The following is a 230,686-nucleotide window of genomic DNA, read 5'->3' on the forward strand; positions in this document are numbered from 1 at the left end:
ATGTTCGGCAAATTCCGGCGCATCTTGTTCAGCTAAATACGTCATGATGTCATTTAAAGACACTATGCTGATAACAGGCATACCGAAGTCACGCTCGACTTCTTGAATGGCAGACAATTCGCCTTGGCCTCGTTCTTGACGATCTAAGGCAATAAGAACACCAGCAGGAGTGGCACTGGCTTCTTGAATAATAGCCATCACTTCTCGGATAGCGGTTCCAGCAGTAATAACATCATCGATAATCATGATGTTACCTTCTAATGGAGCCCCAACAAGAGAGCCACCTTCGCCGTGAGCCTTTGCTTCTTTGCGGTTGAATACGTATGGTGTATCTACGTCATGGTGATCATAAAGCGCAACAGCGGTTGTTGTTGCCAATGGAATGCCTTTGTAGGCAGGGCCAAATAAAACATCAAATGGAACATTTGCTTCCATTAGTGAGGCAGCGTAAAAGCGACCTAACTTTGCCAATGCTTGGCCAGAGCTAAATAAGCCAGCATTAAAAAAGTAAGGGCTTACGCGGCCTGATTTGAGAGTAAATTCGCCAAAGCGCAAAACGTTTTGTTCAATAGCGAATTCGATAAAGTCTCTTTGGTAAGGTTTCATGCCAACTCCAGAAAGATAAATAATACACAACACAGCGTCGCCAAGATCGAGCGAAGCCATGCCAACTTTGGATAGACGCTAATATAACACACGGCTAGGAATTGTAGGGACCAGAAATGAAGGTCATCAGCCTTAATGTAAACGGTATAAGACAAGCAGCCGATCGCGGCTTTTTTGAATGGATGGTTCGTCAGAACCCAGATGTTGTATGTCTACAGGATATACAGACAGATGAACGCAGTTTAAATGACAGTGTTTTCTTTCCACCAGAGTTCAATACTTACTTTTTTGACTCAATGGAAAACCCAGATCAGGCAGGTGTTGCGATTTATTGCAAAACCATGCCTAAAGCCATTATGACCGGCATGGGTTTTACCGAATGTGATTTCGAAGGTCGTTTTATTCAAGCGGATTTCGATAAAGTAAGTATCGGTACTTTTTTAACGCCTCATGGCTCAAATCATGAAGAAGCGTTACAAGAGCACAAATACCGCTTTATGGAAGGCTTCAAAAACCATTTAATAAAAACACGCCGTAAGCGTCGTGAATTTATTTTCTGTGGTACCGCCAATGTGGCGCGCTCGCCAATTGATGTAAGCAGCTGGTTCGTTAATCAACGCAACTCTGGTTTCTTGCCAGAAGAACGTAAATGGATAAACGAGATCTTCAATGAAATGGAATACATTGATGCGTTTCGCCAAGTAAACAAACAGGACAAACAGTACACTTGGTGGCCGGACTACGAACGCGCTTGGAAATTAGATGAAGGTGGTCGTTTAGATTATCAAATCACCACTCCTGGCATCAAAAACCTGATTCAAGGCGGTAGTATTTACAAAGGTCAACGTTTCTCTGATCATGCTCCATTGATCATGGAATACAATATCGATTAGTCACTTACAGGTTCAGCTTTATCTGAACCTGTAAGTGAGACAAAAAGAAACCCCACTCGGCATATGCCCAGTGGGGTTTCTTGTTTATACGATGTTTTTACTCTTCATCGGCCAAAGGTTTGAGTTTCACCTTTAACTTAAGCTGATGTATGCTGCCCGGCGCAATTTCATAGCCGTCTGTCAGAACATTCGCAGCTTCGACACAGACAAAACGACGATATTCTTCGTCTTCCATATCTGTTCGTTTTTTAGCAAGCTCAGCACCAGGGTTCCATAAAACCGTGCTTTGACTTCCTTCCGTCTGAATAACAATCTTACGATTGAAGATAGGGTCTTGAATCTCACATTCATCTGGCGCGGATAAATACACTCGATCCATGCAATCACATGGTGTCACTATGCCTTCTTGCAGCTTCTTCTCGCTATTGTCAAACTTATCAACATAAGTGATCTGATCTAAACCATGCACCTCTGCTGCTTTGTTATCAGCCACATTGAAATACGTATGTAAGGCTTCGCTGATTGGCATAGGTTTATCAGATAAGTTAGCTGCAGAAAAATTGATTCTGAAGCCTTTATTGGAGAATCGAAATACTTGTCTTAATTCAAAGGCATGTGGCCACATTTCTTCGATTAAAGGATGATCCTCGGAAGCAAGACGAATCACGATTTTCACATCGCCATTTTTGAAATGACCCGCTTCAATGAGCTCCCAACGGAAATATCGAGCCAAACCATGGGCTGGGTAGTCATCATGCTCTTCATTCGCCCCAAACCAAGGCCAACATACTGGAACACCAAAATGACGACGTTCAAAACGCCCTTTTCCACCTAGGTTCTCAGATTGAAATAAAAGGTCCTCTTGACCAGTAGGAATAAAGCTCTCTAAATGCCCTCCCCATAACGCAATCGCTGCGCTAAAGCCGGGTTGATCAATGATGATCTCATCGCACTTTTTCAAGCTTGCTGGGCGAATCTCACCACCTAGCTCTTCCAACTCTTTTATCAGTCGGCCATTCATTAACAACTCCGTTAAATGTTTATTGTGAACACATATTAACTTCAGATGATACGATTACAATAGTTTGTAGTGATACTGACAATTCAACAAAGCAGATAAGCCTATTTTTGGTGAAATAAAACTTAACCTCATACTGCTTTTACGCTATAAAACATGGCTATCAACAGATGAACTTACTATTGCTAATATTTTCAAAGGTGTCTTCAAATCTATGGATCAGTTAAGCGAATCCAAAATGATCATTGGTAGCGACGAGTGGTGTGCATTCCCCTCTCTTAACATACCAGCCATCAAAGCTAGAGTAGATTCTGGCGCAAAAACATCCTCATTGCACGCCATCAATATTCAGCGCTTTATGAAAGATGAAGAGCATTGGGTTCGATTTGACGTTCATCCATTAAAGGGCAACCGAAAAACAACCGTTCATTGTGAAGCGCCATTAATCGACCAAAGAGTGATTAAAAGCTCCAGCGGCGACAAAGAAAAACGCCCTGTGATTAGCACGTCTCTGTCTCTTGGCGAAAAAACATGGAACGTCGAAGTGACACTAACAAACCGAGACAGCATGGGATACAGAATGCTTCTCGGCCGAGAAGCAATGAATGGGCACGTACTCATCGACCCTCAAGGTGAATGCCTGCTTGGCAACCACCTTTCTAACGAGCTAGCCGACCTTTATAAAGCTCATAAAGCCTAATGCATGAACTGGCCTTATCTTATTTCGATAAGGCCTTAGTCAATCTCTGTAATCTTGCATTCGCAGTCGATAAAGCTGTTTTATTGACCGCAATATCCGTGACATCATAAACCACTAAACAAAGATGCTTGATCGAGCCATCTGGCTCAGAGATCGGCCTAATTGCCACATTCTGGTACATCTTATCCGAAACACCTGTGATGGGTCGGTAGCTTTTAAAAGGGAATAAATTCGGCCTTTGCTCCCAAGAGATAAATATAGGCGTTTTCAAGCCAAACACATTATCGAGCTTCTGACGTAACCAACTCGTATCTAAATCTGGAAAAAGCGTTAATAGTGACTGCTGCTTCGCAATAGAAGAGCTCACACCACTGTGGTTTTCCATAAAGCTATTCCAAAGCTGTATCTCATACTTTATATTCAATACGACAAGCCCCACATCAATATGATGGAGCATATCAAACATCCAATGAAAATCAGCTAACCCTTCTGACTCTTTCATTATTCATCCTCAGCCAAAAACGATAACAGGTTCTCAAGCGTTGCTACTGAATCTTCGGTGAACAACAGCATTAAGTCGCAATTTATTTGATAGTTTTCTACTTCATAGACGATCTCAACAGCCAAAGTACGCTTCCAAGTCGTTTTCTTAGCATTAATAATGTCTTTTATTTTAACGTGCTGCCCCAGTAGAACTGGGTGACTGTGGCTGAAATCAATGTTCAACTGCTTGCCAATGGCTTGCATAAAAGGACCAACAAGAACGGAAGAAACATCCATCAAAAGCTCGGTTTCTAACTCTCTTGTAATTTCCTCCGTTACACCCAGCAATTCCGCCATATCAGGAAAGCTCGAATCACTAAAAATAAGCAATGCTTCAAACGCAATACCAGAACCAACAAAACCTTGAGATACCGCAGAACAACTGTCCTCTTTAACACTGTAATCCAGCGCCATTTGAAGCTCACCCACTTCAAGGATATTTACTTTAGGAACAGGTAATTTGATAAAAACATTCAGCATATTCGCCAGAACACTGGCCGCACGCCCCATGGCGATGTTCGAGATTTCTTGCAAACACTCATTAAGCGAAAACTGCTCTGCCGCCGTAACGACATTGGTATTCGTTTGGCTCTCGTTTTGACTTGAAGAAAAGAGCCCTAAAGAAATAAGTAAGGCGCGAAGTTCGTCCGCCTCGGCAGGTTTTTTATGGAATGCCACCGCACCCATGTTTTTCACTCGCTCGATCGCTTTTGGCTGAACATCACCGGAGACCACAATAACGGCAGGAGATTGAGCAAAAGACTGAAGCGCTTCGAGCGTTTCATAGCCGTCTTTTACTGGCATATTCAAATCTAAAAATAAAATATCAAATACAGAAGACGATAAAATGTCTAAGGCTTCTTGGCCATGTTCTGCATACTCAACTTCGACATCCCAATCCGTTGGTAAAATTCTAGTTAGCTGTTTTCTCGCGATTTTTGAGTCATCGCATATCAGCACTCGTGTACTCATTACTGCCTCTTAATATTAGAGTGTTTCTAACGTGTACTATGACATCCTACATGGCTTCACTAAAATGACAAAAGTGTTACTTAGCGTAAAGTTTCATTACTTTAGCATAGTATAGACTTCTATTTTTACCTCACACCACAGAGTCAAACGCAAGACAGTAACGCGACAGACACAAGCCTTTCATCGTATTTATTGGGTTTCGTACTAATAAGAGAGGTTTTTATGACACTAATACCAAGTCGATCCAACCCCCAATATCGACAAAACCGTAATCATAAGCATCATCTAAAAGAAGATAATCCAATGCCGAAAAACTTGGTTTTTCTTCACCTAAATCCGCTAATACAGTGCCGACCAGACGCTTTACCCTTTCCATTAGTGACAAACCTTGCTGTTCTGGATCGACGCCTAAATTAGGCAAATATACTTTAGGATTCGGGTTCTGGCAGATAGCACGACCCACGCCTTCCGATAACAAGTTCGCCAAAAGACTACTGTAATAACTACCAGGGGGATAACAAATCAAATCCGCACTTTCTATGGCGTCTTTACGGTCATCTGCTATGAGTTGATTAATGGGAGAAACCGCTCGTAATCCGCGATTTAGCCACATTTTTTTGATTGGGCTGGATAATGCTTCTGTTTCTTTCCCTGTAATATTGTGCTGACCTAAAACAACTTGCCCATTTTCCAACTCTACACCCAGATGGAAACTGGCATCCACAGTGGTTTTTACATCGCCCAATGTTTTCACCAAACGAGAAAACAGGAACACGATAGGATCAAGTTGCTGAAAGTTATTTAAGTAGCCACCAGCAATAATCAGATTACCAATGCTTGCGCCTCTCAAATCGAAACTTTCATTAATTCGAGCCTGAGTCACCGCCAACTGCGCCTGAATAAGCGCTTTCATGGGATTAGGAATACTCTCAATTAAAGGATGCTGCCCAGAAACAAGTTGCTGCAATTGTATTTTGAGCGCTTCAGGAGAGTCATTTTGACTTAATCTGTGTGTAAACAAAGCATACACTTCTGGCTGCCCCATGACAGTTTCATCCGCCAACGCCATTAATCGACTGCGTAAATCGCCTACCGCAGGGATATCAAACTCAGCTCGCAAACGCGCAGAGCTGCCACCAGAATCAAACGGTGTAACAAGATGAATAGAGTGATGCGTGTACTCTTTAAACACTCGGCTGATCTTATTCAACGCCGAGCCGCCACTGAAGAAAAGCACTTTCGGCCCTTGCTCTGGCAAGGTTTGATAACGATGGACACGAATAAGATCAGGCATTGTCATTCGACGAAAAATGCGCAAAGAGTCCACCATAAAAAAGCCTCATAATTAAAACAATAAACTGGAGATAAAAGCTAAGTATCGACTATTAATAGACAATACATGGTGCACAATATCAGATTGAAATACTAAGTAAACCTAAGCGATATAACCTCTCTATTCCTGCTATAAGAATCGACCTACTTTGCAATAGATATAGAATAAATAAGCCCAACTTAGCGAATACTAGAAGAAAGTTCAGTATCCGTTAGGTTGGGCTTAAAGTATTACAACTTAATGAAATCGTTAGATTTTATCTACTCAATTAAAACGCGTAGTTTAGCCCCGCATACACCAATCTTCCTTTGATATCATTTGGCTCGCCATCAAGGTCTACATTAGTAAGGTTATCAACACCTACACGCGCCGTAATTTGATTTGCAAACTCTTTGGAGAATTGAGTGCTGTAGACCGTGTAACTATCGTAATAATCACTGCCATCATATTGCTCTCCGGTATAATTCGCCGCAAATGTGGCCTGAATACCAAGAGGAAGGCTTGATACTAGCCTAGCTGTTAATGTGTGATCTGGTCTGTAAGATAGTTCATCACCATTATCATCTTCTGTTTGGAGGTAATGGTAAGCCAAATTAAGTTTATTGCTTTTATTGATTTCCTGGCTTACTTCAAGCTCAAAACCTTTGATGGTTGCAGAGTCCACATTGGTATATTGGTATACAGAAGTAGATATACTTTCGTATGTGATGAGATTATCCACGTCTGTTTGGAAAATAGCCGCTTTAAATTTGGTTAGGTCAGAATTATATTCGTAACCGATTTCAAAACTCTGGGATGTTTCTGCTTCAAGATCATCATTACCTTGAAAAGATGTAGAGCCATGGCTTGCCACGTAACTAGAAGAGTTTTCAGTTAAGGTTGGTGCTAGGAAGCCTTCCCCATAGCCAGCTCTTATACCGTGACGCTCACTGATTTTATATAGCAGATTCACTTTCGGAGATAACTCTGCTCCAAACTTCTCATTATAATCAAAGCGTGACCCGTAAGTTAAAATTAGGTCATCATTTAGCTCATATTCATCTTGGAAAAATAAAGATGCATTATATCTATCTGCACTAAAATCGCTAGAAGAGCTAGTGTCGTATTCTTTGCTATACTCTTCAAGATTGTACTCTGCACCTGCTACCAAGTAATGCTTATCAAATGAATTAAAATCTAGTTCACTTCGTATTACAGAGTTTGTGAGATTATGTGTGTATGAATATGCACTACCATACGAGCTATTATAATGTGTATCAGAGTCAGTCACATAACCATCAACAGATAATTTGTTTTTCCCAAAATCTTTATTATAACCGAGTGAGTAGTTGAGGCGCTCTATGTCATAATACAATTCATCATCGACTTGATAACGATCCTCAGCACCAGAAAGGATAGAGCCTTCAAAAGATTGTGTGTCGTCTAAATCATATTTAAAGCGCACCATTCCATTAACCAGTTCTTTGCCTTCAATCTTTGTCGTTGTAGAACTGTCTTCATCTCTTACCGCATCCAAATCTGACTTCTCAGCACTCACAGAGATCGAAAGCTTATCCGTTACTTTGGCGCCGCCATTAAAGGTTGTAGTGAACAAATCACCACCATCATCTGCACTATTACCATATTTGACGCCAATGTTGCCGTTAAACTTCTCCACATTCTTTTTGGTGATTATATTAATAACACCACCAATAGCTTGCGAACCATACAAAGCACTGCTTGAGCCCTTAATGATTTCAATACGTTCAATTGCATTCATCGGAACCCAATTATACTGAAAGTCAGAGTGACCAATTTGTGCATCCGTACCAGAAACAACATTACCATCAACAAGAATCAAGACATGACTGGAGTCTGAACCGCGAATACTAATGTTTTGGCGGCCTGAAATAGAGCTTGAATTACTTGTCAGATTAATACCAGCGACTTCGACTAGAACATCTTTGATAGACTGCGCATTCGATTGGCTAATCTCTTCTGCTGTAATGACGTTTACAGATGCCCCTTGATTTTCAAGGTCTTGCATAGATTTAGCGGTAATGACAACCGTATCAATTTCTTGATCCGTAGCTTCTGCAGCCTGTAAATGGGTTGCCGCCACACTTGCTGAAAAGAGCAGTACGCTTGTTGCTATGTGATTTTTTACAAACATCCAATTTTTCCTCATTCATACTTTTCATATATGAAGTCATTAAAAACAAAAATTAATTTGATATGGGCTTATTTGATTATACATTTGTAATAATAATCATTATCATTATCAAGATCGTTTCCGATATTATTTTTTATATTTTATAATGTCAAGATAGTTTGTTAAGACATTTCTAATATCAATCTTTGAACAAAATGGAGAGGTGTATGCCTTTAGAGAATAGGTTTAGTCGTCCAGCCTTGAAAACTCAGCTTAATCAACAATATGATCAGCACATGACAGAAAACCCAAAAATGCGACGACGTGATATTGCCGGCGCACTAGGCGTTAGCGAAGCCCAGTTAATTGATGCTCAAATTGGTTTACAAAGCATTCGTTTAAACAGTTCTTTCAAAGACATTATTAAAGCCCTACCAACTTTAGGCTATGTAATGATCCTGTTGAGAAACGACTATGCAGTTCATGAGCGAAAAGGTATTTACAGTAATGTAAAAGTCGGCGGCCCTATGGGAATGGGACTAATTATCTCCGACGATAGGCGCATTGATTTACGATTATTTCTAAAACGATGGAAGCACGGCTTTGCAGTGAAAGAAACATTAGAGAAAGGTGATCGTTATAGCTTGCAATTCTTTGATGAAGCTGGCTCAGCCATTCAAAAGTTATATTTACAACCAGAGAGTGATTTTCAAGCTTTCGATGATTTAATAAAAGATCATGCTAATGAGGATCAAGAAACACCAATCGCACTTTCTGATATCCCTACAACAGAAAACTTCGCAGAAGACAGTAAAGTTAATAAAGAAAAGCTGATTACCGATTGGTCGAACATGACGGACGTACACCAATTTATGGGGTTACTCAAAGAACACAATGTGTCCCGTGAGCAAGCTTTCAACTTGGTTGGAAAAAGTTTGCTGAACGCTTTGAACCAGCTAAGCTCGAAGAAACATTGACCAAACTAGCTGAAGAACAAATCCCCATCATGTGTTTTGTTGGGAACCATGGCGGCATTCAAATTCACTCAGGTGAAATAAATCGCGTGGTTAAAATGGGAGACTGGCTAAATATTCTTGACCCTGAATTTAACCTTCACTTACTAACATCAGGAATTGCCAGTGCCTGGGTCGTTCGCAAGCCAAGTGATAGCGGCATAATCACATCGTTAGAATTATACGATGCAGAAAGCAGGCAAATTGCACAATTTTTCGGACAACGAACAGAAAGAAAACCAGAGAATCCAAAATGGAAAGCTTTAATCGAAGCAACACTCTAAAATTCAATTATTAATAAAACAAAAGAAGCTCTAGAATCTAGAAAAAACCTTAGAGCTTCTTCCTCTCAATTCTACTCACTTCTTATTGCTTCCTATCCATTAACACGGAAGGCTTTGCCGTAACTGAGTGATGATAATATTCTGCTTTGATGCCATAAACATCCGCAAGATGCGATCTTTGTAAAACACTTTCTGGCTTCCCTTTCGTCACAATTTCCCCATGATTTATTAAGACTAATTGATCTGCAAAACTTGCTGCCAATGACAAATCATGAACAACAGCAAGCACACCAATATTGCGTTTTGTTAGCTCTTTCGCAAGAGATAACACATGATATTGATGAAACACATCAAGACTGGATGTTGGCTCATCAAGGAACAGATACCGTGGTTCTTCTTGTTCATATGGAAGCCATAATTGGGCAAGCACTCTAGCAAGCTGTGTACGCTGTTGCTCACCACCAGACAGCGTCATAAAGTTACGCTCAGCAAGATGTGCTATCTCCATGAAATTCATTACATCTCTTATAATCTCTCGTTTTTGTTGCTGAGATATTTTGTTTTCGTAAGAGAAGCACCCCATAGAAACGATTTCAACTGCGGTAAAACCAAAACCCATCTCATAGGACTGAGTCATCACCGCTCGTGTTTTCGCAAGTTTAGCCGAACTGAAAGAACCAATAGACTCTTGATTAATACATATATCACCACTTGTAGGGGGCATATCTCCCGAACAAGCTTTTAATAAGGTTGATTTACCCGCGCCATTAGGCCCAATAATGACCGTCAATTCATTTGGTTCAATGACTAAATCAATCGTATTTAGCAGTCTTTTTTTATCGATAGAAATAGATAAAGATTCAATGTTGATACACATAATAAGCCCCTATGAACCTTAAATATTAATATCGGCTTGTTTGCTTGTACAAAACGAACAAAAAGAAAGGCCCACCAAGAGCACTGGTAACAAGCCCAATAGGTAATTCAGCAGGGATTATCATTATCCGTGCGATCACATCTGTTATCGTTAGAAAGCAGGCACCAAGCAACATACTGGCAGGGAATAAAAAACGATGGTCTGGCCCTATAAGAATCCGAACTAAATGAGGAACGACAAAGCCTACAAAACCTATCATTCCACTAATGGATACGGCAGCCCCAACAGCCATAGCAGTATAAAGAAAAACTTGCTTCTTAAGCTGTGACACCTCAATACCAAGATGTTGAGCCTGCCTTTCACCAAGCAGATATAAATTAAGCTGTTTCGCCAGTCGACTAAGGCCAATCACACTAATAGATATCAATATCACCACAGGCAATATCAACGACCAACTATTGCCCCCCAAATTCCCCATGGTCCAAAAAGTAAGTTCCCTTAATTCGCTATCACTACTTACTAACGTCAAAATACCAATTAAAGAACCCACTATTGCGTTTACCGCAATACCAGCAAGTAACAAGGTAATAATGGTGAATTGCCCCTGTCTATTACTTAACTTATATATAATCGCGCAAACACCTAAACAACCAATCATCGCCCCTATCGGCAACGCATAAAGACCGACAATTTCCATTACTTCAGGGAACATTGAGTTGCCAAGCACAATAACAGTAACAGCACCTAATGCGCCGCCCCCTGCAACGCCAATTAGACCTGGATCAGCAAGTGGATTCCTGAAAAGGGCTTGCATTGCCGCACCACATATACCGAGCGCAGCACCAACAGCCATAGAAAGTATGGTTCGAGGTAATCTTATTTCAAATAAGACATTTACACTTAGAGTACTATGAGAAGCCGCAAAGCCATGGCTGATATAATCAAAAATATCATGTATAGACAAAGAAACAGCGCCAACAGCCATAGACAAAAAAGCTGCAAAAAACAGCAAAACCAAAGTAAATGGCACTGCCATACATTGGCGTTTACTGCGCTGAGCATTGGAAAGAGACAAGGTTTCTAACATTATTTAATGCCCAGTTGTCGATGCAACGCCATGCTCATAGCGAAATTCATAACCTTTTGGCAAAGGAAACTCTTTATGAATCATAGTACCTAATTCAACTATCGCCTGAGGTGTACGAGGACCAAAGCCAAGTAAATAACTGCCGTCAATGGTATAAACAGCCTTATTCTTCACTGCTTCTGTGTATTTGAAATGAGGTAAGGCACTTACTTGTTCAAAGACATCCTGACCGCGATTCATAACAACAATGACATCTGGATTGATCTCCAATACCGACTCTGGCGAAAGTTTTGTCCAGCCTTTGTATTGCGCTAGTGCATTTGCCCCACCCGCTTCTTCAATCACAGTATTGGCAGAAGTAGTGTTACCTGCTGCGATAGGCGTACCATTACCAATAGTCAGCAGAAATAATACGCTAGGAGGATTCGTTTTCGACGAGGCAGATAAATGCTGCTTCGCATAAGTGAGTGCATCAATGTCTATTTGTATATCATCTAGAAGGTTCTGCCCTTCACTCTCGACCCCTAGTAATTTAGCGACTTGAGTAATTTTTTCTTGCAGGGCTGGAATACTGTTGTCTTTTTCTATGATGACCGTTTTAACTCCTACCGCCGAAATTTGCTCAAGCGCTTTAGTCGGACCAGTATCATCTTCACCAAGCAACAAATCAGGATTAAGAGACAAGACACCTTCAACAGAAACATTACGAACGTAACCGAGTAAAGGGAATTTTTTAGCCTCTTCCGGATACTGGCTAGTTGAGTCAACACCAACAATACGATCTTGCTCGCCAAGACGATAAATGATTTCGGTAATAGAACCACCAGCAACAGCAATTCTTTCTGCTGGTGCCGCAAAAGCAGTAGAGTGGGCAAGAAGAGCAATACAGGTTAAAAAGAACAGTCTATACATGATCATACGGAATCCAGAGACATTAAAAAAACAAATAGATGATAATGATTGTTATTTATATGTCAACGAATTGATAGTTATTCTCATTTATATAGAGCAAACAACCTAAAAAGAAGTGAATATTTATATAAGCTTATTTTCTGTGTTTAGCATCTCGACTCGACAATACTATTTTCGCAAGCTCTGCAAAGCCCAACCCACCGGGTTGAGTCGTTTTATAGCGTGGAATATATTTCATTGATGAGAGGTGCTGCGCGATATTCGCTACACCAACACTGAGCGGAAACCGCGCGAACATGCTTTCATCGTTTGGCGCGTCACCAACATACAAAACTTGCGCCTGCTGTTCCTGCTTGTTTAAACCATACACTTGGCTTAATACACGTTGCGCCATGGAAAATTTATCGTAACCTTTAGAGCACACATTGATGTGAATTGAGCTGGCTTTTGCATTCAAACCAAGAGCAATTAATTCTGCGAGGAAAGCGTCTTTTTCTGTCACTGCTGGAGGAGTCACATCTTGGGCGTAATCAATAGCCACATCCGTTAATCGATAGGATTGATCTCTTGCCAAACGCAATCTCGGATACTTAACCAGTAACAAATTTACTTGTTCGAGCAAGCGAGCTTGTTCGTCGCGCATAACAGACTCTTCACGCCAGAACGCATAAGAAAGGTGCTTCTGCTCCGTTTTCCCGATAAAGCAGGCTCCGCCTTCCGTTATAACCCCCTCAACTGGCAATGCGCGAGCTATCATGTCCGACCAACCTGCGCAGCCGCCTGTCACAGGGATAACCTTAATGCCATTTGCTTCTAATGCTGTCAAAGCCTGTAGTGTTTCAACGGGTAGCATTCCTTCCCATGTAAGCGTGTCATCAAAGTCCGTAAGAATAAAACGCAGTCCGTGACAATCGTTCGTTGTAAGATCTGACAAAGCTGAAATAGGCATTAACCACCTTATGAGCAAAGTTGAATTTGAACACCTTGAGTGGTGAGTAAATGGATTTGAGCTTCTGTAAGCGAATCCGTAAAGAGGTAATCAATTTTGGAGAATGTGTGAACTCTTGCCATCGCTTTTCGCCCCCATTTATGCTGATCTGCCACCAATAAACTATGACGGCTTTGCTCAACTAAAACACGGCTAACCGCCGCTTCTTCGGGATCAAAATCCAATATGCCCTGCTCTTCATCCATTCCGCCACAACCCAATACGCCGTAATCAAAATAATATTGTTTTAAACCAAATAAAGTCTCTTCGCCGACTAAGTCATGATGACGATGGCGCAATTTACCGGCCAAAACACGTACGCGTATTTCTGGATAATGACCAAAAATTCCTGCGACGGTGAGGTTATTGGTGAATACCTGTAAATTTTTATGAGACACCAATGCTTTGGCCACGTATTCGACCGTGGTGCCTATACCTAAAAATACAGACGCGCCATCAGGAATCATCTCTGCAACCTGACTGGCGATCAAAGACTTGGCGTCACTGTTCAAGAACTGTCGGTGATCAAAAGGAAGGTTTTCTGTACTCGATACAGGCGCAATACCACCATGTGTTCGACGCACTAAATGACGCTCTGCTAACTGATTAATATCCTTACGGATAGTTTGGGAGGACACATTGAAACGCGCCACCATTTCTTCCACTAACAGAGCATCTTCTTGTTGTACCCAGTTGAGTATCTGGTTCTGTCGCTCGTTTAAGCTCACACAAAGACCTTATTTATTCAGATAAAAATGCAAACTTACTTGGGTCATCTGTAATAACCGCATCCATTCCCCACGCCCAATGGGATTCTACAGCTTGAGGGTCATTCGCTGTATAACAAAGTAACTTGTAGCCTGCCGCTTTCACTGCTTTAGCTTGCGTTTCAGTTAATCTGGAGTAATCACAATTCAAACTGTAGGCTTGAATGCTCTCCAGTTCTTCCTGCCAATTATCTGGAATGTCTTCATACAACTGGGCTAAATGTCGGTCACTATTAATGCCATAACTCATCTGCAACGCTGCATGATTAAAGCTAGAAATCATCAACTTATTATTATCGGCCCAATGCGTTTTCAAGATTTCCATCACCGCAGGAACGATAGTCTCGACATCTGCACCATCGTGTTTGATCTCAAGATTTAAGCCCAATCCTAAAGACTGGATACACTCTAATGCTTCCAACAGTGTGGGGACTTTTTCACCCGCAAACTCGGCTGAGAACTTCGCGCCGGCATCTAAGCCAATCACATAATTCAGCTGTGCGTCACGGGTGACGCCTTCGCCATTTGTACAACGCTCTAGCGTGTCATCATGGAAAATAACAAGGCCACCTTCGGCAATCAAATACACATCAATCTCAACCCAAGTAGCGCCTGCAGCGGCGGCCGCGCGAATCGAAGACAAGGTGTTTTCAGGCGCAAGTAATGCAGCACCTCGATGCCCCATGACTTTTGTGTTCAATATGTCAGTGTTTGAGCTTTTGTCTTTTTGCATCTAAATTTCACAGCCTCTGTTGGTTTACTGCATCAAATAAGTGCCAATGTTTAACGGGAGCTTTTAACCACATAAGGCTATTTATCTCAGGCAAATGAGGCCCAGATAACCGAACGACAAAAGCTTCTCCCTTTTCTGAGCCGTCATCCAATATGCCATGAATTAACGTCTCCGCACCAAGGGATTCTACCGCTTGAACACGCAAAGCGAAATCAGCATTTTGCTCATCTGTCATTTCCAAATGCTCAGGACGAATTCCCCATATCACACTACCGCGATAATCATGAGAAAGTGTCAGAGTGAGAGACTCGGATAGTTTCACGCCTTGCTCAACCAAATTAGCAGGAATAAGGTTCATCGAAGGCGAACCAATAAAAGACGCAACAAAAGGTGTGGCAGGCTTGTTATACAAATCCATTGGCGTACCAATTTGCTCTGCTTTGCCTTTGTTCAAGACAACTAAGCGATCTGCCAAGGTCATGGCTTCAACTTGATCGTGAGTCACATACAAGGTCGTCGTGCCTAATTTTCGCTGCAACTGGCGTATTTCCACGCGCATTTGCACTCGTAACTTGGCATCAAGGTTTGATAAAGGCTCATCAAATAAGAAGACCTTTGGATCACGCACCATGGCACGGCCCATCGCCACACGCTGTCGCTGACCACCAGATAATTGGCCAGGTTTACGCTGTAGCAAATCCGTTAGACCCAACATTTCTGCCACGTCTGTGACTTTCTGCTCAATAAGCTCTTTCGCCACTTTACGGTTCTTTAAGCCGTACGCCATGTTGTTGTAAACCGTCATGTGCGGATACAAGGCGTAATTCTGAAACACCATGGCAATGTCTCGCTCTGCTGGCTCTTTTTCATTCATGCGTTCGCCACGAATGCGTAATTCACCGTCAGAAATACTTTCTAATCCTGCCACCATACGCAACAAGGTTGATTTACCGCAGCCAGATGGGCCAACCAGAACAATAAACTCACCTTCTTCAATAGAGAGATCCACACTTGGGATTGCGTGATAACCATTGGGGTATGTTTTGCCTATTTTTTCTAAAATAACATCCGTCATCACTACTTCTCCGAATCCACTAAACCTTTAACAAATAACTTCTGCATACCGATAACAACGGCCACAGGCGGCAACATGGCAAGTAACGTTGTTGCCATAATTTGGTTCCACGCAATATCGCCATCCGTAACAGACAGCATGCGTTTAATACTCATCACCAAGGTGTAATAAGCGTCATCTGTGGTGATCAACAAAGGCCACAAATATTGATTCCAACCATAGATAAACAAGATCACAAACAAGGCCGCGATATTCGTGCGCGATAACGGCAACAAAATATCAAAGAAAAAACGAAACGGTCCTGCGCCATCAATACGCGCGGCTTCCACTAATTCACCAGGAATACTTAGGAAACACTGACGAAACAAAAAAGTCGCCGTCGCACTGGCAATCAAAGGCAGCGTCAAACCTGTGTAGCTGTTCAATAATCCAAGATTCGCCACCACTTCATAAGTCGGCACGATGCGCACTTCAACTGGTAACATCAAAGTCATGAAGATGATCCAGAAACAAAAGTTACGAAAAGGAAAGCGAAAGAAAACAATGGCATAGGCAGAAATTAAAGAAATAGCGATTTTCCCGAACGTAATACCCAACGCCATAATCAAAGAGTTCAACATCATGAAAAACACTGGCGTATCAATGCCGTTTCCGGCTTTCTCAAGCAAGACGGTTTTCCAAGTATCGACGCCAGCATCACCGAACCACAAAGGAATGTGTCCGACACCAAAAGCGGACGCAGGGTGCGTTGACGCCACTAACGCAACCCAAACAGGCAAAGCCACCAAAGCAATGCCAGCCAATAAAGTGGCGTGACTAATAAAAGTTAACCAAGGGCGATTTTCTATCATGAGTACTGCACCTTGCGTTCAATGAAACGAAATTGAATAACCGTCATAAGACCAACAATGCCCATCAAAACGACAGATTGAGCCGCGGATCCACCTAGATCAAGACCAACAAAACCGTCTTCAAATACCTTATAAACCAAAGTGTTCGTGCTTTGCCCTGGGCCACCTTTTGTCGTTGCATCAATAACGCCAAAGGTTTCAAAAAAGGCATAAACCAGATTCACCACGAGCAAAAAGAAAGTCGTCGGTGATAAAAGCGGGAAAACAATCGTCCAGAAACGTTTGAATGGACTGGCGCCATCAATTGAAGCAGCTTCAATCAATGAGCGAGGCACAGCTTGTAAGCCAGCCAAGAAGAATAAAAAGTTATAGCTTATTTGCTTCCAAGTAGAAGCGATCACCACCAGCACCATAGCTTGATTGCCATTTAAGTAATGGTTCCAATCTACCCCTGCTGATTTCAGCCAAAGGGCAATCGGCCCCATGCTAGGGTCAAATAAAATCCACCAAAGCACGCCCGCTAATGCAGGCGCAACCGCATAAGGCCAGATCAATAAGGTTTGATAAGCCAATTTACCGCGAATAACACGATCCGCCATAACGGCTAAAAATAACGCCACAGACATACCCAAAATGGCAACAGAGAAGCTAAACACCAAGGTCGTTAGCATGGATTGGTAATAAAGAGGGTCTGTAAATAAATCCAGAAAATTGTCTAAACCAACAAATTCTCGGCTCAAGCCAAAAGCATCTTCTTGATAAAAAGCTTGCTCTAATGCTTGCTCCGCAGGCCAAAGAAAAAAGATTGCCGTGATCAATAATTGTGGCAAGAGCAACAACCAAGGCAGGCCTTTTTGAGGGAAGGTAACCGTCATAGAAGTATCCAAAAAAAGAAAACGAAAAACGCTTAAAGAAATCGCCCTTATGTCACAACATAAGGGCGATTATTGTATTTAGTCGTTTGCGTTTTCAAACTTACGAAGAAGTGCATTACCACGTTTAACCGCAGTGTTTAGAGCTGTTTGAGCGTCAACATCACCACTCCATACAGACTCCAGCGCTTCATCAATCACACCGCGAATCTGAACAAAGTTACCTAAACGTAACCCTTTGGTGTTCGCCGTCGGTGTGCCTGTTGTCATTTGAGTAACGGCAGTTTCTGTACCAAGGTTCGCATCATAGAAGCCCTGACCTTTGGTCAAGCTGTACGCCGCTTTGGTAATTGGTAAGTAACCTGAGAATTGGTGCCAATCCGCTTGAACAGAAGCTCGAGATAAGTAGCTTAGGAAAGAAGCCACACCTTTGTACTCTTCTTTTGAGTGACCTTGAAGAACCCACAAAGACGCGCCACCGATAATAGTGTTAGAAGGCTGTTTAACTTTACCTTCCCAATAAGGAAGTTCTGTCACACCAAAATCAAATTTAGCGTTACGTTTAATGCCCGCATAACCAGCTGAAGATTCCGTGAACATTGCACACTCTTCACTGTAGAATTTCGCTGCGCCGTCGTTTGTACGACCAGAGTAGCTGAATATGCCATTTTTCTGCCATTCACCCATTTTCTCAACATGAGCAACTTGCAAAGGACCGTTGAACGTTAACTCTGTTTTTAAACCGCCAAAACCATTATCTAAAGAAGCAAATGGTACATTGTGACGAGCACTCAAGTTCTCTAGATGAACCCAAGACTGCCAAGCTGTTGTGAAGCCACAAGATACGCCAGACTGCTGTAATTTTTTCGCTGTCGTCTCAACTTCTTGCCAAGTTTTAGGCGCTTGAGTAATACCAGCTTTTTTGAATAGATCTTTGTTGTAGTAGAGAACAGGTGTTGAACTGTTGAATGGCATAGAAAGCATTTTGCCTTCACTGCTTGTGTAATAACCAGTAACAGCGCTCAAATAAGCGCTTTCATCGAAAGACTGACCCGCTTCACGCATTAATTCATTTACTGGGTAAATCGCGCCTTTCGCCGCCATCATACTTGCTGTACCAACTTCGAATACTTGTACGATTGCAGGTTGTTGTTTAGCTCGAAATGCCGCAATTGCCGATGTCATTGTTTCAGTGTAGCTGCCTTTATAAACAGGCTTTACGACATAAGCGTCTTGGGAATCGTTAAAACCTTGAGCAATTTCATTTACTTTTTCACCATTTGCGCCACCCATTGCATGCCACCACTCGACTTCTGTCGCAGCAAACCCTGAACCCGCAATTGACATACCTATAACAGCTGACGCTAATTTCAAATTATGCATTTCTGTGTTCCTCGCAATGAGTGCTTATTAGAAAAAACACACTATATCGAGGATATATTTCACTTTAATGATAAATTGGTTTCATTTGAAATACACAAACAAGCTAAATGAAACCAAGAAATGAAAAATACTGAAAGGAAGCAAAAGAAAGAAAAATAAAAGAAGCTCGATAGCTTACGGGGAAAGTGAAAACTCTTGTTGCAAAGCCGATATCAGATTATCAAACTCGTTCTTCAAGTCATCGTTCACTTCTGAAGAAATACTACGCCCTTCTTCGAACGAGATCTCAATCTCTCTAATAAGTAGGCAAAACCTGTGGCCAGAGACTTCTAAACCTGCACCTCTTAACCTATGCGCCAAATCATCAAGGCTTTTCCAATCTTGAGACACAAACGCTTCTTGAAAGCGTTCAAATAATGACGTTGCTTCCAAAATAAATTCATTGGCAACCAGCGCCATCAGCTCACGATTGGAGGCTAGCCTGTTTTTGTAGTCTTCATAATCGAACACTTTAGTTTCAAGCATATTAAGGCAACCACTTATTTAAAATGGCGAGCAGCTTATCCTGAGAAACTGGCTTGGCCACATGATCATTCATACCAGCAGCAAAACAATCACTTTCATCTTCTTTCATTGCATTGGCACTAAGCGCAACAATCGCAACGTCCGCAGGCGTTTTACTGCCCGTCAGCTGACGAATTTGCCTCGTCGCTTCATAGCCGTCCATAACAGGCATTTGGCAATCCATAAAGATCATATCGAAAGACGTAGACTGGGCAAGCTCAACCGCTTTCTGACCATTTTCAGCAATAACAACTTCCACTCCGTATAGTTTTAATAAACCGCGCGCGACTATTTGGTTGGTTAAATTATCTTCCGCAAGCAAAACCGTCGCGTTAAACACAGGGTTAGCATCTGCTTTTTCTTCCGTTTCCTGTGCTTTGCTTTCCGCATCGACAGAGAATGCATTTAAGCTCTCTAATACATTTCGTAGCGGCTTATCAAAGACAGGTTTAATAATCGAACCATCGTAGTCATTCGAGTCAAAGTGTGTCTCTGAGCGTCCATGTAACAGAACTTGTTGTAATGAGTTTTCATGAGCAGCTGCTTTCAATGCTTCTACGTCGGAGGAAGAGGCATGATTAAGCGCATCACTATCCAATAAAATATGACCAACCCACTCATTACTAGCAAGTGCTTGAGCAAGACTATCGTAAGCACGATAACCGACACCTAGAGTGCCCAACAGCTTTTCAACGTATTCTCGGCCAACCTGGTTTTCATAAATTAAAGTCACATCTGAGTCATAATTAACCGGCTCTTCCAAAACTTCTGTTGTATCTAAATCGAGTGGTACGCTAACCCAGAATGTCGAGCCTTTTCCTTCTTCAGAAATGAGGCCAATCTTGCCGCCCATGGCGCCAGCTATTTCTTTACTGATCGCCAAACCTAAGCCAGTACCGCCATATTTTCTTGTCGTCGAACCGTCAGCTTGTTTGAAACGGCGGAAAAGGTGTTTTTGGTTTGTCTCTGAAATGCCCACTCCTGTATCAACAATGGAGAATTTCAATGCCACTTTATTATTTCCAAGGTCTTCTATATCAAGATACAGAGCCACACCACCTTCTTGCGTGAACTTGATTGCATTACCTAATAGATTCACCAAAATTTGTTTCAAACGCAGGCGATCACCTTGCAAACCAAGATGTTGAATAGGTACGGCAGGAACATTTAAAACAATGCCTTTTTCTTCCGCTTTAAGAATAAAAATATTCGCTGTTTCTTCTATTAACTCTCGCAATTCAAAAGGTTCCTTCTCTAATATGAGATTCCCCATTTCGATTTTAGACAAGTCCAAAATGTCATTAATAATGTCTAGCAAAGACTCGGCGCTTTGCTGGGACAATTTTGCCAAGTGAGCCTGATCCGCTTCTAACTTGGTGTTCATTAACAAAGAAAGGCACCCGATTACCCCATTAAGCGGCGTTCGAATCTCATGGCTCATATTCGCCAAAAACTCACTTTTTGCTCTATTTGCCTCTTCGGCTTCTTCCTTAGCTTTACTCTGCTCAAGCTCGGATTCTTTTAAATACTCATTTGCTAATCGTAAGTCTTTTGTTCTCATACGAACTTTGTTCTCTACTTCGGCCGCATGCCCACTCACGATCAATAGAAACCAACCAAACAGACCTGAAATTAAGAAGCCACAAGCCAAGATAAAATGCAGTATCCAAGGTTGCTTAAAGAAATAACTGTTGCTGATTTGAAACAACTTCCAAGACTTAGCGCCGACATCAATATCGAAGCTCACTGCATGACTAAAATCACCGTATTGATAGTGGCTTAGTAACTCATCCACAGACAAATCCGCTGAATCACTTTTGGTCACCATAACCGGCTGTTTACCTGCTTCATTCATATCAACCAAATACAGCTCGGTATTTGGAAGAAGCCCTTGCTGAACAATTAAATCGGTCAGTCCAGCCAATTCAATTACCGCCGTTGCAACCCCTAAGAACTCATTGGTCTCTTGGTCAAAGAAAGGCAAAAAAAGCAAAATACCGTCTTTTCTCTGAATAAGCTTGATGGGGGTAGTTGGGTACACTTCCTTCAATAGAACCGCTTGATCTAGAGCAAACTGTCTATCCTCTTGAGAATAGATATCGTAGCCAATTGCGGCTTTGTTCACTTCTACGGGGGAGACAAAAGTCACAACAATATGCTTATCTCTTGGTTTTACTGGAATAAAACTGCCATCTTCACTTTTCTCTTTCACCATAAAGTCAAAATCTGGATAGTTGCTTTGAATCCTCTCCTCAAACTCAGCAATATCACTGCCTAGGACTTTAAAGTTTAATGAAACCCCAAGAATAGAGAGATCTCGCTGAGCAACACTGCTCGCAAACAGATCGAACTCCTGAGCTTCCAAACGCTCGCTGCCTCTCAACAGGCCAACAAAGCTATACAAAATATCTACCGTGCTCTTTATACGATTATTGAGCAAGACACCCAACAACTCTGCATTAGATCGAAACTCTTTAGACTGTTTATTCCACTCAGAATAACTTGCTCCAAGAGACAAAACCAAAGTCAGTACCAATACAAATAAAAAGCCTCCCAATAATCGGAAAGGATGTTCAAAATGATTACCAAAATGACGGGGGAAACAAATAGCCAAAAGGGGAACCATAACTAAAACGCCAATCATGTCTCCGCCCCACCAAATCAACCAATTAGCTAAGAAACCAGATTGATCAAGCAAGCCAACATAAAGCAAAGAAACAGAACCAACCGTGGCGCCAATTGTGGTCGATAGCACAGCGACCAGAAGCACAAACCGAGACACCAAACGTATATTATGAAAACGGAAAGAAGTACCAATAAAACGATGAACTAAATATGCGCCAATACAAGATTGTAAAGTGGAACCTATGGCAATAAGAGAAGGAAGAAGCACCGCAAAGCTAGCATGATTAACCCAAGTTGCTCCCATATTGACGAGAAAAGAACCTAGAAAAACACCGAATGGAGCGAACCTTGGGAAGAATATAACGGCCGTCACCGCCAAACCAGACGCAGGCCAAATAATCGTTGAGTAACCTGGCGAAGTCGCAACAGCAAGCCCTGCAACGCCTAAAAGAAAATATCCTAGCGCTGTTATTCCAATAACGGTAAAAGCTTTTATCATGCAGATTCATTCCTTGTGTAATCAGATACTTGATTTGAATATGGCACATCAAAATAATGATGGGGAAGCACTAAAATAGGCGTTAATTGAATAATATTATATGAAAACAAAAGAACCACCCTGTGGATTTTCATATAAACACAACAAACCAACACAAAAGTACAAAATAGTAACAATTAGATTATAATTTCGGTTTATACATATAAATTGCAAAAAACTATCTAAACATGAATTAGATAACGAAATACTAAGGATAAAGTACATGAAACTGTCAAAGCAGTTAGCAATTCTGGTCGCATTAGCCGCTATTGGTTTAATCGTATTAAGCTTAATATCATTAAACATTATCAAATCTAACCTTGTTGATTCCCGTAAGCATGAAATCATCAGTATTTTAAGCTTAGCCAAAGAGCAAATTAACCATTATGTAGATTTAGAAAAACAAGGCGTTTTATCTCAGCAAGAGGCTAAAAACAAAGCCATAGTAGTTTTATCTACTATGCGTTCAGGTGATTCTTATATCTGGGTAAATGGCAGTGATGCAAAATCAAAGGTTCACCCTAATCCAGATCAATTAGGAAAAGTTCAAGAGAGCTACCAACCTTCCCTAAGAGCACTCGCCAATACAGATTTTGTTTTCAGTGAAGGGGACTTTCCTAAAGCGGGCTCCACAGGACTTTATCCCAAGCTAAATGGCATGACCAAAATACCGGAATGGCAATGGGTATTTGGCTACGGTATCTACATGGATGACTTAAATGAAGACTACCAAAACACAGCCTTTTATTTCCTCATGGCTGGACTTGCCATAATCACAGTTATCATCCTTGCTGCAATTGTTTTGGCTAGAATCATTCTGCAAAATATTTTAAGAAATATTGGTGGCGAACCAAAGTACGTCAATTTAGTTACTAGTCGAATTGCTGATGGTCATTTGAGTGAACCGATAGAAGGTAAGTTCGAAGAAGACAGCCTCTTAGGTTATGTGGCAAAAATGCAGCAATCTTTAAAAGGCATGGTAAGAAATATCCAGCAAAGCTCTGAGCTATTAAACAGCTCATCGAAATCACTTAATGAACAGATGCAAAGCATCTTCACTGCATCGCAAAAATCCTCTGAAGCATCGCACTCTACCGCTGCCGCAATTCAAGAGTTATCAGCAAGTATTGAAGATATTGCTACAAGCGCGAAAGAGACAGAAAAGAACTCCGAAAGCTCGTTTGAAATGTCTTCCCGTGGTGAAGGCCTTGTGAAAAACTCTGCCCACAGCATCAATGAAATTTCAGCTCAAATCACACGCTCCACCGAAGAAATTAGCAGTTTACAAAAACGATCTTTGGAAATCGGCAGCATAGTGAATGTGATTAGCGATATTGCAGAACAAACCAATTTACTCGCATTGAATGCCGCTATTGAGGCGGCTCGTGCTGGCGAGCAAGGTCGAGGGTTTGCCGTTGTTGCTGATGAGGTCCGTACGCTTGCGTCTCGTACAGCCAAAGCGACAGCTGAGATCACAGAGACAATTAATCTAGTCCAAAATGACACAGAAAATGTCGCACAAACAATGAAGTCTGTTTTGCCTAAGGTAGAAGAAAGTGTCGATGCTTCAAACCTAGTGACAGACATGCTCACAAAAATAAGCTCTGAATCAAGTGAAAACTTGAATCGCATTCGTGAAATGTCTAACTCTTCAATAGAGCAAAACAAAGCGACGCAAAACCTTGCAGTGCATGCTGAAGAAATATCCAACATCATGCAGGAAACAGCAGAAGCGATCTCGAATTCCAAGAAAAACACTGACGATTTGAACAAACTCGCAATGGAATTACACAAGAGCGTGAGCTACTTCAAACTATAGAATAAACAACGAAGAAAACAATGAAGCGCTCGGTGGCACATAGCATCGGGCGTTTTTTATATGGGGAATTAAGGCGATGACAAATTTCAGGCGAAAAAAACCTGCTATAAAAGCAGGTTTCTTTAATATGGTGCCCAGAGACGGAATCGAACCGCCGACACGAGGATTTTCAATCCTCTGCTCTACCGACTGAGCTATCTGGGCAAGTGGGGCGTATTATAGAGAAACCTTTTTACGGGTCAACAGTTTTTTGAAAAAAATTAAAAACTTAGTTTCTTCTGCGCCTCTGGTATTATCTCTCTAATATCAAGGAGATAAAACTTATGCTTCATATCGTACTTTACCAACCAGAAATTCCACCTAATACAGGCAATGTCATCCGCCTGTGCGCTAACACAGGTTACCACTTACACTTGATCGAACCTTTTGGTTTTGATCTCGATGATAAGAAGTTACGCCGAGCAGGGTTGGATTATCACGAGTTTACTAATTTAAAACGCTATCCAGACTTCCGGTCCTTTGTTGATCAAAATGACATCGGCACTATTTATGCCCTGACCACAAAAGGCAGCAGAACGCATAGTGAAGCGAACTTTGTAGAAAACGATGTCTTGGTTTTCGGGCCAGAAACTCGTGGCTTGCCTGCTGAATTCATCGAAGCGCTACCACTTCCTCAAAGACTACGTTTGCCAATGCAAGCGAACTCTCGCAGTTTGAACTTATCCAATACAGTTGCCGTCATGGTTTATGAGTCTTGGAGACAGCTTGGCTACGCCATGCCAGCAGAATAATACACTGAGGTAAAATGAACGCTCTTTCACTGCTTTTAAAACGAAAAAACAGTCGTCGGAAATTTCGCGATAAAGTGCACTTGCATGAATCTACCGATTTAAAAAAGCGCTTCCTGCTTTTAATCGGCGTCATCGCTTTGCACAGCTTAGCCATGGTGTTTTTTGAAGACTTAGATTGGTGGCAAGCTTTTTGGCTAACCATGACCTCTGCAAGCACCACAGGTTACGGGGATATTTCCGCCGCAACTTTTTGGGGGCAATTCTCAACCATCTTATTAATTTATGGCATGGGAATAACCTTACTTGCACAAATTGCCAGTGATTATGTGGAACTCAGACTGACAAAAAAAGAAATGCGCGTGAAAGGCGTTATAAGGTGGAATGAAATGCAAAACCATATATTGATTATCAATACTCCGAAATATGACTCTGAGCGCTATCTAGGGCTTTTGGTGAGCCAAATCACACAAACGCCTGAACTTGCCGATACTCCTATTCAGATCCTTACCACAGCCTTTCCTGAGGGTTTACCGTTAGAGTTGAGATCTCAAGGTGTGGTTCATCACACTGGAGATGCGTTAAGTGATGGTATGCTTTTAGCCGCTGGAGCCGATAAAGCCAAGTACATCATTGTTTTATCGCCAGATGCTCAAGACAGCCTGAGCGACAGCTTAACCTTTGATATTTTGCATCGTATTCAAGCTCTACAGCCTTCGGCTTTTATTATGGCGGAAGCCATTAATGACTCGAATCGACCTCGCTTTAAAAGCGCAGGGGCAAATGCCGTTATTCGTCCGGTAAGAGCTTACCCTGAAATGCTAGTGCGCTCTTTAATGGCGCCTGGTACAGAGCAAGTGCTAGAAGATTTGTTCCGCCACCAAGGAGACCATACCATTCGCTTAAACATTCAGCTTGCGAATGTTACTTGGGCGAAAGTCGTGACAACCTTGATCCAAAAAGACATTGGGACTGCGTTAGGCTACATACAAGAAGACGGTGACGTTGTGACGCACCCTCAGACTCATGCTGTCATCAATGCAACAGGATTAATCGTGCTAATAAATGACGATCAAGTCATTCCATCGCTGGATGAAATAGGAAGGTTATTCTAAGATGAGCATTAAGCTCAGAGCATAACGATGGGCTTGAGATTACTTATTTTGTAACTTAAGCCCTATCACTTCTATTTGATTGCCTTTCATTTCACGAATCGTCAGGCGCAGGTTACCAAACCTTGCTCTATCACCTACCACAAGGGATTTACCAAGTTGCTGTTTTACCAACTCAGCGGCAGTATCGCTTTCACTGATACCTTCCAATGAAACGCCATACACCTTGGCGAGATCCAATAACGACGCATCGCCACGAATGGCAAATTCGCCAAAAAAGTTCTGCAACAGGAATGATCCTGAGGATTGTTGTGAGAATATTTGCGCCACATCGTTCACATCTTCTGGATGTAAAAGCATCCAGATTCTGTCCCCTGACTTAAGCGCTGTTTCAGTGTTCACGACAATCGGTTTCTGGTCTCGAACCAAAGCCACTAGCTGAGGCGTAGAAACCGTCTCACTAGGAACGTTTTGAACGATGGCCGCAGGAATACGAACCGATTCTGCTTGCACCAAAAACTCGTAGAGTTCTAATGTGTGGTGAGAATTTACGTCATCGATCAAAGAGAAACGTGTTGTCGGTGCAGGCGCCGGAGGAACAACCACTTTTAGCCAACGAGCCATCCAAGGCACAGTAGAACCCTGCAGCAACAAAGAAATCAGCACAACAGTAAAAGTAATTTCAAACAAGAGTTCTGCATTGGTGAGACCTGCGATGACAGGATAAAGTGCCAATACAATCGGAACCGCGCCGCGTAACCCAACCCAACTAATATAAAGACGCTCAGGCCAACGGAAATCAAACGGCAGCAAACAAATCATCACAGCAACAGGGCGAGCGATAAAAATAAGAAAAGCAGCAATCGCAACGGCTTCAAAGCCATGCGTCAGCAAGCTCGACGGTGTGACCAAAAGCCCTAATAACAAGAACATACCTGCCTGAGCCAACCAAGCCAAACCATCCATCACTTGAGATATAGCCTCAAGCTGCTTGATACGGCCATTGCCCACAGTTAATCCAACAAGATAAACAGCAAGGAAACCACTACCACCTGCAATGTTAACGCCGGAAAAAACAGCAAGCCCAAAGGAGATAATCAGTAGCGCGTACAAGCCTTCTACTAAAGGTACTTTGCGCAGCACAAGCAATAATAGCTTTCCACCCAACAAGCCAACGATGCCACCGATCGCGAACTGTTGAAGCATTTGACCTAAAAACGCCAAAACACTTAAATGATCCGTGCTTTGTAGCAAGCCTGTTAGCATAACCACCAACAAAATCGCCATTGGATCATTGGCGCCAGATTCGATTTCTAGCGTTCCACCAACACGCTCATTAAGACTCACGCCACTGTTACGCAGTAAATTGAATACTGCTGCCGCGTCAGTCGAGCCAACAATGGCACCGAGTAATAAGCCGTAGATAAGTTTGACGTCAAGCAACCAAGCAGCAAAGGAGCCGACTGCTGCTGTGGTGAATACAACACCTAATGTGGCAAGGGAAAAAGAGGGCCACAAGGCCACCCGAAAGGTACTGGTTTTGGTACGCATACCACCATCAAGCAAGATGATAGCAAGAGCAAGGTTACCAACAAAAAAGGCTAGATTTGGGTTGTCAAAAGCCAGTCGGCCAATACCCTCTTCGCCTGCTAACATCCCCATTCCGAGGAAAACAAGTAACAAGGGCAGACCAACACGAACCGTTAAGGAGCTGGCTAAGATGCTAACCAGTAGCAATATGCCAGCTAAAAAGATAAATCCATTTGTGTCGATAGTAGCAATAACCTCTGACTAAAGTTGTCCGGTAAGTGTTAAGTACTTTTCCATCAGTTGCTCTTCACTTTCTTTGTAGTTTGGATCCAAAGGAATGCAATCTACTGGGCAAACCTGCTGACATTGAGGCTCATCAAAATGCCCCACGCATTCAGTACACTTTGCCGGTTCAATCACATAGATTTCTTCACCTTGAGAAATCGCCTCATTTGGGCACTCAGGCTCACAAACATCACAGTTTATGCATTCATCTGTAATAATAAGAGACATTTTTCTCTCCTAACAAAAACACTATGTAGTAGAACCAAGAAAGTTAAATTGTTTGAAAGTGCTCTTGCAGAACACGCTTAACTTCTGGATTTACAAATTGACCAAAGTCACCATTTAAAGACGCAATTTCTCTTACCAATGTTGATGATATGTAAGAGTGCTTCTCTGATGGCGTCAGGAAAATACTTTCCACATCTGGCGCAATCGCTCTGTTCATATTCGCCAGCTGGAACTCATATTCAAAGTCAGAAACCGCACGCAAGCCTCGAATGACCACTTTGGCATTCACAGAGCGCGTAAACTCGGTTAATAAGTTATCAAAGCCCATTACTTGTACATTCGGCAAATGCCCTAATACATGCTTCGCTAATGATATACGCATTTCATGTGATAATGCTGGGCGCTTTTTCGGGCTAGCGGCAACCGCTACGATAACTTGATCGAAAAGCTTTGATGCTCGTTCAACCAAATCCGTATGGCCATTTGTAATCGGGTCAAATGTCCCCGGATAAACCGCAATCGTACTCATGGCTTTCATCCAAAATTAGTAAGGGATAATGAGACAGAGCGACCAAAATCGTCATAGTGATCCACTCTCGTTCTCGTTTTAGGGGTCGCATCATATAGGAATACGCCCTTATTCTCAATTCGCCAAACAATATCGATTGTCTAACTTCTATTCAAGATTATAGGGCGCTCTTTTTATAAGCTGTAAGGCCCTAGTATTTGCTTAAGGAAAGAAATCGCCAAAAATATAAAGATAGGCGATAAATCCAAACCACCCAAGGTAGGAATTACTCGCTGGCACGCTCGATATAAAGGTGCCGTAATCTGTCCAACCAACATAGCACCAGGATGACTTGCACCAGGAGCAACCCAGCTCAAGATCACAGAAATCAACATGGCCCAGAAATACAGATCCAACAAATGATAAAAAGTCCCCGCGATGGTGTAAATTGCATAACCTGCTGGAGGCAGTGAAACGCCTTTAATAAGCACAACCAAGGCCACTGTTAGAAGTTGCACCGCGAACGCTAACACAAGAGAAGCGGTATCCAAGCGACCAATAGCAGGTATGACTTTACGCAATGGCAATATCAGCGGGCTCGTTGCTCTAACCACACCTTGGCTAATAGGGTTATAAAAATCTGCTCGCGTCAGTTGGAGCACTAAACGCAGTAAAACAATAAACAAGTAAAGGTTACATATCACCTTCACCAACATAGTAAATGGATCTGAATACATTCTATTTATTCCTCATTATTATTCTGAACAGAAAAGTCTCTCGACATTTCTTTTGATCTATTCGCGCAAGCTGTCATGGCATCAGCCACTATTTTATCTATATTCGATGCCTCAAAAGACAGCAAAGCTTGTTCTGTTGTGCCATTTGGCGACGTAATGTTTTTACGCAATTCCGCGATCGGTTCCGGCAATTCCACCACCATACGCGCCGCACCTAGCATGGCGTGGCTCGCCAATTCGCGGCTGACATCTTCATCCATGCCTTGTTTTTTTGCCTCTTTGATCATGGCCTCAAGGAATAAAAAGAAATACGCCGGCGCACTGCCCGATAGGCTTGTGACTGTGTGCATGTGTTCTTCTTGTTCAACCCAAACAGAATTACCAACGCTTGAGAACAATTCAGTTACCCAATGCTTTTGTTCATCCGTAATGTGCTCATTGGCAATCAGACCTGTCATACCCGCACCTAACTGCGAAGGCGTGTTTGGCATACTACGAACAACAGCAACAGGCTTACCAAGCCAGTGTGACAAAGCATTCAGCTCTATCCCCGCCGCAACCGACACAAACAACTGATCACTGCGAACGTATGGCGAAAACTCCTCAACGACCGCTTTCATTTGCGCAGGTTTAACACACAACACAACGACATCAGCGCCATTCACAGCAGAATCATTATCAGCCAACATGGTGATGCCATATTGTTCATGATAATAATCTCTTTTTTCTGGCGTTCTTGATGTTCCTATAATTTTGTCAGCAGGGTAACCACTCGCAAGCATGCCACTAAAAATTGCTCTTGCCATGTTTCCCACGCCGATGAAGGCAATGCTAGGTGTCATGTGTCATCCTATTATTAATCTGAGCTCGTACGCCCGTTAAAGGTCAATATTATACGTTGTCATTGCGCTACTTGGTTGAGTAATCTCGCTCACCAAAGATCGCTGTTCCCACTCGAACCATAGTGCTTCCCGATTCAATCGCAGCGGCTAAGTCACCAGACATCCCAATAGATAGAGTGTCTATCATGCTATCTTCTTTGGATAATTCAAGGAATGCATGAGATAAGGGAGCATAAACAGCACACTGAGCTTGATGATTTTCTTGCGGTGCGGGAATGGCCATCAAACCTCTAAGGCGTAAATTTGGCAATTCCTTAACTAACGCAACCATATCATCTAATTGCTCTAAAAGAATTCCAGACTTACTTTCTTCGCCGCTTATATTCACTTGAATACACACATTAAGCGGCGGCAAGTTTTCTGGTCTTTGTTCATTTAAACGCAGTGCAATCTTTTCACGATCAATTGAATGAACCCAATCCATTGTTTCTGCGATTTGGCGGGATTTATTAGATTGAATTGGGCCAATGAAATGCCATTCAATATCGGAGAGATGTGAAAGCGCATGGAATTTATCAACCGCTTCCTGCACATAGTTTTCACCAAAAGCTCGTTGACCAGCAGCATAAGCCGCCTCTAAAGATGAAACAGGCTTGGTTTTGCTCACTGCCAACAAACGCACACTGCCTTGCAGGCGATTTGTTTGCTTCTCTGCTTGCTGAATTTGTTGCAAAACTACAGCAAGATTTTTTTAATGCTTTCCGCGTCACTGTTCGTCACTTCAACCACCATTGCACCTCAATCTTATTTTTAGTGGGTTTATTTAATTTTAAATAAACCCACTAAAATGCATATGTTGCGCATCATAGCACTATTTTAAATGACAGAAAAAACACCTACAGTGAGTAGCACTCTGAACTGGAGCTGTAGAAAGCATCATGGAATTCCAAGCGATAGCCGGAAGCATTTCCAAGGGAGTAGGCAGCTGAAGAAGCCGCTTTATGAAGAGATTCTAAAGATGAGTGTTCAGGATAAAAAGCAATACCGATGGCTAAGCCAGCTCGCATAAGTCTGTTATTGGAGTATTCCGCTTTTTTCATGGAATCCAATACTTTTTGAGCCACTACTTCAGCGTCTTCTAAATGCTGAATACGGATTCCCATAACAAACTCACGCTCATCATAATGTGCAATAAGGTCGTTATCTCGCACGGCATCTGACATCACATCAGCCAGCTCTTTCAGTTCACTCGCATCGATTTTTATATCTTGAAGTAAGTAGAGAGACAACAAAGCCGCACGCTGAAAATGACGACGAGAATCTTTTAAAACCATACCAAAACTGTCATCAAAGCTATAACGTCTTAATAAACCAGTATTAGGATCTCTATGGTTGTTTTCCAATAATGAGAAATCTGCTTTTTCACGCTCAAAAGCAGCATTCACCCAAGAGGCATAAGAATCTAACGCCAATTCCATTAAATTATTGGCAACCGATGTATTGTCTTCCTGAAAAGCCAACATGAAATAAATGGAACCTTGTCCATCTGAAATACTGACCATAGAAACACTTGTGAAAGCATGCTTGCTTAGAAAAGGTTGCCATTTTTTCCAACCCGATGCTTGTTGGATATTCACATCGTGTTGCTTTGGTCGTGAGGAAGTTGCCGCAAAAGACAGTAGATCTTGAGGAATAACCGATAGCAAGCCATTACTTGATGGCAAATCGGCATTAATCGAATCGGTAAATTGCAAACGCCACTGTAAACAGTCTTTATCGGAGACTAGAAACAAGCAATAAGCGTTAGATAACTGCGCCTGCAATTTACTTTTGAAACGGTTTAAAAGCGCATTTAAAGGTGCGCCTTTCGATATGACCTCAAGTATTTTAGGTACGTCGTCGTATAACTTTTTTATAAAGTCCCTTTCTTTTTCTACATTCGCCAATCGAGATTGCAATATTTGCTGCTCTTTTAACGATGAGCCTGAGATGTCCGTAGCCATAAAATATTAAAACCATACCATTCACAATTTAAGTTAGATTAACGCGCTAACATAAAAAGTAAAGGACTAGTAAAACCAAACGATAAAAAACCTTACTTTGCCCGAAAAAAGAACGCTACACAGCCTGATAAACCTGTTGCCCAGAGATATAAGTGCTCATCACACGACCTATAAACTCTTCACCAAAGTAAGGAGAATTATGGCCTTTTGTCTTGCGGCCTTCATAACTCCAAGACCAACGAGCCGTGCTATCGAACAAGACAAAATCAGCAAAGCTTCCTACCGCAAGCGAACCCGCTTCCAAACCGAAACAGGCTGCTGGACCAGAGGTCAAACAACTCAACAGTGTAGAGAAATCAAAATCGCCTTCATCCATAAGCTGCATTGCTAATGGCAATAAAATTTCGACGTTCGCCATGCCCGGCTCTGTCGCCGCAAAAGGTGCAATTTTCGCCATTTTTTCATGGGGCTGATGATCAGAACAAATCGCAGTAATCACACCCTGTTTAATGCCTTCGATCAATGTCAGGCGATCGTTCTCTGAACGCAGTGGTGGCAAAACATGATATCGACCATCAAACTGATTCAGCACATTATCGCTCAGCAATAAATTATGTACCGCTACATCTGCTGTTACATCCAATCCTGCCGCTTTCGCATCTGCGATCATTTCCACTGATTTAGCACAAGATAGGCGTGCAAAGTGCGCGCGCACTCCAGTCTTCTCAACCAATAATAGATCACGCATCAAAGCTACGGTTTCAGCCGTGTCAGGAATACCACTTAAACCATGCATGGTAGACATCAAACCTTCATGGGCACAGCCGCCTTCAGACAAGCTTTTCTCATCAGGATGAAACACCACTAACAAATCGTGAGTCGCAGCGTACTCTAACGCTCGAGACAACACCTTGGTATTTGCCATGCCGTTGCGACCGTTAGACAACGCGATACAGCCAGCATCCGTTAATGCCACCATATTACTTAACTGAACGCCTTCTAAACCTTGAGTCAAAGCCCCAAGCGGGAAAACATTCGCCATGCCGGCTTCATCCGCTTTATCTTGAATCAAAGCCGCCACTGCTGGCGTATCTACGATAGGACGAGTATCAGGAGGCGAAATCAGTGTCGTAATACCACCAGACACAGCAGCGCGTCCTTCGGTAGCAATGCTGCCTTTTTGCGTAAAGCCTGGTTCACGTAATGACACAGCAAGATCCACCAAACCTGGCAATACCCACTGCCCTGATGCATCAACAACTTGAGCGTCATCAAAACCCTCAGGCGCTTCACCAATGGCAACAATTTTATGATTCTCAACAAACAAGTCGGTGACTTTATCTAAACCTTGGCTTGGGTCGATCAAACGACCATTTTGAATACGTAATTTCATACTATTTTTCATCCTTCACAGCTGGCGCTTCATCACTTTGCAACTGACCGCTCATCGCCATCGACATCACCGCCATACGCACTGCAATACCATTAGTAACCTGATTCAAAATCACCGAATGGTCACCATCCGCCACTTCAGAAGAAATCTCAACACCTCGGTTAATCGGCCCAGGGTGCATAACAATCGCATCTGGCTTCGCCCATGCTAGAGATTCTTCAGTCAAACCATACAGACGATAAAACTCACTCTCGCTTGGCAAAAGAGCGCCTTTCATGCGTTCTTTCTGTAGACGCAACATCACAACGACGTCTACATCTTTCAAGCCAGCTTCTAAGTCATAACAAATGGTTGCGCCCATCTCTTCGAAAAAGCTTGGGACCAAGGTCTTAGGGCCAACCAAACGAACATCACTAACACCCAAAGTTGTGAGCGCTTGTAATTGAGAACGGGCAACTCGTGAATGCAGAATGTCGCCAACGATAGCGACTTTTAAACCGTCAAAGCTGCCTTTGTGGCGGCGAATCGTCAGCATATCTAACATAGCTTGAGTTGGGTGAGCGTGACGACCGTCCCCTGCGTTAATAATCGCTACATTTGGCGTACAGTGTTCGGCAATAAAATGAGGCGCGCCGCTGTCAGAGTGACGAACAACAAACATGTCACTTTGCATCGCTTCAAGGTTTTTCAGTGTGTCTAATAAAGACTCCCCCTTAGACGTTGCCGAGGTTTCGATATTCAAATTGATAACGTCAGCGGAAAGTCGTTTAGCCGCTAGTTCAAAAGTAGTACGAGTTCGGGTGGAGTTTTCAAAGAAGAGGTTAACAACGGTTTTACCGCGTAAAAGTGGCACTTTCTTAACGGACTGCTCGCCCATTGAAAGGAAAGATTCCGCTCTGTCTAGAATCTCAGTCAGAATGGTTTTATCAAGCCCATCTAATGTCAGAAAATGCTTTAACTGACCGTGTTCGTTTAACTGTAATGCCCGAGGGTCGGATCGCATCATGGTTTGCTTTCCTCAAACTGTAAAGACGGAATCGTCTTTCTCTATTTAAAATGGTCTTCTAATATTCAGCCGTATTTAAAAATTCAAAATACGCAAAAATTTATTCTGTAAGTGTAGATAGAAAAATGCCCGGTTAGTAAAACTAAAACCGGGCATTAACAATGCGAAAGACTAAAACAAACAATGAATCCACCAGCATAGCGGGTGAAATAAGGTGCTTTTTAACTATTCGATCGTTTCTTTTATCCATACTCTAATTGTCGTATTTGTTTGATAAAAAATAAAGCTCTTAACTAATATTATTGCGCATCTACTAAGGAAACGCTCATCGGCTGAGGCCCAGTTAACTTAACCCTTTGATCAGGATTAAGTATTAGGTGCTCACCGACAATATCGGCAGCAATTGGCAGTTCATGCTGGCCAAGATCATAAAGAATCGCCAAGGTAATGCTGGCAGGGCGACCAAAGTCAAAAATCTCGTTCATCGCCGCACGAATGGTTCGGCCAGACATCAAAACATCATCCACCAAAATAACATGGCGATCTTCAATCGCAGGCAATAAGGTTTGATTTACCTTCGGGTTTAAGCCTGCTTTGGTAAAATCATCTCGATAAAAAGTAATGTCTAATGTGGCTAATGGCTCATTGGTCGGCACTGACGACATCAGTTGCTCAGCAACCCAAACACCGCCCGTATGAATTCCAACGACAATCGCATCTTCAATGTTCTTCTTTGCGCAATAGTCAGCTAATTGCGTCTTCATGGATGCCAGAGAAAGCTCTAAATCTAACTTCATTATTGCCCATACCTTACTGATAAAATCACTGTTTCTATGCTGAACAGTCTGTTAATAGATGACTTAAAGAGATTCTGCAAACCAGGTTTCTAGAATCATTTGAGCGGCCAAACCATCGACTGAGTTGTCTTTAAAGTTACGGTTTCCGCCTCGTGCGATCACTTGGCCTTTTGCTTCATAGGATGATAATCGCTCGTCCATCATATGGTAAGGAAGATTAAAACGTCCATGCAACCGTTTGGCAAATTTACGTGCTCTTTGACACATCTCATTTTCATCGCCATCCATATCTAATGGCAATCCTACAACGAAGGCGTCCGGTTTCCATTCTTCAACGATTTTCGCAATGTCATCCCAGTTTGGAATACCATCTTTTGCTTTAATCGGGTCAAGTGGCTGAGCGGTGCCGGTAACGCTCTGACCAATAGCCACTCCCATTCGAGTCGTGCCAAAATCAAAACCCAATACTGAGCGAACAGTATTGGGCTTCTGCTGATTACTTAAAGGCGCTTCTGTCGAGCCTGACGCTGTCATTAACCATGTCCTATATCCGGTGAAAGTCTTGTCATATCAATTCCCAACACTTGAGTCGCTGCGGTAAATTGCATATCACTTGGTGTATGGAATAATACGTCTAAATCCGCTTCACATACCAGCCAATCATTGTTGGCAATTTCAGATTCTAATTGCCCTGCATCCCAGCCCGCACAACCTAATGTGATTCGAAACGCATTAGGCCCGTTGTTTTGAGCAATGTCTTCCAACGCCTCAAGAGAAGCGGATAACGACACTTCGTCTGTCACTTGTAGTGTATTGCTCCATTGTTTATCCGCAGTATGCAAGATGAAACCTTTCTCTGCTTCTACTGGGCCGCCGTGATAAATGGGTTCAGCAGCAAGCAAAGGATTGCTAATTTTCATTTCGAGATGATCAGCTAATTCTGTGAAATCGACTTTTGATGGGCGGTTGATCACAATCCCCATCGCGCCTGCCTCTGTATGCTGACAAAGATAAATAACAGTATGTTCAAAATGTGGGTCGTCTAGGTGTGGCATTGAAATGAGAAAGTAATTTTTAAAAGATTCGAAAGGTACATTCATAGTCATTAACCCTCTTAAATTAGATGAAAACACAAAAAACGTGCTAATTGCCTAAACTTAAAAAGAACTGAGATCTGAACAATTACCGAAGCTTAAGAAGCTTCCTTAACGCAGTGGAACTGATAATGAAGAAGTGTAAAAAAGCCAATCTGAAAAACGATTTGACCAAAACAGTATAGACCAAACTAACGGTAAACCATTCCAAAATATACATTTTTTTACTGACTGGCTTCAAAAAACACACATCAGGCAGTAAACTACCCATACAAACTCAAAATGATGTATTGTTTCTAAAACTTCTATTTTCATGCTTAGGAAACCCAAAATGTCCCTAATTTCATTACAAAGCGCACAAGGAGACTCGATGTTAATCGGGCCACTTGCTCGTCTTAAAATGATGATGTGGGCACAGCATTACCAAGCTGAAACAGTTGATTTACGCTATTTTTTCCACAGCGGCTGGTCTTCTTAACCTCCTTATTTATTGTCTAAAAAAACTCTCTCTGCCTCTTTCATTAGAAGAAGAGGTTTTGCTTTTTAAAAAACAATACTGTCGGCCAAATGGCGACAAAGGAAATGATCATGCAACTACAAGCAATCGACTACACAAGCGCAACTGCTCAAGAAGACTTCGTAAAATCACTTCACGATACTGGCTTTGGCGTTTTAAAAAATCATCCAATCCAAAAAGCCTTAGTCAGTGCGATTTACGCGGAATGGCAAACCTTTTTCGATGACGAATCAAAATACGATTACCGTTATAACGTTGGCACACAAGATGGCTTCTTCCCGCCAGATGTGTCTGAAACAGCCAAAGGCCACACGAAAAAAGACATCAAAGAGTATTTTCACTATTACCCTTGGGGACAATGCCCAGACGCTCAAAAAGCCTTGTTGTCTCAATATTATGCAGAAGCCAATACACTAGCGGCTGAGCTATTAGCTTGGGTGGAAAAACACACGCCAGCCGACATTGCTAAAAACTACACGCAATCTTTATCCAGCATGGTAGATGGCAGCGATCAAACTCTCTTACGAGTGTTACATTACCCACCACTAAAAGGTGATGAAGAGTTAGGTGCAATTCGAGCAGGTGCTCATGAAGACATTAATCTGTTGACCATTTTGCCTTCCGCCAATGAACCGGGCTTACAAGTAAAAGCCAAAGATGGCACTTGGATGGATGTACCATGCGACTTCGGCACCTTGATCGTTAACATCGGTGACATGTTGCAAGAAGCGTCAGCGGGCTACTTTCCTTCTACTTCTCACCGAGTTATCAACCCTGACGGCGCAGACAAGACCAAATCCCGCATTTCTTTGCCGTTGTTTCTGCACCCGAAACCAGAAGTTGTGTTGTCTGACCGCTACACAGCGAAAAGCTATCTGCATGAGCGTTTAGTAGAGCTTGGGGTTATCTAAGACTTAAAACGTCACAACAAAAACGGCTCTTAGTTCATATGTACAAGAACTAAGAGCCGTTTTTTTATTGACCGTTAAAACCGAACCGAAATGTTATTTAGAGGGCAAAGCCTCACTCACAATGCTCTTTGCTAATAAGTCTGATGCGTCGTAAGTCGGTAGCTCTGTGCGTAATTGATCCCCTACTACCGACAATTCAGTACAAGCAATAATAAGACCTTCAGCACCTTGAGCCGCTAAATCTTCAGCTGCTCGATGATAATCAACAAGTTGTTCTGCTGTCTGTTTATTGGCTTTGACCGAGCGAATAAACGCCATCACTTTTTCTTGATGCTCTGGCGCTGGGTACATTACTTCAACATTATGCTTGGCAAACCAAGGCTCGTATAAATAAATAATTTGAAGCGCTGAAGAAGCCAAGAGTCCAATCTTCTTAATATTTGGCTGAGCACTTTTCACATGATCTGCCGTCAATTCAACCATATTCATAAAAGGCACATTCACCGCTTCCGCAATACGCGAATAATAATGATGTGCGGTATTGCATGGCATGGCTAAAAAATCAGCCCCTTGCTCCTCCAAACCTTGCGCCATTTTAATCATGCAAGGTGCTGGATCTTCCCCGTTCCCTTCGATCAAAGCTTTAATACGAGAAGGAATCTTAGGATTGTTATCCACCAATACATGAATATGATCAATATCATCCGTCACAGGTGTCAGGTGAATAATACGGTGCATCAAATCAACGGTCGCCTCAGGTCCCATACCACCGATGATACCAACCACTTTTTCTTTGTTCTTGACCTCATTGGTCATAACCGATTCTCCTTTTATCCTAACGGCGCATATAACCTTGCTGCTTAAAAAGTTACCCAAGAATATCTCTTACTAAATCACAATATAACCATCATCAAAGCAAAGCTTTTACTGACAAACTCACACCCGATAAGAGCAGCAACACAAGAGCAACTTGCTTTATCACCTGAGGCGATATATTCGGCGGATAACGCTTCGCTAATATCGACGTGATAAGAACACAGGGCAACCCTAATACACTTACCCACATCATTGAGGCAGTAATTTGTTCACCCACACCCATAATGGCAATTCGCATTAAAGATGTGATGAAGAACACGCTTAACAAGGTAGCGCGTATAACATTTAGCGCAATTGGCTGACGGTACATTAAATAAGAAATCGGCGGACCAGATGTGGCAAACAAGCCACCAAATATTCCAGAAATACCACCAAACACAAAGTACACCCAAGGACGAGATGCTTCGGCGTCTTTTTTGGGTTTCATTAAGCTCATCAAACAAGCTAAAACAATGCTGATTCCAAGCAAGAGCTGCAACCAATGCAAAGCGTTACTTCCCAAGAAGTTTAACAAGTAAACGCCCGCAGCAATCATGGGCGTCGCCGCTGCAAAATACGCCAGCAGATTTTTCACATTAACCAGTTTCCATACACCGCCATACAAACCAGTGGCCGCGTTTACCATACTTAACACGCTCACAGAAAAAGCAGCAACCTCTAGCGACACCAGAGAAAATAGCCCAGCGACACTCATCACAACCAAACCAAAAGCGAACCCCGTTAGGCTCTGGACATAGCTTCCAACCACAAACGAGAAAAGCAGCCATATAGAAATATCATGCATAGAAAACTCTATTAGAAACAATATGAATGGAATAATTTACGGCACATTAAATCACAAACACCCGAACTAAAGCTCACATAAGTCTTAAGACAAAACTCTTAAAAGAAACATTGCACAGAGTATGCAAATTTCATCCAATCAAAGTGTTAACTTCTCAGCACCCTTTTATTCCCAATCTTTACCCACACTAATATGAATAAATACATTAGACGCCAAGGTCATTGATCATGAAAAACTCATTAGATATACAATTCGTATCCGACATTATGTGCCCTTGGTGCGTGGTTGGACTCGGTAACCTCAACAAAGCCATCGCCGAATTGGAAGACAAAGTAGATGTAAATATCACCTTCCAACCATTCGAGCTGAATCCAACCATGCCAGCAGAAGGCCAAGGTTTCCAAGAACACATCATTGAGAAGTACGGCATTACCAAAGAGCAATCAGACCAAAACCGATCGGCTATCCAAGAACGAGGCAAAGAACTCGACTTTGATTTCAATTTCAATGACGAAAGCCGCATGCGTAACTCTTTCGACGCTCACCGTTTATTGCATTGGGCTAATTTAGAAGGCAAGCAAGCTGAACTAAAAGCCGCTTTATTCAAAGCTCACTTTACTCATAACCAAGACGTTAGTGATTACGCAGTTTTATCTAAAATTGCGGCCAGCGTTGACCTAGACCCAAGCGCGGCAAAAGGCGTATTGGAAAGCGGTCAATACAAGGAAGAAGTAAAAAAACTTGAGCAATTTTGGCAGCAAAACGGCATTAACTCAGTGCCAACCGTTGTGGTGAATAATAAATACGCCATTACTGGCGGCCAACCCGCTGAAAGCTTCAAACAAGCTCTTGAAGAAATCATGGCAAGCGAGTCTAGTTCAGAAGAATAAGCTTGAATTGCTAGCATCGATCAACACAGCTTTAGCTTCTGTCGAATACGGCTTAACGCCACAGGTGTAATGCCAATGTAAGAAGCTATTTGCTGCTGTTGAATGGTGTCTTTTAGCTCTGGGAAGGCAACGCAAAAGTCCAGATATCGACGCTCAGCAGAGTGTTTCATGAACGCACTTTCTCGCTCTTCTTTGCTGATAAAAATCCTTTCTAATAATTTGACGTAAAACTCCAGAAAGTTTTTATCCTCTCGCATTTGCTCATAAAACGCGGCCCAAGGGTAAGACAAAACAATGCTCTCTTCTAACGCTTGAATCCCAAATGATGCCTTTGATTTTGTTACCATAGATTTGGTGGAACCAATAACACTCGAGCCTTTGACAAAGCTTTGGGTAAACTCTTTCCCTTCATCAGACACACTGACATAACGAACCAACCCAGTAGATAAAAAGTAGAAATTGCTCGCAACATCGCCTTGCTGAAAAAGGTAATCCCCTTTAGATACAGCGTGAACCTCTACGGGCAGAGTAAGAATCGATAAATCAATGTCATGCCCTAATCGATTAAAATAGGTCTGCAAACTATTTGTTAATTGGGCTTGCTCCATAAAGTCACTTCACTCTGATTGTTTTCTATCAATTAAAAACAAGGCCACGCCCAAACACAACAACCCAGCAAGAAAGCCCCAATTAAACAAACTGAATACACGAGCATTAGCGACAGAAACAAAAAGCGCCACCCAAACCGGTATTGTATAAGAAAAAGCCAATAATCGACTTGCGCCTACCGCAACCACCAAACGCTGTTGTAGCACGAAGGTAAATAACGTCGTAAATACTGTTAAATATAATCCGTAATACCAAAAGCCACTTGTTTGCCATTGCACCTGCTCTAAGTCTCCCCAGAATAAAGCAATCGGCAACAACCAAATACAGCCAAAAAACATCATCATAAAAGCGCCTGACAAAGCCTCTAGAGATCGCCCCCATTTCTGTACAGACACAACATGCAAGGCCAACAGTACACAAGCACCAATAAAAATAAGGTCGCCTGAATGCCAAGCAAAATCACCAACGGCTTGTGTCGAAAACAACACCAAGATGGCACCACAGGAACCTATGACAAATCCCAAAATACGTAACCACGGCGAGATTTCATGTAACCATACTCTGGCGATAAAAACGCCGATCAAAGGCACCAAAGTATAAAGTACAGACGTATTCAGTGGTGTAGTCGATTGCAATGCGGCAAATAGCCCGATAAAAAAACCAACCAAAGCGCCACTGATAATCACATAATGAAAAACTCGGCGGCGACAAACAAACAGCGCCTTAAACTGATCGCTAACCTTAAGCCCTTTCTTACGCCACCTTACAACAAGAACGCAAAACATAATCAGGCACGCCAAAAAGAAGCGAAACGTCGATGTGGCAATTGGACTCGCGTAACCCACAATAAGACCAGACACAATAAAGGAGGAAGCCATCAACCAAGCCCAAGCCAACAAGGTGATAGTGTGGTTCATAACACGGCCTCAGACTGATCTTCCTTGCTTAATAGCGCCAAGTTATTCGCCAAAAAGCGATCAAACAAATGCTCGGCAATCACCCATTCAATATCCAACCCAAATGTGTTGGTTAATACTTGGTATAAATCGTTAGGCGAAGATAAGACCTGCTTTTTCAGGTTTCCTTGCTGCCTTTCCATTAATTCATGGTTTATCAAAAAGATCGTACGCGACGCGTCTTTTAAGCCAACCATTAAGTTATTCACAAAACCAGCCATTGGATATCGGTGAGAATAGAAGTTACCCGCTAAACAATCTGCATCGGTATAAACCGCCAAGTCAAAACGATACATAGTGTAATAATCGCCTTGCTTCAAAACCTGTAAGTCGTACTCTCCCTCCGGCTTAGCCACAATGCGGTACACATCATTGCCTGACTTTTGCAGTACATCTGGTTGCAGCAGCAAAAGCGTAATCGGACAATCGCCACCAAACCCTGTATCCACCAAATACTGGCGACCTTCATGATTCAATAAAGTGAAGCGATGTGTTCTAGGAACCTCTTGCTCTTGGTTTTTAAGCACACGAGCCATCACCAATTTAACGTCATATCCCAAGGCTTTTAGAAGCTCAAAGGTGAGCTTATTATGTTCAAAGCAATAACCGCCCAAACCACGTTTCACGATTTTCTGGCTAATGTCTTCTAGGTTCAAAGAGATATCTTCTCCCATCACAACAGCCAGACTGTTGAAGCTGTATCGGGCAATATGTGTCGCTTGCAGTGACTCAACAAAACTCATATCTAATGGTGCAGGAATGGCCAAGCCGAGATCTGAAATATAGCTTTGTAAACTTAATGGTAATGACATGCTTTACTCCTTTGATATAACCAATAGGAGCAAAGAATATAGAGGTAAAGGAAGAAAGGAATTAACCTAGGTTAAGCGATATCAATTTACTGCACTTTAAGTGTATTAGACTCATACCACTTATTCAGTGAGATACGAATCTGCTAAATTACCCAATGGCTTTTTCAAGCATTTCAACATCCCAGTATTGATCGAATTTACGGCCTACTTCACGAAACACACCAACAGATTCAAAACCGAACTTCTTATGAATAATAAGCGATGCCTCATTTGGCAAAGTGATTCCAGCATAGGCACGGTGCACATCTTCCGCTTCCAGCCGTTTAAACAATTCTGTGTATAACGCCTTCCCCAACCCTCTGCCTTGTGTGTTTGGCTTTAAGTAAATACTTACTTCGACCGAAGTTTCATAGGCTTGCTTAACTTTATATTGGGCACTGCAAGCATAACCAAGGACTTCTCCCGCTTCTTCTACAACCAACAGTTGATGCCTACCAGTCGGGGCAAATTGTGAAAACCAGGCACTTCGGCTTTCTACTGTATAAGGCTTGATATCAAATGTTGTTGCCGTATTTGCGATGTAATAATTATAGAGATCAGTTAAAGCGGTTAAATCGTCAATAACCCCTGTACGAATTTGAAATCTGTTCATTGAGTTTCTTCTCTTTTATCTGACTACATTTGCCACTCTAGTGTTTGAGAGGGTTGTTCGCCAAAAAGCTGTTTATAGTCTTTTGAAAATTGGCTTAAATGCCAAAACCCCCATTGCGAAGCAATGCTGCTCACGGTTTCTGAATCTTGAGCGCTTTTGTTTACTTGTATCAAGGCTCGCCTAACACCGTTTAATCGGCTCATTCTCAAGTATTGAATCGGGCTGATGCCTAGAATACTTTCAAAGCTATATTGCAAGGTTCGGCGGCTCACATTGGTAATCTCGCACAGTTGCGTCACAGTCACAGGCTCGTCCAAATGGGAATCCAAAAACTGCCGGACACAATCCACTACTTTTTTACGATGATGATAACTTTGTGTTTTTGCAGGCTGCGGGGTTTCTACTTTCAGGATCTCTAACAACGCCATCATGACAATATCGTGCTGTAGTCTTGGCGGTGTCGCTTGATATTGAACAGAAGCTGAACCCTCTGATACATCATGACCCGACAACAAACGCGCCAGTAAAAAACGAACATCGGCCAAGGTCTTATCTGGCACACCAAGCCGACCATGCTCAATAAATTCACGCCAGTTTAGATCCACACCATGAACATCCGCCATTTTCATTAAGGTAAATTTATCCACCACCAAACCATACAAATCGTAATCTTGGGGTGTCGATAACTGAAAATCACAGCCACCAGGACGACACATGATGGTGTCAGGCCGAATACTCAAACCATTAATTCGGCTTTCCTCTTGGTTTGCCTGAGGAATACCTAACCAGACAGAATCCGGCCAGACAACGCACTTTTGCTGCAAAGCCTGACTTGTGTGTTCACAAAAGACCTGTAAATCCTCAAAAGGCAGCTCAACAATACGACCATAAAAGCTGCCGCAGCTGGTTTGATCGTATTCCTGCTGCCAATTAGTTAAATTCCCTGCATGTAGGTCTGCATCATGTGCTTCCGAGACTCGTGAAAAAAAGCCCTCTTTTTGTGCATCATTTGCCATATCCAACATAACAATACCTATTTCTGTACTCTGCCTTCGAAAATCATCAAGCGTTTAACTCTAACTTATTGATATTTATAAAATAGTAATTTTGCCAATATTCGATAACCGCTTTGCATGATTTTCCGTAAAGTGAATAAGAAGCAAGTCCTATGCCTTTACGAACAATGGCAATTTAACAACGACAAACACATTGGTACGAGAAACATTATGAGCAATCCACATTCTACTTTTCAATTTCGTCACATTGTGGGAGAGCGCACTTTTGGATTTGTCGATCTAGCCGAGTTAATGGCCAAAGCCACACCAGCTCGTTCGGGAGATCGTTTGGCCGGAGTCGCGGCGCAAAGTGCCGAAGAACGAGCCATCGCACAAATCACACTGGCCGACGTACCTCTAAAGCTTTTCCTTGAGCAAACGCTCATACCTTACGAAAAAGACGAAATCACTCGCCTCATCATAGACGAGCATGACAAACAGGCTTTCGCGCCTATCTCTCATTTAACGGTTGGCGGTTTTCGTGACTGGCTGTTAAGTGATTTGGCAACACCAGAAGTTTTGAGCAGTGTTCGCCAAGGCATCACACCAGAAATGGCCGCTGCGGTGAGTAAAATCATGCGCAATCAAGACCTCATTTTGATCGCGAAGAAATGCCATGTGAAAACAGCTTTCCGCAATACCATTGGTTTGCCGGGGCATTTATCCACACGCTTACAACCTAATCACCCAACGGACGATTTAACCGGCATCGCCGCCAGTATGTTAGACGGTTTACTGTACGCCAATGGCGATGCGGTAATTGGCATCAACCCAGCCACAGACAACGTACAGCAAGCCACTCGACTGATCAAAATGATGGACGAAGTCATCCAGCATTATGAAATTCCGACGCAATCTTGTGTACTGACTCACGTTACCAACACCATTGAATGCATTGACCAAGGCGCGCCAGTGGACTTGGTGTTTCAATCCATCGGCGGTACTCAAGCCACTAACGACAGCTTTGGTTTCAACCTTGCGAATCTCGCCGAAGCCCAAGACGCAGCTTTATCTCTAAATAGAGGCACGGTCGGCAATAACGTCATGTACTTTGAAACTGGCCAAGGCAGTGCTCTCTCAGCCAATGCGCACCACGGTTTAGACCAACAAACCTGTGAAACTCGCGCTTATGCGGTTGCTCGGAAATTCAATCCACTCTTAGTAAATACGGTTGTCGGCTTTATCGGCCCAGAATATTTGTACGACGGCAAAGAAATCACACGAGCGGGTTTAGAAGACCACTTCTGTGGAAAATTACTTGGTTTACCAATGGGTTGTGACGTGTGTTACACCAATCACGCAGAAGCCGACCAAAACGATATGGACAACTTATTGACGCTGCTAGGCGTGGCTGGTTGCACCTTTATTATGGGCATTCCTGGCTCCGACGACATTATGTTGAATTATCAAACCACTTCCTTTCACGATGCCTTGTACGCTCGTCGCGCTTTAGGGCTGAAACCTGCGCCAGAATTCGACGCTTGGCTCGCGAAAATGGAAATCTTCAAAAATAACGAGCAATTCACTCTAAACCACCAATTACCTGATGCTTTCCATCAATCACTTAATCGCATCATTGGAGGCCGCTCATGAGCAAAATCACAGAAACACACGAAGAAGCGGTCACTGAAAACCCGTGGCGCAAGCTAAACGCCTTTACTGATGCTCGTGTAGGCTTAGGCCGATCTGGCGTGAGTGTGCCAACATCGCATTTATTGGCATTTCAACTAGCGCACGCTCAAGCCATTGACGCGGTGCATACGCAACTCGACGTAACTCAATTATCCAAGAGCATTATGGAGCAGGATTGGGCTCCTGACTGCGCTCCCCTAGAACTGCACAGTCGCGCGACGGATCGCGCAACCTATTTACAGCGCCCAGATTATGGTCGCCTTCTTGATGAAGCTTCTGCCAACAAGCTCGAAAAATACAAAGCACCATCGTCCGATGCTTATGATCTTGCGATTGTCGTGGTTGATGGATTGTCCTCTCTGGCGATTGAACAAAACACCTTACCTTTCTTAAAAGAACTTTTTCACCAACTGGACAAAACAAGCTCCCCAAATTGGAACATCGCCCCAATTTGTATCACTCAACAAGGGCGAGTTGCCATTGGCGACGACATTTGCGAGCGCTTAAACGCCAACTGTGTGCTTGTATTGATCGGTGAGCGTCCTGGTTTGAGTTCACCAGACAGTTTGGGCTTATACCTCACTTGGCAAGGCAAAGTTGGACTAACGGACGCGTTTCGAAACTGCATATCCAATGTTCGACCAGCAGGCTTAAATTATCCCGAAGCCGCCCACAAAGCCCATTATTTACTGACAGAAGCGCGAAATCTCAAGTTATCTGGCGTCAAATTAAAAGACAGATCAGATAACAACATCATCGATCATGACAACGAAGAATCGTCGCTATTCTTAACGCCATAGCATTCTTCACAAGTGAAAATTGGTTTCGCTGGCAAATTTTATGAAAGAAATGTCAGCGTAAGACAAAAAATGGGTATAGATATTGCCCCTTACAAAATAATGACACTTCATCAGCCTACAAAAATAGGCTGGTTGTAAGTGACATAAAGAGCATGGAAAGGTGAAAACATAAACAGCACGAAGAGGCTGTATTTAAGGGAAAAAACTACTTAACGTAGTCACTATATAAAAAACTTAAATTATTTTATTTCACAATAAGGAACATAATCATGGCGACAGAAACTCCGACGCTAGAATCCCTCCAAGCGACGCTCGATGCGCAGCAGGCGGTATTCAGCATGCATCAAGCGATGAACGTAGAAGTCTTTTATTGGTGGTGTACAGCCATCATGGTGATGATTCACGCAGGCTTCTTGGCTTATGAAATGGGCGCTTCTCGTAGTAAAAACGCATTGGCCGCAGGTGTTAAGAACATTCTCGCACTCGCTGTCATCATTCCAACTTTCTACCTATTTGGCTGGTGGATTTATAACGCATTCCCTGGTGGCTTCATCCCTGCAGATGCCTCTTACGCTCTTCCATGGTCACAAAGCATGGGACCAGACGTACAAGACATGGGGTCTGGTATCTTCTGGGCGGCCTTCGCATTATTTGGTGCGACAACAGGTTCCATTCTTTCCGGTGCCGTTATCGAACGTATCCGAGTTAGTGCTTTCTTAATCCTTGCTATCCTACTTGGTAGCGTTGTTTGGATTCTAGCTGGCGCTTGGGGCTGGCACCCAGGCGGTTGGATGCTGACTAAGTTTGGTTACCATGATGTTGGTGCTTCTGGTGTCGTTCACGCTATCGCTGGTTTCTTCACATTAGGTGTTCTAATTAACTTAGGGCCTCGTGTTGGTAAATTTGTCAAAGGTGTTCCTCAGCAAATCAAAGCGCATAACCTACCAATGACGCTAATTGGTTTGATGATGATCATCTTCGGTTTCTTCGGCTTCCTAGGCGGCTGTATCATCTTTAACGGTGGTGAAACTGGATGGACAACTATCTACGGCACTCCAACTAACTTATCTGCTTTCGCCTTCAACACGCTAATGGGCTTCGCTGGTGGTGTTATTGGTTGTTACATCGCAACTCGCGACCCTTTCTGGACTATGTCTGGTGGCCTTGTCGGTATCATTTCCGTTGCAGCTGGTTTGGATTTATACGATCCAGGTTTGGCTTTCATCATCGCAATCTGTGTTAGCTTCATTGCTGTTGCAGCTGCGAAGAAATTGGAAAAAATGGGCATCGATGATGCTGTTGGCGCGGTTGGTGTACACGGTGTAACTGGTTTCGTTGCTGTTATTCTTGTTGGTGTATTCGCTGGCGGAACACCAAACGTAGATGGCAACCCAGCAATCAGCCTATACGGTCAAACTATCTGTGCAATCGCTATTGCGGTTCTAGGTTTTGTACCTGGTTATGTCGTGTCTTTGATCTTGAAAAAATGCAACGTACTACGCGTTCCAACAAATGTTGAAGACCTTGGTCTTGATGAAGTTGAAATTCTGGCTCACCCTTACCCAGAAACTGTTCCATCAAGCAAAAACACAACTACTGACGACTTAGCGACTACAGGAGCTTAATTATGGGTACTTCTATTACTACTTGGGAAAATGTATCTGCATACTTTACCTTTGCTGATAGCCCTATGATGTTAGGACTGTTTAGCGCAGGTGTTGCAGTGATCCTTATCGCTTTAATTCGCTTCATCATGAAACACGAAAAAGAAGCGTTTGAAAGCCACGAATAAGTAAATTCAGCGTTTAAAAAGCCCCGCATTTTTATCGTAAAAATGCGGGGCTTTTTTGCTCTCAACAATCAGAAAAATCCCTTATCGAAATCGGCTTAGCCTTATAGCTATATGGTAAGCTATCTCTCATTATTCCATGGCTATATCAAGAGTTGAGATTATGACTATGAAACATTATTTAGAACGAGATTACGCAGGCTACGGCCGCCAACAACCTCACGCAAATTGGCCAAACAACGCCAAAATCGCAGTGCAGTTTGTTTTAAACTTTGAAGAAGGTGGTGAAAATTGCGTTCTTCATGGTGACGAACATTCAGAAACCTTTTTGTCCGAAATCTTTGGCGCGCAGCCTTATAAAGACCGCCACATGAGTATGGAATCTTTATACGAATATGGTTCCCGCTCTGGCGTGTGGCGTATTCTCAACGAGTTTGAACGCCGCGATTTGCCTCTGACCATATTTGCCGTATCCACCGCTTTGCAACGTAATCCAGAGGTTGCAAAAGCCATTGTCGACGCCAATCATGAAATCGTTTGCCACGGTTTAAAATGGATTCATTACCAAGACATGAGCATCGAGCAAGAGCGCGAACACATGCAGCAGGCGCTCGACATGATAGAGCAAGTGACGGGCGTGAAACCAAGCGGTTGGTACACAGGACGCGACTCCCCAAACACCCGCGCGTTGGTCGCAGAGCAACCTCAGCTAAAATACGACTCCGATAACTATGGCGACGACTTGCCTTACTGGGTTGAAGTACCACATCATGAAGACGCAACGAAAACGAAACCGCACCTGATTGTGCCTTACACGCTCGACTGCAACGACATGAAATTTTCTTCACCTTACGGTTTCAGTCATGGCGACGAGTTCTTCCAGTATTTAAAAGACAACTTTGATTGTTTATATGAGGAAGGCGCAACCGCACCGAAAATGATGTCCATCGGCATGCACTGTCGAACATTGGGTAAACCTAGCCGCTTCATGGCGCTAAAGCGTTTCCTAGATTACATACAATCTCATGACGATGTGTGGATTACACGACGTGGCGACATTGCAGATCATTGGATAGAAAATCATCCGCCACAAAGTTAAGTCATAAAAAAAACAGACGTGTTGGGCACTGATCTAGTGCAAACGAGGAGATGATTGAGCTTTTTTAGCTCACAGATATTGTATTCGTTTCAAATAGGTTTCGTGCTTAACACGGTTTAAATAATCCAATGGCGTCGCATTAACCAGCTTTTTAAATTCTCGCTGGAAATGTGCTTGGTCGCTAAACCCGAGATCACACGCCAAGTCTGAAAACGTCACACCATCGCCGTGGTTAATGTCATAAACCGCCGATTGGCAGCGAATAATACGACTAAACGCCTTAGGTGACATGCCCATATCCGCACGAAACTGACGCTGCAATGTTCTCGATGTGTAGCCAGTTAATTCTTCCAATTCATTAACGCGAATTGTGCCATGACTTTCACAAATACTGCGTAACGCCTGCGAGGTTAAATCGGAAGGTTGTCGAATGTCTTCGGCTTCAAAGAACGAGCCAAACAATTCAGTCTGTTCCGTGAAACTGGAACTGCTGATGACCTCTTCAAACATTTGATTTGCTTGAGGAACAAGGTCTAGCAAGCGGTAATGGTGATCAATTAAATCCCCTGCAGAAACGCGTAAAAAATCTGGCATGGCACCAGAGACAAAGCGCACACCAAAATAACGATTTCCTTTATTCAGCTCCACATTCACCGCCGCCGTTGGCGTGCCAAACACTTCTGCACTAGGACGACTTTCATCGCAATCAAAGAGGATATCAATACAGCCATCTGGGATGACAAAGGTCTGCTCTTCTGAGGATTTTGATTCAAAGCTATAAAAGTGAGAAATGGCAGGATGATCCGATCCTGAAAGCGAAAATTTCTCTGCCGCACTCAACACCAACCAAGGCTGTTTCGAGCGAATACCCGCCAAATAACTGATCAAAGGTGAATGTGACATTAAGCTAACCTGCCTTAAAAAAGATCGAATATCTCCGATCTTCTGCAAACAGAGTGCCAAATAAACCAATCCACCATTTGTAAACAAATTGTTATGTCATGTCGCAAAAGTTCAATACGGATGTTTTTTGAGTGTCTAGGATCGAAATCATCCGCTATGGACTCGAACGGCATTTGTCAGAATTTTCTTTGTTTTCAAACCGTTTCGATTCGTAGCTTGATCAAAAAACGCTACTCAATTCTTAAGGAGATGTTATGTCAGAAAGTACTAAGATCGATTTTATCTACCTATCAGAACCCGACATGATCAAAGCGGGTGTGACCAACATGCCCGGCTGTGTCGACACAATGGAAGAAATGTTCGTTTTATTGCACAAAGGCGACTACCGCATGGCTGGCCCGAACAGTGATTCTCACGGCGCCATGGTGACCTTCCCAGACGAATCGCCTTTTCCAACCATGCCAAAGCCAACCGCTGATCGCCGTTTGATGGCGATGCCTGCGTACCTTGGCGGTGATTTTCAAACCTGTGGCGTGAAATGGTATGGTTCTAACATCGCGAACCGCGAAAAAGGCTTACCGCGTTCCATTTTGATGTTCATCTTAAACGACATCGATACGGGCGCACCTCTGGCGTACATGTCTGCAAACTTATTATCTGCTTACCGCACTGGCGCTATTCCTGGTGTGGGCGCACGACATTTGGCACGAAAAAGACTCTAAAGTCATTGGCTTGCTTGGGCCGGGCGTGATGGGCAAAACCTCAGTGGCTGCGTTTATGGCCGCTTGCCCAGAAATCGACACACTCAAAATCAAAGGGCGCGGACAAAAAAGCCTTGATGACTTCGTCAGTTGGACAAAGAACACCTTCCCAGAAATCACCAATATTCAAGTGGTCGACTCAATCGAAGCCGTCGTTCGGGATTCAGACATCGTCACTTACTGTAATTCAGGTGAAGTGGGCGATCCTTCCACTTATCCAATCGTAAAACGTGAATGGGTAAAAGCCGGCACTTTCTTGGCGATGCCAGCAAGTTGCAGCTTGGACGATGGCATGAGTGGCGACGACGTTCGTAAAGTGCTCGACAGCAGAGGATTGTACGAAGCCTGGTACGAAGAAGTACCTAAACCCGCACACAATGTTATCCCTCTTGTTGGTATGCGTTTCATGGACATGATCGAAGAAGGCGCCATGACCAAAGAGCAACTTGAAGACCTTACAGACATTGTGGCAGGTGCCGCGCCAGCTCGCCAAAACGACGACGAAATCATCATTCTATCGGTCGGCGGCATGCCAGTAGAAGACGTGGCTTGGGCCACCAAGATCTACCGTAATGCATTAGAAAAAGGCATTGGCGTGACTCTAAACCTATGGGAAACCCCAGAACTTAAATAAACATCAAACCTATTCACACTCTTTATTGACTAAGAACTGGAAAAAACATGACGACCATTACCAAAGTAAAAACAGGCTCAAAATTCGAAGAGATTGGCAGCTATTCACGCCTTGTTGCCGTCGATAACTGGATCTTTGTTTCCAATACCGCAGGTCGTAATCCTGACACCAAGGAAATCCCAACGGATGTCATTGAGCAAACGGAGCAAGTATTTAGAAACATCGAATCCGCTCTTCAAGCAGTAGACGCTTCATTGGAAGATGTGGTGATGTCGCGAGTTTTCATTCAAGACCCTGCAGACACGCACACAGTAATGGAATACATAGGTTCAAAATTCCACGGCATTGACCCAGCAACAACCGTGACATGCCCGCCTCTTGGTTCCAACACCTACAAGGTGGAACTGGAAGTAACGGCTTACAAAGGCGCTTCTTCCGCGAACGTGCAGAAAATCAACCTCGCTTAATACCGCCTTTAGCTTAGGAGTTCACCTGATGACCAAGACGCTTGAGAAAGTACACACCACTGACCAACTGCCTGAATCCACCACTGTTGTCATTATCGGCGGCGGCATTGTTGGCGTTACCGCCGCTCTGACACTAGCAGAACGCAACATTCCGGTTGTGCTAATTGAGAAGGGCCATATTGCAGGTGAACAGTCTTCCCGAAATTTGGGTTGGATTCGTAAAACCAGCCGACACGCTGACGATGTGCCTCTTGCCTTAGCGGCAGACAAGCTTTGGGCGGAGATGCCAGAACGCATCGGTAAAGACGTTGGCTACAAGCAAGCTGGCATTATGTTCTTAGCCAAAACAGAAGAACAAATGGCCATGCATGAAGCTTGGATCAAGTCTGTTGAGTCACTTTCTTTGGACTCAAAGATGCTGAGCAAACAAGAGATTGATGAGTCCGTTCCCGGCGGTAAAGGCGATTGGGCTGGCGGGATTTATACGCCTTCTGACGGCCGTGCTGAACCTTCCATTGCCGCCAGCGCCATTGCCCAAGCGGCGATCAACAAAGGCGCCATCATCATTCAACATTGCGCAGTGCGAACCTTATCGACAACCGGAGGCAAGGTCAGTGGTGTGGTCACTGAGAAAGGCGAGATTCGCTGTGAGCAAGTTCTGCTTGCAGGCGGTGCTTGGTCACGACGCTTCTTAGGCAACCTTGGTGTTTCCTTACCGACCTTGCCTTTAGTGTGCTCTGTGATGAGAACCAAGCCAATGGAAGGCCCAACCGACATCGCCGTTGGCGGGCCAGATTTTTCGTTTCGTAAACACCAAGACGGTGGCTTCATTGTGACGCAACGGGGCGCTTTGGATGCGCCCCTGACATTGGATCATTTATTAATTGGCTGGCGTTATTTGAGTCAATTACGAGCGCAGTACAGCTTTTTAAGGCCTTCTCTAGGCAAAGCGTTTGTCAAAGATCTTGGTGTCGCAAGACGCTGGAAAGCCAATGAGGTTTCGCCATTTGAAAAGATTCGCGTGAATGATCCAGCTGTGAACCCAAGCCTCAACCAAGAAGCCTTCACCAACCTTTGTAACGCTTGGCCTGTTTTTAATAACGCAGAAATAGACGAAGAATGGGCTGGCATCATTGATGTCACTCCAGACTCCAATCCTGTTATAGACAAAATAAAAGCGATTCCAGGCCTCACGGTCGCAACAGGATTCTCAGGACATGGATTTGGCACAGGACCCGCCGCTGGGCAATTGGCCGCAGACCTTGTGTCTGGCGATGAGCCCATTATCGACCCAAGCCCTTATCGGTTTGATCGACTCTAAAATCATAAAAAAGCTATAAGAACCATAAAAACCACTCTCATAAGAGGAACAAATACATGAGCGATATTCAGAATTCAGCGTCTTCGGCTGCGAATAAAAAGATAGGTTTTGTGACCATGATGGCCATTTGTGTGGGGTTAGTTATCGCACAAGGCGTGATGATTTCAGCCCTGCAAGGCATTGGTATTGGCGGCATGACGTTTATCTTCGCCATGATCATCGCACTGATTCTGGCGCAATTTAATGCCATGAGCTTTGCGGAACTGTCATTGATGTTTCCACAAGAAGGCACATTGGCTACTTACACACAAAAGGCCATTGGTCATTTTCCTGCCATTGTCTCTGTGTTTGCAGGCTATGTTGTTGTCGCGCTTTTAGCGATACCTGTAGAGATGTTCTTAGTTGATGCCATTCTAGGTGAACTCTTCCCTGGGTTACTGCCTGAAAAAGTCGCACCGCTATTAATCTTGGGCCTTTTCACTATTACGAACTTGATCGGCACGGATGTCTTTGCCAAGGTGCAAAATCTATTGGCGTTTGTTCTTGTTACGGCATTAATCATCACAGGCGCAACCGCCATCAGCAGTGGTTTGCAATCACCTCAAACACTCGCAGGTACGCCTGTTGACTGGAGCTTCGATGGCGTATTAAACGGCAGTGTCATTGGTTTAGTTGGCTTGGCCCTTTGGACCATGGTCGGTGTTGAATTTATTTGCCCACTGATCAATGACGTGAAAAATCCAAACAAGAACATTCCTCGTGCTATGCACTTGTCCTTGTTCATTATTTTCACCATCTTCGTGGCTTTCGCTTATGGTGCAAGCCTACTAATGGATGTGGAAAGTATCATGGGATCACCACTGCCTTTCATTGATTATGCCAATGCTGTGTTCGGCAAAAGCGGTTTGATCATTGCGGCGGTTATGGCAGTGACAGCCACTTGCAGTACGATGAATACTATTTTGTCTGCTGTGCCAAAAATGCTTCAAGGCATGGCGGAAAACAAACAAGCCTTCCCTCAATTAAAAATCACCAACAAGCATAATGTGCCTTGGGTTGGGACCTTGATGATGGCCGTTGGCATTATGATTCCATTCTTCATTTTCGGTATCGATGCCTTGATTCCATTAATCATTGCCGCAACAACCAGCTGGTTATTGGCTTACTGTGTGGCGCATATCGATGTGATCGTGTTGCGTAAGCGTTTACCGAATCAAGAACGTCCTTACAAAACACCTTTCTACCCTGTACCTCAAATCTTAGGGATTGCAGGCATGCTGTATGTGGCGGCGAATAACTCTCCAGCACCAGAAATGACTCAGCTTGTTTACACCATTGCAGGCAGCATTTTATTGGTTCTTAGCGTTATTGGCGCACTTTGGGTCAAGTTGTACATGAAACGTGGCTTGTTTGAACCAGACATGAGCTAACACATAAAAGAGTCTTTCTTTAGGTGCCAATCTTCAAACAGAAGGTTGGCACCTTTTACTTTATTCTTTTAAACGGAGCTTATAGAAAATGTTCGGTAAAAAGCGCATTCAAGCATTAGAAAACGAACTGGCGCTCATGAGGCAGGAAAAACAATCTGTTGAGCAAACATTGGAAACAACCCTATCCGATTTCGCCACCTTTCAAGAACAACATAATCATCAAGAACCTGCCAAGGTCATCGATGAAAGGTTTCTCGTACCACAACAAGCGATACTTGAGCACTCGCTTAATGCCGTCAATCAGATTTCTGAATTACTGTTCGACCCAATGAGTGAATCGGAAGGCAACAACGACGACATCGAACACAACCAAAAAGAGGTCACTCAGCTGTCCAGCCAGCTGCTCGCTATTTCTAACCAGACCAATTTGAGCCTAGAAGACGTGATCAGCTTGAAAACCATAGCGGGCGAAATCAAAGGTTTTACTGACATCATTCAAAGCATCTCTGAGCAAACCAATTTACTCGCACTGAATGCCGCGATTGAGGCCGCACGCGCCGGTGAACATGGTCGAGGCTTTGCGGTGGTGGCCGACGAAGTAAGAGCACTCGCTACCAAATCCAGAGACGCCAGTGAACAAATCTCCACCTTGGTGAATCGCATTGATGACAGCACAACCAAAGTCAGCGAACAGATCGAAGGCTTACACAACGCCACTCTCGACACAAGCCAAGCCTGTGAACGACTCAGCCAATCCTTTGAGAAAACCGCCACCAGCTCAGGCGAACTGGTCAAAGTGGGTTATCAATCCATGGCGTTTGCTCACTCGGCGGCTTCATTGCTGGAACTGAACCAGTGGAAATCAGGCCATTTAATCGCTGTGCTCAAAGGGCAAGAAGTACAAACCACACACATGAACATTAGAGCCACGAATTTTGGTGACTGGTATTACAACGGTACAGACAACGAATTTGATTTCAGACAGCAAACCAGCTTTATAAAAATTAGTGACGAATTAGAACAGATCGAAGCGTTAGCCAAAGAGATGATGAATTGTAACCTCGACAGCATTGAACAACTGGCTGCAACCGAAGCCAGCATGTCATCCCATATAGAAGCCATTTATAAACATTTGGACGCAGTGCAAAGCTTCTTATTCCAGAACATATAATGGCTATTTAGGGAGGCGCTCGGTCTCTATGATTTAAAGAAGCTAAAGGTTTCTATGAACAGGGAAGTTAGCACATTCATTAAAGATTCGAGCAGAACAATGACGACATTGCTCCTTATCAATTTCCATCAACATGTCAGCAATCGCTTCTTTTGAGTTATTACTAAGGTAATATTTTAGAACAGACTGAAAGGAGGTCATGGACTGAATCTCATCCAACACCGTTCCTTTTAAAGAGCAAACCCTTACCTCTCTCCCTACCTTTTTCCCGTTCAATATTTCAGCTTCCAATAAATGCACACCAGAGATGTCCATAAAATTGATGCCTTTGGCAATAATAATAAGATGTTTACAGTCCTCTTGGATCAATCTCGCCATTTCTTTTTGAACATAATCCACTGAACCAAAATATAAAGACCCATCTATCCGAATCATTTTTATTTGTGGGCATTCTTCCAGTTCATAGCGTTGTACATTTCTAATGATACGGTCTTGGTTATTTTGTATTGGCGCGACTTCAATCACCTTAGGTTGTGACGTGCGACGTAGATAGAATCCAATAGAAAAAATAATGCCGATATAAATAGCGTATTCCAGCTGAATAACGAGTGTTGATAAAAAAGTAACGATTAAAATAATCGCTTCAGCATGGTTCAGCTTAAGCGTTTCCATAATGCTTTTTTGATCAATGAGATTCCATGCAATAAGAAGGACACTACCCGCCATGGCTGGAAGAGGTAAATAAGAGGTTGCTGAAGGAACAAAGGCAATCACCAGCGCCACAATGATTGCGGCGTACACAGCCGCCAGTGGGCTAACAGCACCAGCATCATAGTTGGCCCCTGAGCGGGTAAAAGAGCCAGAACTTGGATAACAAGAAAACCAGCCACCAATGATATTAGACATACCTTGACCTATAAATTCTTGGTTGCCATCAATAATTTGCTTCGATCGTATTGAGATAGCACGAGAAATGGAGACAGCTTCAATGAGTCCAAGCAAGGCAACGGCAAACGCCCCAGAAAACAACGCTTCCATGATCGAAGGTGAAAAATCCGGTAGTGACAAAGGTGGCAAACTACCGGGCATACTTTCCACCATCACCACGCCATGTAGCTGACCGTTCAAAAGCAAACACAAGACACTGCCCACCAGCATACCGATCAATAAGTGAGGGAGTTTGCGGTTGACCTTTTTGATGATCAATGAAGTGACTAATGTGGCCGCACCAATGGATAAAGCATAATAATTCACGTCCCCCAGACTCCGAGCAAGACTTTGGATCTCTTGGAAGAAAGACAAACGTGACTCTAACTCAATGCCCAAAAAGTGCTTCACTTGGCTGGTTGCAATCAGTAATGCAGCACCCGTTGTGAAACCAATAATCACCGTATGGGAAATAAAATTAACCAGTGAGCCTAACCTTAACACCCCAAACGAAAACTGAATGATGCCCACCAAAAAGGACAGCGTTGTGACGATTAACATCTGATCAAGCACAGAGGAAGAAGACACTTGATGAACAACCGAAGCCACCACAATCGACAAGGCGGCGGTTGGACCAGAAATCATATGGAACGAGCTACCAAAAAGCGCCGCGACAGAGGCTGAAACAATCGCCGTATAAAGGCCTACTTCTGGTGGTAGGCCCGCAATATAAGCGTATGCAACCCCTTGAGGTAAAACCAATACAGCCCCTGTCACACCAGCCATAAGATCTTTTTTGACTGTGACTTGTGTCTGCCTTTGCATCCAAGTAAAAAACGGAAACAAGGTTGATATAATGGTTTGGAGCATCGTTAAACAGCCTTAAAAAATTGAACAGCCTTAATATCCGTATTACTAAAATAAGGGCTAAGTATTACAAAAGACCCAGCCCAGTAGCACTTACCAATGGCCAATCAGAATACCAAACTTTTTATCTAGCTCTGGGCTTCTTTCCTTTAATTCCTCTAAGGTCGGTTCTGTACGATGCCTTCGCTGGCGCACCCATTTAAAGAGCTGACGTTCAAAGTCTATCAATAACTCTGCGTGTTTCGGGTCTTGAGCAATGTCGTAGAACTCATTTGGGTCTTCTTGCAAGTCATAGAGTTGCGGACGCATCCCTTCCCAATAAACGTATTTCCATCTTGTGTTACGAAGCATGTAGCCACGTGCATCATAAGGGTCTTGTCCCAAAGCACCGTATCCGCCCCGATCACCATAATCTATTTCTGCAACAACCGTGTCTCGCCACTTTATGTCTTGGTCTTCTCTTAACAAAGGCCAAAGAGATAACCCTTCCATGCGGTTAGTGTGAAAAGCACCGCCCATGGCTTCAACAAACGTGGGAACCAAATCAATGGCTTCCACTAACTGTGAACTGCGCTTTCCTTTAGGCACATCAGGTCCACTGATAATCAGAGGCACCCTAATAGAAGGTTCATGGAATAAGTCTTTTTCGCCTAGCCAGTGATCTCCTAAATAATCCCCATGATCACTTGTTAAGGCAATTAACGTATTCTCCGTTAAGTTGTTCTCGTCTAGGTAAGTTAATAAGCGACCAATTTGATCATCTAACTCTTCTATCAAGCCCATGTAGGTTGGAATAATGTGCGCCCGCTTCTCATCATCGGAATAGGTTTTACTGTACTCAAAGTCGCGAAATAGCTTGTAGGCAGGATGATCATCTTGTAATTCAGATTCGTGCTTATTCGCAGGCAAAACATCATCTGCACTATAGGCGGTGTTATAAGGTGTCGGAGCAATTAAAGGCCAATGGGGTTTGAAGTAACTTAAATGTAAGCACCAAGGTTTGCTGCCATCACGGCTTTCGATGAACTGAATGGCTCTATCCGTTAAAAATACGGTTTCTGAATGCTCTGCTTTTATGTCAGAAGCTTTATCCGCATTACGCAAAAACCAACCACTGCTTTTCTTACCTGTGGCACTTGTTGATGTATTGGACACGGATTCCCAAGGGTTATGTGCCGTATAGCCTTTGTCTTTAAGGAAATCGTTATAACCTATTCCTTCTCGATACAAGGGATCAGGGTAAAGGCCGCCAAAATGCTCCCAAGGGGTAAAGCCATTGTCCTTGCGGTTTAATACGACATCCGAATCAAGCGGTATTCCCAAGCGCGTTAGAGATTCAGGGTTAATTCGCCCTTCTGATTTTCCGACGACATAGGCTTCACTGCCTAAGTCACGAATGTAGTCTCCTAATGTCATTTCATCCGGTCTTAAGGGGTCATCGTTCGCCATAACCCCATGGCTCGACATATAACGACCTGTGTAATAGCTAGCACGGCTTGGCCCACACAAAGCAGCATTACAAAATGCATTTTCAAACAACATGCCTCTAGCAGCTAAAGCATCAATATTGGGTGTGCGAATATGCGGATGTCCAGTGCAACCTAAGTAATCAAAACGCAATTGATCACACATAATAAAGAGTATGTTTTTTTCATTTAGCAATAACCTATATTCTTTGAAAGATCATTTATTGTTTTTAAACGCGTTTTTCCACAAGGAATAAACAAACATCACTAAGGAGAAAACAATAAGAGCAAACAGAACGGCGGCAACGGGCCGGTTAATAAAATCGATTAGAGAGTCAATGCGAGGTAGGCTGGTTCGTAATTTCACTTCCATGATTCCCCCAAGCACCATACCTAAAATAATTGGCACAATAGGCAAACTTAGCCTTTTCAGAATAAAACCAAATAAACCAAATACGACGGCGATCATACAGTCGGTCAAAGAGTTTCTTAGGGAATACACACCAACAAATGAGAGCAATAGAATTAACATGCCTAAGAAGCGATTCGGTATGACCACCACTTTCAGCAGCCATTTACTGGCGCCCATCAAAAACACCAAAGCCAACACATTCAAAATCAACAAACAAATGTATAGGCTCAAGACAAAATCAAATTGCTCAACAAACAGTTGCGGTCCGGGTACCACATTGTGGACATAAAATACCGTTAGCATCATCGCGGTTAAGGCTTCCCCAGGAACACCTAACGCCAACAATGGAATCAAAGCCGCACCGGGAACCGCATTATTTGACGCTTCCGATGCCACAATGCCTTCAGGTGAGCCTTTTCCGAACTCTTCAGGCTTTTTAGATATTTTTTGAGCAAGGTTATAAGAAAAGAATTGCGCTAAGAACTCGCCAACACCTGGGATGATTCCCATCACAACACCAAAGCCAGAAGCTGGAAGGAAGACCTTTGGCATTTTGAATACTTCTTTTAAAGGAGTGAACAAGCTGCCTTTAATTTCTGGCTCAGGCATATTTTCATCACCGTTCACCAACAAAATAAAAGCTTGGCTTAAGGCAAACAAACCTAACACCACCACAATTAGATTCACCCCTGACGCTAACCAAGGCTGTCCGAATGTGAAGCGTTGCGTGTACTGAATAGGTTCTAACCCGATCGTACTGAGAAAAACGCCCAGACACAGTAAAAAGCCCGCCGCTATATGCTGTCCGGTATGCGTAATAATCACTAATACCATACCTAATAAGCAAGCTAGGAATATTTCACGGGAGCCAAATAAAGGGGCGATATCGGCAAGTATTGGAGAAAAAAGAATCAGGGCAATGACCGATAATACGCCGCCTAAAAAAGACGCGCCGTAGGCCAATGCTAACGCTCTAGAGGCTTCTCCTCTTTTTGTCATTGGATAACCGTCATAGGTCGTTAATGCATTCACCGCACTACCCGGTGTATTACACAAAATAGCTGGTATCGCACCACCAAACATAGACGAACCATAGATGCCAAGTAACAAGGTGAGACCAACGATAGGCTCCATTGAGAAAGTGGCAGGCAATAAAATAGCAATCGCAATGGCTGGCCCTACACCAGGTATTGCACCAATAATCACGCCACCCAATGAGCCAATTAATAAAGCCAAAATGACATCAATATGACTGATCATTTCCAAACTAGAATAAAGCGTTTCCATGAAATACCCTTACAAATTTATGATCAAGAAATTACGTACAACACCAGGAAAATAATGGTAGATTTCCCCACCTGGAATTTTGACCTCTAAAAACGACTTGAAAATAACAACAATAGCGATGCTTGATACGACAGCGGCTAAATAGATGATTCTGCTTCTGTAACCCAACCTAAAACACATCAAGAGGGCGAAAAGGACAGATGATAGTAAATACCCAAGTTGAGTCACGGCCCAAACGTACGCTAAAAACCATAGCGGATACTCTAAAACAGACAGCCAAACCAATAGTTCAGACCTTAATAAAGAAGGGTGATATTTATCTCTATTTATCCAGCTCATCACTAAAAAGATAAAAGAACATAAACACATACCGATCAGAGACAATGCAGGCCAAAAGCCCGGCTGAGAAACAAAAGGTTTTGAGGCGGGGAATTTTGCTTGTTCAGATAGATTCGACAAAAGCCATATAGAGAAAACAAATATCATTAAAGCAAATACCCATTGTGCTGGCTTTGATGAGAAGGTCATTAAATCCGTAATGTCATTTTTTTCCGCTCTTATACCTTCTAACTCGTCGTTCCTTTCTTCATCTCTAAGCATATTATTCAGTCCCCATTTTTATAAAAAAATCAAAACGCTTGAATTTCTAAACACTCTATTTGATTCGGTTTTTATTCGCTTCTAAGAAATCGTCACTTACTTTCCCGCCCATCGCAGCCGTAATGTCTAACGCCGTATTGACCACTAAATCTGCAAACTCTTGCTCACGCTCAGGCGTCATTCGCGAGATAGGACAAGCAATGCCTACTGCACCACAAGGCTGAGAAAGAGAATCAAAAAAAGGCGCTGCTACGCCAAAAACTTCCTCTTCATATTCCTGATTAGAAGAGCTATAACCACGTTCTTTTATAGAAGCTAGCTCTTGTTCTAACGCTTCAATATTTACAATGGTGGAGGGGGTATAGACAGGTAAATCACTTGGTACATGGAGGGAAAGGCGTTCACTGGAAGAAAAGGCCAGAAAAGCCAGACCAGAGGCCGTCGCATGAATGGGTAACAATGAATTATTCTGCAAATGAACTCGTGTTGAACGAGTTGATTGTTTAACGCTAACAGCAACCAAATGAGGCTTCGTCCCTACCGATAACGAAGCGTGTACTGTTTCTTCGGTTTTATCGTTTAATGACTGTAAAAAAGGCTCTATTACCGAGGCGATTGGAAAGGTCTTTTCTCGCACTCTTGCCAAGCTCAGCACGCCAATTCCTAAACGGTACTCGCGACTAATGGCATTTTGCTCAACAAATGCATGCTTTTGTAAGGCAACTAATAAACGATGGGCGCCAGCCTTATCCATTTCTGCCATTCTCGCCATTTCCGAGAGTCCAATTTCTGGATTTTCATCACTAAATAGACTTAATAGTTTCATTGCTTTATCAATAGTTTGCATCGTTATTTCTACTCTACGAATCTGTTTTTAAAGAGAATTTTTGAGCCATTCTTTTAAGGTATAACGCCTTTTTTATACAAGGATAACTCTGTCAATTCCAAAGTTATCTCAGTAGCGAAACATTAGCTTGGCTGTCGATGCTAAAGGGTTTGTACAAACAGAAAAACCTCTGCTCAACAGCCTATGAAAATTATCTTGACAGATTAAACTAACAAGTTCAATATTTTTTAAACCGATCGGTTTATATAGTGAACCACCAAAATAATAATACCTCACTGCATGGAAGATGCACCAAACAGCATGAAGCTCCAAAAACACATAAGGAACGAACATGAACACAAAAAGAGTCTCCAAACATTTACTCACGGGACTAATAGCCGCCACATCTATTAGCCTTTTCTCTGGGTCACTGTACGCAGAATATCCAAGTGAACCCGTATCATTTGTTGTGCCATTTCCACCGGGTGATTTAGAAGACATTACGACTCGAATGATCGCCAATGATTTTCAAGAAATGTATGACACACCAGCCGCAGTGATAAACAAACCTGGCGGTGGCGGTGGTCCATTCCCTGGCGCGATCAGTGTTGCGAATGCAAAAGCAAACGGCACAACGATTGGTTCATTTCCAATGGGCATCCCTATCGTTGGGCCTCAAATTGGTATTCCAGATTTATCTCCTAATCCCTTTGAACCGATTAGCATTTACCTGACATACCCATTTGTCATTGTTTCTTCAAAAAATGCGCCTTATCAAAACCTTAAAGAAATGGCGGAATACGGGAAGAAAAACAAACTTATTCTAGGCCACTTTGGTGCCCCTTTAATTCCATCAAAGGTAACATTTGCATTAGCTAAAAAGATGGAATTTGAATGGGGATCAGAAGCCGCCTTTGATGCTCTTGACTGCAACACATTAGCTTCAGGTGATGTGGATGTGATGAATACAACCTTGCAATTAATCCTACCTTGCCTAGACAAAGTGAACGTCCTTGCCTCCGTCACAGAAGAACGTATCAACAAAATCCCTGATGTACGCACTGTAGGAGAGATTTTTCCTGAGTTGAAAATAGGTCTATGGAACGGTCTTTTTGTCCATAAAGACACACCGCAAGACATTAAAGACAAGATTGCAATGTCAGTGAAAAAGACTGTTCTAAGTGATCAAATAAAAGAGTTGTCTGAAAAAACAGGGATGCTTGCTTACTGGAAAGGAACTGAAGAATCCGAGCAGACAATCGAAGAAAACGCTCAAACTCTAATTAACATTAATAATATCATCGACAATTAAACAAAAGTTTAATTGGACAGGTTTAAGCGATAGGTGATGAAGACATCATCTATCGCTTACTTATTCATAAGCCTAGTATTACAGCACCACATCTTCTGGAATGGTGACAAAAATAGAGTGGCGAACTTCATTGAAGAGCGCTTTGCTGCAGTGGCCTTCACCTTCTGTGTCTTCAAGAAGCAGTAAGTCACCGCCACCAAATTGGCGTGTTTCGCCAGACGAGACTTTAAATTCACAACGCCCTTTGATGATGAACAACAACTGGCGTTGTGGCGCTGGGTGCCATTTGAAGTCGTAGTCGCTTGGGGTTTCACGGAAGATGATGTCGCCTGCAGGGAAACGCTCTGACAAAAAACCAATTGGCCCGCCGTCTTTTAGTTCGAGTTCCAATTCACCAAAGTGACTTTTGCCTTCTTCATCGTTGTAGATTCGTGTGAATTTCATCTCTTATTCCTTACAAAAGTACTCTGATCGAGTGATCTGAATACTGTATCAAACCTTTTCAAAACCTTATTCAGTACAACACCAGAGCGATTCTTCGAGCTTGCTCGGGGAGCTAGGTGTTTTGCTGAATAATTTAATGACACTTAACCCAAATTTTTAATGGCGTGTTCTAGCACTTCTAATGTGACCGCCACATCGCTTTCCATAATGGCTTCAGCAGGATTGTGGCTGATGCCTTTGTCACAACGCATAAACAACATGGCCACAGGGCAAATATCGGCAATCGCCATGGCGTCGTGACCAGCACCAGATGGTAATGTTCTCGCCTGATAACCCGTTTTCTCAATGGCATCGCGTAAAACACCTTGCAGGCGCTGATCACAATGTACAGCATCCGCTGCGTGGGTTTGTTTTTTGTCTAGAGTGACATTACGACGATCCGCAATAGCTTGGATCTCTTCAAAAATCTGCGCTAAACCCGCATCGCGTTTGTCATCAAATTCGCTACGGATATCCAAAGAAATCGAGGTATTACCAGAAATAACGTTCACACCATTTGGACGGTTGTTAATTTGTCCAACGGTGGCCACAATGCCGTGCTCTTGCGCGATTCGTTCAATGACTAAAATCATTTCACTTGCAGCACACAAGGTATCTTGGCGAAGGGACATAGGAACAGTGCCAGCATGACCCGCCATTCCTTTGATGTTCATTTCGAAGCGCTTCGCACCCGCAATCGCACTAACTACACCAACGGGTAAGTCTTCGTCTTCTAGCACAGGGCCTTGCTCTATGTGCAGTTCAAGATAGCCAAGCAAATCTTTGGTCGAGATCGTTGCATTAGGGATGGAGTCAAAGTCCAAACCAAAATTCGTCAAAGCCTCTCTAAGTGTAATCTCGTCTTCATCAACCAGTTCTGCCCACTCTTGTGGCCATTTACCAGTTAAGGCACGACTGCCTAATAAAGTAGAGCGAAAGCGCGTACCTTCTTCGTCTCCAAAGCCCACCAACTCAAGGTGAAATGGTAACTCGACACCTTGTTCATTAAAGTAATGAATTAAGGAGATCGGTGCCAATACACCCAACATGCCGTCATATTTCCCGCCATTTGGTACTGTATCTAAGTGGCTGCCGAGCAAGTATCGTGGTGCGTTTGGTGTGCTACTTTCCAAACGTCCCCATAAATTACCCGCTTCGTCTTGCCAGGTTTTCATACCTGCTTGCGACATCCACTCGCCCACTAATTGATTCGCCTGCTTATGCTCAGGTGTGAGGTAGCGGCGATCCAAATTTTCGTCCGATTGACTGATTTGTCCAAGTTCGTCACAGCGTGACATGACTTGTTGAGCGAGTTTGTCGAAATGGGTCATGATTAGGCTCCGTAAACCGACAAAGCGGCGTCTACTGATTCACCAGATGGCAAAGCAAAACCCGCTCGACGTAATACAGTTTCTAAAGACTGTAATGTATGTAATACCGCATCCTGACGGGCGTTATAACCCATGGTGCCGATGCGCCATACCTTGCCTTTTAATGGGCCAAAGCTGGTGCCGATTTCAATATTGAAAGTGTTGAGTAGGGTATGACGAATGGCTTCACCGTCCACATTGTCAGGGATATGAACACCAACCACATTGCTCATCTTATGCTCAAGGTTACCAAAAGGCTGTAAGCCCATGGCTTGAATACCAGACAGCATGGCGTCGCCGGCTTGCTTGTGGCGTGCAATCACTTGGTCTTGGCCTTCGCGTAACAGCTCAATCGCACATTGGCGAGAACCAAACAACATGGTCGCCGCTTCCGTATGATGGTTAAGACGCTCTTCGCCCCAGTAATCCATGATCATAGACAGATCAAAGTAGTTAGAGCGAATACGCTCGCCACCAGCATCTTCATGGTGTGCATCACGAATGCCAGCTTCCACATGGTGACGTTTGCGAACCACATCCACAAAACGGTCACTCATGGAAATAGGCGCACTGCCAGATGGGCCGCCTAAACATTTCTGCAAACCAACAGAGACAGCATCGATTTGCCAAAGGTCCGTCTCAAAAGGGTTACCGCCAATGGATGCCGTGGCATCCGTATACAACAATACATCATGGGCACGACAAATCTCACCAAGATGTTCCAATGGTTGCAGCATGGTAGTGGACGTATCGCCCTGCACAATCGCTAACAACTTTGGCTGTATTTTCTTGATGGCGTCTTCAATTTGTTGAGGATCAAACACCTCACCCCATGTAGTTTCAATGGTGTGAACTTCCGCGCCAGCACGCTCTGCGATTTCCGCCAACAAGTGGCCAAAGCGCCCAAACACAGGCACCAATACTTTATCGCCCGGTTCCAAACTCGACACCAAGGCAGCTTCAATGCCGGCACGAGAAGTGCCATCCACTAGGAAAGTTTGCTGATTTTTGGTCTTGAATACTTGGCGATATAAGGCCATCACCTCGTTCATGTAACCTGTCATGGCAGGGTCGTATTGCCCAACCAATTGTGTCGACATGGCCGTTAGCACCTGTGGATAACAGTTAATCGGCCCTGGTCCCATCAGTAATCTAGGAGGAAGAGAAAGTGGTTGCATAAATAACTCCTTAAAGATGAAAGATTAAGCCAAAACTTGGTACAACATACGCAAGCCAGTGAAGATGAGTACAACAGCAAATACCTTTTTCAGCTTGGATGCGTCGAGGCGATTCGCTAAACCTGCGCCCACTGGAGCAAACAACACGGTCAATGGCACGATAAAAGCGAAACCAATCAGGTTCACCAAGCCAACGGTTCCAAACGGTGCGTCTAATGGGCGCTCGCCCATGACCAACATAGTCACCGCACCCGGTAAAGAAATGATCAAACCAACAGCCGCAGCGGTACCTACTGCACGGTGCGCTGGGTAATTACAGAATGTCAGTGTTGGAACCGTTAAGGTACCGCCGCCAATGCCGATCATGCTGCTGAAAAAGCCGATCGCTGAAGCAATGACGCTCTGACCCGCTTTACCCGGCAACGATTTAAAGATGGCGTCTTTACGACCTAACAACATATTGATCGCCGACAATGAAGCGATGATGCCAAACATCAAGGTCAACAACTGACCTTCTACTTTGGTCACTAAAATACTGCCGACAATCACGCCTGCGAAAATGAACACGCCCCATTGTTTCAACAAGGCAAAGTCCACATTGCCTTTTGCATGATGAGAACGAATTGAGCTCACAGACGTTGGAATAATGGTCGCCAAAGAAGTGGCTGTTGCCACCAGCATGGCCGTATCTGCCGCCACACCAAGACCTTGATAAATGAAGAACAAGACGGGGACAATGACAATGCCGCCACCAACACCTAACAAACCCGCCAAAACACCAGCTACAACGCCTGTGCCCATCATGGCTAATAACATGGAATAGTTTTCCATTATAAACGACATTTCATTCTCCAGATTTAATCTATCTTTTTGTCTTAGTTAATCTTTTTTGACAGCGCTAAACCGTCACTGCGTGGGTCTGTTGCGGCCAATGTATCGCCATTTTCCAGACGAACCACCGCACCTGCGTGACCCATTAATTCATTACACGAATCTACAATGACAAGATCATGACCGCGAGCGCGCAAAGTGCCTGCGGCTTCATCAGCAAAGTCTTGCTCTATCTTCAAATTGTGGCTTTCATCACCCCATGTACGACCCAACAACCAACGACCTTCGCTGATGGCTTTGTCTAATGGAAAACCGTGGTATACATAGCGACTGAACAGCGCCGCTTGAGTTTGTGGTTGGCCTTCGCCACCCATAGTGCCGTAACTCATACGACGACCATCGTTCAACTCCGCAAAAGCTGGATTCAACGTATGGAAAGGTTTCAGGTTTGGCCCAAGCTCTTGTAGAGAACCTTTTTCTAATGAGAAAGACGATCCTCGGTTATTCCAAACAATCCCAGTCGAAGGACTAACAACACCGCTACCGAACTCCCAGAAAAGACTCTGAATGTAACTCACCATGCGACCTTCGCTATCACAAGCCCCCATCCAAATAGTGTCGCCGTGTTTCGCCACGTGGGGCCAAGCTTGTGCCTTGTCTAGGGAAATAGACTTGAGCATCTCTTCTAGTGATTCATCCGCCAACAAGGCTTCTAAGTCTGCCGTCAAACGAGATTCATCCGTTACATATTGATTGCGAGCGATGAAAGCTTGCTTGGTGGATTCGATCAATAAATGCGCCATATCGGTTGGCGTTTTGCCTTGCGTATGCAGACGATCGTACAGGGCTAAAATCAGTAAAGACGCAATGCCTTGAGTCGGTGCCGACAAGTTGTATAAAGTGCCTGCATTTGTGGTCACTTTAAGTGGTGTCACTTGTTTAGCTTGATAAGAATGGAAGTCCGCCAGACAAATAGGGGAACCTGCTGTTTCTAGGTCTTTCGCCAGTTTTTCAGCTATCTCACCATGATAAAAATCGTCTAAGCCTTTTTCAGCAAGGCGTCTTAACGTTTTCCCTAGCGCAGGAAGCGTTAAATTATCACCCTTTTCATATACGCCACCGTCTTTCAAAAAGATCGAAAAACCTTGAACGTTGACTAAATCGTCAAAAACCTTGTTACTTGCATCCACATAAGTTTGCGTCACAGCACTGCCTTGTTCGGCAAACTGAATGGCATCATTTAACAAAGCCGACAAAGGCAAGTTAGCTTGCCAGCTTTCACTGATCGACAAGGCTTCTTTCCAACCCGCCACAGCACCGGCCATGGTTAACGCGGCTTTTCCGCCACGAGCAGGAATGCTGTCGTACTCTTTGTAAGCGTCCAACGTCGCGTTTTGTGCGGCTTTGCCTGATGCATCAATACCAATAGGTGCTTTACCTGGTTCGCTGATCAACCAGAAACCATCACCACCTAATCCATTCATATGCGGATACACAACAGCAATTGCCGCCGCTGCAGCCACCATAGCTTCAATGGCCGTACCGCCTTGCTCTAATACTTTTTGACCCGCTTCGGTTGCTTTAAAATGTGGCGCAGTAAAACCAATACCACCTTTTTTAATACTATTTTCACTCACAAACGTTGCTCCAATAATGTTTTTGCCAACTCGATCAATGCAAGATCACTGCCTTTCGGGCCCACTAAAGACAAACCACAGGGCGCACCCTCTAATTCACAGACAGGCAAATGCAACTGAGGTAATCCAGCCAAGCCTGCAACAGCAGTTATATCCATTAATTGGTTGCGATATTCGGCTAATTCGTCGACATCTATCTCGAAAAGCGGAGATAACCCCGGTGTCGTCGGCATAATAAGAACAGAGTCTTTCAACTCACTTTGAATCCAATCAGTAAATTCTTTACGTTGTTGCTTCGCGATCGCCACATCATCTGCAGAAATGGTTGCACACCATTCAAGTCGTATTTGAATATCTGGAGCAAATACCGGCTTTTCTGATTCAATCCATTCGCCATGCTCGCACCAGATTTCAGCACCTTGGAGGGTTCTAAAAGTTTCACTGGTTTTCCAAGCTTTAGTATCAATCTGAAAAGGCGTTTCATTCGTCAAAAAGCCTTTCTGACGCCACACATCCAGTTGTTTTTTCAATTCACTTGAATGGGCAACTTGATCAATGAGGCTGTCGCAAATAAGCACCTTATTAAAAGAGGTTTCAGTGCTTTCTGGCAGTAAGACCTTAGCGACACTTGCTAAGGTTTTTAAATCTTTCGTCATCCAGCCAACCGTATCAAAAGACGGCGCTAATCCCACCATATTGTCCATACTGATCGCGCCGTGAGTTGGGCGTAAACCGAATAAACCGTTGTAGCTGGAAGGCACACGAATCGAGCCGCCGGTGTCGGTTCCTAGACCAATATCTGCAAAGCCAGCCGATACAGCGACTGCCGAACCTGACGATGAACCGCCTGGCAAACGGTTTGGAGTGATTGGATTTTCAGGCGTACCATAATGAATATTCTGACCGTTTAAGCTATAAGCCAATTCGTCAGTGATGGTTTTGCCACAAAATTCAGCGCCCGAATCGAGCAAAGCAATGACGCTGGATGAGGTTTGGGTTGGAATGCTGTGAGTTGCTAGCCAAGTCGGATTGCCTGCTGACGTTGGCAAACCCGCCATATGAAACAAATCTTTCACGGCAAGACGCAGGCCTTTCAAAGGCTGATCGACAGTACTCTCTCTTTTACTGGAGAAATCGGCACAGTTCGCGTCTTGATCACTTAATGTAAGAAATGGATTTTGCACAATAGAATGTTTCATATGTCCCCCTTGATTACATATATGAAACAATCGTTCCAAGAGGAAGTCAACTGAAACAATATCAACTAAGAGATTATGGCAATACTTGGCTAGATATTTTCTTAAAGTAGATGGCTTAACAGGAAGGGAGATTAAGGCTGGCTAATAAGCTTTCCATCAGCTCCAGACGTAAGTCAATGTCATCTGGCAACCGAGAGAAATGCTCGTACTGATTGCCGATCACATTAAAATCTAGCAGCTCAACGGCTTCGTTATCGTATTCAGGGTGTGTTGAACACAACAACCATTGTCCCTTTCCGTATTGGCCTGAGACAATCGCTGCTGGTTTTTCTGGCAAATCAGCAAAAGACGCCAGCACCTTATAACCTTTTGCCTCATCATCAGTTGCCGCCTGAGGCTTAAAAACACAGCCGCCCAAATACAGTGACGTGACTGATTTACCTTGGTATTCCAGAGTCACTGAATGGGCATCGGTCTGATTGTAGTTATCACCCCGACCAAACGCCTCGATCGGTCCGACCGCCGCCCCCGAGAAGAAATCCAGTTCATTCTCAGTAATGATTTCATGGGGCAAACCTTGCGCCCATTTTGTCACACTGCAGCCCATATAAGCGCCAGCACAAATACCAAAATAGTGGCCGCCCTGTTCAACATAGTGTTTAATCATGCGGTTTGCTGCGCCATTGAGCTTATCGGCTTTATAGCGACTGGCGCCGCCGGGCATAACGAACAAGTCCACATCATCCGTTAAAGCACCGTTTAAAATCTCATTGGCATTAACGAAGCAAACGCTGCTTTTACCGTACAGCCGTGCCAGCGCATAATAGAGGACGTGGTTAGCGGAAACATTATCCGTATAAATCAGAATCTTCACCTGACGTCCTCTACTATTGTCCACACAGATATTAAGATGTGGCTTTAGCCTGTCGAGACAACAAGCTTGCTGGACGAGCTTTCGCAATGGCTGCGGTTAACAAACCAGCAATAATCGCTTTTATAATGTCTCCGGGTATGAAAGCAATCATCAATGCTGCGGACTCAAAGAAGGTTTTTTCCAACACGATCGCCATGCCAACAATGCCAAACAGATACATCACGAAGATGCCGCCGATAATGGAAGCAATAACTGAAACAAGCGCAATAGAACCCGAGCGCCACTTCTCAACGATCAATCCTGTCACATAAGCAGAAACCGGCCAGCCAATTAGAAAACCACCCGTTACGCCAAAGAACAATCCTAAGCCGCCGCGACCACCCGCCAATAAAGGCAAGCCAATAGCAACCAATAATAGCAATAACAACACAGCTAACGCTCCGCGTTTGGCGCCCAGTATCGTGCCGCAAAGCATAATACCAAGACCCTGTGCGGTAATCGGTACACCAAAGCCGAGGGTGATTTTAGGGATCAAACCCAGTGCGGCAATCAAGGCTGTAAACAACGCTATGTAGGCAATATTCTTTTCCATCTATTTTCTCTCTTGGTTTGTTAATCCGCCGCGGGCCTTTAAGGCTTCGGCAACATGATCCGCATCGTCAAGCGCGAGGACCGTGAAAGGTAAAATGATTCGCCAGCCGGAGCGACGATTTGATCTAGCTCGCCAAGCCAAAGATAAGTTCTGTCCTTTGGAAACCAGCACGGGTGTCATTCGTATCACCAAGGCAATCGCCAATTCTAATAAACGAGGGTTAAAGCCAAGCCGTTGCAGCGGGCGAGTCAACCAATGCACAACGTCTATCATGTCGGAAAGGCGCGTTGTCATGGTGACTAAATTCGCCAGCCCCACCGCGGAGACCATACGAAAAGCAATCGTTAAACCCAGTGGCAACTCGTCTGTAAACAGGTGCCAAGCAACCACAATAAAAACAAACGGCCACAATATTTTCAGATGCTTCCAGCCATTTTTAAAAAATCGCATCCCAGGCAATGCATAGAGCACAGCGACAAAGACCACAAACACACCATGAAAGAGGGCGCTATCAATAAAGAACAAGCCAAAGGTCACCAAACACAGCAACCCTAGCTTTAATCCAGCGGGCCAGCGATGTGCGCGGGTTTCAATTGGAGAGGTCAGAGATATCATCGCTTTCTCCCAGTTTATGCATGGCCGCTAGATAACGTGGCATCACTTCGTCGGACTGTCCCAAGGCTTCGACTTGCCCAGCTTCTAACCATAAAAGCTGATCGTAATTCTGCAAATCATCGGGATCGTGGCTGATGTGAATAAGACTGCCAGAAAAAGTATCGAGGTAACGCTGTAATTGGCGCTTGGTCGGAATGTCCAAGCCAGCAAACGGTTCATCAAGAATAATAAGATTCGGTTTCATGGCGACAATCGACATAAGGCAAACCAGATGCTTTTGCCCTTGAGATAACGCAGAACAATGAGCATCCTGCCAGTGCTCTTTGCCAAACGCAGACAAGACTTCCAGAGCATTATGTTTGGCAGTGGCTTTGCCTTGGCCCAATTGACGTAAGCCGAATATGACTTCTTCTAATACGGTTGGGAAAATAATCTGGTGTTCTGGGTTTTGAAACAACAGGCCAACCTCGCGCAAGGCTGCACGGCGGTCTTTAAACGGATTAAAACCAGCAATTTCAAGTTCCCCAGACGTGGTGTCAATCAATCCAGAAAGTAAGCGAGATAAAGTGGACTTGCCTGAGCCATTACGGCCAATCACGCCAAGTCGACGAGCATTCGTCTCCAGAGACAATTGGTTAATGACCTGTTTGCCTTCGACTTCTAGGCAAACCTGATCTAACCGAATAGCACAACCCGTCGTAGTAGAACTTTCAGCAGGGCTCTTCATATTCATCATTCACATCAGCGCTCAGTACAGATAAAACGTGCCACAAACGCACACGCTATAAAGAAGACACACGGATAAAATACGCGTATCTGTCTACCTTGGGCGCGAGATACTAGCAATGCCAGCAATTAATGTAAACTGCAAGATTTCTATTGGTTTACAAAGGTTCAAAAAGAAAGCTAAAGATTGAAAGTTTTTCCCTAAGGCTCTAATTCATCCAGTGTTTCGTATAACCCTGAAATATCTTGCGCTTGGTTACTGGCACTGTCGCCCAGAAAACCAAAGGTGCGGTTGCACAACATGGAGATCAAGCTCATTGGCGCGGCGTAGCTGTCGAATGGGGATTCGTTGCCAAGATGACAAACAAGCACGTCTGACACTTGCTGGTTATAAACCTGCCCTGTTGGGTCGGTAATCAAGACAGTATCGCGTCCTTCTAAGACTTGTATGATGTGTTTGAATTGACGTGTGCGCCTTCTAAACCCCAAAAGCACAATCACTTCATCATCGAGAATATCGTGCAAGTCTTCACCCAAGGTTTGACCAGGCTGCGGCAGTAAACGCACAGAATGGCGTACTTGTTGAAGCTGTTGACGAAAATGCAGCGCCATTGGATACGCATTGCGAAAACCAATCAAGGTAACGCGGCTCGCCTTCGCCAATCTCTGGCTTATGTCGTTAAGAATATCGGGACGCAGACCCTCAAAGGTCAAAGAAAGATTTTTCATTTCTTGAGCGGTTTGGTCTAACGACGCACCTTCGATAAAAGTCGGCACGCCACTTTCTCGCAAAGCAAGCTGAGCTTGTTTCGCAACATGATGTGTTTCATAACCAAGCTGACGGAAAAAGCGGCTTACGGTGGCTTTTGACGTTTGCGTCTTTTCCGCGATTTCCGCAGAAGTTTGGCTCACAATCGCCAAAGGATTCTGCTGTAGATAATTCGCAATCGACCGTGCAGAAGGAGAAAGGTTAGGGTAATTTTTCTCGATTAGGGATAACACATCCTGCTTTGTCGTCACGTAAAAACCTCTGTTTGATAATAATTACTAATAAGGTAATAGATTGTAGATAATCTGCCAACTGAGATCCGCTTTTTATTTCAAGTTGCACTAAAAAAGAAACTTAAGTTTCACTTTCCCATCAAGCTCGAAAGTATCATCTGCCACCGATCAACATGCGTTTACTCTCAGATAGCTTACTTAGTTCGATTCTAGATACTCCACACAATAGTCACTCCGTTTAATAAAATGCGGGCTTCTCGGCGTACTTCAATCAGGTTTTCAAAAGAGTGCTATTATTTAATGAGTGTTTTAATTTTGTTACTTATTTGTCATCTTAATAGGATAGCGTTCATAAAAACCTTACCCGTTTCATTGCCAATAGGAGAAATTCCAAAATGAAAATGAAAGATCAATTAGATAGCCCTCAGCCGTTGAAAAAGCATAAAGCCAAGTCTAAAAAGGCAGAATCAAAGAAGAAAAAGCAGGCAAAAATTGAGGGTAAAAAACAATCTAAAGAAAAGAAGGTAAGTAAAACAAAAGAATCGACACCTATTATTGAGCAACCTGTAGCGGCTCCAAGCAACAAAAAGGCAGCAAAACCAGCGCCTACGAAACAAGCTGCTCCAGAAGAGAAAAAAGCACCTGAAGTGAAGCCGGAGCCAGCTCAAGTAGCCACTCCAACACCAGAAGAACTAACAACAGCCGTTACAACACCTTCCACAGAAAGCTTAACCAGATCACGCGTTTCAAAAAGCCTAGAGCCGATGTCAAAAGAAGACCAGTTGGTTGCGGTAAATCAAATCATTAAACGTTTGTTATTAAACGAAATTTCACAAGGCGAAGCACTTCGTGAATTACGAGTGAATGTTTTGCGCCTAAGACAAGAAGCTTACACTGAGTTAACTGGCGTTTCGCGAAAAACCTTGTCTGAAATCGAAAACGATAAAGGCAACTATACCCCCGAAATCATTAACAAAGTTTTTAAACCTTTTGAATTAAAAAGCAGCTTGGTACCAACATCGAGCCAATTATTGGTTGCGATTTTAAGCAGCTAATTTGTTACAGTCGCGTTATAAGTGACAGTAAATAATTAATTCACCATTTAGGGAAACTTTATGATTTTGCACGATTTTCTACCTTCAGGAAACGGTTATAAAATCCGTTTATTATGTGCTTGCTTAGGACTAAAAGTGTCGCTAAAAGAATACGACATAACCAAAGGTGAAACTCGAACTGCCGAATTTTTAGCGTTAAGCCCGAATGGTAAAATCCCAGTTTTAGAGTTGGATAATGGAGAAGTGCTCAGCGAAAGCAACGCCATCCTTTTGTATCTTGCAGAAAAACATCAGTCGCCTTTATTACCGTCTGACCTGATACAAAAAGCCGCATTATATAAATGGCTATTCTGGGAGCAATACAGCCATGAACCGAATATCGCTGCCGTGCGTTTTTGGTTAACTCATAATGCCATGACGCCACTAAAAGAGCAGATGCTGCCCGAACGAATTCAACAAGGCAATGCTGCCTTGCAGTTAATGGACGACACTTTAAAACACCATACTTTTTTAGTTGGCGACGCCATATCGCTGGCAGATATTTGCTTGTTCGCCTATACCCATGTTGCAGAAGAAGGTGGCGTTTATACTCTCAGCGACTTTCCAAATGTCCAACGCTGGATTAAAACCATCGAGTCACAGTCTTGGTTTATTCCAATTAGCCAACGCTAATCCCTTTTTGTATAACATCCTCTTCAAAAAGCAGAACAACAGATACATGTTCTGCTTTTCTCTTTATGACGACCACTTCATTTAATCACTGCATGTGGAGATGAAAATTCTCACAGTTCCATCGCTTGTTCATATCAAGCTGGCTACGTATAGTTTGCGATAATAAAAACTGTGTTTGTCTTTAGAACAGTTAATGTTATATTATAACATTAACGCCTTACGGAACCTGGCTACCCTTGATAAATGATACCACCCACTCTCAGCCTAAGAATGCGCTGCCTTCCTTTTTTTCACGCTGCCAACCCGCTGCGATGACATTAGAGGATGTGGCTTGGTCGCCTTACAAGGACAAACCTTTACTCTCACCGATCAATATCTCGGTCAATGCTGGAGAATTTGTTGCCGTTGTTGGCCCAAATGGTTCTGGTAAAACCAGCTTATTACGTTGTCTTTATCGAGTGAACAAACCAACTTCTGGTCGGGTTTTATTAGATCAGAAAAACATCTGGTCACTTTCTGCTCGCCAATGCGCACAGCGCATCGCAACAGTTCTACAAGACGTCAGCGCAGAATTTGGCTTGAGTGTTTTTGAAATGGTCGAGATTGGTCTAACACCAAAATCAGACAGTTGGAAACGCACGGATGACGACATAAATGCTATTCATAAAGTTCTAAGACTACTTGATGTACATCACTTTGCAGAGCGCTCTTTTAGTTCCTTGTCTGGCGGCGAACGCCAACGAGTGATCATTGCTCGTGCTTTGGTACAGAACCCAGATATTTTGATTCTAGACGAGCCAACAAATCATCTTGATATTCGCCATCAGCTGGAAGTGTTAGAACTGCTTTCAACGCTGCCTTGTACCGTCATTGTGTCTTTGCATGACCTGTCTCTCGCGTCCACTTATGCGGACCGTGTTTTGGTAATGAAAGAAGGTCGCATGCAAGATTATGCAGAACCGAAAAACGTTTTCACTGAAGACCAAATACGCCAAGTGTTTGATGTGGAAACCGTCATTGATGAACACCCTATTACTCAACGACCACGCTTTTCATTCCATTTAAATGAAAAACACTTAAATAAAAAGCAGGATTAACCTATGCCACACTCAACTCGCCATTCCATCAAATCCACGCATTTTTTCATCGCAGGTTTGATGTTTTATGGATTTCAAACCAGCCAATTACAAGCGGTAGAGTCTCATTATCCTGTTCATGTACAAAGCTGTGATCGAGTCGTGACGTTCGATCAAGCACCACAAGCTGCGGTACCAAATGATTCTCACTTAACGGAAATGATGCTGGCATTGCGTCTTCAAGAGCATATGGTTGGCTACACAGGCGTATCCGGCTGGAAAACACTCGATCCAACATTGCGCGAAGGCATTGGAGAATTACCTGAGCTTTCTCCAAAATACCCGACCAAAGAAGTACTGCTTGGCGCAGACGCTGACTTCTATTTCGCGGGCTGGAACTACGGGATGAAAGTCGGTGGTGGCGTAACACCTGATACACTAGCGCCGCTGGGGATTAAAGTTTATGAACTAAGCGAAAGTTGTATTCATATTATGGATAAGCCTAAAGTTTCCATGGATGATATGTACAACGACTTACTAAATTTGGGGCGTATTTTTAATGTTGAAGCGCGCGCCAATAACTTGGTCGAAGGCTATAAGAAAGAGCTAGAAAGTTTTCAAGCAAACTTAGCGCCATTAACACAAGCTGTCAGCGTATTTGTCTATGATTCAGGCGAAGAGCAACCTTTTACAGCAGGGCAACATGCAATGCCGACGGCACTAATTGAAGCGGCAGGAGGCAAAAACATTGTTGATGATGTGCGTAAAAGTTGGACACAAATTGGCTGGGAATCTGTCATAGACCGCGCTCCTGAAGTCATTGTGATCGTCAATTACGGTCAAGTAACCGCACAGCAAAAAATTGACTTCCTACGCAGCAATCCTGCGTTCAGCGACATTCCTGCTATCAAAAACAATCGTTTTGTCGTATTGGAATACGTTGAAGCCACGCCTGGTCCACGCAATATTGAAGCAATTAAACGCTTAGCTAAGGCCTTTAGAACAGAATAATGAAAAAAGCCAGATTCATGCCTAAGCTCACATTGCGAGCACTCTTACTGACGTTAAGTATCTTACTCATTATTTTGATGGGCATAGCTGTTGGCGTTGGCTCTGTCTCTATTCCACAATCCACCGTTTGGGGAATCATTGGTAACAAGCTGTCATTGACCAATAGTTTGCTAACTTGGTCAATGGGCCGCGAAAACATTGTTTGGGCTGTTCGTATGCCTAGAGTCATATTGGCTGCTATTGTCGGTGCAATATTAGCGTTAGTGGGGGCGGCATTGCAGTCTGTAACCCGAAACCCTTTGGCCGATCCTCATTTGCTAGGCGTGTCATCCGGTGCGGCGCTTGGCGCCATTATTGCGCTACTTCATACAGGTATGATTTTAGGACTGATGACGGTACCCGTATTTGCTTTTCTTGGAGCGCTTTTTGCTATGTTTTTGGTGCTTGGCGTGGCAAATTTCTCAGTAGCGCACAGTGCAGGTCGTCTTATTCTTGCTGGTGTTGCTGTCGCTTTTATTCTTACTGCCTTAGGTAATTTATTTATCTTTATGGGCGATCATCGAGCTTCTCATACTGTTATTTTCTGGATGCTTGGTGGTTTAGGTCTCGCGCAATGGGGGCAACTTTGGTTTCCCTTTTCACTCTGATATTGGGCGCAGGGTACTTAATCTATAAAGCGAGATACTTAAATGCCATGATGCTTGGAGATGAAACAGCCACCACACTAGGCGTTCCTGTCCCTCGCTTTCGTTTTATCGTTATCGTTGTGTGTGCGTTATTAACCGGAGCGGCTGTCGCCTTTTCAGGAGTCATTGGGTTTATCGGTTTAATGGTGCCGCATATTGTTCGCTTGCTAGTCGGTGGGGATTACCGAAAAGTTCTTCCACTGTCAGCGCTTTTTGGTGCGTTGTTTTTAGTTTCTGCGGACATCGTAGCTAGAATAATAATTCCACCTGAAGACATGCCAATTGGTATTTTAACTGGGTTGGCTGGAGGGATCACCTTTGTTTTCTTAATGCGACAAAAGCGAAACGTATCACTTTAATAGTCGAATTAACCTTCTACCTCTAGGGAAGGTACGAACAAGTCCTTATAATGAAAAAACATCTTTTTTGTTATTCAAAATGACAGTGCTATTTGTGTCGGAATTTACAAAAAATGCCTCTGATATGACCCTAGACGGGATATTTCTCGTAATTATATCTTCAAAAATCTCAATATTTACACATATTTAGCCATTAGTAATATTTATGATTTTTACTTTAGGTTAAAATCTGCACTACATATGTATACTTAGGTAAACATATGTAATCCATTATTTTGATATTTTAGACTATATTTATATTTGTCCTTTTTTCAGGGGTTAAGCATTTTTACATGAATTGGCTACAAGACTTTTTTGTTTTTGACATGACAAGCTATCACTCTGATATGGGGACTTATAACTACTGGCTGGTTCTGTTGTCAGTTATTATTTCCTCTGCGGCGGCTTTTTTCTCTTTGCATTTTGCTTCTGTCGCTCAACACATCACGATTAAAAAACATAAAACTATTGCACTAGCTTCTGGGTCATTGGTTATGGCCGGTGGCATTTGGAGTATGCACTTTGTTGGTATGTTGGCCTACGATATGGGTCACTCAGTCAGTTATGAACCATGGTTGACTCTGTTTTCCATACTCCCTAGCGTTGTTGCATCCTACATAACACTGAACCTTCTAATTCAAAATAAACTTACATCTTGGCAACTTATCTTCGGTGGCACACTTGTGGGTGCCGGAATCGGTACGATGCACTATATGGGCATGGCAGCCATGGAAATGGATGTGGATTTACGCTACGACCCATTTTGGTTTGCTTTATCTATTTTTGTCGCTGTTGCATTAGCCATCATTGCTTTATCTGCTCGCTACCACATCAAGCGGATTCGCAAGAACCTAAATGAGAACATTATTAATGCCTTTAGTGCTGCCATCATGGGTGCTGCTATTTCTGGCATGCATTATGTTGGTATGACAGGCGCTCGCTACATTCCTATTCCAGGTATGACTCATGATCATCACTTGCACATGGAGAGTGGCGACAATAACTACCTTTCTCTAGCTGTAGCCATTTCCACATTGCTCATTTCGATATTGGCCACCAACATTACCTCACAACTTCGTTATCGCCAGCTATTACTTGAGAAGACGACGAACGAGTTACGCTTGAAAACCACTTTAGACACAGCTGTGGATGGTATTATCACCATTGACCACAAAGGCTTGATTCAAGAGTTTAACAAGGCGGCTGTGACTATTTTTGGTTGGCAAGAAGAAGAAGTCATTGGCAAAAACATCTCGATGCTCATGCCTCAGCCTTACGAAGAAAAGCATGACGGCTACCTTCTAGACTTTAATAAAACAGGCCTAAGAAAGGCAATTGGTAGAAATCAAGAACTCCCAGCACTACACAAAGATGGCCATACTTTCCCTATTCGTTTAGGTGTAGGACAGGTCCAAATCGATGGTTTTGACTCCATCTTCGTAGGCTTTGTGACAGACATTTCTGCTCGACGAGCAATGGAAGAGAAAGTCCGCAAAAGCGAAGAACAGTACAGTTCACTTATCAAAAATATTCCAGGTGCCTCCTTCCGCTGTAAACTGGATAAGAACTGGGGAATTATTTTCATTAGTGATGCTATTGAAGAGCTTTCTGGCTGGAAAGTGAGTGATTTCCATGATGGCAGAATTCATTTAGCGGACCTTATCCATACAGACGATAACGAGAAAGTCATCGAAGCTGTAAACAAAGCCAAAACAGGTCACCAGACTTATACTGTCGAATACCGCTTTAAACACAAAGAAGGGCATTACCTTTGGGTACTCGAAAATGGCTCGATTGTGCTTAATGGAAACGGTGAGGCACAGTGGATTGATGGCGTAATATTAGACATATCCGCTCGAGTTGAGATGGAAGATGAATTACGCCAAGCTAAGATAAAAGCAGAGCAATCAGCAGAAAGTAAATCGGCATTTCTTGCGAATATGAGTCATGAAATTCGTACGCCAATGAACGCCATTATTGGTTTCTCTGACATCTTATTAGAGTCTGACATTTCCCTAGAAAACAAAAAGCACCTAAGCACCATCAGTAAATCTGGGCGCTCTTTACTTCACTTGTTAAACGACATTTTGGACAGTGCAAAGCTGGACAAAAATAAACTCGAATTGGACGAACAACCTTTTGACCTAATGAATATGGTTGATACGGTTATATCAACCTTATGGCTACAAGCAAAAAGCAAAAATGTGGAACTGAGCTTCACGATTGAAGATGGCATCAGCAAAGCATACTTCGGGGCAGAAGGCCGAATTCATCAAGTATTAATGAACCTACTAGGTAATGCTATCAAATTCACCGAAGTAGGCAGCGTCACACTGACCATTTCAAAACAGGACAATGGCTTTCTACGTTTTTCTATCCAAGATACAGGCATTGGTATTCCACCAGATCGACTCAAAAGCATCTTTGAACCTTTCACACAAGCGGATGCTTCTATGAGCCGACGCTTTGGCGGAACAGGTTTGGGAACAACCATTTCCAAACAGCTAGTTGAACTGATGGGTGGCAAAATACACGCATCCAGTGAGCTCAATGTTGGTAGTTGTTTCTCTGTTGATTTGCCTTTGGAAGAAAGAAGCTTTGTGCCTAGTAACAAACCAAAAACTGTTATCGGCCTTGAGCCTAAGAAAGTATTAATTGCAGATGATGTTGAGCAAAACATTACTCTACTGACCATTATTCTGAAGCGTCAAGGTCATGAAGTCTGCTCTGTTGCAGATGGCTCTGCAGCTGTTGAGAAATTTAAAATTGTTCAACCCGATATTATTTTAATGGACATTCAAATGCCCATTATGGACGGTTTAACAGCGGCTCAGATTATTCGAATCTACGAAAAAGACAACAAACTACCTCGTACTCCGATTATTGCCTTAACCGCCAATGTATTGCTTGAAGACAAGTTAGAAGCACAAAACGCTGGTATGGATGGTTTTGCGAACAAGCCTATTGATGTTAATGCACTGACTATAGAAATGGCCCGCGTTTTGAATATTGAAGCCATTGAGCAAGTCATTCCAGACGAAGAGCAGGAATCCATCGAAGCGACCAGCAAGAAGCAGGTTAACTTCGAAAAAGGCTTAGGCTTATGGGGCGAAGCATCTGTTTATTTAGCAGAGTTAAACCATTTCTACGAATTAAATAAAGCACTTTCAGACACGCTCGTTAGTCATGTGGAAAACGACGAATTTGACGAAGTAAGTGCGCTGGCTCATGCAACTAAAGGCTCATCAAGCAATTTGGCATTATTAGGCATAAGCAAACAAGCTGCCTTTATTGAAAGTTCTGCGAAAGCACAAAAACGCAGCGATTGCCTGAGCGCAATTGAGCAATTACAAAATCATATGATGTGTTTTAGCCAAGAATTAGAAGTACTTAAAAATACTCATCAGCCAGAAGACACTAGCAACCAAAGAGTTGTCTCTTCAAAAGCATCCAAAGAAGAGTTATTAGCAACCATTGAAGAGCTAATCGAATTGGCAAAAGCAGGCGAAGTAGATGATGAGAAAATAGATCTGTTTGTCGATAACATCGAAACCAGTCTAAAAGCAAAAGCCGTTGAGGTAAAAAATGACCTTTTAGATTTTGACTTCGATACTGCACTTGCGACATTATCAGAACTGAAGAAAGTCATTAAGGAAGAGGCGTGATGATCCAAAAGAAAACATCAGCGCGAATTTTACTTGTAGACGACGAGCCAACTAATCTAAGGATTTTGCGTCATATTCTACAAGATCATTACACTCTGTCATTTGCTAAATCAGGTCAAGCCGCTTTAGAGCTTGTTGAAAAAGAAGAAATCGATCTTATTTTACTCGACGTGATGATGCCGAATATGACGGGTATCGAAGTTTGCCAGAAACTGAAACAGAACCCTGCAACAAAAGAAATACCGGTCATTTTTGTTACTGCTCTAAGAGACGCAGGAGACGAAGAAAGAGGCTTTGAGATAGGCGCTGTCGATTACATTACCAAGCCGGTTGTGCCTGCTATTGTTCTTGCTCGCGTGAAGAACCACTTATCTTTGACCAGTGTTGCCGCTCTGCATCAGACTCATCTAGACCTCATCCAGAGACTAGGCCGTGCGGCAGAGTACAAAGACAACGAAACAGGCATGCATGTACAACGCATGAGTCGCTACACCCGTGAATTAGCAATCGCTTACGGCTTTCCTGAAGACTATGCTGATGACTTGATGATGGCTGCGCCAATGCATGATATTGGTAAAATAGGCATAGCGGACAATATTTTATTGAAGCCCGGTAAACTAACGGCTGAAGAATATGAAGTAATGAAAACTCATGTTGAGATTGGCGCCGAGATCTTGTCGAACCCTCGCTCTCATCTGATTAAACTAGCTCATATTATGGCCCTATCTCATCATGAAAAATGGGATGGATCTGGCTATCCAAAAGGTCTATCTCAGGAAGATATTCCCATTGAAGGTAGGCTAATTGCTGTTGCCGATGTATTTGACGCTCTAACCAGTGAACGTCCGTATAAAAAAGCATGGTCTGTTGATGACGCGGTAAATTATATCTTTGAGCAATCAGGCAAACACTTTGACCCAGCTATTCCGCCTTTATTAAAACAAGTGTTACCAAAGATCTTAAAAATTAAAGAATCGTTCTCTGAAACTTTTTAAGAAAATCCTTATTTTCGACATATTCCGAAAATAAGGTAAGGCATATAATCGCCGAAACTTAGTGAAAATGGATTTTACTCCTTATTTTTAAGGAGACTCGCTCATTTGAGCAATAAGCGGTACTTCCATTTAAATTAAGCAAAGGTAATCTATAACTTTTATGTTTTTCAAAAAGCCATCACATCAAATAGTAAATCCAGAAGAACAGGTTTTAGCTCTCCAAAATAGTGCATTCATTGAAGCAATGCATAAGTTCTGTGCCACCATTAGCTTTTTACCTGATGGCACAATTCTGGAAGCAAACACACATTTCCTCAAAACATCAGGCTATTCTCTAGGTGAAATCCAAGGCAAAAAGCATGTTATCTTTTGCCCTGAAGAAATCGCTCAAAGTACAGAATATAAAAATTTCTGGCCATCTCTCGCTGCAGGCCAAAGCCAACAAGGTACATTTTTACGTCAACGGAAGGACGGATCAGACCTATGGTTAGAAGCGACTTATTTTCCTATTGAAATAGACGGTAAGGTCGTAAAAGTTGTAAAAATAGCAGCCGATGTAACCAAAGCGAAAGAAATGTCTGACAAACAAGTTGCTGTTTTCAAAGCCATTGATCGCTCTTCTGCAACCATTGAATTTAACCCAGATGGAACCATCATCACGGCCAACAAAAACTTCCTAGATACAATGGGCTACCCTCTTAAAGAGATTGTTGGTCAGCATCACCGTAAATTCTGCACAAACGACTTCTACCAAGAAAACCCTGATTTCTGGAAAGACCTAGCACAAGGGCATTTTGTTACAGGTAAATTTGAGCGAATTGATAAACAAGGTCGAAAAGTATGGCTCGAAGCCAGCTACAACCCTATTTTTGATGACGAAGGCCAAGTTGTAAAAGTTCTCAAAGTGGCGTCTGACATTACTCAACGCATTAATGAACAACACGCGACACAAGAAGCCGCAGAAGTTGCTCATTCCACGTCAGTAGAAACATCAAAAGCATCTGCAGACGGTGCTGAAATACTCAGTCGCACCGTTGAAACATCCGACAAAATTGTCCTTGAGATTGAAACCGCGACTCAGCTGATCGAGCAACTTAATGTTCAATCCGAAAATATTGCTAAAATCGTCACGACAATTGGCTCTATCGCAGACCAGACTAACTTACTTGCCCTAAACGCTGCCATTGAAGCCGCACGAGCTGGGGAGCATGGTCGAGGCTTTGCTGTCGTTGCCGATGAAGTAAGAACGCTAGCGGCTCGCACAAGCACGTCCACCGTTGAGATTGAAGATATGGTTGCACAAAACAGCAGCCTTACTCGTCAAGCAAAAGCTAACATGGACAATGTAAGCCAGCGCTCAGTTGAAAATGCCCAGCTTATTAACCAAGCTGCATCGATCATAGGACACATTAGAGCGGGCGCCGAACACGTTTCAGCAACCGTTAGTAAACTCCTACATCGTTAAGTGTTCAATCCGTCTCTTCACGGATTACGTCTACTATAAATCGAAGATGAAATATCAGTCAGAGGGCCAACTCTCACTGGTATTTCATCTAATCGATCTTCCCAAATAGTGAAAGCTTAAACTCACTCTCCCCTTCTAAAAATAGAGAAAAAAACATTATGTAAATCGCTCAATTGGGTTTATAAACGTGCTTTAAATTTCACCTCTTTTTGGACCCTTATTGCATGCCTAATGATGACTTTATTGACCTGCTTAAACTGCTTGTTCGCCAACCTAGTGTCGTTGGTGCGGAGCATTCTTTTTTCCGAGTTTTGCAGCGCGAACTAGAAGAGCGTGGCGCAAAAGTCACTTGGTATGAAGGTCTATTGGTTGCCCAAGGTAGTGAACCTTTTAGCACTATGTTTTCGGCTCATATTGACCGTCATGGCTTGGTTTGCACTGGCCCAAATGAATTCCAATACGCTGCTTTTGTTTCTGCTAACCGCACAGATTTATTAAACAATTCCGTGTCAGAGGAATTAATGAGCAAAGTAACGGAGCGTTTCAACCATGAAGAGGTGTACGCTTACGAACCTTGGTCCGGCGTGTATCGCGGTAAAGGCGTCATCAAAAAATCTTACGTGTGTGAATTTAGAAACAACTTAATCTTCGAAATAGACGGTTTAGAGAGTGTGGTTGCGGGCACGCCAATTGCTTTTAAAGACCAACTCAACATTGTGGAAAACCGCTTCGAAGGTCAACTCGACAACGTCATCTCGGCTGCGGCATTAGTTCATCTTTTTAGTCTTGGATTTAAAGGCACCGCGTTTTTCACAGCACAGGAAGAAGCAGGCAAAAGCTGGCGTTATTTACTGGAGTGGTTCCGTCGTTTCGGTGGATCAACTAACCGTTTATTTGTCGTTGATACCAGCCCGTTTCCAAATGTCGAAGCGGCTAATAAACAGCATCTCGTATTGCGCGAGAAAGACGCGAACGCGACTTTTAATCAGGAAAGTACGAAGTTACTTGAAGAGCTTTGTACGCAAAACGACGTCTCTTATCTTTATAAGAATCGCTATGTTGAAAATGAGAACATCAAGCGTGCGGAACAAGGTTTACCACCAAGCTCTTTGGGCAGTACAGAGCTTGGTCGAATCATTGCAGCATCAAATGGTTTAGTGGATGGAACAACCATACAAATCCCCACTATTGGCTATCATACGATGCATGAATCGGCCGCAGTGGAATCTGTGGATGCGTTTTTGGATATGCTAAAAGTAGTATCCAATATTTGATTTCGCTTTATCCTACATTATTTGTCTAAAGCAAAAGGAATGACAGGGCAATTAAGCACCACATCGGTTCTTGTGATGGTGACTAAGCCCTGATCTTCCGCAACAAAAATCGCTTCTTCTGAAGTTAGCTCATAAGCTTGGCTTGGATCATTCCACTCCACCACATATCTCAGCCAAAGAGGAGAATAGTGTGGGTCTCGGCTTTCTGGACCCAGTGGAGCAGGCACAGAAGCAAAGACACCTCTGTCTTGTTCTCCATTAGGAAAGTCATAAACTCGCTCTAAAGCGGTTTTTACATGAGGCGGTTTCGGATAATGTGGCACAGCATCACGTAAACGAGGGGCGTAATTAGCATTTTTTAGCTTTGCAATTTCTCGGTCAGACACATCCGTCGTAATGTAAAAAACTTCCTCGCCGTTATACCATGCTCTCAGCAATGGAAAACTCACCGTTTCACCAGGAATCGACTTAGGGTGAAAAGATGGACTACTGCAAGCCACCATCGACAAAGCGATCACACCCCACAATATAGACCGAAAAAACATACCGAATACTCCTAATAAAACAAAACCGCCAAAGCTAAGCCTGACTTTACACTAATTCATTCTATTCTCGCCAGAATGAATAGGTTTTACATAAAGATAGAGTACTTTAAGACCATAGAGTTCAATCTTCTCCCGCTTTCATTTTTGCGTATTTATAAACTGTGTTTCTGCTGACACCAGCCGTTTTTGCAGTTTGTGATACGTTACCTCTGAACTCGTTTAACAGTCTAGGAATCAGTTTCTCTAATGGCTCTTCTTGCTCAACATTTAGATTCAAAGGCATGTTTTCCATTGTGTCTAAATCATCAAAAAAATCATCCGGTAAATGCCACTCTTCGAGTATTTCTTCATCCGCCATAGCCATACCGACTTTGAGTACATGAGCAAGTTGACGTATGTTACCTGGCCAAGGATGCTTAACCAGAAGGTCTATCATTTCTGTCGACAATTCTGGACCAGGCTCTTCTTTGCATAATCGATTATGCAAATATTGGATCAATTCGGCTTTATCTGTACGTTCACGCAAAGCGGGCAATTTAATGTTCAAACCCGAAATCCGATAGTACAAATCTTGTCGAAAACGGCCTTCTTTGATTTCTGTTTTAAGGGCTCTGTTAGTCGCTGAAATAAGTTTAATATCAACAGGATACACTTCGGTGGAACCTAAAGGAGTGACGACCCTTTCCTGTAAAACACGCAACAAGCGCGATTGCACTGCCATGGGCATTTCACCAATCTCATCAAGAAATAATGTGCCTCGATGAGCACGGCGAATCAGCCCGATGGAACCTTTATTTTGAGCTCCAGTAAAAGCCCCTTTTTCATAACCAAAAAGTTCAGACTCAACCAAATCAGACGGAATTGCGGCACAGTTCACTGCCACCAACATCTCTTTCGAACGGGAGCTATGATAGTGTAAACTGCGTACAAAAATTTCTTTTCCTGCACCGGTTTCACCATGAATCAAGATCGGAATGTCTTTCTCCATAATCTTATTAGCTTGGTTAACTAGACGCTCAACATTCTCATCGCCGTGCTGTAATTCAGCTAATGGGATGACATTATCTGGAATGTTTGAAGGCATTTCATTGTCCACTTCAGTCATTTTCTCAACCGTTTGAGTTTTTCCTATTTGATCATTCTTGATCTGATCATCCACCACATGAGCATTTAATTTTGCCGGTGACACATAGTCTGCACGTTGTCGAAAGTCTGGCACGCGCATAATTTGTTGCACTGGCGGAATCACTTTGACATAAAACTGATAACGCCCCATGGCGATCAATTTCATTGGCAAACTGAAGGGATGATGTTTGATTTCACGCATTTCAATGTCGAATATTTGGTTAATATTCAACAAGGCTAAATCTCGTGCTAAAACAACTTCAGCTCGACGGTTTGCGGAAACGATAGTGCCGTTTTCGTCGAGCACCAAAATACCCGACCAATGACTGTCCAAACTGACCACATTAGTATTAAAACTAAGAATAAAATGCTCTTGTTGAAAGGCGGAAAAAATCAGGCGATTTTCTACGCTCAGCGACATCAGCTTCACCATTCCGAAGGTATGATCCTGCGGTAAATAAGCGTCCGAGGAAATATCTAACACACCTACTAAATCGTTTTTCGTATTGTAAATAGGCGATGCGGAACCCACCATAAAACGATTGGCTCTTAAAAAATGCTCGTCTCGGCCAACTTGAATCGCCTCCCCGGTAATCAAAGCAGTACCAATTGCATTGGTGCCTGCCCCCATTTCGCTCCATTGATTACCACCAACCAAGCCATGCTCTGCAGCACTACCAAAACGAGGTTGTCCCCATGTATTTAATACATGACCTTGGCGGTCAGCCAAAACAATCATGCAGGCAGAATTGCTAAGAATGTTTTCATAGTAAGGAAGCACTTCGTTTTCCGTGGTTTCCAACAAACTACGATGTTGGTCTACCAAATCACTCAAGGTGCCTTTTGGTAAAGTAGCAAAATCAGGACGACTGCCGTGATCTAGTCCGAATTGCTCACAGCGGTACCACGAATCTTGAATTCGATCTTTATGACTCTGTTTTAGGCTCGGTTCTTGTGCCACAGCCGAGTTCTCTAATGCATTAACGTTTTGTTGATTTTGTTGTTTTTCATCTTCGTCTTGCATATCCAGCTCCAAAATCACTGGGACAAAGGAGCACAAATTCATGCACCTTTTTATTATCGACACCCATAAATGCAACAGCAAAAAAAGTAAAAACTGTGCACTAGGTGTTCATTGTTATGAGTGGACTGTAAACACTTTGAACACTCATGAACAGCTCTTTTTCGAAAATGAAAACACTCTAAATGTATGACAAATACAAAAAAAAACCTTAAATTTCAATTGGATATCTTTTTTATGAAAATAAAAAAAGTTTTGGCATGACATTTGTAATGTAACTTTAGAGATGTCTGTGTTCACTTTTTAACGTCAACACTCGATTTAAAAAAGTATTACTCAGAGCACAAAAAGTACAAAAAATAATAACAAGAAGAAGGTATCGACAATGTCCTTAACGCTGCAGAATGTATCGCGCGTTGTTGAAGGAGAAACCTGGATCGATCAAGTCAATCTGACTCTCGAGCCTGGCTCTTTCAATGTTCTACTAGGCAGAACCCTGTCTGGTAAGACGACGCTGATGCGACTCATGGCGGGTCTTGATAGGCCCACCACTGGCAAAATCATCATGAATGGCGTGGACGTCACTGGTGTGGCCGTTCGTGAACGCAATATTTCCATGGTGTATCAACAGTTCATCAATTACCCCAATCTTACGGTTTACGAAAATATCGCCTCCCCCTTCGTCTTGCCAAAATGGATGAAGCAGAGGTTGATCGTCGAGTTCGTGAAACTGCCGAAATGTTGCGCATCGATTCTTTCCTTGATCGCCTTCCGTTACAGCTTTCTGGTGGTCAGCAACAACGTACCGCCATGGCACGAGCACTGGTAAAAGACTCGCAAATCATTCTTTTCGATGAGCCTTTGGTTAACCTCGATTACAAATTACGTGAAGAGTTACGCCAAGAGCTACGAGCGTTGTTTAAGGCACGTAACTGTATCGCCATTTACGCCACAACAGAGCCAAACGAAGCTCTAGCTCTTGGTGGTAACACAGCAGTGTTAAACGAAGGTCGCTTGTTACAAATGGGGCCAACAGCTGAGGTTTACCATCAACCAAAAGACATCATCACAGCAGAAATGTTTTCTGAGCCACCAATTAATATTGTGCCTGGTCGAGTCAGTGAAGAAGAAGTTACCTTCGATGACACAGTGCATTTCCGTTTAAACAGCGATCTACGTCGCCTAACACCAGGAGAGTATCAATTTGGTGTACGCGCTTCTCATATTGGATTAGTGCCGCATTCTGATGACGATTTAGAATTGCCTGTTCGAGTTGATTTAGCAGAGATAAGTGGATCAGAAACCTTCTTGCACGTACACAACCAACACTTCGATTTGGTGTTGCATTTGTCAGGTGTTCACGCCTACCAAGTGGATCAAGAAATTAAAGTCTACTTTCCGACGCACAAACTTTATGCCTTCGATCATCAAGGCAAAATGGTGCATTCCCCAGCACGAATGAGGGAGCAATAACCATGGCTGAAATTACATTAAACGCTTTGGCTCACACCTATACGGAAAAACCAACTCGACCAGAAGATTATGCCATTCGTGAAATGACTCATGTTTGGGAGCAAGGTGGCGCATTTGCATTACTCGGCCCTTCAGGGTGTGGTAAATCAACACTGTTAAACATCATTTCTGGCTTGTTAGAACCATCCAATGGTGAAGTCTTATTCGACGGAAAACGCGTCAACGAACTGAAACCAGAAGAGCGTAACATCGCTCAGGTTTTCCAATTTCCAGTGGTATACGACACTATGACGGTGTTCGATAACCTTGCTTTTCCACTGCGGAACATTGGTGTTCCAAAACATAAAATCACTTCTAAAGTTCATGAAGTGGCCGAAATTCTAGAACTCTCTGATCAATTACAACGTAAAGCCAAAGGTTTGTCTGCTGACCAAAAGCAAAAAGTCTCCATGGGTCGCGGTTTGGTTCGTGACGATGTATCAGCCATTTTGTTTGATGAGCCACTTACCGTTATTGATCCGCAATTAAAGTGGAAACTGCGTCGTAAGCTCAAACAGATTCATGAACAGTTCAACATCACCATGGTGTATGTCACCCACGATCAGTTAGAAGCATCGACCTTCGCCGATAAAATCGCCGTGATGTACAACGGGCAAATCGTACAATTTGGTACACCAAGAGAGCTATTTGAAAATCCGGCCCACACTTTCGTTGGTTATTTTATTGGTAGCCCAGGGATGAACTTCTTCGAAGCCGAATTAAGAAACAATGAGAGCAGCGGAAAAGACGAAATTGTCTTTGGCGACCACATCATCCCCACTAGCGATGCAATGTTAGCGCATTTGAAAAATATGGAGACGTCCAAAGTAACCCTCGGTATTCGTCCTGAATTTGTCCATGTTTGGGAAGGCAAAAACGACGACGCCTTCGCGGTAGAAGTGGACTACGTAGAAGACCTTGGCACCTATAAAATTCTGTCCTTCTTATTTCATGGTCAAGTCATGAAAGCAAGACTAAGCGAAGATCAAAAGGTGCCTTCTGGACAAATCTACATCAGCTTCCCAGAGCAATGGACAAAGATTTATGTGGATGAGTATTTGGTAGATCTAACGCCTCAGAATAAGGAGACCGACCATGCAAACTAAAGTCGAAAACAACAAGGCATGGTTCCTTGTTATGCCCGTTTTCTTAATCGTTGCTTTCTCTGCCATCATTCCTTTAATGACGGTGGTGAACTATTCGGTACAGGATATTTTTGACCCTTACACTCGCTACTTTGTTGGCACGGAATGGTTCAAACAAGTCATGTTAGACAGCCGCTTGCATGAAGCCTTGCTGCGCCAGTTTATCTACTCCTTCACCATTCTAGCGATTGAAGTACCACTGGGTATTTGCGTTGCCTTAATGATGCCAACAAAAGGTCGAGGTGCATCTTTGGCTCTAATTCTTGTGGCGATTCCACTGCTCATTCCGTGGAATGTGGTAGGCACAATTTGGCAAATATTTGGCCGTGCGGACATAGGTTTGTTCGGAGCCTTTATGAGCTATATCGGCGTCGATTATAACTATGCCTCGAATCCTAGCGATGCTTGGTTAACCGTTGTCTTGATGGATGTTTGGCATTGGACTCCGTTGGTGGCGCTCTTATGTTATTCAGGCTTACGCGCCATTCCTGAAGTTTATTATCAAGCGGCTCGCATTGACCGCGCTTCTCGCTGGGCCGTGTTCCGTTATATCCAACTGCCTAAGTTAACGAACGTACTAATCATTGGGGTGCTATTGCGCTTTATGGATTCTTTCATGATCTACACCGAGCCTTTTGTGCTAACAGGTGGCGGACCGGGAAGCTCAACGACCTTTTTGAGCCAGTCATTAGTACAGCAAGCCATTGGCCAATTTGACCTTGGCCCAGCAGCAGCGTTCTCACTGGTGTATTTCTTAATCATCTTGCTCGTGTGTTGGGTGTTTTATACCACCATCATGAACATGCAAAAAGACATGTAGGAGCGGAATCATGCACTCTTCAAAAGAACAAGCACCGGTTTTCAGTCGTGCCGAACGTAAAGCACGTAATGCAAATTTACGTGGCCGCTTTGGTCTCGTGCTTTATGTCGTTTTATTACTGTTACCAATCTATTGGTTGGTGAACATGTCATTCAAAACCAATACAGAAATTCTCAGTGGGTTATCTTTCTTCCCTGCAGATTTCACTTTGGAGAACTACGCTAAGATTTTCAGCGATTCAACCTGGTACATGGGTTACGTCAACTCGATCTTTTACGTTTCCATGAACATGGTGATTAGTCTATTGGTCGCCTTACCCGCAGCCTACGCATTTAGTCGTTATAAATTCATTGGCGATAAGCACATGTTTTTCTGGTTACTTTCAAATCGTATGGCGCCACCAGCAGTATTCCTATTGCCGTTCTTCCAACTCTATTCGTCTGTCGGCTTATTCGATACACACATTGCCGTGGCGCTGGCGCACTGTATTTTTACCGTACCTTTGGCTGTGTGGATATTAGAAGGCTTTATGAGTGGTGTGCCTCGTGAAATTGACGAAACCGCCTATATCGATGGTTACTCATTTCCAAAGTTCTTTGTACGAATCTTCATTCCTTTGATCCGTTCAGGAATCGGTGTGACTGCCTTTTTCTGTTTCATGTTCTCTTGGGTAGAGCTTTTGTTGGCGCGTACTTTAACGTCGGTCGAAGCCAAGCCTATCGCAGCCATCATGACCCGTACTGTTTCTGCATCAGGAATGGATTGGGGGCTGCTCGCTGCGGCGGGTGTACTCACTATTATTCCAGGAATGCTGGTCATTTATTTTGTTCGTAACCATGTGGCGAAGGGCTTTGCTCTTGGTCGAGTGTAAGGGGAATCATTATGGCTTGGATGTCTTGGACATTACCAACGGCTCTATTCTTTATCGGCATTGCTGTGCTCTTGGTCGGCATGACTACATGGCAAATTGTATCGCCTTGCGTTGAACGTCGTGGCTTTTTGCCACTGGCAACAACACGTGGTGACCGTCTCTTTATTGGCCTGCTTAGCAGCGCCTTTATCCACCTCGCATTCGTTGCTTTAACGGATGTGAACATCGCGGTGGCAACCGTTCTGAGCGCATTTTGGATGTTAATCCTAATGCGTTGGGGCTAGGGAAGTGTTCGCACTTTCCTTCATCAGCGTTCCTAATCAATAGGTACGATGGACTGTCTGGCACGGAAGCCAAAAACTAAACTTTGTTGAGGTAAAACATGCGCTACAATAAGAAAAAAATTGCACTGGCCGCCTTACCCTTTGCTGTCATGTTACATTCTGCCAATATCTGGGCAGATGCGTATTCTGATGCAGCAGAAAAATGGGTAGATAACGAATTTTCTGTTTCGACGTTAACCAAACAGCAACAACTTAGTGAATTACAATGGTTCACTGACGCCGCGGAAAAATTCCGTGGTATGGAAATCAATGTGGCGTCAGAAACACTCACGACGCACAAATACGAGTCGCAAGTCTTAGCTAAAGCCTTCGAAGAAATCACTGGTATCAAGGTCAACCACGACTTGATCCAAGAAGGTGATGTGGTTGAGAAACTGCAAACTCAAATGCAATCTGGTCGTAACATTTACGACGCCTACATCAATGATTCCGACTTGATCGGTACGCATTTTCGTTACGGTAAAGTTGTCCCTATTTCTGACATGATGGAAGGCGACGGCAAAGCTTACACTTCCCCTACTTTGGATCTTAACGATTTCATCGGTTTAGATTTCACAACCGGGCCAGACGGTAAACTTTACCAATTACCGACTCAGCAATTCGCCAACCTATATTGGTTCCGTGCTGACTGGTTTGCTCGTGCTGACCTAAAAGCAAAATTCAAATCCATCTACGGCTATGACCTAGGCGTACCCGTTAACTGGTCTGCTTATGAAGACATCGCTGAGTTCTTCACAGATAAAGTGAAAAACATCGATGGCGAACGTGTTTACGGCCACATGGATTACGGTAAAAAAGACCCTTCTCTTGGCTGGCGTTTCACAGATGCTTGGTTCTCCATGGCGGGTGCGGGCGATAAAGGCATTCCAAATGGATTACCTGTTGATGAATGGGGCATTCGTGTTGAAGCCTGTCACCCTGTAGGTTCGAGTGTTTCTCGTGGTGGTGCAACGAACGGCCCAGCGGCTGTTTACGCAACCACAAAATACGTAGATTGGTTGCGTAAATATGCGCCACCAGAAGCGCAAGGCATGACCTTCTCTGAATCTGGTCCTGTGCCAGCGCAAGGTGGCGTAGCTCAACAAATTTTCTGGTACACCGCCTTTACTGCTGACATGACAACCAAAGGTCTTCCAGTTGTAAATGACGATGGCACACCGAAATGGCGTATGGCGCCATCTCCTGTTGGACCATACTGGGAAGAAGGCATGAAAAAAGGTTATCAAGACGTTGGCGCTTGGACCTTCATGAATTCCACACCGGATGATCGTCGTTTAGCCGCTTGGTTGTATGCTCAATTCACCACAGCAAAAACGGTTTCTTTGCAGAAAACATTGGTTGGCCTAACGCCAATTCGTGAATCGGATATCAATTCTCCTGAAATGGCGGCTGCGGCGCCAAATCTGGGTGGTTTGGTTGAATTCTACAAAGGGCCAGCTCGTAAAGAATGGTCACCAACCGGTACTAACGTTCCTGACTATCCAAAGCTGGCTCAACTTTGGTGGCAATATATCTCGCAAGCAGCGAGCGGTGAAGCCACGCCACAAGAAGCGCTTAATGGCTTAGCAGAAGCACAAGACAAGGTAATGAATCGTCTTGAGCGTGCGAAAGTACAAGACATTTGTGGACCTAAGCTAAACACACCTCGTGATGAAGCTTACTGGTTAGCTCAACCAGGTGCTCCAAAAGCGAAACTGTCTAATGAGAAACCGAAAGGCGTTACCATCGCCTATGACGAGTTACTTCGCTCTTGGGAGTAATGACTTCTTCGTAAACACCCTACGTGTTTGACCGGCTTAGGCCGGTCTTTTTTTATCTCTGCAAATACATTACAAAGCGCTGTGATTGAGCCTCGCTTGAATTAAGCCAGTTTTTGCTCATGTGGTCTTAACTCGCGCCGAGTGGTGTGGGTTCAAACGATCAAAGACAGTGATTTTACTAGTTGAATAAACCGCTTTACTTACAAAACCTTTTTAGTCGCGAGAAAAATAAGTGGAAAACACTTAAGCTTGTCCGCCATGGGAAATGCTCTCGGAGCACTTAAAAAACGCGTTTAAGCACTAAAACATGAGGCCAACATCATGGGAAGCACATCAGCCAACCAATTAGAAACCTTCCAAAAGACAGGTTTTCTTACACTTTCCAATATCATTGATGAAGAAAGGATCACAAAACTTCGCGAGCAGTTCTGGCATGAGATAAATAACACTTTTGGTATTTCTCTTAGTGATCCAAACACATGGTTTCACAATCCTAGCAACCCTGTTGGAGGCTCAGGCGCAAAGCGTTTAAATGGCATGGGGCCGATGATGCGGAACTTAAAAGCGTCTGGCAAATTCGACAAGATAGAAGCGATAATACAGTCGGCAATCGATCCAATATTTAGCGATAACACATGGCGTCCGTTAGACCTTTGGTATTCCCTATTGAGTTTTCCGGGCAGCGAAACCAAATGGAATGTACCAAATAAATCTTGGCACAGTGATGAACCGATCGTCGTTGGGGATCCGAATCCGTGGAGTCTATTCGTCTTTTTATTACTCGACGATGTCAGTGTCGATATGGGCGCAACGGCCGTCGTTTCAGGTTCTCATCGTCGCGCAGAACAACTCGCCGAAAGCATCGCCAGCTCAGATCAAGAAGCGGCAATAAAAGCCTTTGATTCAGTAAACAGCGGATTGATTAATGATCCAAAAAACACGCGTTTACTGACGACCGATAACCTATTAGAACCACTCACACAAGAAGATCCTTGGATGAAAGCACTGGTGACAGAAGGCACGCCAGAACAGCGCATCAAACAATTCGTCCAAGAAGGCGGCTCTTACCGTGGCATAGAACAAAAAGTGGTTTCCCTTACGGGTTCCGCAGGTGACATCATCATACTCAATCCTCGTTGCCTTCATTCGACATCAGCCAATATTTCTTCACTTCCAAGGCAAATTATACGACTCGATTTTAGGCGTCATACCTAGCCTTTTATTCATCTTCGTCATACATGAGTTTGTCCATTGTTGCTTGGTCGAACTCTTTTATGGACTTTCTCGCCAGCATTCTAAAAGGTAAGGCTTTCACCACTTCTTCAAACGGTTGAATCGCGAACGCCCAAAAAATAGACACATCGAAATACAAAATAATCAGCGCACACAAAGGAATGGAAATAACCCATTGGCCGATGAAATTGATTTTGAAAACCGAGGTGGTTTTTCCTAATGCTCGCAGAATATGTCCGTGAACCGTGTTGTAACCTCGCACAATCGGTAAGAAGATATACAAAGGGGCGATCACGCTGAGCGCCACATAAGTTTCCGCTTCCAGATCTGGGTAAATGCTCGGTAGAAAGAAGTACAAGACAACAAACAAACCCGCACAAATGACAGAAACAATCACCGCGACATCAATGCTTTTATTAATGTTATCCGACAAATCATCCAGTTTTTTTGAACCAATTGCCTGACTGATACTGATCGCCGAGGCGTGCGCCCAAGAAGCCACAAACTGACCGATTCCTCGCAACCAAGGCATGATAAGAATAATCGCCGCATAAGCATTGATGCTCAGCTGAGAATACAATAATTGATAAACACTGATGCCTATTTGCAAGATGGTGATATTGGCGGCAAAAGGGAAAATTTCGACGCTGTGTAAACGAACGCTTTTTATCAGCGTCGATAGACCACTATTAAATTCAAGGTCCAGTGTGCGATCTATTCTCAAGCAAACAATCAGATAAAGAAGTCGAATCACAATAGCGATCAAGCTGCCTAATGCAGCCCCTTGCACTCCCATTCCTTGAAAGCCGCCAACACCATGAACCAAGAAATAAGACAAAACCGCGTTAATTGGCATCTCGATCAGATAACCCTTTAATGGCGTTTTACTTTTGTCTCGACTATTGAACAAGGCAATCAATACCTGAGCGATGGCAGTAGAAGGCACCAAATAAATCGCCAGTTCTAAATACCCTTTTGTTTGCTGCTGTAACAACAAGTCGTCTGACAAGGATGAAACAATGGATTGCGCGCCGAAATACATCGCAATACAAAACACCAAGGCCACAGCAAAGTTAATGGACAATCCAGCCCAAAAACCTTTGGTTAACAGGTTGTTATTTCCCGAGCCAACAGCGCGACTTAAAATGAGTTGAGTGCCATTTGCCAGCGCCATTTGCACGCCAAGCATGAAGGCCAATATTGCGGAAGCAATCCCCAACGCCGCCAATGGAATCTCACCTAATGGAGAAATCAGCAGCGTATCTATCATCAACATGGATTGCATCAGCAAACCATTGAGCGCCAACGGCCAAGCCAGAGAAATGTTTTTTCTAAGATAAGACGGGGAAGACATCGTTGTCCTTACGATACATTACAACAAGAGAATATAAGCAAATTACTCAGTCTATTATTCCACAGAAATAGCGGTAAGACTGAATATTTTATTTTTCTCCAAACGAAAAAATCATGTAATTAATCTCGCGCCTTTTTACGCTTTTAACGTCTGTTTTCAGTGATCAATGTGTTGAAAATGCTTGTTAGGTAAACACTCTGTCATGATTGAGAAATATCAGGTAATACTAGAGTTTTAGGGCGTTTTGGTGACATTTTTTTAGCGCTAACAAACAGGCTATGCTGAGTAAAAGCACGACACAAATTGATTTTTTATCGGAGATGAAACATGTCTTTTACTTTAGCAAAACGCACTCTTATTAGCGGCCTTATCACAGCTTCTTCTTTATCCACAATCGCCTTGGCTCAACAGCAAAGTGGCTTCACAGTCACACCAAGCATTGGTTATTACAATATGGACAGTGACCGAGATACCAAGGATGACGAAGCCTACTCTCTTGGTTTAGGTTACCAATTTGATACCCCATGGGCTGTTGAATTTGTTTACCTAAATGCAGACTCTCAATTATCAAACAGCAGCACTGATATTGATGTTGACCAATATCGATTAGATGCTTTGTATCACTTGCCAACTAACCACTCGTTGAACTTAACACCTTATTTAGCGGCCGGTGTTGGCACAGCGGATTTCAGCAATCCAAGCACAAATAACGCCCAATTCAATGCGGGCGGCGGTTTAAAATACGCATTAAACGATAACCTAGCTTTACGAGCTGACTTTCGTTTATTAAACGATGTAGAAGATGATCATATCGATCACATGACATCTGTCGGTCTGCAAATGACTTTTGGCCACTCTGCTCCAAAAGCAACGCCCGTTTCAGCCGTAGAAGAAGAGCCAGTTGTTGAAGAAGTTATCGCTGAACCAGTAGAGGAAACGACGCCAGAGCCAGAAATCGCAGCTGAAGCCCCAGTTGAACCTGAGCCAGTCACCGAACCTAAACCAGTGGAAGAATTAACACCAGAAGAGCCAGTCTACCCAGAAGGTGAAGAACCAAGCATTTTGGAACAAGCCGCCGTTGTTGAAGCGCAGCCGCCTGTCACATTAAACGTGCAATTCGGTAACAATAAAACAACAGTTGAGCAGTCGTTTTACCCTGAAATCGAGAAACTAGCGACCTATTTGAACGAGAATCCAAACACAACCGTTGTGATCGAAGGTCATACGGATGACAGTGGTGCAGCAAGTTACAACCAAACCGTTTCGGAAAAGCGAGCTCAGGCCATTGCTGATGTCTTGATCAATATTTTCGAAATTTCAGAGAAGCGCGTCAGCGCAATTGGATACGGTGAAGAAAAGCCTTTATTCAGTAATGACACGGCACAGCACCGCCAAGCGAACCGTCGAGTAACAGCGGTTATCTCTTCAAATGAAGCATAATAGAAAGCAGTTCTAACCTTCCATTTCAAACAAAAAGCCTACTTAGAAAGCATGTTTTAAGTAGGCTTTTGAGCTTCTTAAATCCGCCAATCACGGCAAATACACACTTTTCTTCCTTCCAAAAGCCCTCTAACGTAACCGATTTGTAAGTATTTCTAAATATGTTTGATTTTGTATCAAACACTACCTTTATCGTCCTGTTAAGCGATAATGCGGCAAATTCTAAGCATGATAGGAACCTTTTCTATCATTAGATTTACGCTTTCAATATTTATCAGGGAACTTTCGCATGTCTTTTTTATTTGATAAACGCATTCTTTTAACAAGCCTTATTGCTGCATCATCTGTTGCACAGGCACAACCGGAAGAAGGCTTCACTATTGCGCCAAGTATTGGTTACTACAACATGGACAATCACCGCGGTGTTGAAAACGATATGGCATTGTCTTTGGGTCTAGGTTACCAATTTGGTAATCCATGGGCGGTAGAATTTGTTTATGTAAACGCTGATAGCGAAGCATCGACTGGTGGTAGTAGCGTAGATGCTGACCAATTTCGTTTTGATGGTTTATACCACTTAACAGAGCGCAATCAGTTCACGCCATATTTAGCTGCTGGTGTTGGTACAACAGACCTAAGCCCTGGTTCTAACAATGCATTAATCAATGCTGGCGGTGGCTTGAAGTACGCCCTAAACGATGCATTGTCACTACGTGGTGATTTCCGTTTAATCAGAGACGTTGAAGATCACGAACTAGATAACCTAACAACCATAGGTCTGCATTTTGTTTTTGGTGGCGGCCTTGTTGATAAGTCTGGTCTAAAAGAAAAATTCGCAGATGCGGTAGAAGAAAAGAAACCTGAATACGAAGAAGAAGTTGCAGCGGTCAAAGAACAAGTAGAAGAAAAAGTCGCGCAAGCTGAAGAGAAAATTGCTGAAGTAAAAGCAGAAAATACAGATGCCGATAACGACGGCGTAAAAGATGCAAATGATCTTTGTTTAGCAACACCTGCAAATGTTTCTGTTGATGCAACAGGCTGTGCATTGGATACAGACAAAGATGGCATTGCGGATCATCAAGACAACTGCCTAGCAACACCAGCAAACGTTTCCGTTGATGCGAAAGGTTGCGCATTAGATGACGATAAAGATGGTGTCGCTAACCACCTTGATATGTGTGCAAACTCTTCAGCTGGCGCAAAAGTTGACGAGAAAGGTTGCTACCTTGTTTTAGAAAGCCAAAAGTCTGTACGTTTAGACGTTCAATTTGGTAACAACTCTATTGCTGTCGATCAAAAATACTATGCTCAGATCGAAGAAGTAGCTGATTTCCTAACAGAATACCCAAACACTAAAGCAACCATCGAAGGCCACACAGACGACCGTGGTTCTGCAAGCTACAACCAAGCGATTTCTGAGAAACGTGCACAAGCAATCGTTGATGTACTTGTGAACTCTTTCGGTATCTCAGCGGATCGCCTAAACGCTGTTGGCTACGGTGAAGAGCAACCTTTGCTAAACAACGATACGGAAGCAAATCGCAGTATCAACCGTCGAGTAACGGCTGTTATCTCTTCTGACGAAGGCTAAGTAGTCACATGATAGAAAAGCGTCTGATGGCAACATCAGGCGCTTTTTTTGTCTTAACAGCCTAGCAAATATTTCAAGCACTCCTCAAAATAGCATCAAATAACAGCCGCCTTGCTTACTTTCATCACAATTATTTTCAGCCAAAAAGAAGTGCAAAACTATTGTAATAAGTGACGTATTTCTTCCTCGATTTTAGCCTATATGAAGTTCTAAACAGCCTTCAATTTAGGCGTTTTAGTAAAGCAAATGTCATGATTCGGCAGGAGTGGTTCACACCCTATTATTTGCGCATTTAACGGGGGCTTTTCAGCAAAATCTATTGGCGTAATCTGACTAGCGAACAACAAACATTATGTTCATTAGGAGAAATGATTATGTCTACTTCTTTCACAAAGCGAACGCTTTTCAGCGGTGTTCTAATTGCATCATCCTTAACAACTATGGCCTACGCAGAACCATCCAAACCGGGTTTAACTGTGACGCCCAGTATTGGCTTATACCATGCCGGTAATAGAGAAGCTGGCGACGATACTTCTTACTCTATTGGTGTTGGCTACCAATTTAACAGTCCCTTAGCAGTAGAAGCGGTTTATCTTCATTCTAATGCAAGCCAACGGGGCGAAGACAATGACTTAGATTTTTATCGAGTGGACGGCGTGTATGCTCTACCCGAGTTTGATACGGTGAAATTAACACCCTACTTAGCCGCAGGGGTTGGGCTTAACGAAATTGATGGCAGCGACCCAAGTACCAACTTATCAGCAAACATAGGCGCAGGAGTGAAATACGCCCTTAATCGCGATGTAAGCTTACGTGCAGATTACCGACTCATAAAAGACCTAGAAGATCATTACTTGGATAACGTGGCTTCAATCGGCGTGCAATACTCTTTTGGCCAACCGAAAAGCCAAACCGATTATTAATAACGATGAGAAAAATAACGATCACAAAAAAGCGCCCAATGTTTCCATTGAGCGCTTCTATCGAGCCTACAAAGCGGACTAATTTAGCTTAATGCTCTTCCAGCCAATCGTTCACACCTTGTCCCGCTAAGTAACCTGTCGCGAAACAAGCGGTTAACAAATAGCCTCCAGTTGGCGCTTCCCAATCCAGCATTTCTCCCGCGCAAAACACGCTCGGCATAGAGTTCAACATCAGCTTGTCATTCACCGCACTTTCACAAACGCCACCAGCGCTGGAAATGACTTCTTCAATCGGTTTGGTTTTATAAAAGTAGACAGGCAATGACTTCAAACACTTCGCCAGTGTTTCTGGAGTTTGGTATTGGCCCTTGTCATAGGTTTCATACAAAAGCGCTGTCTTCACACCACTGATACCCAAAGTGCGTTTTAAGTATTTGCTAAAGGATTCTTTCGGCTTGGTGTTACGCAACTTTTTGATAATTTGCTCTTCGCTTTGCAAGGGCAGAAAATCCATCTCAATCACAGCGCGGCCTGCAACATTGATATCGTCACGAATGTATTTAGAAAAAGCATAAACCAAGCTGCCTTCCATGCCATCTTTGGTGACAATGCATTCGCCTTTTTTCGATACTCGCTTGCCATCACTCAAAGCAAACGAGAAAGAAACATCTTTTAGAGGACTGCCAGCAAACTTAGTTTGTAAATGCTCACTCCAGTCACTGTAGAAGCCACAATTCGCACTCTGCAATGGCGCAACCTTCACACCGTTTTCCTGTAAAACAGGCAGCCAAGCACCGTCAGAGCCTAATTTCGGCCAGCTAGCGCCACCCATTGCCAACACAATAGCATCAGCCTTCGCCACCACGGTTTCACCATTATGCTCAAACGTCGCTTGGTTGTTTTCAAGCGCAGTCATTTTATGGCGCATGTGAAACTCGATGCCAGATTCACGTAGACGTTTCAGCCAGTTGCGTAGCAAAGGTGCGGCTTTCATTTCCACAGGGAAAACTCGACCAGATGTCCCCACAAAGGTTTCGACACCTAAGTCATGAATCCACCCGCGCAAGGCATCGGCATCAAACTGGCGAATCGCGGTATCAAGCCAATCGGATTTATCGTAATAGCGTTGGATGAACTCAGGATAGGCTTCGGAGTGAGTAATGTTCATACCGCCCACGCCCGCCAGTAGAAACTTACGGCAAGCACTGGGTTTAGCGTCATAAACATGAACTTGATGACCTGCGGCACAAATGCCTTCTGCCGCCATTAAGCCTGCTGGACCGGCACCGACAATGATTACTGTTTTCTGCATTTGACCGTAACTCATTAATTAAAGTGGCTCTGGATAAAATAGGAACGCATGATAAAGAATATTATGCGTAACACCAATGACTTCTCGAAGTCAGTCTTCGGCTTTGGGGCTACTTTGCACACCTGCGGTTAACGCAAGGCGCATGGCTTCTTCAACGCCAATGTCTAAAACTGTTAAACGATCGCGGGAAATATAAAAAGTCATGCCGCCAATCTGATAGCTCAATGGCACATAAACGCCCACTAAGTCTTGATCTCCAAACAGTTTCTGCCCTGTTTGCTCGCCCGTCACAAATCCGATGACTTGCGCGCCGTTCCACTCAATAGAAACCACGCTTTTCATTTCCTTCTTTTCAGACAAATTAAAGACCATCATCATGTCTTTAAAAGCGCCGTAAATGGATTTCACTAAAGGAATTCGTTCAAAGATATTCTGGCTTATTTTTACCAGATAACGAACGCCATAAAGGTTCACCAAAAAGCCAACCAAAACCAAAATTCCTAAGCTAGCAATTAACCCTAAACCAGGAAAATAAATGCTGTCTGGAATCAACCAAAGGACAAGAGGTTGAGCAAGGCTTTCCCCTGTCGCTAATAACCAATAAATTAAATATACCGTTAACCCAATTGGCAGCACCGCTACCAAACCTTTTAACAATAAAGACACTAATTTGTTCATCGTGCTCTTCTTCCTATTTCGTTATTTACAGCATAGCGCAAGCACTGTTTCAGACCAACGACTCTAATCATCCGTAAAAGGTAAAGATTGCTCAAACTTGTCGAGCCTTATACTCTTCCCAGTATAAAAATACACTTTTACTGTTTAGATTGTTTTATTGGAGCCCCATTGTGAACTACAAACGCTTAGAAACCTTCATGTGGGTAGCAACGATAGGCAACTTTCGTAAAGCCGCGGAAAAGCTTCACACAACACAGCCCGCGATTTCTGCGAGAATTTCAGGGTTAGAAGAAGAACTAGGGGTGAAATTATTTGAGCGTATTGGTGGTTCAAGCCCGATTATGCTGACACCAAAAGGCAAAGAGCTATTGCCCTACGTGGAAAAAATTCTGTATCAAACCGAGCAATTACGAAAACGTGCGGAAGTCTCAACAGCCTATTCTGGCGTACTCAGACTTGGGGTGGCTGAAACCATAGTCAACACATGGTTGCCACAATTCTTGTCTCGATTACACAAAGACATGCCAGAGCTAGCGGTCGACATGGTTGTGGATGTCACGGAAAGATTAGCGGTTGGAATTAAAGACAGAAGTTTGGATTTAGCTTTGCTCATGGGGCCAATTACAGAGCCCAATATTGTCAATCGAGAACTCTCGACGTTTGATCTTTCTTGGGTTGCCAGCCCAGAACTGGATTTGCCTGATCGTCTTTTGTATCTGGAAGAGTTGGTGAATTGGCCCATCATTACGTATGCCCGCGGCACCAAGCCTTATATGGAAATCATGCAAAGATTTCGAGATCTTGAAGTGCCACCTGTACACTTTTTCTTCAACATCTTTGGCCGCGTGCCGAAGCTTGACCATTGATGGTGTTGGGATTTCTACCTTGCCAAATGTGATGATCAAGAAAGAGCTGGAAGAAGGGAAGTTGAAAAAAATCAGAGCCGTATGGACGCCAAGTGATTTGCCTTTCACAGCGTCATATTCCGATGAACCTTTTAATCCGATTGCCGACATGGTCATTGAAATGGCCGTGCTTGCCGCCAAAGAATATGATGCAAGAAGATTATCAGGCGAAGGGGAAGACTAAACCTTTAGTTTCCCCCTTGCTTTGAAAGGCCTATTTGGCCTCTTGAGTGGTCGTTTGAATTACTTTGGCTAAATCCAAAACCTGCTGATCCATACCGTTATTTGCTGTCAACATGAGTCCCATTGGCTCGTTTTGATAGCGAAACGGTAAAGAGACACTGCAACCATTCAGCACATTCGCTAAAGACGTATTGCGCAAGCACAGCAAGTTCAAGCGGTCATATTCAGCATTTTCTTCAAGATCTTTCAGTTCAGGTGCCAGCACCGCCACCGTTGGCAATAAGAAAACCGTGTTGGCTTCTTGATTTGCCACGCCTTGAATAAAGGCTTCTCTCGCCGCTTTTGTCTGTGCAAAATCCACCGCCGTCATTGTTTGAGCACGAGCCACACGAGAAGCGACTCTAGGGTCCATATTGACCTCACTCAAGTCATAATGCTCGCCATAATAAGCATCGCACTCAAAAGCAGAGAATTGCCAAACCGGTATGCTTTTGTAAGCTTCTAGCGCGTCAACAAAGCGTCGCTCAATCTTCACACCATCTGCTTCAAGACGAGACAAAATGTCGGCAAAACCTTGCTCAATCAAGGTGTCTAGTTCATTCATGCCGAAGTTTGTTGGCACAACTAGCGTCAGCTGAGAAAGGTCTGTTTGGCTTTCCTGCGCCAAAGCATCCGTATCTGACACACCTGACAAGACTTTCCAAAATAGCTCACATTCTTCAACAGTATTGGCAATCGGGCCCACCGAATCTAACGAGCTAGACAAAGGCAAACAACCTTCTCTAGATACGGTTTGTTCAGATGGTTTAAAACCAGTCACACCACAAAATGCCGCAGGAATACGCAACGAGCCACCTGTGTCTGTCCCCAGCGCAACATCGGCAATACCCAAGGCAACCGATACTGCGCCACCACTGGTAGAGCCGCCCGGAATACGGCCAGAAATAATCGGGTTATCTGGCGTACCGTAATGCGGGTTCAAACCCAAGCCAGAGTAAGCAAGCTCCGTCATGTTGGTGTGACCGATCAAGCTAGCGCCAGCATTACGAAGCAAAGACACCGCTGCGGCGTCTTTTTTCGCCAGCTTATTATCAATAAATACAGAGCCAGCTTGTGTCTTATAACCTGTTACATCGAACAAGTCTTTGATCGAAACAATGGCACCATTCAAAGGGCCTTTTGCTGGCTCGCGATAACCAAATAGCTCAGTAAAAACACTTTTACCTTTGAGTTGTGCCGTGTCTAAGGCAGTCGCCCACTGTGCTTTTAAGTCCCTATTCAGCCAAGGAAAATCCGTCTGGTTTGGTTGTGTCATAGATTAGCTCACTATTGGCAGTTCTTTAGATAGGTATTCACATGAGATAGTGCGATTCAAAATTGGATCATGGATACTCATTTTGAACTTCTCTGTACGGCGAACGCCGCCAATAGCAGGGCAAGTACCGCATAACATTGCGCTGCCGTCTAGCAAGTTCCCTTTTTCAATTAACTCAGTTAAAGGACGAATATTTGCCAACGAGCCTTTTTGATATTGAATCCAACCTTCGCCTTCATCTACCCAAGACTCGATCGTTAAATCGTCTAGATGATCCGCTACTTCAGAGAAATCCCATAATTCAGTCGAAACAGGTTTTGCAGAAACTTGCTTAGAATGCGCAACAGAATAAGCCTCTAGCTTACGATCCGTGTGATCAGAACCAATACCAAGATACAACTTGCCGTCTGCCTTGATGATCAAAGGCTCAACTTCTCCAGATGTATCCGCACTCAATACTTCTACTTGGGAAGCCTGCGTAACAAGCAAGTTAGAGGCGCGGTAAAACAAAGGCACAGTAGAAGGTGGTGCAACACCAATTTCGGCTAATTCATCAATGTGCTCTTGCACAGACGCCATATCACGCGCTGTCCAACCTGCGATAATAAGGTGTTGAATATCAAATGTTTTGGCAGCTCCATTTACTGTAAAAATCATAAAAATCCTTAAAAATTAGTAGGTAGATAAAGAGAAATACTTGGATAAGCGATCAGCAAAATAATCATCAAGATCATCACGCCGACATACGGCAAGCTGCCCACGACGACATCAGAGATTTTGCCGTTTTTACGAGCTGAGTTAACAACATACAAATTCAGTCCGACGGGCGGTGTAATAAGCGCCATCTCGACCAAAATAATCATCAAAATACCAAACCATATTTTGTCGTAGCCAAGCTGAACTATGATCGGCACAACAATCGGAATCGTCGCGACCATCAGAGACAAAGTCTCGATGAAAAAGCCCAGCACAATGTACATAGCCACTATGATCAACAAGGTCGCTAACGCGCTAAGACCCAAACCTTCCAATAACATTTGTAAGGTTCGACCAACACCTGCTGCGGTTAAAGCAAAGTTCAAAACATAAGCGCCCAACACAACCATCATAATCATGGCGGTAATACGAACCGTGCCAGCCAAGCTGTCCATCAGCATTTTCTTCGAACAGGCTTTGTACGCCATCGCCAGAACAAAGGAGATCAGAACGCCAATCGCAGCGGCTTCTGTTGGCGTTGCCCAGCCGACATAAATGGAGCCGACAATGCTGAACAATAAAAGCAAAACGGGTAATAAAGACTTGAGCGCGACGATTTTCTCTTTCCATGTACTGTGCTGCTTCGGGCCGCCTAAACGAGGCCACAGTGAGCAAATAATCACAGTCACTATCATGAACATCAGCGCCATGCTGATACCAGGCACAATGCCGGCGAGAAACAGTTTGGGAATAGAGCTTTCTGTTAGAAATCCATAAACAATCAAATTGATCGAAGGCGGAATAAGAATCCCCAACGTACCACCCGCGGCAATAGAACCTGTAAACAAACGCTGATCGTAACCAAGCTTTTCCGCTTGCGGCGTTGCCACAGTCGCCACAGTCGCGGCTGTTGCAACAGAAGAACCAGACGTCGCAGAAAACATAGTTGCCGTCGCGATATTCGCGTGAATCAAGCCACCAGGTAACCAAGAAACCCAAGCATTTAATGCACTATAAGTTTTTTGCGCGACGCCACTACGAAGAAGAATTTCACCAATTAAAACAAACAGAGGAATCGCAATCAGAGTGGAATGGTTCGAAGAAGACCACAGAACCTGACCAAGTCCTCTCATCAAAGGGAAAGGGCTAAAAAACGCATCAATCCCAAACGCCAATAAAAACAATACGATGCCAACTGGAATGGACAGAGCCAACAACCCCAAAAGGCCAAAAAATGTAAAAGGAAGCATTACTCTGTCTCCGTCCCAATCATGTCATTAACCTGACTGTGTTTTTGCTTAATGACCAAAACCAAAGCGCATACCAACAAAACACAGGACGTAACGGCGAACCAAATCCAGCCAGCCATCCAAATAGATTGAGGAATTATCAAAGGAGTTTCTAACGAGGTATTCGCAAGGGAATTTCGTTTCAATGTTTTTTCTACTACGGGAATCACATGATAAGCCGCAAAAACTGCCACATAAGAGGTCGCTGCCAAAGCAACAAGATCAAAAATAGAACGGGCGGCTTCTTTGCCTTTATTACGTATTACATCAATCCGTACATGAGCTTTTTCGGTTAATGCGTAGCAAACGCCCCAGCTGGAAACCGACGCCATCACATAGCCAGATATTTCTTCTGAACCACCAAAGCTAATACCGAATTCGCGTAATAAAATATCAATTAGAATGAGGAGAACGCAGGCCAGTAAAACTAGGCCTGCGGCAATCGCCACTCCATTATTGATGCGTTTTAACCAATCAATAATGCGTAACATTGTGCTTACTCTCCAGGAACAGCGAGTTGGATTTTCGCTACTTTACCTACACTTGCATTCCATTTTTCAACCCACTCTCCACCAGCACGCTCTGCCCATTCAGGCAATACAGTGTCGATCAGAATGCGTTTCGCCGTGAAAATATCATCTGCACTTGGCTCAGCCCATGTCATGCTGTGGCTTGGGCCTCTTGCACAATCGCCATTGCCTGTTAAACAAGCAACGTCTTGATCAAGCTCAGCTTGAGCTGTGCTCCATACGGCTTTTTCGAATTTCTCAGACACTTCAGATTCTAAGAAAGCTTGGTCTTCAGGAGATAAATCGTTCCATTTGTCTAGGTTGATCGCTGTTACGACAGGGTCCCAGCCACCCAATGGCAATGTCATCAATGTGTCTGTCACTTCCCACCAGCCAGCACTGTAGCCAGAACCTGCGCCTGTTACGGCACAATCCACTACGCCACGCTGCAATGCACCAGGCACTTCACCAAAGCTGATATTGACACTTTGTGCGCCTAGAGCGTCTAGGAATTTCGCTGTCATACGACCAGAGGCACGAATTTTTAAGCCTTCTAGATCGGATACTGACGATACATCGCCTTTACAGAAAACCACTTGCGGTGGGTAAGGAACAATCGCCAATACTTTTGAATTGAATGTTGTTTCATAAATTTCGTCGACCATAGGGCGAGCGGCCTCTATTAGTCTTTTGGCTTGCTTTGCTGAACTCGCTAGCAAAGGCACATCTAAACCTTCTAATGCTGGCGCATCGGCTACCGCGTAATCGCCGGATGTCATCGCAACATCAAAAACACCATCGCCTAACATACGGAAAACATCGCCAGTACCAATGCCCATTTGGTCATGAGTTGTCATAACGACTTCAAACTCGTCTTTGCTATCACTTGGCAGAATGTCTGTCCAAAAAGGCTGTTCATATTGCTTATAAAGCGGGAGGCTACTCCAGCTGCCAACAACGGAAAAGGATTCATCAGCAAGGGTTTGGCTCGATGCAAAAGCGCCAAGTAACGCTAGAGGAATGCCTTTCATGAGGAAATTTGGTTTGATCATTTTCGTGTCCTATCTTTTGTGAATTTGTTTGTACAAATCTTTTTTATGTACCTCAAAAGACAAAATGAGGGGTCATCTTTAAAGAGGCTAAATTCAGTGTTAAACGACAGAGCGATAAAGTCAATTCGCTATTTTCTTTCTAAAGTGATAAAAAAAACAGATCACTTTGCAAACTGGAGCCTCATAAATGAACTTTGACCAACTCAAAACCTTCCTTTGGGTCGCAAGGTTAGGTGGTGTTCGAAGAGCGGCAAGAGAGATGAATTTATCTCAGCCTGCCATATCAAGCCGCATTTCAGCTCTGGAAGATAATTTAGGAGTCAGACTGTTTGACCGCCAAAAAAACGGTTTGGTCTTAACCAAAGAAGGCATTTTATTGCGCTCCCATGCGGAGCAAATTGAACGCTCTGTTTCGCAAATTAAAGCGGAACTCACACCGTCAGAAGAAGTAAAGGGCACATTAAGAATTGGCGTTGCCGAAACCATTGCGCAATCTTGGTTATCGGAGTTTTTGTCCGCTCTGCGAAAACGCTACCCAAAATTGGTTGTCGAACTTTCGGTTGATGTCAGTATCCATTTGCGAGATCAACTGCTCAGCCATAACATGGATTTGGTGTTTTTAATGGGACCATTATCTGAAGGCAACGTGGAAAACATCATGTTCCCGCCTTTTCGATTAGGTTGGTTTTGCCAACCGAGCATGGACAGCCATGACTTAGGAAGCGTGCCTATTATTTCTTTCTCACGATTGTCTCGGCCGTATCAAGAATTGATCTCTGAGCTAATGCAGCGTTATCAAGAAATCGGTCAGGTGTTTCCTTCCACCTCCTTGTCCACCAGTTTTGAAATGGTCGCCTCTGGCATCGGTGTCGGCGCCTTACCTGTGCAGTTGGCAAAACGCTACGTTGAAAGCAATCGCTTAAAAGCATTCGATCCAGGCTGGGCACCTGAAGACTTAGTTTTTACCGCATCGTATTTGAATGACCCAAAAGACCACATTGCTAGCGAAGCGGCCAGTTTAGCCTTATCTGTCGCCAACGAGTACGATCAAAGAACCGCCGACATCTGATACATCCTTGTGATGTATTTTTCCATGAGTGTTACTAGGTATTTATTATGACCATCAATATTTCTTCTCTTAATGATAAACAGCGCTTTGAATTACAAAATGACAGCGTCACCATGAAAGCTGTGGTGACAACAGGGAATGGCGGTTATGAAAAGTTAGAATATAAAAATGTTCCCATTCCGGCGCTCAATGAAGGAGAAGTCTTGTTGCAAGTCTTAGCAGCAGGCGTTAATAACACCGAAATCAATACACGCATGGGTTGGTATTCATCTTCTGTCACAAAAGGCACGAGCGATTTAGAGGGTGACGAAGAGGAACGTAGTCGGCAGAAGTCTGACGGTGGCTGGAATGGCGCAACGCCTTTTCCCTTTATTCAAGGCACAGATTGTTGTGGTCGAGTTATGGCCGTTGCTTCCGAAAAAGATAAAGCGTTATTGGGGAAACGATCATTGGTGCGAGCTTGCTCACGAACGCAAGGTTGGGAGTCGAAAGAAAATATTTGGATGGCTTCAGATTACGATGGTGCGTTTGCGCAATTCGTTAAAGTACCTGCCAGCGAAGTCTTTCCAATCAACTGTGATTGGACGGATGCTGAGTTAGGCACGATTCCTTGCGCTTACGGGACGGCAGAAACCATGTTACACAGAGCCAGTGTTTCATCTAAAGATCATGTATTGGTGATGGGCGCATCTGGTGGCGTTGGCTCTGCTGTTGTGCAACTTGCTAAACGTCGAGGTGCAAAAGTAACCGCAGTATGTGGTCGAGATAAATTTCCGCAATTAGCTGATATTGGCGCCGATGCACTGATTGCTCGCGATGAAGATTTAATAAAAGCCTTAGGTGTGAATAGCATAGACGTGGCGATTGATAATGTCGCTGGCGATGCTTTCGGTCAGGTCATTGAAGTGCTAAAGCGAGGTGGCCGATATGCCTCCTCTGGCGCCATCGCTGGCCCTGTTGTGACATTGGATATGCGTCAGTTGTATTTAAAAGACCTCACTTTGTTTGGAAGTACCGCATGGGACGAGCCTGTTTTTCCGAATTTGGTGAACTACATTGAGCAAGAAGAGATCAAACCTTTATTAGCACAAACCTTTGATTTAGCAGATATTGTTCAAGCTCAACAAACGTTCACTGAGAAAAAACACGTTGGTAAGTTTGCTCTCCTTCCGCCTGCGTTGAATAACCAACAGATGGATTATATTCGTGAGAACTACCCCATAACTGTGCCAGTTTCGTCTTAATTCTCTTCTGAAAAGCAGCGACTTAATAAAATCATATCGTTTTGGCCCCACTCTTTGATAAAAAAATTGATCAAATTATCTAAAAAAACACGATTAGACTTTTTGTTTCAGAGAGGTCTACTCTTGAGTGACTTAGTTAAACAAAAATAGCTCCATACGATTCATCCAATGAATTGATGAGAGTGCAGAACCAATACTGCGAAATTCATAATTAAATAAACTAAAGGAACAAAACTATGTTGAAACTAACCAGCGCGTTACTTATTGGTGGGCTTGTTTCCACTGCCAGCTTTGCAGCTAAGTGGCACATGCCAACGCCTTATGGTGACGGTAATTTACCTACTCAAATTGCTTATGATTTTGCTCAAGAAATCAAAGACAAAACCAATGGCGAGCTAGACATCACAGTTCACTCTGGTGCTTCTTTGGTGAAACACACAGAAATTCCACGTTCCGTAAAAACGGGACAAGTACAAATGGGTGAAGTGTTCCTAGGTATTTTAGGGAATGAAAACCCAGTTTATAAACACGATAACATTCCATTTTTAGCAACAACTTATGAAGACGCTAAAAAATTATGGGAAGCCGCAAAACCAGCTGTTAAAAGACGCCTTGATCGAGATGGCATGGTGCTTTTATACACTGTCGCTTGGCCAGCTCAAGGTCTTTACAGCAAAGAGCCTGTAAACAAACTATCAGATCTAGCCGGTTCTAAAATGCGTGCGTACAGCCCATCGACTTCTCGTCTAGCGGATCTAATGGGTACAACGCCAACGACAATTCAAAACCCAGATATTCCTCAGGCATTTAGTACTGGCATTATTCAAGCTATGGTGACATCACCTTCTACTGGTGTAACAAGCCAAGCTTGGGATTATGTAAATTACTACACAGACATCAAAGCATGGGTTCCTAAAAACATTGTTGTTGCCAACAAGAAAGCTTTCCGTCGTCTAGATAAAGAAACTCAGCAAATCATCATGGATGCGGCAGAACACGCAGAAGCAGAAGGTTGGGCGAAGGTCGTTGCTCGTGCTGATAAAGATACACAAATCTTGATTGATAATGGCATGACAGTATCTGAGCCTTCTCCAGAATTACTGAAAGAGTTGCAAGCCATTGGTAAAACCATGACTCAAGAGTGGAAAGAAGAAGCGCCGAAAGACGTTGGTACTATTCTTGGAAACTACGAAGGTTAATATTTCTTGGCTGTAAATTAAGCCAAGAATGTTTCTATTGTCCTCCCTTCACTGTCTAGTGCTCTTTATTAAAAGGGTGCTAGACAGTATTTTTAAGACTCTGTATTCAAACAACAATACTGTTTACTGTTAACACTCCCTTTTCGAAAAAGTGACATACTATGAGCCGAATTAAAGACAAACTCTATCTATGCTCGGGCCTGCTCTCTGGCTTCTTCATCGTCGTTATTACCTTGTTGCTACTAGCGCAAATCATCGGCCGTTTCTTCAACTTTATTGTGCCATCCGCTGAAGACTTTGCTGGTTTCGCACTCGCTGCATCGACTTTTTTAGGTTTGGCTTACACTTTTAGAGAAGGTGGTCATATTCGAGTAACGCTGGTGATTCAGCGTTTTTCGCCTCTGCCTCGCAAAATACAAGAAGGCCTAATTCTTACACTCTCATTGGCTTTGCTTTGTTATGTGTCTTACGCCTGTTCATTCATGGTGTACGAATCTTACATTTACGATGAAGTCTCTTACGGTTATGTACCTGTGCCACTATGGATTCCTCAAGTGCCCGTCGCAGTCGGTGCCATTGCATTAACATTGGCAATATTCGATGCTTGGATCGACGTGATTCGAGGCAAGCAACCTGATTATGTAAAACAAGAAGACGCCTTGTCGTTGGAGGAAATCTAATGGACATGATGTGGATTTCAATCTTGTTAGGATTCGCCCTATTCGCGTTACTTGGCTTAGGCGTTTGGGTTTCATTTACTCTCATTGCGATTGGCGGTTTAGGGCTAATCTTGTCCGAGAATTATCAAATCGATTTACTGTTCGCCACGTCAAGTTGGGGCGCAAGTACCGCTTGGTCTTTGACCGCATTACCACTTTTCATCTGGATGGGTGAAGTGCTATTCCGCACACGTTTATCTGAAGATTTATTCAAAGGTTTGTCACCTTGGTTAGGTGGCGTTCCAGGCAAACTGTTGCATGTAAATATTTTGAGCTGTGGCATTTTTGCTGCGGTGTCTGGTTCCTCTGCTGCAACGGCCGCAACCATAGGTCGTATGACGCTACCAGAGCTTCGTAAACAAGGTTACAGCGATCGTATGGCGATCGGTACACTCGCAGGATCTGGTACCTTGGGTTTGCTGATTCCGCCTTCTATCATCCTGATTGTGTATGGCGTTGCGGCTGAAGTTTCCATTGCCCGCTTGTTCATTGCGGGTGCGTTACCTGGTTTATTATTGGTGTCGTTATTCATGGGTTTCACCATGATTTGGGGACATTTGCACAAAAACGAATTGCCAAAAACAACAGGTCACGAAACCAGCTGGGCAGCTCGCGTAAAAGGCTTGCGTAAGTTGCTGCCAGTAGTCGGCTTAATTGGTTTTGTTTTAGGCTCTATTTATGGCGGATTAACTACACCAACAGAAGCCGCGGCGATCGGTGTTACTGGCGCATTGGTTTTGGCAGCATTCACAGGATCATTAAGCCAACACAGTTTTATGGACAGCTTACTTGGCGCGGTAAAAAGCTCCTGTATGATTGGCTTTATTCTTGTTGGTGCGCACTTCCTAACCCTTGCGATGGGCTTTTTAGGCATACCTAAAGCCTTGGCAATTTGGATCGGCGACATGTCATTGTCACCAATGGAATTGATCTTATATCTCACGGTTTTATTCGTGGTATTGGGTTGTTTCTTAGATGGAATTTCCGTTGTTGTGTTGACAGTTGCGGTTATCTTGCCTGTGATTCAAGCAGCAAACATTGACCTACTTTGGTTCGGTATCTTCATCGTTTTAGTGGTCGAAATGTCGCAGATAACACCGCCCGTTGGCTTCAATCTCTTTGTCATACAAGCCCTCACGGGGAAAAATATTTTATACGTTGCAAAAGCCGCGTTGCCTTTCTTCTTGTTGATTGGTGTAGCGATTCTTTTGATCAGCGTTTTTCCAGAAATTGTGACTTATTTGCCGACAACCATGTCGCAAAATTAGTCACGTATTAATGATTTATTAGCAGGAACTCAAAATGAAATTAAATTGCGATATGGGTGAAGCCTTTGGCGCATGGAAAATGGGCTTAGACGACAAGATAATGCCGTTTGTGGATCAGGCAAACATTGCCTGCGGCTTTCATGCTTCTGACCCTCTCACCATGGCAAAAACCGTTGCTCTGGCAAAACAAAATAATGTAACGATTGGCGCACATCCCGCGTATCCAGATTTGGTCGGTTTTGGCCGTCGTAATATGGACATCGCACCTGCAGAATTGAAGGCTATTATTCAGTACCAAGTTGGCGCATTAAAAGGCATTTGTGAAAGCCAAAACACTCAAGTGGATTATGTAAAACCACACGGTGCGTTATACAACACAATGATGGCGGATTTTTCTGTGCTAGAAACCGTTATGCAAGCCGTGAGTGAACTGGATGCAACCATTCCATTAATGGTGATGGCGGTTCCTGAAGCGCCAGAAATCAAGAAGATGGCGAAGAAATACGGCATTGATGTTTGGTTTGAAGCCTTCTCTGATCGTTTATACACAGACGAAGGTCGCCTGACACCACGTAAAGAGCCAAGAGCCGTTCACGCTACGTTTGACTTGATCGAGAAGCAAGTTGAGCAACTGTGCGAAACGGGCACACTCACAACGGCATCAGGTAAAACATTGGCGATCCACGCCGACACTATTTGCGTTCATGGCGATGGCGATCATGCACTGGAAGCCGTTACTCGCATTCGTACTTTGGTAGACCGTTTAAACAAGGCTAACTAGAACTCAATATGAGCACAGTAAATCCAATTGCATTTCCGAACATTGAAATGGTCAGCAATCAGGCTTGTCTGCTGAGTTTTTGTCAGGTGATTAGCGAAACCACCTCCAACTACATTGCGCAGGTCACACAGCATTTAAAATCGTTAGACGGCATTGTGGATTTAGTGCCGTCTTACACGACTTTATTGGTGGTGTTTGACGATGATCACTACGACCGTTTCGTGATATGTAAAACCATTCGCGAAACCATCGAAGCCATTGATCCAAATGATTTCGCGCTAGAAGACCATCGCGAAGTGGTGATTCCTGTGTATTACGGGCCAGAAGTTGGCCCCGATATTCAGGACGTTGCTGAACATTGCCAGCTAAGCATGGAAGAAGTCATCAAGCGTCACAGTGAAACCACTTATCGAGCCTATGCTATTGGTTTCACTCCTGGCTTTGCTTTTTTGGGCAACACACCACAAGAGCTCCATGTTCCGCGTAAAACCACACCAAGACTAAAAGTTCCGACTGGCAGCGTTGCACTGGCAGAGAACCAAACCGCGGTTTATCCAAGCGTGACACCCGGTGGCTGGCAGATTATCGGCCGCACGCCAGTACAGCTTGTGGATTGGGGAAGTGAGAATCTTGCCTTGATCGCCATGGGAGATTCAGTAAGATTCGAGCCCATCTCAAGAGATGAATTTTTAGTATTAGGAGGCCAGCTCGATGGCTTTTAAAGTAATCAAACCCGGTTTATTGGCATTGGTTCAAGATTTGGGACGTCATGGTTATCAGTCCCTTGGGTTAACTACAGGCGGACCAATGGACGAAATGGCGTTTCGTTGGAGTAATGCGTTACTTGATAACGACACCAATAGCGCGCAAATTGAAATCACATTCGGTATGTTTTCTTTAGAAGCGCAAGCCGATACCAGTATTGCCATTACAGGCGCGGATCTTGGCGCGACTTTAAACGACAAAAGCATTTCCCCTTGGCGCAGTTACGCAATCAAAAAAGGCGATGTTCTAGCATTCCACCAGCCAGTTTGGGGGTTGCGCGCTTATCTCGCCGTGAAAGGCGGTTTTTTATGTGAGCCTACATTAGACAGCGTTGCTACTGTTATGCGTGAAAAGATTGGTGGATTGACAGGGAAAGGCGATAAATTGCAGAAAGGCGACATGCTCAAGTATCAGCCTTTTACTCATCATCAAGATCGCGCGGTACCAAGATTGGCCATTCCTAATTACGGCCAAACAGAAATCCCTGTGATTTTGAGTTATCAATATGAGTCTTTTTCGACCTTGGAACGGGCTAACTTCTTTTCTAGCGATTATCGGGTTTCTGGTAATTCCGACCGCATGGGATATCGATTAGAAGGCAAAGTCATTAGCAGTGATTTGAAAGGGATTATTTCTGAGGGCATCGCTTACGGCGCCATTCAAATACCTAAAGACGGACAACCTATTGTTTTGCTAAGAGACAGACAAACCATTGGCGGTTATCCAAAAATCGGTTGTGTAACACGCTATGGCGGCAGCATTTTATCTCAGCAAAAACCGGGCGATGTTATTCAATTCACACCTATTACCGTTGACCAAGCAGAGCATGAACGACACTTACAAATGTCGAGACTTGCCCAGTGGCGTTAGCCTAAAGCCTGCGCCTTTTAACTTTCCTAGTATCGTGTTTAGAACCGTATTATCATGATACGAAATCAAGCTAAGTAAGACAGTCTTAGTATCTTTCAAAGATTAAATGCGATGATTCTCACATGATAAAGTTAAAAGGCTTCACCAGTAACATAGTCCACCATGACCGTCAGTTAGATCATAATGACAACCCCATTCATACGCCGATTTATAACTCTGTTCCTTATGGTTATAAAAGCACAAAAGACCTAGAAAATGTGTTCCAAGGCAAAACGTCTGGTCACAGTTATGCGCGCCAAGCGACGCCAACAACAGACAGTTTGCAGTCGATGATCAGCCAGACTGAATTAGGTATCGGCAGTTTAGTGTTCGCAACAGGAATGAGTGCTTTAAGCGCTATTTTCTTAACCTTGCTAAAAAGTGGCGATCACCTGATTGCCAGCCGATACTTATTCGGTAACTCTTACAGCTTAATCACGACCTTGGAAAACTTTGGTATTGAAGTAACCTTGGTAGACGCGACAGATGCAGACAATGTGATTGCTGCGAAGCAAGACAACACGCTCATGGTCTTTGTTGAAACCATCGCCAACCCTGGGACTCAAATTTCAGATTTGGTCGCCATAGGCAACTGGTGTGAGCAGGAAGGTTTGGTCTATTTAGTGGACAACACTATGACTTCGCCTTATTTGTTCCAGCCGATTAGAGCCAAAGCTAGCTTGGTGATGAACAGCTTATCTAAGTATTTTTGTGGTCACGGCACGGTTCTGGGTGGCGCAGTAACAGACACAGGTTTATTCGATTGGTCTAATTACCCAAATATTTTCGATGCTTATCGAAAAGGCGATGAAAACAAATGGGGATTGACTCAAATTAAGAAGAAAGCCTTGCGAGACATGGGCGGCACCTTGAGCTCTGATGGTGCTTACCAAATCGCTGTTGGCTCAGAAACCATGGCGCTGCGTATGGACAGATCTTGTGCGAACGCACTGGCTCTCGCGCAATTTTTAGAATCTCACGACAAGATCGAAGCCGTTTACTATCCTGGGCTGAAGTCACATCCTCAGCACCAAAAAGCCAGCGATTGGTTCAGACATTACGGCAGCATTCTTAGCTTTGACCTAAAAGAGGGTTATGACTGCGCACAGCTGTTAGATGCAATCGACATTACAATCAATGCCACTCATTTAGGTGATAACCGAACACTTGCTTTGCCAATGGCAAGCACCATTTTTTATGAAATGGGTCCGGAAAACCGAGCCAAATCTGGCATCAGTGAACAGATGATTCGCTGCTCTATCGGCATTGAAGATACAGACGACCTATTAGAAAGCTTTAAATTTGGTTTAGATCAAGTTTAATCTCGCTCGCCCCTCAATAAGGATCGTTCAATTCTAAAAAGCCCCAAGCCTTTATTTATAAGGGTTTGGGGATTTTTTATTGTATTTTCAATCTGCAAAAGCAAGATGATAGTTTTTAACAATCAAAAGTAATAAAAATAACAATTTCATCAAATCGAAACTTTCCCCTAATATAACTCTCGTTGGTAACGCACTTACATAAATTCTTATTTAGGAGATACACAATGATCAACACTCAACTTAAGCCATTCAACGCAACTGCATACAAAAATGGTGAGTTCGTAGAAATTTCTGAAAAAGACGTTCTAGGCAAATGGTCTGTGTTCTTTTTCTACCCAGCTGACTTCACATTTGTTTGCCCAACTGAACTTGGCGACGTTGCAGACAAATACGAAGAACTTCAAGCACGTGGCGTAGAAGTATTCTCTGTATCTACAGACACTCACTTCACTCACAAAGCTTGGCACGACAGCTCTGACACTATCGGTAAAATCAAATACTTCATGGTAGGCGACCAAACTGGCAACATCACAAACAACTTCAACGTGATGCGTGAAGGTCAAGGCCTTGCTGACCGTGCTACTTTCTTGATCGATCCAGAAGGTACTATCCAAGCAATGGAAATCACTGCTGAAGGTATCGGCCGTGACGCTGAAGACCTACTTCGCAAAGTGAAAGCAGCTCAATACGTAGCGGCTCACCCAGGTGAAGTTTGCCCAGCGAAATGGAAAGAAGGTGAAGCGACTCTTGCTCCTTCTCTAGATCTTGTTGGCAAAATCTAAGACAACACCTCCTGTTGTTGGGTGCATTTCGCACCCAACATCGGGCTTTGCCTAGGTCTTGGATAAAGCCCTTATTTATTATTTTCGGAATGCGGATTTCAAGCCCTTTATTGGCTTGGTATGGATTCTTGCACCCGAAATTTACAGTAATCCCTCAGTCTTAACGGGTTAAACATTATGTTAGAAGCAAATTTAAAACAGCAACTGGGCGCATACCTAAAGAATATCGTTAATCCGATTGAAATTACTGTGTCCACAAATGGTTCAGAAAAATCAACAGAATTACTTAGCTTGGCTCGTGAAATCACAGAGCTTGAAAGCGGCAAAATTACATTGACTGTAGACGAAAACCCAGCGGGTCGTGCGCCACAAATGGCAATCGCTCCTAAAGGTGAAGCACCTCGCGTGCGTTTTGCAGGCATCCCAATGGGCCACGAATTTACTTCTTTGGTATTGGCCTTGTTGCAAGCTGGTGGTCACCCTTCGAAAGCGGCACCAGAATTACTAGAGCAAATTAAGTCTCTAGACACAGAATTAAACTTTGAGGTGTACATTTCCCTCTCTTGCCACAACTGCCCAGACATTGTGCAAGCAACAAACTTGATGGCGGTATTGAACCCGAAAGTTACCGCAACCATGATTGATGGCGCGTTATTCCAAGATGAAGTAAACGACTTGAATATCATGGCGGTTCCGTCTGTTTATCTAAACGGCGAACACTTTGGCCAAGGTCGTATGACATTAGAAGAGATTCTAAACAAAGTAGACACAGGCGCTGCTGACAAACAAGCCGCTGCGTTAGCGGAAAAAGACCCATACGATGTATTGGTTGTGGGTGGTGGCCCAGCGGGTTCTGCAGCAGCAATCTACTCAGCGCGTAAAGGTATCCGTACTGGTATCGTGGCAGAGCGTTTTGGTGGCCAAGTTGCAGACACTATGGCGATCGAAAACTTCATCTCTGTGAAAGCAACAGACGGCCCGAAATTGGTCGCTGGTCTTGAGCAACACGTATTGGATTACGATGTTGATCTAATGAAAACGCAAAAAGCGGTTCGTTTAGAGAAGAAAGAGTTCGTTGAAGTCGAGCTAGAAAACGGCGCAATCTTGAAGAGTAAATCAGTTATCTTGGCGACCGGTGCTCGTTGGAGAGAAATGAATGTTCCTGGTGAGCAAGAATACCGTGGTAAAGGTGTTGCTTACTGCCCACACTGTGACGGCCCATTGTTCAAAGGCAAGAAAACAGCGGTAATTGGTGGTGGTAACTCAGGTATTGAAGCGGCTATCGACCTTGCTGGTATCGTTGAGCACGTAACTGTACTTGAATTTGGCGACACTCTACGCGCTGACGATGTATTGGTTAAAAAAGCAGAATCTCTGCCTAACGTAACCATCATCAAAGAAGCGATGACAACAGAAGTAATCGGCGATGGCGAACGTGTGATTGGTTTGAAATACACAGACCGTCGTACAGACGAATCTCACCTTGTTGATGTAGCCGGTATCTTCGTTCAAATCGGTTTGGTACCAAACAGTGAGTTCTTGAAAGATACACTACAATTGAGCAACCGTGGTGAAATCGTTATCAACGCACACGGCGAAACCTCCATTCCGGGTGTCTTTGCAGCGGGTGACGTGACAACAACACCATACAAGCAAATCATCATTTCCATGGGTGGCGGCGCAACCGCAGCACTTGGCGCATTTGATTATTTGATTCGTAACTAACTTTTTGTTGAGTGGTGAATCATCACTCAACAGCGCGTTCTACCAACAAGAAAGCCGTCTTCTGGACTATCTAGAAGGCGGTTTTTTTGTTGTGTAGAAATTGTCAGCGAGACGTTAGCAGTTGGCTTGGCGTTACCGAATAAGGCATAAGTATCATTAACGGTTAAGTTGTTTTTGATACCGTGCAGGCGTTACACCAAGTGCTCTCTTGAAGTGAGTATTCATATGGCTTTGATCACAAAAACCACATGCTAAAGCCACTTGAGCGGGTATTTGGCCTTGGAACAGTAGATGGCGTGCTCGTTGGATTCTGCATTGAATTAAATATTGAAAAGGCGTAATACCAAAGGCTGAAGCAAATTGTCGAATAAGGTGGTATTTACTTAAGCCTGTGATCTTGGCGAGCTTTTCCAAACTGATGTCTTGCTCAGCATAAGCATGAATGTATTCCTTGGCTATGTGTACTTTGCTGGTGTCTTTTTTGAGTAAATCTTTTATTTGGGGCGCTCTCTGGTTGAGTGTCAGTCGCATGAAGAAGGCATAGACTAATGTTTCTACTTTCAGTTTAGAGGGGTCACTCTTTAGCTCCGAAAAAATTAAGCGAAACTGATTTACAAGACGAGAGTCATGAATAATGGGCTGGTGAAAGAATGGAGCATTGCTACTTTTTAATGTGAGGTCGGCTAGGACATCATCAAACAGTTCAGGGGTAGGATACATGGCCATATATCCCCAACCATTTTCAGATGCTGATTCTCCTGTGTGTACAGAATCGGCGTTTACGATAACCAAACTGTCTGCACCAGAAGTATGATGCTCACCTTCACTGTAAAAGCGTTGAGCACCATATTCTATAACGCCAATCGCATAACCTTCATGAACGTGTTTAGAGAAATGCTGATCCTTAAAATGTGCGTCCACACATTCTATTCCATCATAACAATCCAAGTTGAAGAAAGTAGAACCTAATTCCATAGCCGAGTCTTATTCCATAATAAAAAATAAAAAGTGCATGATGAGAATGCGCAATTTTCTTATAGACATCACACCATAAAAAATTGCTTTTGTAAGGTAAAAATTAAACAAATAAGCTTGGTATCTGTTTAAACGATCTCGGAAACACCGCAATATTCTTCTATCTGACATTGTCTTTTTGATCACAATAGAGTCAATTGGATTATGTAAGAGAATTTTTATGTCGGTAATGGAATTTTTAGCGAACGAGCGTTTTATTTATTATGTCATCACTTGCCTTATTGCCGCCGCAACGCCTGGGCCAGGAACTTTAGCTGTGCTGAACTCCGCCCTGACGCAGGGACTAAGAAAAACCTTACCTCTTATGTGTGGCATTATCTTTGGGATGGGGACGGTTTCTATCGTAACGCTTTGTGGATTAAGTGCTCTAATCCTTCATTCTCAGTTGGCTTTTTCTACCATCAAATATCTAGGTGGATTTTATATCGGGTATTTAGGAGTGATCAGTCTGCTCCCTTTATTCAGATCGGCGCGACATGCACTTCCTAATGAACAACCAAAGAAAAAAATGACTTTTTATACGGGGGTTATTCTCTCCATTTTTAATCCAAAGACCTTGGTGTTTTTCACGGCATTGCTTCCTACCTTTATCATGCAAACAAATGGTTTGGTTCAACAGACTATCTTGCTCACTTTGGTGCTTTTAATCTGTACATTTAGCGTTCACCTAGTTTATTCAAAACTCTGTGGGTTCGTTGCTCACTTCTTTGAGCAACGTATGAAATGGGTCGACGGTATAACAGGGATCACTTTTATGGTGTTTGCTGTCATCATGCTTTTTAAGTTATGAGGCAAACAAAGCCTTATTCACGCTTTTCCCACCAGTAAATAACAAGCCATGTGGGGTTGAATCGGCGCTAAGCTGGATTTCACTCCTAACGGTTTGAAGACTTTATCAATGATGCCTTGGGCTTGGCTGCCTTTGTTTTGCTCTATGTCAGTCAAAGTCCGTCGGCTGATTCCAACCAATTCTGCATAGTGAGTTTGTGACATGCCTAAGATGTTTTTCCGAAGATATTGCAGCAATTCGCCTTGGCTGATTTCACCTAATATATGCTGCCTTAGTAAATCTAATAATAGGCTTTGTTTCTCTTCTTCCGTCATTTCCACTTTCATATTGAATCACCTAAATGAGCAAAATATTACTCAAATATAGTGAGAGATTTAGAAGATGGGAAATATATTGCTCAAAATAGCAGCAGAAAGAGAAAAAATGTGCATTATTTTGCTCACCTTTAAACTAGGAGATTATTAGTGAACATTTGAATTTGGGAAGTAAGAAAGGAAAAGGTGTTAGAAGTCAGGTGAAAACACGGCCGCATTTTCACCTGATATCACTTTTTGATAACAAGAGATGATTTAAGCTGAGGCTTTTTTGACGAATTGAGATTTCAGCATCATGTCACCAGCGCCATCTACTTTACAATCGATGTCGTGGTCGCCATCAACTAAGCGTTTAATCGTCGCTTTGGTACCGATTTTCAAGACTTGCGAAGAGCCTTTTACTTTAAGGTCTTTCGCCAAAGTCACTTTATCACCTTCTTGTAGCAACTTGCCGCTCATGTCTTTAATGATAAGTGCGTCTTCATCTTCGATGACTTCATTTGGATTCCATTCGTATGCGCACTCAGGGCAAACCAACATAATTTGGTCTTCGTAAACGTATTCTGAGTTGCATTTTGGGCAGTTAGGAAGGCTCATAGTTTATCAATACCTTTGATACAGATTGAGAGAATGTGCGCGCATTATAACCCTATTTTTGCTGTGGTTTTTCATCCAGTATAAAATTTATTTCCTTAGCCTCAACACTTCTTGAATGCATCACAAAACCAATTCATCACTCTTTGCGTAATAAATTTAACAAGCTCAAGGTGCAGAGGTATCAATATGAAATTGGGGTTAGTTTGGTTCGGCAATGATCTACGTTGTGCCGATCAAAATATACTGTCGTTGGCAGCAAGTGAAGTTGATCAATTAATCTGTTTGTATTGTGATGACCCCAAGTACAAACAGCCAAGTCGTTATGCTACACAAGGTATGTCCGTACTACGTCGCCGTTTTTTAAACGAAGGCCTGAATAGTCTCGCCACCGGGCTAGAAGCACTTGGCCAGACCTTGTTCGTTAGCCAACAAAACGCCGCCTCCAGCATAGCGCTATTGCTCAATGAGCTGCCTATTTCTCACATTTACTCTAATCATCACTGCGGCTGGAACGAGCAACAAAACCTTCGACAAATCGCAAATGAATTTCCAGATGTGCATTTTCATATTGAGCATGGCTTAACCTTGTTTGAACCTGAGCAACTGCCTTTTACCTTGGTGTCTTTAGAAACATCAGCGAGAGAACAAAGTTTTCCCAGTTCTTTTTCTAAATTCCGAAAGTTGGTTGAAAGATTAGAAGTGCCGCAACCAACACCTAAAGTAACCAAATTGCCCGCTGTTTCAGCATTACTAGACAAGCTCGTTTTGCCTTCTATTCGACCGTGGAAAGCCGAGCCAATCACAGCTATTCCCACCTTTGCCGGGGGAGAAGAAGCGGCTCAAAGGCAACTGAATCATTACTTTTCGACCAATTTACCCAGCCATTACAAGGAAGTTAGAAACGCCTTAGACGGTTGGGGAAATTCAACTAAGTTTTCACCATGGCTTGCTCAAGGAAGTATTTCGCCAAGACAAATTTTAGCCTCGCTCACACAATACGAGGAGGAACATGGAGAGAACGAGTCAACCTATTGGATTTATTTTGAATTGCTGTGGCGTGAATACTTCCACTGGTACGCCACTTATTACGGAAAACAGCTTTTCTTAGTCGGCGGTTTATCCAACACAAAAACCTACGGCAGTTTTTATGCTGAGCGCTTCCGTAAGTGGTGCCAAGGAAACACACCTTATCCGATCGTAAATGCGTGTATGAAACAACTCAACCAAACTGGCTTCATGAGCAATCGTGGTCGTCAAATTGTGGCCAGTTGTTTGATCCATGAACTCGGTATTGATTGGCGTTATGGCGCTGCATATTTTGAAGAAAAACTCATTGATTATGATGTGGCATCAAACTGGGGAAATTGGCAATACATCGCGGGGGTTGGTGCTGACCCAAGAGGTGGGAGACGCTTCAATCTAGAGAAGCAGACTGAGCAGTACGACCCGAATCACAGTTTCATCCATAAATGGCAAGGACATAACTATGACCACCAGTTGGATTCCGTCGATGCCTCAGATTGGCCGATTATACCTGAGTCATGACAGTGTCGATTGATTCCTTATCTCCAGTTGTTGTTTGGTTTAAGCGTGATTTACGCCTGACTGATCACTTGCCCTTGAATCAAGCAATAGAGCAAAATCGCCCCATTATTTTGCTCTATATTTTTGAGCCTGAACTCTTAGCTGACCCACATTACGATGAACGCCATTGGCGATTTGTTTGGCAATCACTTGAAGATATAAATCGACAGTTGTCGGAGTATGGCGGACGCGTTCAAATCTATTCAGATGAGCCACAAAAAGTTCTCCAGCAGCTTCATAAAAGTACCCAATTCGACACACTTTACAGCAGCGAAGAGATAGGTTTGGGAGTCACTTTTGTGCGTGATATCCGTATCAAAAACTGGTGCAAAGAAAACAATATTATATGGAATGAAGCACCAACTGGCGCGGTCATTCGGCCACTGAATCACAGAAAAGACTGGGACAGTGCTTGGCAAAAGTTAATGCGTGCTCCGCTAGCACAAGTCGAACTCGAACGCATTGTCTGGCACGCCATAGAGCAGCCAGAACCAGAAGTTCCAGATACATGGAAGACCTATCAGAAAGGTATGCAAACAGGCGGACCCAGCTTGGCTTGGCAAACATTGCACAGCTTTTATGAAGGTCGTGGCAAAGACTATTACCGCTCAATTTCCAGTCCTTTGACAAGCCGGTCAGCTTGCACGCGGTTGTCACCTTATTTAGCTTGGGGAAACATCAGCTTAAGAGAGGTTTATCAAGACCTTTTATCTCGCTGGAATACAGTTGGCTGGCGGCGCAGTTTGATCGCGCTTAGCTCACGTCTACATTGGCATTGTCACTTCATGCAAAAGTTTGAGAGCGAATGCCGCATGGAATTTCATCCAGTAAATCGTGCTTATGAGCAATTCCCCTATCGCCAAGACGAGCACGTTATGACCGACTTGCAAGCTTGGCAACAAGGCATGACAGGCTATCCAATGGTCGATGCTTGCATGCGCGCGTTGCAAGCAACGGGTTACATTAACTTTCGTATGCGAGCTATGTTAGTCAGCTTTCTATGTCACCATTTAAACATTGACTGGCGTTTAGGTGTTCATCATTTAGCTCGGTTATTTCTCGATTTTGAGCCCGGTATTCATTACCCACAATTCCAGATGCAAGCAGGCATGACAGGCACGAATACGATTCGTATTTATAATCCGGTAAAACAATCCCAAGACCAAGATCCAGAGGGCGAATTCATTCACCGCTGGGTGCCAGAGTTACATCAAGTGCCTGCGCCATTAGTTCATTCTCCTTGGGACATGTCACCAATGGAGGAAGCTCTCTACGAATGTCAGATTGGGAGCGATTATCCCTCACCCATTGTTCACCTTGCTGATGCTGCAAAAGCAGCTCGTGACCGTTTATGGGGCTATCGTAAGAATCCCGACGTAAGTGCAGAAAAGCAGCGTATTTTAGCCACACACGTTAGACCTTCTAAGCGTCAAAAAAACACCAAAACAAAAGCCACTAGGAAATCCTCATGAGCCAATACCACACCTTGCGGGTCATTTTAGGCGATCAATTAAACGCCGCGCATTCTTGGTTTAAAGAGCAGGATGATGGCGTACTCTATTTGATTGCCGAGCTTCATCCAGAGGCCACTTACGTTAAACACCACATTCAAAAATTGTGTGCGTTTTTCTTAGCGATGGAGCAATTTTCTAACTTATTAAAAAGCGCACAACATGCGGTTCGTTATCTCACTTTGGACGATACGGTAGGGCAAACATTGGAGTCCTTGATTCTTGAGGTGGCAAAAGCAGAAGGCGTTTCTCGTATTCAACTCCAGCGACCAGACGAATATCGCGTTTTAATGCAATACAAGGCTTTAACAGAACAAGCTGAACAAGAAGTAGAAATAACCGATACTGAGCACTTTTTACTGCCGTTTGACGATATTCCAACCTTTTTCAAAGCCAATCACAGCGTGCGTATGGAAAACTTCTACCGAAAAATGCGGCAACGCTTTGCTGTTTTAATGGATGAAACAGGGCAACCAGAAGGTGGAAAATGGAATTATGACAGCGCGAATAGAAACAAACTCAAAGCACAAGATCTTCAAGACATCCCTCAGCCTTTGTGTTTTCAATACGATGTACGCCATTTACTCGCACGCATAGAACGCCATCAGATCATCTCCATCGGTCATGCAGAAGACAAACTGATTTGGCCAGTAAATCGCCAAGATGCACTGCAATTACTCGACTATTTTTGTACACATCTTTTGCCTAACTTTGGTCGCTTTCAAGATGCCATGACAAGCAAAACACCTCACAGCTGGAGTTTGTATCACTGCCGATTATCTTTTGCCTTGAACAGCAAATTAATCAGCCCTAAGCAGGTCATTAAAGCGGCGATCCAATGCTACAAAAACAATGATGAGATCGACATCGCGCAGATTGAAGGCTTTGTTCGACAAATACTCGGTTGGCGTGAATACGTGCGCGGTATGTATTGGATTAACATGCCAAACTACCGAGAGCAAAATGCTCTCAACGCACAGCGCGACTTACCCAGTTACTTTTGGACAGGTGATACAAAAATGCACTGCCTTGCCAGCGCCATTGGGCAATCGCTGGATTATGCCTACGCGCATCACATTCAACGTTTAATGGTAACAGGCAACTTTTGTCTATTAACTGAGATTGAGCCAAATCAGGTAGATGAGTGGTATTTAGGGATTTATATCGACGCATTGGAATGGGTAGAATTGCCGAACACTCGTGGCATGAGCCAATTTGCCGATGGCGGTTGGGTCGCTTCCAAACCATACACAGCCAGCGGCAGCTACATTAATAAAATGAGCGACTACTGCACTTCCTGTCACTACAAAGTAAAAGACAAAACGGGCGAGTTATCTTGCCCGCTAAATAGTTTGTATTGGCGCTTCATGGTCAAACATCGTGAACAACTTGCCAAGAATCCACGCATTGGCATGATTTACGGAAACTGGGACAAACAAAACGACGCGCAAAAGCACGCCGTTTTAGAAAGGGCTGAATGGTGCTTGGACAATATTGAAACGCTTTAATTAAAGAGCCTCGTTATGAACTGAGGCAGTTTAATTAGGCAAACTGGCTCACCGACAACTCAACCATAAGATCACTGCTGATATTTTCTAATGCGACTTCCAACTCAGACAAAGGCAGTTTCTCTGGCACCACAAGAATCATCTCTGTTTTAAACAACATCTCAGAACTCATCGGCGCAGGTTCACAAGATGTTTTCAGTTCCTTCACGTTTACCATGAGTGAGTGCAACACTTGAGAGACTTCTTTCACAATGCCTGCTCTGTCATTACCCACAACAGATAGCGACAGAGTTGACCCTTGAGCCGGGCTTTGAGTTGCATTTTCTACCGTGACAGTTAAGCCAAGCTTTTCGAAGTCACGCAGCTCGTTAATCAGCGCTGTTTGATAATCCAAAGGCACTGATAAGGTAAGAATGCCTGCGAATTTATCGGCTAAATGCGCCATACGACTTTCTAACCAATTACCGTGATGACGGGAAATCGTATCGGATAAACGCTCGACAATACCGGGACGATCTTCGCCTATAAAACTTAGTACTAGATGTTGCGACATAATATTCTCCATCCATTATTCTTAGCATTTTTCAAAAGAGAGTAAGAAAAAGTGTTCCATTTAATCAGTCTAGACTACGACAATCATATTAAGCAGCTAAACTTAGTAAGAGTAAAAGTTTTATTTCAAATAAGCAGAGTTAATTACGTCCCAGTTCAAAAGACTGTGATAAATTAAGTAGACTAAATGGATAACATAAAATCGGTTATCAAAGGGGAGAAGATGCTGCAAAATCAGGAAGTAAAGCAGGACGAGCGACAAGAGGCTTTACGTCTTTTATATACGAATGTCCTAACAAGCACTATCGTTTCCGCCTTGATCAGTACTGTGTTTGTATTTTCACTTACCAGTGAGGAAAATCATTACGACAAGCTCATTTGGTGGGTTGTCATGATCTTCGTACTTTCCTTGCGTCTTTTCGACCTAGCTCTATATCGCAAAAAATTGTCTCTAAACCATGCTCCATCACAAAAAGACTTGTGGCAATTTTCTATTTTAGGCTTTTTAGTGTCCTCTACTTGGGGGGCATACCCTTTATTTTTTCATCCGTTCTCAGATTCTTTTGAGCTTGTTACTACCATTACTATTTTATGTGGTATTGGCTCCGGCGTTGTCATTATGTGGTCTGCTAGTAAGCTCACTTCCATTATATGTATTTTGGCAATGTCAGTGCCTTATTCAACCCTGCTACTCATTTCAGGCGACCAATATGAGCGCTTGATCGGTGTTATGGGCATGACTTACGCAATCGCCATGTCGTTGACAGCATCAAAGCTTTCTAGCTTCACTTATAAAGCGATCCGTTTGAAAAACCAGAATTCACAACTGTTACTCACCATGGAAAAGAAAGTAGATCTCCGCACACAAGAGATTTACCGACTGTCTAATATAGATCGTCTAACAGGCTTTTTAAATCGCACTGCTTTTTTAAAAGAGCTCAACAAAATCATCCACTCTCGCACATCGACACCCTTTGCTTTGCTGTTTATTGATCTTGATGGCTTTAAACAGGTAAACGATAGTCTGGGGCATGAAGTCGGCGACAAAGTCATCAAGGAAGCCGCCGCTCGGATTGCTTCATTATCTCACGGAGACTTTCCTGTTTGCCGCTGGGGAGGAGACGAGTTTTTATTAGCTTATACATTCTCAACACCTGAGGATATTGAACCTTTTACTCAACAACTAATTGATATTATTAATCTTCCTTACGAAGTTTCCCAGTCAAAGACTTGGGTTGGAGCCAGTATTGGTATCTCGCTTTACCCTCAACATGGCACTCATTATGACACCTTGATTCAAAATGCAGACATGGCGATGTATCAACAAAAGCGTTTAGAAAAAGGCAAAGTTGGTTATTTTAATGAGTCGTTACGCTTAAAAATCATTCGGGAGCGTTTTCTTAGCGATCGACTCGTTACCGCGATTGAAGACAATGAATTACGATTAGTGTTTCAACCTATTGTAAGGAACACAACGGGAGAAATTGTTGGAGTAGAAGCATTATTAAGGTGGAACTTAGATGGTGAAGAAGTTTCACCAGTCGAATTTATTCCCATTGCTGAACAATACGGCATGATAAAAAGCATAGGTTTATGGGTCGTTGAAAAGGCTTGCCAACAAATAATAGATTTGTCCGGCAAAGGAGAAGAGCTAACCGTAAGCATCAATGTTTCCATCATTCAGTTTCAAGACAAAGACTTTGTGGATCACGTCAAAGAGCTGATGAGCAGATTATCATTTGAGCCAAGCAGACTGCATATTGAAATCACAGAGTCTGTCTTTGCGGCGGACAAAGCCGCTCTAATTACTCAAATAAAAGCGCTACAAGAAATCAATATCAAGATATCGATTGATGACTTTGGAACAGGCTACTCATCTCTTGCCAGCATGCAAAGCCTCGGTGTGGATATCGTTAAAATTGATAAAAGTTTTATCGATGAAATCCACGGCAGTGGCTCAAATATTATTCATGCTGTTCTGCAAATTTCACAGCCTATGGGTTACCAAGTGGTTGCTGAAGGTGTTGAAACGCTTGATCAAGTCGAAGTGCTCAACAAAATCGGAGTACATTATTTACAAGGATATTATTTTTCAAAGCCCTTGGAAATTGAGCAACTCAAAAACTATTTAGACGACCGCCTTTAAACCATACAACGGAACAGGGCTTTAATATAAACAAAGCCCTGATTCTTCCTTATTCTGCCCCTTTAATTATTGGTTAAATAACTCATATAGAGAACATATAAATCTTTTTAAGGAATTAGAGAAATGTCGAATTTGATAGACAAATTAAACTGGCGCTATGCAACGAAAAAAATGGACGCGTCAAAAGCAGTTGAACAAGAAAAAGTAGACCGTATTTTAGAAGCAGTTCGTCTCACGGCAACATCAAGCGGCTTGCAACCATACGAAGTGATTGTGGTAACAAATGAAGAATTGCGTGAAGCCATTGTTCCGCACGCTTGGAATCAAGCTCAAATCACAGACGGCTCACACCTTTTGGTTTTCGCTGCATGGGATAACTACACAGAAGATCGCATCAATGAAATGTTTGACCTTGTGAATGACGAACGTGGTTTTAAAAATGAAGGTTGGGAAAACTATCGTCAAATGATCTTGGGCGCCTACCCTCCACGTGATGCAGAAGTGAATTTCCAACATGCGGCACGTCAGGCTTACATTGGCCTTGGCACAGCATTGATTGCTGCTGCAGAAGAAGGCGTAGACAGCACGCCAATGGAAGGTTTTGATCCTGCGAAAGTGGACGAAATTCTTGGTCTGACAGAACGCGGTTTACGCTCTGTTATCTTGTTACCTTTAGGCTACCGCGCCGAAGAAGGTGATTGGCTAAAAGACCTTAAGAAAGTGCGTCGTTCCAGTGACAAGTTCATCACTGAAATGAAGTAAACCGCTCTTTGAGCGAAAACTGCTCAAAAGAACATTCTTAAAATAAAAAGCGCCACAGCACCCGTTAAGTGATGTGGCGCTTTTTTATAGGCAGAAAAGGTGCGAATGAGAAAATCCTAATTTTTGCCCTTTTTGCAAATTTTGATTGTGATATTAATAATAGAGATCAGATGAATAAAGGGATGTGTAAATGAAAAAGTGGTTCGGAATTATAAGCGTCGCGTTTTTATTAAGCGCTTGCTCCAATGATGATTGGCGTAGCGCCAGCCGAGAACCTGCGGGTATTGCACCAAAGCCAGAAGAGGTTTCTGATGCCGTTATCGAATTTTATGCAGCCGATGCCTTTAGTTGGCGTGGTTGGTTTGCGGTGCATACTTGGGTTGCAGTAAAAGAAGAAAATGCGTCTGAATATACAGTTTATGAAGTAACAGGCTGGCGTGTAAAGCGTGGTTTACCAGCGTTACATGAATACAAAACCAGCACGCCAGATCGCTATTGGTTTGGTTCAAAGCCTGAAAAAGTTTTATCCGTAACAGGTGAAAAAGCCGCAACCTTGATTCCAGAAATTAAGTCTGCTGTCGCTCGTTACCCTTGGGCAAATGAATATACGGTTTTTCCTGGGCCAAACAGCAATACTTTCCCAACTTGGATTGGTCTACAAGTGCCTGAGCTTGAACTCGATATGCCATTCAGTGCGATTGGCAGTGGCTACGCGGATAACAACGAATAAATATCACCGTCTTATTGAAAATAACAGCAAAGAACTGCTTTAGTAAAAAACAAAGCACTGTGATTAGTGCCTCGCACATAACCTGATAGTAGCAACCATTGAAACGTAGTTTGGTTGATTAGTTTTTTCTTCTATTTATACGCCTATAATTTATATTCGAAAACCTAGTTAATGGCTTTTTTTGAACTACATTACTTGCATAACCAAGGATTGAAAATACTAAAAGTACACAACCAAACAATAACGCCCCATTTATTATAATTAATTGAAATAATTTAAGGAGACTAGAGGAAGTTTCTGACATGCCTTTGGCTAACCGACATTTAACTCTGAGTTCAACACCTTGAATCTCTTGGCAAGTAGCAGATAAGTCTTCAAGTTTTTGATGCGTTTTTTCTTCGACTAAATATATAAGCTCTGTGGCTTTAAAGTCATAGTCGAGCAACGTAGGTAATACTTGAAAACCTAACAACGCTATACTCAAAAGAGTACACCCACCTTTAAATAATCGGGCGTATTGAGTTTTTAACGACTTAATCATTAAATTCGAAAAACCATCTATATAATCAAAAACGTTTGAAACTATTTTCTTCACGCCAATCTACACCTTTTATCAGTGCTTTGTCATTCCTGGATTAGGAATAAAGTTAATCACCACCTCTTCTGCTTCTGGAGCGCTGCTGTGCGGTTGATTCACGCGAGTGGCGAGCTCTGGAGTTTGTGCTTCAATCTTTGTCGACTGGGCGTCTTCATAGCCGCAGGCGATGCATTCACGATACTGTTGCTCAGCTTCGTCGTCACGCCATGCGCGAATCTTATCCATTTCACTACAACGTGGGCAGACGGCACCGGCGATAAAGCGTTTTACTGTCATTATGATCCCTTATGAAAAAACAGCGTGGCGATAATCTCGGCCACACTGTTCGTTTCTAGTTTATTTACAGATTTTGTCTATTAAGCAGCAATTCCGCTGTGTCTTAATAGCGCATCAGTGCTTGGCTCACGTCCACGGAATTCAGCAAACAATTCAGCCGCTGGACGTGAACCACCATTTGCCAATATGGTATCACGGAAGTGCGCACCCGTATCTGAATTGAAAATGCCGTCTTCTTCGAATTTCGAGAAGGCATCCGCAGACAATACTTCTGCCCACTTATAACTGTAATAACCCGCTGCATAACCACCAGCAAAGATATGCGAAAAGCTATTCTGAAAACGGTTAAAAGCAGGCGGAGTTGTTACTGCCACTTTACTGCGAACATCATCAATAACAGACTGTACCGAAATGCCTTCTTGGTATTCCATGTGCAAACGGAAGTCGAAGAGAGAAAACTCTAGTTGACGAGTCATTTGCATGCCTGATTGGAAGTTTTTCGCAGCCAACATTTTATCGAGCAAATCTTTCGGTAATGGCTCATTGGTTTCATAGTGCCCTGCAATATAAGCCAACGCCTCTGGCTCGTAGCACCAGTTTTCCATGAACTGACTTGGCAGCTCAACAGCATCCCACGCTACGCCATTAATACCTGATACGGACGCAACATCAACTTGGGTCAACATGTGGTGCAAACCGTGTCCAAATTCATGAAACAAAGTCGTCACTTCATCATGAGTTAATAAAGCAGGTTTGTTACCGATAGGTGGCGTAAAATTACAAACCAAGTAAGCTACAGGAAGCTGTAAACGATCATCGCTCAAGCGACGACGCGTACGACACGAATCCATCCAAGCGCCACCACGTTTTGCTTCACGAGCATAAGGGTCGAGATAAAAACGAGAAACGTCTTCTCCGTCTTTACTGATGGTGAAAAGCTTTAACTCATTGTTATAGCTATCAAATTCTTTTTCTTCTCGAATATCCACGCCAAATAACGTTTGTGCCACGTGAAACAATCCAGATAAAACCTTGTTCATTGGAAAGTAAGGTCGAAGCTCTTCTTGGGAAATGCTGTATTTATGCTGACGCAGTTTCTCAGCGTAATAAGTCATGTCCCAAGTGTTTAATGTTTCCACTCCATTTTCTTCTTTAGCGAACGCGACTAGCTGTTCAAGGTCTTGTTTTGCCGAGCTTTTTGACTTTTCTGCTAGATTTTCCAAAAACTCGATAACCTGCTGTCCGTTATCGGCCATTTTGGTAGCAACAGACAATTCCGCGTAATTTTCAAAACCTAAAATAGCCGCCATTTCATGACGTAAAGACAGAATCTCATCAATTAATGGAGCATTATTGAATTTAATGTCGCCACCTTGATCGGAAGCGCGAGTCGCAAAAGCGCGATACATTTCTTCGCGGAGCTCTGCGTTGTCTGCGTAACTCATCACTGGCATGTAAGATGGGAAATCCAACGTAAACAACCAGCCGTCTTTTTCTTTTGCTTCTGCCATTTGTTTCGCTTGCGCAAGCGCCGATTCAGGTAAACCAGCTAATTCACTTTCGTCAGTGATCAGCTTACTCCAAGCTTGGGTTGCGTCTAGGACATTTTCACCGAATTGACTGCTCAATTCAGATAAGCGCTGGCTGATTTCACCGTAGCGTTTTTTTGCGTCACCTTCTAAGCCAACACCCGACAATTCAAAGTCACGAATGGTTTGCGCTAAAGACTCTTTTTGCGTTTGAGTCAGATTTTTTGCCGCGTCGCTTTCTGCCAATTTTTTATAAGCCTGATACAAGGCTTTGTTTTGACCTAGGTCAGTATAAAACTGAGTCAATTTAGGTAAACATGCATTGTAGGCTGCGCGAATTTCAGGTGTATTTTTTACCGAGTTCAAATGACTGATTGGAGACCAAAAGTGATTCAGATCATCGTCCAGTTGATCCAGCGGTAAAACCAAGCTTTCCCAGGTTGGATTGGTGTTTTCGCTCACGCAATTATTAATGGCGGTTTGATTTGTTTTCAGCAAGGCTTCTAAGTCGGCTTCGATGCTTGAAGCATCAACACCGGTGAAATTCGGTAAGCTTGTCGCGTCCCATACAGACTCTGACATATCGTGATATCCTTTTATAAAAAGTTGAGTGCTTAATACCTATTGTTTGTACTAAAGCACTGGCACGTTTCAACAGAGTAACAAAAACTGAAAAAACGTAACCTAATGACTCATGTATTAATAAAGCTATGCTTAATAAGATATGTGGTCTTTGGCTTTTTTCAATGCACAAATAACTATTGTACTAATAGTTCCTTCATTTATAACGCAAGATGTCTCGTAAGAGAGGGTTTATGGTCATGAAATCTTTCCGAGGTAACACACCTCAATTGGGCAACCGAGTTTGGGTTGATGACAGTGCTGTTGTGATTGGTGATGTCGTCATCGGCGAAGACAGCTCAGTTTGGCCTTTGGTTGCCATTCGTGGTGATATGCACCGTATTCGAATTGGCGCCCGCACCAGCATTCAAGACAACTCCTGCTTACATATTACTCATGCCAGTACTTATAAACCTGAAGGCCACCCATTAACCATTGGCGACGATGTGACCGTTGGACACATGGCGATGCTGCACGGCTGCACAATCGGCAACAAGGTGTTGGTTGGCATGGGCACAACCATTCTTGATGGCGCCGTCATTGAAGATGAAGTCATTATAGGCGCAGGTTCATTGGTACCGCCGGGGAAACGCCTCGAATCTGGCTTTTTATATATGGGCTCACCGGTAAAACAGGCTCGTCCATTGAGCGAAAAAGAAATCGAATATTTCCAATACGCTGGGCTAAATTACGTCAAACTGAAAGACGAGTACCTAGCTGAGAGTGAACTTCTCAATAAAAAAACAGACTGATATTAAACTCGTAAAAAAATACTTAACGAAAAGTGTAAGAATATTTCACTCTTCCTCGTCTAAACACTAGAAGCGAAATGCTGAGGCTCAAATGATTGATGCAAATCTTTCCTCTGATATGAATGGTTCACCCAGTGCAGATATCTTTCTCGACACTGTTTTTATGGAAGACCTACGCAGCCAAATGATTAAATTTGCGCAGTTACAGGTCCGAGACAGTCAACTTGCAGAAGATGCAGTTCAAGAAGCCATGATTTCAGCTTACAAGAACATCGATCGTTTTGGGCGGAAGTCTGCCTTCAAAACGTGGGTTTTCTCGATTTTGAAAAACAAAGTCATTGATCTCCTACGTAAAGAAAAGCGACATACAGCAGCAAGTCAGCTAGAAGAAGGTTCAAATCTAACTGGCGACGAACTGATGGAAGTGCTTTTTAAAGAAAACGGCCATTGGAACAAACATGAACGACCACAAAAATGGGATCAACCCGATCACGGGGTTGAGAATGATCATTTTTGGCGAGTGTTTGATGCTTGTTTAAATGGGTTACCCGATAAATACGCTAGGTTCTTCATGATGCGAGAGTTCTTAGAAATGGACACCGCTGAGATTTGTCACAATGAAGAACTGACCGTCAGTAATCTTAATGTCACCTTGTATCGTGCTCGACTTCGATTACGAGAATGTCTGGAAGATAACTGGTACCAACAGGAAGCGTTAACATGATGAATTGCAAACAAGCGACTCAATTATTGTCTGAAAAACTTGATCGGCCGCTTAGTACGAAAGAAAAGGTCTCACTTGGAATACATACCACCATGTGTGCTCCTTGCCGCCAATTCGGTCTGCAAATGGAAGAATTACGCGATATTTCAAAACATTACACCAAAGGAAACACAAAGGAAGAAAAATAATCTATCTTTTGTGTAATAAGTACCAAAGAACCAACGTCAAAAAAGAGTAATTAGAGTTTAAGGTCTTAAAGCCCGCTAGCAACACCTTATGTTGCTTGATTAATGTTCACAGTTAAAAGAAGAGGATTTACCATGAAAAATACAAAAGCATCTCTAGCACTAGCACTTGGTACAGCGGTAGCCGTTTCTGCAGTTGCGATTCCAGCTCAAGCAGCAAGCAAAGAAAAATGCTACGGCGTAGCATTAGCAGGTCAAAATGACTGTGCAGCAGGTCCAGGTACTTCTTGTGCAGGTACATCTAAAACAGATTACCAAAGCAACGCTTGGAAACTTGTTCCAGCTGGCACTTGTGTTGATATGGAATCTAAAACATCTCCAACTGGCCACGGCCAATTGAAAGCGTTCTAAGAGTCTAGACACTTAATATTATGTCCAGTGTTCTTATTGAACCAAAACACCCGCGAGCCGAAGACACTTCCCCTGTGCCTTCGAGCTTTGCGAGTCGTTTTATGTCACGTTCTGGTATCAGCTTAAAACCGGCTTACTACCAACTGATTTTGTCCTCTTTTCCTGAGATAGGTTTCTTTGAAATTCACGCTGAAAACTATTTGAGTAAAGGTGGGCCAGCACGCCATTATTTAGACCTAATTCGCCAGCATTATCCTGTTACCGTTCATGGTGTCGGATTATCCATTGGCGGAGAACACCCCATTAATCAACAACACCTAGAGCGTGTTTCACAACTGGTTAATGACGTTCAACCTCAGATATTCTCTGAACATTTGGCTTGGTCGTCCCACGACAACAGCTTTCTAAATGATTTGTTGCCAGTTGCTTATGATGAAGCCACTTTACGCCGTGTTTGTGAGCACATTGATCACATTCAATCCCACGTAAAGCGCCAAGTTCTCATCGAAAACCCATCAACCTATTTCGAGTTCAATCGCAGCGAAATGAGCGAAACCGACTTCCTTACAGAAATGGTGAAACGCACTGGCTGTGGATTATTGTTAGATGTAAATAATGTCGAAGTGTCCTGCTTTAATCACGGCCATGATCCCTACCAATATCTGAACAACTTTCCTGTTTCAGCGGTAAAACAAATGCATCTTGCAGGGCACACCACAGATCAAAATACAGTTGTGCCGTTAAAAATAGACAGCCATGACGAGCCAGTCTCGCAGGATGTCTGGTCTTTGTACCAACACACGCTCAGCTTAACCGGTGATTGCCCAACACTCATTGAGCGAGATGGAAACCTTCCTGCCATTGAAGAGCTATTAGCCGAAGCTCGCTTTGCGGATCAAATTCGACAGGCTGTCAGTCAGGAGATCATCCGTGAACACGCAATTTAAAGCCGCTTTGCTCACGGAAGACACACGCTTTTATGAAGAAATAAAAGCGCCTTCAATGGAAGAGCAAGAAATACGTCTCGATGTTTATCGGAACAATATCACAGCCTCTTTAGTGGAAGCTTTGTGTGATATTTTTCCCGTTACTCAGACACTTGTTGGTGATGATTTTTTCCGTGCAATGGCTCGTATTTACGTACTAAACAATCCACCAAACTCTCCAATTATTCGAGAGTACGGTCAGAATTTTTCAGACTTTGTACGCAATTTCGAGCCAGCTCAAAGCCTTCCTTACTTGCCAGATCTTGCTGCGCTTGAGCACGCCATGCTGACATTAACCCACAGTGAAGAATACGAGACGCTTGATCACCAAGCCGTTTCCGAAGCATTTGCGTCAGTGGAAGATCCGAGTATTTTATCTCTTTGTGTTCCACCTACCACGCAGATTCTGGTTTCTCCTTTTGCCATCGGCTCTTTGTATCAAGCGCATTTCAGTGACGGTCACCAACGACTCAATCAAGTAGACATTACGAAAAGTGAATACTTGCTGTTGGTAAAATCGCACCTTTACGGGCAACTGCATGTTATCAACAAAGAAGAAGCAATTTTTATCAAAAATCTCATGCAGGAAAAGACGCTCGAAAATGCCATACCAGAATCAGATGCGTTTGACCTTGGTGAAACCTTAGCCAAGCTCATTGAGTGGAAGATATTAACCAATATCACACAAATTCAAACAAAATAGTCGTCTTAAAAATCCGACGTTCCAAGTAAAGTAACCTTTATCAAACCAATAGATTAACCAAGAATCAGAGGAATACTTATGCTCTCTATTATCAATAATAAAAGTGAAGCGATATTTAAAAAGCTCCCGGAATCTCTGATTCTATTTGTGGCGCGTTTTGCTATTGCTGCAGTGTTTTGGAAATCTGGACAAACGAAAATCGAAGGTTTTTCTCTCGACATTATCGCCATGAAAATGGAGCTCGGGTTACCGAGATTAGCCGAATCAACCGGCTTTCTGTTTGAATACGAATACAACTTACCTTTGATTCCACCTATGATTGCTGCAGTGCTTGCAACCATAGCGGAACACATTTTACCTATTCTAATTCTAGGTGGTTTATTTACTCGCTTAGCGGCATTCGGCCTTGCTGGAATGACATTAGTGATTCAACTTTTTGTTTACCCTGAAGCTTACCCAACTCACGCTACTTGGTTGGCTATTGCCTTGCTGCTTATGTACAAAGGTGCAGGTTCTTTCTCTTTAGATCACTTATTAACAAGAAACCGTTAATTGCCCGTGTTGCTTCCAGTAAGGATTTCCTGAACCTATTTCAGGGCGAGTCCACTCCAATAAAAAAGCCTTTCAGACGAAAGGCTTTTTTTGCATTCAAGTTTACTTAATTTCTTATCAAGCTTTTTAAACTCTAGGCTTTTGCCGGCAAAGTAAAAGTAGAGGTTGCCTGCTTCGTTTGCTCTGCCGACCCAGACAAGGCATCGGTTAACGAGGTTAAGCGTAATGAAGTTTGGCTGTTATTTCCTGTCACATCGACAATCTGAATAATGTGTAAGGCGATTTCATTGGCTTCTTCCGCCTGGCTTTGAGCCAATGCAGACAGCTCGTCTAAGCTTCTTAGAGAGACCTCAGAGTCTTTTTCTAGCTGACTCAAAGGGACAACAACATTTTCTATTTGCGTTACACCATTGCGCATACGCTCTTGGCCCTGTTCCATCTCATCCGAGATTTGCACAGACAAGTTCGCAATCGATGTAATGACCTGATCAATCGATTCAGTTACTTTCGCCGTGTTGCTCGCTAGGTTTCTCACTTCATCTGCAACAACCGCAAAGCCTCGGCCAGCTTCGCCTGCACGCGCCGCTTCAATCGATGCGTTAAGCGCCAACAAGTTCGTTTGGTCAGCCACATTACGAATGTCATTTACAAAGTCAGATACAGTCGTTGCGCTTTCTTTTAGCTTGGCAACAGAATGAGCCGTTTCCTCTATGTAGGCGGCCACGGAGGTAATGTCTTGCGCTGCCGTACTGATAATTTCTTTACCTTGTTTCGCAAGGTCATGTGCAGCTTCTGCTTGATTACGAGACACACTCACATGTTCTGCCATGACTTTTACACCACCAGACAACTCTTCAACAGACGCTTGAATATCACTCGCCATCGCTTCTTGTTTGTCTGATCCTTGCTGCACATCTGTCACGCTCATGCGGATGTTGCTAACCGAATTTACAACAGTTTGCGCGCTCATATCGATTTTACTCACCACATCGCCCAAACTGGATTGCATGCTTTTCAGGCTATTAACCAGTTTTCCGATTTCGCCTTTCGACTGAATATTAATGCTATGAGACAAATCGCCTTTCGCCACACAATCGAGCAAAGAAGCCACTTTTTCTAAAGGATTTACAATGCTACGCGTGATCAATACAGACATAATCGCGCCAACTAGAACCGCAATAATACCAACGCCAATGATCATTAAAATCGCGATTTCAGACTCAGATAAAATGGACTGCTGACGCTGCTGCATGATGGTTCGCTCGCTTTCCGCAAGCGCTTCGGTTTGATTTAGGAAGGTTTGAAGCTCATCTCGTGTTGGCCCAGCCATTTGTGCTTTCGCATCACTTAATTCACCAAACTCCAAGGCTTCTACAGTAGATTGCAAAGCCGCTTGATAAATTTCTCTTTGCTTCTTCAGTGCCTCAACAACTGCCTTGTTTTTATCTGAAGTCACAAGGTTTGTCATGGTTTCTAAGCTGGCGTCCATGTTGCGATTACGTTCGTCGATTTCTTTGTAAATCGCGACACGCTCATCTCGATCTTCCAATACGAACAGTAGAAGAAGGCGACTCGCCAAGCTTTCGGCATTTACATTCAGGTCGCCGGTTAATTCAACCAAGGCCGCGTTTTCGTCAACGATGCCACGGATATTGCCAGATAATGACTGAAAACGCGTTGCAGAAAGACCCACAACAACCAAAAGCAGTATCAACAGCACTAAATAGCTGGCCGTTAATCGACCTCGAATTGTTGCAAAACTCAACATATATTTGCCCTTCTACACTCGTTAAAAACACTCTGCTCAATGCTCTATCTTTACTTAACATTAGACGTAAAGCACGCAGCTTTTGTTACATTAACGAAAAATAACAATATATTCCGCTACATTTTTCGCTGTATTGGAGAGGTATAGGCAATTAAAAACAGAAGTGCAGCGCAAACAACAACACTTGGCCCAGTTGGTGTATCCCACTGATAAGACGCCCACAAGCCGCCGCAGACAGAGAAACAACCGATAATACTGGCGATGGACGCCATTTGAACCGGCGTTTTAGACAGCTTACGAGCGGTTGCAGCCGGAATAATCATCAAAGAAGTGATCAGCAATACGCCGACAATTTTCATGGCAACGGCAATCACCAAAGCCACCAACAACATCAATAACAAACGGATGGATTCCACTGGATAACCTTCCACTTTCGCCAGCTCTTCATTAACTGTCATAGCTAATAAAGGCTTCCAAAAGGCAATCAGCAAACTGATCACAGCCACACCACCGCCGTAAATCCAATAAACGTCAACTTGACTAATAGCCAATAAGTCACCGAATAAATACGCCATTAAGTCGATTCGGATATTATCGAGAAAGCTCACTGCGACTAAGCCCAGAGACAAAGCAGAATGCGCTAAAATACCCAATAATGTGTCCGTCGCAATAATGTGTTTCTTTTGTAGCGTCACCAAAACCAACGCCAAGCCGACACATAAAACGATAATCGCAAGGTTTAAGTTAATATCAAACAAAAAGCCAAGCGCCACACCCAACAAGGCAGAGTGAGCCAAAGTGTCCCCGAAATAAGCCATGCGACGCCAAACAACAAACGCACCCAAAGGCCCAGCAACGGCCGCCACACCCAATCCACCGATTAAGGCTCTGAACAAAAGATCTAACATGGTATTACGAACTCCAAACTCGGTAGGGCTTAATGGTTACAATGGGCGTGAGCGTTTTCATCGCCGGAAAGGATATCACCGTGCTCGCTATGAACATGGTCGTGCTGATGGGCATAAATCGCGATGGATTCGTCTGCACCAGGCACACCAAACAAAGCTTGATAGGCCGGATGACCCGTAACATGCTGCGGGCTGCCAGAACAACAAACGTGTTGGTTAATACACACAACCGTGTCCGTCTTCGCCATTACTAGATGCAAATCATGGGACACCATCAACACACCGCAACCTAGCTCGTCACGAATGCCTTCAATTAAGTTATAAAGCTCAACCTGACCATTCACATCCACGCCTTGCACAGGTTCATCTAACACAAGCAGATTAGGTTTATTTAACAGGGCACGCGCTAATAAAACACGTTGAGTCTCGCCACCGGATAACACATGAACTTGTGAGTGAAGCAAATAAGCAATGCCCAATTTTTCCAGCGTAGGAAGAATGTCACGCTTATCAACGCCGCGCACCAAAGCCAAAAAATGCTTAACAGTTAATGGCAAAGTTGGATCAACGTGCAGCTTTTGCGGCATATAACCAATTCGCAATGCTTTATGTCGTATCACTTTTCCTGAAGTTGCCGCCTGCAAGCCCAAGAGAGTTCGGATTAAGGTACTTTTGCCACTGCCGTTTGGGCCAATCAAAGTGACAATTTCTCCTTCGCTGATACTCATATCAATGCTGTCTAGCAGGGTTCTTCCGTCAAATGAGATACCAATTTTTTCAAAAGCGACTAGCTGGTTATTCACGCACTTGCTCCCGCAGAACCGTCTTTACAAGAAGAGCACAAGCCCGTTAATTCAATCGTTTCAGCACGCAATTCAAAGCCTTGCTTGGAGGCTTTAGCAATAAGCGCAGCGTGAATATCTTGGTAATCAAACTCCATAACATTGTGGCAATCATCACAAATCAAGAAGTAGCCTTTATGCTCTTTATCCGCATGTGCACAACCTAAGTAGGCATTCATTGATTCCACTTTATGGATCAATCCGGCGTTGATTAGAAAGTCCAAGGCGCGATAAACCGTTGGCGGAGCCGAGTTAAACCCTTCTTCTGCCAGCTTAGCCAATAATTGATAAGCACCTAGCGGTCGGTGGCTTTCCCAGATCAGCTCTAAAGCACGACGACGCACTTTAGTAAGACGTTGACCCTGTTCTACACATAGTGTTTCAGCCGTCGCCAAAGCACTATCGATGCAAACATTATGATTATGGTGATGCGTGTGATCTTGTGACGTGTTTTTACTCATTAAAACGCCCTCCCTGCATTGCTGATATAGCTCCAAATCATGGAACAACTGATAACGATCAAAGCGAATGCCGCAATAAAACCAAATACGCGAGATACCCTTTGGCGCCAAACTTGGTGTTCTCGGCTCAATACAAAGCCAGTATCACGAACAAAGACACTGATGCCTGCTAACGTGGCGACAGTAATGGCTGTCCCCAATGACATAGCAAATGTCGCGGCCAACCCCCATTGAAAAATTCCTGTGCTCAAAGAAAACAACAAAACCAGAATCGCCCCAGTACAAGGGCGAATGCCAACCGCTAAAGTCATCGCCCAGATACTGCGGCGAGCGGTTTTTGCTTCCTCTGATGCTTGCTGTTCATGGTGAGAGCAACAAGAATGACCGTGCGAATGATCATGAGAGTGGTCATGTGAGTGATCTGAATGATCATGATCATGACCGTGTGAATGGTTATGCTCTGAACCGTGCTCATGCAAATGATCTTTAGAATGATCGTGACCACAGCTGGATTTGCCACGTAATAAACGCGTCAGCATCCAAACGCCAATCAAGCCTACAGCAGCGAAACTAGCCACTTCAAAAAAACGGCTAATTTGCATGGCCTTTCCAGCTAAAGAAAACACCTGACTTAATACAACAATGACCAGAACAGCCATGATACCTTGAGCACCAGCACATAAAAACGACAAGCTGATACCGCGACGTAGCGGCGCTTTGCTGGCAAGCATGTAAGCGGAAATCACCGCTTTACCGTGGCCGGGACCCGCCGCATGAAATACACCATAAAAGAAGCTTGTGGTAATCAGTCCCCATAACAAAGCCGCGCTGCCTTCTTTGCTGATCGCGCGCACCAAGGTTACTAATTCACGATGAAAGTTTGCCTGTTGACCAATAATCCATTGAATAAAATCCTGATAAAACGATAAGTCTACCGCGGCATAAAGAGGAGATTGGAAAAGCAAAAAAGAAAGAAAGATAAAAACGGCGTTTTTCGCCATAACAGGCTCTCACTTGGTTAAAGTATGTTTTGTTATGATATAACAACTAAAACACAAGGAGAAGCCAATAGAAGCCCTGTTACAAAATCAACGCTGACTTAAGGCGAGTTTTACACCAAAGCCCACCAACAACAAGCCAGTTAAGCCGTCTAAAACCTGCGCTACTCTTGGTCTTGCCAACCAAACTCGTGCTTTATGCACCATAAGCGCAAGAAACGTTTGCCACGCCATCGCAATAATAAAGTGAAGAGACGCCATAAACAGAGATTGCCCCAAAGCAGAATAGCTTGGGTCGATAAACTGCGGCAAAAATGCCATGTAAAAAATAATCGGTTTTGGATTCAATACGTTGGATAAAATTCCCTGACGAAATCCACCCCACGCGGTTAATGGCTTCGACGCACTTTTGTCCGTAAAAGTCATTCCTACAGGCTTCATCACACTGCGTAACGCCTGCACGCCTAAATACACAAGATACGCTGCACCCAAGAGTTTAAACGCTGTGAATAAGCCCGCGGAGCCTAATAAAATCACCGACAAGCCTAAAGCTGACAAAGTGGCATGGGCAAACAATCCCATACAAATACCTAAACTGGTTAGGAAACCTAAACGCCAGCCACCCTGTGCTGCATTACGCATCACCAAAATGGTGTCTACGCCTGGACTCATAGTGAGAACAGAAATTGCCAACAAAAAGGGTAACCATTGAAAATGCTCTATCATTGAAATCTTCCTTAAGAAATAGAATCTTGGCTTATGAGTGGCAACTTAAATCGACCCAGAAAGCGACGGATGTTTCTTCTGCATCGCGCTGAATCGGTGTACACATTTCGGCAGACATACCAGACAAACGCACCAAACCTTCTTCCAATGGTTCCATAGCGAAATACAATTCATCATCGCCATAAGCCAAACTCAGTACAGAAGTGGATAGATCAACTGGTGCAGGTAGCAAAATACCAAAGCGAATCCAAAGCATTTGATCGCGAATGCGAACGTCTAGAATGCGCACATCCTTTGGTTTTATATCCTGACCGTCTTGTTTCATCTTGATGAAATAGCCATAAGTATCAAAGCTTTGCATCACATCGATCATGTCGAGCTTTTCTTGGCCAGTCAGTTCACCATCGGCATTCACATCGTATTCAGCAATCAGGCTTGTCGAGGTAAAAAGATCGAGACTCCATGTGCCCTCTAAAATCTCTATATTTGGTTGATCAACCGTGACTCGATATTGCGAATCCACCCAAACGTGAGGATGAGCAACCGCATTACCAGCAAACAAAACACACAGACACAACCAAAGACGAATCATTTTATTCCACCAAGCTTGGCGTATATCGAACACGCGCTTCTAAAATACGTTGAAATTCGAGCGGATCATGTTGCTGTGCGAGGCGTTCTGGGTCGTGTTTTGCACCGTGCCAAGCCTCTAAGCGAGACAACCAGAAACGCAACGCCGCAATCCGCAGCATATAAGGCCAAGCCATGACTTCTTCGTCAGTGACTTCCCTTTCGTGCAAATAAGCTTTTAGCAAAGCACGATATTTCGGCATGTCCAATTCGCCTGTTTCCACGTCCGTACACCAATCGTTCACGACGATGGCTAAATCATACATCACCCAAGAGTGGCAAGCATTATAGAAGTCGATAATCGCCGACAAAGCCTTACCTTCAAACAAGGTATTGTTGTAGAACAAATCCCCATGAATCGTGGTTTTCGGTAAGTTCTCATGCTCGGCAATAAAGGCATCAAACTCAGCGATTTGCGACAGTAGCAATTGCGCTTGCTCTGGCTCTAATTCAGATGCAATGGCTTTGCTGGTTTTATGCCACCAAGCCACACCACGATGACTATCACGATGCTCAGGAAAATCTTCCCCAGCAATGTGTAATTTCGCCAAAGCTTCGCCCATTGCTCGACAAGAGATAACATCCGTACTCTCTAATTCACTTCCGGGAAAACAATCGACAATAATCGCTGGGCGACCATTCACTTCGCGTAATCGCTCACCATGAATATCAATTAAGGCCGCTGGCACATTAAAACCTTTGTGTTTCAAATGCGCGACAACATCCAAAAAGTAAGGCACTTCCTCTAAATCAAATTCTTCAAACAAGGTCACCACATACTTTCCTGTGGTGGTATTCAGAAAATAATTGGTGTTTTCAACACCGCCTGAAATACCTTGGAACGAAACCAGTTCACCTAAATAATAATCGGCCACTAAGGCACGCATGTCAGAATCAGAAAGGGATGTGTAAACAGCCAAGTTGTATTACCTATAATTATGATCAAGAGACTCGATAGACAGTCAAAAGATAAAGCGATGACGAAAACGCCTATGCTCCACAATAAGCGGCAAAAGGTCAATTCGTATTAGTTGTCTTTTAGACTATAAAAATAATCTCAAACACATAGAATAGAAGCCAATAATCGCCGATTCACACAGAGGTTTTATTTTGGCTACGGATTCTTCAACACAGAACACACCTATGATCTTGGTAGACGGCTCGTCTTATTTATACCGAGCTTTCCACGCTATTCCACCAATGCACACCAGTGATGGACATCCAACCAACGCCACCCGCGGTGTGATCAGTATGATCCGCAGCTTGATCAAAACCTACCCAGATTCGCCAATGGTGATCATCTTTGATGCCAAGGGCAAAACCTTCCGTGATGACATTTACAGCGAATACAAAGCACAACGTCCGCCAATGCCTGACGACTTACGTCCACAAATCGAGCCGATTCATCGCATGGTGGAAGCCATGGGCTTGCCGCTGGTCATTATTGATGGTGTAGAAGCGGACGACGTGATCGGCACCATTGCCAAACAAGTGGGCGAATCTGGACGCGAAGTCATTGTTTCCACAGGCGATAAAGACATGGCGCAATTGGTGACAGAGAAAGTCACCCTTGTGAATACCATGAACAATACTGTGATGGATATTCAAGGCGTGAAAGACAAGTTTGGTATTCCACCAGAATTGATTATCGACTACCTCGCGCTCATGGGCGACAAAGTGGACAACATTCCGGGCGTTCCGGGCGTTGGCGAAAAAACCGCTTTAGCCTTGTTGCAAGGTTTGGGCAGTATCAAAGAAATCTACACACGTTTAGATGAAATTGCCGATTTGGGCTTCCGTGGTTCCAAAACCATGAAGCAAAAAATGGAAGACAACAAAGACATGGCCGAGCTGTCCTATTTATTAGCGACAATTAAATGCGATGTGGAATTACCGTTTAATTCATTAGAACTGAAAAACGGCGACATGAACAAAGACGTTCTGCGTGAGTGGTTCGAAAAGCTGGAATTCAAAACTTGGCTCAAAGATTTAGACAAAGCGCCTTCTGACAGCCTTGTTTCAAGTGACACCGAAGACAGCACAGAAGGACAAGTAGACGCACCAGTGGCTTCGAATATCGAAGTGAACTACGAGACTGTCTTGGACAAAGAAGCATTTAATACTTGGTTAGACAAAATCCAAAACGCTGAATTAACCGCGTTCGACACAGAAACCACCAGCCTAAATTACATGGCGGCAGAATTGGTTGGCGTGTCTTTCTCGGTGGAAGCGGGCATTGCGGCTTATGTGCCTTTTGCCCACGACTACGAAGGCGCACCAGAGCAGCTTGACCGTGATTGGGTGTTAGAACAGCTCAAACCTTGGTTGGAAGACGACAGCAAAGCGAAAGTCGGCCAACACCTTAAATACGACGCTAACGTACTGAATAACTACGACATCACGCTTCGCGGTATTCAATACGACACCATGCTGGAATCTTACGTGTACAACTCCGTGAGCTCTCGTCATGACATGGACACGTTGGCGAAGAAATTCCTCGGTCACACTTGCGTCAGCTTTGAAGAATTAGCCGGCAAAGGCAAGAAGCAGAAAACTTTCAATGAAATCGACCTAGAAGAAGCGGCATTTTACGCCGCAGAAGACGCCGATATTACCCTACGCCTTCATCAAGCCATCTGGCCAAAAGTAGAAAAAACGCCAGAATTGATCAGCATTTTTAAAGACATTGAATGCCCTCTTATTCCTGTCTTGGCAAACATGGAACAAACGGGGGCCTTGATTGACCCAGAACTTCTGCACGCTCAAAGCAGTGAAATTGCCGCTAAATTGCAAGAACTGGAGATAAAAGCCCACGAAGTGGCCGGTGAAAGCTTCAACTTGAGCTCGCCAAAACAACTGCAAGTCATCTTGTTTGAAAAGCTCGAACTGCCTGTTATCAAGAAAACGCCAAAAGGCCAGCCATCAACTGCCGAGCCTATTTTGCAAGAACTGGCGCAAGATTATGAATTGCCACGTTTGATCATGGAGCACCGTAGTTTGTCTAAGTTGAAATCGACTTACACAGACAAGCTACCAGAAATGATCCAGAAAACAGGTCGCATTCATACGTCTTACCATCAGGCGATTACCGCCACAGGCCGCTTGTCATCGACAGATCCGAACTTGCAGAACATCCCGATTCGTACTGCGGAAGGTCGTCGTATTCGCCAAGCCTTTATCGCACCAACTGGCTACAAAATGCTCGCGGCTGATTACTCTCAAGTGGAACTTCGTATCATGGCGCATTTGTCCCAAGACAAAGGCTTGCTCGATGCCTTCACCAAAGACGCTGATGTACATAAAGCCACCGCTGCCGAGGTCTTTGAAGTGGCCTTAGACGAAGTGACAACCGAACAGCGCCGCCGCGCCAAAGCCATTAACTTTGGTTTGATCTACGGCATGTCTGCTTTTGGCCTCGCGAAACAGCTGGATATCAGCCGACCAGAAGCCGCGAAATACATCAAACGCTACTTCGAACGTTATCCAGGCGTACAGCAATACATGGAAAACACCCGCGAAGGCGCGAAAGAAAAAGGCTACGTGGAAACCATTTATGGTCGTCGTTTGTACTTGCCAGACATCAAAGCCAGCAACGCCATGATGCGCCAAGCCGCGGAACGCACCGCGATCAACGCGCCGATGCAAGGCTCCGCTGCCGACATCATCAAACGCGCCATGATCAAAATGCACGACTGGCTACAAAGCACAGACCTAAACGTGAAAATGATCATGCAAGTACACGATGAACTCATCTTCGAAATCGCTGAAAAAGACCTAGACGCCGCACAAACTAAAATCGTCGACATCATGCAAAACAGCAGCAAAATCGACGTATCTTTACTGGTAGAAGCAGGTGTTGGAGACAACTGGGACGAAGCGCATTAGGCACTCGGACTAAAAGGGGTCAGATTATTGAGAAACACAGAAAGGCTTTTGAGGAATCAAAAGCCTTTTTTACGAAAAAGAAAACCTCTTGCAATATTAATAAATATATATAAAGCTTGTCCTTTGTCCCGGGACACAGGACAAGGGAGGTATATAAAACCATGAAAAGTCAAGATATAGGCTTACTATTAAAGCTAATTTCATTGGAGCACCAAGAGAACTCTTCTTCACAAGATAGAGGGATATTCACATGGCCCCACGATTGGCAAGACTGGGAAAGTCATAACGACAACATTAGCCAGCATACATTCTTTCCTATAATAGACAGTGAATTCCGTGATTTTGCTTACACTACTCGCAACCTCCAGGCAGAAACAGGCATAAGCAAAACCCAAATAAGCGAATCACTAAGGCGCTGCATAGACATAGGCTTAGCTAAAAAAGATCGACTGTTTGACGTGCCGAGAGCCAATAAAAAAGCTCTATTTGAACTTATAACTTCAAGCATTAAGTATATTTTTCCTGCCAAGCTTGGCGAAGTTACTAGAGGTATAGGTACATCATTTTCCGCACCTATTTTACAAGATGATATTGTAAGCTCTGGAGAGCTCATTCCTGTGTGGCCAGATGCAAGAGGCACAAATAAAGGGCAAGCGGTGGAGCCCTTATTTAAATCAGCGACTCTAGCAGTAAGAAAAGATCCAGACATGTATGCCATGCTAGCCCTAATCGACTCCATACGATTAGGTAATGCGCGGGAAGCTAACATAGCAAAGGAAAAGCTAAAATTTTTTTGGAGTAAGCAATGAGCGCAAGAGACATTCAAAAAGAAATGCTAAAGCAAGTCGCCTTAGCATTGAATGAATTAAGAGAAACAGTAACCTTTGTCGGTGGATGCACGACAGCTTTGCTGGTCACAGATGAATACACAGTCGAACAAGTAAGACATACCGAAGATGTCGATCTGATTGTTAGCGTAATAGGCTATGGAGGATACAGTCAACTAAAATCACAACTACAATCAAAAGGTTTCAAAGAAACACCTCTCATCGAGGAAGACTGGCCTATTTGCGCAATGAAACTAGGCGAGCTACGAGTAGATATTATGCCCGATGACGAAACTATTCTTGGTTTTAGTAACCGTTGGTACAAATACGCAATGGAATCTGCCATCGATTATGAATTAGAAGAAAAGCTTTCGATTAGAATAGTCAATCCTATCGCTTTTGTTGCAACAAAACTTGAAGCTTACAATGGGAGAGGAAATCAAGACCCATTAGGTAGCCAAGACATCGAAGATCTTCTTAATCTAGTTGATGGCAGGGAAAGGCTAGCTACTGAAATTCAAAAAGCGCCAGAAGACGTTAAAACCTACATAGCCCAAGAGATTAAAACACTGATGACAATTAGCGACTTTGATTATGCCGTGCAAAACATCACAAACGGTAATCAAGAACGGGAAGACATTATCTACGAATGCTTAACGGCCATTTCATAATAGGGCATACAATATGGATATTGACTGGCTCAGCCGAAAAGGAAATACACGCCAAAGCAACAACGATGCTGTCGCGGTAGGTATAAGAAATAACAAGCTTGTCATCGTCATAATGGATGCTGCCGAGAAAGGCACCAACCCAAATGCTTTTTCAGAACATTGGGTAACGTCATTGGCTCATACTTTCCTAAGTAAACTCGATCTCCATTCAGAACCCGAAGCAATTCACCGACTAAAAGAAAAACATGAAGCACTAAAAGAGCAAAACTTCCGGCTCGAAGTCGCCAGTTTTTGTCTCGCAGAGATAAATTTAAATACATTAAAAGGAAACATTATCTGGCTCGGTGACTGTCGTATAGGCACTTCAGCAGCCCACGAAGCCCAATGGGTTAACAAACCGCATAACCTGACAAATCAACACCAAATAACGGCTATACCAAACGAGCTACGCAACCCACATTTACTCACTCGATCATTAAAAGCTCGGCGTTTTCAGCAACCTGACTTTTTAAACTTCTCGCTAGAAAAACAAGATGAATTACAACTCAGCACTGATGGTTATTGGCGAGAACACCTCGAAGACAATACGCCCCTAGAAAACTGTGAAGATGATGCAAGTCGGCTGTCCATAAGAAATATTAAGAATAGGTCTATAAAACACCCCAATGAGGCGCTTAACTTATTCTTGATTACTTAGTAAGTAACTAATCCCAATCAGCCAAGTTTGCGTAACTCAATCTATGCCTCATAAAAAACCTTATCTACCCGAAAAGATTTGCCTTGTCTGTCAGCGTCCGTTTACGTGGCGTAAGAAGTGGGAGCGTGATTGGCTGCAGGTAAAATATTGTTCTGAGCGTTGTAAACGACAAGGAAAGCGTCAGGACCTGTAGTTGTATTGCACTTTCTGAGTCAACATAAGTCGGTTTTTGTTTATACTTATGTTTATCACTGGCACAAGCCTCGTTAAATCGATGAAGAGACTCTAAATGGCAAAGCGTAAACGAAGTATTTTCGGTTGGATATGGTTTGTCATCTGGCGCGCAGCACTGATTTTGATATTGGTTTTATTCTTGTTTCGGTTTGTTCCTTTGCCGACAACGGCGTTTATGTTGCAAAGCCCTTATCCGGTTTCACAGGATTGGATCAGTATAGACGAGCTTCCAGCTCACATGCCTTTGGCCGTCGTGGCGTCTGAAGATCAACGTTTCCCATCTCATATCGGCCTTGATTTCATTTCGATCCGCAAAGCCCTTGATAAATATGGCGATGGCGAAGGACTTCGTGGGGCAAGTACCATTACCCAACAAACAGCGAAGAATCTCTTTCTGTGGCCTGGGCGAAGCTTTGTTCGTAAAGGAATTGAAGCCTCTTTAGCTCTCGGCCTCGAAGTCATTTGGGGCAAAAAGCGCATATTAGAAGTTTATTTAAACGTGGCAGAGTTTGGCAAAGGCATTTATGGTGTCGAGGCAGCCAGTCAGTATTATTTCAAACGCTCAGCAAGTCGCTTAACCAAGAACCAAGCCGCGCGATTAGCCGTTATGTTGCCAAGCCCTCGTACGAGACAAGCCAATGCATTGACCTTTTATCTTGGTCAAAGGGTGATTTGGGTTGAGCGGCAAATGCAACAATTAGGCAGCAGCCACCTAAAAGCCATTCTAGAGTAAAAGGTTCTGCCCTCTTTTTGAGGTAAAGTGCTAGAATCCTCGCCATTCTAATTTCTATTTAATACCAAGGTAAGCCATGACCGTTCTTCTAATGACGCCACCAATGACGCAGCTAAACACGCCGTATCCAGCGACCGCGTATTTAACCGGCTTTTTGCGCTCTCGTGGTTATGAAGCGGTGCAGCGTGACCCTGCCATTGAGCTTTTTCTTGAGATGATGACCATGCCGGCGCTGGATATTATTCGTCAGCATGTGGAAGATAATTTCGAGGCATTTGAAGACGATGAACTACCAGATGTTATCTACACTTTTATGGCGGAATTTGACCGCTATCGCCTGTGTGTTGAGCCTGTCATTCGTTTTCTACAGGGCAAAGACCCAAGCCTTGCGTTGCGTATTGTGTCTCGTCGCTTCCTGCCGGAAGGCCCTGCATTCGATGCTATTGCACAGATGGAAGCTGTGTCTGGCGACATTCTAAAAACCTCGTTTGGCAGTTTGGGGCTGCAAGACAAAGCCAAGTATTTGGCGACCTTGTTTATCAATGATTTGTCTGCGGTGATTACTCAGGGTGTTGACCCTTACTTTGAAGTCAGCCGTTATGGTGAACGCCTTGCCGCCGCCAATCCAAGCTTTGATGACCTCTATAACACCTTAATGGATGAACCGAGTTTCAGTTCTGAGATTCTAGAACAATTGGTTGAACTGTATTTAGAAGAAACTCAACCTAGTGTTGTGGCGCTCACCGTTCCTTTTCCTGGCAATGTGTTAGGCGCTTTGCGAATTGCTCAAACCTGTAAGGCGATTAACCCGGATCTTCCTGTTGTGATGGGTGGCGGTTTCGTCAATACCGAACTCCGCGCCTTGAAAGACCCAAGAGTCTTTGAGTTTGTTGATTTCATCTGTTTAGACGATGGCGAACGCCCGTTTATGACCTTGCTGGAATACTTCGACGGACAGCGAGAAATAGACGATTTGGTGCGAACCTATTTCCTCGCGGAAGACGAAAACGGCGAACAATATGTGCATTACAATGAAAACACCGAACTCCACGATATTCCACAAACCGATGTGGGCACGCCTATTTACGACGGCTTGCCATTAGGCGAATACCTTTCTTTATGCGAAATGCTCAATCCTATGCATCGAATCTGGAGCGATGGACGCTGGAATAAGCTGACGATTGCTCACGGTTGTTATTGGCGAAAATGCAGTTTTTGTGATGTGACGCTAGATTACATCGACCGTTACGACGCTGCGGGTGCAGACATTTTGGTGGATCGAATCGAAGAGTTAATCGAAGAAACGGGACAAACTGGCTTTCACTTTGTCGATGAAGCTGCACCACCAAAAGCCTTATTCGCTTTAGCAAAGCGCCTTATCGAACGTGGTGTCGTGATCAGTTGGTGGGGCAACATTCGTTTTGAAAAAACCTTCACTCCAGAACGCTGTCAATTATTGGCAGATTCTGGCTGTGTGGCCGTCAGTGGCGGTTTGGAAGTGGCATCAGACAGATTACTTAAATTGATGAAAAAGGGCGTCAGCGTCGAGCAAGTAGCTCGCGTGACCAAAGCCTTCAGTGACGCAGACATTTTGGTTCATGCCTATTTGATGTACGGCTTCCCGACTCAAACAGAGCAAGAAACCATTGATGCATTAGAAATGGTACGTCAGATGATGGCACAAGGTTGTTTTCAGTCCGCGTTTTGGCATCGCTTCGCCGCTACAGCGCACAGTCCAATTGGCATTAACCCTGATGAATATGGCATCACGCTCGCTGAACGGCCCGATATTTTATTCGCTGAAAACGACGTGGACTTCACTGATCCAACGGGCACAGACCATGAAATGCTCGGCGAAGGGTTGCGCAAAGCACTCTATAACTACATGCACGGTATTGGCTTTGATCAGCCAATGGGATTCTGGTTCGAGCAACCAGTAGAGAATACCTTGGTCAAACCTGACCTGATCTCAAAAGCGATCAATGATTTGATCGCTCATAGTTAAGCGACTTACAAAAAGACGATACACGCTTGTATGCATTAACTGAGTCATGCACACTTTGAAGTACAATATATCTCTGTAATAAATGTTAGGTTTGTTTTATGAAGTGCCCACACTGCCAATCTAAGTTGCCTTTTTCTTCACTCAAAAAGAGCTTTTTCCGCCCACAACCTTGCTCATCTTGCGATGAAGGCTACACGGTGACATTAAGTATCGGGCGTATGTTTTTATTGATTATTCCGGTGGCTTTTAGCTTGATTATGATTCGTCCGATCAGCCTACACTGGGGCGCATCACCAGCACTCATGTCCGCTTTAATCGCGCTGTTATACATTGTGTCTTGTCTCACTTTGGTCAAGCGCGCTGTTCGTTAATAGCACGCCTTTTCCAAGTTATTTTTCTCGTTTATAGCGTAGAGCTTGATCCAACGGAATAGGTCTAGAGAAGTAGAAGCCTTGCAGATAATCACAATGGTAACCAAGCAACAGATCCGCTTGTTTTTGGGTTTCAACCCCTTCAGCAATCACGGCAACACCAAGTGCGTGAGCCATTGAAATAATGGCTTCACATAAGGTTTGTGAGGCTTTTTCGTCCTCTAGCTTTTGCACAAAACTCTGGTCGATTTTGAGGTAGTCGATATCATAGTTCATGATGTAAGCAAGAGAAGAGTACCCAGTTCCAAAGTCGTCCAAAGCGACCTGAACACCTTGCTCCCTGAAGGCCAATAACGCATTGCGGGTACTCTCGTCGGAGTTCATCAATAGATTTTCAGTAATCTCAACTACTAAGCCATTTTGCGCTTGCGCATCTTGCTCATCAGAGTTTCCTGCCAATAGCTCTTCTAATAACTGGCCTTTTTCACCTTGGTATTGAGACAGTTGCACTGGCGAGACATTCACGCTGATTTGAACATGTTTACCGTGTACTTCTTGAATGGCTTTCAAAGCACGTTTTGCTTCTTGAATAACCCAGTGACCGACTTCGATGATTTGGCCGGATTCTTCAGCAAAAGTAATAAACTGATCAGGCGGAACCAAACCTTTCGTTGGATGTTGCCAACGGATAAGCGCTTCAAACTTAATAACATCGCCATTCTTATTGAGAATAGGCTGATAAAGCAGATAAAACTCTTCGTTGAGAATCGCTTCTCTAAGATCTTGAGCCAGTTCCATCTTGGCAATCAGGTCGTCTTTTAACTCTTTATTAAAACGACGAGTCGTACTGCGACCACTTTGCTTTGCGTGGTACATCGCTTGGTCAGCAGCGCCTAATATACTTCTTACGTCTTGGCCATCATGTGGGTAAATGGATACACCAACGCTCGCCGTCAGCATAACTTCACCGTGCTCCAACAAAATCGGCTGTTTGATGATATTTTGCACTCTGTCACACAAAGCCAAAGCATCATGCTCTTTCGCTTCATCACCTTCTAAGATAAAGATAAATTCATCTCCACCTAAGCGGCTAAGCAATTTTGCCGTCAGAAGCTGATTAATTAGACGAGAGGCTGTCACCTTCAATATCTCGTCACCAATTTCATGACCACGAGTGTCATTGATCTCTTTAAAGTTATCTAAATCGATCAGAACAATGGCAATTTCTTCACGACCATCGTTTACTTTAAAGACCTCTGTTAGAGCTCGATTAAAAGCATCTCGGTTTGTGATGCCTGTTAAGCTATCTATTTGCGCCTGCAATATAATCCTGCGTTCCGCTTCCGATTTGCGTTTTTCCATTTCCACAAAACTGTCTTGCAAGTCATCCATTTCTTTAATGCCAATCGGCTGCACTGTGCCAATAATCTCATTTCTACCTAGGCGTAATGCTAAGTCTGAGAGTTTATGAAGAGGCTTTGCGATGGCGCCCACAAAAAACACTCTCATCAGCAATAAGATCACCACCACCAAAGCCGAGAAGACAACAACAATAAATGTATAGCGATTATTTACGCGAGAAAGGGGCTCATCTACCGCCACACCAGTGATGAAGGACAATAAGACAAGACCGTCCGAACCTAATACTTGATGCTTGGTAAATACTCTGTTGACGTCATCACTTCCCTTCCAAATGGAATCGAAAGAGCTTGGTTGCTCAAACTCAACACCATCGGGAAAACTCGCAAGCGCATTTCCCTCACTGTCTAATACATAAGCCACACTTTGGTCGGGCAGCTTACTGCTGCTCAATAATGCGCTCCACCAATCCAATGACACCACAGCAACAGCAGCGCCCGCGATTTCCTCTGTGGATAACTCTATTTTGACGGGATAAGCGAAATTGATCGCTGGCGCACCAATGGCTCGATCATAGTGCAAGCCACTGGTTGTAAATCGATGTTCTGTGATGGCTTTAGAAATATACTCTCGATCGTTCACGTTTACTGGAGAGCTAAGCTCCGTGCCGTTACAGGTTAATATGCCTTGTTTGTTCGGCACACCGATGTTCACATATCGCTCAAATAAGGGAGTAATGTTACTGACGAACTCTCGGCATAATTCGGAATCTGGGTTTTGGATTTGAGGCAAAGAAGCCAAAGAGGTTAGAAAAGCTTCCGTCGATTCGACAAGATGCTCCTGATTCTCCACCGCTTGATGGGAAACCAGTTGGGCTGCTTTAAGAAGTTCATCTTTTACAATGACTCGGCTGTAGTCAAAGCTCAGATAAATGAATAAATAAAAGGAGGCGACAACCAGCCCAGAAAGAAAGTACAGTCGCCCAACAAGTGTATTAAACATTAAAGGTCTTGGCCTAATTATCCGTATCTATAACCTAATAGATACTAAGAATGTTCCCTTCGAAATCCTTCTTCCTTTCTACTCAATTTGAAGAATCCAAAGGCTGTATTTATAGTGCTTAAATATAGCATACCCAAATGCATAACTATTCTTTATGTAATTCAAGTTAGCATAAAAATTCAAGCTGGTGTTGCAATCGATAATAAATGTATAAAGTACATAGATATTGTTGCCACAACCATGATGGCGCTAAGCCGTAGAATCTATAGAAAAGACACAGAAGAGGAAATGACATGGAGCAAACACACATTGGATCTTGCTTATGCAACGCGGTTAAATTTGAGGTAAAAGGGGAATTTAAGAAGTTCTTCCTTTGTCATTGTAGCCGCTGCCGAAAATCTTCAGGTTCTGCCCATTGCTCAAACTTATTCGCACCTGGCGCAACACTGACATGGTTATCTGGCCAAGACAAACTAAGTTTCTATAAACATCCAGACACCAACTTCGCTCGCCAGTTTTGTTCAATCTGTAGCTCATTAGTGCCTATTTATGTGGAAGCACGAGACATCGTCACTGTGCCAGCGGGATGCTTAGATTCTGACGTTGAAATTTTACCGCAAGCGCATATTTTCACAGACAGCAAAGGTAATTGGGACAAGGTGATAAATGACGTTCCTTGCTATGAAAAAATGCCAGGCTAGATTCAAATGAATTGATCACGCAACCAAAAAGGCCAAGGCTCTTTTAATGGAGCCTTGGCCTTTGTCATAATGAGTAGAGTTAATTTACGCGTTCAAAAACGGGTAGTCTGTGTAACCCTTTTCCCCTGGAGTGTAAAAAGTGGTTTGATCTGGCTGGTTTAGCTCGGCTCCTTGTTTCACACGCTCAACGAAATCTGGATTCGCCAAAATGCTGGTACCGAACGCCACGCTGTCTGCTTGCTTATTTTCCAAGACTTGATGTGCTTCTTCTGGGCTGTAACCCATGTTCACCATCAGGTGACCTTTATATACTTCACGAGCGGCAGGAACGACATCCGCTTGCTGTAAGCCGAAGAAATCAGCACGCATTAAGTGCAAATACGCCAAATCGTAGTTGTTCAACATATCCGCTAAATAACGGATCAAGCCAACTGGATCGCTGTCTTTCATGCTGTTGAAGCTATTTAATGGTGAAAGACGAAGGCCTACTCGGCCGTTACCCATCACCTCAGTAACCGCTTCAATGACTTCTCTTAAGAAACGAGCACGGTTCTCGAATGAGCCGCCGTATTCATCTGTACGCTGATTGGCGCTGTCTCGTAAAAACTGATCAATTAAATAGCCATTCGCACCGTGAATTTCTACACCATCAAAGCCTGCTTCTTTAGCATTTACTGCCGCTTGGCGGAAATCACCTACGATGGCTTTGATCTCAGAAACAGTTAATGCACGAGGCACTGTGTAAGGCTTTTTACCTTCTGGTGTGTGAGTTTCGTCTTCGATGGCAATCGCACTTGGTGCAACAGGCTCTTTACCACCATTTAATAATGGGTGAGCAGCTCGGCCTGCGTGCCAAATCTGGAGGAAAATACGACCATCGGCTTTATGTACAGCTTCTGTAGTTAACTTCCAACCTTCAATTTGCTCTGGAGAGTAAATGCCAGGATCAGCACCAAAAGAGGACGTGTTTTCTGTCACCATTGTGCATTCGGCGATCAATAAACCTGTACTAGCACGTTGAGAGTAATACTCTGCCATTAAAGCATTTGGTAGATGGTTGGGCGCGCGAGTTCGCGTAAGTGGCGCCATGACAAAGCGATTTGGCAGGTCTAGATCGCCCAGTTTTACAGGGTTAAATAATAGGTTATCTGTTGCATTCATTTTCAATTGCTCCAAAAATTTCTGATTCTAGTAAGAAGAATACGTATTCAGTATGGACTTATTGTTGAAAATCAATCGCTTGCACTTTCTTTACTAACTTCTCCGTCTTGTTTAATGCATTCTAATTATCAGAAAACTTCATTGAATACATATCTTTGTCAGCTCTATTTAACATAGTTTCGATGGTGTCATTCTCTTTTACTGATGTACAACCCACACTAAATTTAATAATTAATTCCTGATTTTTTAATTTCACACTTAATGATCGACTGTCATTAATTAACTGATCTAATAAATTAGAAAACGTATGGCTTTCAAGATGTTTAATTGTGATAATAAACTCATCACCGCCCCAACGTGATACTTCACCTTTTCCTAAAAGAGTGGTTTTTAAATAGTTTGATATTTTCTTAAGCACTTCATCGCCTATTGCATGACCATATTTATCATTAACGATTTTAAAATCATTTATATCAATATTAATAATGCTAAACGCTTGTCTCGACTCGTTCCATTGACGCATGTATTCGTTAAGGTATAATTCAATGCCTCTTCGATTATACAAACTTGTAAGTGGATCTAATTGGGACAATAAACTCAATGCTTTAGTACGCTCTTCTACTTTATTCTCAAGTTCATTTTGATATTCTAGAATTGAATCCGACATCTCTTTATAGTGAGATACTAAATTCTTTATTTCTAAGCCTGCTCTTTTATTTATCTCCGGTACTAATATTTCATTTCTTTTAAGAGCACAAACAGAGTTATCAAGCTCTTTTATGGGGTTAGTCACGATTAACTTTATAAGTAGATAAATTACAATCAGAGCAATAACTAAACTAATAATAAATACAAAAAATAAACTAGAAAATTCTGTCCAAGGTAAGAAGTAATCAACATCAATAAAGTTCACCTGAAACCAGTCTATTTCAGGTATATAAATAACGCTAGCCAGTTCTCTAACACCGTTTTTATAAACAACGGCTGTTTTAACAGAGTTAGGAGTTTCCTTTGCCAATTGGAAACTATTTCTTAAGTGCGTCTTTGAACCTTCATCATCTAATATCTGAAATATTAATTTCTTATCTTCTGATTGCTTTGTAATAGAAGCATAATCAATCAAGGCTTCTTCCTGATGCAGTTGTATAGAGCCTTCATAATTAGTAAAAAATATTGCTGAGTAAATATCTTGCTTTTCGACCATTTGATCTAGAAAATCAGAAAGATCTAAACCAGTACCAACAACACCCAGTATTTCGTTCCCTTTTCGTATTAAGACATCACTCCATAATTTAACAACGCCTAACTCAACATCGGGGTTTACATTTAGGTGGACGCTTAGATTAATTTTCATGATGCTATAAAACCAGGCATCCTCAAGCTTGCTAGGATCAAGCGTATAACGGTATGAATCCATGCCTGACTTCTCGGCTTCATCGTCACGATAGTAGTAGTTATTGTTCTTTTTAAGGGCAATAAAAAATGAATTATCAGAGAATCTCGTTCGAAATTCTTCCGCATCACCTAATGCGGTTTCTTTTAATGCTTGATTATTAGGATCATCTGCCCAATTTTTAATTGAGTCAATTTCAGCAAACTCTTTAGAAAGCTCTACTTCTTGAATCAGAGGTAAAAGTGTACGCACTTTGTCATATCGAAGTTGTTTTTCTGCATAAATCTCAACCCAATTAGAAATAATATCTTCGGCTAGAACTTTCATCGATACCCAGGAAAAAAAACCTGTAAGGCAAAATATGATGGTTATAGAGATTAAAAACCTAGATTGAAGTGTCATTTTACCCTTTCCTAGAAGCATAAATTTAAATCACATGAATATTGCTCACAATTAATAGAAAATACCAGTTAAATGTGGAGGAATTTTGTATTTAAATCGTTACCTTGACTTAAAACAATGCGTTATAATCTTTTGGTTTAGTGTTAATAATTCCAAATAGAAAGAGTATAAAATGAACTTCTCTGACCTTGGCTTGCTTCAAGACATTGTATCCGTCGTTAATTCAATTGGTTATGCAACCCCTACGCCAATACAAGAATCAACTATTCCACTGATTCTTAAAAATAAAGATGTTATGGCTGGTGCTCAAACAGGAACAGGGAAAACTGCCGCATTTTCTTTACCTCTAATTCATAACATTATCTCAGAAACAAACTCAGTTAATGCGGATAAAATTAAAGTATTAGTACTTACTCCAACTCGAGAACTTGCACAACAAGTGCATTCAAGCTTTGTTAAATACAGCCATGACTTACCAGTAAAATCTGTTGTGGCTTATGGCGGAGCCAGCATTAATGTACAGATTACTGCACTGAAATGTGGCTGTGATGTTCTAGTTGCAACACCTGGCCGCTTATTAGAATTACTGATGAAAGAGCTTATTGATCTGAGTTCATTAAAAACACTGGTACTTGATGAAGCCGACCGAATGCTGGATATGGGCTTTATTATTGATATACAAAGAATTTTAAAAAAACTCCCTGAAAGCCGACAGACATTGTTCTTTTCAGCAACCTTTAATGATGACATTTTCAAATTAAGTAAATCATTATTAAAAAGCCCTGTGCTCATAGAAGTGGATAACCGTAATACGACAACACCCCAAGTAGAGCAGACTTTTTATGCTGTCGATAATAATCGTAAAAGCAGCCTTTTATCCTTCCTCATTGGCTCTAAAAATTGGCAACAAGTTCTTATTTTCACTCGCACCAAGCAAGGAGCAGATGAATTAGCCAAAGAAATGCAGAAAGACGGCATTCCAACCCAATCTATCCATGGAGACAAATCCCAAGGTGCTCGAGATCGAGTGCTTGCTGATTTTAAAGCAGGCAAAGTGCGGGCATTAGTTGCGACCGATGTGGCCGCACGAGGAATAGACATAGAACAACTTCAGTATGTCATTAATCATGAGCTTCCCTATAACGCAGAAGATTATATTCATCGTATCGGTAGAACAGGCCGCGCGGGTGCAACAGGCTTGGCAATTAGTCTTGTGTCTGAAAAAGAAAAGTATCTGCTCAAAGACATAGAAAAGCTCGTTGATGAGCAATTTATTCTTCAATGGCTACCAGGATTCGAGCCAGACATAAACAATACGAACAATTCACAGAAAAAACGTGAGCCATCTAAAAAAGAACTTCGAGCAAAAGCGCTTGGACTTCATAAAACTAAAAATAAGCCTAGAAAAAAGCGCCCCAGAAGCTCGTAACGAGATACGACAAGCTATTTATCCACATCCTCTGCAACTTATACAGCCTCTACTGACGCAGCTCAGCTTATCTAAAAGATCTAGCTGATGCCGCGTCATACCTCTATTTCGATGATTCACAGTCAAGATTGTCTCTACAAAGCCCGCCATCACAGACATCACTTCCAAGTAAAAAACGCCCATTTTTCAAAAACTTAAAAACAGAATCACCACTTCCTAGATATTTTTTCGCACTAAATATCACCCGAAAAGCCATCAAATAAAACGGATTAATGTATCTATATTTATTGAAAACCACATCAATATAGAACAAATTTACTGTAAAATTATTGTAAAACCACAGAAATACACATAACATTTACAACAAATACTACACCGTAGTTTTTTCTTATTTTTTCGCTTTTAACTATCAGAAAGGGCTGTTTGATAATGAGAGATAATGATGAAATTTTGGAAGCCAACTCAGAAAGAGAATGCGCCTTCTACTCTGATTATTTGCTCAAAAATATTAGAAGCGCATCAATTAAGAATTTACGGGGAAATACTCACGAAGAACGAGTCATCAAGCTAAATGAAGAATTAGAGGGGTTGATCAAGAAAAGTCGAGCACCTAAAAACTTCGCCTCTCAAATGCGCAGTGCTTTCAAAGCCACTCAGTTACCTATTCAACATTTCCGTTGGGTTGATAAGAAGGATGAAAGACTATGCAATTGGTTGTGGTGCTATTTAAAGAAAGCAACTTCTCAGACAGAACCAAAAGAAGCCGTCAAAAATGAAAGCTTACTGCTTCTATCCGCTAAGGCTTTCCAAATAGAAAGAGACACTGCTGCAGAAAGACAGATTGATATTCTGGATGCCTTTTACCATGGAGAAGCCACAGCCTCTCAACAGCAAGAAATACTGGAATTACTGAAAGCAAAGTGGCATGAGATTCGACAAGATGTCTCGGTAACCAATTGGCTAGAAGACAACAATCCAACACATTGGTCTTGGGCTTGGTCCTACCTACAAAACAACACGCAGAGACCTTTAGAACAAGCTTGGCTGCCAAGCAATGATATGGAAAAAAGAGCCGCAGTTATTGCTACTCTCGATTTATCTGATAACGTAGACCGCAAAGCCTTAGTCATAGATAAAATGAAGAAAGCTTGGAGCCAAAAGAAATTCAGAGAAAAATCCAGTGGCAAAAAGCCCTACAGCATCAGTATGACGCTTAACACTAAGCAAAAATTGAATGCCATGGCCGAGGAAAAAGGTATGAAAATCAATGAAATGATTGAGTACTTGGTACAAAATGAGTTTAAAAAGCGTGCTATCAACGAATGATTCAATCGTTCCGCAATATAAAAGGATTTTACCATTCTCTCTCTTGTTCAAATCCGCCTAATATTGACGCTTTCCATTATCACTTAACCACCGAATAACGAGCCGTATGAAAATCCCAAAAAGAATACAACCACTGATCGAAGACGGCTTAATAGATGAAGTACTTCGACAATTAATGAGTGGCAAAGAAGCCACGGTTTACATTGTACGCTGTGGTTCAGAAATCCGCTGCGCTAAAGTCTACAAAGAAGCGGGCAAACGCAGTTTTAAACAAGCAGTTCAATACAGAGAAGGTCGTAAAGTCCGTAATAGCCGCCGCTCAAGAGCCATGGAAAAAGGCTCAAAATTTGGTCGCGATGAGCAAGAAAGCCTTTGGCAAAATGCCGAAGTAGATGCGTTATATCGCCTCGCTGGGGCCGGTGTTCGAGTTCCTAAACCTTATGGTTGTTTTGATGGTGTACTTCTAATGGACTTGGTCACGGATGATAGTGGTGAAGTAGCGCCTCGCCTTAACGATGTCGTATTAAGCGAAGAACAAGCTAAGCGAGATCATGAAACCATCATCCGAGACATAGTTCGTATGTTATGCGAAGGGTTAATCCACGGAGATTTATCTGAATTCAATGTGCTGGTTGATTCTCACGGCCCTGTTATTATCGATTTACCCCAAGCGGTCGACGCCGTCGCCAATAATAATGCGGAATGGATGCTAGAACGTGATGTGAATAACATGCGTAACTATTACGGCATGTTTGCACCAGAGATTTTAGAAACCAAATACGCCAAAGAAATTTGGGCGCTATTTGAAGCAGGTAAGTTAACACCTACTACTGAGCTGACTGGCCATTTTGATGAACCTGAAGAAGCCGCAGACGTGGACTCAGTACTGACTGAAATCCAAGAAGCATACCAAGAAGAGCAAGAGCGCCTCGCTCGTATTCACGCTGAAGATGAGCCTGATTGATCTCAATTTAAAGCATATCCAATCTTTTTTGATCATTATTTATACATAAATTGAATTGCTTGAATAATTATGTATAATCCCGCCCCGTGTTTGACCACTGAGTCAAAACTAAAACTTAACGGCAGAAAGTTCATTATGAAACGATGAGCTTTTCTATTTGGGTTCCCTCACCCCAATCAAACGAAAAAGGTCAAAATATGAGTAATTTCACACCTGCGCAACAGGCGAAAGCACTGCGCTACCTAGCAATGTTCCACCTAATCATCATTGCTTCTAGTAACTATCTGGTTCAAATCCCCTTCACGATTGCAGGGTTTCATACCACTTGGGGAGCATTTTCTTTTCCCTTTATCTTCTTAGCAACAGATTTAACAGTCCGCATATTTGGCGCCGCTTTAGCACGCAAAATCATCTTCCTAGTCATGATTCCATCACTCATTGTGTCTTATGTGTTGTCAGTGATTTTTGCAAATGGCGTATTCCAAGGGTTTGAAACACTCGGCTCGTTCAACACTTTTGTTGGTCGTATCGCGCTTGCTAGTTTACTGGCTTACTTGTTAGGTCAGATTCTGGACATAAGAGTATTCAATAAGCTGAGAGCATTGAAAGCATGGTGGATTGCGCCAGCAGCATCAACATTGCTTGGAAATGGCTTGGATACATTGGCCTTTTTTGGTATTGCTTTTTATCAGAGCCCTGACCCTTTCATGGCGCAACATTGGCAAGAAATCGCCCTTGCGGATTATGCTTTCAAGCTGATTATTAGCCTTGGCCTATTCATTCCAATTTATGGTGTTTTGTTGAATTACTTAACCAAGAAAATCACCACAATTAACCCATCGTTCACTGCTTCAGAAGCAAAACTGGAAAGCTAACACCAAAGGTCGCCAAATCGATCTCGATGACTGAGGTAGACTCGCAGATCGAATTCAAGCTGATGGTAATCTGGCTCCATATAGCAGCAAAGCTTATAAAAGGCTTTGCTGTGATCCTTCTCTTTTAAGTGCGCTAACTCGTGCACGACAATCATCTTTAGCAAGGGTTCTGGTAACTGCCGAAACAAAGCCGCAATACGGATCTCATTCTTGGCTTTTAGCTTATTTCCCTGCTTTCTAGACACATAAGTATGCAGACCTAGCGCATTATTGATGATGTGGATTTTGTCGTCATAAATGACTTTGCTGATTGGTGGCGAGCTTCGCATAAACTCATTTTTGAGATCCATAACGTATTCATATAATCCACGAACACCATTCAAATTATGAGCCGTTGGATACTTCTTCAATAACCATTCTGCTGACTTTTCAGCGTCTAATAGACTTTTAACTTGCTCTTGAACATGGTCGCTGTAGCCATTTAAATAATTTTTTACGCTTTGAGTAGAGTTACCATGACTCATCGAATGACCTACTAAAAAAGACTGCTAGAAAAATAAGGGAAGATTAAGAAAGCGGGCTATTACAAATAATTGAAGAAACACAGTTTTTCCCTGCTACTTTGGATTTATATAACGCTTTATCGGCGCTATTTAAAAGCTCGCCAATCGAGCATTTACCTTGCTCCTGATAGGCCACGCCTAACGAAGCAGTAAAAGAAATATTCTCACTTTCAGGGCTTAACACTGTGCTGGTTTCGATAGATTTACGAAGAGATTCCGCCTGCGAGACAGCTTGAGCCTCAGTCTGATTAGGCAACAAGATCGCAAATTCTTCGCCGCCAATTCGAGCAACAATATTATCTTTCCCTAAAGCCATTTTGCTTACTTCAGCTAACTTCTGTAAGACTAAATCCCCTGTTTTATGACCGTAAGCATCATTGATGTATTTAAAGTTGTCTAAGTCCAGCATCACAAGAGCAAGGCGCTCAGACGAAGAGCACGCCACAATTTCCTCACACTGCTTAAAGAAATACCCTCGATTACACAGCCCAGTTAAATGATCATAATAGGCTCTTTGCTCTAGCTCTTCTTGCGCTTTAAAGCTTTCTATCGCAATACTCACCAAGTTGCTTGCAAAATTAATTAACTCGAAGTCTTTTTCGGTTGGAGAGGATGAAACACGTTTATAAAATGCAAAAGTGCCTAATAATCGATTTTTTGAAGAAATAATCGGCTCAGACCAACAAGCAGCAACATTGGCTTTATCCGCCAACTCAGAGAAAAGTGCCCAGTTTTTATGAGTGTTAATATCTTCAACAATGACGCGCTCCCCTAAATAGGCCGCGGCACCACAAGAGCCAACATCGGGCCCAATTGCAACACCGTCTATTGCTTCATTATAAAAATCTGGGAGATCAGGAGCAGAGCCAAGCCTTAGACATTTATTAACTTCATCATATAGCAACACACTGCACAAGGTATCTGGGCTTTCTAACTGAATTTGCTTAACAATAACCTGTAGGATGTCTTTCAATTTAGAGCTTTTGGCCACCATTGCCAACATATCACTTTGGGTACGGGAGCGTTTCTCTGCGATCAAATAGTCAGTGATGTCATTGAAATACCACAACCTCTTTTCACCCACAGTTGAGAAGCTCATGATGACATGTCTGACAGAGCCATCTTTGCAAAAAAGTCGCGCTTTTAAACCTTCTGAGGAGAATTTACTGCTGTGATTAAGAGCCCAAGGTTCAACCACATTCTGAACAAATTCCTTGTCATGAGCCACACGCAAACACCATGCGTCAATATCAGGTAGATCTTCTAACGTATATCCAAACAATTGATTAAAACTTTTATTCAGATATTCAATTCGACCAGTCGATATATTTGTCCATCCAACAGCTATTGGTGTTGTATTTAGAATATCTTCTAATCGAATATCATTATTTAAATCTGCTTCCATAACACTTTCCATGAGAAGTTTTTTCTCTTTTAAGATGTACTTAATCTTAACCTTCTATTCAAAATGAAGTAACCATGAAAGGTAATATGAAACAAAATTTTACGTCTATACACTCTAGCGCTTTTAATATAGCTCTGTTTTATAAAACGCGCCTCCTTAAGTGAACAAGAACAACTTACAAGCCGCTAATGTAGACATAATCCGAATCATCCATTTGAACTGTATTGGGTTCACTTTCTTTAAAAAGTGGTAACCGATATAAGAACCAAGCGCTAATCCAGGTAAGGCGTACAAGCTGGTTTCCGCACTCTCGACAGACAACAAGCCAATGCTCATGTACAAAGGAAGCTTCAATATATTAATGATGAAGAATGCCCATGCTCGGGTGCTAACGTATGTCTTTTTCTCTAGTTTTTGCTCCAATAAAAATAAGCTAAACAAAGGCCCTGCTGCATTAGCGACCATGCTGATTACTCCTCCAAAAAAGCCCATTAAGTAAGCTGTAACTGGTTTACGCATGAAAGCAGCAGGTCGAAAATCAAGGTACAAGCCCAATACAATCATGGCGACAATGGTTGCACCAAGGAAGCTTAAAAACTGATCGGCATCTAGATTTGCTAAAAACTGACTACCGATGAAAACACCTAGAAAGGCTAACGGTAAGAATCGACCTAAAACGCCCCAAGCTATTTTGTTTCTGTAACTAGCGACGGCCATTAAATCTGTCACAAGGTACAACGGCAATAATATCCCTAACGCTTCTGGTCCAGGAAAAGCGATCATAACGATCGGCAACACCAGTAAGCCCATACCGCCTACTGAAAACTTTGAAAAGCCGGTAATCAAACCCGCTAAAAACAATACGACTAACGGTAAATCCACTTAGTCCTCCTTACTTCTTCTAATAACAATCACATAACGGCTAGATGAAAAATAATGTCTTTCAAGTGCTCGTCCAATGAATGAAATCATAAGGCAAATAATGAAAAATAAATAATTTCGTTTTATTATTGAAATGATAATAATTTGTGATCGTTATTAGAGAGCATAGTATGAAACTAGATCAGTTAAGAGCCTTTATTGCAGTCGTTGAAACAGGCAGCTTTCGCTCCGCCGCAGATGCTATTCATAAAACTCAGCCAGGCATCAGTGCTGCAGTTAAAGCACTAGAAGCTCAATATGGAATTTCGTTATTTGATCGTGACAGTTACCGCCCAACACTCACGACAGAAGGACATGCTTTTTTCCAGCAAAGCAAAAAGCTGATCTCCCAAGCGCAGCAACTTGAAAACCTAGGTCATGATTTAGCGAAAGGCATAGAAGCACCCTTGCACCTTTGTCTGAGCCAAATGAGCGTAAACGATGCCTGCATGATGAGAATAAAGGCGTTTCAATCACAATACCCTGAAACCTCTTTAGACATAATGACAGACCATTTGTACGGCGTTCAGGAAGCGCTCACGAAGAATAAATGTGAGATTGCCATTGGACCAAGATATGGATTAGATGATCGTCACGCCTTCGTAGAGCTGTATAGAATCGATATGATTACTGTTGTGAACCCTGAAGTATTGGCTTCCCTTACTCAGAATCAAACCAACCCATCAAAAACGCCAATAAGTGGGGCGAAGATAAAGCAACAACAGCTTTATGCTTTGCCACAGATTCTAGTTTCCAATACTGCCGCTAACTCCGCAGAAAATGGCCACAGATACGTGCTACCAACTGGTAAGCGCTGGTACGTGAACGATTTTCAGACAAAAAAAACCATGCTGCTGCATGGTCTTGGTTGGGCGAGAATGCCGAAACACATCATTGGCTCAGAACTTGAAAATGGTCAGTTAATTCCAATCGAGGTCGAAAACTTCACGTCTCAGAACCAAGTTCCTATCTTCATGATTCGCCTTCGCCATCAGACTCAAAGCGCTCAATCCTCTCTCTTTTGGGAAAGAATGAAGCGCTTTTCTGATACATCAGATAACCTTGTGAAATAAGCTACTAATGAATAAGTCTTATGGTTTCTTGTTTAGAGCCCAATCGTAGCTCAGGAATTTGATGTCTACTTTTTCATTACTAAGATCAGCTTTTACACTCTCAGGTAGTGACATGGCAGACGCATAGTTGTGAATAAAAGCTTCCAATGAGTTGTAGCCTTTCCAACCTTTTTCAAAGTCTTCTCGGTACCATTTAAAGATAGAAGAAAGCTCTAATTTCTTACCATTCAAACGGTTACGACTGCTATCGGCTAAAAACAATTCAGTTTGTGTTTCTAGCAAGCTGTCTAAATTATCACCTTGGAAAGCAATATTAGCCAAAGCAGGGCAACCAATACTTGCGCAGTTAACCGCAAAGTGGATACGAGGATCGTTATAACGATCTGAGCCACGAATCAGCGTATGCTCGATGTTATCAAGGGAACGAGTTTCCCCTAACAAGGGCACAAACTCTTTGCTCCAAGGAGAGCTGAAGAAGCTTCCCAAATCCTTAATCGACTTCAAGTCAGGCCATTTCGTCAGAATGAAACTGACAGTCCAGGCATTGTATGCGTTAATCAAAAATGCCAGTTGGTCTTCTTTTGGCCAAGCATCAAATTCAGACTGGCTAACACCTTCTAATGCTTTTAAATACGCATTTAAAGCGGCTTCATTATCAGCAAAAGCTTGGTAATCCACTTGGCTGGCCTTACCGCCTTCAAGCAAATGAACATTTTGTTGTAATAACGCATTCCATGCGGAGTGGTCAAAAGCGTTAGCAGCATTGGCGCTAATACTTTGTAAACCTAATAGAGCACATAAAACAATCAACCAGTTTTTCATTTGCTTAACCTCGACGCCATGTATGGTATTTTTCAATCCAGTTCAGAAGACGCTCTGGTGTGTGAGCACGTTTCCATTCACCAGCGGCGTATTTGTTCGATTCCGCCCACGTTGGGTAAGTGTGAATCGTGCCTAGGATTTTGTTCAAACCTAAACCGTGTTTCATGGCCAAGACAAATTCAGCCAGTAAGTCACCTGAATGTTCACCCACAATGGTAACGCCTAAGATCTTATCTTTACCCGGAACCGTTAAGACTTTCACAAATCCTTTTGTCGCACTTTCTGCAATGGCACGATCCAGTTCGTCAAATTCATAACGCACCATTTCATACGCAATGCCTTGCTCTTTGGCTTCTTGCTCACTTAAACCAACGCGCGCCACTTCTGGGTCAACGAATGTCGCCCAAGGAATTACACGGTAATCCGCACGGAACTTCTTAAAGGTGCCAAACAAAGCATTTACCGCTGTGTACCAAGCTTGGTGTGCCGCAACATGAGTAAACTGATAAGGGCCAGCCACATCGCCTGCTGCATAAATATTTGGATAAAGTGTTTCTAAGTAATCGTTCGTCACGATATTGCGATCTGTTTCGATGCCTAGATTCTCTAATCCATAGCCTTCAAGGCGGGCTTGACGACCAACAGCACACAGCAAGGCATCAAATTCGATCACGCTTTCTACGCCGTCTTTTTCGACAATTAAGCGCTTCACATCACCTTCTTTCTCACAACGAACCGCATTATGAGAGGTTAAGATATTCACGCCATCGGCTCTCATGCTTTTCTGAACCAATTCAGACACTTCTTCGTCTTCACGAATCATGATGCGTTCGCCACGTTCCACCTGTGTCACATTTGAACCAAGGCGAGCGAAGCTTTGCGCCAACTCAGAACCGATCGGGCCACCGCCCAACACAACAAGACGTTTTGGCGGCTCATCAAATTTAGCGAACTCTTCCCAAAGCGTATCGCTCGTGTAATAACCCACATCGTCTAAACCTGGTAATGGTGGTACGAATGGACGAGCGCCTGTTGCCAACACAATACTGCGCGCTGTCATACGTTTAGTGCCGCCGTCATTCAGTTGAATTTCAACTGTCCAAGGGTCGATCAGTTTCCCGTAACCTTGTACAACATCCACACCAAGGGCCGTGTAACGCTCAACACTGTCATGAGGCTCTATCTGGCTGATGACATCATGAACGCGTGCCATGACTTTTTTGAAGGAGAAAGCGGGCTCACTGCTGTTCAAACCGTAGTTTTCGGCATGTCGCATTTGCTGGGCGATTTTGGCACTTTTAATGATGGCTTTACTTGGTACACAACCATAGTTAAGGCAATCACCACCCATTTTATTAGCTTCAATCAAGGTCACTTTGGCTTTTACTGCAGCCGCAATGTAAGCACTTACTAAGCCACCAGCACCGCCACCAATAACAATCAGGTTACGATCAAATGTTTTTGGTTTTGTATAGCCTGCATAAACACGACGCGCTTTAATAATGTTGATCAATTTTTTAGCAATCAAAGGGAACACACCTAATAGAACGAAAGAAAGTAGTAATGGAGGAGACAAGATGCCCGACAAGCTCTCTAGCTGACCAAGCTGCGTACCCGCGTTCACGAATACAAACGTACCTGCCAACATGCCTAACTGGCTCGCCCAGTAGAAGGTGAAAGCACGAATGGTTGTTAAGCCCATCAACAGGTTAATCAAGAAGAAAGGGAAAATAGGAACAAGACGAAGCGTGAATAAGTAGAACGCGCCTTCTTTTTCAATGCCTTCATTAAAGGCTTTTAAACGGTCACCAAAGCGCTTTTGAACTGTGTCTTGAAGCAAATAACGAGAAACAAGAAAGGCTAACGTCGCACCGATACTGCTGGCGAAGGAAACGATTAATAAACCCCAGCCTAAACCGAATAAAGCACCAGCGGCTAATGTCATAATCGCAGCGCCTGGCAAAGACAAGGCGGTCACAATCACGTACAAGACCAAAAACGCACCGCCAATCAACAGAGGACTTTCAGCACGCCATGCTTCAAATGTATCTAAACCTGACTTCAAACCCTCGAGAGTGAGTAGCTTATGCAAATCAAAATAAAAGAATACGGCAGCAAGTACCGCGATGATGACCAGTAACCCAATTTTCTTCATGTAAGACTCCAATACAATCATTCCAGTGCAAATCAACACGTTATGCAGCTGATGTTATAAATATTAGACGTCAAAAGGAGAATAATGTTACAAATTCCAAAATTATTTCTGAGATAAACTCTCAAAAGCCACAATTCGTCCATTTTATGTGGCTAATAAAACTAACTTTATCTCTTAGATATTTTAGAAGAAGCAATTAAGCGGAATACTAAAAAACAAGCAGATAAGCCCAAGGCGCAAATCACTAGAACCATAGAAACCAATCCGTTCACGCCAAACAAAGTCACAAGCGTCGCAAAAACTGGTGGCCCGATTGTCGCACCAAGATTACCAAACTGAGCAATGAGCCCATAACCCTGAGCTTGTTCTGCCGGATTTCTTGCCAATACAGGAATCAAGGCTAACGACGCACCAGGAATCATACCTAAAAACAAAATCAGCACACCAACAACAAAAGCAAACCAAAGTGGCTCTTGATACACAAACAACAAAATAAGACCGCACATCGCCACGGTGGAGTAAGCCATCATGGCAACACGTTGAGGTTTCATAACATATTGCGCCAGTGCACCAGCTATAAAGGTTCCACTGGTACTGACTAATGGTAAAACCACCAGCATCAAAGCTTGGATAGTTGAGTCACTCACTAAACGAGGAATGTACGTCAGTAAGGACACTAGCGTACAGGTATAAAAAAGAAACACTGTACTGGGCAAAAGCGCTCTTGGGTTACGGTAAACATTCAGCATTTGACGTAAAAAACTGCCTTGATTGGCACTCACAGGCGCAATATCCAATACCGAGTTCTTACGCAGCAATACAAATAGCACAACGCCCATCAAAGAGATCAACACACCGTGACTAAAAAACAACTCATGCATGCCATAATTATCTAGCGTCCATTTACCCACGCCACCACTTACTGCGAAAGCCACTCCAAAAAAGGTTCCCCATAATCCCATGGTTAAAGATCGATGCTTGTCCGAACTTAACTTGGCAATTAACGTCGGTGCAGAAACCACCACGCCCAGTTGAGAAAAACCTTCTAAAATCCGCGTAATAAAGATCAATTCAAAAGGCGGCAATGTCGCTTGGACAAAAGACAAAATACCGCCTAAAAACAACGCACCCATTAATACTTTCAAATAACCCACTCGGCTCGCAATCAGGCCGCCAAATACGCCAAATACTAAACCAGCCACACCCACAACAGACAAAGCAGCGCCTGTTAATGTTGCTCCCGTTTGATAATGCTGTAGCAAAGCGTCATAAGAAATAGAGAACTTGGCAAATTGCATGGCGGCAGAAACACCCGCAATCCAAAGAAATATAACGGGAATAAACTGTGTTTTTATTTCAGGAGTGTGTGTTTTAAGGGTCTCAGATGGCATTTATTTTCCTTATCGAAAGCGTCCATATTAAAAAAACAAAAGAAGCAATCCTTCTAATCTTGATCTTTTGGGCAGAAATAGGCGCGCTATTCTAAATCAAAGTCGCCGCTTTAGGGGATAGGAAAGGAGAAAATATAAAGAATAGCTCAAGGAAGGTGCGAATAAGTCTTCTGAGCTTCAGTCTTATCAGAGAAACGGTCTATCAAGGCAAGAGTGAGCAGGAATGTTAATACCTTTCAATCACTCTTAACGCAGAGAGGCCGCTTCTCTGAAAGACCCGAAGGGCGTGAGCTAAACACTTTTTATTCTTTGTTAAGCTTCTTGCCAATATATTCATATTGGACTGTGAAGCTTGCCTCGAATAATAAAGGTTTATCCACACGCTGAAGCCAGTGGACTTGTTCGTACCTTCCTTAGCGTAAATCACATTAAGCTATTCAACTGAGCTGATTAGGACTGATGAGTCACTACCGTAAGATCGGACTTTCGAAGCTCTTTAAAGCGCAATCCGATGTTGCCAAAGATAAGCAGGAAACCACCGATAATTTGGTAGAAGGTTAAATCCAAATCTAAGAAGTACCAGTTAATCGCCGCAGCGAAAACAGGGAAAGACAACTCGGCTAACGTCGCCAATTGCGCAGGCACTGTTTTCAGCCCTTGATAATAGAACCACATGCCAATAAAGCCGCTTAGCAAAGCCATGGCAACCACTAGGCTCAGATCGACAGATTCCATTGCCGTTAAGCTGTTCGTCTGCGCCAGCGCTAAAGGCAATAATACCAACAGGCCTGCGACAAAGCGGCCAGACATAATCGCATTAGCAGGTATGTTTTGATGCGATAAGTACTTCCCACATACCGTTGCCGCGCCCCATGCAAAAACAGCAATTAAGGTATATCCATAGCCTTTGAAAATGCTCATGTTATCACTAGAGTAATGCCATTGAGCCTCTCCTAAGGTGCGTAAATCTGGCCACATCATCACAAAACTACCAAATAAAATCACCACAGCCCAACGTAAAAATTGACCTTCAATGCGCTCTTTCAAGAACCAATAAGCCAACAAGATCGCAATCACGGGTTGTAGCTTCTGCAGCAAAATCACCACGGTTGGATTCAAATATTGAAACGCTTCGGTGAATGCCAAGGTTCCCACAGCGGAGCCAACGCCACCAATGAAAAACAAACACAGAAAGCTATTCATCGACATTTGGCGATAAACATGGCGTGCACGCCAAAGCATAGGACTAACAAATAGCACCAAAGTAAGGTGTTCAATAAGAACAATTTGCAGAGTGGAATAACCCGCGCCCAACAGTGGATAACGAATTAAAGTATCAAGCGCCCACGTAAAGCACGCGATCATGATAAAGAATGTTCCTGCCATCTTGGTTTCTCCAATAAGTAAGATGCACAGGGGTGATGAGGAATATACCAAGACACTTACATAACCAAAGCATGTAAGAAAAAACGCATAGAAAGCGCCAACAAAAATAACCATTACTCGCTAAGAGAAATGATTCTTTGTTGCTTGGTCGATCTTCTATCATCCGGACTGTAACCGTCGGCTCTGGAGTCTCACCAGATCTGCTGACCTTAGATTTTCAATTGCTATTCAATCTAAGCGCTCGCGGGCTTTTTAATGCAATACCAAAGAAGCATTTTATTAAATTACCGCCGGTGGGGAATTTCGCCCCGCCCCGAAGTTCGATTAATGTAAAAAGTAATGGACTAACTCTAAACCCATCCTCGTTTTTAGGCAATATACTCAGCCACGAGAAAGCCATTTTATGCTGCATCTTAGCTAAAAATTACTATACACTTCCGCCCTCTCATTAAGATTCTCTGAATGAAAAGGAATTTACGTGCAAACATCTTCAAGAAGTGGCGTTTTTTACGCGTTAAGCGCCTTTATTCTGTGGGCGATTACTCCCATTTACTTTAAAGAAATGTCGTTTCTTCCCGCAACAGAGATTCTTTCACATCGAATTATCTGGTCTTGTCTCATTGTCTTAGTCTTAATCCTAATACTAGGTTACGGCAAAGCACTTAAAGCCGTGGTTCAGTCGCCAAAAACCTTAATGGCTATGGCAGTTTCTACTGTGCTGATTGCAATCAACTGGGGAACATTTATTTGGGCCGTACAAAACGACCAAATGCTCAGCGCTAGCTTGGGTTACTACATTAATCCGCTCATTAGTATTTTATTGGGTGTGATCTTTTTCAAAGACAAACTAGATAGAGTCCGTAAAGCCGCGGTTCTTTTATGTTTTGGCGCAGTGGCGTTTGAGGTGATCAAATTTGGCTCTTTGCCTTGGGTTGCCTTATCTCTCGCCATCAGCTTTGGCTTTTATGGCTTAGTACGTAAAAAAGTCGCAGTGGATAGTTTCACTGGAATGGCGATTGAAACAGGAATCCTTTTACCTTTCGCACTCACTTATTTGATGTTGACGGATTCTTCCTCTGGGAACCTTTTCGACAACAGCACGACCACCAATTTATTACTTTTCGCGGCGGGCCCAGTTACCATGATTCCACTCATGTGTTTTGCGGCAGCAGCAAATCGCGTCAGCATGGTTACGCTCGGCTTTTTTCAATACATTGGTCCAACCGGCATGTTTATTTTGGCGGTATTTTTATATAACGAACCCTTAAGTATCGATAAGCTGATTACCTTTATTTTGATTTGGGCAGCTTTGGCTATGCTGGTGTTCGACTCTATTCGTCGAATGCGTAATACTCGCGCAAGAAACGCATTACAAAAAAGCCAAGAAACGCCCTAAAATCGGCTTATACAGATAAGTCGATTTTTTACGATTTTAGGTGAAATTTTTATTCCCTTTTTCCTCGCTTAAGCACACAATCGGCGCCTCTTTGGCCACTGATGCGACTTAAATGAAAATCATCTCTTTTGATGCATTAAGAACACTTCATTTACCGAATGTTCGATACATAAAACCTGAATCTATGTATGAACATTTAGATGAAATCAAACAGGCGGATTGGCTGCTTTTTCCTCAGTATTGGCAATTAAACGCCTTAATATTTGGCCTTAAAAAGCGCATATTTCCTAGCCTAGCCTCTTACATGATTGGTCATGACAAGATCGAAATGACTCGTACATTTCGGACAGTGGCGCCAGCACATCACCCTTATACTGTGATTGCAGCAAACACACCTTATGAAGCAGACAAAATCTGGGACGAAATGCCATCGCCTTTCGTGGCGAAAATCCCCCGCAGCAGCATGGGGAATGGTGTCTTCTTGATTGAAACATTAGGACAATGGCGCGATTACATCGCTCTAACAGATGTGCTTTATGTGCAGGAGTACTTACCCATCGACCGCGATATGCGCATCATTTGGGTCGGGAATAAAATCGTCAACGGATACTGGCGCTTGCAGTCGGACAATGGTTTCCACAATAACATTAGCCAAGGCGGCCAGGTAGAAGTAGCTTTGATTCCGAAAGAAGCTCAAGACTTAGTAACCTTTTTAGCGGAATCATTAGACATTAATCACGCTGGATTCGATGTCGCGATGGTCGGCTCTGTTCCTTATGTAATTGAAATCAATCGTATTTTTGGGAACCAAGGAATCAGTAGCATTCAGCACGATGTGAATAATGAGCTTCTCAATTATCTAAATGAGCAGCATGTATTATCTACTGCAGGTTTGATTGATCAGCCAAGCGGGTTTTAGGCAAGAAAGTTAGAGAAGCTACTTTTCCATAGCGGTGAGCGCTTGCCTTAAATACAAGGCAACATCACCCTGTGAGCGAGTTTTGATAGAGCACTCTTTGATGGCGATCAAATAGTCTGTGGCAAACTTTTTCTCTGAGTGGCGGTCATCTAGATATTCTATAAATCGCGACTGTTGACGGTTAAACAGCTTTTTCATCAATTTAGCTTGAGCAAGGTTTCCGCCATACAACTTAAGCAGTTTCGGATCAATCACATCATTCTCAAGGTAGCGGGCATAACCAAACAGGCCTTTATGTATGATTTCCTTGTCTTCTGGCGAGTACACAGACTCTGAACTTTCGAGCTTGCTATTAACGAAGTCCACCAACGCCAAGCAGGAGTGAATTTCATTAATAGAGGTTTTAGCCATAGCGTTCGTCATGGAAAAGAAAAAAATGACAAACAAAGCACTGTGTTTATAAATATTCAAGCCGCCTTCCTTTTTATTATTTATCACTTAGACCAAAAGCGCCTAAATGCACACCTGACACAAAGTATATTAGTACCGCCTTTTTAGCGTGTCATGTTGTGAATTATTCTTAATAAAATATCATACAAAGTACACAGAGCGCACACAATGAATCTCGTAAGCCAACGGCGTAAAAGATATGAAGCAGGAAAACAACGCATTAATTGACCAGAAAGCTCGTTGCGCATGGACAAACTCCGCACCGGATTTTCCTCGTTATCACGATGAAGAATGGGGCTTTCCTATTGCGGATGATCGGCGTTTGTTTGAAAAGCTATGCTTAGAAACCTTTCAGTCAGGTTTAAGCTGGCGCACTATCTTAAATAAACGCGAAAGCTTCCGTGAGGCATTTCAGCACTTTGATTTCCACAAAGTCGCCACTTTTGATGAGCAAAAAGTAGCAGAGCTCTTAGCCAACAAAGACATAGTACGCAACAAACGTAAAATCCTGGCGGTTATTAACAACGCGAAGTGCGCACAAGAAATGGTGAGAACAGAAGGATCGCTTGCTGCTTTTTTCTGGCGTTATGAGCCTGATGAAGGCTCGTTACCGCCACCGGAGACTCAAACTACCTGCAAAGAATCTATTGCCTTATCTAAAGCGCTAAAAAAGCTTGGATGGACTTTCGTTGGCCCAACAACACTTTACGCTTTTATGCAGTCTATGGGGTTAATAAACGACCACGCTGAACATTGTTTTATGCGAGCAAAAATAGACCAAGCCAGAAAAGCGTTTAAAAGGCCTTAACACTATGACAATCATAGTGCCTAAGAGAAACGCCTACTACAGTACGATTTCTCGACGGTAATCTTTCAGCTCAACACCTAAAAACATACTTAGTAGTACTCCGTCGTTTTCAAGCTGGTCTTCATTATTATGGTTAAGAATATTGATTCTCCGACCGTCTTCCGTCAGTAAATTCAATTCAAAGCAGGCATAGCTCAAGGCATTTTTACGCTTAATTATTTTGTTATTTATTTGCAAAGATACAATGTGCTGTAGTTTTACATTTCGATCTTTGTGGTTTTCAAACACACCTAATTTTTTATCAAAACGAGCGCGACGCAAAAACGGTTGGATTAACATAATGCCAAAAGCACCAATGGCAATACCAAACCCACCAACAAATATTGAAAGATCATAGTGAGCAGAAACAACTAACAAATACGCAGCCAGACTCGCTAAAAAGCCGCCGACAACAATATAGACAACACAAAACATCATGGCGCCAACTGTCGGTCTTAAATAGGCGTTATTTTTCGTTATAACCAGTGTATGCGAAAGAAACTTAGGGCCATCTTTAAGCAAAGTACGTGTCAAATCCACAACGTAGGAGTCATTTCCGTTTGCGTTGTTCTCTACCATTCCGCTACCTCAATCATTAAGGAATGCTCAAATGCATCTCACATAAAAAAACCCACCGAAGTGGGTTTGTTTTATATCATGTAATTACGCAGAAATCGTTATTTAAAAATTACTTGTCGTAACTCTTAATTTCACCAGATTTTACGCGGGCTACAAAAGAAGCCAATTCTTTCTTAACGATCGGCATTAGGAAGTACAAACCGATGATGTTGAAGATAGACATTGCAAAGATAGCCGCATCAGAGAAGTCGATTACCGCACCAAACTGAATAGTTGCACCAACGATTACGAAGAAGCAGAACATCAATTTAAACGCTAGCTCAACTTTTTTGCTTTCACCGAATAGGTAAGTCCAAGCTTTCAATCCGTAGTATGACCAAGAGATCATAGTAGAGAATGCGAACATAACAACGGCTAATGCTAACAAGTATTTGAATACACCAGCTGTTTCAGTAAATGAAGCCGCTGTTAGAGTAACACCCGTTAAACCACTGCCATCAAATGGGCCAACGTTTAGACCAGCAATTGTGATAACCAATGCTGTCATAGTACAAATAACAACCGTATCAACGAATGGTTCTAGCAAAGATACTAGACCTTCAGTAACAGGTTCTTTTGTTTTTACTGCAGAGTGAGCAATCGCAGCAGAACCAACACCCGCTTCGTTAGAGAATGTTGCGCGTTTCAAACCTTGAATCAATGCACCAACAAAACCACCAGCAACACCAGCACCCGTGAAGGCACCTTCGAAGATAGCAGCAAAAGCAGCACCAACTTGACCAATGTTCGCTACGATAACAATGATTGCCATACCAATGTATAAAGCAGCCATCCAAGGAACGATCTTCTCAGTAACAGAAGCAATAGAAGGCATACCACCAACGATTACAGAGAATACTAGAGCTGCCAGAACAACACCTGTGATGATGCCGTATTCGCTTGGTACTTCAAATGCGTAAGTCAACATAGCGTGAGCTTGGTTGGCTTGGAACATGTTACCGCCACCTAGAGAACCTAGGATACACATTAGAGCGAAACCAACAGCCAAAATTTTACCTAAACCGCCTAGACCTTTTTCAGCAAGACCTTGGCTCAAGTAATACATTGGACCACCAGAGATAGCGCCTGATGGCAAAACCGTACGGTATTTAACACCTAGAGTACATTCGCAGAACTTAGACGCCATACCTAGAAGACCACAAAGAATCATCCAGAAAGTCGCGCCAGGACCACCAATCGCAAGGGCAGCACCAACACCAGCAATGTTACCAAGACCAACCGTGCCAGAAAGAGCCGTTGTTAGTGCTTGGAAGTGAGATACTTCACCATCTTCTTTCGAGTTTGGATCAGTGTATTTGCCTTTAACGATATCAATCGCCATACCTGCACGTTTAAACTGAACAAAGCCAAAGTAAACAGTGAAGATAAGAGCAGCTAATAGTAACCAGCCAACGATGATTGGGAAGCTTGCTTCACCAACTGGAACGCTTTTAAAGATTAACCCAACAAACCAACCGGTATAATCGTTAAAAAAGCCATCGACACTCTCACTAAAGCTACTAATTGTTTGCTTAAAGGAGCCAGCCTCTTCAGCAAAAGCACTTGTACTTAGAGCCATAAACAGGCCCATAAAAACTGCTTTTATTTTTTGCATATTTTTTTCCTTGTATGAAATTTTGAAAAGTCCCAGTGTGCATCTCATGAATAAATATTTACAGAGCACTTATTAATACCCCCATGAAAGAATCATGCCACATGACACTTTTATATTAAGTAGCCTCTGTCTTTTCTATTAAATTGGCTAATTCAATAAAAATGACCTTCTAAAACGGCTCTTTTTTAGATGTGATTTAGCAAAAATCAGTAATAACTACCTGTTTTTCTACGCTTTTTCCTTTGCGTGATCACTTTTAAATCACAACACAGCCTTTATCATACTTCATACGCACCGATTTTGTGCAAGAAATTTGCACATACATTAAAAGATTTTCATTCTTAACTACAATCAGCCAATGAAAAACACAGTATGAGAAGCTCAAAGGCTTTAATCAAAGTAATTAAGGCCTTCCTAAAGCCATCACTCCATTCCCGCGCCAACCGTTGCGCGAACAGGTATGCCTTCGATTTCAAAGCCTTCTAGGCAATAGACGTTAATGCCAAAGAAATCGGGTGAGACGCGTTTTCTATGAAAAGGGTAAATACCACAAGTTTTACAAAAGAAGTGTCGCGCTGTGTGGGTGTGAAATTGATATTCAGTGAGGCAATCTTCGCCCTTAATGAGCTCAAATTTGGTTTCGTGCACCTTTACCATTAAGGCATTTTTTCTGATACAGATAGAACAGTCGCAAGTAGTGAGTTCAGGAGCATCTGTAATGATTTTGAATTGCACGCTACCACAATGACAACGTCCAAAATATTCCTTTTCTTGCATACGATGACTCCTTTACAAGGTTAATCACTCAACAAAGCGGCGGCACTACCACAAACGGTCATAATGAAAAGAAACCATTTCAGATGATTCGGGTTAGCCTTAATAGCCATTTTTACTGCAAGAAATGAACCTAACATGGTGCCAGAAGCAAGGATCAAACCTGGAACCCACAGAATTTGATCATTCCAGATAAACACACCCAATGCCAAAGCAGTGAAACCTAGCGTACAAACCATTTTCAGTGCATTAGTTCGTACTAAGTCATAACGCAGAGTTCCAGCCAAAGCGGCAATTAAAATAAAACCAACACCCGCTTGCACAAAACCACCATAAATACCGGCGATAAACAAAGCGACCCACGCACTCGGCTTTTCTCTTACTTTAAATGGAATTGTGCCTTCTGGCGGTGCAATCATGGCAGGACGAACAATCATAATGAGTGTCATGCTTATCATCGCACTAAGGAGTAAAGGTTTTAGCCATGCCTCTGGTGCGTAACTGGCAGCAAAAGCACCAACCACGCCACCGAGCAACGAAGGAATCATCACAGGTAAAATATCGACAGTATCTAGCTTTTTAGCTTTTCGAAAACCAAATGTGGCAGAGACATTTTGTAGAAAAACACCAACGCGGTTGGTGGCATTGGCAATGTCCGCAGGCATTCCCATCACCATTAAAGCAGGCAAGGTCAAATTAGAACCTCCGCCCGCTAGCGTATTAATGATACCGGCAACAAATCCTGTACCAATCAACAAAGTCACAGTAAATAAGCTGTAGTCCATCTAATATATCCTGATTCTGGCTCGTAAAAATGGACGCATAATATAGGTAAAGCCACTACCTGACAAAAGAATCATAATGCTGCGTTATAACCAAAAATCTATGAAATGGAGTTATCGTCAATTAGATGTAAATCTATGTTACCAATTCAAATTAAACTCAATTATGATCGATTTAATTAGCCTGTATTCAATAGCCATCACGGACATAAAGTAGTTGGTGCTAAACCACTACTGACACTGTTGCTTATTGACATAGCTTTAAGAGAGGAACTATGACGATTAAATCCAAGATCATTGCGCTAGTAGCGGCAGGAGTCATACTCCCCGTATTAATCATATCCATTGTTGTTATCAACAATATCCGCTCCAATGCGATCGTAAACTTCGACCAGCAGAGTCAGACAGAAATAACACACGTCGACACCATTTTTTCAATGTTTCTTAATAACTTAGCTGAGAATGCGGCTTTCTTTGCTCGTGCAAATGCCTTAACGGAATTAACGGCTGGCGATATTGAAATCTATAAGAATAAACCTAAAGCTATGATGACTCCCGACCAAAACTCTCCAGCGGAGCAAAGAGCATTCGCCTTAATGGATGATTTTGGTAAGACACACCCTGATTTAACTTATATTTGGTTGGGTGCTAGTGACTCCAGCTATCTACAATGGCCAATAGGCAACAATAATGAAAATTACGACCCAACCGTTCGCGGCTGGTATACCGGCTCAATCAACAGCACTGAACCGGTTCGTATTCCTGCCTATGTTGATAGTGGTACTGGTGCACCTTTGGTGGATTACATTCAACGCTTTGAAGGCAAAGATGGTTATTATGGCGTGGTTGGTGTTGATGTCACTCTACGTAAATTGACAGAAATGTTAGCCAAGGTGAAGTTTGGCGGTGAAGGCTATGTTGTCATGGTCGAAGATACTGGAAACATCCTTGCCGACCCTTCAACACCTGAGAATAACTTTAAAAAAATAGACGAAGCATCCCGTCCTTATGGAACGCTTAATGAAGGATCCGATGTTCAAGAGATAACCATTGATGGAGAAACTTGGTTCGCTAAGGTTTATATATCTCCAGAACTCGGTTGGAAGTTTATTGGCTTGGTACCAACAAGCGTGGTATTTGCCAATGCTAACAACCTGATTGTCACGACAGTTGTTATTGCCATTGTCATGATTGTACTCTTTATGGTCATTGGCTCCATTCTAGCAAGCTTTGTCATTCGTCCGATCAAAGAAATGGCGGACAGCTTGACTGATATTAGTCAAGGTGAGGGCGACTTAACGCAGCGCCTTGAGGTGAAATCAAAAGACGAAGCGGGACAAATGGCCATCGCATTCAATGAATTTGTCTCTTCCATTGATAAAATCATCGACCACACAAAATCCTCTTGTAATCAAATAAGTGGTGTCGCACATCGTTCAGAAGATCTTTCATTAGAACTCAGCGGTGTGGCTTCTCATCAAGTTAATTCTGTTGACCATGTTTCCACAGCCTTCAATGAAATGGTGGCGACCTCAAATGAAGTGGCATCCAACTGCACAACAGCAGCACAAGCCGCTGAAAACAGTGAAAGCCAAGTTCAGGAAGGTAATCAGCTTATTCAGAGAACCATGTCATCTCTGAAAAATTTAGAAAATGAAGTAAATAGCTCAAACAAAACGATTCTGGACCTAGCGAAAGAATCTGAAAGTATTCTTGGAATTCTCGATACAATTAAAGCGATTGCAGAGCAAACAAACTTATTGGCACTCAACGCAGCCATTGAAGCTGCGCGAGCAGGCGAGCAAGGTCGAGGCTTTGCGGTTGTTGCAGATGAAGTACGAACACTTGCTGGACGCACCTCTGAATCTACAGATGAAATCGACAAAATGCTCAATAACTTGCAGCAGCAAACAAGTCACGCTGCAAGCAAAATGAACAACAGCGTAAATGTCGTAAAAGATTCTGTTGGCCTAGCTGCTCAAACAGCGGAAGTCTTTGAAAACATTCTGAAATCTGTTCTCGACATCAAAGATATGATGATCCAAATCAGCGCCTCTGCAGAAGAGCAACATATTGTGGCTGAGGAAATTAACAGCAATGTGGTCGTCATTCATGATGGCACAATTAAATCAGACGATTTATCTAAAAAAGTGTCACAAACGGCTACTGCATTAAATGAATTGTCGAATGAATTGCAAGATATGGTAGCGCGCTTTAAATCAAGCACTTAGATTTCTACAACACTATTTATCAAACTCAAAATAAAAAAAGCCACTTCAATCTGAAGTGGCTTTTTTGTTGTTCCTAACCCGTCCTAAAATCGATTTCGCACTATTGATATTAAAATAATACAAAACTATATTAATACTCGCTTTTTATTAAGTGAGTTGGCCTATTACTCAAGGTAATTCGGCTGTTTATAACACCCTAAAATAAAGATAAATAAGGGGATAAAAATGACATTATTGAAAACTTTGATGACTACTGCTGCGTGCACGATTGCCATTTCTGCAGCACAGGCGGCGTCAGTGCCTATTGAAAACGCTAGCTTTGAACAAAAGTGGAGTGGCTGGGAAGACACTGATCCTTCCGCTATTTCAGGCGAAGCGTACGAAGGCTCAAAATCTGCAAAACTCGAAGGTGCAGGCGCAAAAGCTGCACAAGTTGTTTCCGTCCAAGAAGACACAGACTACGTCTTAACAGCCTGGGTTAAAGGCAAGGGAATGATTGGCGTCACAGCTGGTGCCAATACCAAAACAGCGGACGTAGAATCTTCCGGTTGGCAACAGGCAACTGTTACCTTTAATTCAGGCTCAAGCTCCTCTGTCACCATCTTTGGTGCTTATAATGGTGGAAAAGGGCGCTTTGACGCATTTTCTCTAGAAAGCAAATAAAGCGATTTATTTCAACAAAGCCTTCTCATGTTTCAGTTGCGAGAAGGCTTTGCTTATCTCAACGACAAAACTTCTTCTTCCTAATCATTTCGTGTTTCATTTCTCAGTTCATTAGCTTAGATGCACCTAGACGCAAGTAATCTATTGAATCTATAAAGGATGTGTCAGGGCTCTGTAATTTACTGATGAATTGCCTAAAATGTACTTGAAATGAATCTCAAGCAAGGCCATCTTGTGCACTTCACTAAATGTCTAAATATGGAATTACGCCATGCCTACTAACATTGTCGCTGTTTACGGAACTCTTCGTGAGGGTTTAACGAACCATAAATTAATTGCTGGATGCAAACGTATCGGGCTAGGTTGGTTAACAGGTTTTCGTATGTACAATTTAGGCGAATACCCTGGCGTTATTCCGACTCACGATGAAAGCGGCCGCATTCGGGTGGAATGGTACGACGTACCAGATGATGTTTTAGTAGAACTTGATCGCCTTGAAGAATTTGACCCGGATGCAGTACAAACCTCGCTCTATCTTCGCAAGCGCGTCTTTTCTCCTTATGGGCAAGGCTGGATATACGTTTACAACCAACCATTAAGCAGCGCACCTTACATGGAAGCAGGCGACTGGGAGCGCTTCACCCGAGAAGATAACGAACCCAAGCCAGTCAACAACTCCTACAAACAGGAAGAAATGCATCATTACGGACAAGCTGTGCCTGCTTAAACATGACTTCTCAGAGCTAGCATTTCCTGTTTACAAAAACGGCCAATATTTCTCCATCAGCTTATGAACTAGACGTTTATACGGAGGGCGGAATAAACCTACAGTGTTCGGCCCTCGCTGACGTAGTACAGATTTCCCGTGTGAAAATGTCCGGAAGCCTTCTTCTGCATGATAAGCCCCGACACCGGATGCGCCGACGCCACCAAAAGGTAAATCTGGCTGCGCCACTTGGATAATCGTTTGATTAACAACCAAACTGCCGCTGGCAGTTTGTAACTCACAACACGCTTCATCGGCTTTGTTTTGAGTAAAGATATACATGGCCAATGGACGAGGACGTTGATGAATATAATCAAAGGCTTCGTCTATATTTGAATAAGTCAGGATAGGCAGCAAAGGCCCAAAAATTTCATCCTGCATCACGGCTAAATCGTCGCTTGGCTCATGAAGAACATGAAAAGCCAGTTTATTGGTTTGACCTGCTTGCTCTTTTGCAGCGCTTGTCTCAGCCATTAAGTTGTCACATTGCACGCCTGCAGCCAACGCTTCGTCTAAATACCCTTTCAATCGATTCAACTGACGTTCATTTGCTAAGCTTGTGTAATCTGAACTCTGAATGCCTTTTGGATAATAACGAACCAGCTCCTTTCTCATGAAATCAATAAGAGCCTGCTTTTGATCCTGATGGCACAGCACGTAATCTGGTGCGACACAGGTTTGTCCTGCGTTCAATGCTTTCCCAAAAACCAACTTTTTCGCTGTATCCTTTAAGTCAGCAGAAGGCGCAACAAGTAATGGCGATTTCCCTCCTAACTCCAAAGTCACTGGCGTTAGATTTTTAGCCGCATTGCGCATCACGATACGACCAACAGAGGTTGAACCTGTAAACAGTAGATGATCAAACGCGACTTGACTGAATGCATCTGCAACATCCGCTTCACCTTCCACCAGCTCAACCCAATCTTCTCCTAAAGATTCGTGCAATATCTCTCGCAATACTTTGTTCGTTTCCGGACAAAACTCCGACACTTTCATCATCACTCGGTTGCCAGCTGCAATAGCGCCAACCAAAGGCCCTAAACAAAGCAAAACAGGATAATTCCAAGGAGAGACAACACCAACAACGCCTTTGGGCTGATACACTACTTTAGCAGCGGCAGGAAAGCTGCTGATATGCACTCGACGTTTTGATGATCGCATCCATTTGGTGAGATGACTTTTAGCGTGCTTGATTTCACCCAGTAATGGAATCAACTCAATCAAGCGAGACTCTTCATGAGCGCGACAACCAAAGTCTTTATTCAAGGCTGTTAACAAGGCTTTCTCATGACGTAATAAAGCGGTTTGTAGGCTCGTTAAGCATTTCAGACGCTCTTCTTTTGTAGGAAAAGGCGCTTGTTGAGCAAGAGACTTTAATCGGCCGAACGCAGTATGGATTTCATCTTCGGTGTAAAAAGGTGCATTACTCATAATGGTCTCTTTCTTTGAATTCGTTGTTATTTTATTGACTACACTATTAAGTGACTTAGACGAAATTACAAGGAGTAAGTTATGGCGACTATTTTATGTTACGGCGACTCTCTCACATGGGGCAGTATTCCAAACGGTGGACGCTATCCCAAACACCTGCGCTGGCCATCCATGCTGAATGATCTATTAGGCCACCACCATGACGTCATTAATTTTGGATTACCTGGCCGAACTACCTTATGGAATGATCCTTTTTTAGAGGGCAGAAATGGCTTGGCTTACCTGCAAGCAGCGTTAGAAACCTTTGGACCTGTTGATATTTTAATCTTGATGTTAGGCACGAACGATTTGAAGCGTCATTTCAATGTTGGCGCCTACGAAGCCGCAAAAGGCATCGAGAAGCTGATAGAAAGGTCAAGAATGCCAAATTCTCACGGATTTCCAAATCCAACACTTGTCGTCGTCGCACCACCAAATATTTTATCCCCAATGGGGACTTTGGCCGCCAATTTCGACGGAGCCATTGAAAAGTCTCAACATTTTCACCAACACTACCAAGATATGGCCATTCACAACAATTGTCTTTTCCTGAATTCTGCTGGTATTTTACAACCAAGCGAAGTCGATGGTGTGCACTTGGATTCCTCTGCAAACGAGCAATTGGCTCGCGCCTTGTTTGATTTAATAAAGCCACACATTAGCTCGTAGAATATTGTTTTATAAGAGATTTATTAGACTCTCTTAATAAAAAAGATAACCGTCGATTAAGAATTAATATTAATCATGGAAATCTAAAAAGTCATTTTTATAAAATAAAAGTCTGTTTCACTCTTGACTTTGTAAAGAAGAAATTGCAGCGCAAAAGTAAAAAAGCTGAAATTGTATGAAATATGCACGATTATTTAAAAACGTCCCTATTTTTTCGAAATAATCTTGCGTAAGAATTTTCTTACACAAAGTTATCCACAGGATATGGATGCTGCAATTCCTTATAAGGTAACCGACTAATTTCTAAGAGTATTCTGCGTTTTTCCTTCTGTATGCTCAATTTCTGTGCTTTTTGTGCCTCGTAATTCATTAGCAAGTACGTATTATTGAGTGATCAAAAAGCAACATATTGAGCAAAGCAACGAGGAGAATGCAATGAAAGTCAGCTTCATCGGATTAGGAACAATGGGCTACCCAATGGCAGGCCATGTCAGCAAAGCAGGCCATGATGTCACTGTATATAATCGCTCAAGCCAAAAAGCCCAAACTTGGTGTGAACAGTACTCAGGAACGTCTGTACCAACACCTGCATTAGCAGCTCAAGCAGCAGACATTGTTTTAACTTGTGTTGGTAATGACGATGATTTGCGCGCGGTATATTTAGGCGATGACGGTGCGTTTCAAAATGCCCAAAAAGGCACCTTGTTTATCGATCACACAACCGCTTCTGCAGAAGTCGCCAAAGAGCTAGCGCAAGCAGCACACGAGCGAGGCTTCTTATTTATGGATGCGCCGGTTTCTGGCGGCCAAGCAGGCGCTGAAAATGGCGTATTAACCGTCATGATCGGCGGAGAGCAAAGCGACTTAGACAAAGCGCAACCTGTATTGGACTGCTATGCAAAAGCCACCACTCTGATGGGGCCAGTCGGTAATGGCCAACTAACAAAAATGGTGAACCAAATTCTGATCGGCGGTGTTTTATCCGGTTTATCAGAAGGTATTCGTTTTGCACAGAAAGCCAATTTAGACATCGCAACCTTGGTCGACACATTAAAGTATGGCGCGGCAGGTTCTTGGCAACTGGAAAACCGCGGTGAAACCATGGCGAAAGACGAGTTTGATTTTGGCTTCGCGATAGAATGGATGCATAAGGATTTGAGCCTCTGCTTAACTCAAGCCGAAAAAATGGGCATCACGTTACCTCTAACAGAAGCGGTTGATCAGGATTACCAAGATTTAATACAGGAAGGCCGAGGTCGCCAAGACACATCTGTATTAGTCAAAGCATTCGATAAAAAAGCTTAATACTGAAGCTTTCTGGTTATGACTCAAAGCCCAGTGACTTTCACGTTATGGGCTTTTTTGGGGGACTATTCAGTTTTGCTGTCCAACATAATCCTCCTATGATCAAGCTATCTATTCTTCACCTCAATCACTAATTAGAATGCAAAAAGACCTTAATTTTGCCTATCTCATTTTTTTATCTCACAAAAAACACATATAAAGCTCATTATTGACCTATATAAAGCCAAACCAAAATCCTTATATAACAATACCCTACACAATTTATACACATTCTTTATTCATTAGATGCATAGCGCATATCGTTATTTCGATTGGTCATTTAATAACGCTTCAGTAATCTTCAAGGAGGCAACTTTCGGACGACCTTGATTATTCAAGGGCGTTTAAGTGGCTAAAGGGGGCTCAAGGATGAGATAGAACAACCTAGTTTAAACAAGTATTTAAGCTAGGTTGTATTTCTAATAAGTACACCATAGACACTTTCCCCACTATTAAAAATCACAAAAGTAACGAATACCTTGATTCGACTTCCCACGTGTTCGCACGATAAATAATTATGTTAATTGGAGAGTTACAATGAAAAAAGGGTTAGGAAAACTGACGCTTGCACTTATGGCCGCTGGAGCAATCAGTACATCTGCTCATGCAGCAACCACATTAGTTTACTGTTCAGAAGGTAGCCCTGAAGGCTTTAACGCTTCACTTTATACTTCTGGCACCACTTTTGATGCTTCATCAAAAAACATGTTTAACCGTTTGCTAGAATTCAAACTCGGCACCACAGAAACAGAGCCTGGTCTTGCTGAAAGCTACGATGTATCAAGTGACGGTCTTGAATACACATTCCACCTACGTAAAGGTGTTAAATTCCATTCAACAAAAGATTTTAAGCCAACACGCGATTTTAATGCGGACGATGTAATTTTCTCTTTCAATCGTCAAGGCGATAAGAGTCACCCTTACCACATGGTTTCTGGCGGCTCTTACGAATATTACACAGCAATGGGCATGGACACCCTGATCAAAGAAATCGTTAAGGTCGATGACTACACGGTGAAATTTGTTCTTAACCAACCAGAAGCGCCTTTTGTTGCTAACATGGCAATGGACTTCGCATCTATCTTCTCTAAAGAACAAGCAGATAAATTAATGGCTGCTGGCACGCCTGAAAAACTAGACAGCGACCCAGTTGGCACAGGTCCTTTCCAAAAAGTTCAGTACCGTAAAGACTCTTTGATCCGCTACACAGCGTTTGAAGACTACTGGAAAGGCAAAGCAAAAGTTGATCGCCTTGTTTTCTCTATCACGCCAGATGCTTCTGTTCGCTATGCAAAACTAAAAGCAGGCGAATGTGATGTGATGCCTTACCCGAATCCAGCAGACCTTCAGCAAATGGAAGCGGATCCAAACATCAACCTACTAAGCCAAGAAGGCTTAAACGTTGGTTACCTAGCATTTAACACTCAGAAAAAACCATTTGATGATGTTCGAGTTCGCCAAGCATTAAACCTAGCGACAGATAAAAGCGCCATCATTGATACGGTTTTCCAAGGTGCTGGTAAAGCGGCTAAAAACCCGATTCCACCAACAATGTGGTCTTACAATGAAGACGTTGTGGATTACCCATACGATCCTGTAAAAGCGAAAAAACTGTTAGCGGAAGCAGGTTACCCAGACGGTTTCACTACCAATATTTGGGCAATGCCTGTGCAACGTCCATACAATCCAAATGCACGTCGTATGGCGGAAGTTATGCAGGAAGATTGGTCAAAAATTGGCGTAAAAGCAGAAATCGTTTCCTACGAATGGGGTGAATACCTAGATCGCTCTAAGAAAGGTGAGCACGACACAGTTCTACTAGGTTGGACTGGTGATAATGGTGATCCAGATAACTTCCTGTATGTATTACTTGGCTGTGAAGGCGTTGGTGGCTCTAACCGCGCACAATGGTGTAATGAAGAGTTCAACAACTTATTGCTAAGCGCAAAACGCACAGCAGATAAAGCAGAACGTACTAAGTTGTATGAAGAGTCTCAGGTTGTTTTCAAGCGTGAAGCGCCTTGGATCACCGTTGCTCACTCTGTTGTTTACGAGCCAATTCGTAAAGAAGTAAAAGGCTACAAAGTAGACCCTCTTGGTGGTCACTTCTTCTACAACGTTAGTAAATAACGTTTAGAAAGCCGTCCTTGATTGGACATTTATAAAATGCCTACTCGCTGGGACGTGAGTAGGCATTTTGTTCATAGAGCAAACCAGATTAAACCTATCTTTAATCAAACCACTGTTCGAATCCCAGTGATGTGCTCCTATAACACGGTAAGAGAATCAGTCCTTTATGTTTCAATTTATTTTTCGTCGTTTAAGTCTCGTTATCCCGACGTTTCTCGGAATAACCTTATTGACCTTTACCCTTATTCGCCTAATACCGGGTGACCCTATTGATGTTATGGCCGGTGAACGTGGTGTCAGTGCAGAACGTCACGCTGAATTAAGCGCTCAACTAGGTTTTGATAAGCCATTATATATTCAATACTTTCGTTATGTGGCAGGTGTTCTACAAGGTGACTTAGGTAACTCTCTGGTTACGAAAGAACCTGTCATGAGCGAATTCCTAACCCTATTCCCTGCCACAATAGAATTAGCAACCTGCGCTGCGATTTTTGCCATACTCGTTGGCTTACCTGCAGGTATTTTTGCGGCGGTAAAGCGCGGCACAATTGTTGATCATTCTGTCATGACCTTTTCTCTGACAGGCTATTCAATGCCCATCTTCTGGTGGGCTTTACTGCTGATGTTGGTCTTTTCTGTCAACCTTGGTTGGACGCCGGTTTCCGGGCGAATCGACGTCACTTATTGGATAGATGATGTCACTGGCTTTATGTTAATTGACACTTTCTTGTCTGATGAAGAAGGCGCATTTTCCTCCGCTGTTTCTCACCTTATTTTGCCAAGCATCGTTCTTGGCACCATACCAATGGCTGTCATTGCTCGTATGACGCGTTCTTCCATGTTGGAAGTACTAAGCGAAGATTACATACGTACCGCCCGAGCTAAAGGCATCGCGCCTTGGCGAGTCATTGTTATTCATGCTTTGCGTAACGCGTTGATTCCCGTGATTACCGTCATTGGTCTACAGGTTGGTATTTTGTTATCTGGGGCTATTCTGACCGAAACCGTATTTGCTTGGCCTGGCATTGGCAAATGGCTGATCGAATCCATCGGGCGCCGTGATTATCCAGTTGTACAAGGCGGTATCTTAATTGTCGCTTGCATTATTATTGTCGTGAATCTTCTTGTTGATATTACTTACGGCATTGTAAATCCACGTATTCGACATAGCCGATAAGGAGGCGTTTATGACTACATCTATCGAAACGTCCACAGAAAAAAACGAACTTACCGCACCTATTCCTATGACACCGCTGCAAGAGTTTTGGCACTATTTCAGCAGCAACAAAGGTGCTTTAGGTGGCCTTGTGGTGATTACCTTAATTTTCTTCATGGCTGTCTTTGCGAATTTTGTTGCACCACATTCTCCGTCTGATCAATACCGTGATGCTTTGTTGCTACCACCAGCTTGGTTGGAGGGCGGAAACTGGTCTTTTGTATTAGGAACGGATGACGTTGGCCGCGATATCTTGTCGCGCTTAATCCACGGTTCTCGTTTGTCGATTGCTGTCGGTATCGTGGCGGTAACGGCTTCTTTGGTGATGGGAATTTTACTTGGCCTTGTGGCTGGGTATTTCAAAGGCATGATAGACACAGCAATTATGCGAATCGTCGACATCATGCTGGCTATGCCGAGCTTGCTTTTAGCCATTGCGATTGTGGCGATTTTGGGGCCAAGCATTGTTAATGCGGCGTTGGCGATTTCCATCGTCTCATTGCCTCATTACGTGCGCTTAACTCGCGCAGCGACCATGGCTGAGATGTCTCGTGACTATGTAACCTCTTCGCGGGTTATTGGTGCCAGCCCATTGCGCCTGATGTTTGTGTGTATTTTACCAAACTGTTTAGCACCTTTAATCGTGCAAGCCACATTAGGGTTCTCAACGGCAATTCTTGATATGGCAGCGCTGGGTTTTCTTGGTCTTGGCGCACAACCACCAACCCCTGAATGGGGATCAATGCTGGCTAATGCTCTGCAGTTCGTACAACGCGCATGGTGGGTTGTAACCTTCCCAGGTTTGATGATTTTGATCACCGTATTGGCGTTTAACCTCATGGGCGATGGCTTACGCGATGCCCTCGATCCCAAGTTAAAACAGTAAGAGAGGTTCAGATGTCACTGTTACAGTTAGAAAATTTAAGCGTTACCTTCGGCAATTTTCGCGCCGTAGATAACATCAGTTATAAGGTCGAGGAAGGGGAAGTCCTTGGCATCGTTGGGGAATCAGGCTCAGGCAAAAGTGTCAGCTCTTTGTCTATCATGGGATTAATTGATTTCCCAGGCAAGGTGAGTGCAGACCAACTCACTTTTGATAACCAAGACCTACAAGCCATGCCAGAAAAGCAACGTCGTAAGCTAACAGGCTCAGACATTGCAATGATCTTCCAAGATCCAATGACGAGTTTGAATCCATGCTTTACCGTGGGTTATCAAATCATTGAAGCGCTAAAAACGCACCAAGGCGGCAGCAAGAAAGAGCTAAAAGCTCGTGCCATTGAGCTGCTTACCCAAGTTGGTATTCCAGCACCAGAATCTCGTTTGGACAATTACCCTCATCAGCTTTCTGGTGGTATGAGCCAACGTGTGATGATCGCAATTTCTATCGCGTGCAATCCACGACTTTTGATCGCTGATGAGCCAACAACGGCTTTAGATGTCACAATACAAGCTCAAATCATTGATCTACTAATTGACCTACAACGCAAAAAACAAATGGGGTTAGTGCTGATTACTCACGATTTGGCACTTGTGGCGGAAGTGGCTCATCGCGTTATTGTGATGTACGCAGGACAAATTGTTGAGTCCGGCCCTGCATCAGAAGTCTTTAGCACACCAAGACACCCGTATACTCAAGCTTTGCTTGCCTCTTTGCCTGAGTCATCTGCTGGCAAGACACGACTTGAAGCGCTTCCTGGCGTGGTGCCAGGTCAATATGACCGACCTCTTGGTTGCTTATTAAGCCCTCGCTGCCCTTATGCCACAGATCATTGCCGTAAAGTGGAACCAGAAAACCAAGGTGATCTTAACCGCCAAGTAAAATGCCACACGCCATTGAACAGCGAAGGGAGACCAGCCGCATGAATCAAAAAGACATCGAACTCATTCTAAAAGCGGATGATTTAAAACAGCACTATCAGGTGAAGCAAGGCTTACTGAAACCAAACGCTGTAGTAAAAGCCGTTGATGGCATCAGCTTTCAGCTTGAAAAAGGCAAAACGCTGGCGGTTGTTGGTGAATCTGGTTGTGGTAAATCAACTCTAGGTCGTATGTTAACTATGATTGAAACACCAACCAGCGGTAGCTTGGCACATCTAGGTGAAGACTTATTAACCTTAACAAAAGATGCTCAAAAGAAACTTCGCCAGAAGATCCAAATCATCTTTCAGAATCCTTATGGTTCTTTGAATCCACGTAAGAAAATTGGTGCGATTTTAGAAGAACCTTTGGTTATTAACACCAATTTTTCAAAAGCAGAGCGTAAAGAAAAAGCCATCTCTATTATGGAGAAGGTTGGCTTGAAGGCAGAACATTATGATCGCTATCCGCACATGTTCTCTGGTGGCCAACGTCAGCGGATTGCCATCGCTCGCGGCTTGATGCTGGATCCAAATGTCATCGTCGCGGATGAGCCAGTCTCAGCGCTCGACGTATCCGTTCAGGCGCAGGTTTTAAACTTGATGATGGACTTGCAAGAAGAATTTGGTCTGAGTTATGTGTTCATTTCCCATGACCTGTCCGTAGTTGAGCACATCGCCGACGATGTTATGGTGATGTACCTCGGTAAAGTAGTGGAACAAGGCACTCGAGAACAATTGTTTAATAATCCTCAGCACCCTTACACCTTAGCTTTGCTGTCTAGTACACCTCAACTCTCGCCAGAGAAACGTCGGACACGAATTAAGTTAGAGGGTGAACTACCGTCACCACTGAATCCACCATCTGGATGTGCTTTTCACGGTCGTTGCAGTTATGCCAATGATCGCTGTAAGAGCGAAACACCAGCATTGAGATTAGACAATAGTGACAGCCAAGAACAAGGCCACCTAATTGCATGTCATGCAGTAGAAGAAAATCGTATAGAGAACTACACGCAGAGTGTTGCTTAGACAGAATTGCTCACAGAGAGCTTTTTAGCGTCCGCAAGGGCGCTTTTTTTCGCCTCAATTTAACCCTCTCTCATCACAAACAAAAAAGGTGAGAAAGAAAGCCATTTCAAATGGTCTATCTTATCTCACCTTTTTTCATTGATCTTTTTTAGAAATCAATTAGCTTTCAACAGAAGCTTCTTTCTTCTTATTAAATCTAAGCGCCGTGTACACAGAGAAAGCGGTTAGTACTAAGAAGAACAGAGCAATCGGTCTTTCGTATAGGAATGACCATGAACCTTCATACAAAAGCAGTGATTTTCTTAAGTTCGTTTCTGCCATCGGTCCAAGGATCATACCAATCAAAATAGGTGACAGAGGTACGCTAAACTTAATCAGTGTAAAGCCTAATAATCCGAAGAACACCGCAACACCGATATCAAACATAGAGTTGTTGATTGCGTATGCACCGATGATCGACAAGAACATGATGATAGGAATCATCAACATTCTTGGGATTTCAATGATTTTACAGAAGAAGCGAATACCGATTAAGCCAACCAGTAGCATCACGACGTTAGCCACAAGCATGGAGCTAAAGATGCCGTATACAAGGTCGGGGCTGTAAGTGAACAGCAAAGGACCTGGGCTCAAACCTTGAATAACAAGCGCACCAAGTAATACAGCTGTTACCGCATCACCAGGAACACCTAAAGTAAGCAAAGGAACCAATGCACCGCCCGTTACACCGTTGTTACCCGCTTCAGCAGCACTTAAGCCTTTAATAGAGCCTTTACCAAACTCTTCAGGATTCTTAGAAGAACGCTTCGCTTCGTTGTAACAAACGAAAGAGGAAATATCCGCACCGGCACCAGGAATACTGCCAATCATTGTGCCGATAACACCACTCTTCACTGCCGTTGGCGTGATTTCTTTTAAGTCTTTTTTGCTCAGCATTTTCAAGCTGAAACTGCGCAACACATGCTTCTTATCGTTAACAATAGTCTCGAGCTGTGACAAGGCTTCTGACAAGGCAAATAAACCAATCAGTACAGGAATGATGTTAATGCCGCTGTACAAGTCCAAAACGTCAAACGTGAAGCGTGGCACACTGTTAATTGGATCAAGACCAATGGTAGAAATCAGCAAACCAATCGTACCGGCTAACAAACCTTTCAATAGGTTGTTACCTGAAATACTGGAAATGATCGTCAAACCAAAGAGAGCGAGAGCAAAATATTCAGGCGCATTAAACTTCAATGCGAAGCCCGCCAAGATAGGCGCAAAGGCAATCAGAATGATGGTACTGATTAAGCCACCAGCAAACGAAGAAACCGCTGAAATACTTAAGGCTCTGGCCGCTTGACCATTCTTTGTCAAGGTGTAGCCGTCTAATACACTGGCAGCGGAAGCTGGCGTACCTGGCGTGTTAAGAAGTATCGCCGCGATAGATCCGCCGTAAATCCCACCAATATAAACGCCGATCAACATAACAAGTGCTGGTGTAGAGTCCATGCCAAATGTAAATGGAAGCAATATCGCTACCCCCATTGTGGCTGTTAAACCAGGCATAGCGCCGAGGATGATTCCCCCTACAACACCAAATATTAGAATAGGTAAAACATCAAAGCTTAAAGCTGTTAAAAGCCCATTTAGTAAATGTTCAATCATAAATTAGCCCTGTAATAAGCCCTTCAGGGAGAGCAACATAAAACACGTTCGCAAAAACATAATAAATGACACAGGTGAACACAAAGCCCGTGACGTAGTACCAAACATTTTTACTTCTAAAGAAAACTAGATAAGCGAGAAAAGCAATCAAAGTAGAAGGAAGATAACCGAGCAGGTAAATCAAAACGGCGTAGCCGATAATGAAAATGGCACCAAATATTGAGTACTTACTAAAAACGGCCGTATTTTCAGATGCTTTATTTCGTTTAAGAAGCTCGCCAGCAATCAGACACAAACAAATAATTATTTGTATAACCGCAATGGCACTTGGGAAAAATTTGGAACTAACACTGGAGTCTTGGAAGCTAGGGGATGGAAACTGGCTGGCAAAAAACAAAAAGACAGCGCTCACAATAATAATTACTATCGGAAAAACAAGGTTTTTACCATTCATATCAATAACCTAATTAGTAAAAAAGTGCCCCTAAATAATTTAGGGGCACTTTATCGTTCATTGCAACTTACTGATTAATTAGAACGCCAAGGTTCTTAGTATCTTGAGCAACAAATTCAGTGAACTCTTTTGCGTTCAAGTTATGAATAGTCATAGCGCCCTTTTTCATGAACTCGACAAACTCAGGAGATGCCATTGCTTTATCAAACGCAGCACCTAGAATTTCAACGATTTCATCTGGTGTCTTTTTAGGAACACCAAGTCCACGCCAAGTACCTGTAGATACGTCAACACCTTGCTCTTTCAACGTTGGTACGTTTGGAAGGAAAGCAATACGCTCTTCTGACATGATACCAAGCGCTTTCAATTGACCCGCTTGAATTTGAGAAAGAGCTTCACCAGGCGTCACCATAGTTACAGCTGTGTGACCACCAAGAACGGCTGGAATCGCTTCAGATGAACCGTTGTAAGGAATCGCATTCAGCTTGATATTCTGGCTGTTTTCTAGTGCCATCAAGTAGAAGTTTGGCTTCGCTGTAGAAGCAAACTTTAAGCTACCGTTTTGTTTTTTCGCTTCAGCGATCAAGTCATTGATGTTGTTGAATGGGCTGTCTTTACTAACAAGAACAACAGCTGGATCTAAGTTAACCATACGAATCAGTTTGAAATCGTCTGCGTCATTTTGCATTAGACCCATTTGAGGTAGAGAAGCAATCTCACGCGTAACAACAGTAACCGTGTAACCGTCTGGACGTTGCTGAGCACCGAAGCTCATACCAACAGCACCAGAACCACCAGTTCTGTTCATTACAATGATATTCTCACCTAGAATGTCTTTAGTAGAGTTCGCGATTGCGCGACCTACGGAATCGGTACCACCGCCTGGGCTAAATGGAACAACAAGTCGGATTGTCTTAGAAGGGTAGTCAGCAGCAGAAACACTTGCAGCAAATGCAACAGCAGCAACCATTAGGGTATTTTTTATAATTTTTTTCATATTGATGACACCTATTATTTTAATTTTGATTTCGGTTTTTTTACTCAATCAGCCTCTAAGTGCATGATATTTATACTAATAACTTTCAGACTAATAGAAAAGCCTACTATTTATTAGGTGATTCCTTCCCAACCTCAATAAATACCGCGCTTAAGAATAGACGAGCTAAACTTAAAAACAGGCTTATCACTTCAAGTTATGAGTAATGATTTAGAACCTCTCCGGAGGCTATTTATCAAACTCAGCAAACCAATATTCGTAATACAATAATATATAAAATTCATAATGCAAGTCATGCTTACAAAATTCATAATTTAGTAATCTTCTGCACCATATATAAAAAAGTACCTGTTTCTATATAAAAAAACACCATCTAAAGGTGCTAGATGGTGTTTTTTGATCAACAACGGCCTACAAAGCTCTATTAACTAAAGCTATTTACTCTTTGAATGAAATAGAAGCAAGAATACGGCGATCGCCTTCAAACGGCTGACGAGCATGAAGTACTGTGTGATTGTTGATCCACAATACATCGCCATCTTTCCATTTGAAATTCACACATTGCTCATCCATAGCAGACACCAGCTTATTAAGCAGTTCTTCATCCATGAATTCGCCATTTGCTGTAGCAACCGCTTTTTTACCTTCATTACGGCTGTCATTCCAACCGGTAAACACAGCCACAATGGAATTAAAGAAAACCTTCTGTTGAGTTTCCTCATCATAACGAATGGCAGGAAGCACGCGAGTTTCCGTGCGAACATTACCGTTATCTAACCATTCCCAAGTCATTCCCGCTTCACGCATTTTTTCTTCTGCTTCTTCACGAGTTTGCACTAAGAAAGTATCTTTCCAAGAACGACCAATTGCAGACGTGGTGTCTGTGACTTCAGGCATCACGCGAATATAACGAACGCCTTGGTCTTCAATTTTTTTCGCAAATTCAGGAGCAATGTCGAAGAAAGTCTTGCAGATCTCTCCCGAATGCAAAATAGACGTTGCGCCGCCTTTCTCTGCCGCTGTCTCACAATAGAAAAAGATATAACCAGGAGGCGTTGGTACTTGTGCCATCTCGTGGTGAAAAGGAATTTTTTCTGAAGCAGGAGACTCATTCGCCGTCACAATACGAGATTCTGTCACCTGTGAACGCGGTGCCGCACCGCCAACATAAGGCATGTTTTTGTAATTCGTCTCGTTAAGCATTTGCTCAAAGTCGTCAGAATTAGCAATTGGAAAATCTCGGAACAAAACCGCGCCATGCTTAATCAGTTTTTCATGCAATTCCGCTTTGTTCTCTTCGACCCAATGAAAAAAGGTAGACGCATCCTTTTTCACTTCGTCATTGTGAGGCGTTACTAGCAAAGGAAAATCCAACCCATTTACTTGTTTTTGTTCTTCTAGTTTGGAAATTACGACACTCATTATTTACTCCTAATGAAAGTAATAGTGTTTAATAAATCTCTATCATCGAGTGAATCAATAGTAGATGAATTCTTAAGTCACTCTAATCTGATTCAATCAACAAGTAAATCAATAGTGAATGAATTTGAATTGAAATATCCCAAAAAATCATTTAAACCATTGATTTACTTTGTTTATATTTTTTAAAAAATTTATTCAGAAAAGCCAAAACCTTCATCTGTCAAAGAAATAGCCTGCCCCATTTTTGAGGAATATTGAGCAGCTAAACCAATCACAACCGCTTTCAAACCGTCTTCAAGAGAAACATCCACGGGCGCACCTTCTGTGATGGCTTTGAAGAAACCAAGATGTTGATAAAAAGTGGAGCCATTATGATCACCAGCATCCAACAACTTATCGTCTACAGGAATGTCTGCCTCAATCGGCCCTTTAGGAGCACGTGGGCTTAATACGACTTTAGGAATAGGTGCAGGACCTAAAGTTTCTGTTGGCCAAAAACGGCCTGGGCCTGGTACAAAACACTCTAGTTTTGCATCTGAGCCAATGGCACAAATTTCTTCTTGGTAGCGCGAACCTTCTGCGAACATATTGAGATCCAAACAAGCACGCTGACCATTTTCAAAGTCCGCGATCACAAACGCATTATCAATGATATCAGGCGTTTGTCCGTCATAACTTTCATCAAGGTGATTACAGTCTTGTCCAGTTGATGCATAAACACGCTTCACTTCGCTCTTTGTTAGCAAACGCATTAAATCAAAGAAGTGACAGCATTTTTCAACTAGAGTGCCGCCCGTTTTACTGTTAAAACGATTCCAATCATCCACTTTTTCTAGGAATGGAAAGCGGTGCTCTCGAATATTCAGCATGGTGAATTTGCCAATGTCGCCATTTACAATTTGCTTTCTAAATTGAGCAACAGGCGGCATATAGCGATATTCCATCGCAACCCAAATTGGTGCTGGGTGCTTCGCGGCAGCGGCTCGAATTTTGGCAACTTGCTCTAGACTGGTGACAACTGGCTTTTCGACAAGAATTGGCAGTGTGGTTTGCTCAAACAGCTGTAGTAGCTGATCGGCATGTTGATAGTTTGGTGTTGTGATAACAAGGGCTTCAAGCTCAAGGTTAGCATTCAGCATGTCATCAAGATGATTAAAGAAGTGCGCATCAGGGACCAATTCCGCACAACGTTTTTGCATTTCTTTATTTGGCTCTGTGATTGCAACCACCTCAGCGCCGTCAATAAGCGCAAGGTTTCTCAAATGCTCTTGTCCCATCATTCCACAGCCAAGAATGCCATAGCGAACACGCTTTTCCATATCTAACCTCTTGTTTTTATTTATGTTAGTTTTGTTTTTTTTAAATTGTTTTTTTAATGCCAACGCGCAACATATCGACATTTGCTTGGGTCATACCAAGTAAATGAAAATTCTTCGACCTTACCTTCGTTCGACCAACTACGACGATGCACCTTAGGCATGATGGCTTTATTTTCTAAGCCCAACGCCTCAGAAACCCATTCAGGCGCCTCGCCACAATCCACTTCGTCTTCTACTCGGCTAATCCAAAAAGAAAATTGCTCTCGGTAATGAAGGTAAAGGGATTCATGTAGATCTTTTGGTTTAAGCTTTGGGTCATGATCATGACGGAACCAAATCTGCTCCATAGCAACCAGTTCTCGGTTCAAATACCTTGCCCGCTTAACACACCAGAGCTTTCCATCACCTTCAACTTTCAACTGCTGTTTAACAAAAGCATCATCATCGGCCGTAACCGACAAAATATCCGCTGTAGGAATACCGCCGCCAGTGAGGGTTTCTAAGTGAAAGAACTGATAAACAGCACGCCCACTTGGCGCTCGTTTCACATAGTTTCCCGAGCCTTGTCTACGCTCTAATAAACCATCCTCTTCAAGCTTTTTTAAAGCTTTCCGCAATGTGCCAATGGCGACTCCAAGCGTCGTGGCTAACTCAGCTTCAATAGGCAAGCGGTCACCAGGAAGCCATTGCCCTGCCGCAATTTCTCTGTTCAACAGTTCACTGATCTGAATAAACAAAGGCAATTGCTTCGCTTGCTTCTTTTTTTCCAAGTGTTGTTTTTCCACTCTGTCTCCTGAGCTTTCTTGCTAATCATTCGCATTTGAAACACCTAATTTTTCTATTGTTAGGCTTATTTTTTCATTTAGCGATACTTTTCACAAAAATTCATTCACCATTGATTTACATCATTAGAATACACTGATAATGTGAATATACAACTACTGGTATTAACAACGACATCTCTCAGTTGAGCCAGTAAATCAAAACAATAATAAGATACAGACAACCTTCATCAAAAAATGAAGGTTACAGTCTTAGGGAAAATACAATGCAAATGATTCAACTCGGAAAATCAGACGTACAACTAAGCCGTTTAGTTTATGGAGTGTGGCGCCTTGCGGATGCGGCAGATGTTTCAACACAGCACGTTCGAGAAAAAATTGATTTGTGCCTAGATCAAGGCATCACGTCTTTTGACCACGCGGACATTTACGGTGATTACGAATGTGAGCAACTATTTGGTCAAGCGCTTGCTCAAGACCCTTCTTTACGCTCTAAAATGCAACTTATTTCCAAATGCGACATCGGGCTTATCTCAGATAAATTCCCAGCTCGTCGTGTGAAGCTTTACGATACAAGTGCCGCATACATTAATGCGAGCGTTGAAAAGAGCTTACAAAACCTTTCTACAGATTACCTAGATTTGCTCCTCATCCACCGTCCAGACCCACTCATGAACGCAGCCGAAACAGGCGCAGCGCTTGATGCTTTGATCGATAGCGGTAAAGTTCGCGCAGTTGGTGTATCTAACTTCGAAGTTTGGGATTGGCGCTTACTGCAAAACAACATGAAGCATCCTTTGGTCGTCAATCAGGTGGAAATGAGCCTGCTAGAAAGAAGCGCGTTCACCAATGGAAATTTAAGCGCAATGCAACTGGATTCACTCACACCAATGGCGTGGTCACCACTTGCTGGCGGCGCATTGTTTGCCGACACACCAGAAACTCGTCGCTTAGCGCCATTATTTGAACGCCTAGCCAAAGAACAAGGCGCATCATCTGATCATGTTGCACTTGCTTGGTTATTGGCGCACCCTGCAAATATTCTGCCTGTTGTAGGAACAAACAATACGCAGCGCATTAAAGACTTGTCTAAAATCTTAGACATCTCGATAGACCGTGAAACTTGGTTCGAACTTTGGACTGCCGCTGCAGGCCAAGAAGTGCCTTAATTCGTTACCCTTTAAACGAGAAAAAATAATAACAATGTTTATTGAGGGAGTAGAAAATGGTCATTCTTAGAACATTGGTTACTGGCATAGCGACCATCAACTTTTTGTTAAGCCGTATCGGCCGAAGTGTTGCTTGGGTGTTAGTGGCGGCAATGATTTCTGTGATCTTGCTGCAGGTGTTTTGCCGCTACGTTATTGGCGACGCACTGCCTTGGCCAGAAGAAGCCGCAAGAGCGCTGATGATTTGGATGATGGCGATGGTTTCTGGTGAAGCCTATCGCCGTGGTTCTTTCGTTGCTATCGATATGTTTTTACAGGCCTTGCCTGAAAAGGCTTCTAGCTTATTGAAGTTGGTTTTATTGTTGATGGCTGGCATCGCATTAGTGAAGCTGACATCAATGGGAATAGACTTCTTTGAACGTGGCTTTCGTAGCCGCGCCGCTTCTATTCATATTTCTCGTGCTTGGATTTATCTGGCGATGCCTGTGTGCTTTTTCACTATGTTACTGGTCAATATTGAACTCTGCTTACGCGAGTTGGGTTGCTTCTTGGGACATAAAAAAGAGTTTCAGATTGCTATGGAAGTTCGTGCCGATGCGAATCCAGACTAACCTCTGAGGTTTGCGAATTGCCTCGCATCTTAAACAGCAAGGCAGAAAATAATAATAAAAAAGAGAGACGAAAATATGCTAGCTCTATTTTTACCTTTATTCCTCGTTCTGTTACTGGTTGGTATGCCCGTATTCTTTGCCATGCTTATGGCGCCGGGTTTGATGCTTTATGCCACCGGAATGGAACGTGATGTCGGCTTGTTGTTTCGTAATATTTATAACGGAATTGACTCCTTTCCATTGATGGCGATCCCTTTTTTCATGCTCGCAGGTGAGCTGATGAACCGTGGTGGCATCACCATGAATCTGGTCCAATTTTCCCAATCATTTATCGGTCACGTTCGCGGTGGTTTGGCTCACGTAAATATTATGTCGAGCATGTTGTTTGCGGGTTTATCTGGCTCTGCCGTTGCGGATACGTCTGCAATCGGTTCTATGATGATTCCTGCGATGGAAAAGAATGGTTATAGCCGAAAATTCGCCGCGGCAATTACGGCAGCGTCATCGGTCATTGGCCCAATCATTCCACCGTCTGGCATTATGATTATTTATGCCTACACAATGGAAGTGTCTGTCGCCGCCTTATTCGCAGCCGGCATTGTGCCAGGTATATTAATCGGTGTTGGCTTAATGGCCATGGTTGCTTTAATGGCGAAGAAGTACGACTTCCCTGTTGCTGGTCCTAAATCCACTTGGACAGAGCGCGGCCAAGCAACTAAAAATGCCATCTTCCCTTTGTTTGCCCCCGTTATCATTTTAGGTGGCATCATCGGCGGTATCTTCACACCGACTGAAGCTTCTGCTGTTGCTACCGCTTATGCGCTGATTATCAGTGTCTGGGTAATGAAGACAGTTAAGCTAAGAGACTTGCCGCATATTTTCATCAAAGGCGCGCAAGCATCCGCTGTGGTACTTCTGCTAGTAGGTTCGGCGATTGCGTTTAAGACGGTTGTTAGTTTGTCTCATAGTGCAGAAATTCTAGCGAACTGGGTACTGACGATCAGTGAAAACCCATTGATGTTGTTATTCTTGATCAACATTCTATTGTTCGTAGTTGGTATGTTCTTGGATGCGGGCCCGGCCATCATTATTTTGGGGCCTATCTTAGGGCCTATCTTTATCAACATTGGCGTTGACCCAATTCATTTTGCCATCATTATGAGTGTTAACTTGACGGTCGGCCTAGCAACACCGCCCATGGGGCTGGTGCTATTTGTCGCCTCCAGTGTCTCTGGCGAACGTATCGAAAGCATCTCTAAAGCGATATTGCCATTCTTGGCAGTTGAAGTGGCAGTGATCTTTTTGATTACCTTTTTCCCATCTCTATCCATGACGTTACCGAGACTGCTCGGACTGGTATCTGGATAGTTTGAAATGCAAAGAAAAACCATAAAAGAGGATTTTTTCATGTTCACAAAAACAAAAATAAATAGTGTGATTGCAGCAGGTTTTATTGGCGCGAGCGTCATGCTTGGCAATGTCGCTCAGGCAGCTGAATTTAATATTCGTGCGGTTGCAAACTCAAATGAAAACGATGAAGACTATGATGGCTTGGTCGTCTTTAAAGACTTCGTAGAAGCTCATTCTAATGGCGAAATCGCTGTCGATATCTTTATGGGCACTCAGCTTTGCGGCAACGGTGTAGAGTGTCTTGAAGCCCTAGAAGACGGTGCCATTGATATCTACATTTCTACATCAGGTGGCGCTTCCGCTATGTATCCTTACGTACAAGTTTTGGATCTGCCTTATGTACTGCGTGATGACCGCATTGCAGAAGAAGTGTTCACTGGCGACTTTACTCGCGAGTTGCGCAAGCAAATCCTAGAAGACTCAGACAATGTTGTTCGCCTAATGGCTATAGGTAACACAGGTGGCTGGCGTAACTTTGCCAACACCAAGCGTACCGTTAAATCTCCTGAAGATTTGGAAGGTTTGAAAATCCGTACCGTGGTTTCAGACTTACCTCAAGAATTGGTTCGCTCTTTGGGTGCTAGCCCAACGCCAATTCCATGGGGAGATCTTTTCACCTCTTTCCAAACCGGTGTCGTTGAAGGTTCTAAAAACGGTATCACGGATATTATGGGCATGAAGTTCACAGACGCTGGTCTAAAATATGTGACACTTGATGGCCATGCTTACATGTCTGCTTTGTGGTACATGAATAACGATACTTTCTTGGATATGCCTGAAGAACTTCGCCGTGTTGTTGTCGATGGTTTCTCTGCGCTACAGCAAGCAACCTTTGCTTCTCCAAAACGTAAATCAATTGCGGCGTATGAAGCTTTTAACAAAGCTGGCGGTGATTTATACGTTCCAACGCCAGAAGAAAAGGCACAGTTCGCTAAAGCTGCTGAACCTGTATACAGCTGGTTTAAAGAAAGCATTGAAGACGGTGACAAGTGGTTTAACTTGTTGAGTGATGCAGCGAAACAAGCAGAACAAAAAGTAGAAGCTGAATACGAGTCTGATTTACATTAATTAGATTGTTCAGCACAAACAAAAAAGAGACGGCAAGCCGTCTCTTTTTTTATGCCTGTTATTCAATATCAAGGACGATAATGCTTTTGCAGCCCCATCAGAAAATTACGTAGGATTTGATCTTTGCATTCACAATAATGGCGATTATCTGGCTTACGGAAAAAAGAGCTAAGCTCATGTTTACTCAGGTTAAATTCAGCCAATGACATGATATCTAGAATCGCTTCAGCTTGAAGATTCAAAGCAATACGCAATTTCATAAAAATAGCGTTATTTGTTAAACGCGTTTCCGGAATAGGTTGAGGGCCTTCTCGCTTACCACGTTTGGTATTAATGAAACCGTTAAGAAAGCTCGCCATTTCGACATCGATCATCTCAACATAGCCAGCATCCTCTTCTTTCTTTAACCAAGCCGAAACCTGAGTTTGAGATACAGAAGAATCTGCCGCAGAAAATATCTCCACGATCGCTAATTCTTTTAAGTCAAAGGTGTAGCGAAGGCGTCGTAGAACATCGTTGTTATTCAAAATGGATTCCTAGTGTTAGGGGTTAGCGCCATCAATATAATGGGCTTAAAGATTCATAAGGCGCCAGTTTAACAGATGAGGCATTTGATTACTGTGATTAAAACCATCGCGAGAATAATGGCGAACTACACATAAAAAACGCGCATCTTCTGAAGAAGTCTGCGCGTTTTTAATATCATCTCATGTCGCTAGTAATTAGCGTTTTTTCGGCTGGCGTCCATGATAAATAGCGAAGCCTTTATCTCGGAAAAGACGAGTATGTGAACCTAACGCCGCATCCAAAATCGGCGGATATCGCAAAAAGTCATTCGCCACAACAAACAGCTCACCGTTCAAGGTTAAATGCTGCTTAACCGTCATGAAAAAGCTTTCTGCGATACTGTAATCCGTATTGATTCCAGTATGGAAAGGCGGATTTGTTACAACGTAATTAAATCGACCTTTCACTTCATCTAGCCCGTTTGAAGCCAACGTTGTCAGAGCATCGCTGGCTTGGTTGGCTGCGAAAGTTAGCTCGGTTGCTTTGAGAGCCAATGCACTGTCATCCAACGCCGTGATGCGCGCGCCAGTTTTGTTGTATAACCAAAGCGCGATAATGCCATCGCCACAGCCAAAGTCGAGAATTCGAGCATTGGCAGCATCGCTCATAAAACGGTGTTCATTTAATTGGTTCAGTAATAGCTCTGTTCCTTTATCCAGTTTTCCGTGACCAAATACACCGGGTAAACTGCATAAAGTAAGAGTCTGTCCTGCTACTTCTTGTTGCCAAGAGACAATCCAGTCTTCAAATACAAAAGGCTTCGCTGGGCGGCGTTTGTAGCCCGCATAAAGCAAACAATGTTTCGCACTGTCTAACTTACCAACCTCATCTAAACCTGCTTCTAAACGCTTGGCAGAGGATTTGACGCCACTTTTATTGTCACCCACTAACCAGATTTGTCCGCCATCTTTTAGAAGCGGCAAAACTGCAGCCAATAAATAATCCAACAACTCTTTGGCTTTAGGCTGATAAACAATGATGTAGTCGAAGTCTGTGCCGTTTTCAGTAGTCCATTGCTCAGACAACAGCAGTTTTTCTTCTGCAAAACCAACACGATCTAGTGCATCGTAAGAAGTTTTAGATTGGCACCAAGCATACACATCGGCCTGCCGACTGATATCCAAAGGATAAGTATCTTCTGGGTTGGCAAACAAAACCTTGCCTGAGAGTTCATTTTCATTACGCGCCAGCAATTGGCTCGTTGAGTTAAGATTCATAAGTTACAGATAGCTCTTTTATAGAAAGGGTGGTTACAGGCGCTAATAAAGTATTTAAACGCTCTGTCTCAATATCAGGTTGTACTCTCGGATAACGTGGCGCTTTTCTGTCATTCAATAAAGGCGATGTCCAACCCTTCGTCAACATCAAAAAATCTTGAGTGAAAGCATCACCATACTCTAGGCAACCAGACAGAATAACATCAAGGTAACTCAGCGTTATAGGACAACCTTGAGTTGGTTCAACAATATCGTCCGTATAATAAATCCAGTAGGTTCCTTCCGGTAAAGGCGTGGTTTGATAAGCGCTTAACTGATCCGCTTGGATCATTGCTCGGTGATAACCTCGCTCACGCTCATCAAACAAAGGAAACTGATCAAAAGGCACTTCAACCAGCACACCGTTACAGGCTTTATCTGACGCTTGAATGACGGCGACCGAACTCATACCAAACTCATCACTCATTACCGACCAATGACGCTCAAAGCCATGCAATTTAACTGGCCAAACCTGACCCGTTTCACCGGTTTTCGCACGACTTTCGCTACTAATCAGACTGCCGTAGCCTAAAATAAAATGTCGATCTGATGAGCTCATATTAGCCTCCAAGCAAGCTGTCATTCATGGAACAATTAGAATGACACGCATGATAGCCTTTGCCCTTAGGCAGTGCCAGCTCAGTTTCTCTTTTACAGCACGAGCAGATTCTATTGATTAGTAGCACAAACAAAGGATTTGGCATCACGGTAGTTACCGCTCTGATATTTGGCGTAAGACGGATAAGGACACAAGGGACGAGTTAAACCTGCCATACGAGATGTAATTTCTGGATTATCTAACCGAGTTGCGGCAATAACGTCTTGTGGTGCCTTTTGTCTTTCCACCCAGTCCATCAAAGGTCGCAGCATATTAAACTGATCTGTCGAGGCGCCACCTTGGCCATGAGGCATACCAGGAATGCGATAAAACTTCACGAATTCATCCGCTTGACCACTCAAGCCAAAATCTAAGAAGTCATACCATCTAACTGTATCCTTAACTGAGAAAACAGGATCACTGTTACCATGAAACACCATCATTTTGCCGCCATTCTGCTTAAAGCCTGTTAATTTAGGCTTTGCTGCATCAGGAGGCGTCATTAATGTCATGGCAGAATCTGTAAACTCACTATTCGTGGCATATATGTTAGGAGCGTCTCGATCAAAGTCGAACGCCAATAAATATTCTTTTAGGGAAAATACATCGCCTTTCATTTCAGCATAAGGCGTAGTGTATAAATACGCTAATGATGCACCGCCTTTTACCAAACCTGCAGATTGATAGTTCCAAGCTGAAACATCACTTTTTACTTTCCATGCACGCCAATTATCCGAACGGATACCGGAGTCATAAACCCAGCTAGTGTACAAAGCTTGGTTCTTTGAATTGTGTGGCCCTTGATGCATTTTCATAAGCGCAGAGACTTTTGCTAAAGACAGACAGTCTCGGTCGAAATTGCTTTTGCACACTAAAGCGGTTGGTTTAAACACTTGCTGACAAGCCTCAGAGGCAAAAATCATGTCGTCGTTTATGCCATCCAAGCCATCACACGCGTTCAAAATATGTTGAGCGAAGAAATCGAGGTCTCGCTGTGTTAAAGATTGGCTGATGTCGTCGTTAACTCGATGCAGAGCTTGAACATCCCACGCGTGCTGTAATGCCGCTCGTGGGGCATTGAAACCCGGAGAGCCGACTAATAATCCATTAAACATATTGGGAAAACGGGTCGCTGCGATCATGGCTAAGCGTCCGCCGTTAGATTGCCCAATGCCATATGAATATCGAATAGGCTTCTCATAATAAAGCTCAACTAAAAAACGGGCGACGGGGTTTAATTGTTCCACCGCTTCGTATGCATAGTTACGACGCGCTTGAGGGTTGTGAGCAAAGGCCACTGTTGAAGCAAGGCCCGCTTCAGGATACGCGCTGGCATCATGGCCGTCATCACTGGAAACAACAGCAAAGCCTTGGTTGATTGCATACTCAGAAGGTAAAAGACCAGTGATTGCCCCTAATGCAGGTTTTACTTCGCCGCCATATCCACTATTAAATTGGTAAGCAAAACGTCCTTGCCAAAAATCAGGGAGTCGCAACTCAAACTTGATTGAATAGAACCTGCCATCTTTTCCTAAATACTGAGACATCACGCCCGAAGCCAAACAATAAGGGCTGCGGACTTCTTTATCAGAGCGATGCATGGCACTTTTAATCTCAACACCTTCAAGCCCATGAGTTAATAATGCTTGGCAACGAAGTTCATCCGCATAAACGGGGCTGGCTCCAAAAATAAAAGCTACGCTGGCCATGATTGCCGAGCTTAAAAGCGTTTTCATTTACATCGTCCTTTTTGGTTTGAGTGTCGAATCCAACTCATTTTTTGAAATAATCGCAAAAGTTTCCAGTAAATACTTCCGCGTAAGATTCAACAAGCAGACAATCAAAATAACGAATAATGAGATAAATAGAAAGTTTCGTTAAAGCGGAAAACGAAATAAAAAAGAATACCTTAGCTCAAAGCATGGATGACATTTTATTAATAAGCCTGTTTTGCGATAATGACGTTTAAATTAATTCATTCGAGCTTCTTTATGCTTATAGAAAATAAGTCACTCTTCATCAAACTTTTAGCCTGCGCATTACTTCCGATATTTACCTTGATCATTATTTTAGGGCTACAAAAAGCCCCTTCTTTTGATGCTGTTTCGGGAAAATCATACGATTGGAAAAGTGATAAATGGACTCTGATTAATTACTTTGCAGAATGGTGTAGCCCTTGCTTGGAAGAGCTTCCTGAACTGAATGAGCTAGCATTGGAAGGCGAGTTACGCGTTTTTGGGATCAGTTACGACAGCTTGTCTGACCAAGAAATTAAGGGATTGATTAATCGTTATAACATCCAGTTTCCTGTATTAAAGACTTCCTCTCTGGAGTCTTTGCCTGTCTCAATTCCTGCGGTGCTACCAACAACTTATATTCTTTCTCCAAATGGAGAGATTGTTGATGTCCTACACGGAAAAGTCACAATAGAAGGGATTAAAAATTTGATCGCTAAGCATGAGAAAGCTGAATAAGCTTTCTCATGCTTCTCAATTACTTAGCCGCTTTTCGCGGATCGATAATATCGAATTGAAACGCTTGTGAAGTGCCATCATCGTATTTCAATACGATCTTAGCTTGTTCACCATGCTTAACACGTTGTTTAAGGCCAATTAGCATGATGTGATAGCCATTTGGCGCAAAACGAACAGACTCTCCTGCATCGACATCAATGTACTTTTCATGGCGCATAATCATTCGATCACCGTCCATTCTATGACTATGCAATTCCGCAAATTCCGCTACATCTGTCTCAACACCAACAATGCGAACATCATCTTTTGTTAAGTTTTCAACAAGCATGTAAGCAGCGGTGTTGTCGCTACCAGGAATATTGGCTTTTAGGTTTGTTCTGCTGATTTCTAATTGGGCAGAAAAAGCGAATGGGGTAACTGCCATCAAAATGGCTGCGATTGTTTTTTTCATAATGCTTTCCTTTTAAATGCCACTGTGGCGTCGAGTCACTAAGCATTCTGAACCAGATTTGATGCTTGTTAATGTCGCATTTCTTGTAAGACGCTCTTTATGACGTAAGAAGAAGCTGTCTTTGCTTAATCGACCAACGTATTCCCACTTCTTAAAAACTTGTTCACGAACGGCTAAACAAGTTTCAGGTAGCGCAAACACTTCTTGGTAAGACACTTCACATTCGCCATTTACCATAGGTGACGCATTAAACTGCACCTGAGCATCTTGGTCGTTATAGGAAATAACACCAATGACTGTGAATGGGTATTTATTCGCATGATGTTTAGGCTGATCCACATAAAGTCTGTGTTCATTTTTGCCAATCAGCTCATCGGCGATAGCGATTAAAGGCTGTTTGCATTGTTCGATTTCATGCTCCTCCGCTATAACAGACATAGAAGTTTCTGCATGTGCATTTAGGGATACAGTGAACAATGAAATAGTACTAAAGATCAAAAACAAATGACGGGTAATATACATAACACATCCTTTCATTTAGGTGTGACAATGGATAGAAAGTTAGGAAGAAGTGCTTTCCATATTTTGAAGCTGCTTGATTCGAGCAGCCAGCTCACTCGGAGTCGTACTATGGCTCATTGTTGTAAACAATTTACCTTGCTTATCGATCATATAAAAGCGAGATGAGTGATCTACAGTGTAGCCAAGTGCTGAGCCTTCTAGGTCTGTTAACTCGAAAAACACACCGTAATCAGAGGTAACTTTATCGATTTCTTCTTTTGTTCCAGTCAGCGCCAAAAGATCATTGTCGTAATAGTCACCAAAGTCATAAAGATCCTCTAAAGAGTCTCTTTCAGGGTCAACACTAATAAATAAGAACTGAACATTGTCTCTTTCTTCATCAGTGAGTTGTTTGTAGGCGGCTTGAACAACGCCAATAGAAGCAGGACATGCTTCAGTGCAACTTAAGAATCCAAAATACACAACGCCCACTTTGCCTTCGATATCAGACAGTGAAAAGGGGCCTTGCTTTGTTTCCAAAGTAAAAGGTCCGCCTAATTCACTCAGTGGTTTGTATTTCTCTCCAATCGGACGAGTCGTTGTTGCCACATAGAAAACAATGATAGAGATAGAGAGAAAAAGAGCCGCGAAGACTGAGATTTTTACGATTTTGGATTCATTCATGATTGCATTGCCAGTTGAGAAGGTTGCAATGAAGCAACCTCTACTTGTCCATGATTCACATAATCAACCGAGATCAGAACGCTAAATACCGTGATGATAAGAATAGAAAAGACGAATAACTTTCTTCCCCAAGCTTGTTCATTTTCCACGTTATAGCCAACCTTAACGAGGTAAATCCAATACAGGCTCATTAGGCTGACAACCAATGCGTAGACCACTCCTACAAAGCCTCTTTCAAACAGCATCAAAGCCGCCACAGCGAAGCCTACGATGTAAACATACATATGATATCTGGCTGTTTGTACGCTGTATTTCACAGGCAATACAGGAATGTTCGCCGCTTTATAGTCTTCAAAACGACAAATAGCGATGGCATAAGAATGAGGAATTTGCCAAAAGCAAAAGGTCAACAACAAGATAGCAGCACCGATATCAAAACCGTTACTGATACTGACATAACCCATCACCGGAGGACAAGCACCCGATAAGCTACCAACAAGCGTTCCGTATACAGAGTTACGTTTATACTTAAGAGTATACAAACCAACGTAAACTAGAATTCCGATAACACCGAATAGCACAGCATGCACTGTAGTGAAAATGTATAGCAGGGCAAAGCCAATAGCACCAAGCACTACCGACATGATGAGTGCAGAACTCACACTAATACGCCCTTGAGCCAAAGCGCGGTTTTTCGTGCGGCTCATTTTTAGATCAATATCACGATCAACATAGTTATTAATAATACATCCGCAAGCAACAATACATGTTGTGCCCACCATGACTATTAAGAACAAAAACCAATCGATATTGCCTTTAGCAGCAAGGAAAAAGCCGCTTGCAGCGGCTATAAGATTTCCGAAGATAATGCCTGGCTTGGTCAGCGAAACATAGTCTTTAAACATAATTTTCTCGACTAGGTTAGTGACCCATCAGCATATTATGATTCAAGTGTTCGAATATCCACATAGAACCAACAATGACGAAAAGTAGAATAAATAGTGCGTAGACAGCCGATACAGTTAACCAAGTTTGCTTAGAAGAACCGTTCATATGTAGGAAGAAAACCATTTGAACAAGAACCTGAGCAATCGCCGCTGCAACAATCGTTACTACGACAAAGGTATCGCTGCCAGTATCCGTCATCACTAAGTAAAAAGGGATAACCGTTAGTACGATAGATAGAATCAGACCCGTAACGTATTCTTTAACGCTACCGTGGGCTTGTCCGCCAGGACCAGTTTTTGTTGATGACATTACATAGCTCCTCTTAAATAAACAAAGCTAAATACACAAATCCAGATAATGTCTAGGAAATGCCAGAACAAACTTAAGCAAGCCAAACGAATTTTGTTTTCGTTACTAAAGCCATCGCGGTTAAAGTGAATGAACAAGAAGAACATCCAAATCAAACCAGCTGTTACGTGCAAACCGTGAGTTGCTACTAAACTGTAGAAAGATGTCCAGTAACCACTCGTTTGTGGTGTCGCACCTTCATGGCTGAAATGTACGAATTCGTAGATTTCCATGCCAAGGAAGCCAAGACCTAAGATGGCTGTAATAATTAGCCAGAACTTAGTTTTAGCCATGTTTTCAACATTGGCGCCCAACATTGCCATACCGAAGGTAAAACTACTCAACAGCAGTAGGGCTGTCTCAACAGCAACAAAGCTTAAATCGAACAACTCATCAGGAGTAATACCGTTTGCAAAGTTTTGACCCATTACAGCGTAAGTTGCAAACAAAGTACTAAACAACAAACAGTCACTGATTATGTATAGCCAAAACCCGAACACGTAGCGATCAGCGGCTTCCGCCTCATGATGGTGATGATCGTCATGGTCATGAAGATCATGATCGTTAGTTAATGCAGTCATAAATATCTTCCAAAATTTAAATTCTAGTTACAGCGCCATCTTTGGATAACGCTGTAACTACGGTTTATTGGTTACTTAAACAACCGTGCTGTCATTTTGATCTGATGGTGTCCACTTTTTGTAGTACTTAGCATTCTTCTCAAAGTAATAGTTACGACCTTCATTACTCTTCAAGAATTCACCTTCGATCTCTTCAACTTCAGGAACTTCAACGTAGTAGTCTTTATCACGTTCGAAGTTGAGTTTGACCCAGCAAGCGAAGATAGCAGCTACAGATGCAATAACCATCCACCAGATATGCCATACAAAACCAAATCCCATAGGTAATGTTAGTAAACCTAACACTGGACCAGCCCAAGTATTTTTCGGCATATGGATGCGGCTGTATTTTTCTGGACGCTTGTAAGCGATGCCTTTTTGTTTCATATCAAGCAACGGATCACGATCATTGATGTGTGGAACATCGCCAAAGTTGTAGAACTGTGGTGGAGATGTTGTGTACCACTCTAGAGTGTGACCATCCCATGGATCGCCCGTAACATCTTTGTATTGAGGATCGTTACGCTTGTATAGGCTCCACGCGATATTGACAACTTGAGTACCGATACCTGCAGCAATCAGAGCAACACCGATAAGTGCAATGTACATAGGCAATTGCCACTCTGGGTTATCAATGTACTGTAGACGACGAGTCATACCGTCGAAACCAGTGTAGTACAGAGGGACCCAAGCGAAGAAGTAACCGAAGAACCAAAGTCCTACAGACCACTTGCCTAGCGTTTCGTTCAATTTCACACCAGTTGCTTTAGGGAACCAGTAAGTGAAACCAGCGAAGTAGCCGTATACCGCACCACCAATGATTACGTTATGGAAGTGAGCAGGTACGAACATACTGTTGTGCAGTACGAAATCGTTCGCAGGAATAGAAAGCATTACACCTGTCATACCACCCACCGTAAAGGTGATCAGCATGGCGATTACCCACCACATAGAAGCGGTAAGTTCTACGCGACCTTTATACATAGTAAAGATCCAGTTGTAGAGTTTCACACCTGTTGGGATACCGATGATCATTGTCATGATACCGAAGAAGGCATTGACGCTTGCGCCAGATCCCATAGTGAAGAAATGGTGCAGCCATACTAAGAATGACAATAACATGATGGCAATTGTCGCCCAGACAAGGGAAACATAGCCGAATAGACGTTTTCTTGAGAAGGTCGCCGTCACTTCGGAAATCATACCGAATGCTGGCAATACCAAGAAGTACACCTCAGGGTGACCCCAGGCCCAAATCAAGTTAACCCACATCATTTGGTTGCCGCCATCATCATTCGTAAAGAAGTTGAAGTCTAAATAGCGGTCAAGCGTCAACTGAGCAATCGCAACAGTTAGAATAGGGAAGATAACAAGCGCAATTACGTTGGCACAGAATGTAGTCCAAGTGAACACAGGCATTTTCATCATTGTCATGCCAGGAGCACGCATTTTTAGAATCGTTGCCACAAAGTTAACTGCGGTTAAAGTCGTACCGATACCAGAGATCTGCAATGCCCAGATCCAATAGTCGACCCCGACCCCGGGACTGTATTCGATACCAGAAAGAGGTGTGTAAGCCAACCAACCTACTGCAGCGAATTCGCCAACAAATAGAGAGATGTTTACAAGTAGAGCACCAACTAAGAACAAGTAGAAACTTAACGAGTTCAAGAAAGGATAAGCTACGTCACGAGCACCGATCTGCAACGGCATGATGACGTTCATAATACCTATCATCAGAGGCGTTGCTACGAAGAAAATCATGATAACGCCATGAGCGGTAAAGATTTGGTCGTAGTGTTCTGGTGGTAGATAACCTTCACCAAAGGTATCGGACGTCGATAGCGCTTGGTGGGTTCGCATTAGAATTGCGTCGGAGAAGCCCCGTACCAACATGACCAGAGCAACAATACAGTACATGATACCGATTTTCTTATGGTCTACAGAAGTAAACCATTCGTTCCATAGGTATCCCCACAATTTCTTGTAGGTAACAAAAGCAACCAATAGCAAGCCACCTAAAATAGCGGCAAACATCACTGGCGCAACGACAGGATCATGGAAAGGGATTACGCCCCAGTGCAACTTACCAGTCAGCACATGAGGGTCTTTGATTAGATCAGTTTGAACCATTTTGGGCTCCAATGAAAGACTCAATAATATTCTTAAACTGTAGAGGATCTATTGATGAGAAATACTCCACTTTATGATCACGTGTCTTTTCAATTAAGCGATCATATTCAGCATCAGTTAGTACTTGGCCAGAAGCTTTAACGCTTTCTACCCATTTTCCAAAATCTTCTTCTGACGTAACTTTCGCTTTAAAGCGCATCCCAGCAAAGCCAAAACCACTGTAGTTTGCAGAAATACCTCGGTATTCGCCTATTTCCGTACCCATTAGGTTCATACGGTTTTCCATACCTGCCATAGCGTAAATTTGTCCACCAAGCTTAGGAATGAAGAAGGAGTTCATAGTCGATTGAGAGGTCACCAAGAATTCAACAGGTCGGTCAACAGGGAAGGCCACTTCGTTGACTACCGCTATTTTTTCTTCTGGGTATAAGAAAAGCCACTTCCAATCCATTGCAACCACTTGAACAGTCAAAGGCTCTTTGTCAGAAGCAAGCTCTTTTCTCGGGTCAAGGGAGTAAGATGTAAAGTAGGTAATCGTTGCTAGAATAACAATGATTACAACTGGTACACCCCAAGCAAAAAATTCGATCTTACTAGAGTGTTCCCACTCCGGGTCGTAAGACTCATCAGCTTTACTTGCATGGTATTTATAGGGAATCCAAATAGACATTAAAATAGTTGGAATAACTACAATAAGCATCAATCCCATAGTAAGTAGAATAGTGTCACCAATTTCTTTACCTGTGACACCACTAGAATCGAACAAAGCTAAGTCACAGCCACTTAAAAGCAGCGCAAGTGAAAATAGCATGGTTGATTGGAACAGTCTTTTCTTCATCTGTAACCTCAGAATGTCCTAGAGCAAGTGTTGCGAGTGGACTAGGCGCTTAATGTAAACTCATAGAATTCATAAACATTAAATCAGCGGTTAAGAAAACCCGATTAAATGCTTAATAAAGTTAAATCATGAGCATCTTGTAGATACCACCCAATAACCACAGACAATTTGCGGAATTAGGTTAAGCCTGACAATTATATTTTTGCACTAGGGCTTTTACAATAGTCAGGGCGTATAAATACCCCCTAGCCGATTGTTTGCACAATTCGCTAGTTGGTTGTTACGCTCAGCTTAATAATTTAGATCAATATTTTTCGGGGGAATACTACACTACGCGACCTTAAAAAACTATTGAAAGCCCTGTCCATTGAAGCGCCATTCCTGCACGTTTCCTGAAAAACTTGATCTAAGTCATTTATTTAACCTAAAAGTTAAAACCCTATTAAAGGCTATTTCGTAACCAATTTTCTAACTCATCGACCATTTTTGACATAGTCAATTCGCTTGGCCCACTAAAGCCAAGCAAGAAACCTTGTCGTGGAGACGGCTGATCAACATAGTGGGAAGATAGTGTAAAGAAGCATACATTTCTTAGCTGTAACTCCGTGGCGATTCGTGCATCAAGGCAGGTTTCAGGAAAAGCACTCAGCACATCCGCTTTAAATTCAATGAGAATATGCATGCCGCCGCGAGGCTTTTTCCAATCAAACCACTCGCTTAATTTGTCGTCTAATAAAGCCAGAAGGAAGTCCCGTTTGATTCGATAATGTCGGCGCATTCGATTGATATGACGATCAAAACTGCCTTGCAGCATAAAGTCCGCGACCGCTGGCTGTATCGGCAAAGAAGAGGAAGAGCCAAGAGTCGCTTGGCTTTTTCGAACCAAATCAAGGTGTTTCAAAGGCGCAACAATAAAGCCCAACCGCAAGCCGCGAAACAATACTTTTGAAAAGCTCCCGACGAAGAACACACGATCTCGTGCTGTCTCATGAATACTCGCTGTTTGCATAAAGGGCACATCACTGCGACCTTGGTAGACAAACTCATTATCGTAGTCATCTTCCACCAGCCACCATTCAGAAGACGACTGTTGAAGCTTTTGCAGCCATTCTTGCCGACGTTTCGAGCTAATATTGATTCCCAAAGGATACTGACGATTAGGGGTGATTATACCCACATTTATAGCAGCATCTTCTGGTAAACAAGGGCCATCTTCATCGATTGCAATATTATGGATATTATTTTGCGAGAGAACTTCACGCATTGGAGGATAAGTAGGGGATTCAAGCCACCAAGTGACCGCTCTCTTTTTAGCTGTTTCTGATGGTTGAGGCTCAAGCAAAGACGTTATCGCGTGTTGCAATAGAATCAATGAATCTCGATTACCCGCAGTGACGATAATTTGCTCTACCGTACATTCCAAACCACGCACACGATACAAATAATCGACAATCGCTTCTTTTAAGTCCGGATAACCCGTTGGATAACCTCCTTGCAGCAAGTCCAAGTCTGGATTCAACCAACTACGGCGCATGCTCGTCGCCCATTCTTTCGTTGGGAAAACAGAAACATCCACGCCCGCATCAAAGCTTAATTTCTTCGCTTGTTGGCGCTGACTTTTAAATTGGCTTGTCCTTTTGCCATCCAAAGAAGATTTCCGGCGGCCAACCATAGGCAAAGAAGAAACAAACACGCCTCGCTTCTCTTTGCTTATTAAAACGCCTTCCGCAAGAAGCTGATCGTACGCGCGTGAGGTTGTGCTTCTTGAAACACCTAAAGACTCCGCCAGAAAGCGTGTCGAAGGCAATTTATCCCCAACAGATAATTCACCCGAGACAATGCCTTGCTGAATTTGGGTGATCAACTGCTGGTAATAAGGCGCGCCATCTTCATCTAAAGAGAAACGCAAACTGCCCATGGCATATCTCATAACTGGCCTGCTTTTTTATATGCATTCTGGATATTTTTAAGAATGCCAGATTCTTCTAATCTCTTGTTATATCGCCAGCCAAACTCAAAGACAAGGAATAACCCATGAGCGAGTCACTTGAAGCACCACTCAGCAAAGTAAAAAGAGGACCAAACAGAGCAAGCTACGACAAAGCAAAAGCGCTCGACATTATTGATGCGTCTCTCATGTGTCATATAGCACAGGTAAAAGATGGCCAAGCTTTCGTCACTCCAACTTGTCATTGGCGAGAAGGAGACTACTTTTATTGGCACGCGCATTCCAAAGCTCGCAATGTAAAAGGGCCAATCGATGAACCTCAAAAGGTTTGCATTAACATCAGCCTGTTAGACGGTTTGGTAATGGCGCGATCTGCCATGCATCATTCGGTGAACTATCGTTCCGTAACCCTCTTTGGTGTGCCGGAATTAATTGAAGACAAAGACGAGAAAGTCCGTCAGTTTAAGATTTTCTTAGACAAAGTCAGCCCTGGCCGTTGGGAGCAGCTAAGACCTATCAATGACAATGAAATCAAAGCAACAGGGTTGGTTAGAATCAAAATCGAGGAAGCTTCAGTGAAATTTCGCGATGAACCACCTATAGACGATCCAGATGACAATAACTGGCCAGTTTGGGCTGGCGTTATTCCTTTGGAGCGCTCTTGGGGAAGCCCACAAACAGATCCAATTCAGCAGGAGGAATATCTCCCAGCCACACCGCCTAATGCTTTTTAAGCGTTTTTTAGAAAGGTCGTTTTTAACGACCTTTTGACGTTTCGCTTTCCTAGATTAAAAACGCTAAACACAGAAAATAAGTAAACCCACTTTTTATGCACATTTAGTGCACCTTTCGACCCTCTTTTCCTTGCGGTTTTCAAGAATCTCGCTAATCTTGCACCGTTTTTACGCGTTCTTTAGGTGTGCTTTTTATCAAATCGCACGCCTAACATTCAACCTACGAAATAATAAAATAATCGACACTATCGAATAATTGGAGAACTTTAAATGGAAGCTATTGTAAACTTCTTAAATACCGTTTTCTGGGGTTATATCCTCATATATGGCTTGTTAGCTGTTGGCGTATATTTCACGTTACGCCTAGGCTTTATTCAAATCCGCCGCTTCCCAGAATTCATCCGCACCGTTCTTAAAGCCCCACAATCTGACCGTGGCGGCATCTCTCCTTTCCAAGCCCTTTGTACAAGTCTCGCCTCTCGAGTAGGCACAGGTAACATGACGGGTGTAGCGGTTGCTCTGTATCTAGGAGGCCCAGGTGCCATTTTTTGGATGTGGGTTGTCGCAATCATTGGTATGGCAACGGCTTATGCTGAAAGCACACTTGCTCAGCTTTATAAAATGCGCGACCAAAACGGTCAATTGCGCGGTGGCCCTGCGTTCTACATCAGCAAAGGTCTTAAAGCACCTTGGGCTGGAGCGGTTTTCTCGCTAGCGCTTATCTTGGCATTTGGTCTTGTGTTCAATGCCGTACAAGCGAACTCAATCGCTGGCGCAATGGAAGGTGCATTTGGCGTTGATACGAGCATAACTGGCTTAGCTATCATGCTGTTAGCAGCAGTGGTTATCTTTGGTGGCATCAAAAAGATCGCACGCTTTGCAGAAGTCGTGGTGCCATTTATGGCGGTTCTTTACCTCTTGTTGGCCTTGTATGTGATCAGCATCAACATCAGCGATGTTCCAGCCGCATTTGCATTGATTTTCAAAAGCGCATTTGGTGTTGAACAAGCAGCAGGTGGTGTTTTAGGTGCAATGTTAAACGGTGTGAAACGTGGCTTATTCTCTAACGAAGCCGGTATGGGTTCCGCTCCAAACATTGCCGCGGTAGCAACACCAAACCCACATCACCCAGCGTCACAAGGCATGGTTCAGTCATTAGGTGTTTTCATCGACACTATTCTGATTTGTACCGCAACAGCTTTGATGATTCTTCTTTCTGGTGCATTAGGAAATGGTCAAACAGGTATTGCTCTAACACAAACGGCACTGACAACGCATGTTGGTAGCGCTGGTCAGTACTTTGTTGCGATCGCTATTTTCTTCTTCGCATTCACTTCCATCATTGGTAACTACAGCTACGCAGAAAATGCGCTGACTTACCTAAAATGGGCAAATAAGCCGGGCATTTTCGTTCTTCGCATTCTAGCGCTTGCTATGATTCCTTGGGGAGCTTACGAGAGTGTTGCAATGGTCTTCAACGTTGCCGATGCAGCAATGGGCTTAATGGCAACAATCAACTTGATCGCCATTACCATGATGTCTGGTTTGGTTGTGAAATTAACGAAAGACTATTTCGCTCAATTAAAAACGCATACGCCTGTTTTCAATTCTGATGAATACCCAGAAGTACGAGAAGACATTGATTTGAGTGTTTGGGATGAAAAACCGAAGCAGTAAATCGCCAATCCTTTGATGAGTAAAGCGTCATTTACAACATCAAATTGCGGCCTAAGAACACAACTTAGTGTTTCTTAGGCCGCATTCTAATTTTCTCTATTCAAAACTCTTCCTGAGCTCTCAAAGTTTATTCGCGATCGTGTGTGACAATTTATTGATAAAAGGTCCTGCAATAAACGAAATAACACCCGCCGCTGGCCAAGCCAAAACCCAAGCATGCATCCAAAATGAAACAAAGTTCGAAGGCAGCCCGATATTCATGTAAGTGATCCACGCAGACATAAAAAATGACAGGGTAAACGACATAAGTACGGCAAAAACAATTCTATGTTTCACTGAATCTCTCCATATATTAGATTTTATTAATATTAGCAAAAACCACCTCATAAAACATAGCGATATTTCATCACTCTGGGAAAGATTACCAACAAAGCAAATTCTCTGCTTTCAGTTTAGTTTCATGATCAAAACTTGGTTACACTAAGCGCCACTCACTCGTACTTCACTCTCGAACTTTCAACCAAAGGGATAAACATGGAACATTTACTATGGTGGCAGTTTGCCTTAATCGGCGTCATTTTTATTTGGAGTGGTTTTGTTCGTAGCGGGTTGGGGTTCGGCGGAGCCGTTCTCTCACTGCCTTTTCTATTGTTAGTCGAAAACTCCCCACTGATTTTCTTACCTATTATTTCTGTTCATTTATTAGTGTTTTCTAGCTGGATTGCATGGCAAGGCTCAAGAGACGCAAAGGCAAAAGCGAAATTAGCAGCAGAGCAGGGCGAAACAACGGAAACACCGAGCAACATTGATTGGCGCTATCTCAAAAAAGCACTCGGCATCATGATTGTTCCTAAGCTCATCGGCGTATTTGGTTTATTAACTCTGCCAAGTGACATAGTCACAGGCGTCATTTTCATAATCGTCGCCGTTTTCGCCGTTTCTTACATATTGAACAAGCCGTTTTATAGCAACAATAAAATACTCGACACCATTTTCCTGATGCTAGGCGGCTATGTTAGCGGAACCTCATTAATTGGCGCACCGCTGATTGTCTCGGTCTTTGCGACAAAAGTGTCTCGTTATCAACTCCGCGACACCTTATTTGTTTTGTGGTTTATCCTCGTCTTAATCAAGATGTCTTCGTTTCTCATCGCTGGTGTGGATCTACAACTCATTCATCAGCTGTGGTTACTGCCTTGTGCCTTTATTGGGCATATTTGCGGGCAAAAATTCTACAACCGCATCCAACAAACAGAAACCGCTGTATTCTTCCGATTCGTCGGCGCTGCATTACTCATCGTCTGTGTGTTTGGGATTTACACAAGCTTGGCTCTATAGACTAAAAAGGACTCAGTTTTTACTTTTATAAATAAAGGGATACAGATAATAAACATTTTCGTTTTAGCGCCACTGTTAATTTAAAGCAAAGGCGTTGGTCTTTGTTTTATAACTCACCATCAATATTTTTACTTAGCACATTTAAAGCAACTGACTAAGTATTCTTAAACCAAACACCTTGTTTAAGGTTTCTCAGATAACACCAATACAGAGTGGCGCCGCGGACAAGGAATAGCACGGCTTGGCTGAGCCATAAACCATGATTCCCTAAGCCTTGAGTCATAAACCAAACCGGAAAGAAAACACCTAACACACAGATAATCATGGTGTTTTGCATTTGCTTTACGCTGGTTGTGCCGATAAAAACGCCGTCCAACATGAAAGACCAAATACCCAACAGAGGAAAGAAAATCAGCCAAGGTAGGTACAGTTTTGCTTCTTCTTGAACGCTTTCGACATTGGTTAATAAGCTAATGATTTGATTACCAAAAAGCCAAAAAATCAGCATCAAAACAAACGCTGCAATCAGCGCCCAATAAGTTGAGAGACGAGCCACTTTACGGAAGTTCTGTTTGTCTTTACGTCCGTAGTATTCGCCACATAAGGCTTCCACAGAAAAGGCAAAACCGTCTAAAGCATTGGAAATAATCATCAAGAATGTCAGTAATACGGCGTTTGCAGCAAGAATGGAGTCACCTTGGCGCGCGCCTTGAGCGGTGAAAAACAACATAACCAATAGCAGTAAAATCGTACGTACAAACAGGTAGCGATTGACCTGTACCAAAGCCACATATTCCCGCCACTTCGCCAGCGCTTTCATAGGTACATGGCCGGAAAAGCCTTTTAGCTTTTTCCATGCTAATAAACCCGCCACAGAAACACCTATGTAATGGGCGAAAACCGTCGCCCAAGCAACACCATCACTGGCCATTCCAAGGCCATACACCGCGAAATAATCCAACACCATGTTGGCAATATTAATCACTAAGAGCATCCATAAAGCGCCCTTAGAATATTGCACACCGAAGAACCATCCCATTAAGGCGTAACCCGCCAATACTGCGGGAGCACTGAAAATCCGAGCTTCGCAATAGACTCTCGCCCAAGGCTCTACATCCGCGCTGGGCTGCATTAAATGTATGGCGAGATCAATTAACGGCGCCCGAAATAGAATCAGTATTAAACCAATAAGAACGCCCATTAAAATGGACTGCAATAAAAGCTCTCGCACTCGTCTGTCGTCGTCTTGTCCTAAAGCTTGTGCGGTTAATCCGGTTGATCCCATACGCAAGAAGCCAAATGCCCAAAACAGAAAGCTGAAGATGCTCGCACCGATTGCGACGGCACCTAAATGTGTGGCGGTTCCTAGATGCCCAACAACGGCAGTGTCCACTAAACCTAATAGTGGCGTAGTGATGTTCGATACCATTGGTGGCCAAGCCATACGCCAGATTTTAGTGTTCAGCGTAATGTTTGCTCGATAGGCGCTGGAAAGGGAATCTACGGAGAATTTAGACAAGGCTGTCTCTCTTGTGGGTATGTTGTTCGCTGTGGATAAAAATCAACCAAGCCAATTTATGCAGTTTGTTTATCTTTGTGGAAAATCATAGCAGTTATTCACATTTAACGGCAGTTTTTCATGTTTATGTGCGAATTTCATACCAAGATGGGATCTGGTTGACCATTTCTTTCACTTTTGAATGAGTTGTACACATATTAGCCCTTTCTAAAGCAATTTTTTATGAGACCAAAAATATTGGATAAGTGGTGGTTTTTTCCACAATTTAGCGCACATCGTTCAGTAAATTTGCTAAACTCGCGCTTATTTTTATCTATCGGAGAAACAGTATGCCTAAGTTTATCAGTCAAAAAGCGAAGCCTTTTATTGAAGGTTTGGCGGTAGGTTGTGTCTTCATTAGTATTACGATGCTGTTTGAAATTCCGCTTTATATGAGTTTTATCATTGGTGCATTGGCGGCTTTAGGTGGCTACCGAAATTCCATTAAAATGGATAATGAGAAAGCCGCGAAAAAAGCTCAAAATGGCCCGAGAGATTCCGAATAATATGACCAAGTCTAATTCGTCTCAGCCTCCCTTAATCAAATACGGTGAAGGTGACAGCACATTGCAGGCCGTTGGTGGATTAACTGGCTTACGAACCTTAGTCGAAACCTTTTATCGAATCATGGAAAACACGCCAGAGTTTCGACCTTTGTTTGATATGCACCCTGGCGACCTAGAAACAACGATTGATAAGTTAACCTCCTTCTTGTCTGGTTGGATGGGCGGAGAGCGTTTATATTCCAAGAAATACGGTAGCCTTCACCTTCCCCAAGCCCATGCGCATTTAATCGTCACTGAAAAAGAAAAAGCCATGTGGCTCAATTGCATGGCCGCTGCATTAGATGAACTCAAGTATTCAGAAGAACTAAAAGGGTATTTATTGCCTCAGCTAGAATTTCCCGCTGAACGTATTCGTCAAGTCAGTGCAGCAAAGCACAACCTTTAATCACCGTTATCAGCAAAAGATGGTCACTTCTGGAAGGACTCCAAAATGGGTTTAAAAAGCGCGTATTACCTTGTTTCTTTAGCCGCGATTTGGGGAGCCTCGTTTCTATTTATGCGCATTGGCGCACCTTCATTAGGTGGCGCATGGCTTATTGAAGGCCGTGTGGGTTTTGGTGCCGTCTTTCTTTTCTTAGTCATGGCGTTCTTAAAAAAACGCACTCATTTTAGAGAAAACGGAAAACATTACGCCATTATTGGCCTATTAAGCGCTGCACTGCCATTTCTTTGTTATGGCTATGCCGCCCAGTATTTATCCGCTTCATTAATGTCTGTGGTGAATGCTTTAACGCCGATTTTTGGTACGGCGATCAGTGCTCTTTATTTTCGTAAAGCGCTGGAGGCAAACAAAGTATTTGGCTTGTTACTTGGATTAATTGGCGTTGCAGTCATTGTCGGATTCGATCCAGAAATCGTCAAAGAGAACAATCTCTTGGCTGTCTTTGTGGTGATGTGTGCTCCAATTTGCTACGGCATTGCCAGTGTTTACACGCAAAAAGCGAAAAAAGTAGACCCTATTACCAACTCTTATGGCTCCATGTTGATGGCAACCTTGTTCATTGCGCCATTGTTATTCTTTATTCCACCGAATTCGGCGGAAGACATTAATTGGATTGTGGTCGCTTCGGTTATCGCTCTAGGCGTTATTTGTACTGGCGTCGCCTTTTTGATTTTCTACAAACTGGTGGACGATATCGGCATGCCGTCCACATTAACTGTGACCTTCTTGATCCCCATTTTTGGTGTCTTCTGGGGTGTCATTTTCTTAGATGAAACGGTGGGCTGGCATACGCTTATCGGTACTGTTTTAGTCATTATTGGTACTATGAAGGTAACAGGATTCACCTTGAAAACCGTTGTAAAGCCAACAAGTTAAGTCTTTTAGGACTTAACTTCTCTCACCACCTTAATACCAAGTCGCTTAGCTAAGCGCGCTAGATTCGCTCTGTCCATAGACAGAAACTTAGCAGCCTCTGTCCAATTACCATTCATCTCGTCCAATGTGCTACAAATTAAGTTTCGTTGATAAGCCTCTGTTTCTAAACGAAAATTAATGGGCTCTTTGGCTGTGCTGTGACGCTCAGTCGTTATTGTATTTTGCACCCCTTCTTTTTCACCTCTATCTATCTGTAACCCTTTTAGATGATTTTTACAGATGACAGTAATCCCAGATGGAATATCCGCCTTAGCAAACAAAGCCGCACGAGAGATAACATGTTCCAGCTCGCGTACATTTCCTGGCCAATGATACGTTTCTAATAACCCTATGGCAGAGCTGGATAAAGTAAGTTGTTGTAAGCCTAATTTACGGCGGAATCGTTCGGCGAAGAAACCGGCCAATAGAGGAATATCCCCTTGTCGATGACGCAAGGCAGGGACTTGAATAGGAAACACACTGAGGCGATGGAAAAGGTCAGCACGAAAACGTTGTTCTGACACTTCGGTTTCTAAATGACGATTGGTGGCAGCGATGATTCTCACGTCGATTTTACGAACTTGATCTTTACCA

At 43.1% G+C, this 230,686-nt stretch carries 220 protein-coding genes, 1 tRNA gene, 2 pseudogenes and 1 riboswitch (2 of these 224 cut by a window edge); of the genes and pseudogenes, 105 read left to right on the forward strand and 118 right to left on the reverse strand.

The window, feature by feature from the left end:
* On the reverse strand, nt 1–606 hold the 5' portion of the coding sequence (gene pyrE, locus AC0L46_RS07020) for an orotate phosphoribosyltransferase (RefSeq protein ID WP_473506819.1). 42 nt of this gene lie to the left of the window's left edge; 606 of the gene's 648 nt are visible here — the first part of the coding sequence; the start codon lies at nt 604–606; its stop codon lies beyond the left edge, outside the window.
* Nucleotides 607–722: 116 nt separating this feature from the next.
* On the opposite strand from pyrE, the gene AC0L46_RS07025 reads away from it, so the two are divergent.
* Nucleotides 723–1,499 (forward strand): exodeoxyribonuclease III, encoded by a 777-nt coding sequence (locus tag AC0L46_RS07025; protein ID WP_317005853.1) that lies wholly within the window; start codon nt 723–725, stop codon nt 1,497–1,499.
* Nucleotides 1,500–1,596: 97 nt separating this feature from the next.
* On the opposite strand, the gene AC0L46_RS07030 is transcribed toward AC0L46_RS07025, so the two are convergent.
* A complete protein-coding gene (locus AC0L46_RS07030; protein WP_473506821.1) occupies nt 1,597–2,520 on the reverse strand; it encodes a D-hexose-6-phosphate mutarotase in 924 nt (307 codons plus the stop codon).
* Nucleotides 2,521–2,731: 211 nt separating this feature from the next.
* On the opposite strand from AC0L46_RS07030, the gene AC0L46_RS07035 reads away from it, so the two are divergent.
* Nucleotides 2,732–3,217 carry an ATP-dependent zinc protease family protein gene (locus AC0L46_RS07035; RefSeq protein ID WP_414681151.1) on the forward strand — a complete coding sequence of 162 codons (486 nt, stop codon included), beginning with the start codon at nt 2,732–2,734 and terminating at the stop codon, nt 3,215–3,217.
* Between the two features lie 19 nt (nt 3,218–3,236).
* Here AC0L46_RS07035 and AC0L46_RS07040 read toward each other — a convergent pair whose 3' ends face one another.
* The 4 genes from AC0L46_RS07040 to AC0L46_RS07055 all read right to left on the reverse strand — a co-directional run bounded on the left by AC0L46_RS07040 (nt 3,237) and on the right by AC0L46_RS07055 (nt 8,217).
* Entirely contained in the window at nt 3,237–3,719 is a 483-nt protein-coding gene (locus AC0L46_RS07040) for a nitrogen regulation protein NR(II) (protein ID WP_473506823.1), read from the reverse strand.
* A complete protein-coding gene (locus tag AC0L46_RS07045) occupies nt 3,719–4,732 on the reverse strand; it encodes a response regulator (protein ID WP_473506825.1) in 1,014 nt (337 codons plus the stop codon). The genes AC0L46_RS07040 and AC0L46_RS07045 overlap by 1 nt, the downstream gene beginning before the upstream one ends.
* A gap of 220 nt (nt 4,733–4,952) precedes the next feature.
* Entirely contained in the window at nt 4,953–6,062 is a 1,110-nt protein-coding gene (locus tag AC0L46_RS07050; protein WP_473506827.1) for a GAK system CofD-like protein, read from the reverse strand.
* Nucleotides 6,063–6,333: 271 nt separating this feature from the next.
* Nucleotides 6,334–8,217, reverse strand: coding sequence for a TonB-dependent receptor plug domain-containing protein (locus AC0L46_RS07055; RefSeq protein WP_473506829.1), 1,884 nt, complete (start codon nt 8,215–8,217; stop codon nt 6,334–6,336).
* 206 nt (nt 8,218–8,423) lie between these two features.
* On the opposite strand from AC0L46_RS07055, the gene AC0L46_RS07060 reads away from it, so the two are divergent.
* On the forward strand, nt 8,424–9,173 hold the full coding sequence (locus AC0L46_RS07060) for a ChuX/HutX family heme-like substrate-binding protein (RefSeq protein WP_473506831.1): 750 nt from the start codon (nt 8,424–8,426) through the stop codon (nt 9,171–9,173).
* Nucleotides 9,170–9,493 (forward strand): ChuX/HutX family heme-like substrate-binding protein, encoded by a 324-nt coding sequence (locus AC0L46_RS07065; RefSeq protein WP_473506833.1) that lies wholly within the window; start codon nt 9,170–9,172, stop codon nt 9,491–9,493. Before AC0L46_RS07060 ends, AC0L46_RS07065 begins: the two co-directional genes overlap by 4 nt.
* Before the next feature lie 82 nt (nt 9,494–9,575).
* On the opposite strand, the gene AC0L46_RS07070 is transcribed toward AC0L46_RS07065, so the two are convergent.
* The 12 genes from AC0L46_RS07070 to AC0L46_RS07125 form a co-directional block, all read right to left on the reverse strand.
* The gene (locus AC0L46_RS07070; RefSeq protein ID WP_473506835.1) at nt 9,576–10,370 is read right to left on the reverse strand and encodes a heme ABC transporter ATP-binding protein; all 795 of its coding nucleotides are present in this window, start codon (nt 10,368–10,370) and stop codon (nt 9,576–9,578) included.
* 25 nt (nt 10,371–10,395) lie between these two features.
* On the reverse strand, nt 10,396–11,457 hold the full coding sequence (locus AC0L46_RS07075) for a FecCD family ABC transporter permease (RefSeq protein ID WP_473506837.1): 1,062 nt from the start codon (nt 11,455–11,457) through the stop codon (nt 10,396–10,398).
* Between the two features lie 3 nt (nt 11,458–11,460).
* On the reverse strand, nt 11,461–12,375 hold the full coding sequence (locus AC0L46_RS07080; RefSeq protein ID WP_473506839.1) for a heme/hemin ABC transporter substrate-binding protein: 915 nt from the start codon (nt 12,373–12,375) through the stop codon (nt 11,461–11,463).
* A gap of 127 nt (nt 12,376–12,502) precedes the next feature.
* Nucleotides 12,503–13,318 carry an HAD-IIB family hydrolase gene (locus AC0L46_RS07085; RefSeq protein WP_473506841.1) on the reverse strand — a complete coding sequence of 272 codons (816 nt, stop codon included), beginning with the start codon at nt 13,316–13,318 and terminating at the stop codon, nt 12,503–12,505.
* Between the two features lie 8 nt (nt 13,319–13,326).
* Nucleotides 13,327–14,085 (reverse strand): DeoR/GlpR family DNA-binding transcription regulator, encoded by a 759-nt coding sequence (locus AC0L46_RS07090; RefSeq protein ID WP_473506843.1) that lies wholly within the window; start codon nt 14,083–14,085, stop codon nt 13,327–13,329.
* Nucleotides 14,086–14,098: 13 nt separating this feature from the next.
* Nucleotides 14,099–14,857 (reverse strand): glycerophosphoryl diester phosphodiesterase, encoded by a 759-nt coding sequence (locus tag AC0L46_RS07095; RefSeq protein ID WP_473506845.1) that lies wholly within the window; start codon nt 14,855–14,857, stop codon nt 14,099–14,101.
* A 7-nt stretch (nt 14,858–14,864) separates the two neighbouring features.
* Nucleotides 14,865–15,932 (reverse strand): sn-glycerol-3-phosphate ABC transporter ATP-binding protein UgpC, encoded by a 1,068-nt coding sequence (ugpC, locus tag AC0L46_RS07100; RefSeq protein WP_473506847.1) that lies wholly within the window; start codon nt 15,930–15,932, stop codon nt 14,865–14,867.
* A 2-nt stretch (nt 15,933–15,934) separates the two neighbouring features.
* Complete coding sequence (ugpE, locus tag AC0L46_RS07105; protein WP_317005841.1) at nt 15,935–16,783, reverse strand: sn-glycerol-3-phosphate ABC transporter permease UgpE; 849 nt, start codon at nt 16,781–16,783, stop codon at nt 15,935–15,937.
* A complete protein-coding gene (gene ugpA / locus AC0L46_RS07110; RefSeq protein ID WP_473506849.1) occupies nt 16,780–17,658 on the reverse strand; it encodes a sn-glycerol-3-phosphate ABC transporter permease UgpA in 879 nt (292 codons plus the stop codon). Before ugpA ends, ugpE begins: the two co-directional genes overlap by 4 nt.
* Before the next feature lie 78 nt (nt 17,659–17,736).
* Entirely contained in the window at nt 17,737–19,038 is a 1,302-nt protein-coding gene (ugpB, locus tag AC0L46_RS07115; RefSeq protein WP_473506851.1) for a sn-glycerol-3-phosphate ABC transporter substrate-binding protein UgpB, read from the reverse strand.
* Between the two features lie 174 nt (nt 19,039–19,212).
* On the reverse strand, nt 19,213–19,563 hold the full coding sequence (locus AC0L46_RS07120; RefSeq protein WP_473506853.1) for an Hpt domain-containing protein: 351 nt from the start codon (nt 19,561–19,563) through the stop codon (nt 19,213–19,215).
* 1 nt (nt 19,564) lies between these two features.
* The gene (locus AC0L46_RS07125) at nt 19,565–22,726 is read right to left on the reverse strand and encodes an ATP-binding protein (protein ID WP_473506855.1); all 3,162 of its coding nucleotides are present in this window, start codon (nt 22,724–22,726) and stop codon (nt 19,565–19,567) included.
* A 262-nt stretch (nt 22,727–22,988) separates the two neighbouring features.
* On the opposite strand from AC0L46_RS07125, the gene AC0L46_RS07130 reads away from it, so the two are divergent.
* Entirely contained in the window at nt 22,989–24,584 is a 1,596-nt protein-coding gene (locus AC0L46_RS07130; RefSeq protein ID WP_473506857.1) for a methyl-accepting chemotaxis protein, read from the forward strand.
* Nucleotides 24,585–24,712: 128 nt separating this feature from the next.
* On the opposite strand, the gene AC0L46_RS07135 is transcribed toward AC0L46_RS07130, so the two are convergent.
* Nucleotides 24,713–24,788 (reverse strand) — tRNA-Phe (locus AC0L46_RS07135).
* A gap of 119 nt (nt 24,789–24,907) precedes the next feature.
* Between AC0L46_RS07135 and trmL the strand changes: the two genes are divergently transcribed.
* A complete protein-coding gene (trmL, locus tag AC0L46_RS07140; protein WP_473506859.1) occupies nt 24,908–25,375 on the forward strand; it encodes a tRNA (uridine(34)/cytosine(34)/5-carboxymethylaminomethyluridine(34)-2'-O)-methyltransferase TrmL in 468 nt (155 codons plus the stop codon).
* 14 nt (nt 25,376–25,389) lie between these two features.
* Entirely contained in the window at nt 25,390–26,487 is a 1,098-nt protein-coding gene (locus AC0L46_RS07145; RefSeq protein ID WP_473506861.1) for an ion channel, read from the forward strand.
* 39 nt (nt 26,488–26,526) lie between these two features.
* On the opposite strand, the gene AC0L46_RS07150 is transcribed toward AC0L46_RS07145, so the two are convergent.
* From AC0L46_RS07150 to AC0L46_RS07205, 12 genes are all read right to left on the reverse strand, one after another.
* Entirely contained in the window at nt 26,527–28,221 is a 1,695-nt protein-coding gene (locus AC0L46_RS07150) for a potassium/proton antiporter (RefSeq protein WP_473506863.1), read from the reverse strand.
* A 54-nt stretch (nt 28,222–28,275) separates the two neighbouring features.
* Entirely contained in the window at nt 28,276–28,527 is a 252-nt protein-coding gene (locus AC0L46_RS07155) for a YfhL family 4Fe-4S dicluster ferredoxin (protein WP_317005829.1), read from the reverse strand.
* Between the two features lie 43 nt (nt 28,528–28,570).
* Nucleotides 28,571–29,056, reverse strand: coding sequence for a pantetheine-phosphate adenylyltransferase (gene coaD, locus AC0L46_RS07160; protein WP_414682219.1), 486 nt, complete (start codon nt 29,054–29,056; stop codon nt 28,571–28,573).
* Between the two features lie 173 nt (nt 29,057–29,229).
* Nucleotides 29,230–29,772, reverse strand: coding sequence for a YggT family protein (locus AC0L46_RS07165; protein WP_414682220.1), 543 nt, complete (start codon nt 29,770–29,772; stop codon nt 29,230–29,232).
* A gap of 5 nt (nt 29,773–29,777) precedes the next feature.
* Nucleotides 29,778–30,614 carry a pyrroline-5-carboxylate reductase gene (proC, locus tag AC0L46_RS07170; RefSeq protein WP_473506866.1) on the reverse strand — a complete coding sequence of 279 codons (837 nt, stop codon included), beginning with the start codon at nt 30,612–30,614 and terminating at the stop codon, nt 29,778–29,780.
* Nucleotides 30,615–30,681: 67 nt separating this feature from the next.
* On the reverse strand, nt 30,682–31,347 hold the full coding sequence (locus AC0L46_RS07175) for a YggS family pyridoxal phosphate-dependent enzyme (protein WP_473506868.1): 666 nt from the start codon (nt 31,345–31,347) through the stop codon (nt 30,682–30,684).
* A 163-nt stretch (nt 31,348–31,510) separates the two neighbouring features.
* Complete coding sequence (locus AC0L46_RS07180; protein ID WP_473506870.1) at nt 31,511–32,617, reverse strand: diguanylate cyclase domain-containing protein; 1,107 nt, start codon at nt 32,615–32,617, stop codon at nt 31,511–31,513.
* A gap of 115 nt (nt 32,618–32,732) precedes the next feature.
* Nucleotides 32,733–34,010 (reverse strand): dihydroorotase, encoded by a 1,278-nt coding sequence (locus AC0L46_RS07185; protein WP_414682224.1) that lies wholly within the window; start codon nt 34,008–34,010, stop codon nt 32,733–32,735.
* A gap of 1 nt (nt 34,011) precedes the next feature.
* Complete coding sequence (locus AC0L46_RS07190) at nt 34,012–35,016, reverse strand: aspartate carbamoyltransferase catalytic subunit (protein ID WP_473506872.1); 1,005 nt, start codon at nt 35,014–35,016, stop codon at nt 34,012–34,014.
* 299 nt (nt 35,017–35,315) lie between these two features.
* A complete protein-coding gene (pyrR, locus tag AC0L46_RS07195) occupies nt 35,316–35,813 on the reverse strand; it encodes a bifunctional pyr operon transcriptional regulator/uracil phosphoribosyltransferase PyrR (protein ID WP_473506874.1) in 498 nt (165 codons plus the stop codon).
* 63 nt (nt 35,814–35,876) lie between these two features.
* Nucleotides 35,877–36,347, reverse strand: a complete 471-nt coding sequence (gene ruvX, locus AC0L46_RS07200) for a Holliday junction resolvase RuvX (RefSeq protein ID WP_473506876.1) — start codon at nt 36,345–36,347, stop codon at nt 35,877–35,879.
* Nucleotides 36,347–36,919, reverse strand: coding sequence for a YqgE/AlgH family protein (locus tag AC0L46_RS07205; protein WP_414682228.1), 573 nt, complete (start codon nt 36,917–36,919; stop codon nt 36,347–36,349). Before AC0L46_RS07205 ends, ruvX begins: the two co-directional genes overlap by 1 nt.
* 576 nt (nt 36,920–37,495) lie before the next feature.
* Here AC0L46_RS07205 and AC0L46_RS07210 point away from each other — a divergent pair.
* Nucleotides 37,496–38,335 carry a 2OG-Fe(II) oxygenase family protein gene (locus AC0L46_RS07210; RefSeq protein ID WP_473506878.1) on the forward strand — a complete coding sequence of 280 codons (840 nt, stop codon included), beginning with the start codon at nt 37,496–37,498 and terminating at the stop codon, nt 38,333–38,335.
* Between the two features lie 93 nt (nt 38,336–38,428).
* Here the strand turns inward: AC0L46_RS07210 and cuyB are convergent, their stop codons facing one another.
* Both cuyB and AC0L46_RS07220 read right to left on the reverse strand, forming a co-directional pair.
* Entirely contained in the window at nt 38,429–39,151 is a 723-nt protein-coding gene (gene cuyB / locus AC0L46_RS07215; protein ID WP_473506880.1) for a cysteate racemase, read from the reverse strand.
* 94 nt (nt 39,152–39,245) lie between these two features.
* Nucleotides 39,246–39,995 (reverse strand): TSUP family transporter, encoded by a 750-nt coding sequence (locus AC0L46_RS07220; RefSeq protein WP_473506882.1) that lies wholly within the window; start codon nt 39,993–39,995, stop codon nt 39,246–39,248.
* A gap of 227 nt (nt 39,996–40,222) precedes the next feature.
* Here AC0L46_RS07220 and AC0L46_RS07225 point away from each other — a divergent pair, with 227 nt between their 5' ends.
* Nucleotides 40,223–40,885, forward strand: coding sequence for a DsbA family oxidoreductase (locus AC0L46_RS07225; RefSeq protein ID WP_473506884.1), 663 nt, complete (start codon nt 40,223–40,225; stop codon nt 40,883–40,885).
* A 20-nt stretch (nt 40,886–40,905) separates the two neighbouring features.
* Here AC0L46_RS07225 and AC0L46_RS07230 read toward each other — a convergent pair whose 3' ends face one another.
* The 5 genes from AC0L46_RS07230 to AC0L46_RS07250 form a co-directional block, all read right to left on the reverse strand.
* Nucleotides 40,906–41,493, reverse strand: coding sequence for a Crp/Fnr family transcriptional regulator (locus tag AC0L46_RS07230; RefSeq protein ID WP_473506886.1), 588 nt, complete (start codon nt 41,491–41,493; stop codon nt 40,906–40,908).
* A gap of 9 nt (nt 41,494–41,502) precedes the next feature.
* The gene (locus tag AC0L46_RS07235) at nt 41,503–42,411 is read right to left on the reverse strand and encodes a DMT family transporter (RefSeq protein ID WP_473506888.1); all 909 of its coding nucleotides are present in this window, start codon (nt 42,409–42,411) and stop codon (nt 41,503–41,505) included.
* Nucleotides 42,408–43,262, reverse strand: a complete 855-nt coding sequence (locus tag AC0L46_RS07240) for an arylamine N-acetyltransferase family protein (protein WP_473506890.1) — start codon at nt 43,260–43,262, stop codon at nt 42,408–42,410. Before AC0L46_RS07240 ends, AC0L46_RS07235 begins: the two co-directional genes overlap by 4 nt.
* A 148-nt stretch (nt 43,263–43,410) precedes the next feature.
* On the reverse strand, nt 43,411–43,914 hold the full coding sequence (locus AC0L46_RS07245) for a GNAT family N-acetyltransferase (protein WP_473506892.1): 504 nt from the start codon (nt 43,912–43,914) through the stop codon (nt 43,411–43,413).
* Between the two features lie 23 nt (nt 43,915–43,937).
* Entirely contained in the window at nt 43,938–44,939 is a 1,002-nt protein-coding gene (locus tag AC0L46_RS07250) for a helix-turn-helix domain-containing protein (protein ID WP_414682239.1), read from the reverse strand.
* 201 nt (nt 44,940–45,140) lie between these two features.
* Between AC0L46_RS07250 and AC0L46_RS07255 the strand changes: the two genes are divergently transcribed.
* From AC0L46_RS07255 to puuE, 5 genes are all read left to right on the forward strand, one after another.
* The gene (locus tag AC0L46_RS07255) at nt 45,141–46,562 is read left to right on the forward strand and encodes an ethanolamine ammonia-lyase subunit EutB (protein WP_473506895.1); all 1,422 of its coding nucleotides are present in this window, start codon (nt 45,141–45,143) and stop codon (nt 46,560–46,562) included.
* Complete coding sequence (gene eutC / locus AC0L46_RS07260) at nt 46,559–47,401, forward strand: ethanolamine ammonia-lyase subunit EutC (protein ID WP_473506897.1); 843 nt, start codon at nt 46,559–46,561, stop codon at nt 47,399–47,401. Before AC0L46_RS07255 ends, eutC begins: the two co-directional genes overlap by 4 nt.
* Nucleotides 47,402–47,670: 269 nt before the next feature.
* Entirely contained in the window at nt 47,671–49,026 is a 1,356-nt protein-coding gene (locus AC0L46_RS07265; RefSeq protein WP_473506899.1) for an ammonium transporter, read from the forward strand.
* A gap of 2 nt (nt 49,027–49,028) precedes the next feature.
* Nucleotides 49,029–49,193 carry a hypothetical protein gene (locus AC0L46_RS07270; protein ID WP_317005804.1) on the forward strand — a complete coding sequence of 55 codons (165 nt, stop codon included), beginning with the start codon at nt 49,029–49,031 and terminating at the stop codon, nt 49,191–49,193.
* A gap of 166 nt (nt 49,194–49,359) precedes the next feature.
* Nucleotides 49,360–50,289 carry an allantoinase PuuE gene (gene puuE, locus AC0L46_RS07275; RefSeq protein ID WP_473507117.1) on the forward strand — a complete coding sequence of 310 codons (930 nt, stop codon included), beginning with the start codon at nt 49,360–49,362 and terminating at the stop codon, nt 50,287–50,289.
* Nucleotides 50,290–50,358: 69 nt separating this feature from the next.
* Here the strand turns inward: puuE and AC0L46_RS07280 are convergent, their stop codons facing one another.
* Complete coding sequence (locus AC0L46_RS07280; protein WP_473506901.1) at nt 50,359–51,192, reverse strand: helix-turn-helix domain-containing protein; 834 nt, start codon at nt 51,190–51,192, stop codon at nt 50,359–50,361.
* 254 nt (nt 51,193–51,446) lie between these two features.
* Here AC0L46_RS07280 and AC0L46_RS07285 point away from each other — a divergent pair, with 254 nt between their 5' ends.
* The 6 genes from AC0L46_RS07285 (at nt 51,447) to AC0L46_RS07310 (ending at nt 56,976) form a co-directional block, all read left to right on the forward strand.
* Entirely contained in the window at nt 51,447–51,914 is a 468-nt protein-coding gene (locus AC0L46_RS07285) for a Rossmann-fold NAD(P)-binding domain-containing protein (protein WP_473506903.1), read from the forward strand.
* On the forward strand, nt 51,877–52,587 hold the full coding sequence (locus AC0L46_RS07290; RefSeq protein ID WP_473506905.1) for a tyramine oxidase subunit B: 711 nt from the start codon (nt 51,877–51,879) through the stop codon (nt 52,585–52,587). Before AC0L46_RS07285 ends, AC0L46_RS07290 begins: the two co-directional genes overlap by 38 nt.
* Before the next feature lie 47 nt (nt 52,588–52,634).
* Nucleotides 52,635–53,054, forward strand: a complete 420-nt coding sequence (locus tag AC0L46_RS07295; protein WP_473506907.1) for a RidA family protein — start codon at nt 52,635–52,637, stop codon at nt 53,052–53,054.
* Nucleotides 53,055–53,082: 28 nt separating this feature from the next.
* A complete protein-coding gene (locus tag AC0L46_RS07300) occupies nt 53,083–54,375 on the forward strand; it encodes an NAD(P)/FAD-dependent oxidoreductase (protein ID WP_473506909.1) in 1,293 nt (430 codons plus the stop codon).
* A 56-nt stretch (nt 54,376–54,431) separates the two neighbouring features.
* On the forward strand, nt 54,432–55,805 hold the full coding sequence (locus AC0L46_RS07305) for an APC family permease (protein ID WP_473506911.1): 1,374 nt from the start codon (nt 54,432–54,434) through the stop codon (nt 55,803–55,805).
* An 88-nt stretch (nt 55,806–55,893) separates the two neighbouring features.
* Nucleotides 55,894–56,976 carry a methyl-accepting chemotaxis protein gene (locus tag AC0L46_RS07310; protein ID WP_473506913.1) on the forward strand — a complete coding sequence of 361 codons (1,083 nt, stop codon included), beginning with the start codon at nt 55,894–55,896 and terminating at the stop codon, nt 56,974–56,976.
* A 42-nt stretch (nt 56,977–57,018) separates the two neighbouring features.
* Here the strand turns inward: AC0L46_RS07310 and AC0L46_RS07315 are convergent, their stop codons facing one another.
* The 5 genes from AC0L46_RS07315 to AC0L46_RS07335 form a co-directional block, all read right to left on the reverse strand.
* On the reverse strand, nt 57,019–58,773 hold the full coding sequence (locus tag AC0L46_RS07315) for a SulP family inorganic anion transporter (protein WP_473506915.1): 1,755 nt from the start codon (nt 58,771–58,773) through the stop codon (nt 57,019–57,021).
* A 90-nt stretch (nt 58,774–58,863) separates the two neighbouring features.
* Complete coding sequence (locus AC0L46_RS07320) at nt 58,864–60,432, reverse strand: sulfatase-like hydrolase/transferase (protein WP_473506917.1); 1,569 nt, start codon at nt 60,430–60,432, stop codon at nt 58,864–58,866.
* Between the two features lie 21 nt (nt 60,433–60,453).
* A complete protein-coding gene (locus AC0L46_RS07325) occupies nt 60,454–61,935 on the reverse strand; it encodes a tripartite tricarboxylate transporter permease (RefSeq protein ID WP_473506919.1) in 1,482 nt (493 codons plus the stop codon).
* A 9-nt stretch (nt 61,936–61,944) separates the two neighbouring features.
* Complete coding sequence (locus AC0L46_RS07330; protein WP_473506921.1) at nt 61,945–62,535, reverse strand: tripartite tricarboxylate transporter TctB family protein; 591 nt, start codon at nt 62,533–62,535, stop codon at nt 61,945–61,947.
* Between the two features lie 55 nt (nt 62,536–62,590).
* Nucleotides 62,591–63,382: an IclR family transcriptional regulator gene (locus AC0L46_RS07335; RefSeq protein WP_473506923.1), complete on the reverse strand. Its 792-nt coding sequence runs from the start codon at nt 63,380–63,382 to the stop codon at nt 62,591–62,593.
* Between the two features lie 331 nt (nt 63,383–63,713).
* Here AC0L46_RS07335 and AC0L46_RS07340 point away from each other — a divergent pair, with 331 nt between their 5' ends.
* Nucleotides 63,714–64,673 (forward strand): tripartite tricarboxylate transporter substrate-binding protein, encoded by a 960-nt coding sequence (locus AC0L46_RS07340; protein WP_473506925.1) that lies wholly within the window; start codon nt 63,714–63,716, stop codon nt 64,671–64,673.
* Between the two features lie 78 nt (nt 64,674–64,751).
* Here the strand turns inward: AC0L46_RS07340 and AC0L46_RS07345 are convergent, their stop codons facing one another.
* The 11 genes from AC0L46_RS07345 to AC0L46_RS07395 all read right to left on the reverse strand — a co-directional run bounded on the left by AC0L46_RS07345 (nt 64,752) and on the right by AC0L46_RS07395 (nt 75,198).
* A complete protein-coding gene (locus tag AC0L46_RS07345; RefSeq protein ID WP_473506927.1) occupies nt 64,752–65,117 on the reverse strand; it encodes an AraC family ligand binding domain-containing protein in 366 nt (121 codons plus the stop codon).
* A gap of 143 nt (nt 65,118–65,260) precedes the next feature.
* Complete coding sequence (locus tag AC0L46_RS07350) at nt 65,261–66,487, reverse strand: allantoate amidohydrolase (protein WP_473506929.1); 1,227 nt, start codon at nt 66,485–66,487, stop codon at nt 65,261–65,263.
* 2 nt (nt 66,488–66,489) lie between these two features.
* Nucleotides 66,490–67,704, reverse strand: coding sequence for a pyridoxal-phosphate-dependent aminotransferase family protein (locus tag AC0L46_RS07355; RefSeq protein ID WP_473506931.1), 1,215 nt, complete (start codon nt 67,702–67,704; stop codon nt 66,490–66,492).
* A gap of 24 nt (nt 67,705–67,728) precedes the next feature.
* A complete protein-coding gene (locus AC0L46_RS07360; RefSeq protein WP_414682246.1) occupies nt 67,729–68,547 on the reverse strand; it encodes a sulfite exporter TauE/SafE family protein in 819 nt (272 codons plus the stop codon).
* A gap of 32 nt (nt 68,548–68,579) precedes the next feature.
* The gene (locus AC0L46_RS07365) at nt 68,580–70,172 is read right to left on the reverse strand and encodes a gamma-glutamyltransferase family protein (protein ID WP_473506933.1); all 1,593 of its coding nucleotides are present in this window, start codon (nt 70,170–70,172) and stop codon (nt 68,580–68,582) included.
* On the reverse strand, nt 70,169–71,371 hold the full coding sequence (locus AC0L46_RS07370) for an amidase (RefSeq protein WP_473506935.1): 1,203 nt from the start codon (nt 71,369–71,371) through the stop codon (nt 70,169–70,171). Before AC0L46_RS07370 ends, AC0L46_RS07365 begins: the two co-directional genes overlap by 4 nt.
* A 115-nt stretch (nt 71,372–71,486) precedes the next feature.
* On the reverse strand, nt 71,487–72,245 hold the full coding sequence (locus AC0L46_RS07375; protein WP_473506937.1) for a BPL-N domain-containing protein: 759 nt from the start codon (nt 72,243–72,245) through the stop codon (nt 71,487–71,489).
* Between the two features lie 31 nt (nt 72,246–72,276).
* Nucleotides 72,277–72,837: a biotin transporter BioY gene (locus tag AC0L46_RS07380; protein WP_473506939.1), complete on the reverse strand. Its 561-nt coding sequence runs from the start codon at nt 72,835–72,837 to the stop codon at nt 72,277–72,279.
* On the reverse strand, nt 72,838–73,452 hold the full coding sequence (locus AC0L46_RS07385; protein ID WP_473506941.1) for an energy-coupling factor transporter transmembrane component T family protein: 615 nt from the start codon (nt 73,450–73,452) through the stop codon (nt 72,838–72,840).
* Entirely contained in the window at nt 73,427–74,188 is a 762-nt protein-coding gene (locus AC0L46_RS07390; protein WP_473506943.1) for an energy-coupling factor ABC transporter ATP-binding protein, read from the reverse strand. The genes AC0L46_RS07385 and AC0L46_RS07390 overlap by 26 nt, the downstream gene beginning before the upstream one ends.
* A 191-nt stretch (nt 74,189–74,379) precedes the next feature.
* Entirely contained in the window at nt 74,380–75,198 is an 819-nt protein-coding gene (locus AC0L46_RS07395) for a MurR/RpiR family transcriptional regulator (RefSeq protein ID WP_414682255.1), read from the reverse strand.
* Between the two features lie 377 nt (nt 75,199–75,575).
* On the opposite strand from AC0L46_RS07395, the gene AC0L46_RS07400 reads away from it, so the two are divergent.
* From AC0L46_RS07400 to AC0L46_RS07440, 9 genes and pseudogenes are all read left to right on the forward strand, one after another.
* A complete protein-coding gene (locus AC0L46_RS07400; RefSeq protein ID WP_473506945.1) occupies nt 75,576–76,235 on the forward strand; it encodes a helix-turn-helix transcriptional regulator in 660 nt (219 codons plus the stop codon).
* 60 nt (nt 76,236–76,295) lie between these two features.
* Nucleotides 76,296–76,907 carry a glutathione S-transferase family protein gene (locus AC0L46_RS07405; protein ID WP_473506947.1) on the forward strand — a complete coding sequence of 204 codons (612 nt, stop codon included), beginning with the start codon at nt 76,296–76,298 and terminating at the stop codon, nt 76,905–76,907.
* A gap of 236 nt (nt 76,908–77,143) precedes the next feature.
* Complete coding sequence (locus AC0L46_RS07410; protein WP_473506949.1) at nt 77,144–78,004, forward strand: ABC transporter ATP-binding protein; 861 nt, start codon at nt 77,144–77,146, stop codon at nt 78,002–78,004.
* Nucleotides 78,005–78,007: 3 nt separating this feature from the next.
* Nucleotides 78,008–78,994, forward strand: coding sequence for an ABC transporter substrate-binding protein (locus tag AC0L46_RS07415; protein WP_473506951.1), 987 nt, complete (start codon nt 78,008–78,010; stop codon nt 78,992–78,994).
* A 77-nt stretch (nt 78,995–79,071) separates the two neighbouring features.
* Nucleotides 79,072–80,039, forward strand: a pseudogene (locus AC0L46_RS07420) (FecCD family ABC transporter permease).
* Between the two features lie 332 nt (nt 80,040–80,371).
* Complete coding sequence (locus AC0L46_RS07425; protein ID WP_473506953.1) at nt 80,372–83,743, forward strand: MHYT domain-containing protein; 3,372 nt, start codon at nt 80,372–80,374, stop codon at nt 83,741–83,743.
* Entirely contained in the window at nt 83,743–84,738 is a 996-nt protein-coding gene (locus tag AC0L46_RS07430) for a response regulator (RefSeq protein WP_414682282.1), read from the forward strand. The genes AC0L46_RS07425 and AC0L46_RS07430 overlap by 1 nt, the downstream gene beginning before the upstream one ends.
* Nucleotides 84,739–84,898: 160 nt before the next feature.
* Nucleotides 84,899–86,203 (forward strand): methyl-accepting chemotaxis protein, encoded by a 1,305-nt coding sequence (locus AC0L46_RS07435; RefSeq protein WP_473506955.1) that lies wholly within the window; start codon nt 84,899–84,901, stop codon nt 86,201–86,203.
* A 224-nt stretch (nt 86,204–86,427) separates the two neighbouring features.
* On the forward strand, nt 86,428–87,477 hold the full coding sequence (locus AC0L46_RS07440; protein WP_414682284.1) for a peptidase M42: 1,050 nt from the start codon (nt 86,428–86,430) through the stop codon (nt 87,475–87,477).
* A 17-nt stretch (nt 87,478–87,494) separates the two neighbouring features.
* Here the strand turns inward: AC0L46_RS07440 and AC0L46_RS07445 are convergent, their stop codons facing one another.
* Nucleotides 87,495–88,022 (reverse strand): DUF7482 domain-containing protein, encoded by a 528-nt coding sequence (locus AC0L46_RS07445; protein WP_414682285.1) that lies wholly within the window; start codon nt 88,020–88,022, stop codon nt 87,495–87,497.
* Nucleotides 88,023–88,143: 121 nt separating this feature from the next.
* A complete protein-coding gene (locus AC0L46_RS07450) occupies nt 88,144–90,171 on the reverse strand; it encodes a sigma-54-dependent Fis family transcriptional regulator (RefSeq protein WP_473506957.1) in 2,028 nt (675 codons plus the stop codon).
* Nucleotides 90,172–90,553: 382 nt separating this feature from the next.
* Between AC0L46_RS07450 and AC0L46_RS07455 the strand changes: the two are divergent.
* The 7 genes and pseudogenes from AC0L46_RS07455 to AC0L46_RS07485 all read left to right on the forward strand — a co-directional run bounded on the left by AC0L46_RS07455 (nt 90,554) and on the right by AC0L46_RS07485 (nt 97,835).
* Nucleotides 90,554–91,641 (forward strand): annotated as a pseudogene (locus AC0L46_RS07455) (ABC transporter ATP-binding protein).
* 2 nt (nt 91,642–91,643) lie between these two features.
* Entirely contained in the window at nt 91,644–92,786 is a 1,143-nt protein-coding gene (locus tag AC0L46_RS07460; protein ID WP_473506959.1) for an ABC transporter ATP-binding protein, read from the forward strand.
* The gene (locus tag AC0L46_RS07465; RefSeq protein ID WP_414682289.1) at nt 92,776–93,645 is read left to right on the forward strand and encodes a carbohydrate ABC transporter permease; all 870 of its coding nucleotides are present in this window, start codon (nt 92,776–92,778) and stop codon (nt 93,643–93,645) included. Before AC0L46_RS07460 ends, AC0L46_RS07465 begins: the two co-directional genes overlap by 11 nt.
* Nucleotides 93,646–93,655: 10 nt before the next feature.
* Entirely contained in the window at nt 93,656–94,516 is an 861-nt protein-coding gene (locus AC0L46_RS07470; RefSeq protein WP_317005748.1) for a carbohydrate ABC transporter permease, read from the forward strand.
* A gap of 11 nt (nt 94,517–94,527) precedes the next feature.
* Nucleotides 94,528–94,800 carry a DUF2160 domain-containing protein gene (locus tag AC0L46_RS07475; RefSeq protein ID WP_317005747.1) on the forward strand — a complete coding sequence of 91 codons (273 nt, stop codon included), beginning with the start codon at nt 94,528–94,530 and terminating at the stop codon, nt 94,798–94,800.
* Nucleotides 94,801–94,898: 98 nt separating this feature from the next.
* Nucleotides 94,899–96,620 carry an ABC transporter substrate-binding protein gene (locus AC0L46_RS07480; RefSeq protein WP_414682290.1) on the forward strand — a complete coding sequence of 574 codons (1,722 nt, stop codon included), beginning with the start codon at nt 94,899–94,901 and terminating at the stop codon, nt 96,618–96,620.
* Between the two features lie 321 nt (nt 96,621–96,941).
* Entirely contained in the window at nt 96,942–97,835 is an 894-nt protein-coding gene (locus tag AC0L46_RS07485) for a phytanoyl-CoA dioxygenase family protein (protein ID WP_473506962.1), read from the forward strand.
* A gap of 4 nt (nt 97,836–97,839) precedes the next feature.
* Here AC0L46_RS07485 and AC0L46_RS07490 read toward each other — a convergent pair whose 3' ends face one another.
* Nucleotides 97,840–99,207: an MATE family efflux transporter gene (locus AC0L46_RS07490; RefSeq protein WP_473506964.1), complete on the reverse strand. Its 1,368-nt coding sequence runs from the start codon at nt 99,205–99,207 to the stop codon at nt 97,840–97,842.
* Nucleotides 99,208–99,534: 327 nt separating this feature from the next.
* On the opposite strand from AC0L46_RS07490, the gene AC0L46_RS07495 reads away from it, so the two are divergent.
* The 3 genes from AC0L46_RS07495 (at nt 99,535) to AC0L46_RS07505 (ending at nt 103,161) form a co-directional block, all read left to right on the forward strand.
* The gene (locus tag AC0L46_RS07495) at nt 99,535–100,647 is read left to right on the forward strand and encodes an outer membrane beta-barrel protein (protein ID WP_473506966.1); all 1,113 of its coding nucleotides are present in this window, start codon (nt 99,535–99,537) and stop codon (nt 100,645–100,647) included.
* Nucleotides 100,648–100,936: 289 nt separating this feature from the next.
* A complete protein-coding gene (locus AC0L46_RS07500) occupies nt 100,937–102,238 on the forward strand; it encodes an OmpA family protein (protein WP_473506968.1) in 1,302 nt (433 codons plus the stop codon).
* A gap of 374 nt (nt 102,239–102,612) precedes the next feature.
* The gene (locus tag AC0L46_RS07505) at nt 102,613–103,161 is read left to right on the forward strand and encodes a porin family protein (protein ID WP_473506970.1); all 549 of its coding nucleotides are present in this window, start codon (nt 102,613–102,615) and stop codon (nt 103,159–103,161) included.
* An 88-nt stretch (nt 103,162–103,249) separates the two neighbouring features.
* Here the strand turns inward: AC0L46_RS07505 and AC0L46_RS07510 are convergent, their stop codons facing one another.
* Both AC0L46_RS07510 and AC0L46_RS07515 read right to left on the reverse strand, forming a co-directional pair.
* Nucleotides 103,250–104,473, reverse strand: a complete 1,224-nt coding sequence (locus AC0L46_RS07510) for a TIGR03862 family flavoprotein (RefSeq protein ID WP_473506972.1) — start codon at nt 104,471–104,473, stop codon at nt 103,250–103,252.
* A 90-nt stretch (nt 104,474–104,563) separates the two neighbouring features.
* Nucleotides 104,564–105,151, reverse strand: coding sequence for a DUF502 domain-containing protein (locus AC0L46_RS07515; protein ID WP_414682297.1), 588 nt, complete (start codon nt 105,149–105,151; stop codon nt 104,564–104,566).
* A gap of 170 nt (nt 105,152–105,321) precedes the next feature.
* On the opposite strand from AC0L46_RS07515, the gene AC0L46_RS07520 reads away from it, so the two are divergent.
* Together AC0L46_RS07520 and AC0L46_RS07525 are read left to right on the forward strand one after the other, a co-directional pair.
* Nucleotides 105,322–106,017: a LysR family transcriptional regulator gene (locus tag AC0L46_RS07520; RefSeq protein ID WP_473506975.1), complete on the forward strand. Its 696-nt coding sequence runs from the start codon at nt 105,322–105,324 to the stop codon at nt 106,015–106,017.
* Nucleotides 106,007–106,240 carry a hypothetical protein gene (locus AC0L46_RS07525; RefSeq protein ID WP_473506977.1) on the forward strand — a complete coding sequence of 78 codons (234 nt, stop codon included), beginning with the start codon at nt 106,007–106,009 and terminating at the stop codon, nt 106,238–106,240. Before AC0L46_RS07520 ends, AC0L46_RS07525 begins: the two co-directional genes overlap by 11 nt.
* Nucleotides 106,241–106,270: 30 nt before the next feature.
* Here AC0L46_RS07525 and AC0L46_RS07530 read toward each other — a convergent pair whose 3' ends face one another.
* The 5 genes from AC0L46_RS07530 to AC0L46_RS07550 are packed head-to-tail and all read right to left on the reverse strand — an operon-like array spanning nt 106,271 to nt 111,100.
* Complete coding sequence (locus AC0L46_RS07530; RefSeq protein ID WP_473506979.1) at nt 106,271–107,554, reverse strand: amidase family protein; 1,284 nt, start codon at nt 107,552–107,554, stop codon at nt 106,271–106,273.
* A gap of 3 nt (nt 107,555–107,557) precedes the next feature.
* Nucleotides 107,558–108,211, reverse strand: coding sequence for a DUF2848 domain-containing protein (locus AC0L46_RS07535; RefSeq protein ID WP_473506981.1), 654 nt, complete (start codon nt 108,209–108,211; stop codon nt 107,558–107,560).
* Nucleotides 108,212–108,219: 8 nt separating this feature from the next.
* The gene (locus tag AC0L46_RS07540; protein WP_473506983.1) at nt 108,220–109,500 is read right to left on the reverse strand and encodes a TRAP transporter large permease; all 1,281 of its coding nucleotides are present in this window, start codon (nt 109,498–109,500) and stop codon (nt 108,220–108,222) included.
* Nucleotides 109,500–110,030, reverse strand: coding sequence for a TRAP transporter small permease subunit (locus AC0L46_RS07545; RefSeq protein WP_414682303.1), 531 nt, complete (start codon nt 110,028–110,030; stop codon nt 109,500–109,502). The genes AC0L46_RS07540 and AC0L46_RS07545 overlap by 1 nt, the downstream gene beginning before the upstream one ends.
* A gap of 5 nt (nt 110,031–110,035) precedes the next feature.
* Nucleotides 110,036–111,100, reverse strand: coding sequence for a TRAP transporter substrate-binding protein (locus AC0L46_RS07550; RefSeq protein WP_414682304.1), 1,065 nt, complete (start codon nt 111,098–111,100; stop codon nt 110,036–110,038).
* A gap of 187 nt (nt 111,101–111,287) precedes the next feature.
* Here AC0L46_RS07550 and AC0L46_RS07555 point away from each other — a divergent pair, with 187 nt between their 5' ends.
* The 11 genes from AC0L46_RS07555 to ahpF all read left to right on the forward strand — a co-directional run bounded on the left by AC0L46_RS07555 (nt 111,288) and on the right by ahpF (nt 122,883).
* Nucleotides 111,288–112,169, forward strand: coding sequence for a LysR family transcriptional regulator (locus AC0L46_RS07555; protein WP_473506985.1), 882 nt, complete (start codon nt 111,288–111,290; stop codon nt 112,167–112,169).
* 47 nt (nt 112,170–112,216) lie between these two features.
* Nucleotides 112,217–113,413 carry an alcohol dehydrogenase family protein gene (locus tag AC0L46_RS07560; RefSeq protein WP_473506987.1) on the forward strand — a complete coding sequence of 399 codons (1,197 nt, stop codon included), beginning with the start codon at nt 112,217–112,219 and terminating at the stop codon, nt 113,411–113,413.
* A gap of 236 nt (nt 113,414–113,649) precedes the next feature.
* A complete protein-coding gene (locus AC0L46_RS07565; RefSeq protein WP_414682307.1) occupies nt 113,650–114,612 on the forward strand; it encodes a TRAP transporter substrate-binding protein in 963 nt (320 codons plus the stop codon).
* A gap of 161 nt (nt 114,613–114,773) precedes the next feature.
* Nucleotides 114,774–115,292, forward strand: coding sequence for a TRAP transporter small permease (locus tag AC0L46_RS07570; RefSeq protein WP_414682308.1), 519 nt, complete (start codon nt 114,774–114,776; stop codon nt 115,290–115,292).
* Nucleotides 115,292–116,599 (forward strand): TRAP transporter large permease, encoded by a 1,308-nt coding sequence (locus AC0L46_RS07575; RefSeq protein WP_473506989.1) that lies wholly within the window; start codon nt 115,292–115,294, stop codon nt 116,597–116,599. The genes AC0L46_RS07570 and AC0L46_RS07575 overlap by 1 nt, the downstream gene beginning before the upstream one ends.
* Nucleotides 116,600–116,633: 34 nt before the next feature.
* Nucleotides 116,634–117,380 carry a 5-oxoprolinase subunit PxpA gene (locus AC0L46_RS07580; protein WP_414682310.1) on the forward strand — a complete coding sequence of 249 codons (747 nt, stop codon included), beginning with the start codon at nt 116,634–116,636 and terminating at the stop codon, nt 117,378–117,380.
* 8 nt (nt 117,381–117,388) lie between these two features.
* Complete coding sequence (gene pxpB / locus AC0L46_RS07585; RefSeq protein ID WP_473506991.1) at nt 117,389–118,102, forward strand: 5-oxoprolinase subunit PxpB; 714 nt, start codon at nt 117,389–117,391, stop codon at nt 118,100–118,102.
* Complete coding sequence (locus AC0L46_RS07590; RefSeq protein WP_473506993.1) at nt 118,092–119,015, forward strand: 5-oxoprolinase subunit C family protein; 924 nt, start codon at nt 118,092–118,094, stop codon at nt 119,013–119,015. Before pxpB ends, AC0L46_RS07590 begins: the two co-directional genes overlap by 11 nt.
* Before the next feature lie 122 nt (nt 119,016–119,137).
* Entirely contained in the window at nt 119,138–120,376 is a 1,239-nt protein-coding gene (locus AC0L46_RS07595) for a cystathionine gamma-synthase family protein (protein ID WP_473506995.1), read from the forward strand.
* Between the two features lie 224 nt (nt 120,377–120,600).
* On the forward strand, nt 120,601–121,158 hold the full coding sequence (gene ahpC, locus AC0L46_RS07600) for an alkyl hydroperoxide reductase subunit C (RefSeq protein WP_414682314.1): 558 nt from the start codon (nt 120,601–120,603) through the stop codon (nt 121,156–121,158).
* Nucleotides 121,159–121,335: 177 nt separating this feature from the next.
* Nucleotides 121,336–122,883, forward strand: coding sequence for an alkyl hydroperoxide reductase subunit F (ahpF, locus tag AC0L46_RS07605; RefSeq protein ID WP_473506998.1), 1,548 nt, complete (start codon nt 121,336–121,338; stop codon nt 122,881–122,883).
* Between the two features lie 156 nt (nt 122,884–123,039).
* On the opposite strand, the gene AC0L46_RS07610 is transcribed toward ahpF, so the two are convergent.
* Nucleotides 123,040–123,858, reverse strand: coding sequence for a helix-turn-helix domain-containing protein (locus tag AC0L46_RS07610; protein WP_473507000.1), 819 nt, complete (start codon nt 123,856–123,858; stop codon nt 123,040–123,042).
* Nucleotides 123,859–124,078: 220 nt separating this feature from the next.
* Here AC0L46_RS07610 and AC0L46_RS07615 point away from each other — a divergent pair, with 220 nt between their 5' ends.
* Complete coding sequence (locus AC0L46_RS07615; protein WP_473507002.1) at nt 124,079–124,708, forward strand: LysE family translocator; 630 nt, start codon at nt 124,079–124,081, stop codon at nt 124,706–124,708.
* Nucleotides 124,709–124,725: 17 nt separating this feature from the next.
* Here the strand turns inward: AC0L46_RS07615 and AC0L46_RS07620 are convergent, their stop codons facing one another.
* Nucleotides 124,726–125,034, reverse strand: a complete 309-nt coding sequence (locus tag AC0L46_RS07620; RefSeq protein WP_473507004.1) for a helix-turn-helix domain-containing protein — start codon at nt 125,032–125,034, stop codon at nt 124,726–124,728.
* Nucleotides 125,035–125,277: 243 nt separating this feature from the next.
* The gene (locus tag AC0L46_RS07625) at nt 125,278–125,619 is read right to left on the reverse strand and encodes a zinc ribbon domain-containing protein YjdM (protein WP_414682319.1); all 342 of its coding nucleotides are present in this window, start codon (nt 125,617–125,619) and stop codon (nt 125,278–125,280) included.
* 186 nt (nt 125,620–125,805) lie between these two features.
* Between AC0L46_RS07625 and AC0L46_RS07630 the strand changes: the two genes are divergently transcribed.
* From AC0L46_RS07630 to AC0L46_RS07640, 3 genes are read left to right on the forward strand one after another with little or no spacing between them, the layout of a single operon-like run.
* The gene (locus tag AC0L46_RS07630) at nt 125,806–127,164 is read left to right on the forward strand and encodes a DASH family cryptochrome (RefSeq protein WP_473507006.1); all 1,359 of its coding nucleotides are present in this window, start codon (nt 125,806–125,808) and stop codon (nt 127,162–127,164) included.
* A gap of 2 nt (nt 127,165–127,166) precedes the next feature.
* Complete coding sequence (locus AC0L46_RS07635; protein ID WP_473507008.1) at nt 127,167–128,675, forward strand: FAD-binding domain-containing protein; 1,509 nt, start codon at nt 127,167–127,169, stop codon at nt 128,673–128,675.
* Nucleotides 128,672–130,222 (forward strand): cryptochrome/photolyase family protein, encoded by a 1,551-nt coding sequence (locus AC0L46_RS07640; protein WP_473507010.1) that lies wholly within the window; start codon nt 128,672–128,674, stop codon nt 130,220–130,222. The genes AC0L46_RS07635 and AC0L46_RS07640 overlap by 4 nt, the downstream gene beginning before the upstream one ends.
* Before the next feature lie 34 nt (nt 130,223–130,256).
* On the opposite strand, the gene AC0L46_RS07645 is transcribed toward AC0L46_RS07640, so the two are convergent.
* The gene (locus AC0L46_RS07645) at nt 130,257–130,775 is read right to left on the reverse strand and encodes a glycine cleavage system transcriptional repressor (protein WP_414682323.1); all 519 of its coding nucleotides are present in this window, start codon (nt 130,773–130,775) and stop codon (nt 130,257–130,259) included.
* 222 nt (nt 130,776–130,997) lie between these two features.
* On the opposite strand from AC0L46_RS07645, the gene AC0L46_RS07650 reads away from it, so the two are divergent.
* The 3 genes from AC0L46_RS07650 to AC0L46_RS07660 all read left to right on the forward strand — a co-directional run bounded on the left by AC0L46_RS07650 (nt 130,998) and on the right by AC0L46_RS07660 (nt 134,412).
* Nucleotides 130,998–132,920: a putative bifunctional diguanylate cyclase/phosphodiesterase gene (locus AC0L46_RS07650; RefSeq protein ID WP_473507013.1), complete on the forward strand. Its 1,923-nt coding sequence runs from the start codon at nt 130,998–131,000 to the stop codon at nt 132,918–132,920.
* A 123-nt stretch (nt 132,921–133,043) separates the two neighbouring features.
* Complete coding sequence (locus AC0L46_RS07655) at nt 133,044–133,682, forward strand: NAD(P)H-dependent oxidoreductase (RefSeq protein WP_473507015.1); 639 nt, start codon at nt 133,044–133,046, stop codon at nt 133,680–133,682.
* A gap of 190 nt (nt 133,683–133,872) precedes the next feature.
* On the forward strand, nt 133,873–134,412 hold the full coding sequence (locus AC0L46_RS07660; protein ID WP_473507017.1) for a DUF3750 domain-containing protein: 540 nt from the start codon (nt 133,873–133,875) through the stop codon (nt 134,410–134,412).
* Between the two features lie 118 nt (nt 134,413–134,530).
* On the opposite strand, the gene AC0L46_RS07665 is transcribed toward AC0L46_RS07660, so the two are convergent.
* From AC0L46_RS07665 to prlC, 3 genes are all read right to left on the reverse strand, one after another.
* Nucleotides 134,531–135,007: a hypothetical protein gene (locus AC0L46_RS07665; protein ID WP_473507019.1), complete on the reverse strand. Its 477-nt coding sequence runs from the start codon at nt 135,005–135,007 to the stop codon at nt 134,531–134,533.
* A gap of 18 nt (nt 135,008–135,025) precedes the next feature.
* Nucleotides 135,026–135,235 (reverse strand): YheV family putative metal-binding protein, encoded by a 210-nt coding sequence (locus AC0L46_RS07670; protein ID WP_473507021.1) that lies wholly within the window; start codon nt 135,233–135,235, stop codon nt 135,026–135,028.
* A 131-nt stretch (nt 135,236–135,366) separates the two neighbouring features.
* Entirely contained in the window at nt 135,367–137,397 is a 2,031-nt protein-coding gene (prlC, locus tag AC0L46_RS07675) for an oligopeptidase A (protein WP_473507023.1), read from the reverse strand.
* Nucleotides 137,398–137,630: 233 nt separating this feature from the next.
* Between prlC and AC0L46_RS07680 the strand changes: the two genes are divergently transcribed.
* The 7 genes from AC0L46_RS07680 to AC0L46_RS07710 all read left to right on the forward strand — a co-directional run bounded on the left by AC0L46_RS07680 (nt 137,631) and on the right by AC0L46_RS07710 (nt 141,749).
* Nucleotides 137,631–138,188, forward strand: a complete 558-nt coding sequence (locus tag AC0L46_RS07680; RefSeq protein WP_473507025.1) for a gamma carbonic anhydrase family protein — start codon at nt 137,631–137,633, stop codon at nt 138,186–138,188.
* Between the two features lie 91 nt (nt 138,189–138,279).
* Nucleotides 138,280–138,912, forward strand: a complete 633-nt coding sequence (locus tag AC0L46_RS07685) for an RNA polymerase factor sigma-70 (RefSeq protein ID WP_473507027.1) — start codon at nt 138,280–138,282, stop codon at nt 138,910–138,912.
* A complete protein-coding gene (locus AC0L46_RS07690; protein WP_414682331.1) occupies nt 138,909–139,100 on the forward strand; it encodes a zf-HC2 domain-containing protein in 192 nt (63 codons plus the stop codon). Before AC0L46_RS07685 ends, AC0L46_RS07690 begins: the two co-directional genes overlap by 4 nt.
* Before the next feature lie 132 nt (nt 139,101–139,232).
* Nucleotides 139,233–139,508: a BufA1 family periplasmic bufferin-type metallophore gene (locus AC0L46_RS07695; RefSeq protein WP_414682332.1), complete on the forward strand. Its 276-nt coding sequence runs from the start codon at nt 139,233–139,235 to the stop codon at nt 139,506–139,508.
* Between the two features lie 20 nt (nt 139,509–139,528).
* A complete protein-coding gene (gene bufB / locus AC0L46_RS07700; RefSeq protein ID WP_473507030.1) occupies nt 139,529–140,455 on the forward strand; it encodes an MNIO family bufferin maturase in 927 nt (308 codons plus the stop codon).
* The gene (locus AC0L46_RS07705; protein WP_473507032.1) at nt 140,439–141,197 is read left to right on the forward strand and encodes an HvfC/BufC family peptide modification chaperone; all 759 of its coding nucleotides are present in this window, start codon (nt 140,439–140,441) and stop codon (nt 141,195–141,197) included. Before bufB ends, AC0L46_RS07705 begins: the two co-directional genes overlap by 17 nt.
* A 78-nt stretch (nt 141,198–141,275) precedes the next feature.
* Nucleotides 141,276–141,749, forward strand: a complete 474-nt coding sequence (locus tag AC0L46_RS07710; RefSeq protein ID WP_317005703.1) for a DoxX family protein — start codon at nt 141,276–141,278, stop codon at nt 141,747–141,749.
* A gap of 133 nt (nt 141,750–141,882) precedes the next feature.
* On the opposite strand, the gene AC0L46_RS07715 is transcribed toward AC0L46_RS07710, so the two are convergent.
* The 8 genes from AC0L46_RS07715 to AC0L46_RS07750 all read right to left on the reverse strand — a co-directional run bounded on the left by AC0L46_RS07715 (nt 141,883) and on the right by AC0L46_RS07750 (nt 149,002).
* The gene (locus AC0L46_RS07715) at nt 141,883–143,517 is read right to left on the reverse strand and encodes a methyl-accepting chemotaxis protein (RefSeq protein ID WP_473507034.1); all 1,635 of its coding nucleotides are present in this window, start codon (nt 143,515–143,517) and stop codon (nt 141,883–141,885) included.
* Between the two features lie 116 nt (nt 143,518–143,633).
* A complete protein-coding gene (znuB, locus tag AC0L46_RS07720) occupies nt 143,634–144,425 on the reverse strand; it encodes a zinc ABC transporter permease subunit ZnuB (RefSeq protein ID WP_414681459.1) in 792 nt (263 codons plus the stop codon).
* Between the two features lie 29 nt (nt 144,426–144,454).
* On the reverse strand, nt 144,455–145,228 hold the full coding sequence (gene znuC, locus AC0L46_RS07725) for a zinc ABC transporter ATP-binding protein ZnuC (protein ID WP_473507036.1): 774 nt from the start codon (nt 145,226–145,228) through the stop codon (nt 144,455–144,457).
* Nucleotides 145,225–145,728 carry a Fur family transcriptional regulator gene (locus AC0L46_RS07730; protein ID WP_317005698.1) on the reverse strand — a complete coding sequence of 168 codons (504 nt, stop codon included), beginning with the start codon at nt 145,726–145,728 and terminating at the stop codon, nt 145,225–145,227. The genes znuC and AC0L46_RS07730 overlap by 4 nt, the downstream gene beginning before the upstream one ends.
* On the reverse strand, nt 145,728–146,729 hold the full coding sequence (locus tag AC0L46_RS07735; protein ID WP_473507038.1) for a nickel/cobalt transporter: 1,002 nt from the start codon (nt 146,727–146,729) through the stop codon (nt 145,728–145,730). The genes AC0L46_RS07730 and AC0L46_RS07735 overlap by 1 nt, the downstream gene beginning before the upstream one ends.
* 87 nt (nt 146,730–146,816) lie before the next feature.
* Nucleotides 146,817–147,452, reverse strand: a complete 636-nt coding sequence (locus AC0L46_RS07740) for a LysE family translocator (RefSeq protein ID WP_317005695.1) — start codon at nt 147,450–147,452, stop codon at nt 146,817–146,819.
* Nucleotides 147,453–147,483: 31 nt separating this feature from the next.
* Nucleotides 147,484–148,044: a DUF1007 family protein gene (locus AC0L46_RS07745; protein ID WP_317005694.1), complete on the reverse strand. Its 561-nt coding sequence runs from the start codon at nt 148,042–148,044 to the stop codon at nt 147,484–147,486.
* A 1-nt stretch (nt 148,045) separates the two neighbouring features.
* Nucleotides 148,046–149,002, reverse strand: a complete 957-nt coding sequence (locus tag AC0L46_RS07750) for a homoserine kinase (protein ID WP_473507040.1) — start codon at nt 149,000–149,002, stop codon at nt 148,046–148,048.
* Between the two features lie 223 nt (nt 149,003–149,225).
* Here AC0L46_RS07750 and polA point away from each other — a divergent pair, with 223 nt between their 5' ends.
* The 8 genes from polA to AC0L46_RS07790 all read left to right on the forward strand — a co-directional run bounded on the left by polA (nt 149,226) and on the right by AC0L46_RS07790 (nt 157,505).
* Nucleotides 149,226–151,967, forward strand: coding sequence for a DNA polymerase I (gene polA / locus AC0L46_RS07755; RefSeq protein ID WP_473507119.1), 2,742 nt, complete (start codon nt 149,226–149,228; stop codon nt 151,965–151,967).
* A 161-nt stretch (nt 151,968–152,128) separates the two neighbouring features.
* On the forward strand, nt 152,129–152,776 hold the full coding sequence (locus tag AC0L46_RS07760) for a hypothetical protein (protein ID WP_473507042.1): 648 nt from the start codon (nt 152,129–152,131) through the stop codon (nt 152,774–152,776).
* Nucleotides 152,773–153,465 (forward strand): hypothetical protein, encoded by a 693-nt coding sequence (locus tag AC0L46_RS07765; RefSeq protein WP_473507044.1) that lies wholly within the window; start codon nt 152,773–152,775, stop codon nt 153,463–153,465. Before AC0L46_RS07760 ends, AC0L46_RS07765 begins: the two co-directional genes overlap by 4 nt.
* A gap of 13 nt (nt 153,466–153,478) precedes the next feature.
* Nucleotides 153,479–154,162, forward strand: coding sequence for a hypothetical protein (locus AC0L46_RS07770; protein ID WP_473507046.1), 684 nt, complete (start codon nt 153,479–153,481; stop codon nt 154,160–154,162).
* 43 nt (nt 154,163–154,205) lie between these two features.
* Entirely contained in the window at nt 154,206–154,355 is a 150-nt protein-coding gene (locus AC0L46_RS07775; RefSeq protein ID WP_473507048.1) for a DUF2256 domain-containing protein, read from the forward strand.
* A 96-nt stretch (nt 154,356–154,451) separates the two neighbouring features.
* Nucleotides 154,452–155,129 (forward strand): monofunctional biosynthetic peptidoglycan transglycosylase, encoded by a 678-nt coding sequence (gene mtgA, locus AC0L46_RS07780; RefSeq protein ID WP_473507050.1) that lies wholly within the window; start codon nt 154,452–154,454, stop codon nt 155,127–155,129.
* A gap of 76 nt (nt 155,130–155,205) precedes the next feature.
* A complete protein-coding gene (locus AC0L46_RS07785) occupies nt 155,206–157,134 on the forward strand; it encodes a B12-binding domain-containing radical SAM protein (RefSeq protein WP_473507052.1) in 1,929 nt (642 codons plus the stop codon).
* A gap of 98 nt (nt 157,135–157,232) precedes the next feature.
* On the forward strand, nt 157,233–157,505 hold the full coding sequence (locus AC0L46_RS07790; RefSeq protein WP_414681470.1) for a hypothetical protein: 273 nt from the start codon (nt 157,233–157,235) through the stop codon (nt 157,503–157,505).
* An 18-nt stretch (nt 157,506–157,523) separates the two neighbouring features.
* On the opposite strand, the gene AC0L46_RS07795 is transcribed toward AC0L46_RS07790, so the two are convergent.
* Complete coding sequence (locus AC0L46_RS07795; RefSeq protein WP_473507054.1) at nt 157,524–159,866, reverse strand: bifunctional diguanylate cyclase/phosphodiesterase; 2,343 nt, start codon at nt 159,864–159,866, stop codon at nt 157,524–157,526.
* A 293-nt stretch (nt 159,867–160,159) separates the two neighbouring features.
* Between AC0L46_RS07795 and AC0L46_RS07800 the strand changes: the two genes are divergently transcribed.
* Nucleotides 160,160–160,567: a GFA family protein gene (locus AC0L46_RS07800; RefSeq protein WP_473507056.1), complete on the forward strand. Its 408-nt coding sequence runs from the start codon at nt 160,160–160,162 to the stop codon at nt 160,565–160,567.
* Nucleotides 160,568–160,651: 84 nt separating this feature from the next.
* On the opposite strand, the gene AC0L46_RS07805 is transcribed toward AC0L46_RS07800, so the two are convergent.
* Both AC0L46_RS07805 and AC0L46_RS07810 read right to left on the reverse strand, forming a co-directional pair.
* Nucleotides 160,652–161,728 carry an alkene reductase gene (locus AC0L46_RS07805; RefSeq protein WP_414681473.1) on the reverse strand — a complete coding sequence of 359 codons (1,077 nt, stop codon included), beginning with the start codon at nt 161,726–161,728 and terminating at the stop codon, nt 160,652–160,654.
* A gap of 121 nt (nt 161,729–161,849) precedes the next feature.
* Nucleotides 161,850–163,523 carry a GGDEF domain-containing protein gene (locus tag AC0L46_RS07810; RefSeq protein WP_473507058.1) on the reverse strand — a complete coding sequence of 558 codons (1,674 nt, stop codon included), beginning with the start codon at nt 163,521–163,523 and terminating at the stop codon, nt 161,850–161,852.
* A 172-nt stretch (nt 163,524–163,695) separates the two neighbouring features.
* Here AC0L46_RS07810 and AC0L46_RS07815 point away from each other — a divergent pair, with 172 nt between their 5' ends.
* The 4 genes from AC0L46_RS07815 to AC0L46_RS07830 all read left to right on the forward strand — a co-directional run bounded on the left by AC0L46_RS07815 (nt 163,696) and on the right by AC0L46_RS07830 (nt 168,117).
* Nucleotides 163,696–164,952 carry a DEAD/DEAH box helicase gene (locus AC0L46_RS07815; protein ID WP_473507060.1) on the forward strand — a complete coding sequence of 419 codons (1,257 nt, stop codon included), beginning with the start codon at nt 163,696–163,698 and terminating at the stop codon, nt 164,950–164,952.
* A gap of 429 nt (nt 164,953–165,381) precedes the next feature.
* Nucleotides 165,382–166,278: a hypothetical protein gene (locus AC0L46_RS07820; protein ID WP_473507062.1), complete on the forward strand. Its 897-nt coding sequence runs from the start codon at nt 165,382–165,384 to the stop codon at nt 166,276–166,278.
* Between the two features lie 106 nt (nt 166,279–166,384).
* A complete protein-coding gene (locus tag AC0L46_RS07825) occupies nt 166,385–167,242 on the forward strand; it encodes a PA4780 family RIO1-like protein kinase (RefSeq protein WP_473507064.1) in 858 nt (285 codons plus the stop codon).
* 197 nt (nt 167,243–167,439) lie between these two features.
* On the forward strand, nt 167,440–168,117 hold the full coding sequence (locus AC0L46_RS07830; RefSeq protein ID WP_414681478.1) for a 7-cyano-7-deazaguanine/7-aminomethyl-7-deazaguanine transporter: 678 nt from the start codon (nt 167,440–167,442) through the stop codon (nt 168,115–168,117).
* On the opposite strand, the gene AC0L46_RS07835 is transcribed toward AC0L46_RS07830, so the two are convergent.
* The 3 genes from AC0L46_RS07835 to AC0L46_RS07845 form a co-directional block, all read right to left on the reverse strand.
* The gene (locus AC0L46_RS07835; RefSeq protein ID WP_473507066.1) at nt 168,114–168,641 is read right to left on the reverse strand and encodes a M48 metallopeptidase family protein; all 528 of its coding nucleotides are present in this window, start codon (nt 168,639–168,641) and stop codon (nt 168,114–168,116) included. The genes AC0L46_RS07830 and AC0L46_RS07835 overlap by 4 nt on opposite strands.
* Nucleotides 168,642–168,684: 43 nt before the next feature.
* A complete protein-coding gene (locus AC0L46_RS07840) occupies nt 168,685–170,085 on the reverse strand; it encodes a bifunctional diguanylate cyclase/phosphodiesterase (protein ID WP_473507068.1) in 1,401 nt (466 codons plus the stop codon).
* Between the two features lie 156 nt (nt 170,086–170,241).
* The gene (locus tag AC0L46_RS07845) at nt 170,242–170,967 is read right to left on the reverse strand and encodes a sulfite exporter TauE/SafE family protein (protein WP_414681480.1); all 726 of its coding nucleotides are present in this window, start codon (nt 170,965–170,967) and stop codon (nt 170,242–170,244) included.
* Nucleotides 170,968–171,137: 170 nt separating this feature from the next.
* Between AC0L46_RS07845 and AC0L46_RS07850 the strand changes: the two genes are divergently transcribed.
* Complete coding sequence (locus tag AC0L46_RS07850; protein WP_473507070.1) at nt 171,138–172,079, forward strand: LysR family transcriptional regulator; 942 nt, start codon at nt 171,138–171,140, stop codon at nt 172,077–172,079.
* 18 nt (nt 172,080–172,097) lie between these two features.
* Here the strand turns inward: AC0L46_RS07850 and AC0L46_RS07855 are convergent, their stop codons facing one another.
* The 4 genes from AC0L46_RS07855 to AC0L46_RS07870 all read right to left on the reverse strand — a co-directional run bounded on the left by AC0L46_RS07855 (nt 172,098) and on the right by AC0L46_RS07870 (nt 177,833).
* On the reverse strand, nt 172,098–172,901 hold the full coding sequence (locus tag AC0L46_RS07855; protein WP_473507072.1) for a DUF547 domain-containing protein: 804 nt from the start codon (nt 172,899–172,901) through the stop codon (nt 172,098–172,100).
* Between the two features lie 4 nt (nt 172,902–172,905).
* Nucleotides 172,906–175,056, reverse strand: coding sequence for an FAD-dependent oxidoreductase (locus AC0L46_RS07860; RefSeq protein WP_473507074.1), 2,151 nt, complete (start codon nt 175,054–175,056; stop codon nt 172,906–172,908).
* Between the two features lie 167 nt (nt 175,057–175,223).
* A complete protein-coding gene (locus AC0L46_RS07865) occupies nt 175,224–176,447 on the reverse strand; it encodes an MFS transporter (RefSeq protein ID WP_473502750.1) in 1,224 nt (407 codons plus the stop codon).
* A gap of 450 nt (nt 176,448–176,897) precedes the next feature.
* Entirely contained in the window at nt 176,898–177,833 is a 936-nt protein-coding gene (locus AC0L46_RS07870; RefSeq protein ID WP_473502752.1) for a DMT family transporter, read from the reverse strand.
* A 147-nt stretch (nt 177,834–177,980) separates the two neighbouring features.
* A riboswitch (FMN riboswitch) is annotated at nt 177,981–178,158 on the reverse strand.
* 153 nt (nt 178,159–178,311) lie between these two features.
* Between AC0L46_RS07870 and rarD the strand changes: the two genes are divergently transcribed.
* Nucleotides 178,312–179,229, forward strand: a complete 918-nt coding sequence (gene rarD / locus AC0L46_RS07875) for an EamA family transporter RarD (RefSeq protein ID WP_473502754.1) — start codon at nt 178,312–178,314, stop codon at nt 179,227–179,229.
* Between the two features lie 112 nt (nt 179,230–179,341).
* A complete protein-coding gene (locus AC0L46_RS07880) occupies nt 179,342–180,148 on the forward strand; it encodes an ATP-grasp domain-containing protein (RefSeq protein WP_473502756.1) in 807 nt (268 codons plus the stop codon).
* Nucleotides 180,149–180,166: 18 nt separating this feature from the next.
* Here the strand turns inward: AC0L46_RS07880 and AC0L46_RS07885 are convergent, their stop codons facing one another.
* The gene (locus AC0L46_RS07885) at nt 180,167–180,619 is read right to left on the reverse strand and encodes a hypothetical protein (protein WP_473502758.1); all 453 of its coding nucleotides are present in this window, start codon (nt 180,617–180,619) and stop codon (nt 180,167–180,169) included.
* A 178-nt stretch (nt 180,620–180,797) separates the two neighbouring features.
* On the opposite strand from AC0L46_RS07885, the gene AC0L46_RS07890 reads away from it, so the two are divergent.
* On the forward strand, nt 180,798–181,406 hold the full coding sequence (locus AC0L46_RS07890; RefSeq protein WP_473502760.1) for a DNA-3-methyladenine glycosylase I: 609 nt from the start codon (nt 180,798–180,800) through the stop codon (nt 181,404–181,406).
* Between the two features lie 36 nt (nt 181,407–181,442).
* On the opposite strand, the gene AC0L46_RS07895 is transcribed toward AC0L46_RS07890, so the two are convergent.
* The 4 genes from AC0L46_RS07895 to AC0L46_RS07910 form a co-directional block, all read right to left on the reverse strand.
* On the reverse strand, nt 181,443–182,024 hold the full coding sequence (locus tag AC0L46_RS07895) for a hypothetical protein (protein ID WP_473502762.1): 582 nt from the start codon (nt 182,022–182,024) through the stop codon (nt 181,443–181,445).
* Nucleotides 182,025–182,133: 109 nt separating this feature from the next.
* Nucleotides 182,134–183,678: an alanine/glycine:cation symporter family protein gene (locus tag AC0L46_RS07900; protein WP_414681490.1), complete on the reverse strand. Its 1,545-nt coding sequence runs from the start codon at nt 183,676–183,678 to the stop codon at nt 182,134–182,136.
* Between the two features lie 423 nt (nt 183,679–184,101).
* Nucleotides 184,102–184,455 carry a GFA family protein gene (locus AC0L46_RS07905; RefSeq protein WP_473502764.1) on the reverse strand — a complete coding sequence of 118 codons (354 nt, stop codon included), beginning with the start codon at nt 184,453–184,455 and terminating at the stop codon, nt 184,102–184,104.
* 20 nt (nt 184,456–184,475) lie between these two features.
* Entirely contained in the window at nt 184,476–185,237 is a 762-nt protein-coding gene (locus AC0L46_RS07910; protein ID WP_317005659.1) for a sulfite exporter TauE/SafE family protein, read from the reverse strand.
* A 272-nt stretch (nt 185,238–185,509) separates the two neighbouring features.
* Between AC0L46_RS07910 and AC0L46_RS07915 the strand changes: the two genes are divergently transcribed.
* The 3 genes from AC0L46_RS07915 (at nt 185,510) to AC0L46_RS07925 (ending at nt 188,855) form a co-directional block, all read left to right on the forward strand.
* Entirely contained in the window at nt 185,510–187,465 is a 1,956-nt protein-coding gene (locus AC0L46_RS07915; protein ID WP_473502766.1) for a methyl-accepting chemotaxis protein, read from the forward strand.
* Nucleotides 187,466–187,690: 225 nt separating this feature from the next.
* Nucleotides 187,691–188,128, forward strand: coding sequence for a carbohydrate binding domain-containing protein (locus tag AC0L46_RS07920; protein WP_473502768.1), 438 nt, complete (start codon nt 187,691–187,693; stop codon nt 188,126–188,128).
* Nucleotides 188,129–188,399: 271 nt separating this feature from the next.
* On the forward strand, nt 188,400–188,855 hold the full coding sequence (locus AC0L46_RS07925; RefSeq protein ID WP_473502770.1) for a gamma-glutamylcyclotransferase family protein: 456 nt from the start codon (nt 188,400–188,402) through the stop codon (nt 188,853–188,855).
* A gap of 30 nt (nt 188,856–188,885) precedes the next feature.
* Here the strand turns inward: AC0L46_RS07925 and AC0L46_RS07930 are convergent, their stop codons facing one another.
* Complete coding sequence (locus tag AC0L46_RS07930) at nt 188,886–190,325, reverse strand: coniferyl aldehyde dehydrogenase (RefSeq protein WP_473502772.1); 1,440 nt, start codon at nt 190,323–190,325, stop codon at nt 188,886–188,888.
* An 81-nt stretch (nt 190,326–190,406) separates the two neighbouring features.
* On the opposite strand from AC0L46_RS07930, the gene AC0L46_RS07935 reads away from it, so the two are divergent.
* From AC0L46_RS07935 to AC0L46_RS07965, 7 genes are all read left to right on the forward strand, one after another.
* Nucleotides 190,407–191,033, forward strand: coding sequence for an SGNH/GDSL hydrolase family protein (locus AC0L46_RS07935; protein WP_414681502.1), 627 nt, complete (start codon nt 190,407–190,409; stop codon nt 191,031–191,033).
* Between the two features lie 435 nt (nt 191,034–191,468).
* The gene (locus AC0L46_RS07940) at nt 191,469–192,338 is read left to right on the forward strand and encodes an NAD(P)-dependent oxidoreductase (RefSeq protein WP_473502774.1); all 870 of its coding nucleotides are present in this window, start codon (nt 191,469–191,471) and stop codon (nt 192,336–192,338) included.
* A 576-nt stretch (nt 192,339–192,914) separates the two neighbouring features.
* Nucleotides 192,915–194,507, forward strand: a complete 1,593-nt coding sequence (locus AC0L46_RS07945; protein WP_473502776.1) for an ABC transporter substrate-binding protein — start codon at nt 192,915–192,917, stop codon at nt 194,505–194,507.
* A 166-nt stretch (nt 194,508–194,673) separates the two neighbouring features.
* Nucleotides 194,674–195,684, forward strand: coding sequence for an ABC transporter permease subunit (locus AC0L46_RS07950; protein WP_414681505.1), 1,011 nt, complete (start codon nt 194,674–194,676; stop codon nt 195,682–195,684).
* Nucleotides 195,685–195,694: 10 nt separating this feature from the next.
* The gene (dppC, locus tag AC0L46_RS07955) at nt 195,695–196,609 is read left to right on the forward strand and encodes a dipeptide ABC transporter permease DppC (RefSeq protein ID WP_473502778.1); all 915 of its coding nucleotides are present in this window, start codon (nt 195,695–195,697) and stop codon (nt 196,607–196,609) included.
* Nucleotides 196,610–196,620: 11 nt separating this feature from the next.
* Nucleotides 196,621–197,589 (forward strand): dipeptide ABC transporter ATP-binding protein, encoded by a 969-nt coding sequence (dppD, locus tag AC0L46_RS07960; RefSeq protein ID WP_414681507.1) that lies wholly within the window; start codon nt 196,621–196,623, stop codon nt 197,587–197,589.
* Nucleotides 197,586–198,614, forward strand: coding sequence for a peptide ABC transporter ATP-binding protein (locus tag AC0L46_RS07965; protein ID WP_473502780.1), 1,029 nt, complete (start codon nt 197,586–197,588; stop codon nt 198,612–198,614). Before dppD ends, AC0L46_RS07965 begins: the two co-directional genes overlap by 4 nt.
* Before the next feature lie 159 nt (nt 198,615–198,773).
* Here the strand turns inward: AC0L46_RS07965 and AC0L46_RS07970 are convergent, their stop codons facing one another.
* The 6 genes from AC0L46_RS07970 to AC0L46_RS07995 all read right to left on the reverse strand — a co-directional run bounded on the left by AC0L46_RS07970 (nt 198,774) and on the right by AC0L46_RS07995 (nt 205,241).
* Complete coding sequence (locus AC0L46_RS07970; protein WP_473502782.1) at nt 198,774–200,264, reverse strand: tripartite tricarboxylate transporter permease; 1,491 nt, start codon at nt 200,262–200,264, stop codon at nt 198,774–198,776.
* The gene (locus AC0L46_RS07975; RefSeq protein WP_414681510.1) at nt 200,257–200,718 is read right to left on the reverse strand and encodes a tripartite tricarboxylate transporter TctB family protein; all 462 of its coding nucleotides are present in this window, start codon (nt 200,716–200,718) and stop codon (nt 200,257–200,259) included. Before AC0L46_RS07975 ends, AC0L46_RS07970 begins: the two co-directional genes overlap by 8 nt.
* Nucleotides 200,719–200,785: 67 nt before the next feature.
* A complete protein-coding gene (locus AC0L46_RS07980) occupies nt 200,786–201,715 on the reverse strand; it encodes a tripartite tricarboxylate transporter substrate binding protein (RefSeq protein ID WP_414681511.1) in 930 nt (309 codons plus the stop codon).
* A gap of 438 nt (nt 201,716–202,153) precedes the next feature.
* Nucleotides 202,154–203,137 carry a TauD/TfdA family dioxygenase gene (locus tag AC0L46_RS07985; RefSeq protein WP_414681512.1) on the reverse strand — a complete coding sequence of 328 codons (984 nt, stop codon included), beginning with the start codon at nt 203,135–203,137 and terminating at the stop codon, nt 202,154–202,156.
* 191 nt (nt 203,138–203,328) lie between these two features.
* On the reverse strand, nt 203,329–204,456 hold the full coding sequence (locus tag AC0L46_RS07990) for a Gfo/Idh/MocA family protein (RefSeq protein WP_473502785.1): 1,128 nt from the start codon (nt 204,454–204,456) through the stop codon (nt 203,329–203,331).
* A gap of 53 nt (nt 204,457–204,509) precedes the next feature.
* Nucleotides 204,510–205,241 carry a GntR family transcriptional regulator gene (locus AC0L46_RS07995; protein ID WP_473502787.1) on the reverse strand — a complete coding sequence of 244 codons (732 nt, stop codon included), beginning with the start codon at nt 205,239–205,241 and terminating at the stop codon, nt 204,510–204,512.
* A gap of 263 nt (nt 205,242–205,504) precedes the next feature.
* On the opposite strand from AC0L46_RS07995, the gene AC0L46_RS08000 reads away from it, so the two are divergent.
* The 4 genes from AC0L46_RS08000 to AC0L46_RS08015 all read left to right on the forward strand — a co-directional run bounded on the left by AC0L46_RS08000 (nt 205,505) and on the right by AC0L46_RS08015 (nt 209,496).
* On the forward strand, nt 205,505–206,407 hold the full coding sequence (locus AC0L46_RS08000; RefSeq protein ID WP_473502789.1) for an aldo/keto reductase: 903 nt from the start codon (nt 205,505–205,507) through the stop codon (nt 206,405–206,407).
* 56 nt (nt 206,408–206,463) lie between these two features.
* Entirely contained in the window at nt 206,464–207,018 is a 555-nt protein-coding gene (locus AC0L46_RS08005) for a TRAP transporter small permease (protein WP_414681516.1), read from the forward strand.
* Between the two features lie 75 nt (nt 207,019–207,093).
* Nucleotides 207,094–208,386: a TRAP transporter large permease gene (locus AC0L46_RS08010; RefSeq protein ID WP_414681517.1), complete on the forward strand. Its 1,293-nt coding sequence runs from the start codon at nt 207,094–207,096 to the stop codon at nt 208,384–208,386.
* 39 nt (nt 208,387–208,425) lie between these two features.
* Nucleotides 208,426–209,496 (forward strand): TRAP transporter substrate-binding protein, encoded by a 1,071-nt coding sequence (locus tag AC0L46_RS08015; RefSeq protein WP_473502791.1) that lies wholly within the window; start codon nt 208,426–208,428, stop codon nt 209,494–209,496.
* A gap of 68 nt (nt 209,497–209,564) precedes the next feature.
* Here AC0L46_RS08015 and AC0L46_RS08020 read toward each other — a convergent pair whose 3' ends face one another.
* The 4 genes from AC0L46_RS08020 to AC0L46_RS08035 all read right to left on the reverse strand — a co-directional run bounded on the left by AC0L46_RS08020 (nt 209,565) and on the right by AC0L46_RS08035 (nt 213,653).
* Nucleotides 209,565–210,023: a YehS family protein gene (locus AC0L46_RS08020; protein WP_317005627.1), complete on the reverse strand. Its 459-nt coding sequence runs from the start codon at nt 210,021–210,023 to the stop codon at nt 209,565–209,567.
* Nucleotides 210,024–210,218: 195 nt separating this feature from the next.
* Complete coding sequence (locus tag AC0L46_RS08025) at nt 210,219–211,280, reverse strand: methyltransferase (RefSeq protein WP_473502793.1); 1,062 nt, start codon at nt 211,278–211,280, stop codon at nt 210,219–210,221.
* Nucleotides 211,270–211,878 carry a gamma-glutamylcyclotransferase family protein gene (locus AC0L46_RS08030; RefSeq protein ID WP_473502795.1) on the reverse strand — a complete coding sequence of 203 codons (609 nt, stop codon included), beginning with the start codon at nt 211,876–211,878 and terminating at the stop codon, nt 211,270–211,272. The genes AC0L46_RS08025 and AC0L46_RS08030 overlap by 11 nt, the downstream gene beginning before the upstream one ends.
* Nucleotides 211,879–211,988: 110 nt before the next feature.
* Nucleotides 211,989–213,653, reverse strand: a complete 1,665-nt coding sequence (locus tag AC0L46_RS08035) for a tannase/feruloyl esterase family alpha/beta hydrolase (protein ID WP_473502797.1) — start codon at nt 213,651–213,653, stop codon at nt 211,989–211,991.
* Between the two features lie 255 nt (nt 213,654–213,908).
* Between AC0L46_RS08035 and AC0L46_RS08040 the strand changes: the two genes are divergently transcribed.
* Nucleotides 213,909–214,391: a TlpA family protein disulfide reductase gene (locus AC0L46_RS08040; RefSeq protein ID WP_473502799.1), complete on the forward strand. Its 483-nt coding sequence runs from the start codon at nt 213,909–213,911 to the stop codon at nt 214,389–214,391.
* Between the two features lie 19 nt (nt 214,392–214,410).
* On the opposite strand, the gene AC0L46_RS08045 is transcribed toward AC0L46_RS08040, so the two are convergent.
* The 9 genes from AC0L46_RS08045 to pdxR all read right to left on the reverse strand — a co-directional run bounded on the left by AC0L46_RS08045 (nt 214,411) and on the right by pdxR (nt 222,832).
* Nucleotides 214,411–214,842, reverse strand: a complete 432-nt coding sequence (locus AC0L46_RS08045) for a copper chaperone PCu(A)C (RefSeq protein WP_473502801.1) — start codon at nt 214,840–214,842, stop codon at nt 214,411–214,413.
* Nucleotides 214,843–214,854: 12 nt separating this feature from the next.
* Entirely contained in the window at nt 214,855–215,364 is a 510-nt protein-coding gene (locus AC0L46_RS08050) for a hypothetical protein (RefSeq protein WP_473502803.1), read from the reverse strand.
* Between the two features lie 39 nt (nt 215,365–215,403).
* Nucleotides 215,404–216,027, reverse strand: a complete 624-nt coding sequence (locus AC0L46_RS08055; RefSeq protein WP_414681525.1) for an SCO family protein — start codon at nt 216,025–216,027, stop codon at nt 215,404–215,406.
* Nucleotides 216,024–216,932, reverse strand: a complete 909-nt coding sequence (gene cyoE, locus AC0L46_RS08060) for a heme o synthase (RefSeq protein WP_473502805.1) — start codon at nt 216,930–216,932, stop codon at nt 216,024–216,026. Before cyoE ends, AC0L46_RS08055 begins: the two co-directional genes overlap by 4 nt.
* A gap of 16 nt (nt 216,933–216,948) precedes the next feature.
* Nucleotides 216,949–217,284, reverse strand: a complete 336-nt coding sequence (gene cyoD / locus AC0L46_RS08065; RefSeq protein ID WP_414681527.1) for a cytochrome o ubiquinol oxidase subunit IV — start codon at nt 217,282–217,284, stop codon at nt 216,949–216,951.
* On the reverse strand, nt 217,284–217,904 hold the full coding sequence (cyoC, locus tag AC0L46_RS08070) for a cytochrome o ubiquinol oxidase subunit III (protein WP_414681528.1): 621 nt from the start codon (nt 217,902–217,904) through the stop codon (nt 217,284–217,286). The genes cyoD and cyoC overlap by 1 nt, the downstream gene beginning before the upstream one ends.
* Before the next feature lie 75 nt (nt 217,905–217,979).
* Nucleotides 217,980–220,076: a cbb3-type cytochrome c oxidase subunit I gene (locus AC0L46_RS08075; protein ID WP_414681529.1), complete on the reverse strand. Its 2,097-nt coding sequence runs from the start codon at nt 220,074–220,076 to the stop codon at nt 217,980–217,982.
* Complete coding sequence (gene cyoA / locus AC0L46_RS08080; protein WP_414681530.1) at nt 220,063–220,914, reverse strand: ubiquinol oxidase subunit II; 852 nt, start codon at nt 220,912–220,914, stop codon at nt 220,063–220,065. The genes AC0L46_RS08075 and cyoA overlap by 14 nt, the downstream gene beginning before the upstream one ends.
* Before the next feature lie 442 nt (nt 220,915–221,356).
* Nucleotides 221,357–222,832, reverse strand: a complete 1,476-nt coding sequence (gene pdxR, locus AC0L46_RS08085) for a MocR-like pyridoxine biosynthesis transcription factor PdxR (RefSeq protein WP_473502808.1) — start codon at nt 222,830–222,832, stop codon at nt 221,357–221,359.
* A 116-nt stretch (nt 222,833–222,948) separates the two neighbouring features.
* Between pdxR and AC0L46_RS08090 the strand changes: the two genes are divergently transcribed.
* Both AC0L46_RS08090 and AC0L46_RS08095 read left to right on the forward strand, forming a co-directional pair.
* The gene (locus AC0L46_RS08090) at nt 222,949–223,596 is read left to right on the forward strand and encodes a pyridoxamine 5'-phosphate oxidase family protein (protein ID WP_473502810.1); all 648 of its coding nucleotides are present in this window, start codon (nt 222,949–222,951) and stop codon (nt 223,594–223,596) included.
* A 270-nt stretch (nt 223,597–223,866) separates the two neighbouring features.
* The gene (locus AC0L46_RS08095) at nt 223,867–225,273 is read left to right on the forward strand and encodes an alanine/glycine:cation symporter family protein (RefSeq protein ID WP_414681534.1); all 1,407 of its coding nucleotides are present in this window, start codon (nt 223,867–223,869) and stop codon (nt 225,271–225,273) included.
* Nucleotides 225,274–225,393: 120 nt separating this feature from the next.
* Here the strand turns inward: AC0L46_RS08095 and AC0L46_RS08100 are convergent, their stop codons facing one another.
* On the reverse strand, nt 225,394–225,609 hold the full coding sequence (locus tag AC0L46_RS08100; RefSeq protein WP_473502812.1) for a DUF2798 domain-containing protein: 216 nt from the start codon (nt 225,607–225,609) through the stop codon (nt 225,394–225,396).
* Nucleotides 225,610–225,807: 198 nt separating this feature from the next.
* Between AC0L46_RS08100 and AC0L46_RS08105 the strand changes: the two genes are divergently transcribed.
* Nucleotides 225,808–226,611, forward strand: a complete 804-nt coding sequence (locus AC0L46_RS08105) for a TSUP family transporter (RefSeq protein WP_473502814.1) — start codon at nt 225,808–225,810, stop codon at nt 226,609–226,611.
* A 154-nt stretch (nt 226,612–226,765) separates the two neighbouring features.
* On the opposite strand, the gene AC0L46_RS08110 is transcribed toward AC0L46_RS08105, so the two are convergent.
* Entirely contained in the window at nt 226,766–228,055 is a 1,290-nt protein-coding gene (locus tag AC0L46_RS08110; protein ID WP_473507121.1) for an MATE family efflux transporter, read from the reverse strand.
* Between the two features lie 404 nt (nt 228,056–228,459).
* Here AC0L46_RS08110 and AC0L46_RS08115 point away from each other — a divergent pair, with 404 nt between their 5' ends.
* The 3 genes from AC0L46_RS08115 to AC0L46_RS08125 are packed head-to-tail and all read left to right on the forward strand — an operon-like array spanning nt 228,460 to nt 230,053.
* Nucleotides 228,460–228,675 carry a hypothetical protein gene (locus AC0L46_RS08115; protein ID WP_347983704.1) on the forward strand — a complete coding sequence of 72 codons (216 nt, stop codon included), beginning with the start codon at nt 228,460–228,462 and terminating at the stop codon, nt 228,673–228,675.
* Between the two features lies 1 nt (nt 228,676).
* The gene (locus AC0L46_RS08120; protein ID WP_473502816.1) at nt 228,677–229,120 is read left to right on the forward strand and encodes a group II truncated hemoglobin; all 444 of its coding nucleotides are present in this window, start codon (nt 228,677–228,679) and stop codon (nt 229,118–229,120) included.
* Nucleotides 229,121–229,165: 45 nt separating this feature from the next.
* A complete protein-coding gene (locus AC0L46_RS08125) occupies nt 229,166–230,053 on the forward strand; it encodes a DMT family transporter (protein ID WP_473502818.1) in 888 nt (295 codons plus the stop codon).
* Between the two features lie 5 nt (nt 230,054–230,058).
* On the opposite strand, the gene norR is transcribed toward AC0L46_RS08125, so the two are convergent.
* Nucleotides 230,059–230,686 carry the final stretch of a nitric oxide reductase transcriptional regulator NorR gene (norR, locus tag AC0L46_RS08130; protein ID WP_473502820.1) on the reverse strand. It continues 953 nt past the right edge of the window, so the window shows 628 of its 1,581 coding nt (coding positions 954–1,581); the start codon falls outside the window, past its right edge — the gene reads right to left on this strand; the stop codon is at nt 230,059–230,061.

The organism is Marinomonas sp. 15G6-16 (genome assembly GCF_055809555.1).

Excerpts from the sequence above, each read along its gene's own strand:
- AC0L46_RS07025 (WP_317005853.1), top strand. The coding sequence starts at position 723 with ATGAAGGTCATCAGCCTTAATGTAAACGGTATAAGACAAGCAGCCGAT.
- AC0L46_RS07030 (WP_473506821.1), bottom strand. The coding sequence starts at position 2,520 with ATGAATGGCCGACTGATAAAAGAGTTGGAAGAGCTAGGTGGTGAGATT.
- AC0L46_RS07035 (WP_414681151.1), top strand. The coding sequence starts at position 2,732 with ATGGATCAGTTAAGCGAATCCAAAATGATCATTGGTAGCGACGAGTGG.
- AC0L46_RS07040 (WP_473506823.1), bottom strand. The coding sequence starts at position 3,719 with ATGAAAGAGTCAGAAGGGTTAGCTGATTTTCATTGGATGTTTGATATG.
- AC0L46_RS07045 (WP_473506825.1), bottom strand. The coding sequence starts at position 4,732 with ATGAGTACACGAGTGCTGATATGCGATGACTCAAAAATCGCGAGAAAA.
- AC0L46_RS07050 (WP_473506827.1), bottom strand. The coding sequence starts at position 6,062 with ATGGTGGACTCTTTGCGCATTTTTCGTCGAATGACAATGCCTGATCTT.
- AC0L46_RS07055 (WP_473506829.1), bottom strand. The coding sequence starts at position 8,217 with ATGTTTGTAAAAAATCACATAGCAACAAGCGTACTGCTCTTTTCAGCA.
- AC0L46_RS07060 (WP_473506831.1), top strand. The coding sequence starts at position 8,424 with ATGCCTTTAGAGAATAGGTTTAGTCGTCCAGCCTTGAAAACTCAGCTT.
- AC0L46_RS07070 (WP_473506835.1), bottom strand. The coding sequence starts at position 10,370 with ATGTGTATCAACATTGAATCTTTATCTATTTCTATCGATAAAAAAAGA.
- AC0L46_RS07075 (WP_473506837.1), bottom strand. The coding sequence starts at position 11,457 with ATGTTAGAAACCTTGTCTCTTTCCAATGCTCAGCGCAGTAAACGCCAA.
- AC0L46_RS07080 (WP_473506839.1), bottom strand. The coding sequence starts at position 12,375 with ATGATCATGTATAGACTGTTCTTTTTAACCTGTATTGCTCTTCTTGCC.
- AC0L46_RS07085 (WP_473506841.1), bottom strand. The coding sequence starts at position 13,318 with ATGCCTATTTCAGCTTTGTCAGATCTTACAACGAACGATTGTCACGGA.
- AC0L46_RS07095 (WP_473506845.1), bottom strand. The coding sequence starts at position 14,857 with ATGCAAAAAGACAAAAGCTCAAACACTGACATATTGAACACAAAAGTC.
- ugpC (WP_473506847.1), bottom strand. The coding sequence starts at position 15,932 with ATGACGGATGTTATTTTAGAAAAAATAGGCAAAACATACCCCAATGGT.
- ugpE (WP_317005841.1), bottom strand. The coding sequence starts at position 16,783 with ATGATAGAAAATCGCCCTTGGTTAACTTTTATTAGTCACGCCACTTTA.
- ugpA (WP_473506849.1), bottom strand. The coding sequence starts at position 17,658 with ATGACGGTTACCTTCCCTCAAAAAGGCCTGCCTTGGTTGTTGCTCTTG.
- ugpB (WP_473506851.1), bottom strand. The coding sequence starts at position 19,038 with ATGCATAATTTGAAATTAGCGTCAGCTGTTATAGGTATGTCAATTGCG.
- AC0L46_RS07120 (WP_473506853.1), bottom strand. The coding sequence starts at position 19,563 with ATGCTTGAAACTAAAGTGTTCGATTATGAAGACTACAAAAACAGGCTA.
- AC0L46_RS07125 (WP_473506855.1), bottom strand. The coding sequence starts at position 22,726 with ATGATAAAAGCTTTTACCGTTATTGGAATAACAGCGCTAGGATATTTT.
- AC0L46_RS07130 (WP_473506857.1), top strand. The coding sequence starts at position 22,989 with ATGAAACTGTCAAAGCAGTTAGCAATTCTGGTCGCATTAGCCGCTATT.
- trmL (WP_473506859.1), top strand. The coding sequence starts at position 24,908 with ATGCTTCATATCGTACTTTACCAACCAGAAATTCCACCTAATACAGGC.
- AC0L46_RS07145 (WP_473506861.1), top strand. The coding sequence starts at position 25,390 with ATGAACGCTCTTTCACTGCTTTTAAAACGAAAAAACAGTCGTCGGAAA.
- AC0L46_RS07155 (WP_317005829.1), bottom strand. The coding sequence starts at position 28,527 with ATGTCTCTTATTATTACAGATGAATGCATAAACTGTGATGTTTGTGAG.
- coaD (WP_414682219.1), bottom strand. The coding sequence starts at position 29,056 with ATGAGTACGATTGCGGTTTATCCGGGGACATTTGACCCGATTACAAAT.
- AC0L46_RS07165 (WP_414682220.1), bottom strand. The coding sequence starts at position 29,772 with ATGTATTCAGATCCATTTACTATGTTGGTGAAGGTGATATGTAACCTT.
- proC (WP_473506866.1), bottom strand. The coding sequence starts at position 30,614 with ATGACACCTAGCATTGCCTTCATCGGCGTGGGAAACATGGCAAGAGCA.
- AC0L46_RS07180 (WP_473506870.1), bottom strand. The coding sequence starts at position 32,617 with ATGGCTACGGACATCTCAGGCTCATCGTTAAAAGAGCAGCAAATATTG.
- AC0L46_RS07185 (WP_414682224.1), bottom strand. The coding sequence starts at position 34,010 with ATGAAATTACGTATTCAAAATGGTCGTTTGATCGACCCAAGCCAAGGT.
- AC0L46_RS07190 (WP_473506872.1), bottom strand. The coding sequence starts at position 35,016 with ATGATGCGATCCGACCCTCGGGCATTACAGTTAAACGAACACGGTCAG.
- pyrR (WP_473506874.1), bottom strand. The coding sequence starts at position 35,813 with ATGAAGTTAGATTTAGAGCTTTCTCTGGCATCCATGAAGACGCAATTA.
- ruvX (WP_473506876.1), bottom strand. The coding sequence starts at position 36,347 with ATGACAGCGTCAGGCTCGACAGAAGCGCCTTTAAGTAATCAGCAGAAG.
- AC0L46_RS07205 (WP_414682228.1), bottom strand. The coding sequence starts at position 36,919 with ATGACTATGAATGTACCTTTCGAATCTTTTAAAAATTACTTTCTCATT.
- AC0L46_RS07210 (WP_473506878.1), top strand. The coding sequence starts at position 37,496 with ATGCAACTACAAGCAATCGACTACACAAGCGCAACTGCTCAAGAAGAC.
- cuyB (WP_473506880.1), bottom strand. The coding sequence starts at position 39,151 with ATGACCAATGAGGTCAAGAACAAAGAAAAAGTGGTTGGTATCATCGGT.
- AC0L46_RS07220 (WP_473506882.1), bottom strand. The coding sequence starts at position 39,995 with ATGCATGATATTTCTATATGGCTGCTTTTCTCGTTTGTGGTTGGAAGC.
- AC0L46_RS07225 (WP_473506884.1), top strand. The coding sequence starts at position 40,223 with ATGAAAAACTCATTAGATATACAATTCGTATCCGACATTATGTGCCCT.
- AC0L46_RS07230 (WP_473506886.1), bottom strand. The coding sequence starts at position 41,493 with ATGGAGCAAGCCCAATTAACAAATAGTTTGCAGACCTATTTTAATCGA.
- AC0L46_RS07235 (WP_473506888.1), bottom strand. The coding sequence starts at position 42,411 with ATGAACCACACTATCACCTTGTTGGCTTGGGCTTGGTTGATGGCTTCC.
- AC0L46_RS07240 (WP_473506890.1), bottom strand. The coding sequence starts at position 43,262 with ATGTCATTACCATTAAGTTTACAAAGCTATATTTCAGATCTCGGCTTG.
- AC0L46_RS07245 (WP_473506892.1), bottom strand. The coding sequence starts at position 43,914 with ATGAACAGATTTCAAATTCGTACAGGGGTTATTGACGATTTAACCGCT.
- AC0L46_RS07250 (WP_414682239.1), bottom strand. The coding sequence starts at position 44,939 with ATGTTGGATATGGCAAATGATGCACAAAAAGAGGGCTTTTTTTCACGA.
- AC0L46_RS07255 (WP_473506895.1), top strand. The coding sequence starts at position 45,141 with ATGAGCAATCCACATTCTACTTTTCAATTTCGTCACATTGTGGGAGAG.
- eutC (WP_473506897.1), top strand. The coding sequence starts at position 46,559 with ATGAGCAAAATCACAGAAACACACGAAGAAGCGGTCACTGAAAACCCG.
- AC0L46_RS07265 (WP_473506899.1), top strand. The coding sequence starts at position 47,671 with ATGGCGACAGAAACTCCGACGCTAGAATCCCTCCAAGCGACGCTCGAT.
- AC0L46_RS07270 (WP_317005804.1), top strand. The coding sequence starts at position 49,029 with ATGGGTACTTCTATTACTACTTGGGAAAATGTATCTGCATACTTTACC.
- puuE (WP_473507117.1), top strand. The coding sequence starts at position 49,360 with ATGAAACATTATTTAGAACGAGATTACGCAGGCTACGGCCGCCAACAA.
- AC0L46_RS07280 (WP_473506901.1), bottom strand. The coding sequence starts at position 51,192 with ATGTCACATTCACCTTTGATCAGTTATTTGGCGGGTATTCGCTCGAAA.
- AC0L46_RS07285 (WP_473506903.1), top strand. The coding sequence starts at position 51,447 with ATGTCAGAAAGTACTAAGATCGATTTTATCTACCTATCAGAACCCGAC.
- AC0L46_RS07295 (WP_473506907.1), top strand. The coding sequence starts at position 52,635 with ATGACGACCATTACCAAAGTAAAAACAGGCTCAAAATTCGAAGAGATT.
- AC0L46_RS07300 (WP_473506909.1), top strand. The coding sequence starts at position 53,083 with ATGACCAAGACGCTTGAGAAAGTACACACCACTGACCAACTGCCTGAA.
- AC0L46_RS07305 (WP_473506911.1), top strand. The coding sequence starts at position 54,432 with ATGAGCGATATTCAGAATTCAGCGTCTTCGGCTGCGAATAAAAAGATA.
- AC0L46_RS07310 (WP_473506913.1), top strand. The coding sequence starts at position 55,894 with ATGTTCGGTAAAAAGCGCATTCAAGCATTAGAAAACGAACTGGCGCTC.
- AC0L46_RS07315 (WP_473506915.1), bottom strand. The coding sequence starts at position 58,773 with ATGCTCCAAACCATTATATCAACCTTGTTTCCGTTTTTTACTTGGATG.
- AC0L46_RS07325 (WP_473506919.1), bottom strand. The coding sequence starts at position 61,935 with ATGGAAACGCTTTATTCTAGTTTGGAAATGATCAGTCATATTGATGTC.
- AC0L46_RS07330 (WP_473506921.1), bottom strand. The coding sequence starts at position 62,535 with ATGCTTAGAGATGAAGAAAGGAACGACGAGTTAGAAGGTATAAGAGCG.
- AC0L46_RS07335 (WP_473506923.1), bottom strand. The coding sequence starts at position 63,382 with ATGCAAACTATTGATAAAGCAATGAAACTATTAAGTCTATTTAGTGAT.
- AC0L46_RS07340 (WP_473506925.1), top strand. The coding sequence starts at position 63,714 with ATGAACACAAAAAGAGTCTCCAAACATTTACTCACGGGACTAATAGCC.
- AC0L46_RS07345 (WP_473506927.1), bottom strand. The coding sequence starts at position 65,117 with ATGAAATTCACACGAATCTACAACGATGAAGAAGGCAAAAGTCACTTT.
- AC0L46_RS07350 (WP_473506929.1), bottom strand. The coding sequence starts at position 66,487 with ATGACCCATTTCGACAAACTCGCTCAACAAGTCATGTCACGCTGTGAC.
- AC0L46_RS07355 (WP_473506931.1), bottom strand. The coding sequence starts at position 67,704 with ATGCAACCACTTTCTCTTCCTCCTAGATTACTGATGGGACCAGGGCCG.
- AC0L46_RS07360 (WP_414682246.1), bottom strand. The coding sequence starts at position 68,547 with ATGTCGTTTATAATGGAAAACTATTCCATGTTATTAGCCATGATGGGC.
- AC0L46_RS07370 (WP_473506935.1), bottom strand. The coding sequence starts at position 71,371 with ATGAAACATTCTATTGTGCAAAATCCATTTCTTACATTAAGTGATCAA.
- AC0L46_RS07380 (WP_473506939.1), bottom strand. The coding sequence starts at position 72,837 with ATGGAAAAGAATATTGCCTACATAGCGTTGTTTACAGCCTTGATTGCC.
- AC0L46_RS07385 (WP_473506941.1), bottom strand. The coding sequence starts at position 73,452 with ATGATATCTCTGACCTCTCCAATTGAAACCCGCGCACATCGCTGGCCC.
- AC0L46_RS07390 (WP_473506943.1), bottom strand. The coding sequence starts at position 74,188 with ATGATGAATATGAAGAGCCCTGCTGAAAGTTCTACTACGACGGGTTGT.
- AC0L46_RS07400 (WP_473506945.1), top strand. The coding sequence starts at position 75,576 with ATGAAAATGAAAGATCAATTAGATAGCCCTCAGCCGTTGAAAAAGCAT.
- AC0L46_RS07405 (WP_473506947.1), top strand. The coding sequence starts at position 76,296 with ATGATTTTGCACGATTTTCTACCTTCAGGAAACGGTTATAAAATCCGT.
- AC0L46_RS07415 (WP_473506951.1), top strand. The coding sequence starts at position 78,008 with ATGCCACACTCAACTCGCCATTCCATCAAATCCACGCATTTTTTCATC.
- AC0L46_RS07425 (WP_473506953.1), top strand. The coding sequence starts at position 80,372 with ATGAATTGGCTACAAGACTTTTTTGTTTTTGACATGACAAGCTATCAC.
- AC0L46_RS07430 (WP_414682282.1), top strand. The coding sequence starts at position 83,743 with ATGATCCAAAAGAAAACATCAGCGCGAATTTTACTTGTAGACGACGAG.
- AC0L46_RS07435 (WP_473506955.1), top strand. The coding sequence starts at position 84,899 with ATGTTTTTCAAAAAGCCATCACATCAAATAGTAAATCCAGAAGAACAG.
- AC0L46_RS07440 (WP_414682284.1), top strand. The coding sequence starts at position 86,428 with ATGCCTAATGATGACTTTATTGACCTGCTTAAACTGCTTGTTCGCCAA.
- AC0L46_RS07445 (WP_414682285.1), bottom strand. The coding sequence starts at position 88,022 with ATGTTTTTTCGGTCTATATTGTGGGGTGTGATCGCTTTGTCGATGGTG.
- AC0L46_RS07450 (WP_473506957.1), bottom strand. The coding sequence starts at position 90,171 with ATGCAAGACGAAGATGAAAAACAACAAAATCAACAAAACGTTAATGCA.
- AC0L46_RS07460 (WP_473506959.1), top strand. The coding sequence starts at position 91,644 with ATGGCTGAAATTACATTAAACGCTTTGGCTCACACCTATACGGAAAAA.
- AC0L46_RS07465 (WP_414682289.1), top strand. The coding sequence starts at position 92,776 with ATGCAAACTAAAGTCGAAAACAACAAGGCATGGTTCCTTGTTATGCCC.
- AC0L46_RS07470 (WP_317005748.1), top strand. The coding sequence starts at position 93,656 with ATGCACTCTTCAAAAGAACAAGCACCGGTTTTCAGTCGTGCCGAACGT.
- AC0L46_RS07475 (WP_317005747.1), top strand. The coding sequence starts at position 94,528 with ATGGCTTGGATGTCTTGGACATTACCAACGGCTCTATTCTTTATCGGC.
- AC0L46_RS07480 (WP_414682290.1), top strand. The coding sequence starts at position 94,899 with ATGCGCTACAATAAGAAAAAAATTGCACTGGCCGCCTTACCCTTTGCT.
- AC0L46_RS07485 (WP_473506962.1), top strand. The coding sequence starts at position 96,942 with ATGGGAAGCACATCAGCCAACCAATTAGAAACCTTCCAAAAGACAGGT.
- AC0L46_RS07490 (WP_473506964.1), bottom strand. The coding sequence starts at position 99,207 with ATGTCTTCCCCGTCTTATCTTAGAAAAAACATTTCTCTGGCTTGGCCG.
- AC0L46_RS07495 (WP_473506966.1), top strand. The coding sequence starts at position 99,535 with ATGTCTTTTACTTTAGCAAAACGCACTCTTATTAGCGGCCTTATCACA.
- AC0L46_RS07500 (WP_473506968.1), top strand. The coding sequence starts at position 100,937 with ATGTCTTTTTTATTTGATAAACGCATTCTTTTAACAAGCCTTATTGCT.
- AC0L46_RS07505 (WP_473506970.1), top strand. The coding sequence starts at position 102,613 with ATGTCTACTTCTTTCACAAAGCGAACGCTTTTCAGCGGTGTTCTAATT.
- AC0L46_RS07510 (WP_473506972.1), bottom strand. The coding sequence starts at position 104,473 with ATGCAGAAAACAGTAATCATTGTCGGTGCCGGTCCAGCAGGCTTAATG.
- AC0L46_RS07515 (WP_414682297.1), bottom strand. The coding sequence starts at position 105,151 with ATGAACAAATTAGTGTCTTTATTGTTAAAAGGTTTGGTAGCGGTGCTG.
- AC0L46_RS07530 (WP_473506979.1), bottom strand. The coding sequence starts at position 107,554 with ATGACACAACCAAACCAGACGGATTTTCCTTGGCTGAATAGGGACTTA.
- AC0L46_RS07535 (WP_473506981.1), bottom strand. The coding sequence starts at position 108,211 with ATGATTTTTACAGTAAATGGAGCTGCCAAAACATTTGATATTCAACAC.
- AC0L46_RS07540 (WP_473506983.1), bottom strand. The coding sequence starts at position 109,500 with ATGCTTCCTTTTACATTTTTTGGCCTTTTGGGGTTGTTGGCTCTGTCC.
- AC0L46_RS07545 (WP_414682303.1), bottom strand. The coding sequence starts at position 110,030 with ATGTTACGCATTATTGATTGGTTAAAACGCATCAATAATGGAGTGGCG.
- AC0L46_RS07550 (WP_414682304.1), bottom strand. The coding sequence starts at position 111,100 with ATGATCAAACCAAATTTCCTCATGAAAGGCATTCCTCTAGCGTTACTT.
- AC0L46_RS07555 (WP_473506985.1), top strand. The coding sequence starts at position 111,288 with ATGAACTTTGACCAACTCAAAACCTTCCTTTGGGTCGCAAGGTTAGGT.
- AC0L46_RS07560 (WP_473506987.1), top strand. The coding sequence starts at position 112,217 with ATGACCATCAATATTTCTTCTCTTAATGATAAACAGCGCTTTGAATTA.
- AC0L46_RS07565 (WP_414682307.1), top strand. The coding sequence starts at position 113,650 with ATGTTGAAACTAACCAGCGCGTTACTTATTGGTGGGCTTGTTTCCACT.
- AC0L46_RS07570 (WP_414682308.1), top strand. The coding sequence starts at position 114,774 with ATGAGCCGAATTAAAGACAAACTCTATCTATGCTCGGGCCTGCTCTCT.
- AC0L46_RS07575 (WP_473506989.1), top strand. The coding sequence starts at position 115,292 with ATGGACATGATGTGGATTTCAATCTTGTTAGGATTCGCCCTATTCGCG.
- AC0L46_RS07580 (WP_414682310.1), top strand. The coding sequence starts at position 116,634 with ATGAAATTAAATTGCGATATGGGTGAAGCCTTTGGCGCATGGAAAATG.
- pxpB (WP_473506991.1), top strand. The coding sequence starts at position 117,389 with ATGAGCACAGTAAATCCAATTGCATTTCCGAACATTGAAATGGTCAGC.
- AC0L46_RS07590 (WP_473506993.1), top strand. The coding sequence starts at position 118,092 with ATGGCTTTTAAAGTAATCAAACCCGGTTTATTGGCATTGGTTCAAGAT.
- AC0L46_RS07595 (WP_473506995.1), top strand. The coding sequence starts at position 119,138 with ATGATAAAGTTAAAAGGCTTCACCAGTAACATAGTCCACCATGACCGT.
- ahpC (WP_414682314.1), top strand. The coding sequence starts at position 120,601 with ATGATCAACACTCAACTTAAGCCATTCAACGCAACTGCATACAAAAAT.
- ahpF (WP_473506998.1), top strand. The coding sequence starts at position 121,336 with ATGTTAGAAGCAAATTTAAAACAGCAACTGGGCGCATACCTAAAGAAT.
- AC0L46_RS07610 (WP_473507000.1), bottom strand. The coding sequence starts at position 123,858 with ATGGAATTAGGTTCTACTTTCTTCAACTTGGATTGTTATGATGGAATA.
- AC0L46_RS07615 (WP_473507002.1), top strand. The coding sequence starts at position 124,079 with ATGTCGGTAATGGAATTTTTAGCGAACGAGCGTTTTATTTATTATGTC.
- AC0L46_RS07620 (WP_473507004.1), bottom strand. The coding sequence starts at position 125,034 with ATGAAAGTGGAAATGACGGAAGAAGAGAAACAAAGCCTATTATTAGAT.
- AC0L46_RS07625 (WP_414682319.1), bottom strand. The coding sequence starts at position 125,619 with ATGAGCCTTCCTAACTGCCCAAAATGCAACTCAGAATACGTTTACGAA.
- AC0L46_RS07630 (WP_473507006.1), top strand. The coding sequence starts at position 125,806 with ATGAAATTGGGGTTAGTTTGGTTCGGCAATGATCTACGTTGTGCCGAT.
- AC0L46_RS07640 (WP_473507010.1), top strand. The coding sequence starts at position 128,672 with ATGAGCCAATACCACACCTTGCGGGTCATTTTAGGCGATCAATTAAAC.
- AC0L46_RS07645 (WP_414682323.1), bottom strand. The coding sequence starts at position 130,775 with ATGTCGCAACATCTAGTACTAAGTTTTATAGGCGAAGATCGTCCCGGT.
- AC0L46_RS07650 (WP_473507013.1), top strand. The coding sequence starts at position 130,998 with ATGCTGCAAAATCAGGAAGTAAAGCAGGACGAGCGACAAGAGGCTTTA.
- AC0L46_RS07655 (WP_473507015.1), top strand. The coding sequence starts at position 133,044 with ATGTCGAATTTGATAGACAAATTAAACTGGCGCTATGCAACGAAAAAA.
- AC0L46_RS07660 (WP_473507017.1), top strand. The coding sequence starts at position 133,873 with ATGAAAAAGTGGTTCGGAATTATAAGCGTCGCGTTTTTATTAAGCGCT.
- AC0L46_RS07670 (WP_473507021.1), bottom strand. The coding sequence starts at position 135,235 with ATGGATAAGATTCGCGCATGGCGTGACGACGAAGCTGAGCAACAGTAT.
- prlC (WP_473507023.1), bottom strand. The coding sequence starts at position 137,397 with ATGTCAGAGTCTGTATGGGACGCGACAAGCTTACCGAATTTCACCGGT.
- AC0L46_RS07680 (WP_473507025.1), top strand. The coding sequence starts at position 137,631 with ATGGTCATGAAATCTTTCCGAGGTAACACACCTCAATTGGGCAACCGA.
- AC0L46_RS07685 (WP_473507027.1), top strand. The coding sequence starts at position 138,280 with ATGATTGATGCAAATCTTTCCTCTGATATGAATGGTTCACCCAGTGCA.
- AC0L46_RS07690 (WP_414682331.1), top strand. The coding sequence starts at position 138,909 with ATGATGAATTGCAAACAAGCGACTCAATTATTGTCTGAAAAACTTGAT.
- AC0L46_RS07695 (WP_414682332.1), top strand. The coding sequence starts at position 139,233 with ATGAAAAATACAAAAGCATCTCTAGCACTAGCACTTGGTACAGCGGTA.
- bufB (WP_473507030.1), top strand. The coding sequence starts at position 139,529 with ATGTCCAGTGTTCTTATTGAACCAAAACACCCGCGAGCCGAAGACACT.
- AC0L46_RS07710 (WP_317005703.1), top strand. The coding sequence starts at position 141,276 with ATGCTCTCTATTATCAATAATAAAAGTGAAGCGATATTTAAAAAGCTC.
- AC0L46_RS07715 (WP_473507034.1), bottom strand. The coding sequence starts at position 143,517 with ATGTTGAGTTTTGCAACAATTCGAGGTCGATTAACGGCCAGCTATTTA.
- znuB (WP_414681459.1), bottom strand. The coding sequence starts at position 144,425 with ATGTTAGATCTTTTGTTCAGAGCCTTAATCGGTGGATTGGGTGTGGCG.
- AC0L46_RS07730 (WP_317005698.1), bottom strand. The coding sequence starts at position 145,728 with ATGAGTAAAAACACGTCACAAGATCACACGCATCACCATAATCATAAT.
- AC0L46_RS07735 (WP_473507038.1), bottom strand. The coding sequence starts at position 146,729 with ATGGCGAAAAACGCCGTTTTTATCTTTCTTTCTTTTTTGCTTTTCCAA.
- AC0L46_RS07740 (WP_317005695.1), bottom strand. The coding sequence starts at position 147,452 with ATGATAGAGCATTTTCAATGGTTACCCTTTTTGTTGGCAATTTCTGTT.
- AC0L46_RS07745 (WP_317005694.1), bottom strand. The coding sequence starts at position 148,044 with ATGATTCGTCTTTGGTTGTGTCTGTGTGTTTTGTTTGCTGGTAATGCG.
- polA (WP_473507119.1), top strand. The coding sequence starts at position 149,226 with ATGATCTTGGTAGACGGCTCGTCTTATTTATACCGAGCTTTCCACGCT.
- AC0L46_RS07760 (WP_473507042.1), top strand. The coding sequence starts at position 152,129 with ATGAAAAGTCAAGATATAGGCTTACTATTAAAGCTAATTTCATTGGAG.
- AC0L46_RS07765 (WP_473507044.1), top strand. The coding sequence starts at position 152,773 with ATGAGCGCAAGAGACATTCAAAAAGAAATGCTAAAGCAAGTCGCCTTA.
- AC0L46_RS07770 (WP_473507046.1), top strand. The coding sequence starts at position 153,479 with ATGGATATTGACTGGCTCAGCCGAAAAGGAAATACACGCCAAAGCAAC.
- AC0L46_RS07775 (WP_473507048.1), top strand. The coding sequence starts at position 154,206 with ATGCCTCATAAAAAACCTTATCTACCCGAAAAGATTTGCCTTGTCTGT.
- mtgA (WP_473507050.1), top strand. The coding sequence starts at position 154,452 with ATGGCAAAGCGTAAACGAAGTATTTTCGGTTGGATATGGTTTGTCATC.
- AC0L46_RS07785 (WP_473507052.1), top strand. The coding sequence starts at position 155,206 with ATGACCGTTCTTCTAATGACGCCACCAATGACGCAGCTAAACACGCCG.
- AC0L46_RS07790 (WP_414681470.1), top strand. The coding sequence starts at position 157,233 with ATGAAGTGCCCACACTGCCAATCTAAGTTGCCTTTTTCTTCACTCAAA.
- AC0L46_RS07795 (WP_473507054.1), bottom strand. The coding sequence starts at position 159,866 with ATGTTTAATACACTTGTTGGGCGACTGTACTTTCTTTCTGGGCTGGTT.
- AC0L46_RS07800 (WP_473507056.1), top strand. The coding sequence starts at position 160,160 with ATGGAGCAAACACACATTGGATCTTGCTTATGCAACGCGGTTAAATTT.
- AC0L46_RS07805 (WP_414681473.1), bottom strand. The coding sequence starts at position 161,728 with ATGAATGCAACAGATAACCTATTATTTAACCCTGTAAAACTGGGCGAT.
- AC0L46_RS07810 (WP_473507058.1), bottom strand. The coding sequence starts at position 163,523 with ATGACACTTCAATCTAGGTTTTTAATCTCTATAACCATCATATTTTGC.
- AC0L46_RS07815 (WP_473507060.1), top strand. The coding sequence starts at position 163,696 with ATGAACTTCTCTGACCTTGGCTTGCTTCAAGACATTGTATCCGTCGTT.
- AC0L46_RS07820 (WP_473507062.1), top strand. The coding sequence starts at position 165,382 with ATGAGAGATAATGATGAAATTTTGGAAGCCAACTCAGAAAGAGAATGC.
- AC0L46_RS07825 (WP_473507064.1), top strand. The coding sequence starts at position 166,385 with ATGAAAATCCCAAAAAGAATACAACCACTGATCGAAGACGGCTTAATA.
- AC0L46_RS07830 (WP_414681478.1), top strand. The coding sequence starts at position 167,440 with ATGAGTAATTTCACACCTGCGCAACAGGCGAAAGCACTGCGCTACCTA.
- AC0L46_RS07835 (WP_473507066.1), bottom strand. The coding sequence starts at position 168,641 with ATGAGTCATGGTAACTCTACTCAAAGCGTAAAAAATTATTTAAATGGC.
- AC0L46_RS07840 (WP_473507068.1), bottom strand. The coding sequence starts at position 170,085 with ATGGAAGCAGATTTAAATAATGATATTCGATTAGAAGATATTCTAAAT.
- AC0L46_RS07850 (WP_473507070.1), top strand. The coding sequence starts at position 171,138 with ATGAAACTAGATCAGTTAAGAGCCTTTATTGCAGTCGTTGAAACAGGC.
- AC0L46_RS07855 (WP_473507072.1), bottom strand. The coding sequence starts at position 172,901 with ATGAAAAACTGGTTGATTGTTTTATGTGCTCTATTAGGTTTACAAAGT.
- AC0L46_RS07860 (WP_473507074.1), bottom strand. The coding sequence starts at position 175,056 with ATGAAGAAAATTGGGTTACTGGTCATCATCGCGGTACTTGCTGCCGTA.
- AC0L46_RS07865 (WP_473502750.1), bottom strand. The coding sequence starts at position 176,447 with ATGCCATCTGAGACCCTTAAAACACACACTCCTGAAATAAAAACACAG.
- AC0L46_RS07870 (WP_473502752.1), bottom strand. The coding sequence starts at position 177,833 with ATGGCAGGAACATTCTTTATCATGATCGCGTGCTTTACGTGGGCGCTT.
- AC0L46_RS07880 (WP_473502756.1), top strand. The coding sequence starts at position 179,342 with ATGAAAATCATCTCTTTTGATGCATTAAGAACACTTCATTTACCGAAT.
- AC0L46_RS07890 (WP_473502760.1), top strand. The coding sequence starts at position 180,798 with ATGAAGCAGGAAAACAACGCATTAATTGACCAGAAAGCTCGTTGCGCA.
- AC0L46_RS07895 (WP_473502762.1), bottom strand. The coding sequence starts at position 182,024 with ATGGTAGAGAACAACGCAAACGGAAATGACTCCTACGTTGTGGATTTG.
- AC0L46_RS07900 (WP_414681490.1), bottom strand. The coding sequence starts at position 183,678 with ATGCAAAAAATAAAAGCAGTTTTTATGGGCCTGTTTATGGCTCTAAGT.
- AC0L46_RS07905 (WP_473502764.1), bottom strand. The coding sequence starts at position 184,455 with ATGCAAGAAAAGGAATATTTTGGACGTTGTCATTGTGGTAGCGTGCAA.
- AC0L46_RS07910 (WP_317005659.1), bottom strand. The coding sequence starts at position 185,237 with ATGGACTACAGCTTATTTACTGTGACTTTGTTGATTGGTACAGGATTT.
- AC0L46_RS07915 (WP_473502766.1), top strand. The coding sequence starts at position 185,510 with ATGACGATTAAATCCAAGATCATTGCGCTAGTAGCGGCAGGAGTCATA.
- AC0L46_RS07920 (WP_473502768.1), top strand. The coding sequence starts at position 187,691 with ATGACATTATTGAAAACTTTGATGACTACTGCTGCGTGCACGATTGCC.
- AC0L46_RS07925 (WP_473502770.1), top strand. The coding sequence starts at position 188,400 with ATGCCTACTAACATTGTCGCTGTTTACGGAACTCTTCGTGAGGGTTTA.
- AC0L46_RS07930 (WP_473502772.1), bottom strand. The coding sequence starts at position 190,325 with ATGAGTAATGCACCTTTTTACACCGAAGATGAAATCCATACTGCGTTC.
- AC0L46_RS07935 (WP_414681502.1), top strand. The coding sequence starts at position 190,407 with ATGGCGACTATTTTATGTTACGGCGACTCTCTCACATGGGGCAGTATT.
- AC0L46_RS07940 (WP_473502774.1), top strand. The coding sequence starts at position 191,469 with ATGAAAGTCAGCTTCATCGGATTAGGAACAATGGGCTACCCAATGGCA.
- AC0L46_RS07945 (WP_473502776.1), top strand. The coding sequence starts at position 192,915 with ATGAAAAAAGGGTTAGGAAAACTGACGCTTGCACTTATGGCCGCTGGA.
- AC0L46_RS07950 (WP_414681505.1), top strand. The coding sequence starts at position 194,674 with ATGTTTCAATTTATTTTTCGTCGTTTAAGTCTCGTTATCCCGACGTTT.
- dppC (WP_473502778.1), top strand. The coding sequence starts at position 195,695 with ATGACTACATCTATCGAAACGTCCACAGAAAAAAACGAACTTACCGCA.
- dppD (WP_414681507.1), top strand. The coding sequence starts at position 196,621 with ATGTCACTGTTACAGTTAGAAAATTTAAGCGTTACCTTCGGCAATTTT.
- AC0L46_RS07965 (WP_473502780.1), top strand. The coding sequence starts at position 197,586 with ATGAATCAAAAAGACATCGAACTCATTCTAAAAGCGGATGATTTAAAA.
- AC0L46_RS07970 (WP_473502782.1), bottom strand. The coding sequence starts at position 200,264 with ATGATTGAACATTTACTAAATGGGCTTTTAACAGCTTTAAGCTTTGAT.
- AC0L46_RS07975 (WP_414681510.1), bottom strand. The coding sequence starts at position 200,718 with ATGAATGGTAAAAACCTTGTTTTTCCGATAGTAATTATTATTGTGAGC.
- AC0L46_RS07980 (WP_414681511.1), bottom strand. The coding sequence starts at position 201,715 with ATGAAAAAAATTATAAAAAATACCCTAATGGTTGCTGCTGTTGCATTT.
- AC0L46_RS07985 (WP_414681512.1), bottom strand. The coding sequence starts at position 203,137 with ATGAGTGTCGTAATTTCCAAACTAGAAGAACAAAAACAAGTAAATGGG.
- AC0L46_RS07990 (WP_473502785.1), bottom strand. The coding sequence starts at position 204,456 with ATGGAAAAGCGTGTTCGCTATGGCATTCTTGGCTGTGGAATGATGGGA.
- AC0L46_RS08000 (WP_473502789.1), top strand. The coding sequence starts at position 205,505 with ATGCAAATGATTCAACTCGGAAAATCAGACGTACAACTAAGCCGTTTA.
- AC0L46_RS08005 (WP_414681516.1), top strand. The coding sequence starts at position 206,464 with ATGGTCATTCTTAGAACATTGGTTACTGGCATAGCGACCATCAACTTT.
- AC0L46_RS08010 (WP_414681517.1), top strand. The coding sequence starts at position 207,094 with ATGCTAGCTCTATTTTTACCTTTATTCCTCGTTCTGTTACTGGTTGGT.
- AC0L46_RS08015 (WP_473502791.1), top strand. The coding sequence starts at position 208,426 with ATGTTCACAAAAACAAAAATAAATAGTGTGATTGCAGCAGGTTTTATT.
- AC0L46_RS08025 (WP_473502793.1), bottom strand. The coding sequence starts at position 211,280 with ATGAATCTTAACTCAACGAGCCAATTGCTGGCGCGTAATGAAAATGAA.
- AC0L46_RS08030 (WP_473502795.1), bottom strand. The coding sequence starts at position 211,878 with ATGAGCTCATCAGATCGACATTTTATTTTAGGCTACGGCAGTCTGATT.
- AC0L46_RS08035 (WP_473502797.1), bottom strand. The coding sequence starts at position 213,653 with ATGAAAACGCTTTTAAGCTCGGCAATCATGGCCAGCGTAGCTTTTATT.
- AC0L46_RS08040 (WP_473502799.1), top strand. The coding sequence starts at position 213,909 with ATGCTTATAGAAAATAAGTCACTCTTCATCAAACTTTTAGCCTGCGCA.
- AC0L46_RS08045 (WP_473502801.1), bottom strand. The coding sequence starts at position 214,842 with ATGAAAAAAACAATCGCAGCCATTTTGATGGCAGTTACCCCATTCGCT.
- AC0L46_RS08050 (WP_473502803.1), bottom strand. The coding sequence starts at position 215,364 with ATGTATATTACCCGTCATTTGTTTTTGATCTTTAGTACTATTTCATTG.
- AC0L46_RS08055 (WP_414681525.1), bottom strand. The coding sequence starts at position 216,027 with ATGAATGAATCCAAAATCGTAAAAATCTCAGTCTTCGCGGCTCTTTTT.
- cyoE (WP_473502805.1), bottom strand. The coding sequence starts at position 216,932 with ATGTTTAAAGACTATGTTTCGCTGACCAAGCCAGGCATTATCTTCGGA.
- cyoD (WP_414681527.1), bottom strand. The coding sequence starts at position 217,284 with ATGTCATCAACAAAAACTGGTCCTGGCGGACAAGCCCACGGTAGCGTT.
- cyoC (WP_414681528.1), bottom strand. The coding sequence starts at position 217,904 with ATGACTGCATTAACTAACGATCATGATCTTCATGACCATGACGATCAT.
- AC0L46_RS08075 (WP_414681529.1), bottom strand. The coding sequence starts at position 220,076 with ATGGTTCAAACTGATCTAATCAAAGACCCTCATGTGCTGACTGGTAAG.
- cyoA (WP_414681530.1), bottom strand. The coding sequence starts at position 220,914 with ATGAAGAAAAGACTGTTCCAATCAACCATGCTATTTTCACTTGCGCTG.
- pdxR (WP_473502808.1), bottom strand. The coding sequence starts at position 222,832 with ATGGGCAGTTTGCGTTTCTCTTTAGATGAAGATGGCGCGCCTTATTAC.
- AC0L46_RS08090 (WP_473502810.1), top strand. The coding sequence starts at position 222,949 with ATGAGCGAGTCACTTGAAGCACCACTCAGCAAAGTAAAAAGAGGACCA.
- AC0L46_RS08095 (WP_414681534.1), top strand. The coding sequence starts at position 223,867 with ATGGAAGCTATTGTAAACTTCTTAAATACCGTTTTCTGGGGTTATATC.
- AC0L46_RS08105 (WP_473502814.1), top strand. The coding sequence starts at position 225,808 with ATGGAACATTTACTATGGTGGCAGTTTGCCTTAATCGGCGTCATTTTT.
- AC0L46_RS08110 (WP_473507121.1), bottom strand. The coding sequence starts at position 228,055 with ATGGCTTGGCCACCAATGGTATCGAACATCACTACGCCACTATTAGGT.
- AC0L46_RS08115 (WP_347983704.1), top strand. The coding sequence starts at position 228,460 with ATGCCTAAGTTTATCAGTCAAAAAGCGAAGCCTTTTATTGAAGGTTTG.
- AC0L46_RS08120 (WP_473502816.1), top strand. The coding sequence starts at position 228,677 with ATGACCAAGTCTAATTCGTCTCAGCCTCCCTTAATCAAATACGGTGAA.
- AC0L46_RS08125 (WP_473502818.1), top strand. The coding sequence starts at position 229,166 with ATGGGTTTAAAAAGCGCGTATTACCTTGTTTCTTTAGCCGCGATTTGG.